225 protein-coding genes, 2 tRNA genes and 2 pseudogenes (1 of these 229 running past the window's edge) are annotated in these 223,948 nt (G+C 74.5%); 123 read left to right on the top strand and 106 right to left on the bottom strand.

Going from position 1 to position 223,948, the window contains the following annotated elements:
• Positions 1–84: 84 nt before the first annotated feature.
• The 4 genes from pdhA to KPL60_RS31055 all read left to right on the top strand — a co-directional run bounded on the left by pdhA (position 85) and on the right by KPL60_RS31055 (position 4,861).
• Positions 85–1,272 carry a pyruvate dehydrogenase (acetyl-transferring) E1 component subunit alpha gene (gene pdhA, locus KPL60_RS31075; RefSeq protein ID WP_226354402.1) on the top strand — a complete coding sequence of 396 codons (1,188 nt, stop codon included), beginning with the start codon at positions 85–87 and terminating at the stop codon, positions 1,270–1,272.
• Positions 1,273–1,287: 15 nt separating this feature from the next.
• A complete protein-coding gene (locus KPL60_RS31070; protein WP_226368282.1) occupies positions 1,288–2,253 on the top strand; it encodes an alpha-ketoacid dehydrogenase subunit beta in 966 nt (321 codons plus the stop codon).
• A gap of 9 nt (positions 2,254–2,262) precedes the next feature.
• Positions 2,263–4,260 (top strand): dihydrolipoamide acetyltransferase family protein, encoded by a 1,998-nt coding sequence (locus tag KPL60_RS35275; RefSeq protein ID WP_374228783.1) that lies wholly within the window; start codon positions 2,263–2,265, stop codon positions 4,258–4,260.
• A 91-nt stretch (positions 4,261–4,351) separates the two neighbouring features.
• Positions 4,352–4,861 (top strand): FxsA family protein, encoded by a 510-nt coding sequence (locus KPL60_RS31055; protein ID WP_226368016.1) that lies wholly within the window; start codon positions 4,352–4,354, stop codon positions 4,859–4,861.
• A 171-nt stretch (positions 4,862–5,032) separates the two neighbouring features.
• On the opposite strand, the gene KPL60_RS34130 is transcribed toward KPL60_RS31055, so the two are convergent.
• Positions 5,033–5,167: a hypothetical protein gene (locus KPL60_RS34130; RefSeq protein WP_255497807.1), complete on the bottom strand. Its 135-nt coding sequence runs from the start codon at positions 5,165–5,167 to the stop codon at positions 5,033–5,035.
• Positions 5,168–5,475: 308 nt separating this feature from the next.
• On the opposite strand from KPL60_RS34130, the gene KPL60_RS31050 reads away from it, so the two are divergent.
• From KPL60_RS31050 to KPL60_RS31035, 4 genes are all read left to right on the top strand, one after another.
• Positions 5,476–6,666, top strand: coding sequence for an ATP-binding protein (locus KPL60_RS31050; protein ID WP_062398897.1), 1,191 nt, complete (start codon positions 5,476–5,478; stop codon positions 6,664–6,666).
• 196 nt (positions 6,667–6,862) lie between these two features.
• Entirely contained in the window at positions 6,863–7,183 is a 321-nt protein-coding gene (locus KPL60_RS31045; protein ID WP_062398895.1) for a co-chaperone GroES, read from the top strand.
• 124 nt (positions 7,184–7,307) lie between these two features.
• Positions 7,308–9,812 carry a VanW family protein gene (locus KPL60_RS34350; protein ID WP_305080727.1) on the top strand — a complete coding sequence of 835 codons (2,505 nt, stop codon included), beginning with the start codon at positions 7,308–7,310 and terminating at the stop codon, positions 9,810–9,812.
• A 95-nt stretch (positions 9,813–9,907) separates the two neighbouring features.
• On the top strand, positions 9,908–10,333 hold the full coding sequence (locus KPL60_RS31035; protein WP_226354398.1) for a CBS domain-containing protein: 426 nt from the start codon (positions 9,908–9,910) through the stop codon (positions 10,331–10,333).
• Between the two features lie 66 nt (positions 10,334–10,399).
• Here the strand turns inward: KPL60_RS31035 and KPL60_RS31030 are convergent, their stop codons facing one another.
• The gene (locus KPL60_RS31030) at positions 10,400–12,226 is read right to left on the bottom strand and encodes an acyl-CoA dehydrogenase (protein ID WP_226368015.1); all 1,827 of its coding nucleotides are present in this window, start codon (positions 12,224–12,226) and stop codon (positions 10,400–10,402) included.
• Between the two features lie 254 nt (positions 12,227–12,480).
• Between KPL60_RS31030 and KPL60_RS31025 the strand changes: the two genes are divergently transcribed.
• Both KPL60_RS31025 and KPL60_RS31020 read left to right on the top strand, forming a co-directional pair.
• Positions 12,481–13,662, top strand: coding sequence for an N-acetylmuramoyl-L-alanine amidase (locus KPL60_RS31025; protein ID WP_226368014.1), 1,182 nt, complete (start codon positions 12,481–12,483; stop codon positions 13,660–13,662).
• Positions 13,663–13,724: 62 nt separating this feature from the next.
• The gene (locus KPL60_RS31020; RefSeq protein WP_226368013.1) at positions 13,725–14,912 is read left to right on the top strand and encodes a class I SAM-dependent methyltransferase; all 1,188 of its coding nucleotides are present in this window, start codon (positions 13,725–13,727) and stop codon (positions 14,910–14,912) included.
• Here KPL60_RS31020 and KPL60_RS31015 read toward each other — a convergent pair.
• Complete coding sequence (locus KPL60_RS31015; protein ID WP_226368012.1) at positions 14,843–15,478, bottom strand: TetR/AcrR family transcriptional regulator; 636 nt, start codon at positions 15,476–15,478, stop codon at positions 14,843–14,845. The two genes, KPL60_RS31020 and KPL60_RS31015, sit on opposite strands and share 70 nt — an antisense overlap.
• A 117-nt stretch (positions 15,479–15,595) precedes the next feature.
• Here KPL60_RS31015 and KPL60_RS31010 point away from each other — a divergent pair, with 117 nt between their 5' ends.
• On the top strand, positions 15,596–17,245 hold the full coding sequence (locus tag KPL60_RS31010) for a GMC oxidoreductase (RefSeq protein WP_226368011.1): 1,650 nt from the start codon (positions 15,596–15,598) through the stop codon (positions 17,243–17,245).
• Here the strand turns inward: KPL60_RS31010 and KPL60_RS31005 are convergent.
• The gene (locus tag KPL60_RS31005) at positions 17,238–17,870 is read right to left on the bottom strand and encodes a 2-C-methyl-D-erythritol 4-phosphate cytidylyltransferase (RefSeq protein ID WP_226368010.1); all 633 of its coding nucleotides are present in this window, start codon (positions 17,868–17,870) and stop codon (positions 17,238–17,240) included. The two genes, KPL60_RS31010 and KPL60_RS31005, sit on opposite strands and share 8 nt — an antisense overlap.
• Positions 17,871–17,977: 107 nt before the next feature.
• On the opposite strand from KPL60_RS31005, the gene KPL60_RS31000 reads away from it, so the two are divergent.
• A complete protein-coding gene (locus KPL60_RS31000; protein ID WP_226368009.1) occupies positions 17,978–20,578 on the top strand; it encodes a helix-turn-helix transcriptional regulator in 2,601 nt (866 codons plus the stop codon).
• 9 nt (positions 20,579–20,587) lie between these two features.
• On the opposite strand, the gene KPL60_RS30995 is transcribed toward KPL60_RS31000, so the two are convergent.
• Positions 20,588–21,379 (bottom strand): SDR family NAD(P)-dependent oxidoreductase, encoded by a 792-nt coding sequence (locus KPL60_RS30995; protein WP_062398880.1) that lies wholly within the window; start codon positions 21,377–21,379, stop codon positions 20,588–20,590.
• A gap of 148 nt (positions 21,380–21,527) precedes the next feature.
• Here KPL60_RS30995 and KPL60_RS30990 point away from each other — a divergent pair, with 148 nt between their 5' ends.
• Positions 21,528–21,977, top strand: coding sequence for a MarR family winged helix-turn-helix transcriptional regulator (locus tag KPL60_RS30990; protein WP_062398878.1), 450 nt, complete (start codon positions 21,528–21,530; stop codon positions 21,975–21,977).
• Positions 21,978–21,995: 18 nt separating this feature from the next.
• Here the strand turns inward: KPL60_RS30990 and KPL60_RS30985 are convergent, their stop codons facing one another.
• The 4 genes from KPL60_RS30985 to KPL60_RS30970 form a co-directional block, all read right to left on the bottom strand.
• Complete coding sequence (locus tag KPL60_RS30985; RefSeq protein ID WP_226368008.1) at positions 21,996–23,474, bottom strand: dynamin family protein; 1,479 nt, start codon at positions 23,472–23,474, stop codon at positions 21,996–21,998.
• Positions 23,471–25,300, bottom strand: a complete 1,830-nt coding sequence (locus KPL60_RS30980; RefSeq protein ID WP_226368007.1) for a dynamin family protein — start codon at positions 25,298–25,300, stop codon at positions 23,471–23,473. Before KPL60_RS30980 ends, KPL60_RS30985 begins: the two co-directional genes overlap by 4 nt.
• Before the next feature lie 166 nt (positions 25,301–25,466).
• Entirely contained in the window at positions 25,467–26,258 is a 792-nt protein-coding gene (locus KPL60_RS30975) for an IniB N-terminal domain-containing protein (protein WP_226368006.1), read from the bottom strand.
• A gap of 123 nt (positions 26,259–26,381) precedes the next feature.
• Positions 26,382–27,194: a hypothetical protein gene (locus KPL60_RS30970; protein WP_226368005.1), complete on the bottom strand. Its 813-nt coding sequence runs from the start codon at positions 27,192–27,194 to the stop codon at positions 26,382–26,384.
• 313 nt (positions 27,195–27,507) lie between these two features.
• Here KPL60_RS30970 and KPL60_RS30965 point away from each other — a divergent pair, with 313 nt between their 5' ends.
• The 7 genes from KPL60_RS30965 (at position 27,508) to KPL60_RS30935 (ending at position 33,735) form a co-directional block, all read left to right on the top strand.
• Positions 27,508–29,499 carry an Hsp70 family protein gene (locus KPL60_RS30965; RefSeq protein WP_226368004.1) on the top strand — a complete coding sequence of 664 codons (1,992 nt, stop codon included), beginning with the start codon at positions 27,508–27,510 and terminating at the stop codon, positions 29,497–29,499.
• A 284-nt stretch (positions 29,500–29,783) separates the two neighbouring features.
• A complete protein-coding gene (locus tag KPL60_RS30960) occupies positions 29,784–30,116 on the top strand; it encodes a hypothetical protein (protein ID WP_226368003.1) in 333 nt (110 codons plus the stop codon).
• Between the two features lie 79 nt (positions 30,117–30,195).
• On the top strand, positions 30,196–31,008 hold the full coding sequence (locus KPL60_RS30955) for a DMT family transporter (RefSeq protein WP_226368002.1): 813 nt from the start codon (positions 30,196–30,198) through the stop codon (positions 31,006–31,008).
• A gap of 9 nt (positions 31,009–31,017) precedes the next feature.
• A complete protein-coding gene (locus KPL60_RS30950; RefSeq protein WP_226368001.1) occupies positions 31,018–31,740 on the top strand; it encodes an alpha/beta fold hydrolase in 723 nt (240 codons plus the stop codon).
• 43 nt (positions 31,741–31,783) lie between these two features.
• Entirely contained in the window at positions 31,784–32,122 is a 339-nt protein-coding gene (locus KPL60_RS30945) for an MmcQ/YjbR family DNA-binding protein (RefSeq protein ID WP_226354384.1), read from the top strand.
• Between the two features lie 15 nt (positions 32,123–32,137).
• Entirely contained in the window at positions 32,138–33,091 is a 954-nt protein-coding gene (locus KPL60_RS30940) for a ketopantoate reductase family protein (protein ID WP_226368000.1), read from the top strand.
• Positions 33,088–33,735, top strand: coding sequence for a maleylpyruvate isomerase N-terminal domain-containing protein (locus KPL60_RS30935; protein WP_226367999.1), 648 nt, complete (start codon positions 33,088–33,090; stop codon positions 33,733–33,735). Before KPL60_RS30940 ends, KPL60_RS30935 begins: the two co-directional genes overlap by 4 nt.
• On the opposite strand, the gene KPL60_RS30930 is transcribed toward KPL60_RS30935, so the two are convergent.
• On the bottom strand, positions 33,732–34,298 hold the full coding sequence (locus KPL60_RS30930; protein WP_226367998.1) for a hypothetical protein: 567 nt from the start codon (positions 34,296–34,298) through the stop codon (positions 33,732–33,734). The two genes, KPL60_RS30935 and KPL60_RS30930, sit on opposite strands and share 4 nt — an antisense overlap.
• Before the next feature lie 205 nt (positions 34,299–34,503).
• Between KPL60_RS30930 and KPL60_RS30925 the strand changes: the two genes are divergently transcribed.
• From KPL60_RS30925 to KPL60_RS30915, 3 genes are read left to right on the top strand one after another with little or no spacing between them, the layout of a single operon-like run.
• Positions 34,504–36,423 carry a PrsW family glutamic-type intramembrane protease gene (locus tag KPL60_RS30925; RefSeq protein ID WP_226367997.1) on the top strand — a complete coding sequence of 640 codons (1,920 nt, stop codon included), beginning with the start codon at positions 34,504–34,506 and terminating at the stop codon, positions 36,421–36,423.
• 46 nt (positions 36,424–36,469) lie between these two features.
• Positions 36,470–37,102 (top strand): pyridoxamine 5'-phosphate oxidase family protein, encoded by a 633-nt coding sequence (locus tag KPL60_RS30920; protein WP_226367996.1) that lies wholly within the window; start codon positions 36,470–36,472, stop codon positions 37,100–37,102.
• A 54-nt stretch (positions 37,103–37,156) separates the two neighbouring features.
• Positions 37,157–37,531 (top strand): hypothetical protein, encoded by a 375-nt coding sequence (locus KPL60_RS30915; RefSeq protein ID WP_226354377.1) that lies wholly within the window; start codon positions 37,157–37,159, stop codon positions 37,529–37,531.
• A 206-nt stretch (positions 37,532–37,737) separates the two neighbouring features.
• On the opposite strand, the gene KPL60_RS30910 is transcribed toward KPL60_RS30915, so the two are convergent.
• Positions 37,738–37,811, bottom strand: a tRNA-Gly gene (locus tag KPL60_RS30910).
• A 163-nt stretch (positions 37,812–37,974) separates the two neighbouring features.
• On the opposite strand from KPL60_RS30910, the gene KPL60_RS30905 reads away from it, so the two are divergent.
• The 3 genes from KPL60_RS30905 to KPL60_RS30895 are packed head-to-tail and all read left to right on the top strand — an operon-like array spanning position 37,975 to position 41,010.
• Entirely contained in the window at positions 37,975–39,156 is a 1,182-nt protein-coding gene (locus tag KPL60_RS30905) for a UDP-N-acetylglucosamine 2-epimerase (protein ID WP_226367995.1), read from the top strand.
• A 26-nt stretch (positions 39,157–39,182) separates the two neighbouring features.
• Positions 39,183–39,767, top strand: coding sequence for a dCTP deaminase (gene dcd / locus KPL60_RS30900; protein ID WP_062398841.1), 585 nt, complete (start codon positions 39,183–39,185; stop codon positions 39,765–39,767).
• 46 nt (positions 39,768–39,813) lie between these two features.
• Positions 39,814–41,010 carry a hypothetical protein gene (locus KPL60_RS30895; protein WP_226367994.1) on the top strand — a complete coding sequence of 399 codons (1,197 nt, stop codon included), beginning with the start codon at positions 39,814–39,816 and terminating at the stop codon, positions 41,008–41,010.
• A 61-nt stretch (positions 41,011–41,071) separates the two neighbouring features.
• On the opposite strand, the gene KPL60_RS30890 is transcribed toward KPL60_RS30895, so the two are convergent.
• Positions 41,072–43,546 carry a heterodisulfide reductase-related iron-sulfur binding cluster gene (locus KPL60_RS30890; RefSeq protein ID WP_226367993.1) on the bottom strand — a complete coding sequence of 825 codons (2,475 nt, stop codon included), beginning with the start codon at positions 43,544–43,546 and terminating at the stop codon, positions 41,072–41,074.
• A gap of 521 nt (positions 43,547–44,067) precedes the next feature.
• Between KPL60_RS30890 and KPL60_RS30885 the strand changes: the two genes are divergently transcribed.
• From KPL60_RS30885 to KPL60_RS30855, 7 genes are read left to right on the top strand one after another with little or no spacing between them, the layout of a single operon-like run.
• A complete protein-coding gene (locus KPL60_RS30885; RefSeq protein WP_020622502.1) occupies positions 44,068–44,346 on the top strand; it encodes a hypothetical protein in 279 nt (92 codons plus the stop codon).
• A gap of 3 nt (positions 44,347–44,349) precedes the next feature.
• A complete protein-coding gene (locus KPL60_RS30880; RefSeq protein ID WP_226367992.1) occupies positions 44,350–45,039 on the top strand; it encodes a hypothetical protein in 690 nt (229 codons plus the stop codon).
• Positions 45,026–48,082, top strand: coding sequence for an ATP-binding protein (locus tag KPL60_RS30875; protein ID WP_226354372.1), 3,057 nt, complete (start codon positions 45,026–45,028; stop codon positions 48,080–48,082). Before KPL60_RS30880 ends, KPL60_RS30875 begins: the two co-directional genes overlap by 14 nt.
• Positions 48,079–49,986: a hypothetical protein gene (locus KPL60_RS30870; protein WP_226367991.1), complete on the top strand. Its 1,908-nt coding sequence runs from the start codon at positions 48,079–48,081 to the stop codon at positions 49,984–49,986. Before KPL60_RS30875 ends, KPL60_RS30870 begins: the two co-directional genes overlap by 4 nt.
• Positions 49,976–50,572, top strand: a complete 597-nt coding sequence (locus KPL60_RS30865; RefSeq protein ID WP_062398831.1) for a hypothetical protein — start codon at positions 49,976–49,978, stop codon at positions 50,570–50,572. Before KPL60_RS30870 ends, KPL60_RS30865 begins: the two co-directional genes overlap by 11 nt.
• The gene (locus KPL60_RS30860; protein ID WP_226354370.1) at positions 50,569–51,594 is read left to right on the top strand and encodes a C40 family peptidase; all 1,026 of its coding nucleotides are present in this window, start codon (positions 50,569–50,571) and stop codon (positions 51,592–51,594) included. The genes KPL60_RS30865 and KPL60_RS30860 overlap by 4 nt, the downstream gene beginning before the upstream one ends.
• Positions 51,595–51,622: 28 nt before the next feature.
• On the top strand, positions 51,623–52,018 hold the full coding sequence (locus tag KPL60_RS30855) for a hypothetical protein (protein ID WP_226367990.1): 396 nt from the start codon (positions 51,623–51,625) through the stop codon (positions 52,016–52,018).
• 208 nt (positions 52,019–52,226) lie between these two features.
• Here the strand turns inward: KPL60_RS30855 and KPL60_RS30850 are convergent, their stop codons facing one another.
• The 4 genes from KPL60_RS30850 to KPL60_RS30835 all read right to left on the bottom strand — a co-directional run bounded on the left by KPL60_RS30850 (position 52,227) and on the right by KPL60_RS30835 (position 55,448).
• Entirely contained in the window at positions 52,227–52,946 is a 720-nt protein-coding gene (locus KPL60_RS30850) for an ESX secretion-associated protein EspG (protein WP_226367989.1), read from the bottom strand.
• A gap of 114 nt (positions 52,947–53,060) precedes the next feature.
• Complete coding sequence (locus KPL60_RS30845; protein WP_226367988.1) at positions 53,061–54,437, bottom strand: PPE domain-containing protein; 1,377 nt, start codon at positions 54,435–54,437, stop codon at positions 53,061–53,063.
• 25 nt (positions 54,438–54,462) lie between these two features.
• Complete coding sequence (locus tag KPL60_RS30840) at positions 54,463–54,801, bottom strand: hypothetical protein (protein ID WP_226367987.1); 339 nt, start codon at positions 54,799–54,801, stop codon at positions 54,463–54,465.
• A gap of 80 nt (positions 54,802–54,881) precedes the next feature.
• Positions 54,882–55,448 (bottom strand): DUF3558 family protein, encoded by a 567-nt coding sequence (locus KPL60_RS30835; RefSeq protein ID WP_226367986.1) that lies wholly within the window; start codon positions 55,446–55,448, stop codon positions 54,882–54,884.
• Between the two features lie 252 nt (positions 55,449–55,700).
• On the opposite strand from KPL60_RS30835, the gene dnaK reads away from it, so the two are divergent.
• The 4 genes from dnaK (at position 55,701) to KPL60_RS30815 (ending at position 60,031) form a co-directional block, all read left to right on the top strand.
• Positions 55,701–57,569: a molecular chaperone DnaK gene (gene dnaK / locus KPL60_RS30830; protein ID WP_226367985.1), complete on the top strand. Its 1,869-nt coding sequence runs from the start codon at positions 55,701–55,703 to the stop codon at positions 57,567–57,569.
• Between the two features lie 38 nt (positions 57,570–57,607).
• Positions 57,608–58,270 carry a nucleotide exchange factor GrpE gene (grpE, locus tag KPL60_RS30825; RefSeq protein ID WP_226354363.1) on the top strand — a complete coding sequence of 221 codons (663 nt, stop codon included), beginning with the start codon at positions 57,608–57,610 and terminating at the stop codon, positions 58,268–58,270.
• Positions 58,271–58,358: 88 nt separating this feature from the next.
• Entirely contained in the window at positions 58,359–59,570 is a 1,212-nt protein-coding gene (dnaJ, locus tag KPL60_RS30820) for a molecular chaperone DnaJ (RefSeq protein WP_226367984.1), read from the top strand.
• A gap of 5 nt (positions 59,571–59,575) precedes the next feature.
• Entirely contained in the window at positions 59,576–60,031 is a 456-nt protein-coding gene (locus KPL60_RS30815) for a heat shock protein transcriptional repressor HspR (protein ID WP_308016861.1), read from the top strand.
• Positions 60,032–60,141: 110 nt separating this feature from the next.
• Here the strand turns inward: KPL60_RS30815 and KPL60_RS30810 are convergent, their stop codons facing one another.
• Positions 60,142–61,332, bottom strand: a complete 1,191-nt coding sequence (locus KPL60_RS30810; protein ID WP_226367983.1) for an MFS transporter — start codon at positions 61,330–61,332, stop codon at positions 60,142–60,144.
• A gap of 266 nt (positions 61,333–61,598) precedes the next feature.
• Between KPL60_RS30810 and KPL60_RS30805 the strand changes: the two genes are divergently transcribed.
• The 4 genes from KPL60_RS30805 to KPL60_RS30790 all read left to right on the top strand — a co-directional run bounded on the left by KPL60_RS30805 (position 61,599) and on the right by KPL60_RS30790 (position 65,814).
• Positions 61,599–63,155 carry an ABC transporter substrate-binding protein gene (locus KPL60_RS30805; RefSeq protein ID WP_226367982.1) on the top strand — a complete coding sequence of 519 codons (1,557 nt, stop codon included), beginning with the start codon at positions 61,599–61,601 and terminating at the stop codon, positions 63,153–63,155.
• Entirely contained in the window at positions 63,152–64,093 is a 942-nt protein-coding gene (locus KPL60_RS30800) for an ABC transporter permease (protein WP_226367981.1), read from the top strand. The genes KPL60_RS30805 and KPL60_RS30800 overlap by 4 nt, the downstream gene beginning before the upstream one ends.
• Positions 64,090–64,947, top strand: a complete 858-nt coding sequence (locus KPL60_RS30795; RefSeq protein WP_226354359.1) for an ABC transporter permease — start codon at positions 64,090–64,092, stop codon at positions 64,945–64,947. Before KPL60_RS30800 ends, KPL60_RS30795 begins: the two co-directional genes overlap by 4 nt.
• A gap of 63 nt (positions 64,948–65,010) precedes the next feature.
• Positions 65,011–65,814 carry a TauD/TfdA family dioxygenase gene (locus KPL60_RS30790; RefSeq protein WP_226368279.1) on the top strand — a complete coding sequence of 268 codons (804 nt, stop codon included), beginning with the start codon at positions 65,011–65,013 and terminating at the stop codon, positions 65,812–65,814.
• A gap of 70 nt (positions 65,815–65,884) precedes the next feature.
• Here the strand turns inward: KPL60_RS30790 and KPL60_RS30785 are convergent, their stop codons facing one another.
• Positions 65,885–67,057: a globin domain-containing protein gene (locus KPL60_RS30785; RefSeq protein WP_226367980.1), complete on the bottom strand. Its 1,173-nt coding sequence runs from the start codon at positions 67,055–67,057 to the stop codon at positions 65,885–65,887.
• 315 nt (positions 67,058–67,372) lie between these two features.
• Here KPL60_RS30785 and KPL60_RS30780 point away from each other — a divergent pair, with 315 nt between their 5' ends.
• The 9 genes from KPL60_RS30780 to KPL60_RS30740 all read left to right on the top strand — a co-directional run bounded on the left by KPL60_RS30780 (position 67,373) and on the right by KPL60_RS30740 (position 76,012).
• Entirely contained in the window at positions 67,373–68,182 is an 810-nt protein-coding gene (locus KPL60_RS30780) for a pyridoxamine 5'-phosphate oxidase family protein (protein ID WP_226367979.1), read from the top strand.
• A 211-nt stretch (positions 68,183–68,393) separates the two neighbouring features.
• Positions 68,394–68,738, top strand: a complete 345-nt coding sequence (locus KPL60_RS30775) for a hypothetical protein (protein WP_226367978.1) — start codon at positions 68,394–68,396, stop codon at positions 68,736–68,738.
• A 218-nt stretch (positions 68,739–68,956) separates the two neighbouring features.
• Positions 68,957–71,593, top strand: coding sequence for an ATP-dependent chaperone ClpB (gene clpB / locus KPL60_RS30770; RefSeq protein ID WP_226367977.1), 2,637 nt, complete (start codon positions 68,957–68,959; stop codon positions 71,591–71,593).
• A gap of 50 nt (positions 71,594–71,643) precedes the next feature.
• Positions 71,644–71,976, top strand: a complete 333-nt coding sequence (locus KPL60_RS30765) for a YbaB/EbfC family nucleoid-associated protein (RefSeq protein ID WP_226367976.1) — start codon at positions 71,644–71,646, stop codon at positions 71,974–71,976.
• Positions 71,973–72,311 (top strand): type VII secretion target, encoded by a 339-nt coding sequence (locus KPL60_RS30760; protein ID WP_226367975.1) that lies wholly within the window; start codon positions 71,973–71,975, stop codon positions 72,309–72,311. The genes KPL60_RS30765 and KPL60_RS30760 overlap by 4 nt, the downstream gene beginning before the upstream one ends.
• Entirely contained in the window at positions 72,308–73,180 is an 873-nt protein-coding gene (locus KPL60_RS30755) for a hypothetical protein (RefSeq protein ID WP_226367974.1), read from the top strand. Before KPL60_RS30760 ends, KPL60_RS30755 begins: the two co-directional genes overlap by 4 nt.
• 81 nt (positions 73,181–73,261) lie before the next feature.
• Positions 73,262–73,909 carry a hypothetical protein gene (locus KPL60_RS30750; protein ID WP_062403935.1) on the top strand — a complete coding sequence of 216 codons (648 nt, stop codon included), beginning with the start codon at positions 73,262–73,264 and terminating at the stop codon, positions 73,907–73,909.
• Between the two features lie 96 nt (positions 73,910–74,005).
• Entirely contained in the window at positions 74,006–74,974 is a 969-nt protein-coding gene (locus KPL60_RS30745) for an SDR family NAD(P)-dependent oxidoreductase (protein ID WP_226367973.1), read from the top strand.
• Positions 74,975–75,004: 30 nt separating this feature from the next.
• Positions 75,005–76,012 carry an adenosine deaminase gene (locus tag KPL60_RS30740; RefSeq protein ID WP_226367972.1) on the top strand — a complete coding sequence of 336 codons (1,008 nt, stop codon included), beginning with the start codon at positions 75,005–75,007 and terminating at the stop codon, positions 76,010–76,012.
• 1 nt (position 76,013) lies between these two features.
• Here the strand turns inward: KPL60_RS30740 and KPL60_RS30735 are convergent, their stop codons facing one another.
• Positions 76,014–76,616: a hypothetical protein gene (locus KPL60_RS30735; protein ID WP_226368291.1), complete on the bottom strand. Its 603-nt coding sequence runs from the start codon at positions 76,614–76,616 to the stop codon at positions 76,014–76,016.
• A 358-nt stretch (positions 76,617–76,974) separates the two neighbouring features.
• A pseudogene (locus KPL60_RS35270) lies at positions 76,975–77,613 on the bottom strand (flavin-containing monooxygenase); the annotation flags it as partial.
• Positions 77,614–77,765: 152 nt separating this feature from the next.
• Here KPL60_RS35270 and KPL60_RS30725 point away from each other — a divergent pair.
• Genes KPL60_RS30725 through KPL60_RS30715 form a run of 3 tightly spaced genes read left to right on the top strand, consistent with a single transcriptional unit; the run spans position 77,766 to position 79,740 of the window.
• Positions 77,766–78,539: an SDR family oxidoreductase gene (locus KPL60_RS30725; protein WP_226354343.1), complete on the top strand. Its 774-nt coding sequence runs from the start codon at positions 77,766–77,768 to the stop codon at positions 78,537–78,539.
• Positions 78,536–79,096, top strand: a complete 561-nt coding sequence (pyrE, locus tag KPL60_RS30720) for an orotate phosphoribosyltransferase (protein WP_226354342.1) — start codon at positions 78,536–78,538, stop codon at positions 79,094–79,096. Before KPL60_RS30725 ends, pyrE begins: the two co-directional genes overlap by 4 nt.
• Positions 79,093–79,740: an RNA methyltransferase gene (locus KPL60_RS30715; protein ID WP_226354341.1), complete on the top strand. Its 648-nt coding sequence runs from the start codon at positions 79,093–79,095 to the stop codon at positions 79,738–79,740. The genes pyrE and KPL60_RS30715 overlap by 4 nt, the downstream gene beginning before the upstream one ends.
• Before the next feature lie 47 nt (positions 79,741–79,787).
• Here KPL60_RS30715 and KPL60_RS34950 read toward each other — a convergent pair whose 3' ends face one another.
• The 3 genes from KPL60_RS34950 to KPL60_RS30700 form a co-directional block, all read right to left on the bottom strand.
• Entirely contained in the window at positions 79,788–80,768 is a 981-nt protein-coding gene (locus KPL60_RS34950; protein ID WP_308016860.1) for a VTT domain-containing protein, read from the bottom strand.
• 69 nt (positions 80,769–80,837) lie between these two features.
• Positions 80,838–81,182, bottom strand: a complete 345-nt coding sequence (locus tag KPL60_RS30705; protein ID WP_226367971.1) for a hypothetical protein — start codon at positions 81,180–81,182, stop codon at positions 80,838–80,840.
• Positions 81,179–81,868 (bottom strand): RNA polymerase sigma factor, encoded by a 690-nt coding sequence (locus KPL60_RS30700; RefSeq protein ID WP_226367970.1) that lies wholly within the window; start codon positions 81,866–81,868, stop codon positions 81,179–81,181. The genes KPL60_RS30705 and KPL60_RS30700 overlap by 4 nt, the downstream gene beginning before the upstream one ends.
• 192 nt (positions 81,869–82,060) lie before the next feature.
• Between KPL60_RS30700 and fbaA the strand changes: the two genes are divergently transcribed.
• From fbaA to KPL60_RS30665, 7 genes are all read left to right on the top strand, one after another.
• Positions 82,061–83,092 (top strand): class II fructose-bisphosphate aldolase, encoded by a 1,032-nt coding sequence (fbaA, locus tag KPL60_RS30695; protein ID WP_226354339.1) that lies wholly within the window; start codon positions 82,061–82,063, stop codon positions 83,090–83,092.
• Between the two features lie 58 nt (positions 83,093–83,150).
• Complete coding sequence (locus KPL60_RS30690) at positions 83,151–83,564, top strand: DUF3151 domain-containing protein (protein ID WP_073576038.1); 414 nt, start codon at positions 83,151–83,153, stop codon at positions 83,562–83,564.
• Between the two features lie 5 nt (positions 83,565–83,569).
• Positions 83,570–84,715: an aromatic acid exporter family protein gene (locus KPL60_RS30685; protein ID WP_226367969.1), complete on the top strand. Its 1,146-nt coding sequence runs from the start codon at positions 83,570–83,572 to the stop codon at positions 84,713–84,715.
• A 120-nt stretch (positions 84,716–84,835) separates the two neighbouring features.
• Positions 84,836–85,513 (top strand): 1-acyl-sn-glycerol-3-phosphate acyltransferase, encoded by a 678-nt coding sequence (locus KPL60_RS30680; protein WP_226354337.1) that lies wholly within the window; start codon positions 84,836–84,838, stop codon positions 85,511–85,513.
• Positions 85,514–85,588: 75 nt separating this feature from the next.
• Positions 85,589–86,116 carry a DUF3558 family protein gene (locus KPL60_RS30675; protein WP_226367968.1) on the top strand — a complete coding sequence of 176 codons (528 nt, stop codon included), beginning with the start codon at positions 85,589–85,591 and terminating at the stop codon, positions 86,114–86,116.
• 70 nt (positions 86,117–86,186) lie between these two features.
• Positions 86,187–86,564, top strand: coding sequence for a hypothetical protein (locus KPL60_RS30670; protein WP_226367967.1), 378 nt, complete (start codon positions 86,187–86,189; stop codon positions 86,562–86,564).
• Positions 86,565–86,574: 10 nt separating this feature from the next.
• A complete protein-coding gene (locus KPL60_RS30665; protein ID WP_226367966.1) occupies positions 86,575–87,996 on the top strand; it encodes a hypothetical protein in 1,422 nt (473 codons plus the stop codon).
• On the opposite strand, the gene KPL60_RS30660 is transcribed toward KPL60_RS30665, so the two are convergent.
• The gene (locus tag KPL60_RS30660; RefSeq protein ID WP_226367965.1) at positions 87,997–88,578 is read right to left on the bottom strand and encodes a hypothetical protein; all 582 of its coding nucleotides are present in this window, start codon (positions 88,576–88,578) and stop codon (positions 87,997–87,999) included.
• A gap of 204 nt (positions 88,579–88,782) precedes the next feature.
• Between KPL60_RS30660 and KPL60_RS30655 the strand changes: the two genes are divergently transcribed.
• On the top strand, positions 88,783–90,057 hold the full coding sequence (locus KPL60_RS30655) for an adenylosuccinate synthase (protein ID WP_226354330.1): 1,275 nt from the start codon (positions 88,783–88,785) through the stop codon (positions 90,055–90,057).
• An 18-nt stretch (positions 90,058–90,075) separates the two neighbouring features.
• Here the strand turns inward: KPL60_RS30655 and KPL60_RS30650 are convergent, their stop codons facing one another.
• From KPL60_RS30650 to nth, 5 genes are all read right to left on the bottom strand, one after another.
• Positions 90,076–91,272 (bottom strand): MFS transporter, encoded by a 1,197-nt coding sequence (locus tag KPL60_RS30650; RefSeq protein WP_226367964.1) that lies wholly within the window; start codon positions 91,270–91,272, stop codon positions 90,076–90,078.
• A gap of 70 nt (positions 91,273–91,342) precedes the next feature.
• Positions 91,343–92,542 carry a MarP family serine protease gene (locus KPL60_RS30645; RefSeq protein WP_226356606.1) on the bottom strand — a complete coding sequence of 400 codons (1,200 nt, stop codon included), beginning with the start codon at positions 92,540–92,542 and terminating at the stop codon, positions 91,343–91,345.
• Between the two features lie 2 nt (positions 92,543–92,544).
• Positions 92,545–93,291 carry a CoA pyrophosphatase gene (locus KPL60_RS30640; RefSeq protein ID WP_374228781.1) on the bottom strand — a complete coding sequence of 249 codons (747 nt, stop codon included), beginning with the start codon at positions 93,289–93,291 and terminating at the stop codon, positions 92,545–92,547.
• Entirely contained in the window at positions 93,288–93,959 is a 672-nt protein-coding gene (locus KPL60_RS30635) for a TlpA disulfide reductase family protein (RefSeq protein WP_226354328.1), read from the bottom strand. The genes KPL60_RS30640 and KPL60_RS30635 overlap by 4 nt, the downstream gene beginning before the upstream one ends.
• On the bottom strand, positions 93,956–94,687 hold the full coding sequence (gene nth, locus KPL60_RS30630) for an endonuclease III (RefSeq protein ID WP_304580140.1): 732 nt from the start codon (positions 94,685–94,687) through the stop codon (positions 93,956–93,958). Before nth ends, KPL60_RS30635 begins: the two co-directional genes overlap by 4 nt.
• A gap of 352 nt (positions 94,688–95,039) precedes the next feature.
• On the opposite strand from nth, the gene KPL60_RS30625 reads away from it, so the two are divergent.
• The 4 genes from KPL60_RS30625 to KPL60_RS30610 all read left to right on the top strand — a co-directional run bounded on the left by KPL60_RS30625 (position 95,040) and on the right by KPL60_RS30610 (position 98,118).
• Positions 95,040–95,288 carry a hypothetical protein gene (locus KPL60_RS30625; protein ID WP_043282623.1) on the top strand — a complete coding sequence of 83 codons (249 nt, stop codon included), beginning with the start codon at positions 95,040–95,042 and terminating at the stop codon, positions 95,286–95,288.
• 162 nt (positions 95,289–95,450) lie between these two features.
• Positions 95,451–96,125 carry a Crp/Fnr family transcriptional regulator gene (locus KPL60_RS30620; protein ID WP_020628211.1) on the top strand — a complete coding sequence of 225 codons (675 nt, stop codon included), beginning with the start codon at positions 95,451–95,453 and terminating at the stop codon, positions 96,123–96,125.
• Between the two features lie 41 nt (positions 96,126–96,166).
• Complete coding sequence (locus tag KPL60_RS30615) at positions 96,167–97,429, top strand: MFS transporter (protein ID WP_226354326.1); 1,263 nt, start codon at positions 96,167–96,169, stop codon at positions 97,427–97,429.
• Entirely contained in the window at positions 97,426–98,118 is a 693-nt protein-coding gene (locus KPL60_RS30610) for an HD domain-containing protein (protein WP_226367962.1), read from the top strand. The genes KPL60_RS30615 and KPL60_RS30610 overlap by 4 nt, the downstream gene beginning before the upstream one ends.
• Here the strand turns inward: KPL60_RS30610 and KPL60_RS30605 are convergent.
• The 5 genes from KPL60_RS30605 to KPL60_RS30585 all read right to left on the bottom strand — a co-directional run bounded on the left by KPL60_RS30605 (position 98,115) and on the right by KPL60_RS30585 (position 101,984).
• A complete protein-coding gene (locus KPL60_RS30605; RefSeq protein ID WP_305080726.1) occupies positions 98,115–98,867 on the bottom strand; it encodes an amino acid ABC transporter ATP-binding protein in 753 nt (250 codons plus the stop codon). The genes KPL60_RS30610 and KPL60_RS30605 overlap by 4 nt on opposite strands.
• A complete protein-coding gene (locus KPL60_RS30600) occupies positions 98,864–99,532 on the bottom strand; it encodes an amino acid ABC transporter permease (protein WP_226354324.1) in 669 nt (222 codons plus the stop codon). Before KPL60_RS30600 ends, KPL60_RS30605 begins: the two co-directional genes overlap by 4 nt.
• The gene (locus tag KPL60_RS30595) at positions 99,533–100,285 is read right to left on the bottom strand and encodes an amino acid ABC transporter substrate-binding protein (RefSeq protein WP_226354323.1); all 753 of its coding nucleotides are present in this window, start codon (positions 100,283–100,285) and stop codon (positions 99,533–99,535) included. It abuts the gene before it with no gap.
• A 107-nt stretch (positions 100,286–100,392) separates the two neighbouring features.
• On the bottom strand, positions 100,393–101,181 hold the full coding sequence (locus KPL60_RS30590) for an MBL fold metallo-hydrolase (protein ID WP_226354322.1): 789 nt from the start codon (positions 101,179–101,181) through the stop codon (positions 100,393–100,395).
• Complete coding sequence (locus KPL60_RS30585; protein ID WP_226367961.1) at positions 101,178–101,984, bottom strand: NUDIX hydrolase; 807 nt, start codon at positions 101,982–101,984, stop codon at positions 101,178–101,180. The genes KPL60_RS30590 and KPL60_RS30585 overlap by 4 nt, the downstream gene beginning before the upstream one ends.
• A 52-nt stretch (positions 101,985–102,036) precedes the next feature.
• On the opposite strand from KPL60_RS30585, the gene KPL60_RS30580 reads away from it, so the two are divergent.
• Entirely contained in the window at positions 102,037–102,930 is an 894-nt protein-coding gene (locus KPL60_RS30580; protein WP_226367960.1) for a Gfo/Idh/MocA family protein, read from the top strand.
• A 32-nt stretch (positions 102,931–102,962) separates the two neighbouring features.
• Here the strand turns inward: KPL60_RS30580 and KPL60_RS30575 are convergent, their stop codons facing one another.
• The 4 genes from KPL60_RS30575 to KPL60_RS30560 are packed head-to-tail and all read right to left on the bottom strand — an operon-like array spanning position 102,963 to position 107,420.
• Complete coding sequence (locus tag KPL60_RS30575; RefSeq protein WP_226367959.1) at positions 102,963–106,205, bottom strand: hypothetical protein; 3,243 nt, start codon at positions 106,203–106,205, stop codon at positions 102,963–102,965.
• A gap of 24 nt (positions 106,206–106,229) precedes the next feature.
• Positions 106,230–106,793, bottom strand: a complete 564-nt coding sequence (locus tag KPL60_RS30570) for a hypothetical protein (RefSeq protein WP_226367958.1) — start codon at positions 106,791–106,793, stop codon at positions 106,230–106,232.
• A gap of 1 nt (position 106,794) precedes the next feature.
• A complete protein-coding gene (locus KPL60_RS30565; protein WP_073576022.1) occupies positions 106,795–107,253 on the bottom strand; it encodes a RidA family protein in 459 nt (152 codons plus the stop codon).
• On the bottom strand, positions 107,250–107,420 hold the full coding sequence (locus tag KPL60_RS30560) for a DUF4177 domain-containing protein (RefSeq protein WP_139282840.1): 171 nt from the start codon (positions 107,418–107,420) through the stop codon (positions 107,250–107,252). The genes KPL60_RS30565 and KPL60_RS30560 overlap by 4 nt, the downstream gene beginning before the upstream one ends.
• A 165-nt stretch (positions 107,421–107,585) precedes the next feature.
• On the opposite strand from KPL60_RS30560, the gene KPL60_RS30555 reads away from it, so the two are divergent.
• From KPL60_RS30555 to KPL60_RS30545, 3 genes are all read left to right on the top strand, one after another.
• Positions 107,586–108,638, top strand: coding sequence for an ArsA-related P-loop ATPase (locus KPL60_RS30555; RefSeq protein WP_226367957.1), 1,053 nt, complete (start codon positions 107,586–107,588; stop codon positions 108,636–108,638).
• On the top strand, positions 108,635–109,774 hold the full coding sequence (locus KPL60_RS30550; RefSeq protein WP_226354316.1) for an ArsA family ATPase: 1,140 nt from the start codon (positions 108,635–108,637) through the stop codon (positions 109,772–109,774). Before KPL60_RS30555 ends, KPL60_RS30550 begins: the two co-directional genes overlap by 4 nt.
• A gap of 158 nt (positions 109,775–109,932) precedes the next feature.
• Positions 109,933–111,630 (top strand): DUF5635 domain-containing protein, encoded by a 1,698-nt coding sequence (locus tag KPL60_RS30545; RefSeq protein WP_226367956.1) that lies wholly within the window; start codon positions 109,933–109,935, stop codon positions 111,628–111,630.
• Here KPL60_RS30545 and KPL60_RS30540 read toward each other — a convergent pair whose 3' ends face one another.
• Positions 111,631–112,308 carry a class I SAM-dependent methyltransferase gene (locus KPL60_RS30540; protein ID WP_226367955.1) on the bottom strand — a complete coding sequence of 226 codons (678 nt, stop codon included), beginning with the start codon at positions 112,306–112,308 and terminating at the stop codon, positions 111,631–111,633.
• Between the two features lie 18 nt (positions 112,309–112,326).
• The gene (locus tag KPL60_RS30535; RefSeq protein ID WP_178375656.1) at positions 112,327–112,689 is read right to left on the bottom strand and encodes a WhiB family transcriptional regulator; all 363 of its coding nucleotides are present in this window, start codon (positions 112,687–112,689) and stop codon (positions 112,327–112,329) included.
• Between the two features lie 153 nt (positions 112,690–112,842).
• Here KPL60_RS30535 and KPL60_RS30530 point away from each other — a divergent pair, with 153 nt between their 5' ends.
• The 5 genes from KPL60_RS30530 to KPL60_RS30510 all read left to right on the top strand — a co-directional run bounded on the left by KPL60_RS30530 (position 112,843) and on the right by KPL60_RS30510 (position 118,971).
• Positions 112,843–115,236, top strand: a complete 2,394-nt coding sequence (locus tag KPL60_RS30530; protein WP_226367954.1) for a penicillin-binding protein — start codon at positions 112,843–112,845, stop codon at positions 115,234–115,236.
• A gap of 95 nt (positions 115,237–115,331) precedes the next feature.
• Positions 115,332–115,922: a hypothetical protein gene (locus KPL60_RS30525; RefSeq protein ID WP_226367953.1), complete on the top strand. Its 591-nt coding sequence runs from the start codon at positions 115,332–115,334 to the stop codon at positions 115,920–115,922.
• A gap of 79 nt (positions 115,923–116,001) precedes the next feature.
• Positions 116,002–117,318 (top strand): MFS transporter, encoded by a 1,317-nt coding sequence (locus tag KPL60_RS30520; RefSeq protein ID WP_308016890.1) that lies wholly within the window; start codon positions 116,002–116,004, stop codon positions 117,316–117,318.
• 2 nt (positions 117,319–117,320) lie between these two features.
• On the top strand, positions 117,321–118,472 hold the full coding sequence (locus KPL60_RS30515; protein ID WP_226354310.1) for a DNA polymerase III subunit delta': 1,152 nt from the start codon (positions 117,321–117,323) through the stop codon (positions 118,470–118,472).
• The gene (locus KPL60_RS30510) at positions 118,465–118,971 is read left to right on the top strand and encodes a 2'-5' RNA ligase family protein (protein ID WP_226354309.1); all 507 of its coding nucleotides are present in this window, start codon (positions 118,465–118,467) and stop codon (positions 118,969–118,971) included. The genes KPL60_RS30515 and KPL60_RS30510 overlap by 8 nt, the downstream gene beginning before the upstream one ends.
• Here KPL60_RS30510 and KPL60_RS30505 read toward each other — a convergent pair.
• The gene (locus KPL60_RS30505; protein ID WP_226368275.1) at positions 118,961–121,240 is read right to left on the bottom strand and encodes a M20/M25/M40 family metallo-hydrolase; all 2,280 of its coding nucleotides are present in this window, start codon (positions 121,238–121,240) and stop codon (positions 118,961–118,963) included. The genes KPL60_RS30510 and KPL60_RS30505 overlap by 11 nt on opposite strands.
• Positions 121,241–121,407: 167 nt before the next feature.
• Between KPL60_RS30505 and KPL60_RS30500 the strand changes: the two genes are divergently transcribed.
• Both KPL60_RS30500 and KPL60_RS30495 read left to right on the top strand, forming a co-directional pair.
• Positions 121,408–121,481, top strand: a tRNA-Thr gene (locus KPL60_RS30500).
• 342 nt (positions 121,482–121,823) lie between these two features.
• On the top strand, positions 121,824–122,843 hold the full coding sequence (locus tag KPL60_RS30495; RefSeq protein WP_226367952.1) for a cation diffusion facilitator family transporter: 1,020 nt from the start codon (positions 121,824–121,826) through the stop codon (positions 122,841–122,843).
• On the opposite strand, the gene KPL60_RS30490 is transcribed toward KPL60_RS30495, so the two are convergent.
• The gene (locus KPL60_RS30490) at positions 122,807–123,283 is read right to left on the bottom strand and encodes a helix-turn-helix domain-containing protein (protein WP_255656674.1); all 477 of its coding nucleotides are present in this window, start codon (positions 123,281–123,283) and stop codon (positions 122,807–122,809) included. The genes KPL60_RS30495 and KPL60_RS30490 overlap by 37 nt on opposite strands.
• A gap of 30 nt (positions 123,284–123,313) precedes the next feature.
• On the opposite strand from KPL60_RS30490, the gene KPL60_RS30485 reads away from it, so the two are divergent.
• On the top strand, positions 123,314–124,147 hold the full coding sequence (locus tag KPL60_RS30485; RefSeq protein WP_226367951.1) for an alpha/beta fold hydrolase: 834 nt from the start codon (positions 123,314–123,316) through the stop codon (positions 124,145–124,147).
• 35 nt (positions 124,148–124,182) lie between these two features.
• On the opposite strand, the gene KPL60_RS30480 is transcribed toward KPL60_RS30485, so the two are convergent.
• Together KPL60_RS30480 and KPL60_RS30475 are read right to left on the bottom strand one after the other, a co-directional pair.
• Positions 124,183–124,947, bottom strand: a complete 765-nt coding sequence (locus KPL60_RS30480; RefSeq protein WP_226367950.1) for a DUF1345 domain-containing protein — start codon at positions 124,945–124,947, stop codon at positions 124,183–124,185.
• Complete coding sequence (locus tag KPL60_RS30475) at positions 124,928–126,472, bottom strand: alpha/beta hydrolase (protein WP_226367949.1); 1,545 nt, start codon at positions 126,470–126,472, stop codon at positions 124,928–124,930. The genes KPL60_RS30480 and KPL60_RS30475 overlap by 20 nt, the downstream gene beginning before the upstream one ends.
• A 192-nt stretch (positions 126,473–126,664) precedes the next feature.
• Here KPL60_RS30475 and KPL60_RS30470 point away from each other — a divergent pair, with 192 nt between their 5' ends.
• Entirely contained in the window at positions 126,665–127,384 is a 720-nt protein-coding gene (locus tag KPL60_RS30470) for a MerR family transcriptional regulator (protein ID WP_226367948.1), read from the top strand.
• A 4-nt stretch (positions 127,385–127,388) separates the two neighbouring features.
• On the opposite strand, the gene KPL60_RS30465 is transcribed toward KPL60_RS30470, so the two are convergent.
• From KPL60_RS30465 to KPL60_RS30455, 3 genes are all read right to left on the bottom strand, one after another.
• The gene (locus tag KPL60_RS30465; protein ID WP_226367947.1) at positions 127,389–128,534 is read right to left on the bottom strand and encodes an urea transporter; all 1,146 of its coding nucleotides are present in this window, start codon (positions 128,532–128,534) and stop codon (positions 127,389–127,391) included.
• A gap of 50 nt (positions 128,535–128,584) precedes the next feature.
• Entirely contained in the window at positions 128,585–129,625 is a 1,041-nt protein-coding gene (locus KPL60_RS30460) for a formamidase (protein WP_226367946.1), read from the bottom strand.
• 129 nt (positions 129,626–129,754) lie between these two features.
• Positions 129,755–130,780 (bottom strand): substrate-binding domain-containing protein, encoded by a 1,026-nt coding sequence (locus tag KPL60_RS30455; RefSeq protein ID WP_226367945.1) that lies wholly within the window; start codon positions 130,778–130,780, stop codon positions 129,755–129,757.
• 138 nt (positions 130,781–130,918) lie between these two features.
• Between KPL60_RS30455 and KPL60_RS30450 the strand changes: the two genes are divergently transcribed.
• The 3 genes from KPL60_RS30450 (at position 130,919) to KPL60_RS30440 (ending at position 133,632) form a co-directional block, all read left to right on the top strand.
• On the top strand, positions 130,919–131,338 hold the full coding sequence (locus tag KPL60_RS30450) for a MarR family winged helix-turn-helix transcriptional regulator (RefSeq protein ID WP_226367944.1): 420 nt from the start codon (positions 130,919–130,921) through the stop codon (positions 131,336–131,338).
• Positions 131,339–131,624: 286 nt separating this feature from the next.
• Positions 131,625–132,536: a patatin-like phospholipase family protein gene (locus tag KPL60_RS30445; RefSeq protein WP_226367943.1), complete on the top strand. Its 912-nt coding sequence runs from the start codon at positions 131,625–131,627 to the stop codon at positions 132,534–132,536.
• Between the two features lie 88 nt (positions 132,537–132,624).
• Positions 132,625–133,632, top strand: a complete 1,008-nt coding sequence (locus KPL60_RS30440; protein WP_226367942.1) for a PHB depolymerase family esterase — start codon at positions 132,625–132,627, stop codon at positions 133,630–133,632.
• Positions 133,633–133,642: 10 nt separating this feature from the next.
• On the opposite strand, the gene KPL60_RS30435 is transcribed toward KPL60_RS30440, so the two are convergent.
• Both KPL60_RS30435 and KPL60_RS30430 read right to left on the bottom strand, forming a co-directional pair.
• Complete coding sequence (locus KPL60_RS30435) at positions 133,643–134,512, bottom strand: mycofactocin-coupled SDR family oxidoreductase (RefSeq protein ID WP_226367941.1); 870 nt, start codon at positions 134,510–134,512, stop codon at positions 133,643–133,645.
• Entirely contained in the window at positions 134,509–135,105 is a 597-nt protein-coding gene (locus KPL60_RS30430) for a hypothetical protein (RefSeq protein ID WP_179761573.1), read from the bottom strand. The genes KPL60_RS30435 and KPL60_RS30430 overlap by 4 nt, the downstream gene beginning before the upstream one ends.
• 164 nt (positions 135,106–135,269) lie before the next feature.
• On the opposite strand from KPL60_RS30430, the gene KPL60_RS30425 reads away from it, so the two are divergent.
• Positions 135,270–136,187, top strand: a complete 918-nt coding sequence (locus tag KPL60_RS30425; protein WP_226367940.1) for a LysR family transcriptional regulator — start codon at positions 135,270–135,272, stop codon at positions 136,185–136,187.
• 18 nt (positions 136,188–136,205) lie between these two features.
• On the opposite strand, the gene KPL60_RS30420 is transcribed toward KPL60_RS30425, so the two are convergent.
• The 5 genes from KPL60_RS30420 to KPL60_RS30400 form a co-directional block, all read right to left on the bottom strand.
• The gene (locus KPL60_RS30420; protein WP_226367939.1) at positions 136,206–136,991 is read right to left on the bottom strand and encodes a sulfite exporter TauE/SafE family protein; all 786 of its coding nucleotides are present in this window, start codon (positions 136,989–136,991) and stop codon (positions 136,206–136,208) included.
• Positions 136,988–137,620, bottom strand: a complete 633-nt coding sequence (locus KPL60_RS30415) for a rhodanese-like domain-containing protein (RefSeq protein ID WP_226367938.1) — start codon at positions 137,618–137,620, stop codon at positions 136,988–136,990. The genes KPL60_RS30420 and KPL60_RS30415 overlap by 4 nt, the downstream gene beginning before the upstream one ends.
• Before the next feature lie 34 nt (positions 137,621–137,654).
• Positions 137,655–139,052: an MBL fold metallo-hydrolase gene (locus KPL60_RS30410; RefSeq protein ID WP_226367937.1), complete on the bottom strand. Its 1,398-nt coding sequence runs from the start codon at positions 139,050–139,052 to the stop codon at positions 137,655–137,657.
• Between the two features lie 79 nt (positions 139,053–139,131).
• Positions 139,132–139,398 (bottom strand): metal-sensitive transcriptional regulator, encoded by a 267-nt coding sequence (locus KPL60_RS30405; protein WP_179761574.1) that lies wholly within the window; start codon positions 139,396–139,398, stop codon positions 139,132–139,134.
• Positions 139,399–139,502: 104 nt separating this feature from the next.
• On the bottom strand, positions 139,503–139,976 hold the full coding sequence (locus KPL60_RS30400) for a hypothetical protein (protein WP_226367936.1): 474 nt from the start codon (positions 139,974–139,976) through the stop codon (positions 139,503–139,505).
• Between KPL60_RS30400 and KPL60_RS30395 the strand changes: the two genes are divergently transcribed.
• On the top strand, positions 139,975–140,376 hold the full coding sequence (locus KPL60_RS30395; protein WP_226367935.1) for a MarR family winged helix-turn-helix transcriptional regulator: 402 nt from the start codon (positions 139,975–139,977) through the stop codon (positions 140,374–140,376). The genes KPL60_RS30400 and KPL60_RS30395 overlap by 2 nt on opposite strands.
• Before the next feature lie 15 nt (positions 140,377–140,391).
• Here KPL60_RS30395 and KPL60_RS30390 read toward each other — a convergent pair whose 3' ends face one another.
• Entirely contained in the window at positions 140,392–140,568 is a 177-nt protein-coding gene (locus KPL60_RS30390; RefSeq protein WP_226368290.1) for a hypothetical protein, read from the bottom strand.
• Positions 140,569–140,722: 154 nt separating this feature from the next.
• Positions 140,723–141,040, bottom strand: a pseudogene (locus KPL60_RS30385) (DJ-1/PfpI family protein); the annotation flags it as partial.
• A 129-nt stretch (positions 141,041–141,169) separates the two neighbouring features.
• Here KPL60_RS30385 and KPL60_RS30380 point away from each other — a divergent pair.
• Positions 141,170–141,664 (top strand): DUF2269 family protein, encoded by a 495-nt coding sequence (locus KPL60_RS30380; RefSeq protein ID WP_226367934.1) that lies wholly within the window; start codon positions 141,170–141,172, stop codon positions 141,662–141,664.
• Positions 141,665–141,667: 3 nt separating this feature from the next.
• Entirely contained in the window at positions 141,668–141,931 is a 264-nt protein-coding gene (locus KPL60_RS30375; RefSeq protein ID WP_226367933.1) for a hypothetical protein, read from the top strand.
• Positions 141,932–141,941: 10 nt separating this feature from the next.
• Here the strand turns inward: KPL60_RS30375 and KPL60_RS30370 are convergent, their stop codons facing one another.
• Both KPL60_RS30370 and KPL60_RS30365 read right to left on the bottom strand, forming a co-directional pair.
• Entirely contained in the window at positions 141,942–142,853 is a 912-nt protein-coding gene (locus KPL60_RS30370; RefSeq protein WP_226354257.1) for an alpha/beta hydrolase, read from the bottom strand.
• 105 nt (positions 142,854–142,958) lie between these two features.
• Positions 142,959–143,741, bottom strand: a complete 783-nt coding sequence (locus KPL60_RS30365) for an IclR family transcriptional regulator (protein WP_226367932.1) — start codon at positions 143,739–143,741, stop codon at positions 142,959–142,961.
• A gap of 182 nt (positions 143,742–143,923) precedes the next feature.
• Here KPL60_RS30365 and KPL60_RS30360 point away from each other — a divergent pair, with 182 nt between their 5' ends.
• From KPL60_RS30360 to KPL60_RS30310, 11 genes are all read left to right on the top strand, one after another.
• Complete coding sequence (locus KPL60_RS30360) at positions 143,924–144,754, top strand: DUF6282 family protein (protein WP_226367931.1); 831 nt, start codon at positions 143,924–143,926, stop codon at positions 144,752–144,754.
• A gap of 46 nt (positions 144,755–144,800) precedes the next feature.
• The gene (locus tag KPL60_RS30355; protein ID WP_226354254.1) at positions 144,801–145,175 is read left to right on the top strand and encodes a helix-turn-helix transcriptional regulator; all 375 of its coding nucleotides are present in this window, start codon (positions 144,801–144,803) and stop codon (positions 145,173–145,175) included.
• Positions 145,176–145,206: 31 nt separating this feature from the next.
• On the top strand, positions 145,207–146,640 hold the full coding sequence (locus KPL60_RS30350) for a substrate-binding protein (protein WP_226354253.1): 1,434 nt from the start codon (positions 145,207–145,209) through the stop codon (positions 146,638–146,640).
• A 126-nt stretch (positions 146,641–146,766) separates the two neighbouring features.
• Positions 146,767–148,311 carry an amidase gene (locus KPL60_RS30345; protein ID WP_226367930.1) on the top strand — a complete coding sequence of 515 codons (1,545 nt, stop codon included), beginning with the start codon at positions 146,767–146,769 and terminating at the stop codon, positions 148,309–148,311.
• Positions 148,308–149,012, top strand: a complete 705-nt coding sequence (gene nthB, locus KPL60_RS30340; protein ID WP_226354251.1) for a nitrile hydratase subunit beta — start codon at positions 148,308–148,310, stop codon at positions 149,010–149,012. Before KPL60_RS30345 ends, nthB begins: the two co-directional genes overlap by 4 nt.
• Positions 149,013–149,015: 3 nt before the next feature.
• The gene (nthA, locus tag KPL60_RS30335; RefSeq protein WP_226354250.1) at positions 149,016–149,648 is read left to right on the top strand and encodes a nitrile hydratase subunit alpha; all 633 of its coding nucleotides are present in this window, start codon (positions 149,016–149,018) and stop codon (positions 149,646–149,648) included.
• Positions 149,645–150,052, top strand: a complete 408-nt coding sequence (locus KPL60_RS30330) for a nitrile hydratase accessory protein (RefSeq protein WP_062398650.1) — start codon at positions 149,645–149,647, stop codon at positions 150,050–150,052. Before nthA ends, KPL60_RS30330 begins: the two co-directional genes overlap by 4 nt.
• A gap of 81 nt (positions 150,053–150,133) precedes the next feature.
• On the top strand, positions 150,134–150,889 hold the full coding sequence (locus tag KPL60_RS30325; protein ID WP_226367929.1) for a nitrile hydratase subunit alpha: 756 nt from the start codon (positions 150,134–150,136) through the stop codon (positions 150,887–150,889).
• Positions 150,890–150,973: 84 nt separating this feature from the next.
• Positions 150,974–151,921 (top strand): manganese catalase family protein, encoded by a 948-nt coding sequence (locus KPL60_RS30320; protein ID WP_226367928.1) that lies wholly within the window; start codon positions 150,974–150,976, stop codon positions 151,919–151,921.
• Positions 151,922–152,176: 255 nt separating this feature from the next.
• Complete coding sequence (locus tag KPL60_RS30315; protein ID WP_208822832.1) at positions 152,177–152,524, top strand: hypothetical protein; 348 nt, start codon at positions 152,177–152,179, stop codon at positions 152,522–152,524.
• A gap of 326 nt (positions 152,525–152,850) precedes the next feature.
• On the top strand, positions 152,851–153,246 hold the full coding sequence (locus KPL60_RS30310) for a hypothetical protein (RefSeq protein WP_226367927.1): 396 nt from the start codon (positions 152,851–152,853) through the stop codon (positions 153,244–153,246).
• A gap of 61 nt (positions 153,247–153,307) precedes the next feature.
• Here KPL60_RS30310 and KPL60_RS30305 read toward each other — a convergent pair whose 3' ends face one another.
• From KPL60_RS30305 to KPL60_RS30290, 4 genes are read right to left on the bottom strand one after another with little or no spacing between them, the layout of a single operon-like run.
• The gene (locus KPL60_RS30305; protein WP_062403912.1) at positions 153,308–153,733 is read right to left on the bottom strand and encodes an acyl-CoA thioesterase; all 426 of its coding nucleotides are present in this window, start codon (positions 153,731–153,733) and stop codon (positions 153,308–153,310) included.
• 35 nt (positions 153,734–153,768) lie between these two features.
• Positions 153,769–154,482, bottom strand: coding sequence for a S9 family peptidase (locus KPL60_RS30300; protein ID WP_226354245.1), 714 nt, complete (start codon positions 154,480–154,482; stop codon positions 153,769–153,771).
• A gap of 20 nt (positions 154,483–154,502) precedes the next feature.
• On the bottom strand, positions 154,503–157,031 hold the full coding sequence (locus tag KPL60_RS30295) for a cation-transporting P-type ATPase (RefSeq protein ID WP_226367926.1): 2,529 nt from the start codon (positions 157,029–157,031) through the stop codon (positions 154,503–154,505).
• A gap of 15 nt (positions 157,032–157,046) precedes the next feature.
• A complete protein-coding gene (locus KPL60_RS30290) occupies positions 157,047–157,613 on the bottom strand; it encodes a Chromate resistance protein ChrB (protein WP_226367925.1) in 567 nt (188 codons plus the stop codon).
• A gap of 86 nt (positions 157,614–157,699) precedes the next feature.
• Between KPL60_RS30290 and KPL60_RS30285 the strand changes: the two genes are divergently transcribed.
• Positions 157,700–158,674: an aldo/keto reductase gene (locus KPL60_RS30285; protein ID WP_226367924.1), complete on the top strand. Its 975-nt coding sequence runs from the start codon at positions 157,700–157,702 to the stop codon at positions 158,672–158,674.
• Positions 158,675–158,781: 107 nt separating this feature from the next.
• On the top strand, positions 158,782–159,672 hold the full coding sequence (locus KPL60_RS30280) for a hypothetical protein (protein WP_226367923.1): 891 nt from the start codon (positions 158,782–158,784) through the stop codon (positions 159,670–159,672).
• Between the two features lie 66 nt (positions 159,673–159,738).
• On the opposite strand, the gene KPL60_RS30275 is transcribed toward KPL60_RS30280, so the two are convergent.
• The 11 genes from KPL60_RS30275 to KPL60_RS30225 form a co-directional block, all read right to left on the bottom strand.
• Positions 159,739–160,338: an alkaline shock response membrane anchor protein AmaP gene (locus tag KPL60_RS30275; protein WP_179761582.1), complete on the bottom strand. Its 600-nt coding sequence runs from the start codon at positions 160,336–160,338 to the stop codon at positions 159,739–159,741.
• Entirely contained in the window at positions 160,338–160,883 is a 546-nt protein-coding gene (locus KPL60_RS30270) for a DUF6286 domain-containing protein (RefSeq protein WP_226354240.1), read from the bottom strand. The genes KPL60_RS30275 and KPL60_RS30270 overlap by 1 nt, the downstream gene beginning before the upstream one ends.
• A complete protein-coding gene (locus tag KPL60_RS30265) occupies positions 160,880–161,395 on the bottom strand; it encodes an Asp23/Gls24 family envelope stress response protein (RefSeq protein WP_226367922.1) in 516 nt (171 codons plus the stop codon). The genes KPL60_RS30270 and KPL60_RS30265 overlap by 4 nt, the downstream gene beginning before the upstream one ends.
• A 5-nt stretch (positions 161,396–161,400) precedes the next feature.
• Entirely contained in the window at positions 161,401–161,613 is a 213-nt protein-coding gene (locus KPL60_RS30260; RefSeq protein WP_179761584.1) for a hypothetical protein, read from the bottom strand.
• Between the two features lie 67 nt (positions 161,614–161,680).
• Positions 161,681–162,082 (bottom strand): hypothetical protein, encoded by a 402-nt coding sequence (locus tag KPL60_RS30255; RefSeq protein ID WP_073575989.1) that lies wholly within the window; start codon positions 162,080–162,082, stop codon positions 161,681–161,683.
• Positions 162,079–162,543, bottom strand: coding sequence for an Asp23/Gls24 family envelope stress response protein (locus KPL60_RS30250; protein ID WP_226354238.1), 465 nt, complete (start codon positions 162,541–162,543; stop codon positions 162,079–162,081). Before KPL60_RS30250 ends, KPL60_RS30255 begins: the two co-directional genes overlap by 4 nt.
• Before the next feature lie 281 nt (positions 162,544–162,824).
• On the bottom strand, positions 162,825–163,298 hold the full coding sequence (locus KPL60_RS30245; RefSeq protein ID WP_226354237.1) for a hypothetical protein: 474 nt from the start codon (positions 163,296–163,298) through the stop codon (positions 162,825–162,827).
• Between the two features lie 109 nt (positions 163,299–163,407).
• Positions 163,408–164,223, bottom strand: a complete 816-nt coding sequence (locus tag KPL60_RS30240; protein WP_226367921.1) for a trans-aconitate 2-methyltransferase — start codon at positions 164,221–164,223, stop codon at positions 163,408–163,410.
• A gap of 106 nt (positions 164,224–164,329) precedes the next feature.
• Complete coding sequence (locus KPL60_RS30235; protein WP_226367920.1) at positions 164,330–164,875, bottom strand: L,D-transpeptidase; 546 nt, start codon at positions 164,873–164,875, stop codon at positions 164,330–164,332.
• 316 nt (positions 164,876–165,191) lie between these two features.
• Complete coding sequence (locus KPL60_RS30230; RefSeq protein WP_226354234.1) at positions 165,192–165,518, bottom strand: putative quinol monooxygenase; 327 nt, start codon at positions 165,516–165,518, stop codon at positions 165,192–165,194.
• Between the two features lie 106 nt (positions 165,519–165,624).
• The gene (locus tag KPL60_RS30225) at positions 165,625–166,650 is read right to left on the bottom strand and encodes an NAD(P)-dependent alcohol dehydrogenase (RefSeq protein ID WP_226368273.1); all 1,026 of its coding nucleotides are present in this window, start codon (positions 166,648–166,650) and stop codon (positions 165,625–165,627) included.
• A gap of 259 nt (positions 166,651–166,909) precedes the next feature.
• Here KPL60_RS30225 and KPL60_RS30220 point away from each other — a divergent pair, with 259 nt between their 5' ends.
• The 7 genes from KPL60_RS30220 (at position 166,910) to KPL60_RS30190 (ending at position 171,311) form a co-directional block, all read left to right on the top strand.
• Positions 166,910–168,019 carry a hypothetical protein gene (locus KPL60_RS30220; protein WP_226367919.1) on the top strand — a complete coding sequence of 370 codons (1,110 nt, stop codon included), beginning with the start codon at positions 166,910–166,912 and terminating at the stop codon, positions 168,017–168,019.
• 17 nt (positions 168,020–168,036) lie between these two features.
• On the top strand, positions 168,037–168,567 hold the full coding sequence (locus tag KPL60_RS30215; protein WP_226367918.1) for a PadR family transcriptional regulator: 531 nt from the start codon (positions 168,037–168,039) through the stop codon (positions 168,565–168,567).
• 57 nt (positions 168,568–168,624) lie between these two features.
• The gene (locus tag KPL60_RS30210) at positions 168,625–169,074 is read left to right on the top strand and encodes a DUF1707 domain-containing protein (protein ID WP_226367917.1); all 450 of its coding nucleotides are present in this window, start codon (positions 168,625–168,627) and stop codon (positions 169,072–169,074) included.
• Positions 169,061–169,468: a hypothetical protein gene (locus KPL60_RS30205; protein WP_226354230.1), complete on the top strand. Its 408-nt coding sequence runs from the start codon at positions 169,061–169,063 to the stop codon at positions 169,466–169,468. Before KPL60_RS30210 ends, KPL60_RS30205 begins: the two co-directional genes overlap by 14 nt.
• A gap of 31 nt (positions 169,469–169,499) precedes the next feature.
• Positions 169,500–170,132, top strand: a complete 633-nt coding sequence (locus KPL60_RS30200; RefSeq protein ID WP_226354229.1) for a class I SAM-dependent methyltransferase — start codon at positions 169,500–169,502, stop codon at positions 170,130–170,132.
• A gap of 14 nt (positions 170,133–170,146) precedes the next feature.
• A complete protein-coding gene (locus tag KPL60_RS30195) occupies positions 170,147–170,530 on the top strand; it encodes a hypothetical protein (protein WP_226367916.1) in 384 nt (127 codons plus the stop codon).
• A 376-nt stretch (positions 170,531–170,906) separates the two neighbouring features.
• Positions 170,907–171,311 carry a transglycosylase family protein gene (locus tag KPL60_RS30190; protein ID WP_373324044.1) on the top strand — a complete coding sequence of 135 codons (405 nt, stop codon included), beginning with the start codon at positions 170,907–170,909 and terminating at the stop codon, positions 171,309–171,311.
• 56 nt (positions 171,312–171,367) lie between these two features.
• Here KPL60_RS30190 and KPL60_RS30185 read toward each other — a convergent pair whose 3' ends face one another.
• The 4 genes from KPL60_RS30185 to KPL60_RS30170 form a co-directional block, all read right to left on the bottom strand.
• Positions 171,368–172,519, bottom strand: a complete 1,152-nt coding sequence (locus KPL60_RS30185; protein WP_226367915.1) for an acyl-CoA dehydrogenase family protein — start codon at positions 172,517–172,519, stop codon at positions 171,368–171,370.
• Positions 172,516–173,526 carry a TIGR03617 family F420-dependent LLM class oxidoreductase gene (locus KPL60_RS30180; RefSeq protein WP_226367914.1) on the bottom strand — a complete coding sequence of 337 codons (1,011 nt, stop codon included), beginning with the start codon at positions 173,524–173,526 and terminating at the stop codon, positions 172,516–172,518. Before KPL60_RS30180 ends, KPL60_RS30185 begins: the two co-directional genes overlap by 4 nt.
• A 1-nt stretch (position 173,527) precedes the next feature.
• Positions 173,528–174,415, bottom strand: coding sequence for an alpha/beta fold hydrolase (locus KPL60_RS30175; RefSeq protein ID WP_226367913.1), 888 nt, complete (start codon positions 174,413–174,415; stop codon positions 173,528–173,530).
• 65 nt (positions 174,416–174,480) lie between these two features.
• Complete coding sequence (locus KPL60_RS30170; RefSeq protein ID WP_226354224.1) at positions 174,481–174,951, bottom strand: MarR family winged helix-turn-helix transcriptional regulator; 471 nt, start codon at positions 174,949–174,951, stop codon at positions 174,481–174,483.
• A 57-nt stretch (positions 174,952–175,008) separates the two neighbouring features.
• On the opposite strand from KPL60_RS30170, the gene KPL60_RS30165 reads away from it, so the two are divergent.
• On the top strand, positions 175,009–175,860 hold the full coding sequence (locus KPL60_RS30165; RefSeq protein ID WP_226354223.1) for an alpha/beta fold hydrolase: 852 nt from the start codon (positions 175,009–175,011) through the stop codon (positions 175,858–175,860).
• Here the strand turns inward: KPL60_RS30165 and KPL60_RS30160 are convergent.
• Complete coding sequence (locus tag KPL60_RS30160) at positions 175,850–176,458, bottom strand: class I SAM-dependent methyltransferase (RefSeq protein WP_226367912.1); 609 nt, start codon at positions 176,456–176,458, stop codon at positions 175,850–175,852. The genes KPL60_RS30165 and KPL60_RS30160 overlap by 11 nt on opposite strands.
• A gap of 20 nt (positions 176,459–176,478) precedes the next feature.
• Between KPL60_RS30160 and KPL60_RS30155 the strand changes: the two genes are divergently transcribed.
• A complete protein-coding gene (locus KPL60_RS30155) occupies positions 176,479–177,192 on the top strand; it encodes an alpha/beta hydrolase (protein WP_226367911.1) in 714 nt (237 codons plus the stop codon).
• On the opposite strand, the gene KPL60_RS30150 is transcribed toward KPL60_RS30155, so the two are convergent.
• The 3 genes from KPL60_RS30150 to KPL60_RS30140 all read right to left on the bottom strand — a co-directional run bounded on the left by KPL60_RS30150 (position 177,193) and on the right by KPL60_RS30140 (position 181,181).
• Positions 177,193–178,110, bottom strand: coding sequence for an alpha/beta hydrolase (locus KPL60_RS30150; protein WP_226367910.1), 918 nt, complete (start codon positions 178,108–178,110; stop codon positions 177,193–177,195).
• A gap of 238 nt (positions 178,111–178,348) precedes the next feature.
• Positions 178,349–180,469, bottom strand: coding sequence for a chorismate-binding protein (locus KPL60_RS30145; RefSeq protein ID WP_226367909.1), 2,121 nt, complete (start codon positions 180,467–180,469; stop codon positions 178,349–178,351).
• Positions 180,470–180,527: 58 nt separating this feature from the next.
• Positions 180,528–181,181, bottom strand: a complete 654-nt coding sequence (locus tag KPL60_RS30140) for a nuclease-related domain-containing protein (protein WP_226367908.1) — start codon at positions 181,179–181,181, stop codon at positions 180,528–180,530.
• A 73-nt stretch (positions 181,182–181,254) separates the two neighbouring features.
• Here KPL60_RS30140 and KPL60_RS30135 point away from each other — a divergent pair, with 73 nt between their 5' ends.
• Positions 181,255–181,755 (top strand): DUF1992 domain-containing protein, encoded by a 501-nt coding sequence (locus KPL60_RS30135; protein WP_226367907.1) that lies wholly within the window; start codon positions 181,255–181,257, stop codon positions 181,753–181,755.
• Positions 181,756–181,812: 57 nt separating this feature from the next.
• On the opposite strand, the gene KPL60_RS30130 is transcribed toward KPL60_RS30135, so the two are convergent.
• From KPL60_RS30130 to KPL60_RS30120, 4 genes are read right to left on the bottom strand one after another with little or no spacing between them, the layout of a single operon-like run.
• On the bottom strand, positions 181,813–182,301 hold the full coding sequence (locus KPL60_RS30130) for an SRPBCC family protein (protein WP_308016859.1): 489 nt from the start codon (positions 182,299–182,301) through the stop codon (positions 181,813–181,815).
• Positions 182,291–182,617: a helix-turn-helix transcriptional regulator gene (locus KPL60_RS34945; protein ID WP_073575964.1), complete on the bottom strand. Its 327-nt coding sequence runs from the start codon at positions 182,615–182,617 to the stop codon at positions 182,291–182,293. Before KPL60_RS34945 ends, KPL60_RS30130 begins: the two co-directional genes overlap by 11 nt.
• Positions 182,618–182,625: 8 nt before the next feature.
• Positions 182,626–183,147, bottom strand: coding sequence for a hypothetical protein (locus tag KPL60_RS30125; protein ID WP_226367906.1), 522 nt, complete (start codon positions 183,145–183,147; stop codon positions 182,626–182,628).
• Positions 183,144–183,719 carry a DUF1707 domain-containing protein gene (locus KPL60_RS30120; RefSeq protein WP_226354215.1) on the bottom strand — a complete coding sequence of 192 codons (576 nt, stop codon included), beginning with the start codon at positions 183,717–183,719 and terminating at the stop codon, positions 183,144–183,146. Before KPL60_RS30120 ends, KPL60_RS30125 begins: the two co-directional genes overlap by 4 nt.
• A 168-nt stretch (positions 183,720–183,887) precedes the next feature.
• Between KPL60_RS30120 and KPL60_RS34940 the strand changes: the two genes are divergently transcribed.
• From KPL60_RS34940 to aroQ, 3 genes are read left to right on the top strand one after another with little or no spacing between them, the layout of a single operon-like run.
• On the top strand, positions 183,888–185,237 hold the full coding sequence (locus KPL60_RS34940) for a sensor histidine kinase (protein ID WP_226354214.1): 1,350 nt from the start codon (positions 183,888–183,890) through the stop codon (positions 185,235–185,237).
• Positions 185,234–185,902 carry a response regulator transcription factor gene (locus KPL60_RS30110; protein WP_226354213.1) on the top strand — a complete coding sequence of 223 codons (669 nt, stop codon included), beginning with the start codon at positions 185,234–185,236 and terminating at the stop codon, positions 185,900–185,902. The genes KPL60_RS34940 and KPL60_RS30110 overlap by 4 nt, the downstream gene beginning before the upstream one ends.
• 4 nt (positions 185,903–185,906) lie before the next feature.
• On the top strand, positions 185,907–186,380 hold the full coding sequence (gene aroQ / locus KPL60_RS30105) for a type II 3-dehydroquinate dehydratase (RefSeq protein ID WP_226368272.1): 474 nt from the start codon (positions 185,907–185,909) through the stop codon (positions 186,378–186,380).
• Positions 186,381–186,435: 55 nt separating this feature from the next.
• Here the strand turns inward: aroQ and KPL60_RS30100 are convergent, their stop codons facing one another.
• Positions 186,436–186,846 carry a VOC family protein gene (locus KPL60_RS30100; protein WP_226367905.1) on the bottom strand — a complete coding sequence of 137 codons (411 nt, stop codon included), beginning with the start codon at positions 186,844–186,846 and terminating at the stop codon, positions 186,436–186,438.
• A gap of 128 nt (positions 186,847–186,974) precedes the next feature.
• Between KPL60_RS30100 and KPL60_RS30095 the strand changes: the two genes are divergently transcribed.
• A complete protein-coding gene (locus KPL60_RS30095) occupies positions 186,975–187,964 on the top strand; it encodes a Gfo/Idh/MocA family protein (RefSeq protein WP_226354211.1) in 990 nt (329 codons plus the stop codon).
• Between the two features lie 72 nt (positions 187,965–188,036).
• Positions 188,037–189,500, top strand: coding sequence for a peptide MFS transporter (locus KPL60_RS30090; protein WP_226367904.1), 1,464 nt, complete (start codon positions 188,037–188,039; stop codon positions 189,498–189,500).
• A gap of 66 nt (positions 189,501–189,566) precedes the next feature.
• Here KPL60_RS30090 and KPL60_RS30085 read toward each other — a convergent pair whose 3' ends face one another.
• From KPL60_RS30085 to KPL60_RS30075, 3 genes are all read right to left on the bottom strand, one after another.
• Entirely contained in the window at positions 189,567–189,845 is a 279-nt protein-coding gene (locus KPL60_RS30085) for a hypothetical protein (RefSeq protein WP_062398562.1), read from the bottom strand.
• A gap of 138 nt (positions 189,846–189,983) precedes the next feature.
• Positions 189,984–190,403, bottom strand: coding sequence for a DUF1772 domain-containing protein (locus KPL60_RS30080; RefSeq protein WP_226354209.1), 420 nt, complete (start codon positions 190,401–190,403; stop codon positions 189,984–189,986).
• Complete coding sequence (locus KPL60_RS30075) at positions 190,400–191,263, bottom strand: NAD(P)H-binding protein (protein WP_226367903.1); 864 nt, start codon at positions 191,261–191,263, stop codon at positions 190,400–190,402. Before KPL60_RS30075 ends, KPL60_RS30080 begins: the two co-directional genes overlap by 4 nt.
• Positions 191,264–191,397: 134 nt before the next feature.
• On the opposite strand from KPL60_RS30075, the gene KPL60_RS30070 reads away from it, so the two are divergent.
• On the top strand, positions 191,398–192,429 hold the full coding sequence (locus KPL60_RS30070; RefSeq protein WP_226367902.1) for an AraC family transcriptional regulator: 1,032 nt from the start codon (positions 191,398–191,400) through the stop codon (positions 192,427–192,429).
• A gap of 370 nt (positions 192,430–192,799) precedes the next feature.
• Here the strand turns inward: KPL60_RS30070 and sigJ are convergent, their stop codons facing one another.
• Together sigJ and KPL60_RS30060 are read right to left on the bottom strand one after the other, a co-directional pair.
• Positions 192,800–193,666 (bottom strand): RNA polymerase sigma factor SigJ, encoded by an 867-nt coding sequence (gene sigJ, locus KPL60_RS30065; protein WP_226367901.1) that lies wholly within the window; start codon positions 193,664–193,666, stop codon positions 192,800–192,802.
• 1 nt (position 193,667) lies between these two features.
• Complete coding sequence (locus tag KPL60_RS30060) at positions 193,668–194,714, bottom strand: FAD-dependent oxidoreductase (protein ID WP_226367900.1); 1,047 nt, start codon at positions 194,712–194,714, stop codon at positions 193,668–193,670.
• 107 nt (positions 194,715–194,821) lie between these two features.
• On the opposite strand from KPL60_RS30060, the gene KPL60_RS30055 reads away from it, so the two are divergent.
• Both KPL60_RS30055 and KPL60_RS30050 read left to right on the top strand, forming a co-directional pair.
• Positions 194,822–195,559, top strand: a complete 738-nt coding sequence (locus KPL60_RS30055; RefSeq protein WP_226354204.1) for an SDR family oxidoreductase — start codon at positions 194,822–194,824, stop codon at positions 195,557–195,559.
• Between the two features lie 68 nt (positions 195,560–195,627).
• On the top strand, positions 195,628–196,143 hold the full coding sequence (locus tag KPL60_RS30050) for a bifunctional nuclease family protein (RefSeq protein WP_226367899.1): 516 nt from the start codon (positions 195,628–195,630) through the stop codon (positions 196,141–196,143).
• Here KPL60_RS30050 and KPL60_RS30045 read toward each other — a convergent pair.
• From KPL60_RS30045 to KPL60_RS30015, 7 genes are all read right to left on the bottom strand, one after another.
• Positions 196,140–197,996: an ABC transporter ATP-binding protein gene (locus KPL60_RS30045; protein ID WP_226367898.1), complete on the bottom strand. Its 1,857-nt coding sequence runs from the start codon at positions 197,994–197,996 to the stop codon at positions 196,140–196,142. The genes KPL60_RS30050 and KPL60_RS30045 overlap by 4 nt on opposite strands.
• A gap of 49 nt (positions 197,997–198,045) precedes the next feature.
• Positions 198,046–199,281 carry a multidrug effflux MFS transporter gene (locus KPL60_RS30040; RefSeq protein ID WP_226367897.1) on the bottom strand — a complete coding sequence of 412 codons (1,236 nt, stop codon included), beginning with the start codon at positions 199,279–199,281 and terminating at the stop codon, positions 198,046–198,048.
• Positions 199,282–199,382: 101 nt separating this feature from the next.
• On the bottom strand, positions 199,383–201,704 hold the full coding sequence (locus KPL60_RS30035; protein WP_226367896.1) for an FdhF/YdeP family oxidoreductase: 2,322 nt from the start codon (positions 201,702–201,704) through the stop codon (positions 199,383–199,385).
• Positions 201,705–201,831: 127 nt separating this feature from the next.
• Positions 201,832–202,314 (bottom strand): carboxymuconolactone decarboxylase family protein, encoded by a 483-nt coding sequence (locus tag KPL60_RS30030; protein WP_226368271.1) that lies wholly within the window; start codon positions 202,312–202,314, stop codon positions 201,832–201,834.
• Between the two features lie 41 nt (positions 202,315–202,355).
• Positions 202,356–202,826 (bottom strand): Rrf2 family transcriptional regulator, encoded by a 471-nt coding sequence (locus tag KPL60_RS30025; RefSeq protein WP_226367895.1) that lies wholly within the window; start codon positions 202,824–202,826, stop codon positions 202,356–202,358.
• Positions 202,827–202,967: 141 nt separating this feature from the next.
• The gene (locus tag KPL60_RS30020; protein ID WP_226367894.1) at positions 202,968–204,953 is read right to left on the bottom strand and encodes an acyl-CoA dehydrogenase; all 1,986 of its coding nucleotides are present in this window, start codon (positions 204,951–204,953) and stop codon (positions 202,968–202,970) included.
• Positions 204,950–205,669, bottom strand: coding sequence for a TetR family transcriptional regulator (locus KPL60_RS30015; RefSeq protein ID WP_226367893.1), 720 nt, complete (start codon positions 205,667–205,669; stop codon positions 204,950–204,952). The genes KPL60_RS30020 and KPL60_RS30015 overlap by 4 nt, the downstream gene beginning before the upstream one ends.
• A 136-nt stretch (positions 205,670–205,805) precedes the next feature.
• Here KPL60_RS30015 and KPL60_RS30010 point away from each other — a divergent pair, with 136 nt between their 5' ends.
• From KPL60_RS30010 to KPL60_RS29990, 5 genes are all read left to right on the top strand, one after another.
• On the top strand, positions 205,806–207,110 hold the full coding sequence (locus KPL60_RS30010) for an acetyl-CoA C-acetyltransferase (RefSeq protein WP_226354195.1): 1,305 nt from the start codon (positions 205,806–205,808) through the stop codon (positions 207,108–207,110).
• A complete protein-coding gene (locus KPL60_RS30005) occupies positions 207,107–208,459 on the top strand; it encodes a 3-oxoacyl-ACP reductase (RefSeq protein ID WP_226367892.1) in 1,353 nt (450 codons plus the stop codon). The genes KPL60_RS30010 and KPL60_RS30005 overlap by 4 nt, the downstream gene beginning before the upstream one ends.
• Positions 208,459–209,355, top strand: a complete 897-nt coding sequence (locus KPL60_RS30000; protein ID WP_226367891.1) for a MaoC/PaaZ C-terminal domain-containing protein — start codon at positions 208,459–208,461, stop codon at positions 209,353–209,355. The genes KPL60_RS30005 and KPL60_RS30000 overlap by 1 nt, the downstream gene beginning before the upstream one ends.
• A gap of 363 nt (positions 209,356–209,718) precedes the next feature.
• Complete coding sequence (locus KPL60_RS29995) at positions 209,719–210,879, top strand: pyridoxal phosphate-dependent aminotransferase (RefSeq protein ID WP_226367890.1); 1,161 nt, start codon at positions 209,719–209,721, stop codon at positions 210,877–210,879.
• Positions 210,876–211,304: an SRPBCC family protein gene (locus KPL60_RS29990; RefSeq protein WP_226367889.1), complete on the top strand. Its 429-nt coding sequence runs from the start codon at positions 210,876–210,878 to the stop codon at positions 211,302–211,304. Before KPL60_RS29995 ends, KPL60_RS29990 begins: the two co-directional genes overlap by 4 nt.
• Here KPL60_RS29990 and KPL60_RS29985 read toward each other — a convergent pair.
• Both KPL60_RS29985 and KPL60_RS29980 read right to left on the bottom strand, forming a co-directional pair.
• Positions 211,270–211,944, bottom strand: a complete 675-nt coding sequence (locus KPL60_RS29985; RefSeq protein WP_226354190.1) for a VC0807 family protein — start codon at positions 211,942–211,944, stop codon at positions 211,270–211,272. The two genes, KPL60_RS29990 and KPL60_RS29985, sit on opposite strands and share 35 nt — an antisense overlap.
• A 205-nt stretch (positions 211,945–212,149) precedes the next feature.
• Positions 212,150–212,851, bottom strand: coding sequence for a hypothetical protein (locus KPL60_RS29980; RefSeq protein WP_226367888.1), 702 nt, complete (start codon positions 212,849–212,851; stop codon positions 212,150–212,152).
• 303 nt (positions 212,852–213,154) lie between these two features.
• On the opposite strand from KPL60_RS29980, the gene KPL60_RS29975 reads away from it, so the two are divergent.
• On the top strand, positions 213,155–214,741 hold the full coding sequence (locus KPL60_RS29975; protein ID WP_226354188.1) for a mononucleotidyl cyclase: 1,587 nt from the start codon (positions 213,155–213,157) through the stop codon (positions 214,739–214,741).
• Positions 214,742–214,772: 31 nt separating this feature from the next.
• Positions 214,773–216,389: an acyl-CoA synthetase gene (locus tag KPL60_RS29970; protein ID WP_226354187.1), complete on the top strand. Its 1,617-nt coding sequence runs from the start codon at positions 214,773–214,775 to the stop codon at positions 216,387–216,389.
• A 13-nt stretch (positions 216,390–216,402) separates the two neighbouring features.
• Here the strand turns inward: KPL60_RS29970 and KPL60_RS29965 are convergent, their stop codons facing one another.
• From KPL60_RS29965 to ppc, 6 genes are all read right to left on the bottom strand, one after another.
• Positions 216,403–217,083: an SIMPL domain-containing protein gene (locus tag KPL60_RS29965; protein WP_226367887.1), complete on the bottom strand. Its 681-nt coding sequence runs from the start codon at positions 217,081–217,083 to the stop codon at positions 216,403–216,405.
• Complete coding sequence (locus KPL60_RS29960) at positions 217,080–219,083, bottom strand: prolyl oligopeptidase family protein (protein ID WP_226367886.1); 2,004 nt, start codon at positions 219,081–219,083, stop codon at positions 217,080–217,082. Before KPL60_RS29960 ends, KPL60_RS29965 begins: the two co-directional genes overlap by 4 nt.
• Before the next feature lie 14 nt (positions 219,084–219,097).
• Positions 219,098–219,856, bottom strand: a complete 759-nt coding sequence (locus KPL60_RS29955) for a LamB/YcsF family protein (RefSeq protein ID WP_226367885.1) — start codon at positions 219,854–219,856, stop codon at positions 219,098–219,100.
• Between the two features lie 312 nt (positions 219,857–220,168).
• Complete coding sequence (locus tag KPL60_RS29950) at positions 220,169–220,975, bottom strand: rRNA methyltransferase (protein WP_226367884.1); 807 nt, start codon at positions 220,973–220,975, stop codon at positions 220,169–220,171.
• 49 nt (positions 220,976–221,024) lie between these two features.
• Positions 221,025–221,225 carry a hypothetical protein gene (locus KPL60_RS29945; protein ID WP_062398523.1) on the bottom strand — a complete coding sequence of 67 codons (201 nt, stop codon included), beginning with the start codon at positions 221,223–221,225 and terminating at the stop codon, positions 221,025–221,027.
• Positions 221,226–221,259: 34 nt separating this feature from the next.
• On the bottom strand, positions 221,260–223,948 hold the 3' portion of the coding sequence (gene ppc, locus KPL60_RS29940; protein ID WP_226367883.1) for a phosphoenolpyruvate carboxylase. It continues 80 nt past the right edge of the window; the window shows 2,689 of its 2,769 coding nt (coding positions 81–2,769); the start codon falls outside the window, past its right edge; its stop codon occupies positions 221,260–221,262.

The following is a 223,948-nucleotide window of genomic DNA, read 5'->3' as shown; positions in this document are numbered from 1 at the left end:
CGTCCCGGGTCCGCACCACCCGCACGGGCCCGGAGCCGACGCTCCCGGGCGTGACCCCGCCCGGTGCGACCGAGGAGGTCTGCCGTGGACGTACCCCAGGCGTGGATACCGACCGATCCGCGGTCGCGGCCCAGCCACGACCAGGTCGTCGCCGGGCTGAAGGGCGTCGACGAGGGCGGGCCGGAGCTCGTCCAGCTGCTCACCCCCGAGGGCGAGCGGGTGCCCGACGAGCGTTTCGACCGCTACGCCGCCGACATCACCGCCGAGGACCTGCAGTCGCTCTACCGCGACCTCGTCCTGGTCCGGCGGGCCGACCGCGAGGGCAACTCCCTGCAGCGCCAGGGCGAGCTCGGCCTCTGGGTGCCGCTGCTCGGCCAGGAGGCCGCGCAGGTCGGCTCCGGCCGCGCGCTCGCGCCCGAGGACATGTGCTTCCCCAGCTACCGCGAGCACGGCGTCGCCTGGTGCCGCGGCGTCGACCCGACCGAGCTGCTCGGCATCTTCCGCGGCACCGACCACGGCACCTGGGACCCGGTCGCGACCCGGTTCCACCCGTACACGATCGTCATCGGCAACCAGTGCCTCAACGCCGCCGGCTACGCGATGGGCCAGCGCTTCGAGTCGAAGGTCGGCGACCGGGACACCGGTGAGGCCACCATCTGCTACTTCGGCGACGGCGCCACCAGCCAGGGCGACGTCCACGAGGGCTTCGTCTGGGCCGCCGCCTACGACGCGCCGCTGGTCTTCTTCTGCCAGAACAATCAGTGGGCGATCTCGGTGCCGGCCGAGCGTCAGACCCGGGTGCCGCTCTACCAGCGCGCCCGCGGCTACGGCTTCCCCGGCGTCCGGGTGGACGGCAACGACGTCCTCGCCTGCCTCGCCGTCACCCGCTGGGCGCTCGACGAGTGCCGCACCGGCAACGGCCCGGTGCTGATCGAGGCGTTCACCTACCGGATGGACTCCCACACCACCTCCGACGACGCGACCCGCTACCGGCTCGCCGACGAGGTCGAGCTGTGGAAGCTCAAGGACCCGATCGAGCGGGTCCGGGTGCACCTGGCCCGGCGGCACGGCGTCGGCGCCGACTTCTTCGACGCCGTCGAGGCCGAGGCGGACGCGCTGGGCGAACGGATGCGGGCGTTCTGCCGGGCGATGCCCCAGCCCGGCCCGGAGCGGATGTTCTCCCAGGTCTACGCCGAGGCGTCGCCGACGGTGGAGCGCCAGCGCGAGGAGTTCCTGGCCTACCACGCGTCGTTCGCGGACGAGGAGGGCTGAGCCGTGCCGACCACGATGGCGAAGGCGCTCAACGACGGCCTGCGTGCCGCGATGGAGCGCGACCCCAAGGTGCTGGTCATGGGTGAGGACGTCGGCCGGCTCGGCGGCGTCTTCCGCATCACCGACGGGCTGCAGAAGGACTTCGGCGAGCAGCGCGTGCTCGACACCCCGCTGTCGGAGTCCGGGATCATCGGCGCCGCGATCGGGCTCGCGGTGCGCGGGTTCCGCCCGGTCTGCGAGATCCAGTTCGACGGGTTCGTCTTCCCCGGCTACGACCAGATCGTGTCCCAGCTGGCGAAGCTGCGGTACCGGACGCAGGGCCGGGTGCCGGTGCCGGTCGTCGTCCGGATCCCCTACGGCGGCGGGATCGGTGCCGTCGAGCACCACTCCGAGTCGCCCGAGTCGCTGTTCGCGCACGTCGCGGGCCTGAAGGTGGTCACCTGCTCGACCCCGTCGGACGCGCACTGGATGATCCAGCAGGCGATCCTCTCCGACGACCCGGTGATCTTCTTCGAGCCGAAGCGCCGGTACTGGGAGAAGGGCGAGCTCGACGGCGCCGACCTGGCGTCGGCGTACCCGCTGCACGCGTCGCGGGTGGTGCGGCCGGGCTCGACGCTGACCGTCGCCACCTACGGGCCGATGGTGCGGACCTGCCTCGACGCGGCCGCCGCGGCCGCCGAGGAGGGCCGCGAGCTCGAGGTGGTCGACCTGCGGTCGCTGTCCCCGCTCGACCTCGGCCCGGTCGTGGACTCGGTGCGTCGCACCGGACGTCTGGTCGTGGTGTCCGAGGCGCCCGCGGAGTCGTCGGTGACCTCCGAGGTCGCCGCCCGGATCCAGCAGGAGTGCTTCTTCTCGCTGGAGGCGCCGGTGCTGCGCGTGACCGGTTTCGACACGCCCTACCCGCCGTCGCGGCTGGAGGACGAGTACCTGCCGGACCTGGACCGGGTGCTCGACGCCGTCGACCGTTCCCTGGCCTGGTGAGGACCGCACATGCGTGAGCACTTCAAGCTGCCCGACGTCGGCGAGGGGCTGACCGAGGCCGAGATCGTCACCTGGCGGGTGGCGCCCGGGGACACGGTCGCGGTGAACGACGTGATCGTGGAGATCGAGACGGCGAAGGCGGCCGTGGAGCTGCCCTCGCCGTGGGCCGGGACGGTCGGGGAGCTGCTGGCCGAGCCGGGCGCGACCGTCGCCGTCGGGACGCCGATCATCGCGATCGACACCGGTGGGGCAGCGCCCGACGCCGACGCCGTCGCCGACACCGGCGCGAAGATCGGTGAGGCGGGCAAGGACGGACGGATCGCGACGCTCGTCGGGTACGGGCCGCGGCAAGGCTCCGCCCGGCGACGGCCCCGGCGCGAGCCCGCCGCCTCCGCTGCGCCCGCCGCCCCGTCCGGGTCGTTCGCGGCGGGGGACCCCGGTGCCGCCGGCTCCGGGGGCCCGGATGCACCGGGGCCGGGCGCGGCCCCCGTCCCGTCGCCCCAGCAGTCGCTCGGGTCGCCCGAGCAGGCCGCTCCCGGGACGTCCACCGGAGCCGACCCGGGGGCCGGGGGCTCCGACGGGCAGGCCGGGGGTTCCGACGGGCGGGCCGGGGGCGACGCGGTCGGACCGCGGGCCGCGCAGGTCCCGCTCGCCCCGCCGCCGGTCCGCCTGCTCGCACGGGAGCTGGGCGTCGACCTGCGGGCGGTGACGGGGACCGGGCGGGACGGCCGGATCACCCGGGAGGACGTGCACGCCGCCGCGTCGGGGGCCGGGGGTGCGGGCGCCGGACTCACGGGCGCCGGGCTCGCGGGGGCCGGGAACGGCGCTGCGGCCGACGGCCGGGGCGCCGGAGCGGGCGCTGCCGGGACGTCCGCTGCCGGGTTGCCGGTCGCCGGGGGCCTCGCCGCGGCGGGTGCCGCTGCCGGGGGTCTCGCTGCCGGGGGTCTCGCCGGCGCCGCGACCTCGGGTGCCGCGCCGGACGACTCGGGCCCCGGAGATCCGGGGCCCGCCGCCGGGCCGGGCACCGCCGCCGCCCAGGGCGCGGCCGCCGGACCGGGTACCGCCGCGGGTCAGGGTGCGGCCGCCGGGCCTGGCTCCGCCGCCGGGCCTGGCTCCGCCGCCGGGCCTGGCTCCGCCGCCGGGCCTGGCTCCGCCGCCGGGCCTGGCTCCGCCGCGGGTCAGGGCTCCGCCGCGGGTCAGGGCGCTGCCGCCGGACAGGGCGCTGCCGCCGGGCCGGGCACCGGGGCCGCCGGGGCTCCGGCCGGATCGGCCGTCGCCGCCGTGGCGGGCACGACCACCGCCCGGCCCACCGAGGACCGGCGCGAGCCCATCCGCGGCGTCCGCAAGGCCACCGCCGCGGCGATGGTCGCGAGCGCGTTCACCGCGCCGCACGTCACCGAGTTCCTCGACGTCGACGTCACCGAGATGATGGCCCTGCGCGACCGGCTGCGGGCCTCGCGCGAGTTCGCCGGGGTCAAGCTGACCCCGCTGGCGTTCGTCGCGAAGGCCGCCTGCCTCGCCGCCGCGCGGACCCCTGCGGTCAACGCCAGCTGGGACGAGCGCGCCGGCGAGATCGTCTACTACGCCCGCGTCCAGCTCGGCATCGCCGCCGCGACGCCGCGCGGGCTCGTCGTCCCCAAGATCCGCGACGCGGACACCCTCACCCTGCGCGGCATGGCCGACGCGCTCACGACGCTCACCGACACCGCCCGGGCGGGCCGGACCGCCCCGGCCGACCTGGTCGGGGGCACGTTCACGATCACCAACGTCGGCGTGCTCGGCGTCGACACCGGGACGCCGATCATCAACCCCGGCGAGGCCGCGATCCTCGCGGTGGGGTCGATCAAGCCCGCCCCCTGGGTCGTCGACGGCGAGCTGGCCGTGCGCACCGTGTGCCGGCTGGCGCTGTCGTTCGACCACCGCCTCGTCGACGGGGCCGAGGGCTCGCGCTTCCTCGCCGACGTCGGCGCGCTGCTGCACGACCCCGGGGTCGCCTTCACCTGGTGACCTGGGGAGATCATCCGAGGGCCCCGGGAGATCGATCCGGGGAATTCGGGCGATCCGGGAGCAGAACGGCGTGCCCGTGCGTTGTACGGGCATGCCGTTCGTGCTGCTCTACGTCGTGCTCGAGATCGTCGCGCTCGCCGGGCTGATCGCGTGGATCGGACTGGGCTGGACCCTGCTGGTCCTGCTCGCCGGGTCCGTGGTCGGACTCCTGCTCGCCCGCCGGGAGGGCGTCCGCGCCGCCCGCGCGCTCGCCACCGCGGTGCAGCGCGGGAAGCTGGCGCACGAGGAGGCGACCGACGGGCTGCTCGTCGCCGCCGGTGGCATCCTCATCTTCCTGCCGGGCCTGATCACCGACGTGCTCGGTCTCGCCCTGGTGTTCCCCCCGACGCGGGCCCTGGTCCGGCGTCGCATGGTGAACGCCGCCGAGCGGGCCGCACCGAGCCTGCGCACCGCGCGGATCCGCTACGGCGCCACCGTGGTCGAGGGCGAGACCGTCACCGAGCCGCGCACGGCGACCGCGTACCCGCGCATCACCGGCCCCGCCGCGGGCACCGGCCCGGTCGTCGACGGCGAGGTCGTGGACGGCCCCGACCGCACCTGACCCGTCACCGGGCCCCGCGATCCGTGGTCGCCCGGCGCACCCCGCACGCGGTCACCGCACCCCGTGCGGAGGGTGCGACGGCGGCACCAGGGGTGCGACGGCCGGGCGCGGCAGGTCCGGGACGGGGTGGTGGACGGCGGGAGCGTTCGGGGGTCGCCCCCGCCGTCCTTCTCACCAGCCGGGGCGCGCTCCTGCGAGCAGGCTGCGCAGGCTCTCCAGCCGTCGGCGACGCAGCGTGATCGGCTTCATCCGCAGCGTCGAGTGATGCATCCGGTCGGCGCGGTGCCGTCCGCGGTGTCGGCCCACAGCGCTCTCCTCCCGGGCGTAGTCACGTGCGACAGGGTGGTGCACGCCTCAGAGTGTCGCTGGTCAGCCGCGGTCGCGGAAGGTCACCGGGCGCGGGCCACCGGATCGTGACGACAACACTGTCATTCACCGGTCCCGCTCGCACGGTGCGTTCGCGGCGGACCGCACGGGCGACGCCGGAGCCGGCCCGGACGGGCATCGCGACCACGCTGGGTGACCGACGTCGTCGCTGGGCCGCCCGGGTGGCGGGGCCGCGACACGCCGTCGTCGTCTACGGAATTCCGAAGAGCGGCGGATACCGTCCTCGCATGGACCCGGTGCGCAACCCGTTCGCCCCCGGCGCCGGGCAGCGCCCGCCGGAGCTGGCCGGCCGGGACCGCGAGGTGGATGCCTTCGAGATCGTCCTGGAGCGGGTCGCCCGCGGTCGCCCGGAGCGGAGCCTGGTGCTCACCGGGCTGCGCGGCGTCGGCAAGACGGTCCTGCTCGGCGAGCTGCGCTCGATGGCGATGCACGCCGGCTGGGGCGCCGGGAAGATCGAGGCCCGCCCGGACGCCGACCTGCGCCGCCCGCTGTCCGCGGCGCTGCACCGCGCGATCCGCGACCTCGCCGTCCGGCACCGGGCGCCCGAGCGCATCGACGAGGTGCTGGGCGTGCTCAAGGCGTTCGCGCTGCGGTCGTCGCCGGAGGGCACCAAGCTGCGGGAGCGCTGGCAGCCCGGCATCGACGTCCCGGTGAAGAACGGGCGCGCGGACTCCGGGGACATCGAGATCGACCTCGTCGAGCTGTTCACCGAGGTCGCCGAGCTGGCCCAGGACGTCGGCTCCGGCATCGCGCTGCTGATCGACGAGATGCAGGACCTGCGGCCCGAGGACGTCTCCGCGCTCTGCGCCGCCTGCCACGAGCTGTCCCAGGCCCGGGTGCCGCTCGTCGTCGTCGGGGCGGGACTGCCGCACCTGCCTGCGGTGCTGTCGGCGTCGAAGTCCTACTCGGAGCGGCTGTTCAAGTACTCGCGGATCGACCGGCTGGACCGCAAGGACGCCGACTTCGCGCTGATCGCCCCGGCCGAGCGCGAGGAGGCGACCTTCGACCAGGAGGCCCTCGACGACCTCTACGTCCGCTCGGGCGGCTACCCCTACTTCGTGCAGGCCTACGGCAAGGCCGCCTGGGACGCCGCGCCGACCAGCCCGATCGGTGTGAAGGACGTCGAGATGGCCGCCCCCGAGGCCGAGGCCGAGCTCGCGGTCGGCTTCTTCGGCTCGCGCTTCGAGCGGGCGACGCCCGCGGAGCGCGAGTACCTGCGGGCGATGGCCGAGCTGACCGACGGGGAGGACCACCCCGTCGAGACGTCGCTGGTGGCCAAGCACCTGGACCGGCGCGCGTCGTCGCTGTCCCCGGCGCGCGACAGCCTGCTCAAGAAGGGGCTGGTGTTCTCCGCCCAGCGCGGCCAGATCGCCTTCACCGTGCCGCACTTCGGGCGGTACCTGCTCGCCAACACCTGAGCCCCGCTGCTCCGGACGAGTGAAAACTGTTTGCGGTGTAACAGGTCGTCGTGTCGGCGCGAAACCCCTGCTGAGCCCCGCGGCGCCACCCGACCCCCGACTCGGTAGCGCCGCGGGGCGTTCCACGTTCGGGGCATGCTCTCGCCTGCGCCGGGCGCCGCCGGGGGCGTCAGGGGTCACCCGTAGCATCGGCCCGGTGGTCGAGCCCAAACTCGAGATCCAGATGCTCCATGACCGGGTCATGATCAAGAGGGTCGAGGGTTCCGGCGAGCGACGGAGCTCGGCCGGAATCGTGATCCCGGCAACCGCACAGGTCGCCAAGCGTCTGGTCTGGGGAGAGGTGGTCGGGGTGGGACAGCACGTGCGCACGGTGAAGGCCGGCGACCGCGTCCTGCTCGCCCCGGAGGACCAGTACGAGGTCGAGATCGCCGGCGTCGGGCATCTGGTCATGCGTGAGCGGGACCTGCACGCGGTGGCCTCCGAGGCCACCCAGCACGGGACCGGTCTCTACCTCTGACCCCCGGGTCGCGCCGGTCCGCACGGACCCGCGGCCCACCCGGTTCGACAGCGGTGTCGACGCAGGCGACGACGCCGGTCTCGATGACAGAGTCGATGGCAGTGCGGAAAGGAAGTCCCACGTCATGCCCGAGCGCCCTCCCTCGTCCGACGACGCGGACGAGCAGCCGGTGACGTCCGCGCCGGAGCCGGGAGACCCGCAGAACGGCGACGCCGCCGGTGCCGGTCGCCCCGTGATGCCCGCCCGCCGTCCCTCGCCCGGTCCCGCCGCCCCCGCCGCGCCGCAGGGAACGCCCGCGCCGCAGGGCGCCACCGAGGTCCCGGCCGCCGAGGTGTCCGGTCCCGCCGACCCGGCCGAGGCCGCCGAGCAGGCGCCGCCGGAGTCCCCCGCGGCCCGCACCGTCGTCGGGCAGGCGACCACGGCGGACGGCCCGGCCGCGCCGTCGCCCGCCCCGCACCAGCCGTCCCCCGCGCCGCAGCGCCCGGACACCGGTGCCCCGCAGCAGCCCGGAACGCCGCCCCGCCCGGAGTCCGGCACGGCCGCCCCGCAGCCGTCCGGCGGCGCCCCGGCCCCCGCCGCGCCGCAGCCCGGCCCCCGGCCGGCCGGTGCGCCGGACGCGACCCGCCCGGTCCCCGCCGCCCCCGAGGGGCAGGACCAGGACACCGTCCGCGTCGCCCCGCTCAGCGAGCAGCGCACCCAGGTCCTGCCCCGGGTCACCCCGGCCGCGGCCGCGGCGCCGCCCGCGGGCGGCGCCGCCGAGCAGACCGCCCGCATCCACACCGGCGGCCCGGGCGCGGGCACCGCGGTCCTCGGCGCCGGCGCGTTCGGTGCCGCGGGCGCGACCGGGCCCGTGGGCGCGTCCGGTCCGGGTGGGCCGGGAGGCCCCGGTGGGCCCGGCGGCCCCGGTGGTGGCGACGGTGACGGGCACGGCGACGGCGAGGGCGGTGACGGCCCGCAGCGCAAGCGCCCGGTCGGCCTGATCGTCGCGGCCGCCGCGCTCGGCGTGCTCGTCCTCGGCTACGTCGGCGACCTCGCGCTCAGCTCCGGCAGCGTGCCGCGCGGCGTCGTCGTCGCCGGTCAGCAGATCGGCGGCATGTCGCGCGCCCAGGCCACCGAGACGCTGCAGGCCGCGATCGAGCCCCGCTCCTCCGCGCCGGTGCCGGTCCAGGCCGGTGAGGTCCGCTCCGAGATCGACCCGAAGGCCGCGGGCCTGCAGGTCGACTACGCGCGCACCCTCGACGAGGCGGGCGAGCAGCCGCTGAACCCGATCACCCGGATCTCCTCGTTCTTCACCACCCGCGAGGTCGGGGTGGTCAACTCCGCCGACGACCGTGCCGTGCGCACCGCGCTGGAGCAGATGGCCCCGCTGGTCATGAAGGAGCCCAAGGAGGGCTCGGTCCAGTGGCAGGGCGTCACCCCGACCCCGGTCGCGCCGGAGCCGGGCCAGCAGCTCGACGTCGACGCGGCCGTCGGCGTCGTCGAGGAGCAGTGGGCCTCCGGCGAGCCGGTGCAGCTCCCGCTGATCGTCGAGCAGGCCGTCACCACCCCGGCCGACGTGCAGAAGGCCATCGACGAGGTCGCCAAGCCCGCCGTCGCCGGCCCGCTGACGATCACCGGTGAGGGTGCGAACGCGACCATCACCCCCGAGGACATCACCACCGCGCTCAGCTTCACCGCGGACCCGGAGGGCCCGGTGAAGCTGAAGCCGGTGATCGCGAACAAGACCCTCGAGGACGTCGCGCAGCCGCAGCTGGCGAGCACCGAGAAGCCCGGCGTCGACGCCCAGCTGGACTTCGCCGCGACCCCGCCGCGGGTCGTCCCGTCGCAGGACGGGCGCGGCATCGACTACGACGCGACCTTCGCGAACGTGCTGCCGATCCTCACCGGCCAGGGCGAGCGCACCGTCGCGGCGGTCTACGCGAACAAGCCGGCCGAGATCACCACGGCCGACCTGGAGTCGCTGGGCAACGCCACCGAGATCTCGACGTTCACCACCGGCGGGTTCGCCGCCGACTCGGGGCAGAACATCAAGCGCGCCGCCGAGGCCATCAACGGCCAGATCGTGCAGCCCGGCGAGACGTTCAGCCTCAACGGCGTCAGCAACCCCCGCAACGCCGCCAACGGCTACGTCGAGGCCGGCATCATCGAGGACGGCCACCCGGCGCGCGGCGTCGGCGGCGGTGTCTCCCAGCTCGCGACGACGCTGTACAACGCGTCGTACTTCGCCGGCATGACCGACGTCGAGCACAAGGAGCACAGCTACTACATCAGCCGCTACCCGGTGGCCCGCGAGGCGACGGTCTTCAACGACCTCATCGACGTCAAGTTCCGCAACGACGGTCCGACCGCCGTGCTGATCCGGACGACGTGGACGCCCAGCAACGTCACCGTCTCGTTCCTCGGCCAGAAGATGTACGAGGTCACCTCGGCGACCGGGCCGCGGACCAACCCGACCCAGCCGCAGGTCGTCAACATCCCGGCGGGGCAGCCGTGCAGCGCCAGCAAGGGCTCGCCGGGCTTCACCGCGACCGACACCCGGACCATGCGCAACATCCAGACCGGGGAGACGACCAGCAAGACGCGGACGGTCAAGTACAACCCTCAGCCGATCGTGCAGTGCGGCGGCTGATCCGGTGATCGTTCCCGTCAGGGGATGACGAGAGCCAGGTCACATTCGTACCCTGATCCCTCCAGCCGTCGGACAGCGAGGGATCGGAGTACCCCATGCGCATCGCGGACGTTCTGAGGAGCAAGGGCAGCGCGGTCAGCACCGTGGCACCGGACGACTCGGTGAGCGAGGTGCTGCGCGCGATCGCCGAGCGGAACCTCGGCGCACTGCCCGTCGTCGACGGCGACCGGTTGGTCGGCATCGTCTCCGAGCGGGACGTGGTGCGCCGGCTGCACAGCCACGGTGCCGCGCTGCTCGACGCGCGGGTGGCCGAGGTGATGACCACCGAGGTGGTCACCTGCTCGCCCGACGACGGCGTCGGCGACCTCGCCCGGATCATGACCGACCGCCGGGTGCGGCACCTGCCGGTGATCGTCGACGGGGCGCTGGCCGGGATCGTGTCCATCGGCGACCTGGTCAAGGCCCGGATGGACATGCTGGAGCAGGAGCGCGAGCAGCTGGAGAGCTACATCGCGCAGTAGGGGCACGACGAGGAAGGGCCCCGGGCGGGGAGTCCGCGCCCGGGGCCCTTCGTCATCGGAACCGGATCAGAACGAGGCCTCGTCGAGCTCCATGAGCTCGTTGTCGGCGTTCGCGATGATCGCCTTGTCCGAGGTCAGGCGGGGCAGCACGGACTTCGCGAAGAAGGTCGCGACGCCGACCTTGCCCTCGTAGAAGGCCCGGTCCTTCGCGGAGACGCCGTCGGTGCCCAGTGCGGCGAGCGCGACGGTGGCCTGGCGCAGCAGCAGCCAGCCGACGAGCAGGTCACCGACCGCCATCAGCAGCCGCACGGTGTGCTGGCCGACCTTGTACAGCTCGGTGACGTCCTTGGTGGAGCCGTAGAGGTAGCCGGTCAGCGTGCCGAGCATCCCCTGCACGTCGGTCAGCGCGGTGCGCAGGAGCTCGCGCTCCTCCTTGAGCCGGCCGTTGCCCGCGTCGGAGTCGATGAACGCCTGGACCTCGCCCGCGACGTGCGCGAGGGCCTGGCCGTTGTCCCGGACGATCTTGCGGAACAGGAAGTCCTGGGACTGGATCGCGGTGGTGCCCTCGTAGAGGGAGTCGATCTTGGCGTCCCGGATGTACTGCTCGATCGGGTAGTCCTGCAGGAAGCCCGACCCGCCCAGGGTCTGCAGCGACTGCACGAGCTGCTCGGTGGCGCGCTCGGAGCCGACGCCCTTGACGATCGGCAGGAGCAGGTCGTTGACCTTCTCCGCGAGCGCGGCGTCCTCGCCACCGAGGCGCACCTTGTCCTGGAAGGTCGCGGTGTAGATGTAGACGGCGCGCATGCCCTCGGCGTACGCCTTCTGCAGCATCAGGCTGCGGCGGACGTCCGGGTGGTGGGTGATCGTGACCCGCGGCGCGGTCTTGTCGGTCATCTTCGTCAGGTCCGCGCCCTGCACGCGCTCCTTGGCGAACTCGAGCGCGTTCAGGTAGCCGGTCGACAGGGTGCCGATGGCCTTGGTGCCGACCATCATCCGGGCGTACTCGATGACCTGGAACATCTGGGCGATGCCGTCGTGCACGTCGCCCAGCAGCCACCCGACGGCCGGGGTGCCGTGGGCACCGAAGGTCAGCTCGCAGGTGGTGGAGGCCTTGAGGCCCATCTTGTGCTCGACGTTGGTGACGAAGGCGCCGTTGCGCTCGCCCGGCTCACCGGTCTGCGCGTCGAAGTGGAACTTCGGCACCAGGAACAGCGACAGGCCCTTGGTGCCCGGCTTTCCGCCCTCGGGGCGGGCCAGCACCAGGTGCATGATGTTCTCGGTGAAGTCCTGCTCGGCCGAGGTGATGAAGCGCTTCACGCCCTCGATGTGCCAGGTGCCGTCGTCCTGCTGGATCGCCTTGGTGCGGCCGGCGCCGACGTCGGAGCCCGCGTCCGGCTCGGTCAGCACCATGGTGGCGCCCCAGCCGCGGTCGATCATCAGCTGGGCCCAGCGCTTCTGCTCCTCGTTGCCGTTCTTGTAGAGGATCGAGGCGAAGTTCGGGCCGGCCATGTACATGAAGATGGCCGGGTTGGAGCCGCACATCAGCTCGGCGGCGGCCCACTGCACGGACGGCGGGATGCCCATGCCGCCCAGCTCGTTCGGCAGGCCGAGACGCCACCACTCGCCGTCCCAGAGGACCTTGTAGGCGTCCTTGAGCTCCTGCGGGGTGGTGACCGTGTGGTCCTCGGGGTGGAAGACCGGCGGGTTGCGGTCGATCGTGGCGTAGTGCTCGGCGAGCGGGCCGGTGCAGACGGTCGACAGCTCGGACAGCACGCCCTTGGCGGTGTCGATGTCGACGTCCTCGAAGGGTCCCGTCCCGAGGTGGTCCTGTACCTCGAACACCTCGAAGAGGTTGAACTCGAGGTCGCGCACGTTGCTCTTGTAGTGGCCCATCCGTCCTTCACCGCCGTTCGTGCCAGGGCCGATCGACTTACCGGCCGGTAACTGACTCCAGAGTATTACTGACCGGTAACCGGAGCAAGGTGCAGGTGCGGGTTCAGGGACCGCCCACCCGTGTGACGCGCTCGCCCGGCGCGCCCGCGCCGTCCTTTTCCCGTGAACCGAGAGAATGCGGAGTCGCACGGGACGTATGTGGCGTGTGTGACGGAGGCGGTGCCGGCGCGGTGCCGCCGAGGGGGGCAGCAGCGATGGGCGAGCCGGGACAGAGCTGGAGCCGCCGCGGGCTGCTGGTCGGGGGTGCGGTCGCCGGCGCGGGCCTGGTCCTGCCGGGCCGGGCGTTCGCCGGGCCGCCGCCGACCACCGACCCCGCTCCGCCCGCCACGGGCCCGGTGCCCGGCCCGTCGGCGGTCCCGGGGCCGGACGGCATGCCCGGCCCGGCCGGTGCCGGTCCGCTCGCCGAGGGCGTGCCGGTCCCCTACATCGCGCGCTGCTTCGAGTGGGGCGCGCGCAAGCCCAAGTTCCCGCCGAAGATCTGGGACCGGCGCCCGATCCGGATCCTGGTGCACCACACGGCCGGGGCGAACACGAACGACTACAGCGTCGGCGCCGCGCACCGGATGGCCAGGGCGATCCAGAGCTACCACATGGACCGCAACGGCTGGCTCGACTCGGGGCAGCACTTCACGATCTCGCGCGGCGGGCACGTGATGGAGGGCAGGCTCTGGAGCCTCGGCGAGCTCAACGGGGGCCGCCGCGTCGTCGAGGGGGCGCACTCGCCCGGCCAGAACGTCATCGCGATCGGCATCGAGAACGAGGGCACCTACATGGGGGTCGACCCGACCCCGGCGCTGTGGAACTCGCTGCGCGTCACCTGCGCCTACATCTGCCTGCGCTACGGCATCGCCCCGACCGAGCTCTACGGCCACCGCGACTACCGCAACACCCTCTGCCCGGGCGACCGTCTCTACGCCGCGCTGCCCCGGCTGCGCCGCGAGGTGGCGGGGCTGCTGGGCAGGCGGCTCTCGCGCACCGAGGCGACCAAGGCGAGCTGGCCGCTGCTGCGCACCGGCGACCGCGGCCCGATGGTCGAGGCGGCCCAGTACCTGCTGCGCGACGCCGGGTCGCTGACCGGGAAGCCCGACGGCCGGTTCGACGACCGCACCGCGGCCGCGGTGAGCGAGTTCCAGCGCGCGCACCGCGCCGACGACGTCAACGGCCTGCTCGGCGGGGAGACCTGGCCGGAGCTGGCCCGCACGGTGCGCGCGGGCACCGAGGACGACGCCGCCCGTGCCGTCGAGGTGCTCGCGGCGGCACGACGGGTGGAGAGCGTGCCCGACGTCGTCGACCACCCGCAGTGGCAGAAGCTGCTCGGGACCTCCGGCAGCGCCGTCCCGGACGCGCAGGACCCGCAGGGCGTGCTGAACCGGTGAGGGCCCGGTCCCGGGCGGAGCGCCCGCACGGACGGGTGACGGCCTGCCGTTAGTCTCGCCCGGTGCTGAACCGCTGCCCCGCGTGCGACGCGCCCGCGAGCGACCCGTTCTTCTCCGCGACCGGGCTGCCGGTGCACGGCACCGCGGTGCTGCCCGACCCGGTCTCGGCGCGTTCGGTGGCCACCGGTGACCAGATGCTCGTGCTGTGCGAGCGCTGCGGGCTGGTGTTCAACCGCGACTTCGACCCGGGGCTGCTCGACTACACCGGCGACCACGAGGAGTCCCAGCACCACTCCCCCCGCTTCGCCGCCTACGCCGCGGAGATCACCGCGGACTGGGTGGCGCGGTTCGGGCTGGCCGGGCGGCACGTCGTCGAGGTGGGGTGCGGGTCCGGCGACTTCGCCGCCGAGCTGCTCGGCGCCGGCGTCGGCCGGGTGACCGGGATCGACCCGCACTTCGTGCCGCAGCGGGTCCGCCCGGAGCTGGCGGACCGGCTCACCGCCGTCCCCGCGGAGTTCGCCCGTGACCAGGTCGAGCCGGACACCGCGGCCCTGGTCTGCCGGCACACCCTGGAGCACATCCCCGACCTCGCCGTCTTCGGCGCGGAGCTGTACGCCGGGCTGCGTCGCGGCGGCGGCCGGGCGCTGCTCGCCGAGGTGCCCGACCTGGGCCGGATCCTCGACGAGGGCGCCTTCTGGGACCTGCAGTACGAGCACTGCTCCTACTTCACCCCGGCGACCATGCGGACGTTCCTGACCGGGGTCGGCTTCTCCGACCCGCAGGTGCGGCTGACCTACGCCGACCAGTACGTCGTCGCCGAGGCGGGCCCGGACGGGACGCCGGGCGCGCCCGAGCTGGAGCCGCACCTGCGCGAGGCGCTGCGCAGCGCCTGCCGGGACTTCGCGACCCGGGTGTCGGACCAGGTCGGACGCTGGCGGGAGTGGCTCGGCGGCCGGGCCGCGACCGGCGACGAGGTGGTCGTCTGGGGTGGCGGGGCGAAGGGGCTGACCTTCCTCAACGTCGTCGAGGGCGGGGCGGAGGGGACCGGCGCGGTCGGCGCGGTCGTCGACATCAACCCCGGCCTGCAGGGGCGTTTCATGGGCGGGCTCGGGCTGCCGATCCGCGCCCCGAAGGACCTGCTGGACTCGCCCCCGCGGTCGGTGCTGCTGATGAACCCGGTCTACACCGGCGAGGTGCGCGCCACGCTCGACGAGCTGGGGCTCGGGTCGACGGAGCTGCTCGCGGTCTGACCGGCCGGGGCCGGCCGCAGCGCGCGGACGGCCCGGACGAGCTCCGCACGGGCCGCGGCGGCGTCGTCGATGCCGGTCCCGGTCAGCACCAGCGTGCCCGCGAGCAGCAGCCGGGCGGTGCGGCGCGCGTCGCCGGTGAGGTCGTCGCCGCAGACCCGGTCGAACCGCTCCTGGAAGTCGGCGACGACCGAGTCCCGGATCCGGCGCGCGTCCGGGTCGTGGCCGAGGAACACCGACCGCAGCGCGGTGTCGAGGTCGCCGCCGCCGTCGAGGGCGGCGACCAGACCGTCGACGTAGCCGGCGAGGCGCTCCTCGACCGGCAGGTCCGCGGCGGGCTCGGCGCCCGGTGCGCTGCGCAGGTGGGCGAGGAACACCGCGGCGAGCAGGTGCTCCTTCGAGGCGAACACCTTGTACGCGGTGGCCGCGGACAGCCCCGCCCGGCGCGCGACCCGGCGCACGGTCAACGCCGCGGCGCCGCCGTCGGCGAGCTCCTCGGCCCCGGCCGTGAGCAGCCGGTCCCGGGTCGCCGGCGCGACCTCGCTCCGCCGGGAGAATGCTCCGTCCACCGGCCCCAGCCTAGCCGTCGACCGCCCCGGTCCCGGGGCGCCGGGCGGTGCCGCTACCGTGATCCACTACGGGTGGACAGGTGTCCAGTCGGGTGTCTTTCCGAGAGGAGCTCCCCGATGCGCTCGATCAGCCGCAGGTCGGTCCTGCTGGGTGCTGCCGGCGTCGCCGGGCTGGGGGTCCTCGGCGCGGGCACCGCGCTCGCCGCCGCGCCGTCCCGGGTGCGCGTGACCCGGGAGGAGCGCCGGGTGGTCGTCGTCGGCTCCGGGTTCGGCGGCGGGGTCACCGCGCTGCGCCTGGCCGAGGCCGGTGTGGACGTGCTCGTCCTCGAACGCGGACGGCGGTGGGCCACCGGCCCGGACGCCGAGACCTTCCCCCGGGTCACGACAGACCCCGACCGCAGGCTGTTCTGGCTCGACACCGTCGCCGACCCCCTGGACGGACCGCCGAACCCGCTGTCGGTGCTGCTCGGACGCCCCACCGCGAGCACCCCGGGCGCCGTCCCGCTGTCCCCCGGCCGCTACACCGGCCTGCTGGAGCGCGTCGGCGGCAACGGGATGGACGCGTTCTGCGCGGCGGGCGTCGGCGGGGGCTCGCTGCTCTACCAGGGGATGACGCTCCAGCCCTCGGCCGAGGTGTTCGCCGCGACGATGCCCCGCGAGTTGGACTACGACGTGCTCGCCCGCGAGCACTACCCGCGTGTCGCGCGGATGCTCCGCCTGGACACCGCCCCGGACGAGCTGATCGACTCGCCGACGTACCGCGCCCCGCGGGTCTTCCGCGACCGGGCCGAGGCCGCCGGCTACGAGGTCGAGAAGATCCCGATGCCGATCGACTGGGACTACGCGCTGGCCGAGCTGCGGGGCGAGATGACGCCCGCCTACACCAACGGCGACGCCGCGTTCGGCGTGAACAACGGCGGCAAGCACACCGTCGACGTCACCTACCTCGCCGCCGCCGAGGCGACCGGGCGGGTCACGGTCGCCCCGTTGCACCAGGTCACCGACGTCGTCCGCGCGGCCGACGGGCGCTGGGAGGCGCACGTCGACCGGATCGACGAGACCGGCACCGTGCTCGAGAAGAAGATCATCACGACCCCGGCGCTGGTGCTCGCGGCGGGCACCCAGAACACCAACCGGCTGCTGCTGCGGGCCCGCGCGCACGACACGGTCCCGGACCTGCCCGACGCGCTCGGCGAGAACTGGGGCACCAACGGCGACCGGATCTGCACCTGGAACTCCCTGGTCGAGGACTTCGGCGCGACCCAGGGCGGCCCGGTGGTGTTCGGGACGAAGGACTGGGCGGACCCGGCCACGGCCAACACCGTCATCCAGGCGTCGCTGCCGCCGCTGCCGCTCGGCCTCGGCCGCACCACGACGATGCTCGTCGGCTACGGCGTCAGCGCCGGCCGCGGCCGGATGGGCTGGGACCCGGTCCGGCAGGAGGGCGTCGTCGACTGGCCGCTCGACGGCGACGCCACCCTGACCGCGCGCATCCACGAGCGGATGGGGCGCATCACCGGGGTGCGGGGCACCTTCCTCGACACCACCTACGCGGTGCCGACCACCTGGCACCCGCTGGGCGGGGCCTGCATCGGCACGGTCTGCGACGTCGCGGGCCGGGTGCGGGGCCAGCGCGGTCTCTACGTGCTCGACGGGTCGCTGATGCCCGGCACGACGGCCGCCTGCAACCCGTCGATGACGATCGCCGCCGTCGTCGAACGGGCCACCGACGACCTGGTCGCCCAGGACGTCGGCACGCTCATCTGACCAGACGCCGGACGACGGCCAGGTCCTCCTGGCTTGCGACGTGCAGGTTCGCCGGGTCCCCCGGCACCGTCACCACGCGGTGGCCGAGCGCGGCGAGCATCCCGGAGTTCTCCACCGGCCGGGGCGCGTCGGCGTGCGCGGCACGCAGCACGTCGGCGCGGAACGCCTGCGGCGACTGCGTGACCACCGCGTCCTGCTTGGGGAGGGTGTCGACGACGACGCCGTCGCGCACCCGCTGCACCACCTCCAGCAGCGGGACCACCGGCACCGCCCCGTCGGCGCCCGCCCGCACGGCCTCGACCACCGCGGTGAAGATCCGGTCGGCGGCGAGCGGATGCGCCGGGTCGGCGAGCACCAGGACCCCCGCCTCGGCGGGCACGACGGCCAGCCCGGCCCGCAGGGACTCCGACTGGTGGTCCCCACCGACGGCGAGCGCGTCGACCGGCTCGCCGTCCCAGTCCACCGCGGACGGCAGCACCAGCGCGACCCGGTCGCAGGTGCGCCGGGCGGCGGCGACGGTGTGGTCGACCAGCCGGGACCCGGCCAGCTCGTCGAGCTGCTTCAGCCGGCCGTAACGGAGCCCCCGGCCGCCCGCCAGCACGATCGCCCACACGTGGTCACGCACTCCGGTGATCCTGCCGGGTCCGGCGGGGGAACCGGACACCGCACCCGATAGCCTCGGCCGTCCCCGATCGGGCGACCCGATCGGGCGACCGGGAGGGGCGGACGAGGATGGCGGCACCGACGACGTCCCCCACGCCCGCCGCGTCGACCGGCCCGCTCGCCGGGGCCCCCGCCGCGGTCACGCTGGTCCGGGCCGTCGCCGAGGACCCGGCCGCACCGCGCCTGGTGGCCGTCACCGGCCCCGCCGGTGCGGGCAAGTCGACCGTGCTGCGCGAGCTGGTCCGGGTGTGGACCGAGGCCGGCGCCGGGCAGGACGTGACGGTCGTCGACGACGCCCACGAGCTCGGCGACGACGAGCTCGCCGACCTGCGCGGGCGCGCGGGCCGCCCGGACGCCCGGCTGGTCGTCGCGTTCCGTCCGTGGCCGCGCAGCCGCGCGCTGGCCCGGCTCGGCGCGACACTGGCCGCCGCCGCGCCGCCGCTGGTCCTGGGTGCGCTCGACGCCGCCGGGATCGCCGCCCGGGCCGCCCGCGTCGCCGGGGTCCGGATCTCCGACGAGGCCGTCCGGGTCGTCGCCGAGCGCACCGCCGGGGCCCCGGTGCTGGTCGACCGGCTGCTCGCCCACGGACGGGTCGGCGGGCCGGTGCCGCCGCAGCTCGCCGAGCAGATCGGCTACGCCGTCGACGCCGAGGACCCGCGGGTGGTCGAGCTGGTCACCGCGCTCGCGCTCGGCGCCCCCGTCGACGGCGAGGTGCTCGTCCCGCTGCTCGGGATCTCCGACGCGGCCGGCATCGGTGTCGGCGCCGAGATCGCCGAGCTCGACGAGCTGTCCGGCCGGGCCGTCGCCGCCGGGCTCTGCACCCCCGACGGGCGGGTCGTGCCGCTGGTCGCCGAGGCGATCCGCACCCGGGTCGCGCCGGCCCGGCGGGCCGAGCTGCGCCGCCACCTCGCCGAGATCGAGCTCGACCGCGGCGGGAGCGTGCTCGCCGTCGCCCGCACCCTGCGCGGGTCCGGGGCCACCGGGGAGCGCGCCGCCGCGGTGTTCCGGGCCGCCGCGGCCGAGGCGGCCCGCGCGGAGAGCCCGGACGCGGTCCGGTTCTACGCCGAGGCCGTCGCCGCGGGGGCACCCCCGCTGACCGTCGCCGCGCACCGCGCGCAGGCCCACCTGGTCGCCGGGGACCTCGACGGCGCGCTCGGGCACGCGGACTCGGTGCTGTCCGCGACCGACGCCGTCGAGGCCGAGGACGCCGTCCGCGCCGGGTCGGTCGCGGCCGCCGTCCTCGCCCGGCGGGGGCTGCTGGCACGCAGTGCCGAGCTGTACCGGTGGACCGCGGCGGTGTCCGGGGAGCGCCCGCCCGCGGCGGCCGTGCCCGTCCTGATCGGGACCGGGGCGCTGGAGGAGGCCCGCGCCGTCGTCGGGGTCGACGGCGACGGTCCCGGGTTCGTCGCCGGCCGCGCGCCCACCCTCGTCGACGGCGCCGACGACCTCACCGCCCGCGGCATGCTCGACTCGGTCGAGGGCTCCCCGACCGCCGCGCTGTCCGGCCTGGCCCGTGCCGCCGGTCTGCTGGAGACCGCGCACGGCGCCGCGCTGCTCCCCGACACCCCGGCCGCGTTGGCCGCCCTGGTGGCCGTGCACACCGGGGAGTTCGACGTCGCCGCGTCCGTACTGGACCGCGCCCTGCGGACCGGGCTCGGCGGGGCGCCCGCCCGCGCCCGGCACCGGCTGCTGCTCGGGTGGATCGCGCTGCTGCGCGGCGCGACCGGCCCGGCGTCGGAGCGGCTCGCCGCCGTCGACGCGGGCGACGACCCCCTGGAACCGCGCGACGAGTTCCTCGCCGCCGCGCTGCAGGTCGCGATCGCCCGCCGCCAGTCCGACCTCGGCGCCCTGATGCGGTCCTGGACGCGGGCCCGGCAGGCGATCGTCCGGCACCCGGTCGATCTCTACGTGCTGCAGCCGCTCGGGGAGCTGGTGACCGCGGCGTCGCGGCTGCGGGAGGAGAGCTGGGTGGCCCCGCACCTCGCCGAGGCCGACGCGCTGCTCGACCGGCTCGGCCGGCCCGCGCTGTGGGCCGCCCCGCTGCACTGGGCGCGGCTGCAGGCCGCGGTGCTCACCGACGACGTCGAGGCCGCCCGCGCCCGATCCGACGAGCTGCAGAGCGCCGCCTGCGGCAGCCGCTTCGCCCACGCCATGGCGACGGCGGCCCCGCACTGGGTGGGCGTGCTGGAGGACCGGGTCGACGCGGCCGAGGTCGAGGCCGCCGCCCGCGGGCTGCACGCCGTCGGCCTGTCCTTCGACGGCGGCCGCCTCGCCGGGCAGGCGGCGCTGCGGACCGGGGACCGGCGCGCGGTGTCGGCCCTGCTGGCCTGCGCGCGGGCCCTGCAGGCGGCGGGGACGGACCTGCGCCAGGGGACCGTCCCACCCCCCGGGGACGAGCCCGGCCCGGTCGCGGAGGAGCCCGCCGTCGCGGCCCCGGCGCCCGTCGAGGCCGCCCCGGAACCGTCCGCGTCGGGTCTGCTGTCCGAGCGCGAGCTGGAGGTCGCCGAGCTCGTCGTGCAGGGGCGTACCCAGCGCGAGATCGGTGAGGCGCTGTTCATCTCGGCGAAGACCGTCGAGCACCACGTGGCCCGGATGCGGCAGCGTCTCGGGGTGGGCGGCCGCAGCGAGCTTCTCGACGAGCTCCGCCGGATCCTGGGCGACCGCGGCTGACCCGCCCGGTCAGGGCAGGATCGAGTCGACGTAGCCGCCGTCCACGCGGACCGCGGCCCCGGTCGTGGCCGAGGCCAGCGGCGACGCCAGGTAGGTCACCATGTGGGCGATCTCCTCGGGCTCGATCAGCCGCTGGATCAGCGACTGGGGCCGGTGGGCGCGCATGAACTCGCGCTGCGCCTCGTCCCAGGGCAGGGCCGGGTCCACCAGCTGGTACACGAAGTCCTCGACGCCCGCGGTGTGCGTCGGCCCGGCGATCACCGAGTTGACGGTGACCCCGCTGCCGGCCGCCTCCTTGGCGAACCCGCGGGACAGCGCGAGCAGCGCCGTCTTGGACACGCCGTAGTGGATCATCTCGGCCGGGATGACGACCGCGGAGTCGCTGGCGATGTTCTGGATGCGGCCCCAGCCGCGGTCGCGCATGCCGGGCAGGTAGGTCCGGATGAGGCGGGCCGCGGTCAGGACGTTGACCTCGAAGTAGCGGCGCCAGTCGTCGTCGGTGATGGTGAGGGCCTCCTGGGCACCGAAGACACCCAGGTTGTTGACCAGGACGTCGACCTCGGGCAGCTCCGTCGCCAGGGTCGCGGTGCCGTCGTCGGTGGTGACGTCGGCCGCCACGCCGACGACCTCTCCGCCGGACTCGTCGCGCACCCGGGCGACGGCCGCGTCGACCCGTTCCGCGGTCCGGCCGTTGACCGCGACCCGGGCGCCCGCGCGGGCGAGGTCGACGGCGATGGCGAGTCCGATGCCCTGGGTGGAGCCGGTGACGAGGGCGGTCCGGCCGGTGAGGTCGAGGTGCATGGCTGTCTCTCTCCAGGAGTCGGGGTGGCCGTCTCGTATCGTGATGTCGGCACGTGCAACAGTCGGCGCACGCCGATAGTTGCACACGCTGGTTATTGCCGACGCCGACAACGTAGCACCGTGACCCGGGCCGAAGGGGAGGCACACCATGTCGCTCGACGACGACGCGGTCGAGACGCGGGCGCGGGGGTGGCGCACCCTGGCCGCCCTGCACGCCCGGCTGGAGGACGACCTGGAGCGGGCGTTGCAGCGCTCCTACGGGCTGTCGGTGGTGGAGTACACCGTGCTCGACGCGCTGGCCCGCCAGGACGGCTTCCACCTGCGGATGGCCCAGCTCTCGTCGGTGGTCGTGCTCAGCCAGTCGGCGACGACCCGGCTGGTCGGCAGGCTGGAGGACAGAGGGCTGCTGCAGCGGTACCTGTGCCCCACCGACCGCCGCGGGATCTACACCGAGCTCACCGAGCAGGGACGCCGGCTCCTGGAGAGCGCCCGTCCGGGCCACGACCGGGCGTTGGAGCAGGCGCTGGCCGACGCGGCGACGCGCCCCGAGCTGGCCCCGCTGGTCGCGGCGCTGCACGCCCTCGACGCGACGCCCTGATCCCTCGGCCCTGATCGGTCAGTGGTGCGCGTGCGGGCGGGACGCCTCGGCGAGCAGCCCCTCGCAGGACCGCACCACGATCCGCGCGGCCTCCGCCGACGCCCGCCCCGTCAGCGGGCTCTCCGCCCGCCGCCTCCAGCGGCGCAGCGCCTCGGAGGCGGCGTCGTGGACCTCGCGCGGGCCGGCGGCACCGTCGAGCGCGAGCCGGGCCGCCGCCGAGCCGCCCTCGCCGCCGAGCAGCCGTTCGGCGTCGGCGAGGGCCTCGGGCGGGAACACGATCTTCCCGGCGCGCAGGTCGGCCAGCGCCCGCAGCTCGACGAACTCGTGCGCCCCGGCCAGGATCCGCTCGACCTCGGCACGCAGCGCGGCCGTCGCCGGGCGGGGTTCGCGGGTCAGGACGAGGTCGACGGCGAGCAGCGCGGAGCGGGCCTTGAGCAGGTCGCGGCGCTCGGAGAACTGGGTGTCGAGCACCGAGCGCAGCTCGTCGAGGCCGGAGCGGCGCACCAGGTCGTCGGCCAGCGCGGTCGGGTCCTTCACGCCCTGGCGGATGAGTGTCGTCCCGAGCCGGACGCCGAACAGGCCGAACCGCTCCAGCAGCGCGACCCGGGTGGCGGCGTCGGGCCGGTCGAGGTCGGTGCGCCCGAACCGGTCGGCCGAGAGCAGCAGCGCCTCGACGTCGCCCCGCGGGAGCGCGGCCAGCTCGGTGAGCGCGACGTACTCGTCCTGCCGCATGGTGCGTGCGGTCTCGGCGAGCAGCCCGGCGACGGCGACGACGGTCTGGCACAGCCCCCGCAGCTTGTCGTCGCCGCGGTAGCGCCGTGCGATCCGGCGCGCGGAGATCAGCGCGTCGAGCCGGCCGACGCCGATCTCGTCGGCGCGTGACAGCACCGCGATGGTGTTCACCGGGGTCGCGCGGGCGACGCCGCGATCGTGGAAGGCCTCCAGGAACCGCACGTCACCGGCGTGCAGGTGACGCATCAGGTAGACGACGGCGTCGGCGGGCGACGGCGTGTCCTCCGGCGTCAGGAACTCCCCGGCCCGGCCGGCCGCGTCGGCGGTCAGCGACCCGATGCCGGGGGTGTCGATGAGGTTGGTGCGCCGCAGGTGCTGCGACGGCCAGTCGACGTTCAGCCGGTCGACGTCCTCCACCCGGGCGCCCTGCAGGTCGATCTGCAGCGCGCCGTCGCGCCGGGCCAGGGTGAGGGGACGGTCCACGCCCGAGCGCAGGTGCATCCGTACGCCCGGGGCGGGCGCGTCGGCGTACCAGGTGACGACGCGGGTGCACTCGCCCGCGTCGGTGGGGGCGATCCGCTCGCCGACCAGGGCGTTGAGCAGCGTGGACTTGCCCGCCTTGACCTTGCCGGCGATCGCGACGCGCAGCGGCTCGTCGAACCGGTCGAGGTGGTGGCGCAGCCAGCCCGCGGCCTGCGGGGAGTCGCCGTAGGCGTCCAGCGTGCGGCGCAGCAGCGCCCGGGTCTGCTCGGTCAGCGCGCTCACGCGGCACTCCCGGTGCCCACGGCGGCGGCCAGCGCCCTGGCCCGCTCGGCGAGGCCGGTGACCCGCTCCAGCTCGGCCTCCAGGTCCGCGACGCGCTGCTGACGCTCGGCGTCGTCCTTCAGGGCGGTCTGCGCGGCCGCGACCGACTCCTTCAGCGCCTCGGACAGCTCGTCGGCGACGGTGGTGAAGTGGTCACGCAGGTCGCGCTGGATGCGGCGCAGGTTGTCCCGCGAGTCCTTGCCGACCTGGAAGGTGACCTCGTCGATGTGCCGGCGCACGGCGTTCTTCGAGTCGGCCTGGCGGCGCTGCTTCATCCGCTTCTTCTCGTCGCTCACGGTCTTGGCGCCGAACAGCAGACCGGCGCCGACCGACAGCGGGTTCAGCAGCATGAACCCGGCGAAGGTGGACGCCAGGCCGAACATCAGCATGCCGCCGTAGCCACCGCGGGCGCCGATGAACAGCTTCTGCCCGATGCCGAACTTCTCGTCCGCGGGCATCTCCAGCGGGTCGACCAGGCCCGCCACCGAGCCGCCGGCGACCCGCAGCTCGGGCAGGGTCACGTCGACGGCCTCGGCGAAGTGCTCGGCGACCTGCTCGGCCAGCCAGCGGGCGCGCTCGGTCGTCCACACGAAGTTCTGCGCGACGGCGTGGGCCACCTGCTTGTGGAACCACTCGGCGAACTGCTCCCAGATGTCGGCCGGGTCGGCGTCCTCGAGGAGCTGCTCGGCGTCGCGGGAGACCGCGCGCAGCCGGTCGCGCAGGTCGTACTCGATGTCGGCGATCAGGTCGGCGACGCCGTCGGTGAGCGTGGTCTGCCAGCGCGCGGAGCGCTGGCGCAGCTCGTCGACGCGTGACCGCGCGGCCTCCAGCTCGCGGGCGAGCTGGCCGGCTTTCTCCGGGTCCTTCTGCGACATCAGCTCGGCCCGCATCGTGGCCTCCAGGGCCTGGCAGGTGACGAGCACGTCCTGGCTGGTGGAACGACGGTCCAGGTCGTCGGCGGCACCGACGACCTTGCGCAGCAGGAAGCTGGTGAGCGCCTGGAAACCGGACTCGGCGATGAGGTCGAGGTCCTGGGTGCGGGCCGCGTGCAGCCGCAGCGCAGAGGACACCGGCAGCAGCTCGGCGTCGACCCGGGCGGTGCGCAGGTGGCCCTGGTCGAGGTCGACGATCCGGCGCCAGTGCGGGTACAGGTCGGTCTTGGTGACGATGCAGGCGACGTTCGGGCAGAGCTTGCGCGCGGCCTGCAGGAACTCCAGCTCGGGGGCGGTGTACTCCTGGCTGGCGTCGGAGACCAGCAGCACCGCGTCCGCGGTGGGCAGGGCCGACATCGTCGCGGCGCCGTGTGCGGACCCGAGCCCGCCGACGCCGGGGGTGTCGACCAGCGCCAGTCCGCTCTGCAGGAGCTTGCGGGGCAGCGTCACCTCGGCGCGGGTGAGGCGGGCCCGGTTGCCGGGGTTGCCGGCCTCGGAGACGTGCTCGGCGAGCTGGTCGAGCCCGACGACGGTCCGCTCGGCCCGCTCGGTCGCCGCGCCGTCGGGGCCGGGGGCCTCGCGCACGAGGGTCACCGAGGTCTCCTCGCCGAAGCGCACGAGCGTCGGCACGGCGGTGGCGATGTCGTCGTCGACGGGGCACACGGTGGCGTTGACCAGCGCGTTCACCAGCTGGCTCTTGCCCTGCTTGAACTCGCCGACGACCAGCACCCGCACGACCGGGTCGGTCAGCCGCGCCCTCGTCTGCCGCAGCCGCGGTGCCAGGTCGGGGCGGGCGTAGGCAGTCACCGCCTTGAGGGCCAGGTCGACGAGCGCGACCGCCTCCGGCACCGCCACGACCGCGTCCCCCCGTCGTTCCGCGGGTGGTGCCCCACACCACCCGTCACGTTCCCGTCATGGATACACGAACGACGACGGCCCCGGTCACCCACGGGTGGGTGACCGGGGCCGGCCGGTCCGGGCGGGCGAACCCTACTGATCCGCCCGGAGCAGCGCTACCGGATCAGAGGGCCACGTCGGCGGAGACGTCGTTGTGCGACAGGAGGTCGGTGTGGCTGTGGTCGTCGGTGTGCGACTCGGCGTACTGGCTGTTGTCCGTGTTGTACGAGTCGTCGACGTCGACCGAGGAATGCGACTCGTTGTGGGTGTCGTTGAACGAGCCCGACGCGTCGTTCGAGCCGGTGGCGTCGCCACCCAGGGAGACGGCGCCGCCCTTGTCGGCGGAGATGTCGCCGGTGTTGTAGGCCGAGCCCGAGCCGAACGAGGTGGTGTTGTCGTCGCCGGACACCACCTGGTTGTCGTCGCCGACCACGTTGTGGTCGCCGGTGGTGACCGGGGCGTTGTTGTCGCCGCCGACGGCCACCGCGCCGTCGCCGGACGCGACGGTGGTCTTGGTGTCGATCGACTGGTTGAAGTCGCCGCCGCCGGTGTCGACGTTCTGGTTCACCGAGTTGTCGATGATGGTGTCGCGGTCGTCGATGTTGGTGGTGTAGTGGTTGTTGGTCACGTACTTGTCGATGTACTTGACCGGGTCCTCGCCGTGGTGGACGGGCGGCGGGGGCGGGGTGTGGTGGCCGTGACCGCCGTGGCCGCCGCCGGTGTTGTAGTCACGGTCGAACGACACGTCGTCGTTGTCCTGGGCCAGGACGAGCGCGTCCCGGACGTCGTCGGCGGAGACCTCGGACAGGCCGCACTGGGCGAGCATGCCGTGCGGGTCCTCCTTGAACTCGGCCAGGGCCTTCGGGTCCTTGAGCAGGTCCAGGATGAACTGGATCAGCGACTTCTCGACGGACATGACGTTCTCCTCATGGGATGCCGCCGGGCTCGGGCGCTCGACGGAGGGTTCGGGTGGTGCGGGAGGTGGTGACCGGGCCGGGGTCGGGGGCGTCCCGGCCCGGTCACCGGGCGGAGCGCTGGGTCAGCCGACGGACAGGTCGACGTCGTTGTGCGAGGCGATGTCGGTGTGGCTGTGGTCGTCCACGGTGGTGTGGGTGTCCACGCTGTTGTCCGTGTTGTACGAGTCGCTGATGTCGGTCGTCTGGTGCGACTCGTTCCAGGTCTTGTTGAACGAGTCGGTCGCGTCGTGCGAGCCGTTCGCGTCGCCGCCCAGCGAGACCGCGCCACCCTTGCTCGCGGAGATGTCGCCGGTCTTGTAGGCCGAACCCTCGCCGAAGGCGGTGGTGTTGCCGTTGCCGGCCACGACCTGGTTGCCGTCACCGACGACGTTGCCGTTGCCGGTGGTGACCGGGGCGTTGTTGTCGCCGCCGACGGCCACCGCGCCGTCACCGGAGGCGGAGGTCGACCGGATGTCGATGTCCTGGTCGAAGTCGCCACCGTGGGTGTCGATGTGCTGGTTCACGGAGTTGTCGACGATGGTGTCGCGGTCGTCGATGTTCTCGGTGTGCCACACGTCCTTGACGTGCACGTTCTCGTGCGACGCGGCGGCCTTGTGACCGTGGTCGCCGTGGCCCTTGCCCTCGCTCCAGCCGCCCTTGTCGCCGCCGCCCCAGTTGAAGCCGGTGTCGTAGTGGCGGTCGAAGGAGACGGTGTCGTTGTCCTGCGCGATGACCAGCGCGTCGCGGACGTCCTCCGGGGACAGCTCGGAGAGGCCGTAGTGCTGCAGGACCGCGTTCGGGTTGTCGTTGAACCAGTCGCGGACCTGGATGCTCTCGGAGCCGTTGCCGAGCAGGAGCTTGATGAAGTCGATCAGCGAGATGTCGTGTGCAGCCATGACGGCCTCCGGTGTCGCTCGGGGTGTGACCGGTCCGTCGGCGACGACCGGTGTTGATGACGAAAGCTAGGGGCGCCGGCCGGTCCGGCCATCGGGGATCGCTCCGGGTCCCCAGGGGGGCCGTTAGGGGATCGGTCCCCAACCTCGAACTGCTGCGCCGCACGGGCTAACACCGGGGCCGCCCCCGTCGATGGGTCTCGCGAGAGGACTACGCCGGCGTGCCGGTTCGACGAGGGGGGAGCAGTGATGTCGTACCTGCTCGGGATCGATCTGGGGGCCACCTCGGTGACCGCTGCCGTGCTGCGCACGGGCGGTGCCGCGGAGCCCGTGCGGCTGGGGGGCCGCGACGGGAGCGACGTGCTCCCGGCGGTGCTGGTCGCGACGCCCGGGGGGTGACCTGCTGTGCGGCGAGCCCGCCCGTCGCCGGGCCCCGGCCGAGCCGGACCGCGTCGCCCGCGGCTTCCTCGACCGGGTCGGGGACCCGACCCCGCTGTCGCTGGGCGGCTATGCCTACGCGGCCGAGGACCTGTGCGCCCGGCTGGTGCGCGTCCTGGTCGACGAGGTGTCCACCCGGCACGGCGGCCCGCCGTCGCGGATCGGCGTCACCTGCCCGGTGGGCTGGGGCCGCCACAAGCGGGACCTCCTGGCCGCCGCCCTGCGCCGCCGCGGGCTGACCGTCTCCCTGGTGACCGCGCCGCAGGCCGTCGCGCTCGCCCACCGCGCCGTCGTGCCGGCCGGGGGGCCGCTCGCCGTCGTCGACCTGGGGGGCAACGGGACCACCGCGACCGTGCTGGCCGCGGCCGCACCCGGGGTGCTGCCCGACGCCGTCGGCCGCACGCTGAGCTGCCGGACCGGTGGCGCCGACGTCGACGACGCGGTGTTCGCCTTCGTCCGGTCCTCCTCCCCGGCCACGGCCGCCGCCTTCGACGCGCTCGACCCCGACGACCCGCGCACCGTCGCCGCCCTGACCGCCCTGCGCGACGAGTGCCGCGCCGCCAAGCAGCTGCTGTCCCGGGACACCGTCGCGACCGTCCGGGTGGAGATGCCCGGCCTGCGGACCGCGGTGCGGATCCACCGCTCCGACCTCGACGAGCTCACCCGCCCGCTGCTCGAGCCGGTCGCCGACCTGGTGCAGGACGTCGCCGCCGCCGCCCCCGACGCCGAGGTGCTGCTCGCCGGCGGTGCCGCGCGGATGCCGGTCGTGGTGCAGGCGGTCTCGGCGGCACTGGGCCGCCCGGTCGCCGTCGTCGCGGATCCGGTGGCCGACGCCGCCCGCGGTGCCGCACTGGCCGTCGCTCCGGGGGCCGGGACCTCCTGGCCCGGTGTGCGGATGGCACCGCTGACCGGTGTCCCCGCGCCCCGCGAGCCCGTCGACCCGGCCGGGCGCAGCCCGTGGGACCGGCCCGGGCCGGAGGCCACCGAGCGCACCGACCGCACCGGCACGACCGACCGCAACGCGCCGGCGTGGCCGACCCGCGGCGAGCGGGAGCGGACCGCGCGGACCGAGCAGCCCGCCGCGGCCCCCACGGCCGTCGCGCTGCTCGACCCGGAGCCGCCGACCGGCCCGCTGACCGCGGTCCCCCGCCCCCGTACGGCGCAGCCCCCCGCCCCCGCACGGACCTCGGTCCTGGGCGCCGGACAGCCGCCCGCGCCGTCCGCCGTCCGCCCGGAGCGGCCCGCTCCGGACACCCTGGTCACCCGGGACTCCCCGGCCACCGCCCGTCGCGCCACGGTCACCCGGCAGCGCCTGGTGGTCGGTGCCGGTGGTCTCGCCGGTGCCGCGGCCATCGCGGGTGCGCTGCTGTTCTGGCCCACGACGAGCCCCGGGATCGGTGAGCTGAGCGCGGCCCCCGTGCTGAGCTCACCGGCCGTCGCGCCGGCCCCGGTCGCCCCGGGGGCCGCCCCGGCCGCCGGCGTCGCCGCCGGTCCGGCCGAGGGTGCCCCCGTGGGCGGGAGACACGCCGCCGCCGGTGGCGCCGGTGCCTCGGGTGGCGCGGCCACCGGGGGTACGGCGGCCCGCCCCGCCGCGGGTGCCGCCGCTCCGGTCGCGGCCGCCGCCCCGGCTCCGGCTCCGGTGGCTCCGGGCCCGGCCGTGCCCCCCGCACCCGTGGTGTCGACCCCTCCGGTCACAACGCCGCCGGCGACGAGCCAGGACCCGAGCACCCCAACGGAGGGCACACCCGACCCGACCACCCCGCCGGTCACCACCCCGCCCGCCACCGACCCGACCACCCCGGTCCCGGGCCCGACGACCACGGCCCCCGCGCCGACGTCGACCACCCCGGCCGCGGGTGCTGCTGCGTGATCATCCTGTCGGACAAGGAATCGATCACCGATCACCCTCTGCGCTGCGACGACAGCGCCGAGTGACCCCCACCCCGTCCCGCCCGGACCCCGGAGCGGGATGATTCGGACCGCCGGGCCGGCGTGGACACGGGAGCCCCCACGCCGGCTCGGCCCCATGCACTATGCGATACGGCCGTGCCCGAAGGTGTGACCGCTACCGCGTCGCGTCGCCCGTGTCCACCCCCTCCGACGTGGTAAAACACTGGTCGTCACGGTTCGGGCACGGTGTGAGAGGGGCGCGTGGTGACGCGGTTGGCGGGGGCGGTCATCGGCATGGCGGCGGGTGCGTTGGTGCTCGCGTATGTCGTGGTGGGCTGGCCCATCCTGGTGGTCGGAGGGCCGCTGCTGGTGGGAGTGGCCCTGACGGTCGGCATCCTGGTCCTCACCGAGCGCCCGCGGGCCGTGCTGGCACAGCGCCGCGCGACCCAGGGCGGCACGTCCCCCTGGCAGGCCGCCGCCGGTACGCGTGACGAACAGCCCGGCAGCGGGCTGATGAGCGGCTTCTTCGAGATGCCCGCGGCGCTGCCCGAGCAGCGGCCCGCCCCGTCGGACGCCCGCCCGGCCGGCACCCGGTAGCAGTACGTCACAATCGGCCGGTGCCGATCATCACGCGTACCGCCCGTGCCCTGACCCGGGCCCGCCCGTGCTGATCGGCATGCTCTTCGCGGTGTTCGCGATGCTCTGCAGCACCGTCGCCGCCATCCTCCAGGCCGACGCAGCCAACCAGGGCGGACGCACCAGCGCCGTCCTGGCCCGCCCCCGGTTCCTCGGCGGGATCGCGATGGACATCGTCACCTGGCTCTGCATGGTCGTCGCGCTGCAGTTCATCCCCATCTTCGCGGTGCAGGCGACGCTCGCCGGGGCCATCGCGATGACCGCCCTGTACGCCCGCTACTTCCGCGGCGAATGGCTGCGGCCGGTGCACCGGCTCGCCATCGGAGCCAGCATGCTCGGGCTCGCGTTCGTCGCCGGCAGCGCGGGGACCGAGCGCAAGCAGGCCCTGACCGGCCACGGCACGACCGTCGCCGTCCTGATCGCGGCGCTGGTCGTGATCATGGGTGTGACGCTGGCGATCACGAACTCGACCAAGCCGTGGCCGTCGGCGGTGCTCGCCGGGCTCGGGCTGGGCGGCGGCTCGGTCTGCATCCGCGCGATGCACGTGTCCGAGGGCGTCGACCTGGCCGGCCTGCTGCGCGAGCCGCTGGTCTACATCCTGGTCGGCATGGCGCTGACCGGCCTGTACAACTACGCCCGCGCGCTGCAGCTCGGCGACGTCTCCACGGTGACCGCGCTCTACATGGTCACCCAGGTCGTCGTGCCCGGGCTGGTCGGCATCACCCTGCTCGACGACACCGTCCGCCCCGGTCTGTGGTGGCTGCTGCTGCTCGGGCTGGCGCTCGTCGTCTACGGCACCTCCATCCTGGCGCGGCGCCGTCCGGAGAAGCGGACTCCCCCGCGGGTGGCCTAGTTTCGGGCCATGCCCTCCTTCGAGCGCCCCGGTGTGACCCTGCACTACGAGGAGCACGGCACGGGGTTCCCGGTGCTGCTGCTCGCCCCGGGCGGCATGAACTCGACGATCGCGGCCTGGGGCAACGCCCCCTGGGACCCGGTCGCCCACCTCGCGCAGCGGTACCGCGTCATCGCGATGGACCAGCGCAACGCCGGGTCCTCGGTCGCCGAGGTCCACGGCAGCGACGGCTGGGACACCTACACCGCCGACCAGCTCGCCCTGCTCGACCACCTCGGCGTCTCCGAGTGCGCGGTGCTCGGCATGTGCATCGGCGGCGCCTACATCGCGAACCTGCTGGTCACCGCCCCGCAACGCGTCCGGGCCGCGGTCGCGCTGCAGCCCATCGGCCGCGCCGACAACCAGCACCTGTTCGAGAAGAGCTTCGAGAGCTGGCGCGCCGGGATCGAGGCCGACCACCCCGGGGTCCCCGACGACGACTGGGCCGAGTTCCGCACGAACATGTGGGGCGGCGGCGGGATGCTGTACTCCGTTCCCGACGAGGCGCTCGCCCACGTCGCGACGCCGTGGCTGGTGCTGATGGGGATCGACGCCTTCCACCCGGAGCCGGTGTCGCGCCGCCTCGCCGGGCTCGCGCCGGGCGCGGAGCTGGTCGAGCAGTGGAAGGTCGAGCCGCACGTCGCCGACGGCCGCGCCGCCGTCGACCGGTTCCTCGCGGCCCACCTGGTCTGATTCCTCCACGACGCGCAGCGCCCGCCGCGGGCACCATGACCCCATGCCGAGCTGGGACGACGTGGTGCGGATCGGGTCCGGGCTGCCGGAGGTCGAGGAGTCGACCTGGTACCGGACGCCGTCGCTGAAGGTCCGTGGCAAGGGCTTCGCCCGGCTGCGCACCGAGGCCGAGGGCGGGCTGGTGCTGATGTGCTCGCTCGAGGAGAAGGAGGCGCTGCTCGCGTCGGGCGATCCGGCCTACTTCACGACCCCGCACTACGACGGCCACGGCTCGATCCTCGTCGACCTCGACCGGGTCGACGCGGGGCAGCTCGCGGAGCTCGTCGAGGAGGCGTGGCGGCGGAAGGCCCCGCCGTCGGTGGTGCGCCGGCGCGACGGTTGAGCCAGGATCGTCGTCGTGCGCTACGTGGTGATCGGGGCAGGGGCCGTCGGCGGGACGATCGCGGCGCGGCTGCACGCGGCGGGGCGGGAGGTCGTGGTCGTCGCCCGGGGCGCGCACCTCGACGCGATCCGCGAGCGCGGGCTGCGCCTGGACACCCCGGACGGGTCGACCACCCATCCGGTGCAGACCGTGGGCACGGTCGGCGAGGCCCGACCCACCCCCGACGACGTCGCGATCCTCGCCGTCAAGTCGCAGGACACCCCGCCGCCGCTGGCCGCGCTGCTCAAGGCGGCCCCCGGGATCACCGTGGTGTGCGCGCAGAACGGCGTCGCCAACGAGCGGCTCGCCGCGCGCCGCACCGACCGGGTGCAGGCGATGCTGGTGATCCTGCCGGCCGAGCACTACGAGCCGGGGGTGGTCGTCGCGTCGTCGTCGCCGGTCCCGGGCGTGCTCGACGTCGGCCGGTTCCCCTCCGGTGTCGACGCCACCACCGAGGCGATCGTCGCCGACCTCACCGCGGCCGGGTTCTCCTCCCGCGCCGACCCGGACGTGATGGCCGCGAAGTACGGCAAGCTGCTCACCAACCTGGCCAACGCCGTCGACGCGATCTGCGGGCTCGACGACCCCGACGCGCCCCGCCTCGTCGAGGCCGTGACCGCGGAGGGCCGCGCCGTCCTGGACGCGGCCGGGATCACCGCCCGGACCGGCGACGACGACCGCGTCCGCCGGGAGGGCACCATCACCGAGCGGCCGGTCGCGGGCGCGACGCGGCGGGGCTCGTCGTCGTGGCAGAGCCTGCAGCGCGGGACCGGATCCATCGAGGCCCGCTACCTCAACGGCGAGATCGTGGCGCTGGGCGCGGCGCACCGGATCGCGACCCCGGTCAACACCGAGCTGATGCGGGTGGCCGAGGAGATGGCCGCGGCCGGGGAGCGGCCGGCGTCGCGGTCCGGTGCGGACCTGATGTGACGGCTTACCCGCTCGACGTGGCGCGCCCGGCGTTCCTCGACGCGCTCGACGGGCTGTCGGCGTTGCTCGACCACGTCGACGACACCGGCCTGCACGCCCGCAGCCGCTGCCACGGCTGGCTCGCCGCAGACGTCCTCGCGCACCTGCACCTGGGTCTGGTCGAGATGCTCGCCGGGTTCCCCGCCCGCACCGACCGCCCCGCCGACGTCGACCTCGCGACCTACTGGACTGCGACGCCGCCCGGGTCCGGGGCGCCGGGCTGGGCGCACGAGCGCTTCGCCCGCGCCGTCGCGGCCGCATACGCCCGCCCGACCGGGCAGATCGTCCACGTCGCGATGACGCTGCGTGGCCTGCGCCGGCTCGTCGCGGACCTGGACGCGCCGTACCGGCTGGAGTTCCAGGGACACGTCCTCGACGTCGGGGACTTCGTCGGCACCTGGGTCGTCGAGGTCGTGGTGCACCACCTGGACATGACCGTCGCGCTGCCGGACGCACCGGCCCCGCCCGCGTCGGGGCTCGCGGTGGTGCGGGAGACGGTGACCCGGCTGGCCGGTCCCGACGTCGTCGCGGGGTGGGGGGACGACACCGCCCTCGCGCTCGCCGCCACCGGGCGGGAGCCGGGGATGACGCCCGTCCTGGGCTAGTAGGTGATGTGCGCGCCGGAGGCTTGGAGCTCGGACCGGCTGAACAGCGTCTCGCTGGTGTCCGACCCCACGGTGACCCTGTAGTACTCGCTGCCGGCCGGGACGTCGTCGACGGAGAACGCGAACGTGCAGCTGTCCGACCAGCCGGACCAGCCGGCGGGCCCGGACACCCCTGGTCCGAGGGACCCGGTCCCGACGACCGCTCCCTCTCCGTCCCGGATGCTCACCGGGGTGCCGCTGTCGAGCCAGCCGAGGTAGCCGGCCCCACCGCAGGCGGAGAAGAGTGCGACGGTCCCGGCGGCCCCGGTGATCGACACGGTCCCCGTGACGTCCATCGTCCGCTGCGCCGCGACCGCCGACCCCAGCAGCGCGACCAGTAGGACTGCTCCGACGACGGCCAGGACGACCCATCCCCGTCGCGGTGCCGGACGCGGAGGCAGGGTCCAGGAGGTGACGGGCACCGGCCCGAACCCGGCCGGGACGGTCGCCCACGGCGGGGGCTGCGGCGGCGTCCACGGGCCGCGGCCCGACCACGGAACCGGTCGATCGACGGTGTTGGTCATGTCCCCACGTCCCCACGACGGCGGGCACCCGATGCGCCCGCGACGCCCTCCTGCCGGGCCGGTGAGCTGCTCCGTTTCGCCCCGTCATCACAAGAGATGAAGTACGCCGTCCGGAGCAGGGCCACCGATAACGACAGGGTGGTGCGTGCGATGGGCAGGCAACACGGCCGGACTCGTCCGGCCGCCGTCGTCGGGGAGGGTCGTCATGGTGGAGCGGTGCCGGTGCGGGGCGGAGCTGCTGGGCTCGCTGCACTTCTGCGTGGGGTGCGGACGGCCGCGGGCGCAGGCCGTCGTCCCCCGGCCGCGGACCGGGGCGGTGCCGGTCGGCGCCGGGGCCCCGGTGCCGCAGGGACGGACCGCCGTGCAGCACCCGTCGACGGCGCAGTACCGCCCCGCCGACCGGTACCGGCCCGCCGCGCCGCCGTCGGCCCCGTCGGCCTGGGCCGGCCCGCAGCCGACCGGCTACGCGCCGGGCTGGGACGTCCCGGCCGGGTGGGGCCCGGTGGCGACCACCCCGTCGCGGACGCCGTGGGTCGTCGCCTCGCTGGTGCTGGTGACGCTGCTGCTGGCCGGGGCGGCGCTGCTCGTCCTGCGCCCCGACCTGCTCCCCGGCACCGCGCCCACCGTGACCCCGGCGGCCGCGCCGGTGCCGGTGGTGGTCGCCCCGGCCGCGGCGCCGGTCGTGATCCCGCCAACCACCTACGTGCCGGGCTACAGCCCGTCGCCGACGACGTCGCTCACCGAGCAGGCCGCCGCCGACGGCCCGCGCGTCGCCGCGACGGCCGGCTACTGGGTCCCGCAGCTGTCCTCCAAGCGCGCCGGCACCAGCGACGGCGGCATCACCTACGACGAGCAGGGCATCCTCGACCACTACCGCCGACCTCGCCGCGCAGTACCCGGGCGCCGCGCTGCTCTGGTCCGGCGACTGGCCGGTGTTCCGCAACAGCGACTACTGGGTCGTGGTCGTCGCCCAGCCCTTCACCACCGCGGCCGGTGCGAACGCCTGGTGCGACGCCCAGGGCTTCGGCTCCGACGACTGCTTCGCCAAGAAGATCTCCTGGAGCGACGGCCCGCAGGGATCGACGGTGCACCGGTGAGCGCGCCGTACGGGCCGCGTCGGCGGACGCCGCTGCCGGACGTGTCCGTGCTGTTCCCGTGGCGGGCGTGGACCCGGCACCCGTGGTTCCGGTCGTGGACGACGTGGGTGTTCGTGGCGCTGATCGCGGTGCCGCCGCTGGCGACGACGCTGCCGACGTCCGGCTCCGACGACATCCTGCTGCCGTCGATCGTCTTCGCGTTCTACTTCGCCGCGGCCTGGTTCCTGGTGCTGTGGAAGGTCGTGGCGCCGGGCGGGGTGACGGGCCCGGTGCTCGCGCTCGTCGCCGGGATCGCGCTGGTCGTCGAGGCTCCGGTCGCGATGGCCCTCGAACGCGCCTTGGCGGCCGACACCGACACCCTGCTCGCCGGGATCGTGACCGTGGCCGTGCCGGAGGAGCTCGCGAAGCTGCTGCCGGTCGCGGCGCTCGCCCTCGTCCACCGACGGGCGTGGCACTCGCTCTCGCCGCGGGACTTCCTGTTCCTGGGCGCGACCTGCGGCCTGGTGTTCGGCGCCGTCGAGGCCGTCAAGTACGCGAACGACTACATGGTCATCGACGACGCGCGGTCGGGGCTGACGCTCGCGTGGCGCCTGCTGACCGGCCCGATCGTCCACGCCTGCTGGGCGGGGCTGTCCGCCTACTTCCTCGGGCTCGCGTCGCGCTACCGCGACGCCGGACCGTGGCTCGCCCTGGCCGGTCTCGGGATCGGGCTCCCCGCGCTGCTGCACGGGCTGAACAACCGGGTCGCCGGGGAGTACGGCGTCGCCTGGGCGGCGGTGGAGGGGCTCAGTGCGCTGCTGTTCCTCGGCTACGCCCGGATCGGGCTGGTCGCAGCCGTGCCGCCGCGGGTCACGACCGGGACCCCGTGGGCCGTCGGGCACCCGCCGTCCCCGGTCGCCGATCCGGCCCGCCCGGCCCCTGCTCCGTGGTCGCCGCCGATCCGACCCGGCACCCCGCCGCCGTCGGCCCCGTCCGGCCGGGTCCCCGACCTCCCGACGACCCGGCTGCCCGTCGTCGGACGCCCGTGACCGGAATCCACTCGGCCCCGCCCGCGTGCGCGCCTACCGTTGGCCCATGACCTCCGACGCGCACGGCACCGAGATCCGTACCCTCGCCGAGCTGCAGGAGATCACCGGGCAGCCCATCGCGCCCGCGCTGGCGAAGGAACGCGACCACCTCGTGGACGTGCACCGCGCCTGGCTGGCGGCGTCCCGGTTCCTGCTCCTGGCGACGTCGGGCCGCGACGGCACCTGCGACGTCTCGCCGAAGGGTGACCCGGCCGGGTTCGTGCACGTCGTCGACGACCGCACGGTCGCGATCCCCGAGCGTCCCGGCAACGGCCGCGTCGACGGCTGGCGCAACGTCCTGGAGAACCCGCACGTCGGCGTGATCCTGCTGGTGCCGGGGCGCAACGACACGCTGCGCATCAACGGCCGGGCCCGGCTCGTCCGGGATGCGCCGTACTTCGACGAGCTCGTCGTGAAGGGCCGCCGGCCGCTGCTCGCCTGCGAGGTCGCGATCGACCAGGTCTACTTCCACTGCCCCAAGGCGTTCCTGCGCTCCGAGCTGTGGGCGACGACGAGCTGGCCCGCGCCGGACGCGCTGCCCTCCACCGCGCAGCTCGCCAAGCGGCTCGCCCGTCCCGACGAGCCACTGGAGAAGATCGAGGAGTACTACGGTGCCGGCTACGCGGCCCGGCTCTACTGAGGGTCGCGCAGGTTACATCGAAACCGCAGGTCAGACCCTGCACAATCGGGAGACGTGACACCCCCCGTCCCGCCGCTGCGGCGATCCCTGCGCGCCCTGCTGTCCGCCGTCCTCACCGCGCTCGCGATCCCGGTCGTGCTCGCGGCGGGTGCCGCGCTGCCGCCGGCCGCGGTGGTCGTGGGGATCGTGCTGGCGGTGGTCGTCGCCGGGGTGGCCCGCACGCTGTCCTGGGTGGCCGGGGAGCCGGTCGGCGAGCGGGCGACGGCGCTGGCCGTGGCCAGCGGCCTCGGGGCGGGGACCGCGGCGATCGCGCTGGGCGTGGTCGCGGTGTTCGCCGGTCCCGCGGTGCTGGTGCTCGTCCCACTGCTCACCGGGGCCGGGGTCGCGACCTGGTGGGTCGCCCGCCGGGACGTGCCGCCCGCGCTCTGACTCCATGATCACCGGTTGTGGAGTCCGGAGTGCACTCCACGGCCCTCTGCGCTCCACAACCGGTGATCATGAGGCCGCACGGCGACCGCCATGCGCCACTGGTCGCGGGCCGGCGTCGCACGGGAATGGCGCGAGGCACCGTTCCCCGGGAACGACGAAGGCCCAGGCTCGGCGGGAAATCTGCCGCTGACCTGGGCCTTCGTGTGTGGAGCGGATGACGGGAATCGAACCCGCGTATTCAGCTTGGGAAGCTGATGTTCTACCATTGAACTACATCCGCATGGCGTGAGATCACCCTAGCATCACGATCCGCGTACCTGTCACGGACCTCCCCTGCCCGGTCGTCGCACGATCCGACCACCGGGCGCGCGTGTCTCGACCCGGCCGCCCGCTCCGCGCACACTCGTCACCGTCGGTCAGACCTCGGCCGGAAGGCGACTGCGATGACGGTGTTCGAACCGACGTCGGGCGACGTGTCCGGGTTCCCCCCGGACCACGAGCACGACGTCCTGCTCATCGCCGGCAGCCGTCCCGAGGTCGCCCGGCTCGCCCCGGTCGCCGGGGCCGTCGCGGCGGCGGACCGCATCCGCGGGATCACCGTCGCCACCGGGCCGGACCCGATGGCCGTCCACGAGGCGTTCGAGGCCCTCGGTGTCCCCACCGACATCACGGTCCTGCTGCCGCTGGAGACCGGGCCCGGCATGGCCGACGTCGCCGCAGCGCTGTTCACCCGGCTCGACCAGCTGCTCGTCGACCAGGACCCGTCCGCGGTGCTGGTGCACGGCGGTGGGCTGGCGGCCGAGGTCGCGGCGACGGTCGCGTTCTGGCGGCGGATCCCGATCGTGCACATGCAGGCGGGCATGGGGACCGACGACCTGCTGTGCCCGTTCCCGCAGGAGGCGCACCGGCGGGTCATCGGCCAGCTCGCGTCGCTGTTCCTCACCACCAGCGGGTCCGCGCTGGGCAGCCCGCTCGGCCCGAACGTGCTGACGATCGGCGACACGATCAACTCGCTGCCCGGGCCGCAGCACCAGGGCTGTGTCGACGCGCTGGAGCGGATGCACGACCAGCACCGCAGGCTGATCGTCGTCGACCTGGCGAGGGCCTCGTCGTCGCCGGTGCTGCGCGGGATCGCGGACCTGCTGGAGCGGTACCCGCGGATCGAGATCGTGCTGTTCGGCGCGCTCGCCGCCGGGGAGACGGCGCAGTCGCTCGGGACCCACCCGCGGGTGACGGTCGTGGCCGAGCCGGCGCTGCCCGACCAGCTGGCCGTGCTCACCGCGGCGACCGTCCTGGTGAGCGACGACCACGAGCTCGTCGTCGACGCACCCGGTCTCGGCACCCTCGCGGTCCTGGTCGACGGGCCGAACGTGCCGCAGCCCGGCGACTCGATCCGCAGCATCGCCGCGCACGACGCGGCCGCCGCCGTCGCGCAGGTGCTCGACGGCGACCACGGGCGCCGCGCCGCCGCGTCGGACGGTTTCGAGGCCGCCCGCGCCGAGCAGGCCGTCGCCTGGATGTTCGGGCTGACCCGCTCGCCGCAGCTGCCCGACGACCTCGTCGGCGGTGGCCGGCACAGCCCGGGCGAGGTGGAGTCGGACTCCGAGGAGTCCTCCGAGGCGTGACCGCGGGCCCTGGATAGGGTGTCGGCGTGCTGCTCTCCGACGGTGACCTGCGCAAGGACATCGAGTCCGGCCGGCTCGTGCTCGACCCGTGGGACGTCGAGATGCTCCAGCCGTCCAGTGTCGACGTCCGGCTGGACCGGTACTTCCGCGTCTTCCAGAACTCGCGCTACACCCACATCGACCCCGCCCAGCAGCAGGACGAGCTGACGACCCCGGTGGAGACGCCGGACGGCGAGTCGTTCGTGCTGCACCCCGGCGAGTTCGTGCTGGGCTCCACGTTCGAGCGCGTCGGGTTGCCCGACGACCTGGCCGGCCGGCTGGAGGGCAAGAGCTCGCTCGGCCGTCTGGGTCTGCTGACCCACTCCACCGCCGGGTTCATCGACCCGGGCTTCACCGGCCACATCACCCTCGAGCTGTCCAACGTGGCGAACCTGCCGATCACGCTGTGGCCCGGGATGAAGATCGGGCAGCTGTGCCTGTTCCGGCTGTCCAGCCCGGCCGAACGGCCCTACGGCACCGAGGGCGTGGGGTCGCGCTACCAGGGGCAGCGGGGTCCGACGCCGTCGCGCGCGTTCCGCAACTTCCACCGCACCGACACCCGGCGGGCCTGAGCTCGTCGCCCCGCCGGGGGTGACGGCGTCGCTACCCTGGGCGGTGATGGACGCCGACCGCAGCTCCCCGGACCCGTGGGCCACCGGCCGCCGCCGGAGCGGCCGGCCCGACCGCGGCGTCCGCCGCGCCAGTCCGCCCCGGCAGGACGACGCCGGACCCGACGCGACCGACGCCGCCCGCGCCGACACGCCCGGACCCGACACGGCCGGACTCGACACGGCCGGGCGTGGCGCCGCCGGTGAGAGGGCCGCCGGGGGGAGCGCGACCGGTGAGAGCCCGGCCCGCTCCGAGACCGACACCCCACCGCCCCCCGGCACCGAGCTCGTCGTGTCCCCCGTGGCGCCCCCGGAGCCCGACCCCGGCTCGCGCGCCCTCACCCGCCGGCCCGCACCCGGCCCCGCGGACCCGCCACAGGCGGACCGCGGGACGGAGGACCGGGACCCCTGGGCCCCGTGGCGCCGCCTGCGCCCCCGCACCGTCCGCGGCGCCACCGCGCTCGGTCTCGCGGGCGCCGCGGTCCTGCTCCTGCCCTTCCTCGACGACCCGGGCCGCTGGTGGGTCCCGGTCGGCCTCGGGTTCGGCACCCTGGTCCTGCTGGCCCTGCTGCGGCTGGACCGGCTGCTGCAGGGGTGGGCACCGCACGTCGCCGGGGTCGTGCTCGTCGCTGCCCTGGTGAACGGGACGCGGGAGAACCCGTGGGCGTGGGCACTGGCCCTGTCGGTGGGGGTGATCGTCGCCGGGGCGCTGCTGCTGCCGCGCTGGACGGTGCTCGCCGCCGGCGTGGTGCTGCTGGTGGTGTCCGGGGTCGGCTACTCGTTCCGCTCGGCCGAGATCCGGCAGGACCAGGCCCGCGTCGACGCGCAGGCCGGAGCGCAGTTCCGTACCGACCTCGGCGTCGCCCGCCCGCAGCTCGCGCTCGTCTCGCTGGACACCGGGGTCGCCTCGCCGAACCCGGCCCGGGTCTGCCGCCTCGTCCAGCCCGCCGCGCTCGACCAGCTCCGCGCCGCGACGGGTGCGGCGGGCTGCGAGGACGCCGTCGCCGTCCTGCACGGGCGGATGCCCGCCGGGGCACAGGTCACCGTCCCGGACCGGCGTCCGGACCCGGAGGTGGCGGTCGGCGCCACCACCGCCGTCGACGCCTGCGGCTCGGCGTGGGGCGCGGCCGCACCGCAGCTCGGCCGCGTCGTCCTCACCCGCACCACCACGACGACGTTCCAGGTCAGCTCCTTCACCCCCTGCTGACCCCGCACACGACGACGGCCGGGCACCCCCTGCGGGGTACCCGGCCGTCGTCGGTGGTGGGTCAGTTCTCGTTCGAGCGCTCCGGTGTCGCCTCCTCCGGCGACGACCCGTTGCTCGACCCGTTCGCCGCTCCGTTCCCCGACGACGCCGGGGTCCCGGTGCTCGACGCACCGTCCGAACCGGCCGGGGTCGGGTCCTGCTTCGCGGCCTCGTCGGCCACCTCGGCGGCCGGGGTGGCGGTCCCCGGGGCGTCGGTGGTCGGCGCGCTCTGGCCCTCGGTCTCGGGCTGCGGCTCCGGCGCGGTGTCGGCAGGGGCGTCGCCCCGCTTCACCGCGGCGAGCAGCATCTGCGAGACGTCCTGGACCTGCACGGCCTCACCGGCGGTCTGGTTCACACCGTCGGTCATCATCGTGCGGCAGAACGGGCAGCCGACCGCCAGCGTGCCGGACGGCTCCGAGCCGCCACCGGCCTTCGTGAGGGTCTCGGCGGCCTCCTCGGCGCGGGTGAAGTTGATGCGCTTGCCGATGCGCTCCTCCATCCACATCCGGGCGCCACCGGCACCGCAGCACATCGACCGGTCGCCGTGGCGCGGCATCTCGGTCAGCGTGGTCGTCCCGGCCGCACCGGTCGCGTTGATCAGCGCGCGGGGCTCCTCGTAGACCTCGTTGTGCCGCCCGAGGTAGCAGGGGTCGTGGTAGGTGACCGGGCCGGTCTCCTCGCCCGCCGGGGCGGACACGGGGACCAGCTTCTTGTCCCGCACCAGCTTGTTGAGCAGCTGGGTGTGGTGCACGACCTCGTAGTGCCCGTCGAGCTGGGGGTACTCCCGGCCCAGGGTGTTGAGGCAGTGCGGGCAGGTCGTCACGATCTTGCGGGTGCCCGTCTCGCGGCCCTCGAAGACCGTGTTCAGGGTCTCGACGTTCTGCTGGGCGAGCATCTGGAACACGAACTCGTTGCCCGAGCGGCGCGCCGGGTCACCGGTGCAGGTCTCGCCCGAGCCGAGGACGGCGAAGTTCACCCCGGCGCGGTGCAGCAGCTCCGCGGTGGCCCGGATGGTCTTCTTCTGGCCGTCGTCGAACGCGCCGGCGCAGCCGACCCAGAACAGGTACTCGGTCTCGGCGTCCAGCTCGCCCTCGACGACCGGGACCTCGAAGTCGAGGCCCTTGGTCCACTCGAGGCGGTCCTTGGCGTTCTGGCCCCAGGGGTTGCCCTTGTTCTCCAGGTTCTTGAACAGCGAGTTGAGCTCGGTGGGGAACTCGGTCTCGATGAGGACCTGGTAGCGGCGCATGTCGATGATGTGGTCGACGTGCTCGATGTCGACCGGGCACTGCTCGACGCAGGCGCCGCAGGTGGTGCAGGACCACAGGATGTCGGGGTCGATGACGCCCAGGACGTCCTCGCCGCCGACCAGCGGACGGCCCGCGGCCTCCAGCGCGTCGACCGGGATGGCCTTGAGCCGCTCCTCGGCGCCCTCGCCGGTGATGCCGACCTCGTCGCCCGCCATGTCGCGGCTGCCGCCGGCGAGCAGGTAGGGGGCCTTCTCGTAGGCGTGGTCGCGCAGGGCGTTGACCAGCAGCTTCGGCGACAGCGGCTTCTCGGTGTTCCACGCGGGGCACTGCGACTGGCAGCGGCCGCACTCGGTGCAGGTGGTGAAGTCGAGCAGGCCCTTCCAGGTGAAGTCCTCGACCTTGCCGACGCCGAAGGTGTCGGTGTCGGGGTCGGCCTCCTCCAGGTCCAGCGGCTTGCCGTTCGACATCATCGGCCGGGTCGCGCCGAGGGCCTTGTAGCCGTCGTCGTTGCGCTTGAAGTAGATGTTCGGGAACGCGGTGAACCGGTGCCAGGCCACTCCCATCGTGGGCTTAGCGGCGATCACGATCAGCCAGATCATCGCGGACAGGACCTTGACCGCGGCGAACACCGAGACCAGCGCCGGGGACGCGGGCAGGACCGCGGACAGGGCGTAGGAGACCGGGGCGGACCAGACCGGCACGTCGAACGCGCCCATCGAGATCTTCGCGGCCCGCACGACCAGGATGCCCAGGCCCTCGAGGAACACGACGCCCTCGACGAAGTACGCGCGGCCCATGTTGGAGCCGTAGAACCGCGACATCCTGCCCTGGGAGCGCGGGTTGTTCAGCTGGCGGATCACGATCAGCGCGCCGATGCCGACGACGGTCGCGACGCCGAGGATCTCGACGTAGAGGGAGTAGACCGACCACTCGCCGATGATCGGCAGGTGGAAGGTGGGGCTCCAGACCTCCACGAAGGCCTCGGCCAGCGCCAGGATCAGACCCAGGAAGCCGACCATCACCAGCCAGTGGAGGATGCCGACCTTGGTCCACTTGAGCATCCTGGTGTGACCCAGGGTCTCCTTGAGCATCGTCGCGAACCGCGGCCCGAACGGGCCGTTGCGCGTCGGGTCGGACCCGCCGAGCCGGATGATCTTCACCATCCGGGTCACGGTCATCGCGACGAGGGCCACGGCGACGATCGCCGACAGCACGGTGACGATGCCGAGCGTGTACTGCACCCAGGTCATCTGGAGGAACCTCCCTGTAGAACACCCAGCGGTCCCTGCCGGAGCGTGGTGCTGCCGTGACGGAACGGGACGGGAATCGATGAACCGGTCCGGTGGGGCACCGGGGCTGCGGCGGAGCGCGCGCGTCCACGGGCGCACGGCGTACCGTGCCGCCGGGACGGGGCGGGCCTCTCCATCGCAGTGCCTCCTCGGACCTCGCCGCCGCGCTGGTGTGGTGGGGCGCGACGACGGTCGGGCGAAGGGTAGTGCGCCCGGCCGAGGGTTGCCCGACCTCACCAGGGGTCGGCCGCGCGTGTTACCGAACAGTAGCCAAGGCCGACCATGACATCCCGGGTCAGGGTCGGGATGTCGGGGAGACACGAGTCACGCCCGATCGACGCTGGTCCGACCGTGTCGACCCGATCGCGCAGCGTGGCGCACCCGTGGGCCGGGTGGCTCAGCCCCTAGGATCCCGGACGGGTCTCGTGGTCTACTCGCCTGCGGGAGCGACCGGGACAAGCGGACTGCCGCAAGGAGGAGCTGTGAAGACCTCGTACGAGGCGATCCAGCTGGTACTCGCCCAGGGCGGACAGCTGACCACGGTCAACCTCCGCGACTGGATCACGAACAACATCGTGCCGCTGATCCTGCTCGCGATCGCCGTCATCCTGCTGTGGATCGGTGGTCGCGGTGACAACGCCGGCGTGGCCCGGCGCAGCATCGGGCTGCTGGTGGGTCTGATCGCACTGGGCATCGCCGTGACCGGCAGCGGTCCGGCCATCGGACAGGCGCTGGCCAACCTGCTCGTGACCCCGGGCTGATCCGTGCTCGTTCGCACGGACGACGAGGTCTACCGCGTCGACGCCGTCTGGCTCGGGCCGCCGCGGGCCACGTTCCCCTGGCGCGCCCGCTACGTCAGCTACGGCGTCGGGCTCCTCGTCATGATGCTGATCATGTTCGTCCAGCGCCGGCTCGGCATCGGCCTGGACTTCTTCTCCGTGGCCTGGGCGCTCGTCGGCACCGTCGCGATCACCCGCCTGCTCGGCAAGAAGATCGACTACGAGCGGCCGCTCGGTCAGGTCCTCGGCCAGTTCTGGGCCGAGGTGACCGGGCCGCGGGCCGGACGCAGGGCCGCGGGCGGCTCGGTCCGCGCGGGCCACGTCCGCGTCCACACCACCCGCGCCCACCCCGGCGTCCCGTCGGCCGGTGGCCGGACCCCCGCGCTGTCCACCGCGCAGCGCACCCGGATCGACGCCGCGGGGACGCGGCCGCCGGTCACCGTGGACGCCGTCGTGGACGCGCCCGCCACCACCTCCTCGGTGGTACCGGGGCTCGAGGCGCCGGTCGCGGCACCCGCGCGCGTGGTCCCGCCGCTGCCGGAGCCGGGCAGCGCCCCGCGCAGGAGCCGTTTCCGCCGCGCCCGCGGCGGTGGCGGCGGTCGCGGCGCGAGCGTGCCCGCGCGCACCACCCGTCCCGACCCGTGGCGCCGGAGTGGCCACCGTGGCCGCACCTGAGCGGACCCCCCGGCCGAAGGCCCGGCGCGGCCGGGCCCGTGCCGGCGAGGGCGGTTCGGACTACACCCCGTCGATCGCGCTGCGTTCGATCGACGGGCACATCACGCGTACCAACGGGCAGGTCATGGCCTGGTACCGGCTCGCGGCGCAGGCGTGGAGCTTCCGCAGCGACAACCAGCGCGAGGTCCTGATCCGGCAGATCGCCGCGCAGCTCGGCGAGCTGCAGGGGCGCTGGCTGCACCTGCGTGTCACGACCCGGCCCTACCCGGTGCACATGTGGGCGGAGTCGTTCGACCAGAACGCGATCGGCCGCATGCCCGACGTGCCCGGCGCGCTCGGCTGGGACGGCTTCCTGGAGGGCGAGCAGCGCCACCTGATGGGCCTGTCGATGGCCGACAAGGAGGTCTTCCTCGGCATCGAGGTCTCCGGCCGCGGGCTGATCGACCGCTGGGTGGAGCGCGCCGCGCCCGTCCTGGACCGGCTCGTGCCGTCCGCGGTCAAGGCCGAGCTCGCCGCGCTGGAGACCGAGATCAACCACCTCGACGTGCTCGTCGCCGGGTCCGGCCTCGACGCCGTCCCCGCGAGCGCGGAGGACATGGCCTGGCTGATGCACCGCTCGGTCGCCCTCGGGCTGCCCGCCCCGCGCGGGCTGTCCTCGGTGCCGCGCGGGGTGTCGACCTGGGAGCCGGAGGACCTCGCCGCGTTCACCGAGGGTGTCGACCTGCACCAGGAGCCGTACGCGCCGACGGTGCAGGTCGTCGGGCGGATGCGCAGCCAGACCGTCACCCGCAACGTCGCGGTGCTGAGCGTCGGGCTGATGGAGGGTCTGCGGATCCCCGAGATCGACGACCCGTGGATGCAGCACTCCGACCGGCTGCCGTTCCCGGTGGAGTGGTCCGCGCGGATCTACGTGCGCCGCCCGGAGGACGTCACCGGCGAGCTGCAGCGCCAGATGGGCAAGGTGCGCAGCCAGATCCGGCACTACACCCACGACCACGACCTCGACCCGCCCATGTCGCTCGCGCGGCAGGCCGACCGGGTCCTGGAGGTCGAGGACGAGCTCACCACCGGGCTCACCCAGCTCAACACCCGTCTCTACGGCTGGTGGCGGATCGCCGTCTCGGGCCGCGACGAGGCCGAGGCCACCACCCGCGCCCAGCAGGTCGTCGACCTGTACCGGCCCAAGGTGCAGATCGAGCACCCCGAGGCGCAGTACCGCTACGCCCGCGAGTTCATCCCCGGCGAGCCGCTGGCCGCGACGGCCTACCGGCGACGCGGGTCGGTCACCTGGGCGGCCGCCGCGGTCCCGGCCGCGACGGCCAGCGTCGGCGACCGCCGCGGGATCATGCTCGGCGAGACCTGCACCGCGACCCGCCGCCCGGTCGCCTGGGACCCCTGGCTGGCCCAGGAGGTGCGGCGCGCGTCCGGCCTCACCGCGATCGTCGGCGGCCTGGGCTCGGGCAAGTCGTTCCTCACCGGGCTGGTCGTCTACAAGACGCTGCGCGCCGGGGCCCGCTGGACGGTGCTCGACCCGTCCGGCCCGCTGGCCGAGCTGACCCGGTTGCCGGAGCTGGCGCCGTTCTCCCGGCACATCAACCTGCTCCGTGCCGACCCCGGCATCCTCAACCCGTACCGGGTGGTCGCCGAGCCGCGCCCGGACCACTTCCTCGACGACGAGGACCCGGAGCGTGCCTGGAAGCGGGAGCGCTCGCTGGCCGCGGCCACCCGTCGCCGGCTGGTGCTCGACGTGCTGTCCGGGCTGCTGCCCTACGAGATCGCCCGCCAGCCGCACACCCGGATCGTGCTGCTCCGCGCGGTCCGCGAGGTCGGCGGCTCGCCCGACCGGCACCCGGGCATGGTCATCGACGCGCTGCGCCGGCACGCGACCGAGGGCGAGGACCACGCCGGCGTCGTCGCGGACTTCCTCGACGAGCGGCGCGAGCTGCCGCAGGCCGCGCTGCTGTTCCCCGACGAGACCCGCGCCGACCCCTGGCAGGCCGACCGCGACTACCGGCTCACCGTGCTGACGATGCAGGGGCTGTCGCTGCCGCGCCCGGGCAGCCCGCGCGAGGAGTGGACCGACAACGAGTCGCTCGGTGTCGAGCTGCTGAACCTGGCGTCCTGGCTGACCCAGCGCACGATCTACGACGCCGACCGCAACCTGCGCAAGGGCGTCGCGCTCGACGAGACGCACTTCCTGTCCCAGGTGCCCACCGGCAAGGTGCTCATCGACCGCCTCGCCCGCGACTCCCGCAAGTTCAACGTCCGCGCCCTGTTCGCCTCCCAGCTGGCCGGCGACCTGCTGCGGGTGTCGGGCTTCGCGTCGCTGGTCAACGCCGTGTTCGTCGGCCGGACCGACGACGAGGAGGCTCAGTCCGAGGCGCTGCGGCTGCTGCGCGTGCCCACCGACGTCGGCTACGAGGAGATGCTCGGGACCCTGTCCCCGCGCCCCCGCCACGACGACCGGCCCGACGACGCGCCCCGCCAGTTCGTCTTCGCCGACGGCCACGGCGGCGTGGAGAAGGTCCGCATCGACCTGGAGGCGCCGCACCTCGAGCACATCCGCGAGGCGCTCGACACCAACCCCGACGCCGCCCGCGTCGTCGCCCCGCGCCCGCCGGGTGGCCCGGCGATCACCGCGCCCGGGCATCCCGAGATGACCGCACCCGACGAGCCGAGCCCGCTGCCCGCGCGGCGCGCCCCGGCCCCCGTGGTGCTGCCCGACCTCGACGGCGACGAGATCGACCTGCGCACCGACACCCGGATCGGCCCCGGCGACGACGACCCGGTCCTGGCCGGCGGGATCCGTGCCGGTGGGGTGCAGGTCGTGTCGGTCGCCGCGACCGACGCCGCCGTCGGCCGCGCGGAGCTCTACGACGACGAGCAGCTCGACCTGCTCGACGAGCTCGACGACGACTGGGTGGTCGACGAGCCCGCCCCGACGAACGGCACCCGCCCGTCGAGCGGCGACGGCCCGGTCGACGGGTCCGCCGTCACGAACGGCCACCCCGCGGCCGCTCCCCCCGACGGGGACGGACGGTGACGGCGGGCCTCGACCCGTCCGGCGGCGCAGGCATCTGGGTCGTCCTGGGCGTGCTGCTCGCGGCCGTCGTCGTGTCGGTGCGGAAGACCCGCCGCCGCAGGCCGCAGACGCCCGGGGTGATCCGCCGCCGTCGCCGGCGGACGGCGGTCCTGGTGGTCACCGCGATCGCCGGCGGCACGCTGCTGCTCGGCTCGCCCGCCATGGCGCAGGCGCTGGACTGCAAGTCCCCGCCGGAACCGGACCGCCCCGGCACCGGGCTGGTCGGCTCGCTGGACCGGCCCTCGGCCCTGCACGGGGAGGCCGGCAGCGTCTACGAGGAGGTCGGCTACGCCGGTCTCGTCTGGCACAACTACGACCTGGGCTGCGCCACGTCGGGCGTGCTGAACCCGTCGGTCACCACCGACACCTGGCTGGGCAACCAGGTCTTCAACCTGGCGAAGCTGACCGTCGGTGGGGTGAACTGGGCGCACTACCTCATCGCCGACGGCGGGTCGCTGTTCGCGCCGCTCGACCAGGTCATCACCACCGCGACCCGGGCGATGTACGAGACCGTGTTCACCACCTGGGTGGGCCTCGGCCTGCTCGGGTTCGCGATCATCGTGCTGCTGCTGGCGATGCGCGGGGAGCTCGCGCGCCAGGCCCAGCGCACCGGCATCGCCGTCCTCGCGCTGATGCTCGGCTCCGCCGCCTACCTCGCACCGGTCGACTGGTCCCGCGCCGCGGACAACCTGCTGCTCGACGGCGTCACGCAGATGCAGGAGGGCTTCCTCGGGCAGGTCGGGCTCGGCACCCGCGACACCCTCCCGACGGTGCTCGTCGACCAGGTCGCCTACCAGAACTGGCTGCGCGGGACGTTCGGCGCGCCGGACGTCCCGCAGGCCCAGGAGCTGGGCCGGGACCTGCTGCGTTCGCAGGCGTTCACCATCGACGAGATCGACCAGGGCCAGGACACGTCCGAGACGGCGGAGCGCAAGAAGGGCGAGTACGCCGCGCTCGCCGACCGCATGGGGGATCGCTACCCGTACTTCACCGGGGCCTCCGGCAGCCGGATCGGGGCCGGGACGCTCGCGCTGATCCAGGCCGCGTGCATCGCGCTGTTCCAGCTGCTGTCCAAGGTCCTGGTGCTGGTCGCGCTGCTGATCATCCGGCTGATGGTGGTGACGGCGCCGGCGATCGCCGTCGTCGCGCTGCTGAAACCGGACGTCATCCCGGCGATCCTGCGCATCGGCGGCGCCGCGATCGTGAACACGCTCGTCGTCGGGGCGCTGGCCGGGCTGCACGCGCTGCTGGTCGTGTCGCTGTTCGCCCCCGGGTCCGGCGTCGACCTGTGGCTCGCGCTGCTGGTCACCGGCGTGGTCACGCTCGTGCTGTGGGCGGTCGCGCGGCCGTTCCGGCGGCTCGTGTCGATGGTGACGCTGACCCGTGAGCAGTTCGGCGGGATCGTCCCCGGTATCAACGGCGGCCCGGTGTCGCGGGTGTGGAACCGGATGCGCGGCCCGAACGACGCCGACGAGCGCCAGTCCCGCTGGTGGTCCGAGCGCGGCGGCCCCGGCGGGTCCGGCGACCCGGGTGCGGCGCGACCGGAAGCCGAGACCGCGGCGGGACCGGGCGCCCGGGTCCGTCGTCGCGCGGCACCGGACGTGTCCTCCCCCCAGGCGGCCCGGATCGCCGAGCCGCGCCGCGGGGCGCTGCCGGTCGGGGCGTCCGGGCGGCCCGACACCGGGTTCGCCACGCGGGTCGACCCCGGCGAGGTCGACGACCGCGCCATCTACCGCCGCGACGCCGCGGGTCCCCGCCGCCCCGGCGACCCGACCCCGGTGACCCCGGAGCTCGTCGACGGCGTGCCCGTCTACAAGATCTACCGCCCGCGGGCGGCCCGCACCGGCGGCGACCGTGCCGATTAGGTCCTCCCGCGGCCGCGCCGGCGCCTACCGCGCGGTGTGGCAGTGGCCGCTGCGCTCCCCCGCGCGGCTCGCCGTGACGGTGGTGGTCCTGGGCGGGCTCGTGTTCGGGCTGGTCTCGCTCGGCGGTTCCGGCGGGGCGGCGTCCGGCGGCCTGATCGCCGGGGGCGGCTCCGGCGGCAACCGGTGGGACAGCGGATCGTCCGGCGTCTCCGCGACGCCCACCCCGACGCTGCTGCCCCCGGTGCCCGAGCTGACGCCCGAGGCGCTGCCCGTGTCGCAGGCCCCGCGGCAGGCGCTGGAGACGGCGCGGGTGTGGGCGGCGGCCTGGGTGAACCACCCCGACGGGATGACCTCCCAGCAGTGGGTCGCCGGGCTGCGGCCGTACACGACCGACGAGTTCCTCGGCGTGCTCGCGGGCGTCGACCCGTCGAACGTGCCCGCCTCCCGGGTCACCGGGCCCGCGACCCCGACCCGGGTCGCGCCGAAGAGCATCGAGGTCACCGTGCCGACCGACACGCTGACCCTGCGGATCCTGGTCGTCGACACCGAGGCGGGCTGGAAGGTGTCCCGCTACGACCGGGCATGAGCACCCCGCTGACGCGTGCGCTGCGGCCGCTGCGGCTGCTGCTGCCGTTCCTCGCGATCGGGATGGCGCTGGTGCTGTTCCTGACCGTCGGTTTCCTCGCGTTCAGCCCCAACCTCGGCGGCGGCCGGTCGAACGCGGCCTGGTGCGACACCGGGATCTCGACCGCGACGGTCGGCCGTGGCGGCGGGGGAGCCACCTTCGAGACGCTGTCCGACGAGCAGAGGCAGAACGCCGCCGCGATCATCTCGGTCGCCAAGGACATGCAGCTCCCGCCGAAGGCGTGGCTGGTCGCGCTGGCCACCGCGATGCAGGAGTCGACGCTCCGCAACATCGACTACGGGGACCGGGACTCGCTCGGGCTGTTCCAGCAGCGGCCGTCGCAGGGGTGGGGCACCCCCGCGCAGGTCACCGACCCCGCCTACAGCAGCCGGATCTTCTACGAGCGGCTGATGGAGGTGCCGGGCTGGGACTCGATGCCGGTCACCAAGGCCGCGCAGACCGTGCAGCGCTCGGCCTTCCCCGACGCCTACGCCAAGTGGGAGGGCCTGGCCGCGTCGCTGGTCGAGAACATCGGCGACGTCGCCAACCCGACGGGCTGTGCCCCCGGCACGACCGGCGCGCTGCCGCCGGGCGTCGCCGGGGCCGCGATCGGCTTCGCGCTCGGCGAGCTCGGCAAGCCCTACGTGTGGGGCGCGACCGGCCCGGACTCCTGGGACTGCTCCAGCCTGCTGCAGGCGTCGTACCGGGCGGCCGGCGTCACGATCCCGCGGGTGTCGCGCGACCAGTACAACTCCGGCGGTCACCTGCCGGTCCGGGACATGCAGCCGGGCGACTTCCTCTTCTACGCCCACGACACCTCGGACCCGACCACGATCTACCACGTGATGATGTACCTGGGCGACGGCAAGATGGTCGAGGCACCGAACCGCAACTTCCCCGTCCGCGTGCAGCCGGTGTCGTGGGAGTTCGGCGATCTCGTCCCGCTCGCCACCCGGCCGGGGACCACGCCGAACCCCGCCTGAGCGGGGTCGAGGCGCCATCATGGGCGGCATGCGCTCCCCGCTCTCGGACTACCTCGACTCCGCGGCGCCCGGTGCCTGCCCGGACCACCTCGTCGTGCCGCGGTCACTGGCCCAGTCGATGCCGCTGCGCTGGCAGCAGGTCTTCGTCGGGCTGCTCACCGACCTGCACGACGCCTACCCCGGCGTCGACTGGCCGGAGTACGCCGTGTCCGCGGTGCGGGCCGAACCGTTGACCGAGCTCGACGACGCCCAGCTCGCCACGCACGGCTACGTCACCGAGCTCGGTCCCGACGGCGACCTCGAGTACCGCGACGCCGACGACCGCGTCGTCCCGGGATCGCTGCCCGTCCGGGTGGAGGTGCCCGACACCGTGCCGCCGGCGTCGGCGGGGCAGGTGCCGCGGGGGACCGTCGTCCTGCGCTGACCGCGCCCCGCACCTCGCGCCGCCGCGCCCCGCCGCGCCGCTCCGCTGCTCGCGCCGGTCGGGCCCGGCCCGGTGCGCGGGGGCGTCGCCGAGATGCACCTCAGCGGGAATCGTCGATCTCCACGGCCCGCTGAGCTGCATCTCGGCGTGCGGCAGGGACACCTCCCGCGGAATCCGCTTACCCGGTAAGCGATTTCCCGGCCACCCCTCACCAGGCCCGGTGCGTCCCGACCGGTGCGCGACGGCGCCGCGCCCCGTCGGCGAGCCGGTCCAGCTCGCGGACCAGGTACGCGGCGTCGGCCGGACCGGCGTGCACGACGGCGTCGTCGGGGAGCGGGCCGCCGACGACGTCCGGGGTCGGGCGCCGCTGGACGTAGCAGCCGTCCGTGGTGGCGTGCACCAGCAGGACGCCCGGCGCGCGGCACGGGTCGTGTCCTTTCCGGCCGGCGCCGAGCTGGGCGACGCCCTCGACTTGCCCCATCCGCCGCAGCATCTCGGCCTCGGCCGCGCTGCAGCCCCGCCGCAGGAGCTCGTGGACGAGCCGGTCGGCGTCGCCGTCGGCGCCCTCGGCAGCCTCACCCAGCACCGCGACGGGGATCCGCACCCCGGCCCCGGGGCCGGGCACGACCTCGCCGAGCAGCTCGACCAGGACGGCCGACGCATCGTCGGGCAGGACGCGGACCAGCGCGACGTCGTCGCCGATCCGGGTGGCCAGCACCGCGCGCCCGGCCCGCCGCGCGCCCGGCCCGCCGCGCGACCAGCGCCCGCTGCCACGACGGCGGTGCGACCACGAGGTCGTGCTGGAACTCCGGTGCGACGACCGTGCGCAGGTCGTCGACCAGGTTCGGCTCGAACGCGGGGCCGGTGAACAGGCCACGCGCGGCGAGGGTGTCGAGACACTCCCGCACGACACGGGCCCGCTCGACATCGGTGAACCCGGGGCTGAGCAGCTCCAGGACCGCGGGGTTGCGACCGAGGTCGAGCAGGTCCCGGGCGACGTCGAACTCGGCGGCGGTGAGGACGGTGGCGCGGTTCCAGTCGATCATCGGTGGGGCTCCTCGGGGGCCAGGACGGCGTCGGTCGCGGCGATCTCGATGTCGAACACCTCGTCGGTGGGGACGACGTAGCGGTTGCGGTGGTCCCGGGCGTCGCGGCTGCCCGCGCCGCCGGCCATCGGGCCGTAGCCGCCGGGGACGCCGCCGCGTCCGGTGGTCTCGCCGGGGCGGGCGGACCAGGCCGGCTCGGCGGTCCGGGCGCCGGGACCGAACGGCTCGTAGGGCCGCCCTCCACCGGATCCCGTGCCGCCGGGGAGGCGGTCGCCGTACCCGGGACCACGGGCCGACGGCGGGAGGAGCGGCTGGGCCCGGGTCCGGTCGCCGAACCGGCGTCCGAGGTCGACGCGGGTGGCGAGCGGGTCGGGGCCCGGTGCCGTCGTGGGGTACGGGCCCTGGGGCACCGCCGGCCGGTACGGGTCCGGGGCGGGCGCGGCCGGCGGGTCGAGGTGCTGGGGTGCGACGACGTCGACCGGTTCGGGGAGCCCGGTGCCGCGGTCGCGGTCGGCCATGCCGTCGCCGGTGGTCCCGGGACCACCGGGGCCCGGGGTTCGCCCGACGTCCGGTGTGCCGGAGCCCGATCCGACGGACCCCGATCCGCCGTTCCCCGCCCCGCCGTTCCCCGGCCCGCCGGGAGCACCGACGCCGTCCGGTCCGGGACGGTGCCCGCCGCCCGGCTGATCCGGGGCGCCGATTCCCGGACCGCCTCCGCCGAGAGGGGTGGCTCCGCCGCCGTCCCCGACACCGGCCGGGCCGGAGCCGCCGGCCCCGGCCGAGCCCGGCGCCGGACCACCCGCACCGGTGGGCGTCGCGGCCGACCCCGGGTCGACGGTGCGGAAGCGGTCGTCGATCGCCGACGCCGTATCGAGATGCTCCTGGAGGGCGCGGTCGGCCTCCTCGCTGTGCCGCTGGTCGCGTTCGAGCGAGGTGACGTAGTCGGCGACGGTGGCGCTCAGCCCGGTCAACGGGGAGCTCGCTAGCAGGTGGAGGGTGCGGACGCCGCTGGTGAAGATGCCCGGCGGGGTGGGGTCCAGGGAGGCGATGACGGCTTGGGTGCGGTCGAAGGACTGCCCGTAGGCGTCCAGCTGGGTGGCGCCGTTCGCGGTGACGGGGGCGGTGCACATCATCGAGGTGGTGATGCCGTCGAGGGACTGCTGGGCGGCGGCCGCGGCGGGGCCCTGCCAGGAGATGCCCAGCTCGGCCATGCGTTTCCGGGCCTCGTCCGATGCGGAGCGCAGCTCGGCGTCCGCGGTGCGGAGTGCGGCTGCGGCGTCGGCGACCGCTGTCGAGCCGGGTTTCCCGACCACCCAGGCGTACTTCTCCTGGAGGGTCCTGGCCGCGAAGTTGAAGCCCTGTGAGAACGCCATCGTCCGTCCCGGAGCGCCGCGGGTCTCAGATCGTGAACGAACGAGCGATGGCGTCCTCGCCGAGCTCGAAGACGACCGCCGTCGCTCGGAGTCGTCGGACAGCTTCCTCCAACTCGGTCTGATGCTGCGCGTGCGTCGCGATCGTCCGCTCGAACCTGTCCTGGAACGCCGGTGTCGCGACTCCCGAGATCGGATCGTCCCCGCAGGGACCGACCCGTGTCCTCTGCGCGCTGCGAAGAGATTCGCGAATGGCGACGATCTGGGCGGACAGGGCGCGACCGACCTCGAGCACGTTGTCCGACGAGATCTGGCTCATCAAGGCGTCCGACGAGCCGCCCACGGTCCCTCGCTGGGTCTGTTCCACGGCCGGAACGTAGGTGCGCCGGCGCCCGGGGACAGCGGTTTCCGCAGCTCCCGTCGCGATTGCGAAGTCGCGGAGTCGGATCAGTGACGCAGGAGCGAGGGCAGAGCGGCAGCGGCCACGGCCCGGGCCCTCGTGCACAGGTCGCGGTCGGTGGTTCCGGAACGCCGGAGGTTCGACGACGTCGCCATGGCCTGCGCTCGCAACGACGTCGCATCGCCGATGTCGACACCCACCTCGCACGAGGGGTACGAGCTCGACGGATACACGGTCTCGGCGGCGCGGTATCCCGACACGTCGACCGGTGCCGTTCCCGGAACGGACAGGAGCTGAGACGTCGGAACCGGGATGAACTGCAGGTTGACGTCGACCGCCGCCGGGCCTGTGCCCAGATAGCCGCAGGTCGGGGCAGGACGACCTCCGATCGTCGCGTCGTCGACCTTGCCGGCCCCCAGATCGAGGTCCGAGCGCTGTGCGGTGTCGAGCAGCTCGCACGGATGGCGTCCGCTCACATCGATGGCGGCCGGGCGCGCGGGCACGGTGGGGTCCGCTGCGAGACCTGGCGGCTGTGGCGTGCAGGAGGTGAGCCCGACGATCACAGCGGCGCCCACGACGCCGAGGGCCGTGCGACGCGCAGCCGGTACGAGCACGGTGATCCTCCGTCGACGATCGAGCGGCCACAGGCTAGCCCGCCCCACCCCCGTCGACGGCCGTTCGGAGCACCCGCGAACGTCGTGGATAAAAGTTGAGTCCCCCGGGAACAAGTCTTCCGGGTCGCCCGTTGACCCCCATGAGAGCAAGTTGAGCAGGACCCACTCAAGGGCGATGCACGAGGCGCTCCCCGGCCTGGTACAACTTGAGCCGGACGCACTCACACCCCACACATCTCGGAGGCAGTCACCATGGCTCGTACGGTCGGTATCGACCTCGGGACCACCAACTCCGTCGTCGCCGTCCTCGAGGGTGGCGAGCCGACGGTGATCGCGAACTCGGAGGGTGCCCGCACCACTCCGTCGATCGTCGCGTTCGCGCGCAACGGTGAGGTCCTCACCGGTCAGTCGGCGAAGAACCAGGCGGTCACCAACTCCGACCGCACCTTCCGCTCGGTCAAGCGTCACATCGGCACCGACTGGAAGACGCCGGAGATCGACGGCAAGACCTTCGCGGCGCAGGAGATCAGCGCCCGCGTCCTGCAGAAGCTGAAGCGGGACGCCGAGGCCTACCTGGGCGACGAGGTCACCGACGCCGTCATCACGGTGCCCGCGTACTTCGAGGACGCGCAGCGGCAGGCGACCAAGGAGGCCGGCCAGATCGCCGGTCTGAACGTGCTCCGGATCGTCAACGAGCCGACCGCGGCCGCGCTGGCCTACGGCCTCGACAAGGGCGACAAGGAGCAGACCATCCTGGTCTTCGACCTGGGTGGCGGCACGTTCGACGTGTCCCTGCTGGAGATCGCCGAGGGCGTCGTCGAGGTCAAGGCGACCAACGGTGACAACCACCTCGGTGGCGACGACTGGGACGAGCGGATCGTCACCTGGCTCGTCGACAAGTTCAAGTCCTCCCAGGGCATCGACCTGACCAAGGACAAGATGGCGATGCAGCGGCTCCGCGAGGCCGCCGAGAAGGCGAAGATCGAGCTGTCCAGCTCGTCCTCGACCAGCATCAACCTGCCCTACATCACGGTCGACTCGGACAAGAACCCGCTGTTCCTGGACGAGACGCTGTCCCGCGCGGAGTTCCAGCGGGTCACCCAGGACCTCCTGGACCGCACCCGCAACCCGTTCAACCAGGTCATCAAGGACGCCGGCATCTCGGTGAACCAGATCGACCACGTCGTGCTCGTCGGTGGCTCCACCCGGATGCCCGCCGTCACCGAGCTCGTCAAGGAGCTGACCGGCGGCAAGGAGCCCAACAAGGGCGTCAACCCGGACGAGGTCGTCGCCGCCGGTGCCGCCCTGCAGGCCGGTGTGCTCCGCGGTGAGGTCAAGGACGTCCTGCTGCTCGACGTCACCCCGCTGTCCCTCGGCATCGAGACCAAGGGCGGCGTCATGACCAAGCTGATCGAGAAGAACACCACGATCCCGACCAAGCGCTCGGAGATCTTCTCCACCGCGGACGACAACCAGCCGTCGGTGCAGATCCAGGTCTTCCAGGGCGAGCGCGAGATCGCCGCGTACAACAAGAAGCTCGGCATGTTCGAGCTGACCGGCATCGCGCCGGCGCCGCGCGGTGTCCCGCAGATCGAGGTCTCCTTCGACATCGACGCCAACGGCATCGTCAACGTGTCCGCCAAGGACATGGGCACCGGCAAGAGCCAGGAGATGACGATCACCGGCGGGTCGGCCCTGTCCAAGGACGACATCGACCGCATGGTCAAGGAGGCCGAGGCGCACGCCGAGGAGGACGCCAAGCGTCGCGAGGAGGCGGAGACCCGCAACCAGGCGGAGACCCTCGTCTACCAGACGGAGAAGTTCGTCAAGGAGAACGACGAGAAGCTCCCCTCCGACGTCAAGGACGCGGTCAACGCCGCCCTGGGTGAGACCCAGGAGGCGCTGAAGGGCACCGACCACGAGGCCGTCAAGTCCTCGATGGAGAAGCTCGCCACCGAGTCCCAGAAGATGGGGTCCGCCCTGTACTCGCAGCCCGGTGCCGAGGGCGCCGCGGGTGCGGCCGGTGACGCCGGTGCGGCCGGTTCCGCCGGTGAGCAGCAGGACGACGTCGTCGACGCCGAGATCGTGGACGACGACAAGGACGCCAAGGGCGACAAGTGACGGCCGGCGGCCATCCACGGGACGACAGGACGGTCGACATGGCTGACGAACAGAAGCAGGAGGAGCCGGTGACGTTCCGGGACCGCCGCAAGGTGGACCCGGAGACCGGCGAGGTCCGTCCCGACGCCGACGCGACCGGGGCCGCCGACACGGCGGCCCCGGCCGGTGACGGCGAGCAGGTCGCGGGCCCGGCCGACGGGGAGGACCCGGAGGTCGAGAAGCTGCGGGCCGAGGTCGCCGAGCGCACCGCGGACCTGCAGCGGGTCAGCGCCGAGTACGCCAACTACCGGCGCCGGGCCGACCGGGACCGTGAGCAGACCAAGGTGGACGCGAAGGTCTCCTTCGCGAACGACCTGCTGGTGGTGCTCGACGACTTCGAGCGCGCCGCCCAGCACGGCGACCTCACGGGACCGTTCAAGGCCGCGGCCGACAAGGTCACCACGGTGCTGACCAAGCTCGGTCTCGAGCCGTTCGGGGCCGAGGGCGAGTCCTTCGACCCGCAGCTCCACGAGGCCGTGCAGCACGAGCCGGCCGAGGGCTCCGGCCCCACGGTCACCGTGCTGTCGACGGTGCTGCGCCGTGGCTACCGCATCTCCGACCGGGTCCTCCGGCCGGCGATGGTGACCGTGCAGGACCGCCCCGAGGCTCCGGCCGGGGGCGGCGCGGACGCCGGCGACGGCGAGCCGCAGAACCCGGCCTGACCAGGACGGGCAGGGACGTGACCGCGCGGTGCGGTGGGAGGCGACCGGCCTCCCGCCGCACCGCGGGTCCGATCGGGAAGGAGGCGGAGTGACCCAGCGCGACTGGATCGAGAAGGACTTCTACCGCGAGCTGGGCGTCTCCTCGACGGCGTCCCAGGACGAGATCAAGAAGGCGTACCGCAAGCTCGCCCGCGAGCTGCACCCGGACGCGAACCCCGGCGACGAGAAGGCCGAGGCCCGCTTCAAGTCGGTCTCCGAGGCCTACGGCGTGCTGGGCGACGAGTCCAAGCGCAAGGAGTACGACGAGACCCGCGCGATGTTCGCGGGCGGCGGTGGCTTCGGCGGGTTCGGCACCGGCGGCGCGCGCCCCGGTGGCGCCGGCCAGGGCGGCTTCGACATCAACGACCTGTTCGGCCAGGCCGGCCGCTCCGGCGGTGCCGGGGCCGGCGACTTCAGCGACATCCTCGGCGACATCTTCGGCCGCACCGCGCGGAACAACGCCGGCGGTGCGGGCGGGTACGGCACGGCCGGTGCCCGCCGCGGCCAGGACGTCGAGAGCAGCCTGACCATCTCCTTCGACGACGCGGTGCGCGGCGCGACGGTGCCGATCAAGCTGTCCTCGCCGGGGCGCTGCGAGCGCTGCGGCGGCACCGGGTCCCGGCCCGGCAGCACCCCGCGCACCTGCCCGACCTGCTCCGGTCAGGGTCTGGTGAACCGCAGCCAGGGCGCGTTCTCGTTCTCCGAGCCGTGCCGCGACTGCCGCGGGACCGGCCGCATCATCGACGACCCGTGCCCCGAGTGCCACGGCGACGGCGTGTCCACCCGGACCCGGTCGCTGACGGTGCGGGTCCCCGCGGGCGTCGACGACGGGCAGAAGGTCCGGCTCGCGGGCCAGGGTGAGCCCGGTCGCGGCGGCGCCCCCGCCGGTGACCTCTACGTCACGGTCTCGGTCACCCCGCACCGGATCTTCGGGCGGTCGTCCAAGAACTCCGACGACCTGACCCTCACCGTGCCGGTGACCTTCCCCGAGCTGGCTCTGGGTGCGACCCTGACGGTGCCGACACTCGACAGCACCGTCTCGCTGCGGATCCCGCCGGGGACCGCCAGCGGCCGGACGTTCCGGGTGTCGGGGCGTGGGGTCGAGCGCAAGAACGGGAAGAAGGGCAATCTGCTGGTCACCGTCGAGGTGGCGGTGCCGCAGAAGCTGGACGAGGCGGCGACGAGCGCGCTGGAGGCCTACGCCGAGGCGACGTCGTCGTTCGACCCGCGGGCCGATCTGCTCGGTAGCACCAGGAGGTGATGGCGGTGGCCGGACGACGCACCCCCCGGGACGGGGAGGAGCCGCTGACCGTCGACGTGGCGCACGACAGCCCGGTGTTCGTCATCTCGGTCGCCGCGCAGCTGTCCGGCCTGCACGCCCAGACCCTGCGCAGCTACGACCGGATCGGCCTGGTCAGCCCGGGCCGGTCCGCGGGCGGCGGGCGTCGCTACTCCCAGCGCGACATCGCGCTGCTGCGCGAGGTGCAGCGGCTCTCCCAGGAGGAGGGCGTGAACCTCGCGGGCGTCAAGCGGATCATCGAGCTGGAGCAGATGGTCGACGAGCTCTCGGCACGCCTCGACGAGGCCACCGCCGAGCTCGACGCGGTCCGTGCCGCCGCCGCGCAGGCCACGGCGGCGGTGCACCGCTCCTACCGGCGCGACCTCGTGCCGGTGGACCGGCGCCAGGCCGTTGTGCGCTGGCGCCCCGCCGACGACGGCTGAGTCCCACGCGGTACCCGCCGCACCCCGCAGGGTGCCGCCGCACCCACCGCGACGGGTGCGCGGACCGCATCCGGGGTGCGACGGCCCCTGATGGTGCGGGCACGGGCGGCTCAGGCCGCCGTCAGGACCCCGCGGCGGGCCAGCAGCCCGAGCACCACGGCGCCCAGCAGCGGGACCGCGGCCAGCACCGCGAACGGCAGCGACGGCGGGAACGCCGGGTCCAGCAGCGCGCCGACGCCCGTCGAGCCGACGAGCACCATCAGCCCGCCGAACGAGGCCAGCACCCCGAAGTGGGCGCCCAGCCTGCGCTCCCCGGCCAGCCGGGGCACCAGGTCCTGCGCGACGGGCACGGCGAACATCTCGCCGAAGGTCAGCAGCAGCACCATCAGCACCGCGGGTGCGAGCGCCCACCACCCCGGCAGGCCCGGCAGCAGCCGCGCCACCGCGACGACGGTGAACGACGCGGCCATCAGGCAGAACCCGAGCACCACCGAGTGGCCGGCCCCGATCCGGCGGCCCCACGTCGTCACCCGCATCTGCAGGGTGATGACCAGCACCGACATCAGCACGAACAGGAAGCCCAGTGCCGCGGTGCGGCCGATGCGCTCCAGCTCGTCGGGCAGCGCCAGGTACAGCTGGTTGTAGGACAGCAGCCAGCCCGAGTAGCCGGCCGCGAACAGCATGAAGCGACGGTTGCCCAGCACCTCGCCCCAGCCCGCGAGCATCGGCCGTCCGGCCTGTTCGGCCTCCCGCCACGGCAGCCACCGCCAGTGCGCCAGCCCCACCAGCACGAAGCCGACGGCGGCGACCAGGCAGGCCAGCTGGAAGTCGACCAGCATGAGCGCGGTGCCGACCAGCGGCCCGGTGATCGTCCCGACCTGACCGGCGACGGCGAACATCGCGAACACCTCGGTCCGCGGCGGGCCCTCCCCGGCGCGTTCCCGCTCCCCGGCCTCCCGCGCCAGCGACGACTCGACGGCCGGCGAGAACAGGGCGGCCGCGAACCCGGTCAGCAGCGCCCCGCCGATGACCGCGGGCAGCGTGCCGGCGGCCCCGAGGAGGATGAATCCGGTCACGCGCAGCGCACACCCGGCGAGCACGACCGGCTTCGCACCGAACCGATCGGTCAGGGTCCCGCCGATCACGAACAGCCCCTGCTGGCTGAACGTCCGCAGCCCCAGCACCAGCCCGACGGCGGCCGCGGCGAGCCCGAGATCCTCGGCCAGGTGCGTGGCCAGGTAGGGCAGCACCATGTAGAAGCCCACGTTGAAGGCCAGCTGGGTGCTGATCAGCAGTTTCATGACCGGCGGGAGCCCGCTGAAGTGCGCCCAGCGACCCACGCGGAGCGGGGCCGCGGGACGCGGGTCCGACTCGGGATCGGCGGGTCGGCGGAGGAGACTGCGGAGCACCATGAAGTGGTACCAGGTCGCCCTCTGCAGTCGCGACTCGATGGCAGTAACGACATATGCGCATGCATGAAGATGCTTGACCGTGTGTACAGGCTTACCGAAGATCTTCCGGGCGCCGGGTGACACACGGTCGAGGGCGCCGGAGAGGACAGGTCGCAATGCCCGCCGCGCGCGCCGTCGTAGCACCCCGTCGTTCCCGATTGCGGGTCGCCGCCGCCCTGGCGGTGAGTGCCGCGGTCCTGACCGCATGCGGTGGCACCGGCGGCGGGAGCGGCCGGGTCGTCCCGGACGGGCAGGCCACCATCGCGATGGCCTTCGGCCCGTCGGCCGGCTACGGGGTGGACACCGACGACGCGTTCGTCGTCTCCCAGCTGGGTGTGACCGAGTCCCTGGTGGCGTCCGGGCCGGACGGGCAGCCGCGACCCGCACTGGCGACGGCGTGGGCCCAGCAGCCCGACCCGCGGACCTGGCGGTTCGAGCTGCGTCCCGGCGTGACCTTCCAGAACGGCGAGCCGCTCACCGGGCAGGCCGCCGCGACCGCCCTGAACTGGGTGGCCGGCGTCGCCGCGCCGCCGCGCGCGGTGCGCGGGATCGGCCTGCAGGCGGCCGCGGACGGCGCGGACGCCGTGCGCGTCACGACGACGAAGCCCGACCCGATCCTGCCGCTGCGGCTGTCCAGCGCGAACACCGCGATCCTGGCGCCGTCGGCGTACCGGGCCACCCCGCCGTCGGTCCAGCAGACCGGCACCGGCCCGATGACGATCACCCAGGCGAACGGCACCCAGTCGGTGACCCTCGCCCGCAACGACCGCTACTGGGGCGAGCGCCCGCAGCTGGCCGGTGTCACCGCGAACTTCGTGCCCGACCCGGCCGCCCGCGCCCTGGCCCTGCGGGCCGGTGACGCCGACATCGCCCAGGAGCTCCCCGAGTCCAGCGCGCTGGAGTTCACCGGCGACGAGTACGTGAACCAGACCGTCGCCGCGCCCCGGACGGCCTCGCTGATCCTCAACCAGTCCCGCAAGCCCTTCGACGACATCCGGGTCCGCCAGGCCGTCGCTGCCGCCGTCGACCGCACCGCGCTCGGTGAGCAGGCGCTCGCCGGGTCGGCGATCCCGGCCTCGGAGCTGTTCGGCCCGGCCGTGGCGTGGGGCTCGCAGGACGCCCCGCCGCCCGCCGACCCGGCGCGCGCCCGGCAGCTGCTGACCGAGGCCGGCTACGGCCCGGGCAACCCGCTGCGCGTCGAGCTGGGTGCCTACGGCGCCCGCCCCGAGCTCCCCACGCTGGCCACCGCCGTCCAGGAGATGCTCCGCGGGGCCGGCATCGAGGCCACCGTGCGCATCGGCGACTACGACGCCCGCGAGCCGCAGCTGCTCGCCGGTGACTTCGACATGTACCTGCTCTCGCGCAGCTACCTGCTCGACGTGCCGGACGCCGGCGCCACGCTGACCACCGACTACACCTGCCAGGGCTCCTACAACCTCAACCACTACTGCTCGCCGCAGTTCGACGCCCTGCTCGCCCCGTTGGCCACCGAGACCGACCCGGCCGCACGGCAGAAGGTCTTCACCGAGGCCGCGGCGAAGCTGAACGCCGACGTCGTCGGGGTCCCGCTGGTGCACACCAACGCGAACGGCGTCGGGCACCGGGTCACCGGCTACACCGTCGACCCGCTGGCCAAGTCGCTCGTCGTCCCCGGGCTGGCGACGACGGAGTGACCGCACTCGTCGCGCGCAGGCTGCTGGCGCTGCCGCTGGTCGCCGTGGCCGCGGCGGTGCTGGTGTTCCTGCTCCCGCGGTTCTCCGGCCAGGACACCGCGCTCGCGATCCTGCGCAGCCGGACCGGGGAGTCCGACCCGGACCCGGCGGTGCTGGCCGCGCTGCGGGAGCAGTACGGCCTCGACGGCTCCTGGTGGGACCAGTTCACCGGCTGGGCCGGCGCGCTGCTGCGCGGCGACCTCGGGATCTCCTGGACCAGCCGTACCCCCGTCTCGGGCCTGCTCTGGCCCGCGCTCGGGGTGTCGCTGACCCTCACCGTCGCCGCGCTGGTGCTCGCGGCCCTGGTGGGCATCCCGCTCGGGGTGCGCGCCGCGCGCCGTCCCGGCGGCCGGCTCGACCGGGTCCTGACCACCGGCTCGGTGCTGGGCGTCGCGATCCCCGAGTTCGTGCTCGGGACGGCGCTGGTGCTCGCCTTCGCCGTCACCGTGCCGGTGCTGCCCGCGACCGGCTGGGGCGACGTGGACCAGGCGGTGCTGCCGGTGCTCACCCTCGCCGCGTTCCCGGCCGCGCTCGCCGCCCAGCTGGTGCGCGCCGAGACCGTCGACGCGCTGGCCCGCCCGCACGTCGCCGTCGCACGGTCCAAGGGCATCAGCGACGAACGGGTGCTGTGGCGCCACGGCGGCCGTCTGGCCCTGACCTCGGTCACCTCCCTGTCCGGGCTGTTCCTCGGCGGGCTGCTCGGCGGCTCGGTCGTGGTCGAGGTGCTGTTCGCGATCCCCGGCCTGGGTCGCCTGCTCTACGACGCCGTGCTCGGCCAGGACCTGCCGGTCGTGCAGGCCGGGCTGCTCGCGATCGTGCTGGTCGCCGCCGTCGCCGGGATCCTCGCCGAGCTGCTCGCGCTCGCGCTGGACCCGGTCGCCCGGAGCGCCGTCCGGTGACCGCGTCGGCCCTGGCCCGCCCGGCGGGCGCACCCGCGCGCACCGCCCGGCGCTCGACGTGGTGGCAGGTGGGGGCGCTGGTCCTGCTCGGGGTGCTCGTCGTGGTCGCCCTGCTGCCGCTCGACCCGGTCGCCAACGACCTGTCCCACCGCTTCGCCGGGCCGTCGGCCGCGCACCCGCTCGGCACCGACCAGCTCGGCCGCGACGTGCTCGCCCGGCTCGCCGTCGGCGCCCGGCTCTCGGTCGGGTTCACCCTGGTCGCGCTCGCGCTGTGCGCGGGGATCGGGACGGTGCTGGGCGTGCTCGCCGCCTGGTGCGGACGGGCGGTCGGGCAGCTGTTCCAGCGCACCATCGACGTGCTCGTCGCGATCCCGGCGGTGCTGATCGGGCTCGTGGTGGTCGCCGCGTCCGGCGGGGCGCCGGGGGTGTGGTCGCTGCTGGTGGCGATCGTCGTCGCCGGGTGGACGCCGTTCGCCCGGCTCACCTACCAGCTCGTGGTCCGCGAACGCGCCCGCGAGTACGTCGAGGGCGCCGTCGCCGTCGGCGCCGGGCCGCTGCGGATCGCGTTCCGGCACGTGCTGCCGAACCTCGCCCGGCCGCTGCTGTCGCACCTGTGCCTCCGGTTCGCGAACGTCCTGCTGACCGTGGCCGGGTTGTCGTTCCTCGGGCTCGGTCCGCAGCCGCCCACCCCGGAGTGGGGGGCGATGCTCGCAGACGGGCGGCAGTTCCTGTTCAACGCCCCGCAGCTCGTCCTGCTGCCCGCGCTGGCCGTCGTCGGGACGGCGCTGCTCGTCACCTCGCTGGGCCGCGGGCTGGAGCGCCGGTGGACGACCGGTCCGACCGGACAGTTCTGACATCGCCTCGTTCCTGCCAGACTGCTGCGAGTACGGATGAACGGCAGGAGGTACGTCGTGGCGATGACCGGAACCGACGGACGGCGCAGGGGCGAGGCGCGACCGGAGCTCAAGAGCCTGGTGGACGAGACCGGGGTCGTGCCCCGCGCGGCGTCGCTCGGCGAGGCCCGGGAGGTGCTGGCCCGCGACGGCGTCGTCCGGATCCCCGGCGCGGGCCCGGACCCGGAGGCGATGGTCGTGGCCGCGGCCACCCTGCTCGGCGGACGGCTTCGCGAGCTGTTCGGCATCCGGCCACAGGGCGGGACCGACTCGCCGGTCCTCGGCCTGCACAACGACGGCGCGTTCCTCGAGGCCGACGTGCACGGCCGCACCGTGCGGCTGCGCGACCCCGACGAGGACTTCCTGTTCATGCACTGCACCTCCCCGGCGCCATCCGGGGGCGACTCGGTGCTCGTCGACGGCTACGTGCTCGCCGAGCGGCTCGCCGCGGAGCACCCGTCGCTGCACGGGTTCCTGACCGGTTGCGACGTGGACTTCTTCGGCAGCCGGACGAACCCGCCGCGCGGTGTGCCGTCGACCCCGCTGCTGCGCCGGATGATCGAGCACACCCGTGGCGGCCGGCGCGCCGTCCGGGCCAGCGACTACGCGCTGCCGGTGCCGCGCGAGCCGTACTGGGACACCCACCTCGAGCACATCGAGTCCTACGCCGACGTGCTCGCCACCGCGTTCGAGGCCGCGCCGCGGTTCCGGCTGGAGAGCGGGGACCTGCTGGTCCTCGACAACTACCGCTTCCTGCACGGGCGCGACGCGTTCACCGGCAGCCGGGAGCTGCACGTGCTGTCGGTGCGCACCACCGAGGCGTTCTGACCGGCCCCCCGCGACGGCGACGGCCGCCCTCCCGGTGCGGGAGGGCGGCCGTCGTGGCGTACGGGCCCGCTCAGTCCATCGTGAACGGGTCGTAGGTGATGCGGTCGAGCGGCGTGCCCGCGACCAGCATCCGCGACACCGTGGAGCGGATCATCGACGGCGACCCGCAGACCAGGACGTCGTGGTCGCTCCAGGCACCGAACCGGGTCACGACGTCGGCCAGGGTGCCGGTCTCGGCGCCGGAGGGCTCCTCCTCGTACTCGACGACCGGGATGACGTCGAGCCACGGGTAGTTGTAGGACAGCTTGCGCAGCGAGGTGAAGTCGTACAGGTCGTCCCACGTGCGGCCGCCGACGAACACCTGGGTGCGCGGCGGCTGGGGGCGCCGGCCGACCTCGTCGAGCAGCGCCTTCATCGGGGCGACGCCGGTGCCGCCGGCCACCATCAGCAGCTCGCGACGGGTGTTCTGCGGGACGGCCATCCGGCCCATCGGCGGACCGATCCGCCAGGTCTCGCCGACCCGGCTGTGCGCGACGATCGCGCGGCTGACCCAGCCGCCCTCGACCGCGCGAACGTGGAACTGGATCGTCCCGTCCCGACGCGGGGCGTTGGCCGGGGACAGGTAGCGCCACAGCCGCGGGCGGTGCGGCGTCTCCACCGAGACGTACTGGCCGGCCTGGTACGGCACCGGCTGGTCGGTCGCGACGGTGACCACGGCCAGGTCCCAGCCGATCCGGCGGTGCTCGACGACCCGGCCCAGCCAGGAGGCGGGCCCGCGCTCGGCCGCGGCGGCCTGCTGCATCGCGTCCGCGACGATCCCGTAGGCGCCGGTCCAGGCCTTCTCGATCTCCGGGGTCCAGTTCTCGCCCGCGAACGTGGCGATCGCGGAGAGCAGCGCCGCACCGACCGCGTCGTAGTGCTGGGACAGCACGCCGAACTTGCGGTGGTCGCGGCCGAGCTGCTGCAGGAACGGGACGAGGTCGTCGGGCTGGTCGACCATCTGCACCACGTGCACGAGGGCGCGCAGCAGCCGGCTGCGCTGCACCTCCATGTTCACGGGGAACAGGTCACGCGTCTCGGGCGCCTGGCTGAACAGCGTGGCGTAGAAGTGCTTGCCGATCTCCTCGGCCTGCGGCTCGACGAGGGCGAAGCTGGTCCGGATGAGCTCGACGGTGCGGTCCGCCTCCGAGGCGGGGCGTCGCGGCGGGGCGACGTCGCCGGCGATCAGCTGGTCAGCAGTCATGCCTGGCGGACACTCTCCTCGGTCGTGCTCCGTGCCGCGGTGACACCGGGCGTCGACGCCCGCGTTCCGCCGGTTAGGGTACGCGAGAGACTCCATCCGCCGGAACGGCGTACGCCGACCGACCCGCCAGGGTGTGGTGAGCGGGTACGCATTGTCACTCATCATCCGTTCGGGGACGGCGGTCACTCGTCATGGCGTGGGTAGCGCCGTGGTCAGGATAGCGTCCATCGCGCGGAATGCCGACGTGGCGGTGTCCCGGGCCGGTCGGAGCCGTGATCGTTTGGTCCTGGCCGCGCCGGATGGCACGGTTGTCCTGTGCCGTTGCGAATCCCCGCCGTCGTCCTGCCCGGACGGGACCGTCCGGCCACGCCGCCGGTGGTCGTCCCCTCGACCCCGGAGCGCGGCGTGCCCGACGCCCCGGAGGTCCCGGACGGACCGCACCGGCCCGGCTCCGCGGGTGAGCACGCGTTGCAGGCCGAGGTGGGCAGCTCCGCCCGCGCCGGCCGGTTCTACGACGACCAGCTCCGCGACCGGCTGCTGCCGCGGATGATCGAGTTCGTCGGACGGATGGAGATGGCCTTCGTCGCGACGTCCGACGCGCACGGCGAGTGCGACAGCTCGCTGCGGGCCGGCCCGCCCGGGTTCCTGCACGTGCTGGACCCGCACACGCTGGCCTACCCCGAGTACCGGGGCAACGGCGTGTACGCCAGCCTCGGCAACCTGGTGGAGAACCCGCACGTCGGGATGCTGATGGTCGACTTCACCGAGTCGCTGATCGGGCTGCACGTCAACGGCCGCGCCCGGATCATGGACGACGACGCCTTCCGCGCCGTCTACCCCGGGCACGCGCGCGACCACGCCGCCGGCCGCCGCGCCGAGCGCTGGGTGGTGGTGGACGTCGAGGAGGCCTACATCCACTGCCGCAAGCACATCCCGCGGATGGAGCGGGTGACGCAGCGGCGCGCCTGGGGGACCGACGACCCGGCCCGCAAGGGTGGCGACTTCTTCGGCGCCAAGGGGACCGAGCCGCGGGTGCCGCGGCCCTCCCGGCGCCGGTTCCCGAGCACGACGCACCTCGGCGCGGGGGCCTCGCGGACGCTCCGGCGCCGCCCGCACGGCCGCTGACCTGGGGCGACGGTTGCGCACCAGAGGATACTCCGATCGAGTGAACCGGAAGCCGTGACTCCGGTCGATCCCGGTCGTTGACAGCAGCAGATCGTCACCGACCGAGCACGCTCGGTCGAACCCCCGGGCGATCGGACGGCAGGCGACACCCACGGGCTCCGGGTGCCGCTCGCGTCGTCCTGCATCGGAAACACCACAGGAGAAGTCAGACATGCTGTCGAAGAAGAAGCTCGGCCTCGTCGTCGCCGGTACCGCCGCCACGCTGGCCGCGGCCGCGCCGTTCGCCTTCGCGGGCGACTACGGCCACGACAAGGGCGAGCACCACGGCGCCCCGGCGAAGGCCTGCGCCTTCGAGGGCGGCGACGCCGACGCCAAGGGCAAGATCGTCACCGAGGGCTCGGCCAACGCCCTGGCCCAGGCCCCGATCGCCGGCTCGAACATCGGCCAGGCCGGCAACTGCAGCGACTTCCTGAACGACAACGTCCGGGACAACCTGAACGGCAACTTCAGCGACAACGACAACCGCATCACGGTGATCGACAACAGCGAGCGCTGATCGTCGCACCCGTTCCACCCTCGGCCCGTCCGGATCACTCCGGGCGGGCCGCGGTCGTTCCCGGGAACTTTCCGGTGTTGAGTGGAATGGACTCAACTTTTCTGCGGTTGACCCTGTCGAGAGGCGCACCGGCCGGGCAGACTGTGGAGCAGCGGCCCGGGGTGCCGCTCCCCATCCACAGACCATCGACCTCAGAAGGACCGGGAGGAACGCGGAGCATGGACTCCTTCAACCCCACCACCCGTACCCAGCAGGCCATCTCCGCAGCCGTCCAGGCCGCGACGCTGGCCGGGAACCCCGACGTCGGGCCCACCCACCTGCTGGGTGCCCTGCTGGCCCAGGGCGACGGCATCGCCGCGCCGCTGCTGGCCGCCGTCGGGGCGGACGCGGCCGCCGTCCGATCCGAGCTGACCGCGCTGGGCAACCGGCTGCCGTCGGCGTCGGGGTCGTCGGTGAGTGCGCCGCAGCTGTCCCGGGACGCGCTGGCCGCCATCACCGCGGCCCAGCAGCTCGCCACCGAGATGGGCGACGAGTACGTCTCCACCGAGCACCTGCTCGTCGGGCTCGCGCGGTCCGGGGGCCCGGTCGCCCAGCTGCTGGCGCGCCACGGCGCCACGCCGGACGCGCTGCGCGAGGCGTTCGGCAAGGTCCGCGGCTCGGCCCGGGTGACCAGCCCGGACCCCGAGGGCAGCTACCAGGCACTGGAGAAGTACGGCCAGGACCTGACCGCCCGGGCGCGCGAGGGCGAGCTCGACCCGGTCATCGGCCGGGACACCGAGATCCGCCGCGTCGTCCAGGTGCTGTCGCGGCGCACCAAGAACAACCCGGTGCTGATCGGCGAGCCGGGCGTCGGCAAGACCGCGATCGTCGAGGGCCTGGCCCAGCGCATCGTGGCCGGTGACGTGCCCGAGTCGCTGCGCGGCAAGCGCGTCGTCTCCCTCGACCTGGGGTCGATGGTGGCCGGTGCGAAGTACCGCGGCGAGTTCGAGGAGCGGCTCAAGGCCGTCCTCAAGGAGATCACCGACTCCGCGGGCGAGGTCGTCACCTTCATCGACGAGCTGCACACGATCGTCGGTGCGGGCGCGTCCGGCGAGGGCGCGATGGACGCCGGCAACATGATCAAGCCGATGCTCGCCCGCGGTGAGCTGCGGATGGTCGGCGCGACCACGCTCGACGAGTACCGCCAGCACATCGAGAAGGACCCGGCGCTGGAGCGCCGTTTCCAGCAGGTGCTGGTCGGCGAGCCGTCCGTCGAGGACACCGTCGGCATCCTGCGCGGGCTCAAGGAGCGCTACGAGGTGCACCACGGCGTCCGCATCACCGACGCCGCCCTGGTCGCCGCGGCCGCGCTGTCGGACCGCTACATCACCGCCCGGTTCCTCCCGGACAAGGCAATCGACCTCGTCGACGAGGCCGCCTCCCGGCTCCGGATGGAGATCGACTCGCGCCCGGTGGAGATCGACACCGTGGAGCGGGCCGTCCGCCGCCTGGAGATCGAGGAGATGGCGCTCGACAAGGAGAGCGACGCGGCGTCGAAGGATCGGCTGGTCGCCCTGCGCGCCGAGCTGGCCGAGAAGCGCGAGGAGCTGGCCGCGCTGACCGCGCGCTGGCAGAACGAGAAGAGCGCCATCGACGTCACCCGCGAGCTCAAGGAGCAGCTGGAGCAGCTGCGCGGCGAGTCCGAGCGGGCCGAGCGCGACGGCGACCTGGGCCGGGCCGCGGAGCTGCGCTACGGGCGCATCCCGCAGCTGGAGAAGGAGCTCGCCGCCGCCACCGAGACGGTCGAGCGGGCCGAGGACGTGATGCTCAAGGAGGAGGTCGGCCCGGACGACGTCGCCGACGTCGTCAGCTCCTGGACCGGCGTGCCCGCCGGCCGGATGCTGGAGGGCGAGACCGCCAAGCTCCTGCGCATGGAGGACGAGCTGGGCCACCGGGTGGTCGGCCAGGCCGAGGCCGTGCGCGTGGTGTCCGACGCGGTCCGCCGGGCGCGTGCCGGCGTCGCGGACGAGAACCGGCCGACCGGCTCGTTCCTGTTCCTCGGGCCCACCGGCGTCGGCAAGACCGAGCTGGCCAAGGCGCTCGCGGAGTTCCTGTTCGACGACGAGCGGGCGATGATCCGCATCGACATGAGTGAGTACTCCGAGAAGCACTCGGTGGCCCGCCTCGTCGGTGCCCCTCCCGGCTACGTCGGCTACGACCAGGGGGGTCAGCTCACCGAGGCGGTGCGGCGGCGGCCCTACAGCGTCGTGCTGCTCGACGAGGTCGAGAAGGCCCACCCGGACGTCTTCGACACGCTCCTGCAGGTGCTCGACGACGGCCGTCTCACCGACGGCCAGGGCCGCACGGTGGACTTCCGCAGCACGATCCTCGTGCTGACGTCCAACCTGGGCGGCCAGGCCATCGCCGACCAGTCCCTGGACGAGAAGGGGCGCACGGACGCCGTCATGGCGGTCGTCCGGTCGCACTTCAAGCCGGAGTTCCTCAACCGGCTCGACGACGTCGTGGTCTTCCACGCGCTGTCGACCGAGGAGCTGACCCACATCGTCGACATCCAGGTCGGGGTGCTGGGGCGCAGGCTGGCCAAGCGGCGGCTGTCGCTGGAGGTCTCCGACGCGGCCCGCGAGTGGCTCGCCATGAACGGGTTCGACCCGGTCTACGGCGCGCGCCCGCTGCGCAGGCTGGTGCAGTCCGCGATCGGCGACCAGCTCGCCCGCGAGCTGCTGTCCGGCGGCGTCCGCGAGGGCGACACGGTCCGGGTCGACCTGGACCCGTCGGCCGACGGCGGCACCGGCGGCCTGATCGTGGGCAAGGCGGTGGGGGCCACCGCCGACCCGGCGGTCGCGATCGCGAACTGATCCACCGGTTCGCCCGTGGGCACCGGCGGTGCACGTCATCGTCGGGGCCCATGGAGCACTTCACCGCCGAGCAGCCGAACGCCGGGCGGACCTGGCTGGACGAGTACCGCACCCGCATCGAGTCGATCCGGGTCCGGGCCGAGCAGGCCCGGGACCGGGTCGCGACGGTGACCGCGACCGCACGCACCCGCGACGGTGCGGTCGTGGTCACCGTCGACCCGTCGGGGAGCCTCACCGACCTGCAGTTCGGCGTGCGCGCCGAGGAGATGCCGCGGGCCCGGCTCGCCGAGACGGTGCTGCGGCTGAGCCGGGAGGCCGCGGCGGACGCGGCGGCGCAGGTGGAACGGATCATGGCGCCGCTGACGCGGGAGGGCGGGCGGTGACCTCCCCGGACATCCGGGTCGTCCCCGACACGGTCGCGACCCACGCCGGTGTCCTCGACGACGCGGGTTCCACGGTCGCCGGGATGCGCCCGTCCCTCGCGGAGCTCGACACGGACGCCTACGGCGTCATCGGGGACTTCTTCTCGGCCGACGCCACCGCGGCCATGCGGTCCGGTGTCCGGGCGCTGGAGTCCCTCTCGTCCGCACTGCACGACCTGGCGACCTCCGCCCGGGAGGCCGTCGCGGCCTATCTCGACACCGAGCTCCGGGCGGCCACCATGTTCGGCGAGGTCGACGTCCCGCCCGCCCCGGCCCCGGTCGGTGGGGACCGGTGACGGCTCCGGTGGACGTCGAGGGGCCGGGCCCCCTCGACGGGGCGGGCGTGTTCTCCTCGATCGAGGACCTCGGGACGGCGGCGGGGGAACAGGACGGCGCCGGCATCGGCGTCGCCGCCACCGTGGCCGGGCTCGACACGCTCGGCCTGGTCGCCGACCCGTTGTCGGAGCTCGGGGCGGCCGGGGTCGGATGGGCCATCGAGCACTTCGCCTTCCTGAGCGAGCCCCTCGACTGGCTCTGCGGGGACCCCCGGCAGATCGAGGCCCGGGCGAAGGACTGGCAGCAGATCTCCCGGGAGCTGGCCGCCCTCCTCCCGGAGATCGAGACCGTCCTCGCGGCCCCGGACGCCTGGACCGGGACCGCCGGGGGCGCGTTCCACGGGGCCGCCGCGACGCAGGTCGACGCCGCACGACGCCTGTCCGAGGCCGCCCACGGGGTCGCCGACGTCGTGCTGACCTCGGCGTCCGTCGTCGGCACCGAGCGGGCGATCGTGCGCGACCTGATCGCCGAGTTCGTCGTGTGGCTGGTCCCGAAGCTGCTCGCGTGGGCTGCGGGCGCGGCCGTCACCGCGGGGGTCGCCGCCCCGGTCGGCATCGCCGTCCTCGTCCTCGACGCCGTCGATCTCTCCCGCACGATCGTCCGCCGGGTCGAGGAGGTCGTCTCCCTGCTGGAAAAGGCGAGCGCGGTCGCACACAGGCTGGAGGACACCATGCGGACCGGTCTGCTGCCCGGGATCGCGACGTCGCCGGCGCGGGAGGCCGTCGAACAGACGGTGACCCGGGGGCAGGACGCCGTGCTGGAGTACGGCAAGAACGACGCCGCCCGCCGGGCCACGGCAGCGGAGTGGGACGAGCCGGCCGCCGGCTGAGGCTCCGTGTACGACGAACGTGCACGTCCGGAGCCGTGGCGTTACCACTCCACGGGGCCCGTCGGGACTACGCTGCCCGGCATGTCGGTCTGGTTCGTCATCGCCCTCGTCGCGATCGTCGTCGGTGTCGGTCTGCTGCTGTTCGACCGGTTCCGCGGGGGCGCGACGCGGGACCGCCGCCGCTGGGCGTCCATGCGGGAGTGGGAGTACCTCGAGTCCGATCCTGTCCTGCCCAGCCGCTGGCGCTACGGGACGATCCACCAGGGCGGCCCCGGTGTGGCCCGCAACCTGGTCTCGGGCGACGTCCCCACCCCGGACGGCCCGCGCAAGGCCTACGCGTTCGACCACGAGCAGGCCGGCCGGATCAGCTCGGTGCTCTGCGCGGTGCAGGTGCACGAGTCGCTGCCCGCCGCCGTCGAGCTGCGGCTGCCCTCGGCCCCGCTGCCCGACGACGCCGGTCTCGACCTGCTCGAGCCGGTCGGTGAGCGCTACGCCTTCGTCAGCGACGCCGACGCCGTCCGCCCGCTGCTGACCCCGCGCGTCGCCGACGCCAGCGACGCGGTCGGCGAGGACGTCGAGCTCCTCTGGGCCGAGGACGCCTGGGTGCTGGCCGCCGCGCCCGTCGGCATCTCCGCCGATCGGATGCAGGACCTGCTCGCCGATCTGGCCGAGGTCGCCACCGCTCTGGAGGAGGGGCTGCACGCCCGTCGTCCCGCGATCGAGTCCTGATCTGCGGGTATCTACGCAGCGTTGATCCACCGCAACGCGATGTGACCACCCGAACGCGTTAAGCCGAACGGGTACCGCTAGCCTGATCGTGTGGCTATGGCTCTCATCACCGGCGGCGGTACGGGTCTCGGCGCGGCTCTGGCCGACCGACTGGCCGCGCGCGGACACGACCTCCTGCTCGTCACCCGCGACCCCGAGCGGGTCGCCCCCACCGCCCGGGAGCTCGCCGCCCGGTACGGGATCCGCGCCGACGTGCTCCTCGCGGACCTCGGCACCCGGCACGGCCTGTTCCGGCTCGAGGCCTACCTCGCCGGACCGGAGGCCCCGGCCGTCGACGTCCTCGTGCACGACGCGCTCGCCGACGCGGCCGGCGCCGCACCGGACGCCGGGCGGGCGAGCGTCGACCTCGGCATGACGGCGACGATGCGCCTCACCCACGCCGCGCTGCCCGGCATGCTGCGCCGCGGCGCCGGCGGGATCGTCGCGATCGGCGGGGACGAGCAGTCGGCCGCGTGGGCGGTCTCGTTCGTCACCTCGCTCGCCCCGACCCTGACCGGCGACGTGCACGTCGTCGCCGTCCGCGGCGACGACCGGCCGGAGTGGACCGCCGACGCCGCCGACGCGGTGCTCGACGACCTCGAGGCGGGCCTGCTCGTGAGCGCCCCGCAGAGCGGCCCGGCCCGCCCGGGCCCGGCCCGGCGCGCCGTCGCCGCGGGGGTCCGTGCGGCCCGGCGCGGCGCCGAGCTGTTCGCCGACGCGACCTGGGAGCCCACCGGCGCGGCGGCCGTCACCACCCCGGCCACCGCGGTCCCGGCCGCCCCGTCCGCCACGCCCGAGGAGCTGCTCGGCGGTGCCGGGCACCGGGAGCCGTCCCGGCTGCCGGACCTGCCCTCCCGCCCGGGTGCGGGGCGCGCCGTCGTCGCCGCCGGGGACTGCGGGCGGCACTGGGCGGCCGGTCCGGTGCGCACCGCGGCGCAGCGCGCCCGCGCGAGCGCCGCGGCCCGCGACCGCTCCCGTGGCCACCAGGTCTCGGCCTACATGACGTCGACGGTCACCAGCTCCTGACCGCCCGGAGCGGCGCGGGATGATGTCCCGGTGACGACCACCGGGACCCCGCCGCTGCCGAAGGCCGAGCTGCACCTGCACATCGAGGGCACGCTCGAACCCGAGACCGTGTTCGAGCTGGCCCGCCGGCACGACGTCGACCTCCCGTACGCCTCGGTGGAGGAGCTGCGGGCCGCCTACGACTTCACCGACCTGCAGTCCTTCCTGGACGTCTACTACGCCAACATGGCCGTCCTGCGGACCCGCGACGACTTCGCCGCGCTCGCGTCGGCCTACCTGCGGATCTGCCCCGAGCAGGGGGTCCGGCACGTCGAGATGTTCTTCGACCCGCAGGCGCACACCGCCCGCGGCGTCGCGATCGGCGACGTGATCGGTGGGCTCACCGACGCGATCGAGCACCACGCCGACGACGTCTCCGCCGGGCTGATCCTCTGCTTCCTGCGCGACCGGTCGGCCGCCGAGGCCGAGGAGACCCTGCGGGCGGCCGAGCCGTACCTGGACCGGATCGTCGGGGTCGGGCTCGACTCGGCCGAGGTCGGGCACCCGCCGTCGAAGTTCACCTCGGTGTTCGAGCGGGCCCGCGGGCTGGGCCTCAAGCCGGTCGCCCACGCCGGCGAGGAGGGACCGGCGGGCTACGTGACCGAGGCCCTCGACGAGCTGGGCGTGCTGCGCGTCGACCACGGCATCCGCGCGATCGAGGACGACGCCCTCGTCGCCCGCCTGGTCCGCGATCGCACCCCGCTGACGGTCTGCCCGCTGTCCAACGTCCGGCTCGCCTGCGTCCCCGGCATCGGGCTGCACCCGCTGCCGGAGATGCTCGCGGCCGGGCTGAACGTGTCGGTGCACTCCGACGACCCCGCCTACTTCGGCGGCTACGTCGACGCGAACTACGCCGCGGTCCGCGAGGGCCTCGGCTTCACCGACGACCAGCTCCGCACGCTGGCCGCCAACTCGTTCACCTCGTCGTTCCTCGACGACGAGGCCGTCCAGCGCCTGCTCGGCGAGGTCGCCGACTGGGGGGCTGCGCCCCGCGGGTGACTCAGGCCGTCGCGGCGAGCCGGACCGGGCGCAACGGGTGCAGCGGGCGCCCGGCACCGGTCCGGCCCCGCTCGACGTCGAACGGCGACAGTCGGAACCGGCGGGTCCGCAGCTGGTACTCCGCGGTGTTGGCCGGCCACATGACGACGTTGACGCCCTCGTCGTTCTGGTAGTAGCTCGCGCAGCCGCCGGTCTCGTAGACGGTGCGGGCCGAGCGGCGGCGGATCCGCCGCGTCCAGCGCTCCTCGACGGCGGGTTTCACGTCGAGCGCGCGGATGCCCTCGGCCGCCATCCGGCACACGGCGTCGGCGACGTAGCGGGCCTGGGCCTCGGAGAACAGCAGCGTCGAGCTGGCCCCGCTGGTCGCGTTCGGACCCTGCATGAGGAACAGGTTCGGGAAGCCGGGGTAGCTCATCCCCAGGTAGGCGCGCGGGTAGGCGCCCCAGTGGTCGTGCAGCGACCGGCCGTGGGCGTCGTGGATGCGGCGCGCGATCGGGGCGGTCGCGCCGACCTCGAACCCGGTGGTCAGCACGATCGCGTCGACCTCGGCGCGGCTGCCGTCGCCGGAGACGACGGTCCGCCCCCTCGACCCGGGCGAGCCCACCGGTGTGCAGCGTCGTGTTCGGCGCGCTCATCGCGGGCAGGTAGTCGTTCGAGACCAGCGGCCGCTTGCAGGCGTAGTCGAAGTCGGGGGTGAGCCGCGCGCGCAGCTGCGGGTCGGGCGTCTGGGCGGCGAGGTGCCTGCGGCCGACCCGGGTGAGCGCCTCGCGCAGCAGCCGCGAGCGCCGGGTCGCGGCGAGCAGCTCGGCGCCGACGTAGATGACGTCGAACTGCATCCGGCACAGCAGCGGGTTCGCCGCCAGCGTGCGACGGGTGCGCTCGCCGACGGGCCGCTCGGGCTTGGGCAGGATCCAGGCCGGGGTGCGCTGCAGGACGTGCAGCTCGGTGACGCGCGGCTGCAGCTCGGGGACGAGCTGGATCGCCGTCGCACCCGTCCCGACGACCGCGACGCGCGAGCCGGTGAGGTCGGTGTCGTGGTCCCAGCGGGCCGAGTGGAACACCGGGCCGGGGAACTCGGCGAGGCCCTCGACGTCGGGCAGCTTCGGGTCCGCGACCAGCCCGGCCGCGCTGACCAGCACGTCCGCGGTGAACTCCCCGGACGGCGTCGCGATCCGCCAGCGGGCGTCCGCGGCGTCCCAGCGGGCGGAGAGCACGTCGGCATCGAAGCGGACGTGGTCGAGCAGGCCGGTCGAGCGAGCCAGGCGCCGTGCGTAGTCCTGCACCTCGTGGCCGGGCGCGTAGAGGTCGCTCCAGTCCGGGTTGGTCATGGCACGCAGCTGGTACAGCGGCGACGGCGTGTCGACGCCGACCCCCGGGTAGGTGTTGTCGCGCCACACCCCGCCGACGTCGTCGGCCCGCTCCAGCAGGACGAAGTCGTGCACACCCCGCCGCAGCAGGGCCAGGCCCACGGCGAGTCCGGTGAACCCCGCACCCACGACGGCGACCCTCGAATGACGGGGCGACGGGCCGCTCGGCACGTCGGAGGTGCCGGGGGAAGCGGGATCGACCGGCCGCTGGATCGGCAGCGCCTCGGACGTCATGGTCTCGACGGTAAAGGCTTCATGGTGCACCGGCACGCGAGAGCGGCCCGTCTCACGAGGTCGCCGGACACCCCTGTCGCACGGGTCACACCCGACCCGTCGGTAACCGTCGCGCCTGCACCGGTCGGGTGCGGACGCACTACGCTCCCCGCGTGCCCTCCGTCATGATCACGGGCGCGTCGTCGGGGATCGGGGCCGCGTTCGCCGATCGGCTCGCCGCCGACGGCCGCGACCTCGTGCTCGTGGCGCGCGACGCCGACCGCCTCCAGGCCGCCGCGCAGCGCTACCGCGACCTCGGCGTCGCCGTCGAGGTGCTGCCCGCCGACCTGTCGGACCCGGACCAGCGGGCCCGGGTCGTGCGCCGCCTCGCCGACCCCGACGTCGCGCCGGTCGACCTGCTCGTCAACAACGCCGGGCTCGCGCTGGGCGCCTCGTTCCTGGAGAACGACGCCGCCGACCTGGCCCGCCAGCTGCAGGTCAACGTGGCCGCCGTGCTGGAGCTGACCCGGGCCGCGCTGCCCGGGATGGTCGACCGCGGCACCGGCGCGGTGCTGAACGTCGCCAGCGTCGCGGGCTTCCTGGCCGGGCGCGGCTCCACCTACCCGGCCGACAAGGCGTGGGTCATCTCCTTCACCGAGGGCGTCGCGGCGTCGCTGCAGGGCACCGGGGTGCGCGCGATGGTGCTGTGCCCCGGCTACGTGCGCACCGAGTTCCATGAGCGGGCCGGCATCGACGTCGGCGCCCGCCGCGGCCCGCTGTGGCTGGAGGCCTCCCAGGTCGTCGACGAGGCCCTCACCGACCTCGACCGGGGCCGGGTCGTCTCCGTGCCCTCCAGGCAGTACAAGGCGATCGTGGGGGTGACCGGGGTGCTGCCCCGGAGCCTGCTGCGACGCATCACGGCGACGTTCGACAGGGATCGCACATGAGCTCCGCACACACCGACCGCTCCCGCCTCGCCGCGCTCGTCCGGGAGATCGCCGTCGTCCACGAGCGGGTCACGCTCTCCTCCGGCGCGGAGGCCGACTACTACATCGACCTGCGCCGCGTCACGCTGCACCACGAGGCGTCCCCGCTGATCGGACGGCTGCTGCGCGAGCTCACCGCGGACTGGACCTACCGGTCGGTCGGCGGGCTGACGCTCGGCGCGGACCCGGTCGCGACGGCGGTGCTGCACGCGGCGGCGGCCGAGCCGGACACCGATCCGGTCGACGCCTTCGTCGTCCGCAAGGAGACCAAGAAGCACGGCATGCAGCGGCTCATCGAGGGCCCGGACATCACCGGCCTGCCGGTGCTGGTCGTCGAGGACACCTCCACCACCGGCGGCTCGGTCCTGACCGCGGTCCGGTCGGTGCTCCAGGCCGGCGCCGACGTGGTCGGGGTGTGCACCGTCGTCGACCGCGACACCGGCGCCCGGCAGGCCGTCGAGGCCGAGGGCGTGCCGTACCGCGCGCTGCTGGGGCTGGCGGACCTGCAGCTGGGATGAGCGAGCCCGGGCCCAGCGAGTGGTCGGTCCCCGGCCAGGTCGGGGTCGGCCCGTGGGCCGGGCCGTGGCCGCAGGGCGACCAGTGGGACCCGGAGCTGCTGGAGCAGGGGGACCGGCGCAACGTCGTCGACCGCTACCGCTACTGGCGCCGTGAGGCCGTCGCGGCGGACCTGGCGCGGCGGGCGCACCCGTTCCACGTGGCGATCGAGAACCTCGGCCACGACCACAACATCGGCACGGTGGTGCGCACGGCGAACGCCTTCGGCGTCGCCGGCGTGCACATCGTCGGGCGACGCCGGTGGAACCGTCGCGGCGCGATGGTCACCGACCGCTACCTGCGGCTGCACCACCACGCCGAGGCCGGCGGGCTCGTCGCGTTCGCCCGGGAGCACGGTCTGGCCGTGGTCGCGGTGGACAACATCGCGGGCGCGGTCCGGCTGGAGGCCACGTCGCTGCCGCGGGACTGCGTGCTCGTGTTCGGCGCCGAGGGCCCCGGGCTGTCGCCGGAGCTGTGCGACGCCGCGGACCTGGTCGTGTCGATCGCCCAGTTCGGCTCGACGCGCTCGGTCAACGCCGGGGTGGCCTCGGGGATCGTGATGCACGCATGGATCCGCGAGCACGCGGACCTGTCCGACGCCTGGTGACCAGCACGTTTCCGCCCCGGGCAGGGCGGAGACGTGCCGATCGACGCTCAGTTGCCGTGCCGGGGCGGCATGGCGGGGCGGCCGGTGGTGTGGCGGTACGGCGGCTCCGTGCCGTCCTGCGGGCGGGGGCCGGGGCCGTGCGGCGGCACGGCGCCACCGTGCTGGGGCGCGGCCCCGCCGTGCTGCGGGGCACGACCGGGCTGCGGGGCCTGTCCGGGGCGGGGATGACCGTGCTGCGGCGCCGGGCCGTTCCCGACGGCCGGCATCTGCATGGTGACCGCGGCCGGGTCGTCGTCGGCGGTGTGGCCGGTGACGGTGGCGGCGGCCGCACCGGTCGCGGCACCCGCGACGCCGTCGACCGGGCCGGCGGGGCCCCCGCGCCTGGACGCGGCCCGCGCCCGCAGCACCTCGAACACGATCGGCAGCACCGAGATCAGCACGATCGCGATGAGGATCAGGTCGATGTGCTCACGGACGAACGCGAACTGGCCGAGGAAGTAGCCCAGCACCGTCACGCCCGCCGCCCACGCGACGCCGCCGATCAGCGAGTACGTCAGGTAGCGCTTCGGGTCCATCCGCGCGACGCCCGCGCTCACGGTGATGAAGGTCCGCACGATCGGCACGAAGCGGCCCAGGACGATGGCCCGGTTGCCGTACTTCTCGAAGAACTCGTGGGTCTTCTCGACGTGCTTGGGGTTGAACAGCTTCGACTTCGGCTTGTCGAAGATCGCCGGGCCGGCGCGATAGCCGATGCCGTAGCCGACGGCGTTGCCGGCGAAGGCGGACACCACCAGCACCAGGCAGACCAACCACAGCGGCACGTCGATCGCGCCCTGCGCGACGAACAGGCCCGCGGTGAACAGCAGCGAGTCGCCCGGGAGGAAGAACCCGAGCAGCAGCCCGCACTCCGCGAAGATGATCGCAGCGACGCCCACCAGGGCCCACGGACCCAGGGACTCGATGATCACCGCCGGGTCGAGCCAGTCGGGACCGAGGGCGAGCGTCTGCGTCGCGGCGAGAACCGTCACGTCGAGAAACGGTACCGGCCGGGTGATGTGGATCGACGTGGCCGTCGCTGTGGGGGTGCTGTGAGCGGCTCAGCCGAGGGCGGGCAGCGCACCCGGCAGGAGCACCGACACCAGCGCGAGACCCCCGCCGAGCAGGGCGCCGAGGAGCAGCGCGATCACCGCGGCCCAGACGATCTGGCCGGTCGCCGACCGGGCGGGCTCCGGCGCCGGGGCCTGCTGCGGCCGGCGCTGCGGGGGCGGCCCGGGACGCGGGACCGGCGGCGGGATCCGGCCGGGGACGCGTGGCGGCACGGGGGCCGGGCCCGCCGCGGGACGCTGCGGCATCGGGCGCCCGCGGGCCTGCGCCTGCAGCGCCTCGCCGATCCGGCGGGCGGCGTCGTCGCGGCCGGGCTGCGGCGGCTGGGGGCCGGTCATCGCAGCTCCCCCGGACGCCGGACGGCCTCGGTCCCGGCGCGCTCGGCCATGATCCGGGCGACGGCGTCGAGCGCGCGGCTGGCGGTCGACTTCACCGTACCTCGGCTCATCCCGGCGGCCTCGGAGATCTCGGACTCGGTCAGCCCGCCGTAGTAGCGCAGGACGAGCACCTCGCGCTGGCGCGGCGGGAGCTGGCCCAGCGCGTCGACGACCGACTGGTGCTCGGCCGACAGCATGGCCAGCGACTCCGCGGAGCGGGCGTTCGCCGCGTGCGGCGGCACGTACTCGCGTGCCGTGCGACGGCGCCGCAGCACCGACCGGGACCCGTTCACCACGGCCGCACGCAGGTAGGCGACGGCGGCCGTCTCGTCCCGCAGACCGGTCCAGTGCCGGTGCAGGCCGGTGAACGCCTCCTGCACCACGTCCTCCGCGGTGGCCGGGATGTCCACCAGCAGCATCGCGAGGCGCATCAGCCGCAGGCGGTGGTCGCGGTAGAGGTCGGCCAGCGTCAGCGGCGTGTCCGGGCCCGGCCGGGCCCCGGAACCACCCGGCCCGTCGACCGGGGCCTGCGCCGTGCCCGGGGCGAACGGGTGCGGCCCGGTGCCCGTGGGCGCCGGGCGGCTGTCGATGGCGCGCAACCGGCCCAGTGTCCGGTCGACGGCGTTCTCGGCGCGCTCCTCCTCCACGCCCACCACACTAGCGACCACCACCGACAGGCTTCGCAGCATTACCCGGTGCAGCGGTCGGCGGCGTCGCCCGCGGTGAGACCAGGCCCATCGCAGACGATGGCTCCCCTTCCCCGCGGGTACGTGATACTCACCCGGAGACAAGGAGCGCTGCGCGGAGCAGCGACCGCCGACGACGAGGAGGCAGGCCCCGTGCCCATCGCCACGCCCGAGATCTACAACCAGATGCTGGACAACGCCAAGAGCGGCGAGTTCGCCTACCCGGCGATCAACGTGACCAGCACCGAGACCCTCAACGCGGCGCTGCGCGGGTTCGCGGAGGCAGGCTCCGACGGCATCGTGCAGGTCTCGACCGGTGGCGCGGAGTTCCTGTCCGGCACCCGGGTCAAGGACATGGTCACCGGCTCGGTCGGCCTCGCCGAGTTCGCGCACGTCGTCGCGGACAAGTACCCGGTCAACATCGCGCTGCACACCGACCACTGCCCCAAGGACAAGCTGGACTCGTTCGTGCGTCCGCTGATCGCGATCAGCCAGGAGCGCGTGGACAAGGGGCAGAACCCGCTGTTCCAGTCGCACATGTGGGACGGCTCCGCGGTCGAGCTCGAGGAGAACCTGAAGATCGCGGCCGAGCTGCTGGAGCAGGCGGCCAAGGCGAAGATCATCCTCGAGGTCGAGATCGGCGTCGTCGGCGGCGAGGAGGACGGTGTCGCGAACGACATCAACGACAAGCTCTACACCGCCCCCGGCGACTACGAGCGCACCGTCGAGGTCCTCGGGTCCGGCGACAAGGGCCGCTACCTGCTGGCCGCGACCTTCGGCAACGTGCACGGCGTCTACAAGCCGGGCAACGTGAAGCTCCGCCCGGAGATCCTCAAGCAGGGCCAGGAGGTGGCCGTGCAGAAGCTGGGCCTCGACCCCGGCGCCAAGCCGTTCGACCTGGTCTTCCACGGCGGGTCCGGCTCGCTGCTCGAGGAGATCCACGAGTCGCTGACCTACGGCGTCGTGAAGATGAACGTCGACACCGACACCCAGTACGCCTTCACCCGGCCGATCGTGTCGCACATGTTCGCCAACTACGACGGCGTGCTCAAGATCGACGGCGAGGTCGGCAACAAGAAGGTCTACGACCCGCGCTCGTACCTGAAGAAGGCCGAGGTCGGGATGAGCGAGCGCGTCATCGAGGCGTGCGAGTCGCTGAAGTCCGCCGGCAGGGCACTGTCCTGATCCGCGGCGCCCGGCCACCCGCTGGCGACGGCGGGTGGCCGGGCGCGAGGATGGCGGCATGAGTCTGCACGGCAACCTGCTCGAGCCCGACGACACGCGCCTCCCGGTCGACCCCGCCGCGGCGGACCTGACCGCGGGGAAGGACCCGTCGGAGGTGGCGGCGGGGTCGCCGTCGTCGTCGATCGCCTGGGCGGTGCTCGCCGAGCGCGCCCTCGACGCCGGGGAGTCCGTCGCCGCCTACGCCTACGCCCGCACCGGCTACCACCGCGGCCTGGACCAGCTGCGTCGCAACGGCTGGAAGGGCTTCGGCCCGGTGCCGTGGTCGCACGAGCCGAACCAGGGCTTCCTGCGGTCGTGCGGGGCGCTGCTGCGCGCCGCCACGGCGATCGGGGAGGCCCCCGAGGTCGAGCGCCTGCGCACGCTGATCAACGACTCGGACCCGGAGGCGCTCGCCGCCCTCGGCGTGTCCTGACGCCGGTGGCCGCGTGGGACCGGGTCCGCTCACGCGGCCGGGCCGGTGCCCGGCGCGTCCGCGCGTCGTGGCTGCCGATCCTGCAGTGCTCCATGGCCGCCGGCCTCGCCCTCTGGGTGGCCGGCGACCTGGTCGGTCACACGCGGCCGTTCTTCGCGCCGATCGCGGCGGTGCTCAGCCTGGGCATGTCGCTGAACTCGCGGCTGCGCCGCACCGCCGAGCTCGTCGTCGGGGTGAGCATCGGTGTCCTGATCGGCGACCTGCTGATCGCGCAGATCGGCGGCGGCCTCTGGCAGCTGGTGCTCGTCGTCGCGCTCGCGCTGGTCATCGCGGTGTTCACCGACGGCGGGACCCTGTTCGTCAACCAGGCCGCGGTGTCCGCGGTGCTGGTGACGACGCTGCTCCCGCCCACCGAGACCGGTGGGATCGACCGCTGCATCGACGCCCTGATCGGCGGCCTCGCCGGGATCCTGGTCGCCGCGGTCATCCCCGCGCACCCGGTCCGGATCGTGCGCCGGGTCGCCCGCCGGGTGCTCGACGACCTCGTCACCGTGCTCACCGAGATCGCGACGGCGCTGCGCGAGGGTGACCGGGAGAGCGCGTCGCGGGCGCTGACCCGGGCCCGCGACACCCAGGCCGTCATCGACGAGCTGCGCACCGCCGTCAGCTCCGCGGGCGAGGTCGTGACGGTCTCGCCGATGCACCGGCCGCGCCGGGCCATGCTGCGCCGCTACCGGACGCTCGCCGAGCGGGCCGACTACGCCCACCGCAACGCCCGGGTGCTCGCCCGGCGCGCGATGACCGCGATCGAGGACGGCGAACCGGTCCCGCCCGGTCTGCCGGACGCCATCACCGAGCTCGCCGTCTCCGTCGAGGCGCTGATCGGGGAGCTCGGGCAGGACGGCGACCGCGAGAAGGCCCGCGGCCCGATCCTGGAGGCCGTGCAGCACGCACCGGTCCTCGCCGACCCCGGCGCGGTCGTCGCCCGGCCGGTGGAGGGGCAGCCGGCCGCGGCGCCCGCGGTCTCGGCCCCGGTGCTGGTCGCGCAGGTCCGCTCGATCGCCGTCGACCTGCTGCAGGCGACCGGGATGACCCGCAGCGAGGCGCTGCGCGCGTTGCGCGGGCAGCTCACCGATCCTCACGTGGACTGAACGGGCGGAAGGGCTTCCGTCACGGGCCGGTCACGGAGCAGAATCGGGCGTCGTTCGGCGCCGGGACGTCGGGTCCCCCTGCACGGAGTTGTGGACGTCGCTCACTGATCGGGGTTCACGGTGCAGCTGTTCATCCGCTACGTCCTCGCGCCACTCGTCCGGCTCGTGTGGCGGCCCCGCGTGCGCGGCGCGGACCGCATCCCGGCCACCGGGCCGGTGATCCTCGCGGCGAACCACCGCGCGGCCGTCGACACGGCGTTCATCCCGCTCGTCGCGCCGCGCAAGGTCGCGTTCCTCGGCAAGGCCGAGTACTTCACCGGCCGCGGCCTGCGCGGACGCCTGATGGCCGCGTTCCTGGGGGCGCTCGGCTACATCCCGGTCGACCGGTCCAACGCCCGCGCCGGCCTCGCCGCGCTCGCCGCGGGACGCAAGGTCCTGGAGTGCGGCGGTGCGTTCGGCATCTACCCGGAGGGCACCCGCTCCCTCGACGGCAAGCTGCACCGCGGGCACACCGGCGTCGCGTCGCTGGCGCTGTCGACGGGGGCGGTCGTCGTGCCCGTCGGCCTGATCGGGACCGAGCGCGTGCAGCCGATCGGACGGCTGTTCCCGCGCCTGGCCCGGGTCGAGATCCGCTTCGGGCGGCCGCTGGAGTTCAGCCGCTACGAGGGCCTGGAGGGCGCTCCGGCGATCCGGCGCGCGGTCACCGACGAGATCATGGACGCCATCGCGGACCTGTCCGGGCAGACCTATGTGGACAGCTACCACCGGCGCCCGGACGACTCGGCCGCCGCGGCCTGATCGGAACGGGCCCGGGGGTGACGGCGGCGGGCTAGCCTGCTGCCGTCCTGTTGCTGTCCCGGGGGAGCGTCGCCGGTGGTCCGACTCGTTGTCGTCCTGCTGTTGGTGTGCGGGGTGGTCGTGGGGTGTAGGGCTGCGGAGCCGGAGGGGCCGTTCCCGGCGCGGCCGGCGGAGATCGACGTGGCGAACGTCGACCCGTGTGTCGCGATGACCCCTGAACTGCGCCAGCAATGGGGAGTCGAAGGGGACGAGCCTTCGACCGTCACCCTCGCTGATGGTCCCAGTCGTGTCTGTGGGTGGGGCAACAACGACACCGTTGAGAGCTACAGCGTGCAGACGATTCAGACGCCGGCTGCAAAGGTTGCGACGGCGCAGGGTGCCACGATCACCGTCGTCGACGGGTTCGGAGCCGTCAGGATGGTGGAGAGTGAGGACACCGCGCCGCTGTGCGAGCTGTATCTGGACGCCGCGGAAACGGCCGGCATCCGTGTTCAGGTCCGAGACGTCGGTTACAACGAGCAGACTCGCGGATCGATCGACGACACGTGTCGTCGGGCAGAGGTGCTGGCCCGGAGCTACCTGATCGCTGCTCGTTCACGCTGACTGGTTCGCATTAGCGAACGCTTCTGAGTGATTCGCGCTCCATCAAAGATGGCGCGCATACGATTCGTTCATGCACACGTCCGCCCATGAACCACGAGGGTCAGCGAGTGATTCCCTCATGCTTCAGGTCAATATCGAGAACGTCATGAAGGTGTATCAGCGCCTGAACGATCAGGTTCGGAACCTGCGAAGTGGAGGCCAAACAGCTGATCAGCTGAGGATCATTCCTCCGTGTGGACAGGACCCTGTCTCCCTCGATGCAGTGACCGTCTTCCAGCCCAAGATCGACTCCATTACGCGGACACACACGGAGTACGTCACCGAGGTCGTGGAGGCGCGTGACCGCTTGAAAAGTGCGGCACAGGAGTACGGCCTGATCGAGGACGAGAACGCGGCAACCCTGAAACCCACCACTTCGCCGTACAACGGCCCTCTGCTCGAGCGTTAGGGATCCGAGCATGCCCCTCCCTCGCTGCTACAACTACGAGGCGTTCGACATCGCGACCAAGTCGGCGTGGATCCTCGGCAAACCCGGCGCCGCGGCCAGCCGGCAGACGTCCGACGGTCTCCGCAAGCTCGTCGACGACATGGCGACCACCAAGCAGACCCTCGACCGCGGCATGGCCGACCTCGGCATCTCGTGGCAGGGCCCCGCCGCCCGGGCGGCCCAGGAGTCCCTGGACCGCACCGCGACCGGCGTCGACGGCACTGCGACCGTCGCCCGGAACGGCGCCGACCGCATGCTCGACCACGGCAGCGCGTTCGAGCGCATGCGCGGTCAGGTCCGGTTCATGGACCCGGCCGAGTTCTCCTGGATCCAGCGAGCGGGCGACAACATCAGCGAGGCCTGGCAGTCCCTCCGGGGCAGGGGCGCCGACCACGTCACCATCGCCGAGCACAACCAGATCAACGACGAGGTCGCGAACCGCGCGCTCCAGAAGTACGAGTCCGAGACCTCCGCGATCGACGACCGCTTCACCACCGAGGCGGCCGCCGCGCCCCCGCCCGGGACATCTCCGGGCGCGCCGCCGGGTCCCGGCGGCTCGCCGGGACCGCAGCCCGGCATCTCCGTCGCCCCGGGTGGCGGCGGAGTCTCCGGCCCGACGCCGGGACCGGCCGGAGTCGGGCTCCCCCCGGTCGGGTCGTCCTCGCAGCCGGGGTCGGCGCCGGCCGGCCCGTCGGGCGGCGGCGGTGCAGGCGGCGGCCCCGGTGGTGGTGTGGGTGGTGGCGCCGGAGGCGGTGGCGGGCCCTCGCCTGTCGTCCCCCTGCCGAGCGGACCGGCGTCCTCGTCGGGCGCCGGTGGAGGCGGTACCGGGGCGCCGGGCTCCCGCGTACCGCCCGCTCCGGACCGCACGCGGACCCCGACCCGGAGCCCGGCCCCGACGTCGGACGCCGCCCGTACCCGCGAGGACCTCGCGCGCCGCTTCGGCGACCAGGTACGTCGGCAGCAGCTCGTCCGCCCCCTCACGGAGACCCGCCCCGGCAGCGGGACCGGGTCGTTCGGAGTGGGAGCCGGATCAGGAGCAGGCCGCGGCGGCGTCGGCTCCCCGTTCGGCGAGTCCCGCGGCACTACGCGGCTGCCGGGCGCGGGGACCGAACCGCACGGACCCGGCGGCCGCGGCGGGGCCGGGACGGCGTGGGGCACCGAGCCCCGCACACCCGGGCCGCGGAGCGGCGGCGCGGCCGAGCCGTGGACCGGCGCCAAGGGGGCGGAGGCTCGCGGCGGGGCCGGCTACGGCCCGATGGCCGGCGGCGTCCCGGGCGGTCGCGGCGAGGGCCGGGACCACCGCAACCGCTACGTCGTCCCCACCGACGAGGTGTTCGACGTCGGGATCACCGCGACCGACGCCGTGCTCGCCCCCGAGGACCCCGGCCGCTGATCAGCCCGGCAGCACCGGCCGCCACGGCTCGGTGTGCCGGTACCAGGCCCACCGCTTGATCTCCCGCGGGTGCGCGACGCCGTCGCGGACGGGCGTCGCACCCGTCGTCCCGATCTGGATCGCCCGCCCGGTCGTGCCGGTCACTCCGCGGCCCGGCCGCACGTGCACGCCCTCGGGCCCCGCGTCGACGACGAGCATCTTCACGCGGCCGTGCAGCACGCGCGTCGCGTCGCAGTAGGCCTCGCCGTAGAGGTCGGGGATCTCCCCGCGGCCGGCGAGGACGCCGCCGTTGTCGTCGCGCACCAGCGGCATCTCGCGTGCGGTGCCGGACCGGGCGAGGGCGACGGCGTCGTCGAACCGGGTCGGGAGGCCCCAGTTCGCGGCGGCCCGCGACCGCCGGGACACCGGCAGGTAGGCGACCTCGGTCGCGAGCGCGTCCCGGCGGAGCAGCCGGAGGAGCACCGCGGCGAGGTCGGCGTCGTCACCGTGGACGATCAGCCGCGGCACCGGGAGCAGGGCGTCGACCTCCGCCTTCCCGGGGCGCGGACCCACGGTGACCGAACGCACCGCGGGATCGGACACCAGCGACGACGGTGGGCGTTCACGTCGCGCGCCGGGCCGGATACCGTGGAAGGGAAGCCGGTGACGCCGCTGCGGCAGGCAGTCGAGGAGAACCGCTTCGGGATCGGTCGGAACCACTGATCGAGTACCCTCCTCGCCGCGGAAACCGGAAATCACGCCCGGTCCCGCGACCGTGACGAGCGTGTGTGAACTGGAGTCTCTTACATGCCCGCAATCGTGTTGATCGGCGCCCAGTGGGGCGACGAGGGCAAGGGCAAGGCGACCGACCTGCTGGGCGGGCAGTTCGGCTGGGTCGTCCGCTACCAGGGCGGCAACAACGCCGGGCACACCGTCGTCACGCCGGACGGCCGCGACTTCGCGCTGAAGCTCATCCCGTCCGGGATCCTGTCCCCGGGCGTGAAGAACGTGATCGGCAACGGGGTCGTCGTGAACCCCGAGGCGCTGATCGAGGAGAAGGCGGGCCTGGAGCGGCGCGGCGTCGACACCTCCGGCCTGCTGATCTCGGCCGACTCGCACCTGATCATGCCGTACCACGTGGCGATCGACCGTGTCACCGAGCGCTACCTGGGCAAGGCCAAGATCGGCACCACCGGTCGCGGCATCGGCCCGGCCTACCAGGACAAGGTCGCCCGGGTCGGCGTCCGCGCCGCGGACCTGCTCGACGAGAAGATCCTGCACCAGAAGGTCGAGGCCGCCCTCGAGCTGAAGAACCAGGTCCTGGTCAAGGTCTACAACCGGCGCGCGCTGGACTTCAACGAGGTCGTCGACACCGTCCTGGAGCAGTCGAAGGAGTTCGCCGACAAGATCGTCGACACCCGGCTGCTGCTGAACCAGGCCCTGGAGCGCGGCGAGACGCTGCTGCTGGAGGGCTCGCAGGGCACCCTGCTCGACGTCGACCACGGCACCTACCCCTTCGTGACCAGCTCGAACCCGACCGCGGGCGGCGCGTCGGTCGGTTCCGGCATCGGCCCGAACAAGATCACCCGCGTGATCGGGATCCTGAAGGCCTACACGACCCGCGTCGGGTCGGGCCCGTTCCCGACCGAGCTCCTCGACGAGATGGGCGAGTGGCTGCGTAAGACCGGCGGTGAGGTCGGCGTCAACACCGGCCGGAACCGTCGCTGTGGCTGGTTCGACGCCGTCATCGGCCGGTACGCGGTCCGCGTCAACGGCATCACCGACGTCTTCCTGACCAAGCTGGACGTGCTGTCCGGGCTGGAGTCGGTGCCGATCTGCGTCGGCTACGAGGTCGACGGCCACCGCGTCGACGAGATGCCGATGACCCAGACCGGCTTCCACCACGCCGTCCCGGTCTACGAGGAGATGCCCGGCTGGGTCGAGGACCTCTCCGGCGCCCGCACCTGGGAGGACCTGCCCCCCGCCGCGCAGGCCTACGTGCAGCGGATCGAGGAGCTCACCGGCGCGCCGGTGTCCGCGATCGGCGTCGGCCCCGGGCGGGACCAGACGATCACCCGCTGACCGGCTGCGCCGGCGGCGTCACGACGACCGCCGGCGCTCGTCGCGGACCGGTGTCACCAGGATCGCGGCCAGCGGTGCCGCGGCGGCGATCGCGAACGCCGCCGCGTAGCCGGTCGCGCCGACCAGGGCGCCGAGCGCGGCCGGCACCACCGACGCGACGGCGTTCTGACCGGTGTTCTGCACCCCCAGCGCCCGCCCGGACCATGCGGGCCCGGCGATCTCGGCGGTGCTGGTGAACGCCAGCCCGTTCGGGGCGACCGTCACCACCGCCCCGACGGCGAGCATGGTCACCGCGAGCCACCCGGCGACGGCGTCGCCGAGCGCGAACAGCAGCAGCACCGCGGCCGCGGCGGCCGCGACCTGGCGCATCGGGCGCAGCCGGGACCCGACCCGGTCCGACCAGACCCCGGTCGCGATCCGGCCGACCGCCCCGGCGATCTGCCCACCGGCGACGAACGCGCCCGCCGCCGCCACGTGCCACCCCTGCTCGCGGACCAGGTACTCGGTCGCGAACGACGCCACCGCGAACTGCGAGACCACCAGCAGCGCGCTCGCGCCGTGCACCCGCCACAGCACCGACGTCCCGTAGGGGGAGCGCTCCGGCGCGGCCCCCGCGGGCCGCGGAGCCCGGGGCGGGTCCGGCGCCAGCGTCGCGACCAGCGCCGACGCGACGACGCACAGCACCGCGGGCAGCAGCAGCGCCCGGAACGGCCCGACGGCCGCGGCCAGGGTCGGCAGCGTCAGCCCGGCCACGGCGACGCCCAGGGGCTGGGACGTCTGCCGGATCCCCATCGCGGTGCCGCGCTCGTGCGCGGCGAACCAGCCCATCACCATCCGGCCGCTGGCGGCGAACACCGACGCCGCGCCCGCGCCACCCAGACCGAGCAGCACCAGCAGCAGCGGTCCGGGCCCGATCGGCAGCAATGCCGCACCCGCGACGGCGGCCGCGCACAGCGCGAGCCCGACCGTCATCACCCCGCGTTCGCCGGACCGGTCGGCGGCGGCGCCCCACAGCACCAGGGTGCACAGCAGGCCGACCGTCGGGGCGCCGACGTAGGCGCCGACCTGGGCCAGCGACAACCCCTCCGTGTCCCGCAGCAGCGGCACCACGAACGGCAGTCCGTAGACGAACGAGCAGGCCGCGGTCTGGGCGAACACCCCGACGGCCAGCACCAGCCAGCGACGGCGGGTACGGGTCACGTCGACGGAGGTCATGTACCCACGCTAAGCATCCGTCCCACGATCCGGCCATTCGTTCCCGGATCGTGGGACAGGGTGCGGTGGGTCAGGAGGCGCAGTTCCCGGTGTCGGCGGGGGACGACGCGCCGCTCGCGGCCACGTTCAGCGCCTGGCCGACCTGCTCGGCCGTCAGCACGAAACCGGTCTCGGTGTCGTCCAGCGCGGCGCCGAACACGACGCCGACCACCCGTCCGTCGGGGGCGATCATCGGGCCGCCGGAGTTGCCGGAGCGCACCACTGCGCGGACGGTGTAGACGTCGCGCAGCACGCTGCCCTGCTCGTAGATGTCCGGGCCGCGCAGCCGGATCCGTTCGCGGATCTTGCCCGGGGTGACCGTGTACGGGCCGTCCAGCGGGTAGCCCAGGATGATCACGTCGTCGCCGACGCGGGCCGGGTCCGGGCTGAACTGCAGCGGCTGCTCCTCGAGGTCGGGCACGTCGAGCACGGCCACGTCGACCTCGGGGTCGTAGTAGACGACCTGGGCGTCGAGCTGGCGGGCCCGTCCGCTGGACGTCGTCACCTCGACCGTGGTGCTCGACGTCCCGGCGACGACGTGGGCGTTGGTCATCACCCGCTGCGGGGCGACGACGAACCCGGTCCCCTCCAGGGCGCGACGGCAGGACGGGGCGCGCCCGCGGACCTTCAGGACCCGGTCGCGGACCTCGGTGACCACCGGGGACTGCGCGAGCGCGGAGTCCGGCGGGCCGACCGCGGCGACCGGCGTCCGCGAGAACGGGCTGACGACGTCGGGGAAGCCGGAGTCGTCGAGGAGCTGGCGCAGCTCGGCGGGGAGCTTGCGCGCCGCGTCCGGCATCACGTCGTCCACGCCGGCGAGCACCCGCGAGTCGCGCAGGCCGCTGGTCAGGGTGGAGAAGCTCGTCGAGGACAGCGGCAGCGCGATCAGCCAGGCCGCCACCACCACCGCGATCGCCTGCACGCCGGCGCCCAGCGTCGAGTCGACCTTGAGGGTGCCCTCGCCGCGGATCCGGTCGCGGATGAACCGTCCGAGGTAGACGCCCGTCGCCTCACCGAGCGCGACGAGCAGCACCACCACGCCGATCCCGAGCAGCACCTTCCCCTGCTGGGACTCCACCTGCCCGGCCAGCAACGGGGCGAGCCGCAGCCCGAGCACCGCGCCGGTCAGCACGCCGGCGAACGACAGCAGCGCCACCGCGACCCCGTGCCGCCAGCCGGACGCCGCGGCCAGCAGGGCGAGGATCACGACGACGACGTCGACCCAGCTGATGCTCACCGGTCCACCACGCCGTGGTCGTCCACCCGGACTCCTTCCGGTTCGTGCCGCCGGGCGCGGGCCCAGGCGTCGTCGAGATCGAGGACCCGGCCGGCGTCCCAGGGACGCTCCCAGCCGGACCGTTGCAGCAGCGCGGACAGCAGGCCCGCGGTGAAACCCCAGACCATCAGGCCCGCGGCGTCGAAGGCGGGGCCGGCGTGGCCACTGGGGCCGCGCACGGTGAACCGGTTCGCCGGGTCGGTCAGGACCGCCACCGGGACCCGGACGACCCGGGCGACCTCGGCGGTGTCGACCACCCGCACCGGCGACGGCGACGCCCAGTGCGCCAGCACCGGGGTCACCAGGAACCCGGTGGGCGGGATGAACAGGTCCGGCAGGAGGGTCAGCGGTACGACGCCGGACGGGTCCAGCCCGGTCTCCTCCCGGGCCTCCCGCAGCGCGGCGTGCACCGGGCCGGTGTCGGTCGGGTCGAGCCGTCCACCGGGGAAGGCGACCTGCCCGGCGTGCGAGCGCAGCGTCGCCGCGCGCTCGGTGAGCAGCACGTCCGGCCCGCCGGACTCCCCGTCGGTGAACAGCATCAGCACCGAGGCCCGGCGGGGCTCGCCGCTGTCGGGCTGCAGGCGTCGCCAGCCGAACCAGGCCGGGTCCAGGCCCAGCGCCCCGTCGACGAGCGGGCGCAGCGACGCCGGTGCCGCCGCGGGGTCGGGGTCGGGCACCCGCGGCACGCCCGCCTGCGCGGTCACCGGAACCGCTCCACGGCGGCCGCGACGTCGTCGGCGGTGCGGAACGGGACGGGCGGGTCCACCATCGCGACGCCGCCGTCCGCGCGGGTCACGTAGCTGACCGGGAGCAGCGGCGGGGTGTCCAGCGCGCGGCGCACGGCCCGCTGCGGGTCGGTCACGGCCGGCAGGGTGACCCCCAGCTGCGCGGACAGGGTCAGCGCGGACACCGGGTCGTCCTGTACGTCGACGGTGAGCACCGGCAGTGCGCCGGGGCGCTGCGCGTAGGCCTGCAGCGCGGGCAGCTCGTCGCGGCACGGCACGCACCACGACGCCCAGAAGTTGACCAGCGTCGGCCGCCCGGTCAGGGCCGCGCCCAGGTCGGTACGGCCGTCGGCGCCCAGGCACGGCACGGTGATCCCGGCGAGCGGACCGGCCGGGGTGCTGCCGGACGGGGCGGGGCAGGGTGCCAGCCGGGCCGAGGCCCGCGCGGCGGCCAGCGCCTGCGGGTCCGCGGCGGCGAGGTCGGTCTCGGGCCGGTCCGCCGGGGCGGCGCTCGCCGCGGGACCGGCGCCGCCGCTCCCGCCGGAGGTAGGGCCCGAGGGCCACAGCGCCCAGACCGCGATCGCGACCAGGACGACGACGACCACGGTCGAGACGATCTCGGAGCGGGAGGCGCCTGTCCGGGTCACCGGCCGTCCCCGGGCGGCCCCGCGATCCCCGCGAGTGCGAGCAGGTGGTCCCGCTCCGGGCCCTTGACCAGCGCCGCGGCCTCGCCCGGGTCGGTGGGGCCGAGCCCGAAGGCGGGGCAGTCCGCCGCGAGCGTGCAGGCGCCGCAGGCCGGCTTGCGCGCATGGCAGACCCGGCGCCCGTGGAAGATCACGTGGTGGGACACGATCGTCCAGTCCCGCCGCGGGACGAGCTCGCCGATCGCGTGCTCGACCTTGACCGGGTCCTCCTCGGTCGTCCAGCCCCAGCGGCGCACCAGGCGTCCGAAGTGGGTGTCGACGGTGATCCCGGGGACGCCGAACGCGTTGCCGAGGATGACGTTCGCGGTCTTGCGCCCGATGCCGGGCAGCTTCACCAGCTCGTCCAGCGTCGACGGCAGCTCCCCGCCGTGCCGCTCGACGACGGCGGCGCCCAGCCCGGTCAGCGACGTCGCCTTGTTCCGGTAGAAGCCGGTGGAGCGGATCAGCTCCTCGAGCTCGGTCCGGTCGGCGCCCGCGTAGTCCGCGGCGGTGGGGTACCGGGCGAACAGCGCGGGGGTGACCTGGTTGACCCGCTCGTCGGTGCACTGCGCGGACAGGATCGTCGCCACGGCGAGGTCCAGCGGGGTGGTGAAGTCCAGCTCGCAGTGCGCGTGCGGATAGGCCTCCGCCAGCGACCTGAGGATGCGGTTGACCCGGCGCGCTCGCCCGATCGGGCTCTCCCCGGCCGCGACGCGCGCGGCCAGACCGGCGGCGGCGCGGGGGGTGGGCCGCGACGCCCGCGACGGCCGTCCGGCGGAGGTGCTCACGTGACCGAGCGTACGGGTGGGCACCGACAGTCGTGTCACGGTGTCGCGCCGTGCACCGCTCGTCGCCGGGCGCGGTCCGGTCCGCGACGGGGGCCGTTCGACCGGCCGGCGTGGCGACGCGTCCGACGAGCGGTGTGCGCACCCGGCCGGGTGTGCGCCGAACGGGCTACGAGGTCACGGTCGCGTCACGAAGACACCGACGCGGCCACCCCCGACCGGCCGGGCTGCGAACCCGTACGGGAGGATCGGAGTTGCCATGACTGCCTGGTTGAGCGTTCTCGTCCCGCTGCTCGTGATGTTCTTCGCGCTCGGTATGGAGCGCGTGGAGTCCCGCATGCGGGAGTCCACCGTGCGCCAGGACGAGCTGGACGAGATGCTCGAACAGCCGCGTCCGGACGAGGTCCGTGCCCTGTTCCGGTCCGGAACGGGCCGCGCGCTGGAGCTGTTCCGGCTGCGCAACCGGCGCCGCCGGGGGGCTCGTCGGAGCCAGGTCCCGTCGGCCTGACAAGATCGCGTACGGGCGCGTTGCAGCGCCCCGCGACGAATCGGACCCGATCGGATGTCAATCCGATCGGGCCAGTGGTGCGCACGTGTGTGGCCAAGACCTCTACACTGACGCGCCGACGACCCGCCGTGACGACACGGCCGGTGAACGAGGAGCATTGCAGTGGACGAGGTTCTGATCCGGGCAGGGATCTTCCAAGGTGTGGAGCCCCAGGCCGCCGAGGCGCTGGCCGAAGCTCTGGAGACTGCCGAGTTCTCCCGCGGGCAGGTCATCTTCTCCGAAGGTGAGCCCGGTGACCGCCTCTACATCGTGTCGGGCGGGAAGGTGAAGCTCGGCCGGAAGTCCCCCGACGGCCGGGAGAACCTACTCATGGTGGCCGGCCCGTCGGACATGTTCGGCGAGCTGTCGATCTTCGACCCGGGCCCGCGCACGTCGTCGGCGACCGCGGTCACCGAGGTGCGCTGCTACACCATGGACCGCAGCGCGCTGCGGGAGTGGATCGGCAAGCGTCCGGAGATCGCCGAGCAGCTGCTGCGCGTGCTGGCCCGTCGCCTGCGCCGCACCAACAACATGCTCGCCGACCTGATCTTCACCGACGTGCCGGGCCGGGTGGCGAAGTCGCTCCTGCAGCTCGCGCGCCAGTTCGGCTCCCAGGAGTCGGGTCTGCTGCGGGTCACCCACGACCTCACGCAGGAGGAGATCGCCCAGCTCGTCGGCGCCTCCCGCGAGACCGTGAACAAGGCGCTCGCCGACTTCGCGCACCGTGGCTGGCTGCGTCTGGAGGGCAAGAGCGTGCTGATCCTGGAGCCGGAGCGGCTCGCGCGACGCGCGCGCTGAATTCTCTGGTACGGGCGTCCCAGATCATGTGATGCTGGGGTGTGCCCGCCGCCCTCTCCGACTACCGCGCCGCCCTGGGCACCCCCGGGGCGGCCGCGCCGGTCTGTGCCTCCGTCCTCGGTCGGTTCCCGATCGCGATGCACAGTCTCGCCACGCTGCTCTACGTCCGTGAGGTCCACGGCTCCTACGCCGTCGCCGGAGCGGTCTCCGCGGCGCTGCTGGTCGGGACCGCGGTCGGCACGGTCGTGCAGGGGCGGGTGCTGGACCGGCTGGGCCCGACCCGGCCGATGCTGGTGCTCGTCGCGGTCTACCTGCTGTGCGTCACCGGGCTGGTGCTGAGCATCGAGTCCCGGGCGGCGCTGCCGCTCACCGTCGCGGTCGCGGTCGTCACCGGGCTCGCGACGCCGGCGTTCGAGGGGTCGTCGCGGGCGCTGTGGTCGGACCTGACCCCGCCCGGGCCGCGCCGCGAGGCCGCCTACACCTACGAGGCGATCAGCCTCGAGATCTTCTTCATCATGGGTCCCGCGCTGGCCGCGGTGCTGGTGGTGGCGACGCCGTGGCCGGGCACCGCGCTCGTCGTCGCGGCGACCGCGGAGATCGTCGGCACCACCTGGTTCGCGCTCACCGCCGCCGTCCGACGCCGCTCGGCCCGCATCCGTGCCGAGCGCGCCGACGGGTCGCTGCCGGTCGAGGCCGGGCTTCTCGGGGTGTTCCGGCGCCCCGGGCTGCGGACGGTGGCGCTGGCGTCGCTCGGGTTCGGGCTGGTGGCGGGGACCGCCGAGGTCGGCGTGATCGCCGCGACCGCGTTCGCCGGGTCGCCCGCCGCCGGCGGGGTCCTACTCTCGCTCTGGTCGGTGGTCTCGGTGTTGACCGGGGTGCTCTACGGGATGCGGCCCTGGCCGCGGCCGCTGCACCTGCGGCTGCCGGTCCTGCTGGCCGGCTTCGCCGTCCTGGTGACGGCGATGGGGCTCGTCTCCCCGCTCGGCTCGCTGGTGCTGCTGGCCGTGGTGATGATGGCCGCCGGCGCGCTGATCACCCCGCAGGTCACCGCGCACTCCCTCGGCGTCGAGCAGACCGCTCCGGCCGGGTCGGCGACCGAGGCGTTCAACTGGATGGTGATGGCCGCGGTGCTCGGTGTCTCGGTCGGGCAGGCCCTGTCCGGTGTCATGATCGACCTCGTCGGGCCGGGCGGGTACGCGGCGGGCGGCGCCCTGGGGCTGCTGGTCGCGGGGCTGCTGTGGCTGCGCCGCGGCTCCGTCGCCGACACCGAGCCCCGCGTCGTCGCGGCCGGGAGCCCGGCATGAGCGGCGCGGGGGAGCTGCGGCGGCTGCGCGACGTCGTCGCCGGCGACATGGCCGGTGCGGACGTCGCGCACGACCTCGGGCACCTCGACCGGGTCGCCGGGCTGTCGGCCCGGCTCGCGGTGCGGGAGGGCCTGGACGGGTTCGTCGCCGCCGTCGCCGCGTACGTGCACGACCACCACCGGGCCGCCGAGGCCCGGCTCGGCCGCGTCGTCGCCCCCGCGGAGGTCCGCGACGACGCCCGGGACGCGCTGCGCCGCGGCGGGGTCGCCGAGCGGCTGTGGGACCCGGTGCTCGACGCCGTCGAGGCCACCGGCCGGTACTCGTTCTCCGAGGTGGCGTCGGCGCCCACGGCGGACCGGATTGCGGCCTGCCTGCACGACGCCGACATGCTCGACGCGATGGGCGCCACCGGCATCGCCCGCGCGTTCGCCTACGGCGGGGCGATCGGCGAGCCCCTGTGGGACCCGGCCGCGGGCGTCGCGACCGGCGGCTACCGGTCCGGGCCGACCGGTTCGGTCGTCGCCCACTTCCACGAGAAGCTGCTGCGGCTGCGCGGCGAGCTGCGCACCGCCGCCGGCCGCGAGATGGGCGAGCGGCGGCACGCGGCCCTGGAGGAGTTCCTGCGCCGGTTCCGCGAGGAGTGGGTCGACGCCCACGGCGACGACGACGGCGCCCCGCCCGGGGTCTAGATCGGGTCGAGGATCCGCTTCAGGAACTGCCGGGTGCGGGGCTGTTCCGGCTCGACCAGCACCTGCGACGGCGGACCGGATTCGGCCACCACCCCGCCGTCGACGAAGAGGACCTGGTCGGCGACCTGCTGGGCGAAGCGGATCTCGTGGGTGACGATGACCATCGTCCGGCCCGCCGTCGCCAGGTCCTTGATGACCCGCAGGACGTCGCCGACGAGCTCGGGGTCCAGCGCCGAGGTGGGCTCGTCGAACAGCATCAGCTGCGGGTCGAGGGCCAGCGCGCGGGCGATCCCGACGCGCTGCTGCTGGCCGCCGGAGAGCTGGTACGGGTACTGGTCGGCCTTCTCGGCCAACCCGACCTGGTCCAGCAGCCGCCGGGCGTCGGCGGTCGCGTCGGCCCGGGGGCGCCGCTGCACGATCACCGGGCCCTCGATGACGTTCTCCAGGACGGTGCGGTGCGGGAACAGGTTGTGCGACTGGAACACCATCGCGGTCCGGGACCGGAACCGGGCCAGCGTGGACCGGTCGACGGGGGCGCCGAAGTCGACCGGCAGGTCGCCGATGGTGATCACCCCGGCGTCGGCCCGGTCCAGCGCGTTCAGGGCACGCAGCACCGTCGTCTTGCCCGAACCGGACGGCCCGATCACCGCGGTGACGGTCCCGGCCGGGACGTCGAACCCGATGTCGCGCAGGACCTCCAGCGTCCCGAAGGACTTCCGCAGGCCCCGGACGGTCAGCAGGTCGCTCATCGCGCCACGTACCTCTCCAGCCGCGTCTCCACCCGTACCTGCACGGACGAGAGGATCAGGCAGACGATCCAGTAGTACACCGCGGCCACGCCGTAGAGGGCGAAGAAGTCGAACGTCGGCGCCGCGGCCAGCTGGGCGACCCGCAGCAGCTCGGTGACCAGGATGGTCGAGGCCAGCGAGGTGTCCTTGACCAGCGAGATCAGCGTGTTCGACAGCGGTGGGACGGCGGTGCGCGCGGCCTGGGGGAGGATCACGCGGCGCAGCGTCGTCGGGTAGCCCATGCCGATGGTCTGCGCGGCCTCCCACTGCCCCTTCGGGATCGACAGGATCGCCGCCCGGATGATCTCGGCCGCGTAGCCACCGACGTTGAGGCTGAACGCGATCACCGCGGACGGGAACGGGTCGATGACCAGCCCGAACTGCGGCAGCGCGTAGAACACGATGAACAGCTGCACCAGCAGCGGCGTGCCGCGCACGACCGAGATGTAGGCGCGGGCCAGCCAGGACAGCGGCCTGATCGAGGAGATCCGGGCCAGCGCCAGCAGCAGGGCCAGGACCAGCCCGATGACGAAGCTGATCGCCGTCAGCGGGATGGTCATCGTGACCGTCGCCTTCAGCATCGGCCACAGGTTGCGGCCGATCAGCTCCCAGGTGGCGGGATCCATCTACTTCCCGCTGACGTCGCTGCCGAAGTACTTCTCGGACAGCTGCTTCAGCGTGCCGTCGGCCCGCAGCTCGGCCAGCGCCCGGTCCACGTCGGGCATCAGGCCGCTGTCCTTGCGGGCGGCGAAGGCCTGCTCGCTGGTGTCCCCGGTGGTGCCGGCGACCTTGACGCCCTTGTCCCCGGTCGACTTCTCGTACTCGCCGACGGCGAGGGTGTCGTTGACGGTCGCGTCGATCCGGCCGTCCTTGAGCAGCTGGACGGCCTGCACGAAGCCCTCGACGGCCTCGACGTTCGCGCCGGCGCCGCGGGCGACCTCGGCCCAGTTGCTGGTCGCGGACTGGGCGGTGGTGCGGCCCCGCAGGTCGGCCAGGCTCCGGATCGCGGTGTCGTCGGCGCGGGTGACGATCACGCCCTCGGACACGGTGTAGGGCGTGGAGAGGTCGTACTTGGCCTTGCGCTCGTCGTTGACGGTGACCTGGTTGGCGACCAGGTCGATCCGCTTCGACTCGAGCGCGGCGAAGATCGAGTCCCACGGGGTCTGGACGAACTCGACCTGCTTGCCCAGCTTGGCGCCGACGGCGCGGGCGACCTCGACGTCGTAGCCGGTCAGCTGGCCGTCGGGGCCCTGGAAGCTGAACGGGCTGTAGGTCCCCTCGGTCCCGACCCGCAGGGTGTCGGAGCTACCGCTGCTGCAGCCGACGAGGGTGGTGAGGGCCAGCAGCGCGGCGGCCAGGGCCAGGATCGTGCGACGCACGGGGTCTCCTTCGGGAGGAACGGGGCGGACGGATGGCGATGCCCCCTCGAGATGCGGGGACCCTAGGCCGGTCGGTCGTGTCGGTTCAACGCCCCGCGCGGGCCCGTTCATCCACGCAGGTGATCCAGCTGTGCGCGCACGGACAGCTCGGCGGCGTCCCAGAGCGAGGTGTCGACGTCGGCGTAGACGACCTCGACGACGTCGCGTGCGGAGGCGTCGGGCCCCAGCCGCTCCAGCGCGGCCCGCACCTGCTCCAGCCGCTGCTCGCGGTGGGCGAGGTAGTGCCGCGCGGTCTCGGCGGCGTCCGGGAGCTCCGGACCGTGCCCGGGGAGGACCGGGGTGCCCGCGGGCAGCTCCGCGATCCGGCGCAGCGAGTCCAGGTAGGGCCCGAGGGTGCCGTCGGGGTGGGCGATGACGGTGGTGCCGCGGCCGAGCACGGTGTCGCCGGAGAGCAGCGCGACGCCGTCGGAGCCGGGGCCGCGCAGCAGCAGCGACACCGAGTCCGAGGTGTGGCCGGGGGTGGTCAGCACCTCCAGCTCGACCCCGCCACCGGCGACGACGGCGCCGTCGACCAGCGGGGTGGTCCCCGACGCCAGCGACGGGTCCGCGGCGAACACGGGCGCCCCGGTCAGCTCGACGAACCGGCCGATCCCGCCGGCGTGGTCGTGGTGGCGGTGGGTCAGGACGACCGCGGCCACCGGCGGGCCGTCGGCCAGCGCCTCCAGGTGCGTGCCGTCGTCCTCACCCGGGTCGACGACGATCCGGTCGTGTGCGTCCGACGCCGCGAGCACCCAGGTGTTGGTGCCCTCCAGGGTCATCGGGCCGGGGTTGTCCTGCAGCAGCACCGATGCCAGCGGGTGCGCGGCGCGCAGGGTGCCGTAGAGCGGGTGGCTCACCGGGTCGTCTCCTCGTAGATCCAGTCGGGGTCGCCGGGCAGCGTGATCGTGACGATCCGTCCCTCGCGCCGCACCTCGGGGGTGATCGGCTCGATGTCCCGCGCTGCGGCGGCGGCCAGCACCTCGCCCGCGCTGTCGTGCCGGTGCAGCTCCTGCAGGGTCCGCAGGGTGGGGGGCATCAGCTTGAGGTCGCCGTCGTCGTAGCCGGACAGGGCCTCGGCCGGGCTCCACCAGCGCGCCTCGACGGCCTCGGTGGTGGCGTCGTCGGCGACCTGGCCGTCCGGCACACGGGCGACGAGGAACGCGGTGTCGTAGCGCTTCGGGTTGCGCGGCGGGGTGATCCAGCGGGCCCACGGGACCAGCAGGTCCGCGCGCAGCTCCAGGTCGTGCGCCGCGAGCAGCTCCGGCAGCGTGGTCCGGTGGGCGACGAGGTCGTCCCGCCAGGCCGCGGCGGTGTCCAGCGGGCCGGGCTCGGTGCCGGCGGGGGCGGCGAGCAGCACGCCGCACTCCTCGAACGTCTCGCGGACGGCGGCGGTCACCAGCGCGGCGGCCAGGTCCGCGGGCTGGGCCAGCCGGGCGCCGAACCGCTCCGGCTCCGGGCCGCGCCAGCGGGCGGGGTCCGGCTCGTCACCGGCGGAGACCCCGCCGCCGGGGAACACGGTCATGCCGCCGGCGAACGCCATCCCGGCCACCCGCCGCTGCAGGAAGACCTGTAGGTCACCGGTGCCCGGCTCGTCGCGGACCAGCAGGACGGTCGCGGCGGCCCTCGGCTCGACCGGCTGCGCCGCCGGATCATCGCTCATGGCCGCCGACCCTAGGTCATGATCGGGGCCGGTCGGCGGTGAGAATGCCCGCATGCGTATCGGACTGCTCGGCGCCGGACCGTGGGCGCACCAGGTGCACGCCCCCGCCATCGCGGCGCATCCCCGCTGGTCGGCGGCCGGGGTGTGGGCGCGACGGCCGGAGGCGGCCGCCGGGATCGCCGCGGTCTCCGGTGGTCCGGTGCACGCCTCGGTCGAGGACCTGCTCGACGCGTGCGACGCCGTCGCGTTCGCCGTGCCGCCCGCCGTGCAGGCCGAGCTGCTGGAGCGGGTGGTGGCCGCCGGGAAGCACGTCGTGCTGGAGAAGCCGCTGGCCGCGGACCTGCCCGCCGCGGAACGGGCCGCCGCCGCGGTCGCGGCCTCGGGCGTCCGGTCGGCGACGATGCTGACCCTGCGGTTCGACCCGGCGATCCGGTCGTGGCTCGACGCGGTCCCGGCCGGCGCCGGCGGTCCCGGGACGACCGTGACCGCCCGCTGGCTGTCCGGGGCGCTGCTCGGCGGGCCGTTCGCGGCGTCGTCGTGGCGGGCCGAGCACGGGGCGCTGCTCGACGTCGGCCCGCACGTCGTGGACCTGCTCGACGCGGCGCTGGGCCCGGTCGTCGACGTCGACCACGCCCACCGCGACGAGCCCGACCTGTGGCGGATCGGCCTCGTCCACGACGGCGGCGCCCGCAGCTCGGTGGTGCTGTCGCTGCGCGTCCCGGTGGACCCGACCGAGTTCGAGGTGGCGCTGGTCGGCGGGCTCGGGGAGGACGGCCGCGGCCGGTACGTGCTCGACCGTCGCCCGGCCGACGCGGTCGCCTGCTTCGGCGCGCTGCTCGACGACCTCGCCGACGCGATCGGCTCCGGCGCCGACCTCCCGGTGGACGCGGCACGGGCGCTGCACCTGCAGCGGGTGATCGACCGCATCGTGCGCGCGGTCGGCTGATCCCCCGCACCGGCCGCCGGGCCCGGCCGGGCTCAGCCCCGGTCGGTGCGGGCGGTGCCGTTGCGCGGGGTCGGCTCGCCGCCGTTCTCGCGGGCCGCGAGCTCCTCGTGCAGGCGCTGCAGCAGGTCCTGTTCGGTGGGGGTGAGCCGGTCGGCCAGGCCCCCGGCGGGGCGGGGTCGCGGCCGCGGCCTCGGCGCGGGGTCGTCCGCGGGCCCCGTCGTGGGGTCCTCCGCCGGACCCGGTGCGGGGTGCTCCGCCGACGGTGCGGGGTGCTCCGTTGCGGGTGCGACGACGTCGGCCGGTTCCGTGGGGTCCTCCACGGTGCCGTCCCACTCGGTGCTGTCCCGCTCCGTGCTGTCCCGCTCGGTGGCGTCCCACTCGTCCGGCTCGTCGTCGGTGAGCAGGAGGTGCCGGGGGCGGCGCTCCCCGTCGGCCGGGGCCGGGGGTGCCGGGGCGCGCAGGATCGGGACGCCCGGGGACGGGGTGGGTACCTCGTCGGCGGGGTCGGCCCCGTCGGCCGGGGGCGGGAAGCCGGTCGTCCCGGTTCCGGCCGGTCCGGTGGCCGCGGGGCGGTGGAGTCCGGCCCGGGCGTGCGGAGCCGGTCCGGCGTGGGCCGGGGCGTCCTCCGGGGCCGGTGCGGCTCCGTCCGCCCCGGTCCCGGCGGGGGACGTGCCGACGTGGGTCCGGTCGGCCCCGGGCCCCGGGTGTGCCGGCCCGGAGGTGGGGCGGGCCGGGTCGTCGCCGGTGGGCACGTGGTGGGCGGGATGCGCGGGGCCGTCGCGGCGGTCGTCGTCGACGGTCACGGTGGCGGTCGCGGCGGGGACGACGTGCGGCGTGCCCGGGGCGGTCTCCTCGACGTCGCTCCGGTCGGTCCGCGCCGCGGTCTCCGGCGGCGGGATCTCCCCGGCCCAGGCACCGGAGGCCCAGTCCGCGAGCCAGGACGCCTCGTCGGGTCCCGGTGCCGCGGGCGGTCCGACGGGCGGACGCCCGACGACCGGACCGGGCCCGCCGCCCGCGGGCGCACGACCCTCCCCGGCCCGCCTGCGGAGCGGCACGCCGAGGTCGCGCGGGGCCGCCCGGGGGCCGGTCGGGGCCGGGTCCGCGGGGACGACCGGCGGAACGGACGCGGCCGGGGACACCGCGGCCGCGGGCGGTGACGAGGCGGCCGGGTGTGCCGGGATCCCGGGAGGTGCGGGGGCGACCGGTGGTGGGGGCGGTCCGTCGGAGGGGGCCGACGGACGCCCGGACGGCGGCGCGGCGGGCCCGACCGGACGCCCCGCCACCGGCCCGCGGCCCGCGGGCGTGGGGTGCGCGCCGTTCGCGTCGGGGTGGTGGCCGTTGCCGGCGGGACCGGAGTCGGCGACGAACCGGTGTCGGGGGACCTCGCCGACCCCGTTCGGCGGGGTCGGGTCCGGGCTGTCGCCCTCCGGGGGAGAGTCGAACCAGTCGCCCGCGGAGGCCTCCCGCAGCGCCCGGATCGGCGGCGACGGCCGCGGTGCCGGATGCGCCGTGTCCTCCCCCTCGGCGGGTGCCGCGACGCGTCGGGCCGCGGGGCCGCGGGACCCGGCCGGGCCGGGACCGGCTCCGTCGGGCGTGCCGGTCCCCGGGACCGGAGCGGCCCCGTCGGACGTGTCGGTGCCCGGACCGGACGTGGCCGGGTCGGAGGCGGCCGTCCCCGGACCGCGAGTGGTCGGGTCGGAGGTGCCGGCCCCCGGGGCGGGAGTGGTCCGGTCGGGGGTGCCGGTGCCCGGACCAGGAGTCGCCCGGTCGGGGGTGCCGGTCTCCGGGGTGGGAGTGGCCGGATCGGCAGTGCCGGTCCTCGGGCCGGGAGCGGCCTCGTCGGAGATGCCGGTCTCCGGGGCCGATCCGGTCGGCTCGGATGCGCTCGCCGGGGAGCCGGTCCCGGTGGTGTCCACGCCCGGGGCGTGGCCGGTCCCGCTGGAGGAGGCCTCCGCGGCCGGATCCGGACCCTCCCCGGAGGGGGACGTCTCCTGATCCGGGGCCGGACGTACCCCGCTGTGGGGCCGGTCGGCGTCGGAGGCCGTACGTCGTCCGACACGGACCCCGTCCGGTCCCGGGATCGGGTCCGCCCCGGTGTGCGGCGGGCCCGCTTCCGGAGCCGGGTCCGGCCCGGTGCCGGACGTGGCTGCGTCCGGGGCCCGGTCCGGCCGGGCGTCGGGTCCGGCCGCTCCCGGCGACGGGGCTGCCGCGGCGGACATCTCCGTCGTCGACTCCGGGTCGGCCCGGCCGGGCCGGTCCTCCGGTTCCGGGGTCTCCGTGGCGGGTCTCCCGGTGAGCGGCGCCGGGCGGTCGACGCGCACCGGTGCGGGCGGTGGGTCCGAGGCGGGGATGTCCGTGTCGACCGAGGAGCCGATGGAGAAGTCGCCGGGGGAGCTGTCGGTGCGGTGCCCGCCCGGTGCGTCCTCGACGGCGTCGGGGCCGGGGGCGGCCGGGCTCCCGTCCCGACCGGGCCGCGGGGTCGGGGGGATCGCCGAGGACAGGACTCCGACCCGGTCGGAGGGCCGGTCGTCGGGAACCCGGTGGGACCGCGGGCCGGAGGTGTCGACCTCCGCCGCCCCGTCGCTGTCCCTGGGGTCGACCAGGGGGGACCGGGACGAGTCGGGGGTGGGCCGTGGTGCGTCGCCGGGGAGGGACGCCGACACGTCCTCCCGGGCCGGAGCGGCGGCGGCGTCGGAGACCGGTGCGGCGGGGAGCGGACGCGCGACCTGCCGGGCGGCGCGGTGGTAGCCGGGGTCCGGGCCGTCGTCGCCGACCTCGACCGACACGACCAGTCCGGCCCGGGCCAGCGCCGACTGGGCCTGGTAGGTCAGGACCTCGGGTGCGCCGTGCGGCCCGGTGCGGGCCAGCAGCACCGGCTGCGGCAGCGGGCCGGGGGCGGCGCCGGCGGGCGTCGTGCGCCAGGCCAGCGTCCAGCCCGACTCCGGGACCGGGACGCCGGCGAGCGCGGCCGCGACCGCCTCCGCGGCACCGGGCGGGCCGTCGCCGTCGAACCGGTGCGGACCGGCGGCGACGTCCGCGGCGGGCGGCAGGCAGGCGTCGGCGTCGGGCTGCACCCGGCGGGCCGCGGCCTCGGCGACCAGCTCGGAGCGCACCGCGTGCGGCAGCACCGCCCGTCCCGCGACGAGCTCGGCGACCAGCAGCTCCAGCGCGTGCCCCTCCTCGCCGACGGCGACGAGCTCGCGTCCGGTGGCGAGCAGGTCGTCGTCCACCCGGCCGGCCAGTTCCCGCAGCAGGCGGTACGTGGGGTCGGACATGGGGGCCTCCTTCGCGGTCCCGCGTCAGCCGGTGGCGACCGGCTCGCGGCTCCACAACGACGCCGCCGCGGTGCACGCGGCCTCGTGGTACTCGGTCGGGGCGTCGCCGGTGAGGGCCTCGACGCGCGGGACGCGGTCACCGTGGACGCGCAGCAGACGCGCGACCGCGGCGGCGAGCAGGTGCGGCCGCTGCGCGTCACGCACGAGCAGTACGCGGGCGCCGTCCTCCCGTACGGCCAGCAGCAGCGCGGACGCCTCGTCGCGCACGACCGACAGCGCCGACCACGCGGCCAGGTCCGGCTCGCCCGCCGTGAACGCGGGCGGAGCGGGCGGGGTGCCGGGCAGCACCGCCTCGACCAGGCGCCGCGACGGCGCGTCCGGCCCGACGACCTCGGCGAGCAGCGCGCGCTCGTGCCCGGTCAGCCCGATCCGGTGCCGCAGCAGCGTGCGCGGAAGGACCGCGCCCAGCGCCGCGGTGTCCCCGGCGGCCAGCCAGTCGCGCAGCCGCCAGAGCAGCTCGTCGGGGAACCGGCCGGCGAGCCGCAGCAGCAGCTCGTGACCGGCCGGGACCCCGGCGAGCCGATCCATGTCAGCCGCCGACCTCGACCGTCAGCTCCACCTCGACCGGCACGTCCAGCGGCAGCACCGCGACGCCGACGGCCGACCGGGCGTGTGCCCCGGCCTCGCCGAACACCTCACCGAGCAGGTCCGACGCACCGTTGATCACACCGGGCTGGCCGGAGAACGACGGGTCCGACGCGACGAACCCGACGACCTTCACGACGCCGGTGACGCTGTCGAGGCCGACCAGCCCGTCGATCGCGGCGAGCGCGTTCAGCGTGCAGATCCGGGCCAGGTCGTACGCCTGCTCGGCGGTGACCGTGGCGCCGACCTTGCCGGTCGCGGCGACCTTCCCGTCCACGAACGGGACCTGCCCGGCGGTGAACACGAGGTTCCCGCTGCGCCGGGCCGGGATGTAGGCACCGGCCGGTGCGGCCACCGCGGGCAGGGTCAGCCCCAGCTCCTTCAGCCGGGCGAGTGCGCTCACTGCTGCACCGGCCGCTTGAAGAACGCCACCAGCTGCTCGGCGTTCGCGCCGCTCGTCACCGTGACCAGTTCCCAGCCGTCCTGGCCGAAGTTGTCCAGGATCGCCTTGGTGTTGTGGATCAGCAGGGGGGCGGTCAGGTATTCCCACTTCACGACCGGGGAGCTCATGGGCGGGACTGTAACCCGGGCACCCGACACCGAACCGCCGTGGCGCGACGGATGGCCGTCCCCCTGCGACGGACGCCCACCGCCGGAGCGCGGGACGCGCCTCGTCCGTTGTGGGACGCGCCTCGCCGACGGGCCGCTGTCGGTGGGCGCTCGTAGGCTGGATCCGTGACCACGACCGTCCGGCCCGAGCCCGGAACCCGCCCCGACCCGTGGCCCGACGCGCTCTCCCGCGCGCGGTTCCACGTGGTGTCCGGCAAGGGGGGCACCGGCAAGACCACCGTGGCCGCCGCCCTCGCGCTGGCCCTCGCCGGTGGCGGGAAGCGGGTGCTGCTCGTCGAGGTGGAGGGCCGCCAGGGCATCGCCCAGGTCTTCGACACCGCGCCGCTGCCCTACGAGGAGCGCCGGATCGCCGTCGCGCCCGGCGGGGGCGAGGTGCGGGCGCTGGCCGTCGACGCCGAGGCCGCCCTGCTGGAGTACTTCGAGATGTTCTACCGGCTGGGCGTGGCCGGGCGGACCCTGCGCCGGATGGGCGCGATCGAGTTCGCGACGACGCTCGCCCCCGGCCTGCGCGACGTGCTGCTCACCGGCAAGGCCAAGGAGTGCGTCACCCGCACGGAGGCCGACGGCCTCCCCGCCTACGACGCGGTGGTCCTCGACGCGCCGCCCACCGGCCGTCTCGTGTCGTTCCTCGACGTCACCAAGGCGATGGCCGACCTGGCCAAGGTCGGGCCCATCCACGGGCAGGCCAAGGGCGTCGAGGCGCTCATCCACTCCCCGCTCACCGCGGTGCACCTGGTCACCCTGCTGTCGGACCTGCCGGTCACCGAGACGCTCGACGCCGCCGCCGAGCTCGACGCCGCCGGGATCCCGCTGGGCTCGGTCGTCGTGAACCGGATGCGCGAGCAGTGGCTGCCCGACCGCTCGGTCACCGCCGCCGCGGGCGGGCGGGTCGACGCGACCCGGATCCGCAACGGACTGCAGAGCGCCGGGATCGAGCTGGCCCCCACCGAGATCGACGGCCTGGTCGCCGAGACCGTGGAGCACGCCGTCGCCGTCGAGGGGGAGACCGCCGCGCTGCGCCGCCTGGAGACCGAGCCGACCCCGCCGCTGCCGCGGCTCACGCTGCCCGCCCTGCTCGGCGGGGTGGACCTCGGCTCGCTCTACGAGCTCGCCGAGTCGATTACCGCGCAGGGTGTGCACCTGGAGGCCCGCCGATGACCGCCGACCTGGACGTGGACGCCCTGATCGACGACCCGGGCACCCGGGTCATCGTGTGCTGCGGCTCGGGCGGCGTCGGCAAGACGACCACCTCCGCGGCGCTCGCGGTGCGCGCCGCCGAGCGCGGGCGTCAGGTCGTCGTGCTCACCATCGACCCGGCGCGTCGCCTGGCCCAGGCCCTCGGGGTGAGCGAGCTGTCCAACGACCCGGCCCCGGTCGGGGCGGTCGACGGCGAACTCGCCGCGATGATGCTGGACATGCGTCGCACCTTCGACGAGATGGTGGAGTCGCACGCCCCGCCCGAGCGGGCGCAGAAGATCATCGAGAACCCCTTCTACCAGACGATCTCCTCCTCGTTCTCCGGGACGCAGGAGTACATGGCGATGGAGAAGCTGGGCCAGCTGGCCGGTGCCGGGACGTGGGACCTCGTCGTCGTCGACACGCCGCCGTCGCGCTCGGCGCTGGACTTCCTCGACGCCCCGCAGCGCATGTCCCGCTTCCTCGACGGCCGCATGATCCGGCTGCTCGCCGCGCCCGCCCGGGCCGGCGGCCGCGGGCTGCGCCGGATCGTCGAGGCCGGGTTCGGGCTGTTCGCCAAGGCCGTCGGGTCGATCATCGGCGGGCAGATGCTGCAGGACGCGTCGGCGTTCGTGCAGGCCTTCGACACCCTGTTCGGCGGGTTCGCCGAGCGGGCCGAGAAGACCTACGCGCTGCTGCGCTCGGAGGGGACGGCGTTCCTCGTCGTCGCCGCGCCGGAGCCGGACGCGCTGCGCGAGGCGGCCTACTTCACCGAGCGGCTGTCGTCGGAGGACATGCCGCTGGCCGGGCTCGTGCTGAACCGGACCCACCCGGTGCTCGCGCCGGTCTCCGCGGCGCGTGCGCGGGCCGCGGCCGAGCAGGTCGGTGGGCCGGGGTCGCAGATCGCGGCCGCGGTGCTGCGGCTGCACGCCGACCGCGTCGACCTGCACGAACGGGAAGAGCACCTGCTCACCCGGTTCTCCGCCGCGCACCCCGGGGTGTCGGTGACGCGGGTCCCCGCGCTGGCCGGCGACATCGCCGACCTCGACGGGCTGCGCCGGGTCGGTGCGCTGCTGGCCGGCGAGGCCGAGACCGGCGCCGCGGCGACGGCGGGCTGAGAAGAAAGGGCAAGCATCCGACGCCACGGCCAGACTGCTTGTACTTTAGAGTCTCGCTAAAGACGAAGCCTAGAGGTCGGTGGCGTCGGATGCTCCCCTTTCACCCGGAGTCGGATCTCGTTCAGGATCGGGCGCGACTCCGATCGACGGTGCGAGCCGTGCTGGACAAGCTCTCCTCGGGTCGGCTTCCCGACGATGTGGAGCGTCAGCAGGTCGACCTCAAGGAGGAGGCCGGTCGACGGGGGCGCGGCGGTGTCCTGCTGCCGGGGCAGGAACGGAACACGGCAGCGGCCGAGCATCTTGCCGACGAGGTCGCCTGCTTCGCCAACACGGCCGGAGGCGGCGCGCTCCTCCTCGGGGTGGAGAACAAGTCCGGCGAGCTGCTCGGAACGGCCCTCGACGCGGAGTGGCTCCGGCACGCCATCTACACGCGTGTCGACATCGCGCCGGCTGTGGAAGTCGAGGTCGTCGATGGTGTGCGGCTGCTCGTTCTCTACGTCGCGGGTGCCGACGAACCGGTTGAGGACACCAGCGGTCGATTGCGCTGGCGGGTCGGCCCGCACTGCGCGCCGGTCGATCGCGCCGAATGGTGGCTGCACCGCCAGGACCGCCGGGGATTCGACAGCATGGCGGTCGCCACGACCCGGAGTCTGGTCGACGTCGGTCCGGGTGCCGTCCTCGCCGTGCGGCGGTACCTCGACCGGGGCGGTCACGCCGATCTGGCCGCGGAACCGACTCCCGATCTCCTGCGCCGGCTCGGAGTGCTGAGGCCTGACGATCGTCTGACACAGGCGGGCGCGCTCCTGCTCTGCCCGTCCGACCGCACCTATCTGTCGGTGTCCGTTCTGGAGGTCGAAGGAGGAGATGTCCTCCTCAGCCCTCCCGACCTCTCCGGGCTCAGCGTCATCGAGCAGCTGGCCCGGGTCGAGGAGCGATTGGAGGCGGTCAACACGGAGATCACGTTGCGGTCGGGGTTCGCCCGTCCCAGCGTGCGACGCCTACCGATGGACGCCATCCGCGAGGCTGTCGTGAACGGACTGGTCCACCGGGACTGGCTGGCACCACAGCCGGTGACGATCACTTGGGTCCAGGCCGATTCGGCCCTGCAAGTCATCAGCCCTGGCGGCTTCACCGGTGGAGTGACGGCTCAGACCGTCCTGACCTCGCGGCATGCACGCCATCCTGCGCTCGCCGACGCGTTCCGCGCGCTCGACCTCGTCGAGAAGCAAGGTCTCGGCGTCGACCGCATGTATCGGGAGATGGTCGTACTCGGTCACCGTCCACCGCTCATCGTCGAGGAGCCCGGGCCGCAGATCCGGCTTCGCCTGGTCGGCGGGCATCCGGTCATCCCGGTCATGGCGTTGACCGGCCGGATCGATCCGACGGTTCGACGCCGCGACGTGCGGGTCGCGCTCGTAGTCGACCACCTGCTGCGACACTCGCTCGCGACCGCCTCCGGCATGGCACCGGTCCTGCAGCGGACCCCGGCAGAGGCGGAGGAGGCGCTGGAGACGGCCGCGGACTGTCGGGTGGACGGGACGCCACTCGTCGAGCGCTACAAGGACGTGTGGGTCCTGTCGCGCGGGGCCGTTGCGGTGGTCGAGCGCTCTGCGGAGGCGGATGAACTCCGTGCTCGAGGGATTCTGACCTACCGACGCCCGGATGACCCCGTGTCCGTGGCGGCCGAGTGGTTCGCCGAGCATGCCCGGATGACATCCGGGGACTACGCGTATCTCACTGGTCTGACCACCAACGGAGCGAGAGCCCAGCTCGAGCGCCTCGTGGCCGACGGTGTGCTCGTCCGCGGCGACGCACGAGGTAGGAACGCGCACTTCGTCCTGGCGTCCCACGCCTGATCAGGGCATCGAGAAGAAGATCATCGGGTTGCGTGAGGTCCCGCGGACGCCGGTGATCCCCAGCTCGGCCCGGACGGCGTCGAGCGCGCGCAGGTTCCGCGGCGCCGCCGCGCGCGAGGAGGTGAACCAGCCGGTGCCGCTGCGCTCCAGGTGCCGCAGCACCTCGGACCCCTCGGTGAACGGGCGCGCCCGGGGCAGGTGGAACACGTCGTGCACGCTGGTCGGGGTGCCCGTCGCGATCCGCCCGAACAGGTGCTCCAGGTACCAGCGGGCGAAGCGGCGTCCGTGGTCGGCGTCGACGAACAGGTAGCCCGTGTCGGCCGGGACCTTCTCGACGGTCTCGCGCAGGTCCCCGCGGTGGAACGTCCAGCGCCCGGTCGACAGCTCCTCGGGCACGGTGCCGCACACGTGGTCGACCAGGTCGAACGACTGCAGGTGACCGGACCCGTTGTCGCGCAGCGCGGACAGGATCCAGGTGGTGGACCAGCCGTAGTAGGTGCCGACCTCCACCACCTGCGACGGCCGGTGATGGCGCAGCAGCAGGTAGGTCAGCTCGGCCTCGACGTCGTCGAGCTGCGGGATGATCGTGCCGGCGGCGAGGAGCTCCCGCTGCCCGTCGATCACCGTGGCGAGGTCGTCGGCGTGCGTCCGGTAGAGGCCGGCCAGGAAGTCGAGCACGCGCCTGACGCTATCGGGTCAGGCGCTCCTGCTGCGTCCGGAGTAGTGGTCGGAGCGCGCGCGCCCGAGCAGCGCAGCCCAGTCGCGCACGTCCGGGCGCCGGCGCAGGAGCGCGCGGCGCTCCCGCTCGGTCATCCCGCCCCACACACCGAACTCGACCCGGTGGTCCAGGGCGTGCGCCAGGCACTCGGTGCGGACCGGGCAGGACAGGCAGAACTCGCGGGCCTCGCGCTGGTCGGCACCGGTGACGAACAGGTTCTCGGCGTCGGAGGTGCGGCAGCGTGCGGCCGAACGCCAGTTCCAGACCGCGGTGCAGGCGCGGACGACGACAGCGGGGCGCAGGCGGGGCCTGCCGGTGACGGGACGCAGGGTGTCGAGCATCGGTCGCCTCTCGGGCCGGGGCGGGCCCGGTGGCCCGCGACGTGATGCCTCGATCCTCGGACGCGGAGGGTGCCCGGGTCAGCGCGCAAAACTACGCAACCGGGGACACGAGCCTGACCGTGTCCTGACCTCCCGGCCCGTAGGCTTGCCCCTGTGAGGTTCCCCCGGCGTCTGCTCCGCCCGCTCGGCGTCCTCGCCGGCCTGTGCATCCTGCTCGGTGTGGTCACGGCGGGCATGGCCTTCCCGCTGGTCGGCGGCCTCGGCGTGCTGTCCAACGAGGCGGGTGACAGCGTCACGTCGAGCTCGGCGGACCTGGTCGGCACCCGCCCGCCGCTGACGACGACGCTCACCGACTCCGGCGGCCGCCCGATCGCCTACCTGTTCGACCAGAACCGCACCGAGGTCACGAACGACCAGATCTCGACCGCGATGAAGGGCGCGATGCTGGCGATCGAGGACCGCCGGTTCTACGAGCACGACGGCGTCGACTGGCAGGGCACGCTGCGCGCGGTCGTCGCGAACTCGGCGTCGGGCGACGTCGTCCAGGGTGCCTCGACGATCACCCAGCAGTACGTCAAGAACTACATGCTCTACGTCGACGCGACGAGCGAGGCCGAGCGGCTCAAGGCCACCGAGCAGACCCCGGCCCGCAAGCTCAAGGAGGCGCGGATCGCCCTGCAGCTGGAGCGCCAGCTGTCCAAGGACGAGATCCTCAACCGCTACCTCAACATCGTCTTCCTGGGCAACGGGTCCTACGGCGTCGCCGCCGGGGCGCGCACCTACTTCAACACCACGCCGGACAAGCTGACCGTCCCGCAGGCCGCGATGCTCGCCGGGATGGTCCGCTCGACCACCCAGTTCGACCCGGTGCAGAACCCGCAGACCGCGCTGCAGCGGCGCAACGTCGTCATCGACCAGATGCGCCAGCAGCAGATGATCGACGACGCCCAGGCGAAGCAGGCCATGGCCGCTCCGCTCGGCGTCGCGAACCCGCTGGTCCGCGTGCCGAACGGCTGCAACGGCGCCGGCGACATGGGCTTCTTCTGCAAGTACGTGACGCAGTACCTCACCGAGGCCGGCTTCACCGAGGAGCAGATCCAGCGCGGCGGTTACACCATCCGCACCACCCTGGACCGCCGCGCGATGGAGGAGGTCAAGCGCTCCCTCGACAAGGAGGTGCCGCCGGACACCCCCAACGTCGCGAACGTGATGTCGCTGGTCCAGCCCGGCCAGGACAAGCACCGCGTGATCGCGATGGGGTCGAGCCGCACGTTCGGCCTGAACGCCGACGCCGAGGAGACCAGCTACGGCCTGCCGTACCAGCCGGTCAACCTCGGTGCCGGGTCCACGTACAAGATCTTCACCGCGGCCACCGCGCTGGAGAAGGGCCTCGGCATCAACTACTCGATGCAGGTGCCGCCCTCGGGCTACGCCTCCCCGATCTACGTCGACGGCAGCGGCCGCCCCGTCCCGGTCGCGAACGCCGGCAACTACCCCGGCCGGATGAGCCTGACCGACGCGCTCGCGCAGTCGCCGAACACCGCGTTCATCAAGCTCGAGGAGTTCACCGGGGTGCCGGACGTGGTCGACATGGCCGTCCGCCTCGGCATGAAGTCCCTGGCCACGACGCCGTTCGTCGACCCGGGCACCGGCAAGCGCACCGACCGCTCGATCGCCGAGGTGATCAAGGACCAGCGGCTCGCGTCGTTCACGCTCGGCGTCACCCCGACGTCGGTGCTGGAGCTGGCCAACGTCGGCGCCACCCTGTTCTCCCAGGGCAAGTGGTGCCCGCCGACGCCGATCGACTCGATCACCGACGCCGAGGGCAAGCCCGTCCCGATCACCGAGGAGCCCTGCCAGCAGGCCGTCGAGCCCGCCCTGGCGAACACCCTCGTCACCGGCCTGAGCAAGGACGACGTCGCCGGCACCTCCGCCGCCGCGGCGGAGGCCGCCGGCTGGACCCGGCCGATGGCGGGCAAGACCGGGACGACCCAGCAGCACAAGTCGGCCGCGTTCATGGGCGCGATCCCGGAGATGGCCGGAGCGGTCATCACCTTCGACAACTCCAACCGTCCGCGACCCCTCTGCGACGGCGGCGGCGCCCCCTTCGCCTGCGGGAACGGCAACATCTTCGGCGGCAAGACCCCGGCCCGGACCTGGTACGGCGCGGTGACCCCGCTGGTGGCGAACACCCCGCCGACGCCGCTGCCCGCGACCGACCCGCGCTACCTCGACGGCGGCGCCGAGTCCCGCATCCCGGACGTCGTCGGCCGGTCGGCCCGCGCCGCCCGCGGCGAGCTGGAGGGGGCCGGCTGGCAGGTCACCACCCGCACCGTCGACAACAACGCCCCGGAGGGGACGGTCGTCGGGCAGGAGCCCCGCGGCGCCGCGCTCCCGGGCGAGCAGGTGACCCTGCAGGTCAGCAGCGGGTCGGTGCCGGCCCCGCCGCCGCCCCCGGGCACCCCGACGCCCGGCCCGGCCCCGGGGCAGGACGGCGGCCCGCCGGCGGACCGCCCGGACGGGAACCGGCCGCCCGACGGCGGGTGACGCTCCGTCCGGCCGGGTCACCCGGCCGGGCGGCACCGCGCGCCATACCCCGTCGGAACGAGGCATCACCGCTGGTCGCGGCCTAGCATGCCGTCATGGCCGTGCGGTGGAGGAGCAGGCGTCCCGCGCCGGCGCCCGCCGACGACGGGCGCTGGGGCGTGGCGCGGCTGGTCGCCGAGCGCGAGGCGGACCGGCTCGCCCGGGAGCGGGTCGCCCCCGCGGAGGCCCCGGACCCCGACCCGCCGGCGGAGGAGGAGCGGCCCGCTGCGCGCGAGCCCGACGTCGACGGCCCCACCCAGCGGACCCTGACCGCGGTCCGGCGCCGCAGGCCCGGCCCCGCCGCCATCCCCACCCCGGACGACGACGCGGGCGACCCGGTCCCCGGCCCCCGCCGCCCGGTGACGCCCACCCCGTCGTCGCCGGTCCCGCCCGCGCCCCGGCGGTCCCCGACCGGCCCGGTGCCCCGGCTGCCCGCCCCGCGCCGCCCCCGCGCGGACGGCGACGAGCCCGTCGGCACGGTCTACCGGCCGCCCGCGGTGTCCGCCCGGCCCCCGGTCGACCTCGACAACGGCCTGCTCGGCTTCTCCCGGCTCACCCGCGGCCGGGTCGGGGCCCGGGTGTTCACGATCGTCTTCGTCCTGATCTACCTGGTGATCCTCGTCCAGACGCTGTCCACCATCGTCTGAGGCAGCGCGTCCGCCGTCGGTGGGCCGGTCTAGCCTGAAGATCCGCACGCCGTGCCGGGTGAGGAGGAGGTGAGCCGCGATCACGACCCCGTCGTCGACGTCGCACCGCCTGACGTCGGTCCTCGCGATCCCCGCCTTCCGCAGGCTCTGGTCGGTCACCGCGGTCACCGCGACCGGCGAGTGGCTGGCGCTGCTGGCGCTCACGTCGCTGGCCACCCACCTCACCGCGGGCGCCGGGTTCACCGCGCAGAGCTTCGCGCTCGGGGGCGTCGTCGCGACCAAGCTGGTGCCGTCGCTGCTGTTCGGGCCGCTCGCCGGGGTGCTCGCCGACCGCTTCGACCGGCGCAAGGTCATGGTGACCTGTGACCTCACGAAGTTCGTGCTGCTGCTGTCGATCCCGTTCGTCGGGCAGCTGTGGTGGCTGCTGGTCGTGACCCTGCTCCTCGAGCTGTGCACCATGTTCTGGATCCCGGCGAAGGACGCGGCGGTCCCGAACCTGCTGCGCAGCCCGGCGCAGATGGAGAGCGCGGCGCAGCTGAGCCTGCTGGTGACCTACGGCGTCGCCGTCGTCGGGGGCGCGGGGCTCTTCGCGCTGGTCAGCAAGGTCGGTCCGCTGTTCGGCGCGGACCAGGCGACCACCGTCTACGCGGCGCTGTGTCTCAACGGGTTCGCGTTCCTGGCATCGGCGCTGGTCGTGTACTTCGCCATCCCGGAGATCTCCGGCCGGGCCACCGAGGCCGAGCGCCGGCACGCCCCGCCGTCGATGCTGTTCCTGCTGCGCGACGGCTACACCTTCGTCGTCCGCACCCCGCTCGTGCGCGGGCTGGTCATCGGGATCATCGGCGCGTTCACCGCGGGCGGCGCCGTGATCGCCACGGCCAAGCTCTACGCGTCGAGCCTCGGCGGCGGGGACGCGGCGTACTCGATCCTCTTCGCGTCGGTGTTCGCCGGTCTCGCGGCGGGCATGGCCGCCGGTCCGGTGCTGGCCCGGCAGGTGCCGCACCGGCGCCTGTTCGGCAGCGCGATCATCGGGGCCGGGGTGTCGCTCGTCGTCGTGGCGGTGGCGGTGCACCTGTTCATGGCGATCGCCGCGGTGCTGTTCGTCGGCGCGTTCGCCGGGGTCGCGTTCCTGACCGGTCTCACGATCATCGGCACCGAGGTCGCCGACGGGATCCGCGGCCGGGTCAACGCGTTCGTCCAGTCCCTGGTGCGGCTGGTGCTGCTGGGCGCGATGTCGGTGGTGCCGGTCGTCGTCGGCATCGTGGCGACGCGGACGGTGACCGTGGGCGACACCGCGCTGCTGGTCGACGGCACGCGGTTCGTCCTCGCCGGCGGGGGCGTCCTGGCGGCGGTGGTCGGCGTCGTCGCGCGCCGGCAGATGGCGGAGGAGGGGTAGTCGTGAGCGTGTGGGACGACGTGGTGGGCCAGCCCGCCGCCGTCGCCGAGCTGGACGGGGCGGCGTCGGACCCGACGGCGATGACCCACGCCTGGCTGTTCACCGGCCCGCCCGGCTCCGGCCGGTCGAACGCCGCCCGCGCCTTCGCGGCCGCCCTGCAGTGCCGCTACCACGGCTGCGGCGAGTGCACGGCCTGCCGGACCGTCATGGCGGGCACCCACTCCGACGTCCGCGAGATCGTCCCCGAGGGACTGTCCATCTCGGTCGCCGAGATGCGCTCGCTCGTCCAGCTCGCCGCGCGGAAGCCCGCCACCGGGACCTGGCAGATCGTGATCATCGCCGACGCCGACCGGCTCACCGAGGGCGCGTCGAACGCGCTGCTCAAGGCGGTCGAGGAGCCGGCGCCGGAGACGGTGTTCCTGCTGTGCGCGCCGTCGGACCACCCCGACGACGTGCCCGTCACGATCCGGTCGCGCTGCCGGATGGTGCACCTGCGCAGCCCGGCGCCCGACGCCGTCGCCGGGGTGCTGCGCGACCGCGACGGGATCGACCCCGAGCAGGCCCAGTGGGCCGCGTCGGTGTGCGGCGGCCACGTCGGCCGCGCCCGGCGCCTCGCCCGCGACCCGCAGGCCCGTGCCCGGCGCGAGGAGATCCTCGGCGTGCCGACGAAGCTGCGCCGCCTCGGCGACGCGTTCTTCCACGCCGACGTGCTGATCCGCGCGGCCGAGGCCGAGGCCGACGAGCTGCGGTCCTCCCGCGACGAGTCCGAGCGCGAGGAGCTGGCCGTCGCGATGGGCGCCGGCGGCACGGGCAAGGGTGCCGCGTCGGCGGCCCGCTCGGCGAAGGCGGCCGAGCGGGACCTGGAGAAGCGTCAGAAGAGCCGCGCCACCCGGACCCAGCGGGACGCGCTCGACCGCGCCCTGGTCGACCTCGCCGGCTTCTACCGGGACGCGATCGTCGCCGCGACCGGCGCGACGGTGCCGCTGACCAACCCGGACCGCGACCGCGAGATCCGGGTGGCCGCCGCCGAGTGGGGCCCGGAGTCGAGCCTGCGTCGCCTCGAGGCGGTGCTCGCCTGCCGCGACGCGCTGGAGCAGAACGTGAAGCCGCGGATCGCCGTCGAGGCCATGATGACGGCCCTGCACCGTGGATGACCGGCCGCTGATCCTCACGGCCCTGCTCGACGACGCCACCCAGGCCCGGTTCGACGACCTGCGGGAACGGCACTTCCCGGCCGGGCGCAACCACCTCGCCGCGCACCTGACCCTGTTCCACGCCCTGCCCGGCGACGCCGCCGCCGAGCTCGCCACCGACCTGACCGCCGCGACCGACCGCGCCCCGATGACCGCCCGGGTCACCGGCCTGCGGCTGCTCGGCCGCGGCGTCGCCTTCACCCTCGACTGCCCCGACCTGTCGACCCTGCGCCGCGGCGTCGCCGACCGGTGGCGGTCCCGCCTCACCCGGCAGGACGCCGGGAAGACCGACCTGCACGTGACCGTCCAGAACAAGGTCACCCCGGCCACGGCCCGGGCGCTGCACGACGACCTGGCCGCCGGGTTCGCCCCGTGGGACGCCGGCGTCCCCGGCCTGGCGCTGTGGCGCTACGACGGTGGGCCGTGGGAGCCGGGCCCGCGTTTCCCGTTCACCCGCTGAGCTCCACCCGCGTCGCCAGCACCACCTGGTCGCCGGTGCGGTCCGGGGCCGCGCGCAGCTCCGGTGGCCGCGGCACGAAGCCCGGCACCCCGGCCGGCCCCGGCGAGAGGTCCGCGACGGCCACGCCCAGCGGCCCCGGCCCCGTCACCAGCTCGACGACGGCACCCGCGGCCGGCACCGCGTGCAGCCGGATCTCGGTCAGCCCGTCCGCCGGCGCCGCCGACACGGCAGGCCGTCCGGCGGGCGTCACGGTCGCCGTGGTGACCGCCCGGTCCGGTCGCAGCGTGATCCCCGGCGCCCCGCGCGGGCTCGTCACACGCAGCACCGCCCGGTCCGCGGTGCGGCTCAGGACCTCCACCCGCGGGCCCGGTACGGCCAGCGGCTGAGCCGGCCCGGTGCGGACCTCGTCCGGGCCCGGCCAGGCCGGCACCTCCTGTGCCGGGGTGTCCAGGTAGCGGGCGGTCCAGGCCGCGGGGACGGTCTGGTTGCTGACCCAGCGGGCACCCTCGTCGTCCTGCAGGAACGACAGGTGCGAGGCCTGCGGCCGTTCCGCCGACGGGCCGTTCACCGCCGCCCCCACCCCGGCGAGGACGACCGCGGCCAGCGCCGCCGCGACGGGCACCGGCCACACGCGACCGGGCGGACCCCCGACCGTCGCGCGCTGCATTCCCTCCGGGACGAGGACGACGGTGAGGGCCGCGGCGGTGAGCACCAGCGCCCCGGCCGGGACGCCGTCGGACACCCCGGACAGCACGAACAGGTCCCAGCCCAGCGGCACCAGCAGCGCCGCCGCCGGGACCGCGCCCAGCGTGGCGGCCGCCGTCGCGACGACCGGGCGCCCCCGCAGCACGAGCGCGACGGTGAGCCCGGCGCCCGCGGCGGCCGCGGGCCACGCGAACAGGTACGACGCGCCCGGCACCGTGCCCGCGGTGACCAGGCCCAGCACCGCGAGCACCAGCACCCCCGCCGCGGCCGCGCCGGCGGCGCCCGCCCAGCGGCGCACCGCGAGCCACCACAGCGCCGTCACCGCGACGGCCAGCGCCACCGCGGCCGCCTGCACCGGGACCGGGCGGTGCAGGAACGGGCCGGTGTCCGCCCACACCGGATGCACCGCCAGGAGCGCCCGCCACAGTCCCACCGACGCGGACACCGCGGCGACGACCGCCACGACCAGCAGCGCGGCAGCGCCCAGGACGCGCGGCACCGTCGTCGCCCCGCGCCGGCGTGCGACCAGCACCGCGGCGACGACCGCGACCGCCCCGAGCGCCGCCACCGGCCACACCAGCCACGACGGGTACACGACGGTCGTCCCGGCGAACCGGAAGTACGTCGCGTCGTCCTGCGGCAGGGCGCCGGACACCGCCGGATCGAGCGGGGCGAGATCCTGGTCCCCCAGGGCGCGCGCCAGGCCGAGCGCGGCCTCGCCGTGGCCCTGCACGCTCGCCGCGCTCAGGTTCTCCGGGGCGTCGCCCGTCGTGTGGTACTGCACCGGCTGCTCGACGAATGCGACGTCCACACCGGGGCGGCCGGCGTCGAGGACCCGGGTGAGGTCGGTGTCGTTGGGCAGCAGCCGGAACGCCTCCACCAGCGACGAGTCGCCCGTCGGGTGCGGTACGGCGTCGGCGAACACCCGGGCCAGCCCGGCGTTGCCCGGGGAGGTCCGGAACATCAGCGACGGCCCGGACACCCCGCGCGCCTCGAAGTTCACGGTGACCGCCGGGCGCGCGGACGGGACGAGCTCGTCGCGCACCCAGGCCTGCATCCCGAGCAGACCGACCTCCTCGGCGTCGGTGACCAGCACGAGGAGGTCGTTGCGCAGCGGCGGGCCCTCCCGCAGCGCGCGCACCGCCTCCAGGATCGCCGCGACCGACGCCATGTCGTCCGCGGCGCCCGGCCCGCTCGCGACCGAGTCGTAGTGCGCGGACAGCACGACCGCCCCGGTCGGGTCGGTGCCGGGCAGGGTGGCGACGACGTTGTCGACCGGCGCCGCGACCATCCTGCTGTCGGCCCCGCCGACGCCGGTCGAGGAATGCAGCCGCGTGGTCAGCCCGGCCGCGGTCAGCCGGGCGGCGATCGCGTCCCGGGCAGCGACGGCGGCCGGGCTCCCGCCCGGGCGCGGGCCGTCGACCAGGTCGTCCACCGTGCGCATCGCCCGGTCCGCGCTGAACACGCCCGGGTCGGCGTCGGCCGGGACGGGATGTGGTGCGCGTCCGTCCAGCCACGTCGCCGCACTCACCAGGAGCAGGGCCAGGACCGCCAACAGCCGCATCGTCACGGGGGTGATCCTGCCTCCGGACGGCGCAGCGGGCGTCCGACTTCCGGATGATCCCGGGGCAGGGACGCGGTCGGGCACTGCGCGGAGCCGTGCCGGTCGGGGGAGCCGGTGGGGGGTGCTCCGGGGGCGCGGAGGGCGCCGCTACACTGGTTTCGCACCACGCCGCCTTAGCTCAGTCGGTTAGAGCGACGCACTCGTAATGCGTAGGTCTGGGGTTCGACTCCCCAAGGCGGCTCCGCGAAGCCCCTGGTAGCGACGCTGCCGGGGGCTTCTTCATGTCGTGGGGGAGGTCCATCCCCCCTCATGCCCCTGCACCGGCCGGACGCCCTACCACTGCCGGCGGGGTCGGTCGCCGGCCGCTCGGCTACACGCTGCAGCGCTCGACGACGGAGCGTTCCCGGCGTCGGACGTCATCAACTTCTGGCGCAGGCTCCGCGCCTACCTCCGCCGGGGACGACACCGTGGCACGGCCGGTCGCGGCGGTCGCACAAGTCGGCAGGTGCGGACCGATGTTCGGTGAAACGATGGGCGTCGTGATCGCGACAACGGGTTCCGCACAGGCACGGACGACGGTCCGATGACCGACGAGGACCGGTCGACGGAGGACAAGCAGAGCGGCAGCACGCTGTCCGTGGCGCTGGCGTTCGCGGCGAACCTGCTGGTGGGCCTGCTCAAGCTGGTGGCGGGCCTGCTCACCGGATCGTCGGCGATGCTGTCGGAGGCGGCGCACTCCGCTGCCGACTGCATGACCGAGCTGCTCCTGTTCACGGCGTTGCGGCGCTCGGGCAAGCGGCCGGACCGCGTCCATCCCTTCGGCTACGGCAAGGAACGCTTCTTCTGGGCGATGATCGCCGCGGTCTCGGTGTTCGTCGTCGGCGCCACGTACTCGGTGTTCGAGGGCATCCTGACCGTGATCGAGCAGCCGCGGGACCCCGCCGAGGAGCAGTACGCATGGGTGGCCTACGCCGTGCTCGGCCTGTCCGTCGTGATCGAGGGGACGTCCTGGCAGCAGGCGTTGCGCCAGGTCCTGCGCGAGAAGCGGGAGCTGGGCCTGCCGCTGGTGCGGTACCTGCGGCTGTCCGACGACCCGACCGTCAAGAGCGTGCTCTACGAGGACACCGCCGCGATCATCGGGTTGGTGTTCGCCCTGGCCGGGGTCGCGCTGCACCAGGCCACCGGCTCGTCGGTCTGGGACGGGATCGCGTCGATCCTGATCGGGCTCCTGCTGGCGTTCGTCGCGTTCGTGCTCGGGCGCACGAACAAGGACCTGCTGATCGGGCGGTCGGCCGAACCGCGGGTGATGCGCGCGGTGTACGAGCACCTCGACGACGCACCGGAGGTCGACGCCGTCGTCGACCTGCAGTCGATGCTGACCGGGACCGACTCCGTCCTGCTCTGCGCCCGCGTCGACTTCGTCGACGACGTCAGCGCCGCCGATCTCGAGAGGGCCTGCGTCCGGCTCGACGAGGAGCTGCACGACCGCTTCCCCGACCTCGACCAGATCTTCATCCAGCCCGTCCCGCGCACCGACCCGGCGACCCGGGCCGCGGTGCTCGAGCGCTACGGCACGGTCCCGGACGGCCGGCGCCCGGAGTAGAGCGCCGGTCGGGTCACCGCGCCCGCCCGGACCGCCTCGGTCCGTGTGCGATGGTCGTCGATGCGCCCCATGTTCTGCTGGGCCCATTCGCGCAGCGCCGAGAGCGGGACCTCGAGGGAGGTCCCGAGTTCGGTGAGTCGGTAGTGCACGTGCGGCGGGACGGTGTCCTCGACGCGGCGGGCGACCAGGCCGTCGAGCACGAGGTTCTGCAGCGTCGTGGACAGCATCTTCTGCGAGATCCCCGGCGCGCGTCGTCGCAGCTCCGTGAATCGCAGCTCTCCGCCGTCGGCCAGCGATCCGACCACCATCGAGGTCCACTTCGTGCCGAGCCGGTCGAGCAGACGACGCGTGGGGCAGTCCGGGGAGAACAGGTCCCCGCGCCGGGGGTCGGTCACCCCGGGCTCACCAGGTGCCGTCGACGTGCCGTCTTCCGCCTCCATGGTCGGTGAGCTTAGGTGACGTGGTCACCGATGGTTACCCAGGAGGTCGTTGTGCGGATGGTCGCCGTGAACGGGGTCGAGCTGGCCGTCGACGAGGTGGGGCAGGGGCCGCCGGTGCTGCTCGTCCACGGCTTCCCGCACACCGGGCTGGTGTGGTCCGAGGTCCGCGACGCGCTGAGGGAGGACCACCGTGTCGTCGTGCCGGACCTGCGCGGGTTCGGGGCGAGTACCCGCACGGCCGAGGGGCTCGATGCAGGGACGCTGTCCGGGGACCTGGAGGAGCTGATCGTGTCCCTCGGGGCCGCGCCGGCGGTCGTGGTGGCGATCGACGCCGGTGTCCCCGCCGCGTTCCTGCTCGGCATGCGTCGTCCGGACCTCGTGGCGCGGCTCGTACTCGTCGAGTCGACGCTGGGGACGCTCCCCGGCGCCGAGGCGTTCTTCGGGGGCGGGCCCCCGTGGTGGTTCGGCTTCCATCAGGTCCCGGGCCTCGCGGAGAGGGTGCTGCACGGGAACGAGGCGGCGTACGCCGGGTGGTTCCTCGACCAGGGCACCCGCGGGCGTGGGATCCGTCCGGAGCTGCGGTCCGCGATGGCCGAGACGTTCGCCCGCCCGGACGCGCTCCGCTGTGCGTTCGCCCTCTACCGGGCGCTGCCCGAGTCCGGACGCCAGATCGCCACGGCGGTGGCCGGTGCCCGGTTGACGGTGCCCACGACCGCGGTCGGAGCCGCGCCGGTCGGCCGGGCGCTGGAGGACCAGCTGTGCGGGGTCGCCGACATCCTCGACGGACACCTCCTCGACGACTGCGGGCACATCGTGCCCCTCGACCGGCCGGACGAGCTCGTGGCGATCCTGCGGCGCACGTGACCCGTGCCCGTCGGAGAGCTCCCGGTCGTGGGCGATCACGTGGCGACGGTGACGAGCAGCGACACCAGCAGCGCGATGAGCACGGTGTTGAAGACGAAGGCGACGACGGCGTGCAGCGCCGCCGTCTGCCGCATGGCGCGCCCCGTCACGGCGACGTCCGCGCTGGTGTAGGCGGTGCCGACCTGGATCGCGAGGTACAGGTGGTCGGTGAACCCGGGTGGCCCGTCACCGGTGCCCGCGAAGTCCAGCCCGCCGGCGCGGGCGTTCTCCCGGGCGTAGTGCACGGCGTAGACCGTCACGATGAGCAGCCACGAGGTGCTCACCACCAGGACCGCCAGCCCGACGACGACGGGGTCCTCCCGCAGCTCCCGCAGCACCATCGCGCCGACCACGGCCCCGATCGCCACCGCGCAGAACGAGAGGGCGCCGAGCGGGCCACCGCTGCCCGCGAGCCACTCGACGCGTCGTCGGCGCCGTCGTCCCGAGCGGTTCTCGGTCAGCCACCCGGCCAGCGCGGCCCCGTCGGCCCGGCGCAGGACCGTGATGGTCAGGCCCGCGTAGAGCGCGGCCCAGACACTCCATGCTCCGAAGTAGACGGAGACGACGAAGCCCAGCGATCCGATGTCGTCGGGTGAGACGGTCTGGACGGCGGCGCCGTACGCGGCGGCGAGGACGACGGTGACCGCGGTCGTGACGAGGTACCGGGTGCCGTCGGAGGCCAGGCGCGGCCGGCGGGGCGCTGCGGGGCCGCCCCGTCCCGGGCGGGACTCGGAGAGCGGGTCAGAGGGAGCAGTGGGCATCGTCGGGCACCGTCAGGTCGATGAGGTAGTCGGCGACGACGTCGTCGACACAGGCGTTCCCGGCGACGAGCACCGTGCCGTGCCGCTCACCCTCGACGGTGAGCAGGCCGGATCCGAGGGTGTCGGCGAGGGCGACGCCGCCCTCGTGCGGCGATGCGGGATCGCCGGTGACGGAGACGACGAGCGTCTGCGGCAGGCCGTCGACGTCGGTCGCGTAGGGCGACCCCAGCGTCGGGTCGGCGGGCCAGTGCTCGCAGCCGTCGCGGGCCCCGCTCCCGCGGCCGTCGTCGAGGAACGGCGCGGCCTGCAGCATTTCCCGGCGCATCGCCGTCTCCTGGTCCGGGGTCAGCCGCTCGCGGTCGTTGCAGTGGGTCGCGAAGGCGCCCTCGATGAACGTGGACCAGCTGCCGTCGCTCTGCAGCTCGTGGGCCCCGTCGCGGATCGCCAGCAGCAGGTCTCCCCGGCCCGCCGTGAGCTCGGTCAGTCCCTGGACGAGCGTCGGCCAGTTGTCCTGTGAGTAGAGGGCGAACAGCACGGCCTCGACCGCGCTCCGGTAGGTCAGCCCGCGGTCCCGGCCGGTGGCGGCGGGGTCGTCGGCGAGCGGCCGGACGAGCTCCTGGAACCGCGCGGTGGCCTGCTGCGGGTCGTCCCCCAGCGGGCAGCTCCCGGCCGCGGCGCAGGCGGTCGCCATGGCGTCGAACGAGCGCTGGAAGCCGGCGTACTGCTGGACCATCCGGTCCCGGATGCCCAGGTCCGGGTCCATCCCGCCGTCGAGGACCATGCTCCGGACGTTGCGCGGGAACGTCTCGGCGTAGACCGCGCCCAGCCGGGTGCCGTAGCTGGCACCCAGGAAGTTCAGCTGGTCGTCGCCGAGCGCGGCGCGCAGGACGTCCATGTCCCGGACCGTGTCGCGGCTGCCGAGGTGGCTGATGACGTCCGCCCCGCCGGAGCCCTCGGCGCAGCTCGCCGCGGCGTGCCGGGTGACGTCCTCGCTCCAGGTCTCCCCGCCGAACAGGAAGGTGGCCATGAGCAGGTCGGCCCGGCGCTCGTCGTCGGTGAAGCAGTCCACGGTCGGGGTGGACGCACCGGTGCCGCGCATGTCGAAGCCGACCAGGTCGAACCGCTCGGTGATCCGGTCGGAGCCCGGGAAGGCCGCCAGCTGGGCGGCGTAGGACATCCCCGGCTTCGCCGGCCCGCCGGGGTTGACGACCAGGGAGCCGATCCGGTCCCCGGTCGCGGGGACGCGCAGGACCCCGAGTTCGGCCGTCCGTCCGGCGGGGTCGTCGTAGTCCAGCGGGACCGTCAGCCGGGCGCACTCGAGGCCGTCCGCGCCGAGGACGGCGGCGTCGAGCTCGGTGGTGGCGTACCCGGCGCACGGACCGAAGGCGAGCTCCTGGGTGTGGAAGGCGTCCAGGGACGCGGGGTCCGGCCCGCCGGCGGTGGCCGGCGCGGTGGCGCACCCGGCGATGAGACCGAGCAGGACGGTGGAGGTGGTCAGCAGGCGTAGACGTGGGTGACGGGACACGGCGAGGACGACTCCGGATCGAGCAGGTGACAGGGCAGGGGCAGCGCACACCTGGCCGTCACGGCCACCTCAAGATGCAACGGTGTGGCGCCGGTCACCGGTTATGGTCGGTTCGTCCCCGTCCCCCGACGGCGCCGCGACCGCGCCCGGGCCGGGCGTCCGCGCACGCTGGTCGGAGGGAAGGACGGTGCCGTGGTGTGGAGCCCCCGCCGGCTGGCCGAGCTCGCCGGGACGAGTCGTCGCGCGGTGCGGCACTACCACGAGCTGGGGCTGCTCCCCGAGCCGGAACGGCGGTCGAACGGGTACCAGCAGTACGGGGTGGAGCACCTCGTCCGGCTGATCCGGATCCGCCGGCTCACCGAGCTGGGTCTGTCGTTGTCGCAGGTCGCCGCGGTCGGGGACGCCGACCGGCTGCCCACCGGGGTGCTGCGCGACGTCGAGGCCGGGATCGCCCGCGACATCGCCCGCCTGCAGCGGACCCGCGCGGAGCTCGTGACGATGCTCGAGCAGGAGACGCCGCTCGACGTGCCCGTCCGGATCGCCGGCCGGATCGAGGGGCTGCCCACGGCCGAACGGGGCCTCGTCGTCGTCCTCAGCCGGCTGCTCGGTCCGCGGCCGCTCGAGGCCTACCTGGACCTGCTGCCCCCGTACCGGTCGCACGCGGCCGTCGTCGCCTTCGACAACCTCCCCGGCGACGCCGACGAGTCGAGCCGCGAGGTCGTGGCGACCGGCATCGCCGAACACCTCCGGCGCCTCTCGGTGGAACGCCTCACCCAGTTCCAGCTGATCGAGGCCGGTCTGCGGGGGGCCGGACCGGGGCGCCAGGACGTCCGGAGGGCCGTCGGAGACCTGTACAACCCCGCGCAGCTCGACGTCCTGACGAGGGCGCGGCGCCGCACCGCCGCCCGCTGACCGGTCAGTCGGGGACGCCGGTGGTCCGGGCGCCGCCCGGGGCGGCCTCGAGCTCCTCGCGCCGCCGGATCCGGTGCTGCTCGGGCGTGCTCAGCCGGTCCAGCGGGACGGCGACGAGGCCGGAGGCCGACCTGCCGGCCAGCAGGAACATCAGGGTGGCGAGGCAGAAGGGAAGCGTGAGGGCCGGCACGCCGACCGGGCCGAGGAGCGCGGAGCAGGCCCCGTAGAGGACCGCGCCGACGACGGCGCAGCCGAGCGCGAACAGCACCGACCGCCAGGTGAACACGTACAGCAGCGCGATCGCGACGGCGCAGACGAACGAGTTGTACCCCCAGAACCCCGTGTAGATCAGCACGCCGTCACCGCCCAGTGCGAGCCCCGTGAGTGCGCCCACCAGCGAGCCGGCGACGGCCATCAGCGCGAGGATGCGCGAACAGACCGCCATCGCGACGACCACGATCACCCCGGAGGCGAACTGGCCGGACAGGACCAGGGTGCCCAGGCCGTGGACGACGGCGTGCCCCAGGCCCGCCAGGTCGTTCTCGCCCACGGCGCCCGCCGCGGAGCGCACCGGTGTCGTGATCTCGGGGAGCGGGAGCTGTCGTGGCGTGAGGGCGGAGCCGCCCTGCAGGTGGGTCACCGCGAAGGTGCAGGCGAGCATGCCCATCGTGAGCAGGTTGAACGGGAGCGTGACCGGCGGGACGCCCCAGCCGCCGATGAAGACGCGGACGAGTGCGGCCATCAGGACGGTGCTCGCCGCGGCGCCGAGCGCGCCGTAGACGAGGACCGTGATGCTCCAGGCCGGGGAGAGCAGGAATGCGAGGGCACCCGCGACCAGCGCGCCGTTGAAGCCGTAGAGGCCGTCGGCGGTGAGGTCGCGCTCCATCCCCAGCGCGCGTGCCGTGGCGGTGGCGACGACGACCCCGACGGTCACCGCGACGCCGACCCAGGCCGAGGAGACGTACATCGCCAGCAGGATCCCGGCCCCGCTGACGGGGTTGTTGACGAACACGATCTGGCCGATGCCGCGCAGGCAGTGGTCGACGAACGCCACCACCGGACGGTTCTCGACGACCGCCGCCCAGCGCGGCATCGTCGCGTCGATCGCGTCCCATCCGCGTCGTACCCGACCGTGCGGGACCTCCGGCATGCTGCTCCTCCAGGGCGAGCGTGGACGTGGTGCCCGGGCACCGGGTGGGGTCAGCGCTGGTCCGGCGCGCGGATCGGGAGGACCCCGCCCACGACCTCCGCGCCGCGGTAGCCGCGCGTCGGCGCCTCGAACCCGGACCCGGTTCCGTCGGTGACCTGCACCTCGTCCTCCCAGGGGAGGCGGTACTTCCCGTTCATCAGGTCGTGCATGTAGGTGTAGGGGCAGTCCTGCGCCCCGCCGTCGACGGCGACGAACCCGCGGTGCCCGAACTGGTAGATGTTGTTCTCGACGCCCCAGGTCCGCCGGGCCTCGGCGACGAGGTCCGGACGCACCTCGGCCGTGACGATCTCGTCGGGGCGGTTCGTGCCGGCGGCCATGACGGTCCCGTCGAAGCTCACGACCATCCCCTCGCCCATCGAGTCGAAGGTGCCGTCGGAGCCGCACATGCAGACGCTCGCGCTGTAGACGAGGTTCGAGAACGAGTTCGCCTGGTTGGTGACCTGCCACGAGTGGCGGATCGGCCGCGTGTAGCCCGCCGTGCGCAGCACGATGTCGGCGCCCTTGTAGGCGGCCTCACGCCACATCTCGGGAAACATGCCGTCGTGACAGATGATCAGCGCGAGGGTGCTGCCGTTGGGGCCGTCGCAGACCGGTACGCCGATGTTCCCGGGCTCCCACGGCTCGACCGGGACCCACGGGTGCATCTTGCGGTAGTACAGCCGCAGCTCGCCCGTGTCGTCGATGACGATGCCGGTGTTGTAGGGGTTGCCGTGCGGGTTGAACTCCATGATCGAGAAGCAGCCCCAGATCCGGTTCTCGACGCAGGCGGCCCGGAACGACTCGACCTCCGGACCGTCGATGCGGCACATGATCTCCGGGTTCGTGTCCATGGAGAGGCCGTGCAGGGAGTACTCGGGGAACACCACGAGGTCCATGGACGGCATGGTGCGCCGCGCCTTGCCGACCATCTCGCGGATCCGTCGCGACTGGGCCGCGAGATCGTCGGGGGTCACCACGTTCGGCAGCTGGGCCTGGACGAGGCCGAGAACGACGCCGTTGGGCGACTTGTTGAGCCCGCCGAGTCCACTCATCTTCAGTGCCTGCCCCTCTGAGGTGCGACGATCGCCCATCAGGTTTCCGTCGGAGTATTTTCAAGTGAAGATAAGTAGGGCGCGACGGGGCGTCAAGAGAGGCGCTGCGATCGGGCCTGGACCGACCGGTCAGAGCCGGGTGATCACGTCGAAGTCGTAGCCGTCGACGGCGGCCAGGTGCACGTGCTGGTGTGCCTGCTGACCGTGGAACTCGACCGTCCCGCGGGGCCCGTGGTAGGCCGCGCCGTCGACGACGGCGTTGAGATCGCGGAGCTCCGTGGAGCCCGCGCGCCGGACGAGGTTCGCCAGGGTGGTCAGGCCCTCGTAGCAGGACTCGGCGACCACGTTGAGTGCGGGAGCGTCCGTGCCGTGCATCCGCTGGTACCGGCCCAGCAGGTCCATGGCGTCGCCGTTGACCAGCGACCGGAAGTACGCCGAGCACACGAACAGGTTCCGGGTGGCCTCGGAACCGCTGGCCAGGAGCATGTTCTCCTCGGTCATGGGCGTGAAGCGGACCAGCCGCTCGTGCAGTCCGCGCGCGGCGAACTGCCGGTTGAACTCCACGGCGTCGCCCCCGACCAGGAGCATGAGCACGCCGTCGCAGTCCGCGGCCTCGACCCGGCGGACGAGGCCGCGCGCTCGCCCGGACCCGAGCGGCACGAACGCGGTGCCGCACAGCCGCAGGTCCAGGTCGTGCGCGAAGCGGCGTACCTCGACCATCGACCGGTGCGGCCACTCGAAGTCGTTGCCGACGACGAACCACCGCCGCGCGCCGAGGTTGTCGCGCAGCCAGCGCAGCGCCGGGGCGATCTGCTGGCGCGGGATCTCGCCCGAGCAGAAGATGCCGTCCCGGGTCTCGCCGCCCTCGTAGAGCGCGGTGTAGGCGTAGGGGATCCGGCCGGCGACCACGGGGGCCAGCGCGTTGCGGACACTGGAGATGTGCCACCCGGTGACGGCGTCGGCACGGCCGTCGTCGATCAGCCGGGAGACCTCCCGGGCGGTGCGCCGTGGTGCCGCCCCGCCGTCGACGAACTCGAGGGTGACCTCGCGGCCGAGGACCCCGCCCGCGGCGTTGATCTCCTCCATCGCGAGCTCCGCGATCGCCTCGCAGGACGGCCCGAACAGGCCCGCCGGGCCCTGCCGGGGTACCACCATCGCGACACTCCACGTGTCGGTACCGGTGCCGCCCAGGTTCATCGGAGCTCCGCTGCAGTCGAGGTCCCGAGTGTAGGGTTACTTTCACATGAAGAGAACTGCCGGGCCGACCGGGGGAACGGGACGGATGCGCGCGCGATGACCGACGACCGTGCGATCGCACGACCCGGACGGCTGACGCGTGCCGTGGTCAGGGCCAGCTCGTCGACCACGTCCAGGATCGAGAAGGTGCTGGCCTCCGAGGAGCTCACGCTCGACCAGTGGCTGGTCATGGACGCGCTCGCCGCCGAGCGCGGACAGCCGATGGCCGCACTCGTCGAGGGGACGCGGGTGTCCGGGCCGACCCTGACCCGGGTCGTGGACAGGCTGGTGTCGAGGGCGCTGGTCTACCGGGAGGTCGACGTGCACGACCGCCGCGTGGTCCGCGTCCACCTGAGCAGGCGTGGCCATGCGCTGTACCGGCGCATCGCGGTCAAGGTGGGCGAGGTGGAGGACGAGCTCCTGGCCCGGGCCGGGGGCGCGGAGGCGTTGCTGGTCATCGACCGGCTCGCCGACTGACGGTCGGGCCGGAGCGGCTCCTGCCGCGCGTGGCTCGTCGCCGGCGACGGCGCGGCCCCGCACCGCGACATCGGTACCGGCCCCACGCGGAGACGCCGCGTCATCGACCTCCGGCCCTCGTCGTGATCTCCGACGTGCACCGTGTCCCGCCCGACGCGGTGGGGCATCCTGCACCGGACGGCGGCCGAGCACCGACGGCGATCGTCACCCGGAGAGTCGGCGGAGGGGGAGCGGCATCCGTACCTCTCAGCGGCTGCCCGAGGACGGCGAGGTCCTGCGGGCGCTGGTGCGTCGCCGCGACACCGGTCGCCGCGACGACGGCCACCGGATCGCACTGGTCATCGCGAGCGGCGGCATGCGCGGTGCCTACGCGGGCGGGATGGCCCACGCGATCGACGACGCGGGGCTGGCCGGCGGGTTCGACGCCGTCTACGGCAGCTCGGCGGGTGCCTACATCGGCGTCGCACTGATCCACGCGGGTGGTGCGAACGCGGCACGCATCTTCTTCGAGGACATGGCCTGCCGGGACTTCATCGACCCGCGACGGCTCTGCGGCCGCGGGTCGATGGTGTCGCTGGACCACCTGGTGGACCGGATCCTGGTGGACTCGAAACCCATGCCGTGGGACCGGATCCGTGACTCGACCGTCGCGTTGAACGTGGTCGCGACGGCCGTGGACGACCTGAGCGGGCACGTCCTCGAGCCGCGCACGATCTCCGACTGGAAGCTCGCCATGCGCGCGACGTCGTCGATCCCGCTGCTTGCGGGCGGGCCGGTGCGGCTGCACGACCGCTCGTGGATCGACGGGGCCGTGTCCGAGCCGCTGCCGCTGCTCCGGGCGCTGCGGGACGGCAGCACGCACGTACTGGCGCTGATCAATCTCTCGGTCCCGGAGCTCCGTCGCATCCCGGCCGACCCGCCCTCCCCGCTCTGGGCCCGGGGACTGAACCGCCTGGTCCCGGGGCTCGGCGACATCGCGCAGAGCGAGAGCGGTCTGGGGCCGGTCCGGGCCGTCCTCGAACAGGCCGACCACCCGCACCGACGGCACGCCCACCTGCTGACGGTCGGTCCCGAGGCCGACGCGGGGGTCGGTCCGCTGACCATCGACCCCGTGAAGGTGCGGACCGCCACCGAGATCGGCTACGCGGCGTTCACCGCGGCCCTGGACCGCGCCGTGGGCAGAGCGCAGCCGATCTGAGCCGACGGTGCCGACGTGGGGTTGACCCGGCCGCGACGGCACGGGCTGCACTGTCGTCGTCCACCGGGAACGAGGAGCTGAGGCCGGAATGCGCGACCGTCGACCCACCCGCCGTCCCGCGGCCCTGCTCGCGGGGGTGACCGCGCTGGCGCTGCTCGCCCTCCTGGTCCCCGCCGCGATCGCCGAGGCGCGGGAACCGGCGGGCGGCCAGGACCGGCACGGCAGCTACGCCGGCTCGCAGGGCCGGCTCGACTACCAGGTCCACCTGCCGCCCTCGTGGCGTGCGGACCGGGCGATGCCGGTCGTCGTGGCCGTGCACGGCTGCGGCATGACCGGGTCCGGGCTGAACTCGATGCGGGCCATGACCGGTTTCGACGACCTCGCCGACCGGGAGGGCTTCATCGTCGTCTACCCGACCCAGTCGATCCTGCGCAACGCGATGATGTGCTGGAACTCGTTGTCACCGGAGCACCAGCAGCGGGGCCGGGGTGAGCCGGAGCTGCTGGCGGGCGCGATCCGGCAGGTCGTCGAGGTCTACGGGGCGGATCCGGCCCGCGTGCACGTCGCCGGGGCGTCCTCCGGTGCCGGCTCGGCGGTGATCCTCGGGGTCACCTACCCCGACCTGGTCGCGACCGTCACCTCGGTCGCGGGTGGGGAGTACCGGTTCCACCGGTTCGAGGAGGACCCGACCCTGACGCCGGTCGACACGGCCCGTCTCGCGCAGGCCGAGATGGACCCGCGTGCCCGGCAGGTCCCGCTGCTGGTCGTGCAGGGCGACCGGGACGAGGTCGTCCGCCCGTTCATGGCCGACCGTCTGGTGCGGCAGTGGCTGGCGCTCGGTGCACTCGTCGCCACCGGGCGGCCCGACACCGACACCGCACCCGGTGTCGTCACACGCGTCGAGCCGCCCGACGGCCACCCCTGGACCCGCACCGTCCACCGCGCCCCCGGCCGGGCGGACGTCGACCACCACCTGGTCGAGGGCATGGGGCACGCCTGGTCCGGGCCCCGCTCCGACGGCCTGTTCGCCGACCGGGCCGGGCCCGACCTGTCGGCGGCGGTGTGGGAGTTCGCGTCGGCGAGGCCGATGGGCTGACGGCCGGCCGTCAGACCGCGTCGTGCGGGACCTTGAACGGCGCGGTGATCCCACCGTCGACGGGGAGCGCCACCCCGGTCACGTACCGGGCTTCCTCCGAGGCGAGCCACACGACGGCGTTGCTGATGTCCACCGGATCCACCCAGGAGATCGGCAGTGCGTGCATCGCCTTCATCGCCGCGGCGGCCATCGCCGGGTCGGTACCGGGCGCACCCCCGGTGAACAGGCCGTGGATCGCCGGGTTCTGGATCATGTCGGTGTCGACGTGGGTGGGGTGCACGGTGTTGACCCGGATGCTGTGCGGCGCGAGCTCGACCGCGAGGACCTTCATCAGGCCCACCAGGCCGTGCTTGGCCGCGCAGTAGTGGGCGAGGTTCGGGAACCCCATCAGCCCCGCGACGGAGCTGGTGAGCACGATCGCACCGCCGCGGCCGCCGTCGACGATCGCGGGCGCGGCGGCGCGGACGGTCTTCCACACCCCGGTCAGGTTGATGTCGATCATCTCCTGCCAGACGTCCTCCTCCATCTCCAGCGAGGGGCCGAAGCCGGCGATGCCCGCGTTGGCCAGGACGATGTCGAGGCGGCCGAGCTCCGCGACGGTGTCGGCCACCGCGGACCGCAGCGCCGGCAGGTCGCGGACGTCGGCCCGGACCGCCAGGACGCGCCGGTCCAGGTCCTCGACGAGCTTCACCGTCTGTTCGAGGTCGGCGGGTCCGGCGGTCGGGTAGGGCGCCGACGCGACCGGGGCGCAGTGGTCGACGAGGACGATGTCGGCGCCCTCCTCGGCGAGCCGGACGGCGTGCGACCGTCCCTGCCCGCGCGCCCCGCCGGTGATCAGCGCGACCTTCCCGGCCAGACGGCCGCCGGATGCGGCGCTCACGGCAGGACCCGGTCGATCTCGGGTGCGAGCAGCTCGGCGGCACGGGCGGCGGTGATGACGTCGGCCGGGTCCGGCTCGATGATCTCGCGGGACGCCCCGTCCTCGTAGACGTGCTCGCCGATGAGCCGGCAGCGCTCGTCGTAGGGCCAGACGAACGCGAGCGTGCGGCGCAGCAGGTACATCTCGCCCGGGTCGCCGGCCCGGATGTCGGAGAAGGCGCTCTCGCCGAGCATCGGCGCGGGGACGAACGCGTTGAAGACGACCTCGCCGGAGAAGCCGTGGTCGTTGACCGCGATGTCCTGGTCGGCCACCCACATGACGAGCGCGTTCGCGGCCACCAGCGACTCGTAGAACCCGAGGACCTGCTCCATGCCGTCGAGGACGATCGACTGGCCGCCCTCGTGCAGCCGGTACTGGGGGTGCTCGACGGTCATGTCCGGGGCGAGGAGCTCGTGGTAGCGCCCGGCGACCTCCAACAGCCCGTGCCGCCGGTAGTTCTTGAGGATCGCGCGGTGGCGCGGGTTGTCGATGCTCTCGAGCTGCTTCTCCAGCCCGGCGAACATCGTCACGAACTCCTGTTCGTAGCGGCTCATGGGTACTCCTCCGTCGGTGGTGGGACGCGACGGAGCCTCGCCGGGGGCGGCCGGGTGCGTCCATGACATGTCCCGTCGCGACCGTGAACCATCCGGTTATCACCGCAGCTCAGTGGTCCTCGTCGACGGTGTCGTGGGACACTGCGTCACGGAGGGGAGTCGATGTGGACCTCAACCTGCACCTCGTGCGCTACCTCGTGGCCGTCGTCGACGAGGGGCACCTCGGGCGGGCGGCGGCCCGGCTGTACGTCAGCGGGCCCGCGCTGAGCAAGCAGATCCGGACGCTGGAGCACAAGCTCGGCGCCGAGCTGCTCGACCGCAGCGCGCACCCCCTGGTCCCCACCGAGGCGGGCCGCCGGTTCCTCGCCGAGGCCCGCGTGGCACTCGACGCCGCGGACCGGGCCGTCGCCGCGGTCGAGGCACACCGTCGCGCCGCCGCCGGCGTCGTCCGCCTCGGGTTCATGACCGCGGCGACCGGTACCCACACCCGGCGCATCATCGAGCTGGTGCAGCGCGACGTCCCCGCCGCGTCGGTCCAGCTCGTGCAGCTGCCGTGGCCCGACCAGGCCGTCGCCGTCCGCGCCGGGACCGTCGACGCCTCGCTCGTCCGGCCGCCCGTCGCCGACACCGACGGGCTCCGGCTCGACGTGGTCCGGCTCGAACCCCGCGTCGTCGCGCTCCCGCGCGGCCACCGGCTGGCGGCCCGCGCCGTCGTCGAGCTGGCCGACCTCGACGGCGAACCCCACGCGAACGACGACCGGACCGACGAGCAGTGGGTGCGCTGGTGGGCCTGCGACCCGCGGCCCAGCGGTGTGCCCGTCACCTACGGGCCCACCGTGCACACCATGGACGAGCTGCTGGAGGTCGTCGCCGCCGGCGCGGCCGTCGCGATCACCGGGAGCTCCGTGGTCGACAGCGTCCGGCACCCGGAGGTCGTCTTCGTCCCGATCGCCGACGTCGAGCCCTGCCCGATCTCGCTCTGCACCCGCAGCGCGGACCGGTCGCCGCTGGTCGAGGCGCTCCGCCGGGCGGTGCACGCGGTCCGGACGGCGATCGACGCCGAGGCACTCGTCGACGGCTGACCGGCGGCCGGGGCCTCCTCAGGCGAGGAGCGCGAGCGTGCTGCGCACCCCCACCCCGGCGGCCACGAGCAGCACGAGGACGGCGAACCCGCGACCGAGCAGGGCGGCCGGCAGCCGGCGGGCCAGCCGTCCCGCGGGCAGCGACACGGCGACGGCGGCGACCGCGAACGGGCCGATCGCCGTCCACGGCAGGTGCAGCCCGCCGGCCGCCAGGTACGGGACCAGGGCCGCCGCCGAGTTGACCACGATGATCACCAGCGAGGTGGCGACGGCCGTCGTCGTGCGCAGCCCGAGGGCCACGACCAGCGCCGGCACGAGCAGGAACCCGCCGCCGACGCCGAGCAGCCCGGTCAGCAGCCCCACGGCCAGGCCGGTGAGGATCGCGCGGGGGAGGCAGCGTCGCCAGGCGACGCCGCCGTCCGGGAGCTCGCAGACCCCGCCCGTCCCGGTGCCGCGCCGCAGCATGTGGACACCCGCGGCGACCATGACGGCGGCGAACACGAGCATCAGCCACCGGTCGTCGAGGTGGTGGTGGAGGACCCCGCCGAGCAGCGAGGCCGGGACCCCCGCGGCGCCGACGACGACGGCGAGCCGCCAGTCGACGTCGGTGCGGGCCCGGGGGAGGGCGGCCACGAGCGAGGCCAGGCCGACCACGACGAGCGAGCCGGGCACCGCGTCGGACAGGGGCAGCCCGAGGCCGTAGACCAGGGCGGGGACGGCGAGGATCCCGCCGCCCCCGCCGACGAGCCCGAGCAGCGACCCGATGACGACGCCGAACGCGGCCGCGAGCGCGACCGTGGTCATGACGGGCGTGTGCCGGGTCGGCGTTCCAGCGCGGCCAGGGTCTCGGCCACGGTCGGGTCGGCCGCCGCCCGGTTGAACGGGAGCCGGGCCAGGACCGCGCCCATGGTGCAGGTGTCGGTGAGCGCCGAGAGCACGAGACCCGTGCCGACGGCGCCGGACAGCAGCCGCCCGGCGGGGGCGAGGTACCGCCCGGCGAGCAGCCCGGTGAGCACGAGGGACCCCGCGCCGAGACGGACCTGCCGTTCGAGCGCCCAGGCGGGCCGGCCCCGGACGACGTCGCCGCCCGCCTCGGCGTAGGCGGGGACGCCGCCGTCGAGGACGTGGGCGTGGTCCAGGCCCGCGCCGGTCAGGTGCCGGCGGGCCTGCTCGGCGCGGACCCCGGACCGGCAGACGAGCACGACGGGCGCGCTGCCGGTGTCGAGCAGGCGGGCCAGCTCGGCGGTGTGCTCGGCCAGGGTTCGGACGGGGACGTGGTACGAGCCGCGGATGTGCTGCGCCTCGTACTCCGCGGCGCTGCGGACGTCGACCACCATCGGGGTGCCGGTACCGGCCGGGGGCTGCTCGACCCAGCTCCGCAGGGTCGCGGGGCTCACGGTGGACGCGTCGGTGGACGCGGTGGGGGCGTTCATGGGGTGGGTGTCCCCGGGGGTCGGGTCGGGCGGGTCAGTGCGCGGCCGTGGCGCGGACGGTGTCGGCGAGCCGCAGGCCCGCACCGGCGGCGCGGGTCCAGTCGTCGTCGACGAGGACCAGGTCGCGGCCGGGGCGGGTGGGGTCGGCGGCGAGGAGCGAGACCGCGACCGAGGCGCGGTAGCCGGAGCCGCAGTGGACCCACACCTGGCGGTCGGTGGGGACCTCGTGGCGTCGTGCGGGGAGCTGGTGCAGCGGGACGTGGGCGGACCCGGCGAGGTGGCCGGCGCGCCGTTCGGCCTCGGTGCGGGTGTCGAGGACGAACACCTCGTCCTGGCCGCGGGCGGCGAGCCCGGCGAAGTCCGAGACCGGGTAGGACGCGAGCCCGCCGTCGCCGGCCAGCTCGGTGATCTCCCCGGTGGCCGCACCGGAGGGCCGGTCGATGCCGATCCGGACGAGCTCCCGCTGGGCCCGCGCGACCTGCTCCGGGTCGTCGCCGACCAGGGTGAGCGCGGCGCCGTACGGGAACAGCCAGCCCAGGTACGTGGCGAAGGGCCGGGCCAGCTCGAACGACAGGCTGCGCGGCAGGTGCCCGGCGGCGAACGCGGTCCGCGAGCGCAGGTCGACGACCCACTGACCGGCCGCGATGCGCCGGCGCAGCTCGGCCGGGTCGACCGGCTCCGGCGCGGAGAGGTCGACCGGGGCCGGACCGGCGGCGTTGGCCGGACCCATGTGGACGTAGTACGCCGGGTAGGCGCCCAGGCCGGCGATCAGGGTGTCGACGAAGTCCTGCTCGTCCTGGGTCATCGCCGGGTTGACCCGCGCCTGCTCGGCGACGGTCGAGGCGTCGCCGGAGGTCGGGGTGGCCGAGCAGAAGCTGCCGAAGCCGTGGGTCGGCAGGACGGCGGCGTCGGCGGGCAGCTCGGCGACCAGGCGCCGGACCGAGTGGTACTGCGCGTGGGTCAGCTCGACCGTGTCCTCGGCGGAGATCAGGTCGGTCCGGCCGGTGGACCCGTGGAGCATCGAGCCGCCGGTGAACACCGCGACCGTGGCGCCGGTGGAGTCGGCCAGCGCGTAGGACAGGTGGTGGTGGGTGTGGCCGGGGGTGGCGATCGGCCGCAGCAGCATGGCGCCGACCGCGAACTCGTCGCCCTCCGACGCCGGGGTGCGGTCGAAGGCGACCCGGTCGCGCGCGTCGACCAGGTAGACGGCGCCGGTCCGCCGGGCCAGCTCCAGGCCGCCGCTGACGTAGTCGTTGTGGAAGTGGGTCTCGGCGACGCAGGCGATCGTGACGCCGAGCTCGGCGGCGAGGTCCAGGACGCGGTCGATGTCGCGCTGCGGGTCGACCACCAGTGCGGTCGTGCCGTCGGTCGCGAGGTAGCTGCGGTCCCCGAGACCGGGGGTCCCGAGGGTGCGGATGTCGATGTCGGTCATCGTGGGTTCCCTACCCGGTAGGGTATGTCCTACCGAATCGTCGGTACTGCGGGGACGGGGTCGTGCGGGCTCGGCCGGGTCAGGCGAGCGACAGGAACAGGCGCTCCATCTCGGCCATGTCGACCGACTGCTCGCCCTCGGCGCTCTCGGTCACGCACTGCCGGAGCCCGGTGGCGATGATCTTGAAGCCGGCCTTGTCGAGGGCGCGGGACGCCGCCGCCAGCTGGGTCACGACGTCCTTGCAGTCGCGGCCGTCCTCGATCATGCGGATGACACCGGCGATCTGGCCCTCCACGCGACGCAGGCGGCTGACCACGTCGGTGAGTTCTGCGGCCTTGACCTGCATGGGGGCTCCCTCGTCTCGTGCCGGCCCGCGGTCGGCGCGGTCCCTGTGTGGACGAAGGTACCCCCAGGGGTACCCCCGGCGAGTGTCGCGTGCGGCACAGGTCCTCAGTGCAGCAGCGTGAGCAGGCCGTCGAGTCCGCGGTGGAACGCGTCGCCGACGTGGGCCGCCCCGTCGATGTCGGCGCCGGACATCGCCCCGTCGCGCATCATCAGGAAGTGCTGGGCCGCGTGGTCCGGCCGCCCGCGTCGCGGCGAGGAGCCGAAGACCTGCGCGAACAGGTCGGTGAGGGTGGCGACGTACCAGGCGCGGTGCTCGGCGACGACCCGGCGGACGGGGTCCTCGGGATCGGGGAACTCGGCGGCGGCCTTCAGGAACGCGCATCCCCGGAACTCCGGCCGGGACAGGTCGTCGACCGGGGCGGTGCCGATCGCGCGGACGCCGAGCGGGCCGGAGCCGACGAGGAGAACGGCCGGTGCGTGCCCGTGCGAGACTGGCGGGCCCCACCGTTCCTGCGGAGATGAGTTGTCGGACGACACCGGCGGACCGCCCCCCGAGCCCCGGACGGCCTTCCTGGTCATGGCCCTCGGTCGTCGGCTCCGGGAGACCGCCGAGACGAGGCTGCGCGCACGCGACCTGTCGATGCGCCACCTCGCCGCGCTGGGGCACCTGGCCCGCGACCCGGGGTGCTCCTACAGCGAGCTCGCCCGCCGCGCCGGCGTCACCGCGCAGAGCATGCAGGCCACGTTGGTGCAGCTCGAGGAGCTGCGGGCGGTGGAGCGACGCACCCCCGCCGGGCGCGGGCGGCGGGCCCGGCTGCACGTCACCCCCGTCGGGGCGGAGCTGAACGACTGGGGCCGTGCGGTCCTCGACGCGCTCGACGACGAGGTGTTCGGCCACGTTCCCGGGGAGCTCCGTCGCGGTGTCGCGGAGGTCCTCCTGGAGGCGTTCACCGGAGAGGCTCCCGGCGGCGGGTCGTAGCGGTGGAACGCCCGGTCACCGCGCCCGCGTGGCCGTCGTCCGTTCGATCTCGGCGTTCGCCGCCGCGACCATCGCCCGCACCTGCGCGACGGCCGCGGGTGTCGACCGTTCGGGCGTCCCGGCGTCGAACGGGGGCTGCGGGTCGTACTCCAGGGCGAGCTGGACGACGCGGGCCCGCTCCTCGCCGAGCATCCCGGCGAGGACGGTGAGGCCGAAGTCGATGCCCGCCGTGACCCCGCCGCCGGTGATGCGGTTGCCGTCGACGACGGCGCGCCACGACGCTCTCGGCGCCGAACGCCGCCAGCAGGTGGCGGGTCGTCCAGTGCGTCGTGGCCCGGCGGCCCCGCAGCAGGCCCGCCGCGCCGAGGACGAGCGACCCGGTGCAGACCGAGGTCACCCAGCCGGCGCGGGCGCCGACGTCGGCGACCCAGTCCAGCAGCTCGGGGTCGGCGATCACGTCCTTCGTCCCGAAGCCGCCCGGGACCATCAGCAGGTCGACCTCGCGCGGACAGTCGCGCAGCGTCGTGGTCGGCAGGATCGCCATGCCCGAGTCCGAGACGACCGGATCGGTGTTCTTCCAGACCAGGTGCACGTCCATGTCCGTCGCGAGCACGGCGTGCGGCCCGACGAGGTCGAGGTGGGTCAGGCCGGGGAAGAGCAGCATCGCCGCGACCGGGCGGCGGGGCGGGTCCTGGGGCTGTGACACGGGTGCCTCCTCCGAAGTTTCAGTCGGACTGTAAAATCGCGTTTCAGTCGGACTGCACGTCGAACGCGGGACCCGGGAGGGCATGCGATGGGAAAGGTGCTGCTGAGCCTGCACGTGGTGGCGGCGATCGTCCTGATCGGACCGGTGACGGTCGCGGTCAGCCTCTTCCCCCGGTACGCGGGCCTCGCCCTGGGCGTCGGCGGCGACGGGCCGCGCCCCGTCGGCGCACAGGGTGTGCCGGTGCTGCTGCACCGGATCAGCCGCGTCTACGCGGTCGCGGGCCTGAGCGTCCCGGTCCTCGGTATCGCGCTGGCGGTGCAGATGGGCGTGCTGACCGACCCGTGGCTGGTGATCTCGCTGGTCCTGACCGTCGCCGCCGCCCTGGTGCTGGCGCTGGTCGTGCTGCCCGAGCAGCAGCGCGCGATGGACCTGATCGCCGACCCGGACGCGGCCCCGACCGACCGGGCGACATGGGCGCGGCGCGCGGGGAAGCTCAGCGCGGCGTCGGGGATCTTCGGTCTGCTGTGGGTGGTCGTCGTGGTGCTGATGATCGCCCGCCCCGGCTCCACGACGGGGGTCTGACCGGTGCCCGGCCCCGCGGAACGCCGCTGGCTCGCCCTGGCGTCGGTGGTCGAGACGGCGTCGCTGGCCGTCCTGCTGCTGAACCTGGCCACCGTGCACCTGCCCGGGGTCGCGTCGGTCCTCGGGCCGGTGCACGGGCTGGCCTACCTGGTCACGATCGCCGTCACCTGTCTGATGCCGACGACCGGGACGACCCGGTTGCTCTCGGTCGTCCCGGCCGTCGGCGGGCTGCTGGTCCTGCGCCGGACGCGGACGCCCGCCGCCTGACCGGCGGGACTCAGGCCACGGCGACCGGGGCGAACGCGTCGCCGAAGAACTTCTCCACCGTCTCCATCAGGTGCGCGAAGGTCGGGTTGTCGTCGAACATCCACTCGGTGTGGCCTGCACCCTCGATGATCTCCAGCCGCTTCGGCTCGGCGGCGTGGTCGTAGAGCGACCGCGCCTCCTCCGGCCGGTGCAGCCGGTTCTCGGCACCGTGCACGACGAGCAGCGGCCGCGGCGCGATGCGGTGCACGAGGGACTCGGGGCTGAAGCGCAGCAGCATGTCGGCGGACTCCAGGGTCACCCCGGCCCCGAACCCGGGGGCCCTGTACAGCTCCTCGCCGACGTAGCCGTCGGTGCGGGCGTCGCGGTCGAGCCGCACGACGTCCCACGGGGAGGTCACCTCGGACCGTCCGGCCGTCGCGCGGATGCCGCGGTCGGCGGCGATCCGGCGCACGAGGCTCGCCCAGGAGCTCTCGTCGTGCATGGTGCGGGTGGACCGGGTGCCGTCGGCGATGCCGTTGACCGCGGCGACCGCGCGGACCCGGGGGTCCTCCGCCGCCTCGGCGACGACGACGCCCCCGCCGAGACCCCACCCGAGCAGCCCGATCCGGGAGGGATCCACATCGGGCTCGACGGTGACCCGGTCGACGGCGGCGCGCACGTCCTCCGCCCACTCCTGGGGGACCAGGCGGCCGCGCTCGCCCTCGCTGGCGCCGAATCCGCGGTAGTCGAAGGCCAGGACGGCGTAGCCGCGCGGGGTCAGCGCCCTGGCGAAACGCTCGGGGTGGATCACCTTCAGGCCCTGGTAGCCGGAGGCGGCGACGAGCACCGGGTACGGGGCACCGGAGCCGCCGTCGTCGGGGAGGTGGAGATCGGCGTCGACGCGGGCGCCGGTGCTGAAGAAGGGCAGGGGGCGGACGGGCACGGCGTTCCTCCGTGGTCGGTGGTGCGGGCGTGAGGGGGTGCCGGACCCCGCCGTCGTGCAGGGACCGGTGTCGGTGCTGCGGCGCGGGCGCGTGTCGGCGCGGCGTCAGGGGGTCCGCTGCGGACCGGCGGGCGACCCGGCCATCTCGCGGGTGATCCGTCCGGCGGCGGCCTGCACGAGCCGGGCGACGGCGTCGAGCTGCGGCGCGACGCGGGCCTTCGGCGCGGAGACGTTCAACGCGGCGCAGACCCGTCCGTGCAGGTCGCGGACGGGGGCGGCGATCGCGATCCGGCCGGGCTCGAACTCCTCGTCCACCCAGGCGAAGCGCTGGTTGCGGGCCCGGCGCAGCCGTGCCACCAGCTCGTCGAGGTCCACCCCGGCGGGCAGGGCGGCCGGCGCAGTGCCCCCGGCGAACAGCCGGCGGGCCACGTCGTCGGGGTGGTCGAACAGCAGCGCCCGGCCGGAGGAGGTGTTGTGGACCGGCGCGAACCGACCGGCCCAGTCATCACGGACCGGGGTCGGGGTCCGGGACAGCAGGGTGAGCACACCCTGGTCGTCGAGCACCGACAGGTGCGCCCGTTCCCGGGTCAGCGCGGTGAGCCTGCCCAGCACCGGCGGGGTCCGGGCCAGCAGCCACTGCCGCTCCGCGTGGCGGGCCATCGTGACGATCCGCAGCCCGAGCCGGTAGGTCCGGGTCTCCGGGTCCCGCTCGGCCAGGCCGGTCTCCTCCAGCACGCGCAGTGCCCGGGAGATCTGGGACTTCTCGCGCCCCACCCGGCGGGCGATCTCGACGACCCCGAGACCGCCCCGCTCCACCGCCTCGGCCGAGCCCAGCAGGTCGAGGATGGTCGCCGCCCGGTGGACGCTGGACGGCCGCTCCGTAGCCATGGGCAGAAGCTTGCGCAGCGTCCCGCGGCGAATCAAGAGCAGTTGTCCGTGCAGCAACATCTCGGGGCCGCCGCCCGTCACCGATGCCCGGAACGGTCGATCTGCGCAGGTCGGACGGGTGAACGGTTGCTCCCGGAGCACCGGGTCTTGTGGTCGGGGGGCGGCGTCGCCACGGTGGGCGCGTGTTCGATCTGCACGTCCACGCGGCGCCCGACATCGTCCCCCGGCGGGCCGACGACCGGGACACCGTCGCCGCCTACGCCGCGGCGGGGTTCCGGGGCTGTGTCCTCAAGGGCCACTACGAGTCGACCGTCGGGCGGGCCGCCGCCGCGGGCCGGGACACCCCGCTCGCCGTCCACGGGGGACTCGCACTCAACCAGCACGTGGGCGGGATCAACCCGGCCGCGGTCGTCGCGTGCCTGGAGTCCGGCGGCCGGGTCGTCTGGATGCCGACGGCCGACGCGCACACCCAGCGCACCGCCGGTCTGCCCGCGCTGTGCTGCGTGCGGCCCGAGCTCCCGGCGACCTCGTACGCGGTCCCGCCGGTCGACCCGTCGACGGCCGACGCGGTCCGGGCCGTGTGCCGCGCGGTCGCCGAGGCCGACGCCGTCCTCGCGACCGGGCACCTCGGCGCCGACGAGTGCGACTGGCTGGTGCGGACCGCGTCCGGGCTCGGTGTCCGCCGGATCCTGCTGACCCACCCCGGCTACACCGTCCCCGGCATGCCCGCCGCGCGGGCCCGCGCGCTGACCGACCTCGGCGCCGTCGCCGAGATCACCACCTTCCAGCTCCTCCACCAGCCCGGATGCACCGCGGAGGCGCTCGCCGGCTACGCGCGGGCCGTCGGCCTCGACCGCGTCGTGCTGTCCTCCGACGCCGGGCAGCCGGACTCCCCGCCACCACCCGAGGCACTGGCGCTGCTCGTCGACACCCTCGCCCGGCAGGGCCTCGACCGCGGGGCGCTGGCGGCGTGCGCGGGGGACCTCCCCGAGGCGCTGGTGACGCCCGCCTGACGGTGTCACACCCGACGGACGGGCCGTCCGCGTTAGACTCCGCATCATGTCATCGGATCCTGACGCGTCTGCCGGGGCCGGCCGGGACGCCGGCCCCGCCTTCGACGCGCTCGCCGATCCCGTCCGCCGCCGCATCCTGACCGTGCTTTCCGAGCACGACGAGGTCAGCGCGGGCGACCTGGCCGACCGCATCACCTCGGTCGGCCGGACCGCCGTCTCCACCCACCTGCGGGTGCTCCGCGTCGCGGGGCTGATCACCGAGCGCCGTTCCGGCCGGTACCGCTACTACTCCATCGAGCCCGGTGGTGCGGCCGCCGACGTCATCGCGTTGCTGCGCACCCTGTTCCAGTCCTCCCTCGGCGAGGTGGGGTCCGCCGTGGAGAGCCGTCCCGCGACGGACCGGGAGGGCGCGACCGGATGACCGGCCCCTCCGTGCGGGGAGACTGACCCCCATGGGGACGATCGCGCTCGCGGTGGAGGAGTTCGTCGCCGCCGACCCGGCGGTCGTCTTCGGACGTTTCGGGCGTGACTCCGGCGCGGGCTGGCTGTTCGGTGCGGCGTGCGACCGGGTCGCGGTGGGCGAGCCGGTCACCCTGCGGGCGCCCATCGCCGGCGGGCCGCCGGTCGACGTGCTCGGCCGGATCAGCGAGCTCCGCGGACCGCGCACCATCACGATCACCCACGACCAGCCCTGGCGGGGCCGCATCCGGCTGCGGTTCACCCCCGCACCCGGCGGCACCCGGATCCGGCTCGACGCCGGGATCGACGAGCGCGGGCTGGAGTGGCTGATGCGCCGCCGCGGGCACCCGGTCCGCGACCACGCCGTCACCGGGCCGCGCATCGGGGTCCTCACCAGCCGGTCCGGCTCGGGCGGGCTGTTCGCCTCGGCGGTGGCGAACGTGGCCACGCTCGCCGTCGAGGAGATCAACGCGGCGGGCGGGGTCGGCGGCAGGCCGGTGGACCTGCTGGAGGCCGACGACGCCACCGACCCCGGCACCGGGGCGCTGGAGGCGCTGCGGCTGGCCCGGGCCGGCTGCCGGACGATCTTCCTGACGACGACGTCGGCCACCTACCACGCCGTGTCGACCGCTCTGACCGGCCGCGACGTGCTCGTCGTGCACACCAACATGAACGAGGGCGGCGGCGAGTCCCGGCTGCGGATCCGGCTGGGCGAGCGGCCCGCGACCCAGCTCGCGACGGCCGCGGGGCCGGTCATGCGGGCGGCCGGCGGGCGTCGCTGGTTCCTGGCGGGCAACGACTACGTGTGGCCCCGTGCGGTCAACACCGCCGCGCGCGAGGTGCTCCCGGCGCACGGCGCAGTGCTGGTCGGCGAGGGCTACGCCGCGCTCGGGGCCCGGGACTTCGCCCCGCTGGTCGAGCGGATCGCGGCCTCGGGCGCCGACGTCGTGCTCAACACCTTCGTGGGCGCCGACGCCGCCGCGTTCGAGCGCCAGTGCCACGCGATGGGGCTGCGGGACCGGACGGTCAGCCTGGGCCCGGCGATGGACGAGGCGACCCTGGAGCGGGTCGGGCTGCGGGCGGCGGAGGGCATCCACGGGGTCTCGGGCTACTTCCAGCACCTGCAGACCGAGCGCAACGGCACGCTGCTGGAGCGCTACCGGGCCCGCTTCGGGCAGTGGGCGCCGCCGCTGTCGTCGCTGTCGGAGTCGATGTTCGAGGCGATCCACGTGTGGGCCGTCGCGGCGCGCCGGGTCCGCTCGACCGAGCCGGTGCCCGTCGCCGACGAGATCCGGTTCGGCCGCTACGACCTGCCGCGGGGCACCCTGGCGCTCGACGGCCACCACCACGTCGAGCAGCCGCTGCACCTCGCGACCGCCCGCGGCGCGACCTTCGGCTCGATGGACGACAGCGAGGGACGGTCGTGAATACGCGCATGTGACAGGGGTGGAACGGACGCGTCAGACCTCGTGTCAATGCGTCTGTATTGATTGACATGAGCAGGCATGAACCCTAGCTTTCTCGCATCCCCCCGATGTGAGGAGCACCGCTCGATGGCGATTCCACCTCCCGACGCCGCCCGTCTGGCGGCCCTGAACGAGCACTACGCGTTCGGCCTGTCGGAGGCCGAGCTGGCCGAGTTCGGCCCGGCGGTGGCCGCGACGTTCGCGTCCTCGGAGCGGGTCGAGGAGCTCTACCGCGCCACCGCGCCGCAGGCACCGCAGCGGGAGTGGTCCGAGCCCGCGGACAACCCCCTGGGCGGCTGGTACGTCACCACCTCGGTGCCCGGCGCCGCGCAGGGCCCGCTGGCCGGGCGGACCGTGGCACTCAAGGACAACATCTCCCTGGCCGGGGTCCCGATGACCAACGGGTCGGCCACCGTCGAGGGGTTCGTCCCCTCCCGCGACGCCACGGTCGCGACCCGGCTGCTCGCCGCCGGGGCGACGATCACCGGTAAGGCGATGTGTGAGGACCTGTGCTTCTCCGGGGCCAGCTTCACCTCCCGGCCGTGGCCGGTGCGCAACCCCTGGGACCCGACCCGGGCCTCGGGCGGATCCTCCTCCGGGAGCGCGGCGCTGGTCGGGTCCGGCGCGGTCGACATGGCCGTGGGCGGTGACCAGGGCGGCTCGATCCGTATCCCGTCGGCGTTCTCGGGGACCGTGGGGCACAAGCCCACCCACGGGCTGGTCCCCTACACCGGGGCGTTCCCCATCGAGGCCACGATCGACCACCTCGGCCCGATCACCCGCACCGTGTCCGACGCCGCGCTGATGCTCGGGGTCCTGGCCGGGGTCGACGGGCTCGACGCCCGCCAGCCCACCACGCTGGACCCGGTCGACTACCTCGCCGCGCTCGAACAGTCCGCGGCCGGGTTGCGGGTCGGGATCGTCACCGAGGGCTTCGGCCGTCCGGAGAGCGACCCGGGTGTCGACGAGGCCGTGCGCGCCGCGATCACCACCCTGACCGGGGCCGGGCTGGTCGCCGAGGAGATCTCGATCCCCTGGCATCTGGACGGCATGGCGGTCTGGAACGTCATCGCCACCGAGGGCGCCGCGCACCAGATGGTCGACGGCAACGCCTACGGCATGAACTACCCCGGCCTCTACGACCCCGAGCTGATCGGCCACTACCACCGCCAGCGCCACGCCCGCGGGGCGGAGCTGTCCAAGACCGTCAAACTCGTCGGCCTGTCGGGTGGCTACACCTTCGGCCACGGCGGCGGCGCCTACTACGGGATGGCCCGCAACCTGGCCCTGGAACTGCGCGCGGCCTACGACCAGGCGCTGACCGGCTACGACGTGCTGGTCATGCCGACCCTGCCCTACACCGCACCCGAGCTGCTCGGCCTCGACGCCGACCTGGGCACCTACCTGCCCACCGCGCTGGGGATGGTCGGCAACTGCGCCCCGTTCGACGTGTCCGGGCACCCCGCCGCGAGTGTCCCCGCCGGGCTGGTCGACGGCCTACCGGCCGGGCTGATGATCGTCGGCCGGCGTTTCGACGACGCGACCGTGTTGCGGGTCGCGCACACCTTCGAGCAGGCCGTCGGCGGCTTCCCCGCTCCGCCGGCCCTCACCACCGTGGGAGGACAGAAGTGAACGGAGTCTTCGATCTCGGCGGCACCGACGGGTTGGGCAAGGTCGAGAACGACCACATGTCCGAGCCCGTGTTCCGCGCCGACTGGGAGAAGCGCGCCTTCTCCATGTTCGCGCAGAGCGCCCGCGCCGGGCTGTTCAACGTGGACCAGTTCCGGCACGGCATCGAGAAGATGGACCCTGCCGAGTACCTGATCTCGAACTACTACGAGCACTGGATGCACACGGTCGAGCACTACGCCGAGGCCGCGGGCGTGCTCGACCCGGCCGAGCTGGAGGCGCGGACCCAGCACTACCTGGAGAACCCCGACGCGCCGCTGCCCGAGCGGGAGACCGACACCGAGATCGTCGAGTTCGTCGACTGGGCGGTCACCAACGGGTTCCCGGCCCACCGCGAGTCGGACAAGGTCGCGCAGTTCTCCGTCGGCGACGAGGTCGTCATCTCCTCCGAGAGCCCGTACGGCCACACCCGCCGGGCCCGCTACATCCGCGGCCGCCGCGGCGTGATCAGCGCGGCCCACGGCACCTACCTCTACCCCGACACCGCCGGCAACGGGCTCGGCGACTGCCCCGAGCACCTCTACACCGTCCGCTTCGACGCCACCGAGCTGTGGGGCGCCGAGTACGCGGACCCGAACGGCGTCAACTACTTCGACGTGTGGGAGCCGTACCTCTCGCTCGTCCCCGCCACCCAGGGAGCCTGACCCATGACCGCGAAGCCCACCGACACCCCGCTCCGCACGCAGGAGGAGATCACCGCCCGGGTCAAGGCCCTGGAGTCGCTGCTGATCGAGAAGGGCGTGATGACCACCGCGGCGGTCGACCGTCTCGCCGAGGTCTACGAGAACGAGGTCGGCCCGCAGCTGGGCGCGAAGGTCGTCGCCAAGGCCTGGACCGACCCGGAGTTCAAGGCGCGCCTGCTGGAGGACGCCTCCGCGGCCTGCCGCGAGCTCGGGATCGGCGGCCTGCAGGGCGAGGAGATGGTCGCCGTCGAGAACACCGACGACGTCCACCACGTCATCGTCTGCACGCTGTGCTCGTGCTACCCGTGGCCGGTGCTCGGGCTGCCCCCGAACTGGTACAAGGCGCCGCCGTTCCGTGCCCGTATCGTGCGTGAGCCCCGGAAGGTGCTGGCCGAGGACTTCGACCTGCCGCTGCCCGACAGCGTCGAGATCCGGGTGTGGGACTCCAGCTCCGAGCTGCGCTACTGGGTGCTGCCGCAGCGCCCGGCCGGCAGCGAGCACCTCTCCGAGGACGAGCTGGCCGCGCTGGTCACCCGGGACTCGATGATCGGCGTCGGCAAGGCGAAGCCGGTCGTCACCCAGGCGGCCCGCGGATGAGCGCCGGGGTCCGGACGGACGCCACCGAGCTGGGTGACGCCCGCCGCCGGATCGAGAAGCTCGTCTGCGACATGCCCGGGGCGGACAAGCCGTTCACCGAGCCGTGGGAGCTGCGGGCCTTCGCCATGGCGGTCGCCGCGTACCACGAGGGCCACTACGAGTGGAGCGAGTTCCAGCTCTCCCTGGTCGAGGCGATCAAGGCCTGGGAGAACGGCGACGGCGGCGAGCCCTGGAGCTACTACCAGCACTGGCTGGACGCGCTCGAGCACACGCTCGCCGCGAGCGGGGCCCTGTCCGACTCCGTCGCGCTCGACGACCGCACCCGCCAGGTGCTGGCCACGCCGCGCAACGCGAACCACCACGAGGCACGACGCGAGCCGGTCGCGATCGACCCGGCCCGCTGAACGACGCGTGGGGGACCGGTCCGCGCTCCCCGCGGACCGGTCCCCCACGTCCTTCCCGACCCCCCGATCGGAGGCGGCACCGTGGACCTGCTCGTCAACCTGGCCGAACGCGCGGTGCTCCGGCACGGCCTCACCACCGCCGCCACGATCGACCGCTGGTACGACCACCACGCCGACGAGGTCGGCCCCCGCGCCGGTGCCCGTGCGGTCGCCCGGATCTGGACCGGCACCGGGCGGCCGGACACCGCGGACGCGGCCGGTGCCCGGCTCGGCCGCTGCGGGTGCGGCCGGGTCTGGCGTACCCACCGCGACACCCCCGGCGTCCGCAACGTGGTGCTCCCCGCCGCGACCGGGTGCAGCGGCTGGCCGGTGCTCGGGGTGTCCCCGAGCTGGTACCGGCCGCGCTCGGAGTACCTGCTCGACGTCGCGGGGCACACCGGCCCCGGGGTCCGCACCGCGATCTGGTCGGACTCGGCCCGCGTCCACCACCTGGTCGTCCCGGGGGCGCCGGCGCGGTGCACCGACGGCCCGGCCGACCTGGAGGGACGTGTCAGCCGGGCGGCGCTGCGGGGTCTCGACCCCGCCCCGTCCCCGGCGCCGCCGGACGCCCGGTGGGCCCGCGGCCTGCCCGGTTACGACCTCGACGAGCGGCTGCTCGACCGGCCGTGGCAGCTCCGCGCGGTCGCACTCGTCCTCGCCGTCGGGACCGACCGCCCGGACCTGCGCCCGCTGCTCGCCGCCGCGGTGGCCGCCGCGCCGTCGGCCGAGGTCTACGCCGCCTGGCCCGCTGCGGCCGTGCGGACAGTGCGTGGGTGTGGACCCACGGGGTCCGGGTAGGCCGGGGTCCGACGGCTTCAACCCCGCAGGCCGTGTCCACGACCCCGGAGGGGGTCGCGCCCCACAGCCCACGAGGTGTCACCCGTGTTCCTGCACGTCCAGCGACTGTTGAACGAGATCGTCCCCGACGAGCCCGACCCCGCCGCGGCGAATGCGCTGCAGGAGGGGCTGGGCGGCCAGTTCGGCGAGATGCGCACGATGATGCAGTACCTGTTCCAGAGCTTCAACTTCCGCGGTCCGGACGGGAAACCCTTCCGTGACCTGCTCTACGGCGTCGGCACCGAGGAGATCGGGCACGTCGAGCTGATCGCCACCACGATCGCCCGGCTCACCGACGGCTCGCCCCGCTACCGGGGCAGCGCGACCGACGACATGGACACGCCCGGCGCAGGCGGGGCGACCCCGCTGAGCGCGGCCCTGACCGAGGGCAACATCCACCACTACCTGGTGGGGGCCCAGGGGGCACTGCCGGTCGACGCGCAGGGCGACCCGTGGACGGGCAAGTACGTCTACGACAGCGGCAACCTGCCGCTCAACCTGCTCTACAACCTCATGCTCGAGTCGACCGGCCGGCTGCAGAAGTGCCGGCTCTACGAGATGACGGCGAACAAGACGGCGCGCTCGACGATCGCGTACCTGATCGTGCGCGACCAGGCCCACGAGAACGCCTACGCCAAGGCTCTCGAGGCGCTCGGGGTCAACTGGAACACGCTGCTGCCGATCCCGAAGACGAACGCCGAGAAGTTCCCCGAGGTGGCGACGCTGCTGGAGCAGGGTCTGCAGAGCAAGCAGTACACGTTCAGCCTCGACCAGCTCTCCGAGGCAGGGAAGCTCTACCGCGGGCCGTCGCCGTCGAACGACGGGACGACGCTGTCGACGGCGCAGGCGCCCGACGGCGTCCCGATGGACATCGCCGTCGAACGGCCTGAGGAGTTCGGACCGGGACTCGACCCGGAGCTGCTGGCGATGGTCCAGGCCGTCGCCGAGATGGAGGGCGACGAGCCCGCAGGTCAGTGGGGTCGCGTCGGCTGACGCACGTCCGGGCGGACGGGGCGGGACCGGACGCGGTTCCGCCCCGTCGTCGTGCGAAATCGCCGACTCGGCGACGAAACCATATCGTGTGAATATCTGACGCTCGGTGATTGTTCCCCACGATGGTGTTGTGAGGTTGATAGGCACCCTTTCCCGCCATTACGGTTCTTCTCAGCCGGTTCGGGCTCCCCCCTTTGTCGTCGGGCCGGCACGTGCCCGGATCCGAATGGATCCGTGACTCACCAGGAGAAGACTGTGCAGAAGAAGAAGGCCGGTTTCGTCGCCGCCGTGTCCGCCGTCGCCCTGATCGGCCTGTCGCCGCTGGCGTTCGCCGGCTCGGACAGCGTCATCGACAAGGACGCCAAGGGCCTCGTCGCGGGTGCCAACGGCAACAACGCCCAGGTCCCGGTCCAGGCGTGCAACAACAACGTGCCGGTCAACGTGCTGGGTGTCCAGGTTCCGGTCGAGGACGCCGCGGCGGGCAACGGCCTGACCGGTGCCGCCGGCATCGCGGGCAAGGGCAAGGCCGTGTCGGGCGACTCCACCACCGACCAGTCCGACACCTGCGGCCAGGAGGCCGGCGCGGGCGACTCGGTCAACTGACCGACTCCTCGTCGCTGACGTGCCCCGGGACCCTCGCGGTCCCGGGGCACGTCCGTGTCCGGGGCGGGGTCGCGTGGCCACCCGCCGTGGTCGTCGTCGCCGGTCCCGGTGCCGCTCCGGGCAGTTCGCCCCGATCGCATTCGACCCGATCGTGGGAGTATCCGAACGGAAAGTAATTCGGCCACCCGATGGTGGTAGAAGAATTGTTCGGGCTCTCCCGCGCAGCTAGATTCGCAGCCAGTCGGCACGGGCTCCCCCCTTTGTCAGCGTGCCGTCATGGAACGGGGCCTTCACCACGGCCCTGAGACCTCATCAGGAGAAGAACTGTGCTGAAGAAGGCCGGAATCATCGTCGCGGCGTCCGCCGCGTCCCTGCTCGCCGTCTCCCCGCTGGCCTTCGCCGGCGACTACGCGGGCGACTCCGCCAAGGACGGCAAGCACCACGGCAAGCACGAGTCGGGCCACATCGACAAGGACGCCAAGGGCCTGCTCGCGGGTGGCCTGAACGGCAACAACGTCAACGTGCCGATCCAGGTCTGCAACAACAACATCCCGGTCAACGTGCTGGGCGTGCAGGCCCCGATCGAGGACGCGAACCTGCTGAGCGGGATCACCGGCGCCCTCGGCCTGGGTGGCAAGGCCAAGGCCGTCTCCGGCGACTCGGCCACCGACCAGTCCGACAACTGCGGCCAGACCTCCGGCGCGGGCGACTCGGTCAACTGACCTTCCCGTACCTCGACGTGCCCCGGGACCGTGTGGTCCCGGGGCACCGTCGTGTCCGGGGTCAGCCGCCGTCCCGGCGTGCCTCGCGACGCCGGCGCGCCTCGTCCCGGCGACGGCGCTCGGTGTCGGTCGACGGGACCAGCTCCGGGACCGGGACCGGCCGCCGGTGCTCGTCCATCGCGACCATCGTGAAGTAGCAGCTGTTGGCGTGCCGCTGGGTCCGCTCGGTGATGTTCTCCGTGGTGACCCGGATGCCGATCTCCATCGAGCTGCGCCCGGTGTCGTTCACCGACGCCTGGAACGTCACGAGCTCGCCGATGTAGATCGGTTCGCGGAAGCGGACCCGGTCCACCGAGAGCGTCACGACGTAGGTCCCGGCCCAGCGGCTCGCGCAGGAGAACGCGACCTGGTCGAGCAGCTTCAGGATCGCGCCGCCGTGGACGTTGCCGGAGAAGTTGGCCATGTCCGGCGTCATCAGCACGGTCATCGTGAGCTGGTGGCGGGGCAGGCCGCCGGGCGCGGTCACGTCGCCGCCGCCAGGATCTCCCGGGTCACCGTCTCCCAGGCCGCCGACAGCGGGTCGACCACCGCGAAGTGGTCGCAGCCGGGCAGCTCGACCAGCCGCACCGACGGGTGCCGGCCGGCGTAGGAGCGCGAGACGCCCAGCGGGACGCGGTCGTCGGCGTCGCCGTGGACGATCGTCACCGGCCCGGGCGGGGTCGGGCCCGCCGCCGGGTCCAGGTCGGTGCGCCCGGCCGCCGGGCCGCCGAGGTAGGCGCGGACCGCGCCGTCGCCGAGGTTCTCCGCGTCGGCCAGCGCCAGGTCCGCGACCGGGGCGAGCGGCACCGTCGCCCGCACCAGCGACGGCTCGACGGCCGCGGCGTGCAGCACGAGGTGCCCGCCCGCGGAGTGCCCCACCGCGACGACCGGACCGGCGACGGCGCGGGCGGCCCGCAGACCGGCGAGCACGTCGGCGACCGTCGCGTCCGGGTCGCCGGGCACCCGGCGGTACTCCAGCGAGGCCACCGGCAGCCCCAGCGCGTTCAGGGCGGCCGCCATCGACCGCAGGTGCGTCCGGTCGATCGGGGGCCGCCAGAACCCGCCGTGCACCAGCACGACCAGCGGGCGGCCGGGCCCGCCGTCCGGCCACAGGTCCATGACCTGGTCGGGGTCGTCGCCGACGGCGACGGTGCGGGGCGGCTCGGGAGCCGGGCGGGACAGGACCGATCCGTTCACGACCGGTGGTCTAGCACGGATCACCCCGCCGGGCGCCCCGTGGCGGCCCGCCGTCGCCCGGCCTTGCGCAGCTCCAGCACCGCGACGGCGGCCACCGGCACCAGCACCGCCGCCGTCCACTGCGGACCGGTCAGCGGGGTGAGCCGCAGCGTCTCCCGCAGCACCGGCACCGTCGTGACCACCCACACCGCCACGGCGGTCACCACCGTCCACCACGGCAGGAACCGGTTCGCGAACAGCCCCGCCCGCAGCACCGGCGTCCGCTCGGTGCGCATCACCCAGGCCAGCGCCAGGTGCCCGGACAGCCAGCCCACGAACGCGACGGTCTGCGAGGCGGTGACCAGGTACAGCCCGCCGACGGCGACGAACAGCGCCGCCGCCCCCGCGGCGAGGTCGCCGAGCAGGGCCCGGTCCAGGAAGCGTGCGCCCGGGTCGCGCGGCGGGCGGGTCATGGCGTCGCGCTCGGCGGGTTCGGCGGCGAAGGTCGCGCTGCCCGCGATGTCCATGAACATCTCCAGCACCACGATCTGGATCGGGGTGAACGGCACGGCCATCCCGGTGAGCACCCCGGCGGCGACGGTCGCGACCAGCCCGGCCTTGCAGGCCAGGTAGTAGGCGACGCCCTTGCGCAGGTTCCCGTGCAGCGTGCGGCCCTCGTGCAGGGCCCGGGTGAGGGTGGAGACGTCGTCGTCGGCCAGGACCAGCCCGGCCGCCTCGCGGGCCACGTCGGTGCCCGACGAGCCCATGGCCACGCCGACGTCGGCCCGGGCGAGCGCGGGGGCGTCGTTCACGCCGTCCCCGGTCACCGCCACCACCTCCCCGCCGACCTGCAGCGCGGTGACCAGGCGCAGCTTGTGCGCGGGCGTGACCCGGGCGAACACCGGCGTCGACGCGACGGCGGCGGCCAGCGTCGCGTCGTCGAGACCGTCGAGATCGCGGCCGGTCAGCACCGGGTCGGGGTCGATCCCGACCTCCGCGGCGACGGCCCGGGCGCAGGCGGGGTGGTCGCCGGTCACCATCACCACCCGCACCCCGGCCCGCCGCGCGGCGGCGACGGCCTCGGCGGCGCCCGGGCGCGGCGGGTCGGACAGCGCCACGAGCCCGGCGAGAACGAGGTCGCGCTCGGCGTCGCCGACCGTCGCCGGGACCTGCGACGCCGGCCTGCTCGCCACGGCGATCACCCGCAGGCCGCGGGCGGCGAGCGCGGCGACCCGGCCCGCGGTCTCCGGCGACGGCGCCGCGCAGCGGGCCAGGACCGACTCCGGCGAGCCGGTGGTCACCACCGTGGCGGTGCCGGACGCGCCGGCGGGCAGGACGACCGTCATCGTCTCCCGGCCGGGGTCGAACGGGAACCGGGCGACCGGCTCGGTGGGCGTCGGCAGGCCCCGGTCGCGGGCCGCGACCAGGAACGCGACGTCGGTCGGGTCGCCGGACCAGCCGCCGTCGGGCTCGGGGGCGGTCTCGGTGCAGGCCGCGCCGAGGCCGAGCAGGGTGTCGTCGTCGACGCCCGGGGCCGGTTCGACCCGCGCGACGGCCATCCGGTTGCGGGTCAGCGTGCCGGTCTTGTCGGTGGCGAGCACCGTCACCAGCCCGAGGGCCTCCGCCGCGCGCAGCCGCCGGACCAGCCCGCGCCGCCGCGACAGCCGGTGCGCGCCGAGCCCGAGCACCAGGCTGACGATGATCGGCAGCTCCTCCGGGACCGTCGCGAAGGCCAGGGTGAGCCCGGTCAGCACCATCTCCCGCCACGGCCGCCCGGTCAGCACCCCGACCAGCGGGACGAGCACGCTGAACGCGATCGCCAGTGTCGCGAGGCTGCCGGCGAGCTCGCGCATGGCCTGCTGGAGCGCGGTCCGGGGCGGCCGCGCGGCGACGACGAGCCCGGTCAGCGTGCCCAGCTCGGTGGCCGTCCCCGTCGCGACGACGACGCCGCGGGCCCGCCCGGCGACGACCGTCGTCCCGGCGAACACCAGGTTCGCCCGCTCGGCCAGCGCGGTGTCGCCGGACAGCACCCGGGCGGCGTCCTTGGGGGCGGCGACGGGTTCCCCGGTGAGGGTCGACTCGTCGACGCGCAGCCCCCAGGTCTCGACCAGGCGCAGGTCGGCGGGCACCCGCGAGCCCGCCGCCAGCGGTACGAGGTCGCCAGGCACGACGTCGTCGACCCCGACCGAGACGGTGCTCCCGTCGCGCACCACCGGCGTCGTCGGGGCGGTGAGCTCGCCGAGCGAGGCGATGACCGACTTCGCGCGGAACTCGGCGAACACCTCGACCCCGACGACCGCCGCGATGATCACGACGACGGCGACGGTGTCGTCGAGCCGCCCCCAGACGCCGTAGAGCACCGCGATCGCCGCGAGCAGCAGCATCATCGGCTCGGTGACCTCGTCGGCCAGCACCCGCAGGAAGGTGACCCGGCGCGGGACGATCCACCGGTTGGGACCGTGCCGCCCCCGCCGCGCCGCGGCCTCGGCGCCGGTGAGGCCCCGCAGTGCGTCCGTACCGAGGTCGTCGACCACGGCCGCGCCGGTCGCGGTGTGCGCCCCGCTGCTCACGGGCTGCTCACGGGCTCAGTCCGTACGCGGTGGCAGGTCGGGGGCCACGCCCTCGGCGCGGTAGACGGCGGCGGTGAACGCGTCGAGCGCGCGCCGGCAGCGGTCGAGCAGGGCCTCGGCGTCCTTGCCACGCTCGTCGGGGAAGAAGTCCCGGGACGAGATCGTCGCCAGCCAGCGGGTGAGCCGCTCCAGGTCCTGCTCGTTCTCCTCCAGCTCGGCGAAGGAGTAGTTGTCCCGGGCGGACTCCTTCTCCAGCTCCGCCAGCAGCGCGTCGCCGCGCTCGGTGAACTCGGCGAACTCCTTGCCGCGCTCGGCGCGGATCCGGGCGACGATGCCGTCGTCGCTGCTCCCGGCGGCGACGTCGAGCGCGAACGCGGTCCCGCCGGACTCGCGGACGTAGGTCGCGAGCCCTTCCAGGAACGTGCGGTGCTCCTCGGTCGCCGGCAGCACCCAGGCGCCGTTCTGCAGGCCGACCGCGCCCGCGGCGCGGGCCCGGCGCCACAGCGTGACCCGGGGGCTCGAGGGGGAGGCGGGCAGCTGCGCGAGCAGCAGGACCCAGCCACCGGACGGCGCGTCGGTCATGCCCGGGGACGGTACCGGCCGGCACCGGCATGCAACAGGTGTTTCGTCGGGTGCGGCGCCGGCGCCCGGTGCGGCAGGCTGGGGCCATGCCCGCCCCCGCCCACCGTCTCGGCCTCGGCCTGGCCGCCATCGCCCGCCCCGCCTACATCACCTCCGGCCGCGCCGACGAGCTCGGCGACGACCGCGACGTCGCGACCCTGCGCGACCGCTCCCGCGCCCTGCTCGACGCCGCGTACGCCGCGGGCGTCCGCTACCTCGACGTCGCCCGCTCCTACGGCCGCGCCGAGGAGTTCCTCGCCGGCTGGCTCGCCGACCGGCCCGGGGTCACCGGCGGCGCGGACCCCGTCGAGATCGGCTCGAAGTGGGGCTACCGCTACGTGGGCGGGTGGCGGACCGACGCCGGCACCCACGAGGTCAAGGACCACTCGCTCGACGCCTTCACCGAGCAGTACGCGCTGAGCCACGAGCTGCTCGGCGACCACCTCGGGACCTACCACGTGCACTCCGCGACGCTCGACACCGGCGTCCTCGACGACGGGCGCGTCCACCGCGCGATGGCCCACCTGCGCGACCGGGGGATCCGGGTCGGCATCTCCACCTCCGGCCCCGCCCAGGCCGACGCGGTGCGCCGGGCGCTGGACGTCCGGGTGGACGGCGAGCCGCTGTTCACCTCGTTCCAGAGCACCTGGAACCCGCTCGAACCCTCGGTGGGCCCGGCGCTGGCCGAGGCCGCCGACGCCGGGGCCCGGGTGATCGTGAAGGAGGTGTTCGCGAACGGCAGGCTCGCGCCGGGCGGGGAGGACGGCACCGAGGGCGCCCGCGCGGCCGCGGCGCTGGCCGCGCGGACCGGGATCGGGCTGGACCGGATCGCCGTCGCCGCGGCGCTGGCGAACCCGTGGGCGTGGCGGGTGCTGCTCGGCCCGGTCGGGACCGACCAGCTCGCGTCGAACCTCGCGGGCGCGGAGCTCACGCTGCCCGCGGACGCGGCCGAGGAGCTCACTGCGCTGGCCGAACCGGCCGAGCGCTACTGGGCCACCCGCTCCGCGCGCCCCTGGAGCTGACCCCGCGTTTCCCGGCGGACATACGCTCGTTTACCTTCCAGCCACCTTGCGGTCCCGCCGACGTCGCCCGCCGATGCCGCCCGGCCGCGTGGTGAGGAGGAGGGGACATGACCGCCCAGGACCATCTCGCCCAGGGCCACGGCGCCCAGGGCCGCGGCGCGCACAGCGCCGACGACGACCCGGCCACGGTCGTCATCCCGCGCTACACCGAGGACGCCGGGGCCGGTCCGCGGCCCGCGGCGGCGCCCGGGGCCGCGAGCCCGGCCCGCGCGGAGCCGTCGCCCGAGGCCCAGGCCGCCGCGCCCGGCGCACCGCACCTGGCGCTGCTGCGTCGCGGGCCGGTCGTCGGCACCGCCGCCGCGATCGTCGCCGTGCTGGCGCTGGCCCACTACGGCGCCGCCGTCTACGGCATCGGGCGGCCGGGCTTCGAGATCCCGGCCCCGATCCGGCTGGGCACCGAGCTGAACATCTCGACCTGGTTCAGCTCGGCGATGCACCTGACCAACGCGGCGCTGCTCGCGCTGATCGCGGCGAACTCGGTGCGCCGCGAGCGGTGGCGCTGGATCCTGCTCAGCCTGTCCTGCGCGGTCGTCGCGATGGACGAGACCGCGGCCAACCACGAGCAGGTCGGCTGGATCATCCACACCACGTTCGGCACGAGCGGCTTCCTGACCTACGCCTGGATCATCCCGGCCGTGGTGCTCGTCGCCGTCGTCGCGGCGCTGTGCCTGCCGATGGTGCTGCGCCGGCCGGGGGCCTGGCTCGTCGTCGCCGGGGCGGCGGTGTTCCTGCTCGGCGCGGTCGGGCTGGAGTCGGCCGGTGGGGCCCTGTTCGAGCAGACCGGTGACGTGCAGTCCTTCGCCTACAACGTCCTGGCCGGCACCGAGGAGACCTTCGAGATGGTCGGTCTGGTCGTCGCGATGGCCGGGGTGCTCCGCATGGCGGGCGGCAGCGGCCTGCGGATCGCCGGCGCCGGGTTCGTCGACCGGTCCCGCTGACCCACCCGCACACGACGACGGGGCCCCGGTGATCCGGGGCCCCGTCGTCGTGCGTGCGTGCTGTGCTCAGCCCACCCGCGAGTGCTCCTTCTCCTCGGCCAGGCGCAGCACCAGGTCGGCGCGCCCGGACTCGATGTCCAGTGCGGACCGCAGCCGCGGCAGCGCGTGGTCGGTGATCCGGGTGCGCAGCGCGGCGAGGTCGGCACCGTCGTCCGCGGTCACGTCCAGGTGGATCTCCGGACGGCGGCGGTCGCCGACGAGCGCGGCGGCGGCGCGCTGGACGCCGTCGTAGCTCTCGATGTCGGCGGCCAGTGCGTCCGCGGCGTGGTCGGAGTGGATCCGGGTCGTCCCGGCGTCCCGGCCCGCCACCTGCGCCGACGGCAGCGTCCACGCCGAGGTGCGCGGCCTGCGCCGGGCCTGGGCGAGCAGCCAGCGCAGCGCCAGCAGCCCGACCACGACGGCGACGGCGAGCGTCACCCACGGCGCCCATTCGGGCAGCGTGAGACCGGCGGGCAGCAGCGGGACCGACGGGTCGATCCCGGGGAGCACCTGGCGCAGGACGCCGGTGCCGAACAGCAGCCCGAACACGCCCGCGGCGAGCAGGACGAGCCCGATCAGGAACAGCAGGGTCCGGTTGAGCCGGGCCGGTGGGGTCGCGCTGGCCATCACGCCTCCTGCTGCTTCGTGCCGGTCACGGACACCGTGACCTTCGGGCTGCGGGCCGGCCCGACGGCGTCGAGCCGCTGCGCGACCGCGCTGCGGACCCGGTCGCGCAGGTCCTTCGGGTCGCCGAACGCGGCGTGCGCGGTGACGGCGGCGCGGCGCCCGGTGCTCTTCACCGACGCCTTGGTGACGCCGTCGACACCGGTGGCGGCGTCGGCCAGCGCCCGGTTGAGGCTGCGCCGGGTGATCCCGGAGTCGAGGTGCTCGGCACCGCCCGCCGAGGTCAGCGGGAACACGGTCGGGGTGCCCGGCCGCAGTGCGACCACGACGAGCACCAGCCCGACCAGCCCGACCAGACCGGACACGACGAGCACGGGCACGTCGGCACCGGTGAACCCGGCGATGGTGGAACCCAGCACGCCGAAGTCGACGATCGGCTGCTGTCCGAGGAGCAGCTGCACGACCGCGACGGCGACGACGACGCAGAGCGCGAGCAGGACCAGCGCCACGATGCCCGCGGCGAGGGACTTGCGGGGGCGGCGGATCATTCGAGCTCCCTCGCGGCCGGCCGGGCGGCGCCCGGGACGGTGAGTGCGGTGACGACGACGTCGACCCGCGCGACGGACAGCCCGGTCAGCGCCTCGACCTGCCGCACGACGTGTGCGCGGGCGCGGTCGCAGACCGCGGCCACCGGGGACGGGTAGGCGACGGAGATCCGCGCGTCGATCCGGGTCGACTGCCCGGAGACGGTCGCCTCGACGCGGGGGTGGCCGCCGGAGTCGTCGCGGCCGAGCATCCGCCCGACCGTGCCGGTGGTGCCACCGACACCCTCGGTCTCCTCCAGGGCCCCGAGCGCGATCTTCTGCACGACCTGGTCGGCGACGTCGACCCGGCCGCGGTCCTCCGGGGCCGTGCCGCCGGAGCCGTCGGCACCCGCGGAGCCGGTGCCGGTGTCGATCGTGCGGGTCGGGGTGTCGTCCGGCGGGGGAGGGGCGAGGCGGGTGGCCCGGATCGTGTCCGGGTCCCCGGTCGCCGTCCCCGTCGGCTCGACGGTGCTCACCGGGTTCACCGGACCTTGTCGCGGCCGCGCCCGGACAGCCCCGACCGCTCGGAGAGCTCGGACAGGTCGAGGTCGCCGTCGAGCCAGCGGCCGATGGCGAGGCCGATCGCGCCGAGGATCAGGGCGAGGACGAACCCGCCGAAGCCGCCGACGATGCCGGCGATGGCCAGGAGGAGACCGGCGATCAGGCCGATCTGGGTGTTGGTGGACAGGGACATCACAGTCACGTCCTTCGAGACGAGGAGGTACCGGACGTCCGGGGATGTGGACGGGCGTCCGGGCGGATCAGGGGGTGGCCGCGGGAGGGACCGGGAGCTCGCCGGTGGCGGGTGCCGAGTCCGACGGCCGGATCGGCGTCGACTCGGTGGGGCCGGCGTAGTCGCCGACCACCACGTCCACCCGCGCGCCCCCGACGACCGGGAGCAGCGCGGTGCGGACCTGGCGGTCGATCTCGGCCACGGAGGCCGGGTAGCGGCCGACCACGTGCACCTCGACGGCCGGGGCCGTGGGGTCCACGCGGATGCCGCTCACCCGGCGTCCGGGCAGGTAGGTGGCGATCTCACCGAACCGGCCGCCGTGCAGCTGTGCGACGCCGGGGCAGCCCAGCACCGCGTCGGCGATCCGGTCGGTGTCGACCGCACCCGTGGCGACGATCCCGTCGCCGTCCGCGGCGACGCGGGCGCTCACGCCACCCGCGAGGTGGACTCGATCTTCTTCGGCTCCTCGTCCTTGCCGTCGTCCTCGGACGGCAGGTGGACGTCGTCGACCGAGATGTTGACCTCGACGACCTCGAGCCCGGTCATCCGCTCCAGGGCGGAGATGACGTTGCGGCGCACGGCCTTCGCCAGGTCGGCGATGGAGACGCCGTACTCGACGACGACGTTGATGTCGACGGCGGCCTGCTTCTCGCCGACCTCGACCGACACACCCTGCGAGGCGTTGGTGGTGCCACCCGGGATGCGCTCGCGCAGCGCGCCGAACGCGCGAGCCGCGCCGCCGCCGAGGGCGTAGATGCCGCTGACCTCGCGGGCCGCCAGGCCGGCGATCTTCGAGACGACCGTCTCGGCGATTCGGGTGCTGCCGTGCTCGGACTGCAGGGCGGACGGGGTGCCGGTGACGGCCGGGGCCTTGGTGTCGGTGGTGCTCATGTGCGCCTCCAGGTCATGGCCCGGTATCGGGCCTCACAGTGGTCCGGATCGGGGGGCCGGTTCGCACCGGTTGTGCCCCCTCGATCCGCTCGACACACATGGGAGGCCCGGCGGTGGCGCATCCTCACGCACGACTTCGGGTGGTCGTCGTCACACCGCGGTCGGGGTTACGGGTCGCTGACCTGGGCAGGAACCCTCTGACCTGCGACGGGAGGGCTCCGCAGGGGGGTCGGAGTGGCGGCTTTGCGATCACACGATCGGATGATCATCGGACGTGGCGCTCAGCCGGGCGGGAGGCCGATCGTCCAGCCGGTGACGTCGCGCAGTGCCACCTGCCAGCAGGCCGGCTCGACGTAGTTCGGCCCGCCGACGGCGGTCGGGACCACGAGCGCGTCGGTGAAGTAGATCCAGTGGATGTCCTTCACCGGGATGTCCCGGCCGGGGCGCTCGTCGCCGCGGCCGTCGGCCATGTCGTCGAACATGTCGGCCATGGACGCCGCGGACTCGTTGCCCGGGTCGCCCGCGGTGAGCCGGCGCAGCTGGTCCCCGAGCCCGCGCAGCCAGGCCGAGGGGTGCACGGCGTTGCCGAACACCAGCCCGGCCGGCGTGGCGACGGTGAGCGGGACGCTGTTGCGCTCGTCGCGGTAGGCGATCGACAGCACCGCCTGCAGGTAGCTCGGTGCGCTCAGCTCGGGGATCGTGACCACGCGCTGTGCGTCGGCCATCCCGGCGGGTCCGTCGGCTTCGACCGTCATGGCTCCGGACGGTAACCAGGAACCGCCCGGTCACGACAGGTCCACGTCGACCTGACGAGAACGGCCGGACGGTCCAGCGGTCGCACCGCCACCCGGCCCAGCCGACCCCTCAGGAACGACGTGCGCGCGCTGCGACGCCCGGCTCCGGGCGGCGCGGGGACGGCACCGCGACCTCGGGGTGGACGACGACGTCGAACCGGGCCCCGGCGCCGTCGGGGCCGACGCCGTCGACGGTCTCGTGCGCCCGGACCGTCAGCCCGCGGGCGGCCGCCGCGGCGGCGAGCGCCTCGTGCACCCGGTCGGCCGTCCCGGCCTGCCCGAACGCCCCGCGGTAGTGGTAGGCGAGCAGCATCCCGCCCGGCCGCAGGCGGTCCAGCAGGGCGGCCAGGCCGACCTGCAGTGTGACCGTCTCCCAGTAGTAGAGGACGTCGGAGCAGACGATCAGGTCGAAGTCGCCCTCGGGCATCTCGTGCGGGAGCGTGCGGCGGACGAAGGTCCCCGACGGCACCCGGGCGGCGGCCCGCTGGACCGCGGCCGAGCAGATGTCGACCCCGAGCAGCGCCGCGGTGTGCCCGGCGAGTCGGACCGACAGGTCACCCTCGCCGCAGCCGACCTCCAGCACCCGGTCGAAGCGGCGGCCGGCGAGCGCGTCCATGACGGTGCCGTACTTCTGCTGCTCGTAGGCCGACAGCCCGATCGAGTACGGGTCCGGGCTGCGGTAGAGCCGGTCGTGCGTGCGCCGGCCCCAGCCCGGCTGCCACAGCCAGGTCTGGCCGGTCCAGCGCGGGTCGTGCTCGTCGCGGCCGAGCCGGGCCAGGCTGCGCACCGGGACCGCGGCGGCACGCGCGCCGCCGCTCAGGGAGAGCCGCGCGATCCGCCGGGCGTGGTCGATCGGCGTGCGACGGGCGGGTCGGCTCTCGGCCATCGGGCGCTCCCGGGGACGGACGGGTGATACGTCCGGTGTGTCGCCGGACGACCACCTCCGCGTTACGCCGGACGACCGAGCAACCCCCGATGCGGTGACTCCGCGCTCACTGGCCCTTACGGGCCGCGGTCTCCTCGGAGGCCTTCACGACCTGCACCTGGTCGCCGATCTGCAGGTAGTCGAAGTACGCCTTGGCCTCGTTCGGCGGGACGTGGATGCAGCCGGCCGAGGAGCGGTTCGGGTCGCCGCTGTGGAAGGCGATGCCGCCGTCGTTGAAGAACACCGACCAGGGCATCGGGGCCGGGTCGCCGTTCGGCAGCCGCGACTCCTCGCTCTTGTGGGTCGCGTCCTTGCGGTAGACGCGCAGCGAGTGGCCGACCGGGGTCTCCTGGCCGTTGCCGCCCGAGGAGATGCCGATCGGGCCACGGATGACCTTGCCGTCCTGGATGAGCCAGGACTTCTGCGAGTCCAGGTCGACGCAGGCCTTGGCGGTGATCGAGCACGGGGTGCCCGGGACGAGCGGCTGTGCGCGGGCCTGCTCGGCGGCGGGGGATCCGGCCAGTGCCGTCCCGGCGACGGCGACACCCGCGATGGTGGCCAGTCCGAGGCCCAGTGCGACGAGGCGGCGGGGCCGCTGTCGGACGGTGTCCATGGGGTGCTCCTGTTCGTCCGCGTCGCCCGGGGCGGCGACGCCACGTGATCGTTCCGTCACCGTGGGAGACGCGCGGGGAGCGCCCAGGTTGCGTGACGAAAAGCTCTGCCGTGCGCGGCCAGTCTGCACCCCGGCCCCGACCGGCCCGGACGCGGTGTGCTCCCGTCCCGATCACCCGGAAGGACCGTCTCGGTTCCGATGTCCGGTCCGCCCGGCTCCGTCCGTCCGGCGCAGCCGGGACACCTGCTCGCGGCATCGGTGGACACGACGATGCCGGCGACCCGTGGGGCCGCCGGCATCGTCGGGAGGGACGGGGTCAGTGCGGGGTGACCTCACCCATCTCGACCCAGGCGTCCTTGCCGTCCTCGCTCTGGAAGTTGATGAGCGGCTTCTCCGGCACGACCGAGCCCATGAAGTCGAAGAACTTCTGCGCGTGGTCGGTCTTGACGTGCGCGTCGCCGGCCGCGCTGTCCTTGAAGACCTCCACGATCACGAACTCGTTCTGCTTCTCGACGTTCTCGTGGTAGTCGAAGGAGATGTTGCCCGGCTCCGAGTTCACGTCCTTCTTGTACTGCGAGATGCCGGACAGCCACTCCTCGCGCTTGTCCGGGCGGATCTGGGCCTTGAGCACGATGAGGATCACGTGAGCCTCCGGTTCACTTCTGGTCGGCAACGTCGCCGGGATCGTTCCACGGATCGCCCCACCGCGGGCGTCTCGAAGTGCGACGCCGCGGGGCTTGACGGACCCCTCAGGCGAAGGTCGCGGTGTCGATCACGAAGCGGTAGCGCACGTCGCCCCGCACGACCCGCTCCCAGGCCTCGTCGACCTGGTCGCAGGAGATCGTCTCGATGTCGGCGCCGAGGCCGTGCTCGGCGCAGAAGTCCAGCATCTCCTGGGTCTCGCGGATGCCGCCGATCTTCGAGCCGGACAGGCTCCTGCGGCCCGCGACCAGCGAGAACCCGTGGTAGGACAGCTTCTCCTCGGGTACGCCGACGTTGACCATCGAGCCGTCGAGCTTCAGCAGGCCGAGGTAGTCGTCGACCGGGATCACCGCGGCGACGGTGTTGACGATCAGGTCGAAGCGGCCGGCCAGCTCGGTGAAGGTGGCCTCGTCCTCGGTCGCGTGGTAGTGCGCGGCCCCGAGTCGCCTGCCGTCCTCCTGCTTGGACAGCGTGCGGGAGAGTACCGTGACCTCGGCGCCCATCGCCGCGGCGATCTTGACGCCCATGTGGCCGAGACCGCCCATGCCGACGATCGCCACCTTCTTCCCGGGGCCCGCGTTCCAGTGGTGGAGCGGGGAGTAGAGGGTGATGCCCGCGCACAGCAGCGGCGCGGCGACGTCGAGCTCGACGCCCTCCGGGATGCGCAGCACGTAGTTCTCGTCGACGACGATCTGCGTGGAGTAGCCGCCGTAGGTGGGCTCGCCGTCGTACTCCGTCGCGTTGTAGGTCTGCACCTCGCCCTTCAGGCAGTACTGCTCCTCGCCGGCCCTGCAGTTCTCGCACTCGCGGCAGGAGTCGACGAAGCAGCCGACGCCGACGGTGTCGCCCACGGCGTAGCGGGTCACGTCGTCGCCGACCGCGGAGACGACGCCGGCGATCTCGTGGCCGGGGACCATCGGGTAGATGCCCTCGCCCCACTCGTCGCGGGCCTGGTGGATGTCGGAGTGACAGATCCCGGCGTACCGGATGTCGATGACGACGTCGTGCGGCTTCGGGTCGCGACGGGTCACGGTCCCGCGCTCGAACGGCTTGTTCGGGCCGGCGGTGGTCATGGCGGGCACGGTCGTGGGCACGTTTCCTCCTGGTCGGCGTCGCGTGGGGACGTCGTGTCTGGGGTGGCCGGGCTCCGGTGCCGCGGCGGGGACGGGCGGCCGTCGTACAACCGCATCGCCATGTGGCTACCCGGCAACGGTTGTGCGCAATGCAGTCGCGGGCTGTGGTTCACGTCTCCCACTCGAGAACGAGGGCCGGCGCCGAGGATCGGCCGGAGGAGGGATCCGCGACCGTGCCGTGGCGTCCTACCGTCGCCGCATGACCGGGACGAGGGGGGACGCCGCGGTGCGGCGGGAGGACGGTGTGGCCGGCACCGCCGCGACGACGGCGGTGCCGACGGCGCCGCGACCGTGGTGGAACCGGGTGGGCTGGGCGCTGCACGCGCTGCTGCGGTTCGCCCTGATCCTGCTCATGCAGGCCTACGTCTGGTCCAAGCTGAACCTGTCCCAGATGGGCCGGGCCGACTACTCCGAGGCGCTCGTCATGACCGGCGAGAAGAGCCCGATGGGCCTGCTGTGGGGGCTCATGGCCTACTCCCCGGTGATCCAGTTCCTCGCCGGGTTCGCCGAGCTCGTCGTCGTGCTGCTGCTGGTGTTCCGGCGCACGGCCTGGATCGGCGGCCTGCTCGGGACCGTCGCTCTCGGCACCGTCTTCCTGCTGAACATGACCTACGACGTGCCGGTCAAGCAGTTCGCCCTCGCTCTGACGGTCGGGTTCGCGCTCGTCGCGGCCCCCGAGCTGCCGCGGGTGGTCCGGTTCCTGGCCGGTCGTCCGACGGCGGCGACCGAGGGGTCCCCGCGGCTGCTGCCGTGGCCGCGGGTCCGCCGGGTGACCCGGTGGCTCGTGCCGGCGCTCGGGCTGGTGCTGATCGCGGCGATGGGGGTGCTGTTCCAGCAGGTCCAGCCCCCGTTCCAGCGTTCCGACGTCGCGCTCGCCGGGGTCTACCGGGTGGTGGAGGACCCGACGGCCCCGGCCGCGCGGCTCGCCGACGACCGGCGGTGGCAGCACGTCGCCGTCGGGCAGTGGACCTACGTCGGCCCGTCGATCCCGATCCCCGGCTACCCGCAGTCCGGCTCGGCCGGGATCTCGCTCCGGCTCGCCGACAGCACCTTCGTCCGGGGGACGTGGCGGCCCGTCGGGGACCGGACGATCCGCGTCGAGTGGAACGCGCCGCAGTCCGGGGCCACCTCCCTGGTCGAGCCCGCCGTCCGGACCGCCGAGCTGACCTGGACGCCCCGGCCCGACGGCCGGGTGGAGCTGACCGGCGACGGGCAGCGCCTGGTGCTGGAGAGCGACGAGGAGCTGCGCTTCCTCTACGACCGGGGCTTCTCCTGGGACGAGGGCAACGGGGCGGCCGTCAACCGCTGAGGCCCTACGCTGGCCCGATGCTTCCGCGGCTGGGACTCGCCGAATGGGTGGTGCTGGCCGTGGCCGGCGAGCGTCCGGTGCACGGTTTCGCCGTCGCCGCGCTCACCGCCGCCGACGGCGAGCTGGGCCGGGTCTGGCAGATCCCGCGCCCGGTCGTCTACCGGGCCATCGGCAGGCTGGTCGACGCCGGCCTGATCACCGCCGAGGCCGTCGAGACGAAGGGCGGCCCGCCCCGCACCCTCTACGCCGCGACCCCCACCGGCCGCGGCCACGTCGACGCCTGGCTGGGCACCCCGGTCCCGCACGTGCGGGACCTGCGCTCGGAGTTCCTGCTGAAGCTGGCGGTGCTGCATCGGCACGGCCGGGACGCGACCGCGCTGGTCGACGCCCAGCGTCGCGAGCTGGCCCCGATCGTCGCGGCGCTGCGGGCGGAGCAGGACCGGGCCGGGCGGGCGGGGGACGACGGCGCCGACGAGTTCGACCGGATGCTGGCCGCCTGGCGGCGCACCTCGGCGGAGGCGGCGCTGGCCTTCCTCGACGAGCTCTGACTTGTGCTCCCGACACGGATAGCGGATAGTCTCGATATCCGATCAGGAGGGGTGGTCATGGTGGACATACGCATCGGTGACGCCGAGCGGGAGCGCGCACTGGAACGGCTCGGCAGGCACGTGGGGGACGGGCGGCTCGACCTCGCCGAGTTCTCCACCCGCAGCGAGCAGGTGACCGCGGCGCGCACGGCGTCCGAGCTCGCCGCCGTCGAGGCGGACCTGCCCCGGCTGCCGCGACCCGCCGACCCGGAGCGTGAGCGCCGGGTCCGCCGGACCGTCCTGGCCGCGACCTGGGGGCCGTGGGCGCTGACCGCGGTGATCGTCCTGACGGTCTGGGCCGCCGTCGCGCTCGGCGGGGGCGGCGGCTACTTCTGGCCGATCTGGGTGATCGGGCCGTGGGGTGCGGTGCTCGCGCTCGGCACGCTCACCGGCCGCTCGGTCGCCGGTCCGTGCGGGCGGGCGAGAACCGGCGCGGAACGGGTACACCGGGTACATGCCCCGTCGTGACCTGACCTGGATCCCCCGCCTGCTGGGCGCCGCCACCGCCGCCTACGGCGCGGCCGTCGCCGCGAAGCCGGACGTGCTGCTGTCGCCGACGAAGCTGTCCGGCGGCGGCCGGACTCCGTCTTCGGGGACCACGCTGCTCGCGCGGGCGGTCGGCGGGCGCGACCTCGCGTCCGGCCTGGCCATGGCGCTGGCCCCGGCCGGCACCCCGCTCAAGGCCGCCATCGCGGTGCGGGTCGGCGCCGACGTCGTCGACCTCGTGGTGCTGGGCTCGCAGCTCCCCGACCGCGACGCCCGGGAGAAGGCGACCATGGTCGCCGCCGGCTGGGGCGCGCTGTGCGCGCTCTCGCTGCTCGCCGCCGACCCGCCGCGCCGGGGGTTGCTCGGGCGCGCATGACAGCCCGCGGGCCGTCCACCATGATCGGGCGATGGCCACGAGCACCGGGGGCGACCCCCACCTGGAACGCGCCTACTCGCTGAGCGGCCCGGCCGACGCCCGGGCCCTCTACGACGAGTGGGCCCCCACCTACGACGCGGACCTCGCCGGCGAGACCCAGGGCTACGTCGCGCCCGCGGTCACCGCGGACGCCGTCGTCGCGGCCGCGGGCCCCGGCGGGGAGATCCTCGACGCCGGCTGCGGCACCGGGCTGGTCGGCGTCGCGCTCCGCGAGCGCGGCGCGACCACCGTCGACGGGATCGACCTGTCGACCGGAATGCTGGAGCGGGCCCGCGCCACCGGCGCCTACCGGGAGCTGCGCGAGGCCGACCTCACCGCCGCGCTCGCGCTGCCCGACGACTCCTACGACGTCGTCGTCTGCGTCGGGACGCTCACCCACGCCCACGTCGGGCCCTCGGCGCTGGCGGAGTTCACCCGGGTCGTGCGGCCGGGCGGGTACCTGGTCGCGACCGTCCTCGACGACGTCTGGGAGTCCGGGGGCTACCGTGCCGAGGTCGACCGGCTCGCCGCCGCCGACGTGTTCGAGGCCGTCTCGATCGAGGTCGCGCCCTACCGGTCCGGGCAGCAGGTCGACTGCCGCCTCCTGGTGCTGCGGGTGCGGTAGGTGAGGATGGACCCATGAGCGACGACCGCGGCCCGGTGACCGGGCGCCGGATCCTGACCGTGCTGCTGGTGCTCTCGGCCGCTGTGCACGTCCGGCTCGCGTTCGGCGCCGTGGGGCCGGTCCTGGCCGGGCTGGACGGGCTCGTCGCCGCGGCCGCCGTCGTGTCGCTGCTCCTGCTGCTGCGCCGGGCCGACGGCCCGGCGCTGCTCGCCTGTGCCGTCGCCGGCGGGCTCGGTGTCGCGCTGTTCCTCGTGCCCGGGCTCCTCGCCGTCGCGCAGGGGGTGAACTGGACCGCCTGGCTCGACGCGTGGGCGTTCGGCGGTCTGCTGCTCGACGCGATGGTCGTGCGGATCGCGGTGTTCACCCTGCGCCGGGCCGAGGGCGCGCCGCGCCGCTGACGCCGGTGGAACATCTCCGGATCGAAAGCATCGGCGCCTTCCCTGTCGGTTTCGTGATCGTGGAAATGTACTCCTGAGCTGCGACGACGTAATCGGTCGTTATCTCCGTGTGATACGTCACCGGCCGTCCGCTTGACCTGATCTCGGCCGGTCGGCGACCTTCGTGGTCGCTCCGGTCCACACGGGCCGGGCACGCACCGAAGCGCCGGAACCGCCACGCCACCACGGCCCCGTCCCGCGGTCCCCGGCCAGTCGACCTGCACGGACCGAGACGGGGCCGCGGGCCGCGAGTCCCCTCGCGACGACACCGGCACAGCGCTCCCCGCGCGACCGGCCCGCCCGGAAAGCCGTGGGTCCGGACCTCAGGTGATCAACAATGAGCAGCACGCGCATGTCCATCCGTGGGCGTTTCGTCGGAACTCTCGTCGCCGGTGTCCTGGCGTTCGGCGCTCCGCTCGCCCTCGCCGGGCCCGCGACGGCCGCCCCCGAGACCTCCGCCGCGGTCGCCCCCGCCGCCGTCGCGGTCCCCACGCAGTCCGTCGCGACCTCGACGTGGGACAAGCTCGCCCAGTGCGAGTCCAGCGGGAACTGGAACACCAACACCGGCAACGGCTTCTCCGGCGGCCTGCAGTTCACGCAGTCCACCTGGAAGGCCTTCGGCGGGTCGGGCAAGGCGCACAACGCCAGCAAGTCCGAGCAGATCCGCGTCGCCGAGAACGTCCTGGACGCCCAGGGCTGGAAGGCGTGGCCGGCCTGCTCCAAGAAGCTGGGCCTGCGGTAGTACGCGGCACGCACGGCGGCCGGTGACCCGCTCGGGTCACCGGCCGCCGTCGTGTGTCAGTAGCTGCGGGGCAGCCCGAGCACGTGCTCGGCGACGTGGTTGAGCACCATCTCCTGCGGCAGCGGTGCCAGGCGCATCAGGCGGGCCTCGGTGAAGTAGCGGCTCACGTCGTACTCGGTGGCGTAGCCGAACCCGCCGAGGGTCTGCACCGCCCGGTCCGCGGCGAAGAACGCGGCCTCGGCGGCCAGGAACTTCGCGGTGTTGGCCTGCTCGCCGCACGGCTCGCCCGCGTCGTAGCGGGCCGCGGCGTCGGCGATCACCAGTGCCGCCGCCTGGAGCCGCATGTGCGCCTCGGCCAGCGGGAACGCGATGCCCTGGTTCTGCCCGATCGGCCGCCCGAACACGGTGCGCTCCTTCGCGTAGGCGACGGCGGCGGCCAGCGCGGCCCGCCCGGTGCCCAGCGCCTCGGCGGCGATCAGGATCCGTTCCGGGTTGAGCCCGTCGAGGATCAGCCGGAAGCCGCGGCCCTCCTCGCCGACCAGGTCGGCGGCGTCGACGGGCAGGTCGTCGTAGACGACCTCGCAGGACACCACCGCGTTGCGGCCCAGCTTGTCGATCGGGGTGATCGTGACCTCGGGGCGCTGCAGGTCGGCGAGCAGCAGCGACAGCCCGTCGGTCCGCTTCGCCACCTCCACGCGCGGGGTGGTGCGCACCAGCAGCAGGACCTTGTCGCAGAACGGCGCCTTCGACGTCCACACCTTGCGCCCGCGGACCAGGTAGCGGTCGCCGTCGCGGCGGGCGGTCGTGGTGATCGCGGTGGTGTCGAGGCCCGCGTCGGGCTCGGTGACGCCGAACGCGACCTGCAGCGACCCGTCGGCGACCCGGGGCAGGTAGCGCCGCCGCATCTCCTCCGAGCCGTGCCGGACGACCGGGTTCATCCCGAAGACCGACAGGTGGATCGCCGACGCCCCGTTCATCGCCGCCCCGGACGCGGCGACCTCCTCCATCACCGCGGCGGCCTCGGAGATCCCGGCGCCCCCGCCGCCGTAGGCCTCGGGGATGGCGACGCCGATCCAGCCGCCGGCGGCCATCGCGTCGTGGAACTCCTGGGGGAACCGGTGCTCGCGGTCGCAGGTGCGCCAGTACTCCGCCCCGAAGCCGGAGCAGACCGCGCGGACCCCCTCCCGGATCTCCGGATGCGTGCTCACGCCGCGCGCAGCCGGGTGACGACGTCGAGCACCAGGGCGGGGTCGGCGTCGTAGGGGGTGTTGAGCGAGACCCGGTCGACGAGGCCGCGGTAGCGGTCCGCGACCTCGGACGCCACCCCGGCCGGGTCGCCCGCGACGGCGAACATGGCCAGCAGGTCGTCGTCGACCAGGCCGGCCATCTCGTCCCAGGCCTGCCGGCGCGACAGTCCGTTGAGCTCGTCGGCGAGCGCGCCGCGGCCGTGGTGCTCCAGCACCGGCTTGTACGGCGGGGTGGAGGCGTAGAAGGCGATCTGGCGGCGCACCCCGGCCTCGGCGACGGCCCGGGCCTCGGCGTCGGCGCCCAGGACGGCGAAGACCGGAAGGCAGACGTCGAAGCCGGTGAGGTCGTCGCGGCCGCGTCCGCGGCGCAGCGCGGGCAGCGTCACCTCCGCCAGGTACGACGGCGAGGTCAGCGAGTGCGCCAGCAGGCCGTCGGTGACCCGGCCCGCGACCTCGGTCATCCGCTCGCCGACCGCGGCCAGCATCACCGGCGGGATCCCGTGCGGGTTCGGCCCCGGTGAGAAGAACTCGGTCATCAGGGTGTGGGAGTAGAACTCGCCGCGGTGGTGCAGCCGGTCCCCGGTGGCCCAGGCGTCGAAGATCGCCCGCAGGGCGGAGACGAAGTCCTCCATCCGGGCCGCGGGGCGGCTCCACGGCATCCCGAACCGGCGCTCGATGTGCGGGCGGACCTGCGAGCCGAGCCCCAGGTCGAACCGGCCGCCGGAGAGCAGCTGCACGTCGTTGGCCTGGTAGGCCAGCGTCATCGGGTTGCGGGCGAAGGCGACCGCGATCGCCGACTGCAGCCGGATCCGGCTGGTCGCCCGGGCGGCCAGCGCCAGCGACACGAACGCGTCGTGCGAGGTCTCGGGGACCGACAGGGCGTCGTAGCCCTCGGCCTCCGCGGCGACGGCCGCCGCCTCGGTCTCGAGCGGGGAGGCGGAGAAGCCGCCGGTGGTGTCGACGCGCAACTCAGGCGCCCCGCCGCTGGGGGACGACACGGTCGAGCCAGGACAGCAGGTCCGCGACGATCTCCTCGCGGTTGGTCTCGTTGAACACCTCGTGCCGGGCACCCGGCCAGATCTTCAGCGTGACGTCCTGCAGCCCGGCCTCGGCGTAGCGCTCGGTCAGCGGCCGCACCAGGGCCAGCCCGGCGTTGACCGGGTCCTCGTCCCCGACGACGACGTACACCGGCAGCCCGCCCGCGATCCGCTTGAGCGTGGCGACCTCGCCGAGCGGCCGGGCGGCGGCGAACATCGCCTGCGTGCCGGGCAGGTCGAGGCCGAAGCCGCAGCGGGCGTCGGCGACGTAGGCGTCGACCTGCGCGGGGTCGCGGCTGAGCCACTCGAAACCGGTGCGCTGCTCGAACGGCGCGTTGAACGACGACAGGTCCAGCGGCGCGGACAGGTCCAGGCCCTGCTCCATCAGGTCGAGCAACGCGGTGCCGGACAGCACGACCGCGTCCGGCGGCGTCCCGTCGGCGACGAGGAACTGCTGCACGGCGAACGAGCCCATGCTGTGACCGAGCAGCACCAGCGGGGCGCCCGGGTGCTCGGCGCGGGCGTGCGCGGACAGCAGTCCGATGTCGCTGACCAGCTGCCCCCAGCCGTCGTCGCCGAGGACGCCGAAGTTCTCGGGCCCACCCGCGGTGGCGCCGTGACCGCGGTGGTCCTGGGCGTAGACGGCGAAGCCGCGGGCGGTCAGCGCGTCGGCGAGGGCGACGTAGCGCAGGGCGTGCTCGCCCATGCCGTGGGTGATCTGGACGATCCCGCGCACCGGGTCGCCCGCGGCGGCGGGGAGCCAGCGGTAGGCGGTGACGGCGGCGCCGTCGCGGCCGGAGAAGGTGAACGTGTCGGACATGCGTGGGCACCGCCAGTGGTGAGGGGTCGATCTCGGTCGGATCGTGCGTCACGGGGCCGGGGCGGTCAATGCTCAGGCCCGATCCCGGGTTCGATCTCGGCCAGGTCGGCGACCATCGCCGCCAGGACGCGCAACGTGGCGTCGACGTCGCCGGGCCGCAGCCGCGCGGCGACCGCCCGCAGCCGGGCGTGCTCGCGCCCGACGACGTCGTCGATGACCGCCCGGCCCGCCGCGGTGGCGGCGACGAGCTTGGACCGCCGGTGGCGGGGGTTCTCGGTCCGCTCGACCAGGCCGGCGGCGAGGGCGTCGTCGACCATGCGCTGCACGAACTGACGGCTCAGTGACTGCGACCGGCCGATCTCCGGCACGGTCATCGGTCCGTGGCGGCGCAGCTGGTCGAGCACCGCACGCACGCCGGCGGACATCCGGTTGTCCGGCTCCGCCTCCTCGACCTCGCGCAGCACCCGCCGATACAGGGGCCCCACCAGCACGTACACCTCGGCGAGCTGCTCGGCGGCCCGGTCGACATCGGTCACCACCGCAGTATGACACCTCAGTTGTCATTCTCTGTGTGCTATGACACCTTGGTTGTCATGACACTCACGCTCGCCCAGGCCACCGTCCCGACGTTCCTGACCGTGCCGGGCGTCCGGATCGCCTACCGCGACACCGGTCCGCACCCCGGCGGGCTGCCCCCGCTGGTCCTGCTGCACGGCGGTGCGCTCGACGGCCGGATGTGGGCCCGGCAGGTCGCCGCGCTCTCCGACCGGCACCGGGTCGTCGTCCCGGACGCCCGCGGGCACGGTGCCTCGTCCGACCCCGGCCCCGAGGGGTACCGCCCGCACGACGACGTCGCGGCGCTGCTCGAGCACCTGGACCTGGGCCCGGCGGTCCTGGTGGGGCTGTCGATGGGGGCGCGGACCGCGTTCGACACCGCGCTGGAGCGCCCGGACCTCGTCGACCGGGTCGTGGTCTGCGGGGCCGGAGCCGGGGAGCCGGCCTGGACGGACCCGTGGATGCTCGACACCATGGCCCGCTGGGAGCAGGCCCGTATCGACCTCGACGCCGAGCGGTGGATCGCGGTCTTCCTGGAGTTCGTGCCCGGCCCGTACCGCACGGCCGCCGACGTCGACCCTGCCGTGCTCGCCGAGGTCCGGCTGATGGCCGTGGACCTGCTCGCCCACCACCTGCCCGCGGACCCGGCCGCGCCGCCGCCGCCGATCGGTTTCCTCGACGACGCCCTCGCCCGCACCCGGAACCTGGCGGTGCCGCTGCTCGGGATCGTCGGCGACCTGGACTCCGAGGGCCACCGGCGGATCGTCGCCGACACGGTCGCGGCCGTGCCGGACGGCCGGCTCGTGACGCTGCCGGGGACCGCGCACTACCCGAACATGGAGTGCCCGGCGGAGTTCGAGCGGGCGGTGACCGAGTTCCTCAGCCGGTAGGGGTGCGGGCCCACACCGCGTACAGCGGATCCCCGGGCGCGCCGCAGTCGCGGGCCGAGGGGGCGTCGAACGCGCCGCTGCGCCGGAAGTACTCCCCGACGATCGCGACCCGCGTCCTGTCGTCGGAGGCGAGCCAGCCGCGGACCGCCTTGGTCGGGAAGCAGCGGTTCGAGAACGTGGCGGCGAACAACCCGCCCGGCACCAGCACCCGTCCCACCTCGGCGAACACCGCGACCGGGTCGGTCAGGTAGTCGACCGAGACGGTGCAGACGCAGGCGTCGAACGCGGCGTCGGCGAAGGGGAGCACCGGGTCGGCGTTGAGGTCGTGGCGGACGGCCTCGTGGGCCATCTCGTTGGCGGCGAGCTCGGCCCGGTTCATGCCCAGCACGGTCAGGTGCTCCGGGCGGCGCGGCAGGTGCGACACCCACGACGACATCAGGTCCAGCACCCGGCCGGTGGTGCCGATCTCGTCGTAGAACGCCGACGCGGCGGCGATCGCGCCCTCGTCGATGTGCTGGACGAAGCGCGGGGGCAGGTAGAACTCGCGGTCGTCGACCGGGTCGGCGCGGTCGAAGAAGCCGTCGGGGAAATCGCTCATCGTCGTGGAAGTCTGCCGTCATGACGACGTTCGTGCTGGTCCACGGCGCCTGGGGTGGCGCCCACTCCTTCCACCTGGTGCGTCCGCTGCTGCGCGCGTCCGGCCACGACGTGGTGACGCCCGCGCTCACCGGCATCGGGGAGCGCTCGCACCTGGCGGGGCCGTGGATCGACCTGTCCGTGCACGTGCGCGACGTGGTCAACGCCGTGCTCTACGAGGACCTGCGCGACATCGTGCTGCTCGGGTTCTCCTACGGCGGCATGGTCGTCACCGGGGCGCTCGACGAGATCGGTGACCGTGTCCGCGAGCTGGTCTACCTCGACGCGTTCGTCCCCGCCGACGGCGAGTCCGCGCTGGACCTGGCGCCCGGCCTCGCCGGCGCGGTGCCGGCGCCGGGCGCACCGGGACTGGGGTCGTCGTGGCTGGTCCCGGGCCCGGAGCGGCACTACGACGACCCGGCCGAGGCCGCGTGGTCGGCGCCGCGACGCTCCCCGCAGCCGGTCCGCACGCTCACCGAGCCGGTGCGGCTGTCCCGGCCGCTGGAGCAGTGGCCGTGCGGCCGGACGTTCGTGCGGGCGACCCGGGAGGACGTCGCGGGCGGGCCGTTCACCGCGGCTGCCGACCGCGCCCGGACCTCCGACGCCTGGCGCTACGCCGAGATCGACACCCACCACCTGGTGCCGCAGAACCGGCCCCGCGAGCTGGCCGCGCTGCTGCTGGACCTGGCCGGGTGATCAGCCGCCGAGCGCGCCGCGCAGCCAGGCGACCGAGCGTCCGGTGAAGTCGTCGGCGAGCGCGACGCCCTTGCCCCAGCCGTCGAAGCCGTGCGGGGCGCCGGGGACGACGTCGAGCTCGACCGGCACCCCGGCCTCCCGCAGCCGCCGCGCGTAGGTGATGTCCTCGTCGTGGAACAGGTCGACGTCGCCGACGCCGATCCACGTGGGCGGCAGCCCGGACAGGTCGGCGCGACGGGCGGGCACCGCGTACGGGGCGGGCTCGCCGGTCCCGGGCGGGCGCCCCAGGTAGGCCCGCCAGCCGACCTCGTTGTTGCGGTTGTTCCACACCCGGTGCGGGGGCCGGTCGAGCTCGCGACGGGCGGCGGTGCGGTCGTCGAGCATCGGGTAGACCAGCCACTGCGCGACCGGCTGCGGTCCGCCCTCGTCGTGCAGGCGCTGGACCAGCGGGGCGGCCAGGCAGCCCCCGGCGCTCGCCCCGCCGACGGCGATCCGCGCCGGGTCGACCTCCAGCCGGTCGGCGGCGTCGCGCAGCCAGGTCCAGCCGGCGTGGCAGTCGTCGAGCGCGGCCGGGAACGGATCACCGGGCGCGAGCCGGTAGTCCACCGAGACGACGACGATCCCCAGGTCCGCGGCGAGCTCGCCGCACCGCACGTCGTCGATCATGGGGGAGCCCAGTACGAGGCCGCCGCCGTGGAACCACAGCAGCGCCGCGGGGGTCGTGCGGTGGTCGGGGACGTGCACGCGCAGCAGCGGCGGGCCCGGGTGGGTGGTGGACCGGACCCCGTCGACGGCGGCGGGCCTGCCGCGCCGGGACAGCCGCTGCAGCAGGCGCAGCAGCCGGGGGCGGTGCAGCGGGATCGGTGGGACCCACCGCAGGGGGCGACGCAGCTCGGCGGCGATCCGGTCGGTGCTCACGACCCGATCCTGCCGGTGCGGGCCGACCTCGCACACCTTCTGAGGACCTCGCACCGTCTGCAGGGGCTGCGAGGTGCGGGGAACCGGTGCGAGGTCGTGCGGTCCGTGGCCGGCGGGGCGCTGGCGGTCGCGCTGCCGGTCGCGCTGCCGGTCGCGCTGCCGGTCGCGGTGCCGGGCGGGGGCCGCGGGGCGGTACCGGCGGTCGCGCGGGGAGGCGGTGTGGTGGCGCGGCGCTCGGTCAGCGCGACAGCGTCGCGGCGAGGCGGTGGGTCAGCGGGTCCGGGGCCGCCCACGCGGCGACGGTGTGGCCGTCGTCCTCGACCCGGCGCACCCACTGCACCCCGCGCAGCGCGTTGACCAGCAGGAACCCGTCGGCCTCGGCGAGCGCGGCCAGGGGCAGCGGGGCGATCCGCACGGCGCCGGGGCCCAGCACGTCGAGCAGCGCGCGGCGGCCGGTGCCGGGCAGGATGCGGCCGTCGAGCGGGGGGACCCACAGCCGCCCCCGGTGCACGGCGGCGACGGCGGAACGCGTCGTCTCCAGCACCAGGCCCGCCGGGTCGCACAGCAGCGGCGCACCGTCCCCGACCTCGGCCTCGTGGGCGTCGAGCCAGCGGCGGTCGGCGAACTTGTGGGACTCGCCGTCGGTGCCGCGCCGGACGACGGCGACCACCCCGCCCTGCGCGTCGAGCGGGACCGGTCCGGACCAGGGGACCGCGCGCACGGTGACCCGCGACGGGTCGTCCGGCGTCGCCTCGACCCGGACCCGGTGGTGCCCGGCCAGTCCGGCGACGGCCGCGGCGACCTCGGTCTCGACCCGCGCGTCGAGGGGCCGGCCGGTGACCGCGAGGTAGGAGCGGCGCAGCCGGGCGGCGTGCTCGCCGACCCGGCGGGCCCGGCCGTCGACGCAGGCCAGCGTCTCGAACAGGCCCGCGGCCCGGTCGGCGGGTCGGGCGACGGGCGGCCGGACCGGCCGGGGCGGGCCGTCCAGCGCGGCCAGGACCGGGGCCGCCTTGGTCAGGACCTCGCCGAACTCCTCCGCCGGGTCGGAGTCGACGGTGATGCCCCCGCCGACGCCGAGCCGGCCGGTGCGGCTGCCGCCGGGCCCGGCGGGGCCGAGGTCGAGGGTGCGGATCGCGACGTTCAGCTCCAGCCCGGCCAGCGGGCTCACCCCGCCGACGGCGCCGGTGAACAGCCCGCGGTCGCCGTCCTCGCAGTCGGCGATCACCTCGCAGGCCCGGATCTTCGGCGCGCCGGTGACCGAGCCCGGCGGGAACGTGGCGGTGAGCAGGTCGGCGTCGGTGACGTCGTCGCGCAGCGTCGCGTGCACCCGCGACACCAGGTGCCACACCCCCGGATGCGGTTCGACGGCGAGCAGCCGCCCCGGCCGTACCCCGCCGGGCCGTGCGACCCGGGCCAGGTCGTTGCGCATCAGGTCGACGATCATCACGTTCTCGGCGGCGTCCTTCACCGAGGCGCCGAGCCGCGCGCGTTCGGCGTCGTCGGCGTCGCCACCGGTGCGCGGCCGGGTGCCCTTGATCGGCGCGGTGGTGACCCGGTCTCCGGCACGGTGCAGGAACAGCTCCGGGCTCGCGCCCACCGCCGCCCGCTCCGGCGTCACGACGAGTGCGGCGCGGGCCGGTGCGACCGGCTCGACGAGCCGGGCCCACGCCTCGTGCGGGTCGCCGTCGAGCCGCACCTCCAGCCGGGTCGCGATGTTGGCCTGGAAGATCTCGCCGCGGCGGATCTCGGTGACGCACCGCTCGACCGCGGCCAGGTGCGCGTCGCGGTCGGGCCACCGGGTGACCGCGATCCGGGCCGTCCGGTCCGGCGCCGGGCGGGCGAGGTCGGCGCACAGCTGCGCGTACCGGCGCTCGGCCGAGCCGGTGTCGGGGTGCACCGCACCGGGGTGGTCCGGCAGGCCCGGTAGCGGGGTTCCGCCGGCGACCAGCGCCTCGAACCACCAGCGCTCGCCGTCGTGCCGCAGCACGTCGCGGTACCAGGACAGCGCCGCCGTCGGCCGCACACCGGGCGGGGCGTGGTCCAGGAGCCCGAACCAGCCGCCACCGACGGCCCCGCCGGTCCCCGCGTCCGTCCCGGCGCCCGGGCCCGCGACCGGGCTCGCCTCCGGGCCGGCGGACCGTGGCGGCGCGTCCAGCACGGCGAACGGGTCGGCCCCGTCCGGCGCGGTGAGCACCGGGTCGGTGGCGACCAGCGCCCCCCACGACCAGCTCCCGCCGAAGGCGACCAGCCGCGGCCGGTGGGCCAGCCGGCGCACCGCCGCCGCCACCCCGGACGGTGCGACGCCGTCCGGGACCGGGACACGGTGCAGCCCGGTCCGGGCCGGGGCGGTCGAGGTCACCGGGAGAGCATGCTGATCCGGCCCCGCGCGGGGAAGGCGCCGTGACCCGGCGCACGCCTCACCCCCAGCTCTCCGGGCGCCGGGCGACGGCGTGGATCCGCTCCACCTCCCGTGGGCCGAGCACCGGGGTCAGCCCACGCAGGGCGTACACCAGCGCGCCCTCGGTGGCGACCACGACGTCGTCGGGCCAGCGGCGTACCCGGAGCGGGGCCCCGACCAGCGCGATCACCGGGCGGACCGGCGTCGACGCGGCGGCCCCGAGCCGGGGGAGCAGCAGCTCGCGGACCCGCTGCGCCTCGGCCCGGGCCCGCGGCACCGCGTCCGTGGCCGTCCCCGCGACGACCAGCCGCTCGCCGTCGAGCAGCAGGGAGCGGCCGCGGTGGTGGCGGGTGTCGATGACGCAGATGCCGGGTGGCCCGATCAGGACGTGGTCGAGGTCGGCGGCGCCGCCGTCGAGCGGGACCGAGTGCAGGACCTGCCACGCCGCGGGCCTGCCGAGCAGCCGGTCCCGGCGGGTCCGCCCCGTCAGCGCGGTCAGCAGGTGTGCGGTGCGCTGCTCGCCGTCGGCGCCGAGGCGCCAGTTGCGGTCGGGGAACCCCGCTCTCCGCTGCTGCGCGGCGACGTGCCCCACCCGCCGGCCGGGGTAGTGGCGCGCCAGGTCCAGCGCGCGGGAACGGTCGGTCGTGGGGGCTGTCGCGGGTGTCGTCGTCATGGCGCGGAGTGTGCACCCGACCACCGACAGGAAAGGGCGCTCGCCGGTAACCTCGCGACGGGGTGGTGCAGCCATGAACGGTGTGGACCCGCGGTTCGAGTCACCGGTCGACCGGACGATCCGGGAGGCCGTCGAGCGGGGCGACTTCGACGACCTGCCCGGCAAGGGCAAGCCGTTGCCCGGCGCGGGACGGATCGGCCCGGTCGACGAGAACTGGTGGATCCGCGGCTACCTGGAGCGGGAGGGCGTCCCGGGCGACGCGATGCTGCCGCCGTCGATCCAGCTGCGCAAGGAGCTGGACCGGATCGACGAGACCGTCACCCGCTTCGTCGACGAGCGCCGCGTGCGCGAGCACGTCGAGGAGGTCAACTCCCGGGTCGTCGATTACATGCGCCACCCGATGGGCCCGCGCGTGCCGATCCGCAGGCTCGACGCCGACGAGGTCGTCGCGCGCTGGCACGCGGCCCGGGAGCGACGGCGGGCCGCCGCCCGGCCCGCCGCGCCGCCGCCCGCCACCGCGGAGCCCGCGCCGGGGGCCCGCCGTGGCTGGTGGGCCCGCCTGTTCGGCCGCTGAGAGCCGTCGGGGACCCTCCGGCCCGGAGACCACCGGGCGACAGGTCCGCGCGCGGACTCACCGGGCGTGCGTCGCCGGTGTCCGTGGCGCGAAGTGACCGGGGGAGGCCAGCGGCCGGTCGGTCTCCAGCAGCGTCTTGAGCGCGGACAGGATCGCGGGCCAGCCCTCGCCGACGTCGCGGACGTCCTGCGCGCCCTGCTCGTCGTCGGTGAAACCGGTGTGGACGACCTGCAGCTTCACCGCCTCGTCGCCGAACGGGGAGACCGCGAACTCGACGACGGTCGGCGGCCGCCCCGCGGCCTGTTCGGCGCGGCCGGTGAAGGTGTAGGACAGCCGGTGCGGCGGCTCGACGGCGAGGATCTCGCCGATGAAGTCGTCGCGGTCGGGATGGACCGCCTCCAGCGGGCTCCCGACCCGCCAGTCCGAGGTCAGCTCCGCGCCGCCCCAGTACTGCATGGTGAACGCGGGCGTGGTCAGCGCCCGGAACACCTGCTCGGCGGTGCTGCGGATGTAGGTCGTGTAGACGAACCTGCGCTCACTGCTCATCGTGCTCCTCCAGCGCCGCGCGCAGGGCGGTGACCGCCTGCACCCGGCTGCGCTCGAACTTCCCGATCCACCGGTCGTGGATCTCCTGGATGGGGACCGGGTCGAGGTGGTGGAGCTTCTCCCGGCCGCGACGCAGGGTCGTCACCAGCCCGGCCGCCTCCAGCTGCGCGAGGTGCTTGGACACGGCCTGCCGGCTCATGTCCAGTCCCTCGCACAGTGCGCCGAGCGTCGACTCGCCCTGCTCGTGCAACCGGTCGAGGATGCGCCGCCGCGTCGGGTCCGCGAGTGCGCGGAAGACGGCGTCCACGTCGGTCACGCGGCCAATTATGCAACCATTCGGTTGCCTGTCAACCGCTGCCGGGACAGCCGTCCGCCGGGCTTCTCCACCGACAGCACCGTCGCGCCCAGCAGCATCACCTGGTGCAGCACCGACGCCGCGACCAGCAGCGGCAGGACCGACCGGTCCCCGGCCGCGGCGGTGTCGACCCACCCGGTGGTGAGCGCGAGCGACGAGACGATCACCGCCAGCGCCAGCACGGTCTTCGCGACGACCCAGCGGTACCGGAACAGCCCCCACGCCGTTCCGAGACCGAGGGCCGCCCCGCTGAGGACGGTGCCGACGGCGAGGAACGGGATCATCCCGTTCCCGACGGTGCCCATCACCGCGACGGCGAACCCGGCGTCGGTGCCCTGCAGCAGCACCGCCACGGGCAGCACCAGCATCACCAGCGACGCGCCGGTCCAGGCCACCGCGAGCAGCACGTGCACCGTCCGCAGCGCGGCCCGCGGGCGCCGGGCGAGCCGCCGCGGTGCGGTCCGTCCGGCCCGCTCGGCGACGGCGGTCACCGCAGTTCCTCGGGCAGCTCCTCGTCCGGCGACGCCTCGCGCTCGGCCCGCCGGGAGTGCACGAACAGGATCAGGCCCAGCCAGAACGCCGGCCCGATCGGGACGAACAGCGGCGCCGGGCCGAGCACCGCGCCCAGCACCAGCAGGAGCAGCACGGCGACGGTCACCCCGGCGTGGATCCGCAGGTTGCGCTGCGCGCGGGGGGTGAGCGGACCGCGCCGGGGGCGACGCGGGCGCGGCGGGCGGGGCAGCCCGGCGAGCAGCGGGACGAGCTCGTCGCGGGTGCGGGCGGCGTAGGCGGCGGCCTGCCGCTCGTCGGACTCGGCGAGGGTCAGGCGCCCCTCGGCGGCGGCCGTCCGCAGCCGGGCGGTGACGTGCTCGCGCTCGGCGTCCGAGGCGAGCAGGGCGTCGGACCGGGGCGGGAGGCCGCCCGCGGTCGTCGCCGTGGGCGCGGTCGGGGCCGTGTCGGCCGGGAGCGGTGTGGCGGGGGACGGTGTGGCGGAGGACGGTGCGGCCGGTGCCGGTGCGGTGGCCGGTCCGGGTGCGGGACGGGTGTCCGGAGTCGCTGTCATGACGGCCAGCGTCGCCGTGCCGAGGGGGCGCGCGCGTCCGCCCGCGGTCGCCGATCCCGCTGCCGCCCCCGGGGAAGGAGCGGCCGCCCGCGTACTCCCGCGGGTGTACGGCACCGGTCACCGTCCGGACGACGACCGCTGTCGGTGCCCCGGTCTACGGTGTCCCGCGTGCCCGCCGACCGACGTCCGAGGTGGGGCGGGATCGCGCGGATCCTCGTCCCCGCGCTGGTCGTCGGCCTGTTCACCGTGGGCGGGACGGCGTTCTACGCCGTCCGCAGCGCGCAGTACCCGGACCCGGACACGACGGCGCTCCCGCTCGACGGGCTCGCCGCCGTGCTGCTCGCGGTGGGGCCGGTCGCGCTGCTGTTCCGGCACCTGAACCGGGTCGTGGCGCTCGCGGTGTGCGCGGCCGCGGTCGTCGTCTACCTGGGCCTGGGGTACCCGCTGCTGGGGCCGCTGGGGTTCGCGTTCGCCGTGGCGCTGGTGTCCGCGGTCGCCGCGGGGCGCCACCACCGGGCGCTCGCGGTGCTCGTCGTCGCGCTGGCCGTGCTGGCCGGGTGGCTGCTCGTGACCGGGCGGCCGATCCCGTGGCCGGCGACCGCGCCGGTGCTGGCCTGGCTGGCGGCGCTCGTCGCGGGCGGCGCCCTGTGGCGGGTCCGGCGCGAGCGCACGGCGCAGGCCCGGCGGGCCGCCGAGGCCGAGCGTCGGCGCAGCGCCGACGCCGAACGGCTGCGCATCGCCCAGGAGCTGCACGACGTGCTGGGCCACCACGTCTCCCTGATCAACGTGCAGGCCGGGGTCGCGCTCTACCTGATGGACGACGACCCGGAGCAGGCCCGCACCGCGCTCACCGAGATCAAGCGGGCCAGCCGCGACCTGCTGCGCGAGATGCGCTCCACCCTCGGCGTGCTGCGCGGGGTCGACGAGCAGGCACCGCGTGCGCCCACCCCCGGCCTGGACCGGCTCGACGCGCTGCTCGACGAGGTGCGCGTCGCGGGGCTGCCGGTGCACCGCGGCACCGAGGGGACCCCGCGGCCGCTGCCGACCGGGGTGGACCTGGCCGCGTACCGGATCGTGCAGGAGTCGCTGACCAACACGCGTCGGCACGCGGGGGCGGGCACCGCGGTGGTCACCCTCCGGTTCGGCGACGACGCGCTGGACCTGACCGTCGACGACGACGGTGCCGGCCCGGCGCCCGGCGCGGTGGACGGCACGGGGCTGACCGGCATGCGCGAGCGCGCGCGCTCGGTCGGCGGGACCCTGGAGGCGGGGCCGGGCCCGGAGCGGGGCTTCCGGGTGCACGCCCACCTGCCCGCGCCCCCGGCCGACCGCGCCGCCCCGGACGACCCCACCGTTCCGGGCGCCCCCGCCGCTCCGGCCGACGCCCCCGCCTCGGACGCCGCCGCCCCGGACCGTGCTGCCCCGGACGCCCGGCCGCACGTGGAACCGGCTGCGACCGGACGGGTGGGGTCGACCGGGGCGACCGACCGCCCCACGACCCCGGGAGCCGACAGGTGATCCGCGTCCTGCTCGCCGACGACCAGGCGCTCGTCCGCTCCGGGTTCCGCGCCCTGCTCGGTTCCCAGCCCGACCTGGACGTGGTCGCCGAGGCCGCCGACGGCGCACAGGCCGTCACCGCGGCCCGCGAGCACCACCCGGACGTCGTCCTCATGGACATCCGCATGCCCGGCACCGACGGCATCACCGCGACCCGGGAGATCACCGACGACCCGGACCTCGCCGGCACCCGGGTGGTCGTCCTGACCACCTTCACCGACGACTCCTACGTCTTCGACGCGATCCGCGGCGGCGCCAGCGGCTTCCTGGTCAAGGACTCCGAACCGGCCGACCTCATCCACGCCATCCGGGTCGTCCACAGCGGGGAGGCCCTGCTCGCCCCGGCGGTCACCCGCACCCTGATCGCCGAGTTCGCGGCGCGCTCCCGGGGCGGCCCCGACGGCGCGGTCCGGCTCGGCGAGCTCACCGACCGCGAGCGGGAGGTCCTCGCCGAGGTCGCGGCCGGGCTGTCCAACGACGAGATCGCCGCCCGCCTGCACATGAGCCCGACGACGGCGAAGACCCACGTCAGCCGCACGATGACCAAGCTCGGCGCCCGGGACCGCGCGCAGCTGGTCGTACTGGCCTACGAGTCGGGCCTGGTCCGCCCCGGCTGGCGCGGCTGAGAGGATCGCGGGCGTGACCACCGTCTTCGTGTTCAACGGCCCGAACCTCAACCTGCTCGGGACCCGCAAGCCGGAGGTGTACGGGACCACCGTGCTCGCCGACGTCGAGGCGCTGTGCCGGGAGTCGGCCGCCGCGCACCATCTCGAGCTGGACTTCCGCCAGACCAACCACGAGGGCGTCCTCGTCGACTGGATCCACGAGGCCGGTGCCGCGGTGAAGCGCGGCGACGCGGTCGGCCTGGTCCTCAACGCCGCCGCCTACACCCACACCTCGGTCGCGCTGCACGACGCGATCGAGGGCGCCGAGCTCCCCACGGTCGAGGTGCACATCTCCAACGTGCACGGCCGCGAGGCCTTCCGGCACCACTCGTTCGTCTCGCCGGTGGCGGCCGGGATCGTCGTCGGGTTCGGCGTCGACGGCTACGCACTCGCCATCGACGGGCTCGTCCGCAAGGCGCGCCCGCTGCGCGCGGTCTGACCGGGACCGCCGCTGCCGCACCCCCCGTGGGCGGCAGCGGCGGACCGGGCGCCGGTCACCCCCCGGCGACGGCCGACGGGTCCATCCACACGAACTCCAGGTGGTGGCCGTCCGGGTCGTCGATGCCGCGGCCGTACATGAAGCCGTGGTCCTCGGTCTTGCCGGACAGGGTGCCGCCCGCGGCCAGACCGGCGTCGATCAGCCGGTCGACGTCGTCGCGGCTCTCCACGCCGAAGGCGTTGATGACCTCCCGGGCGGTCCGCGGGTCGGCGACGCCGGGCTGCTCGGTGAACTCCCGGAACCGGTCCTGCGCCATCACCATGATCACGATGGCGTCGCTGACCACGAACGACGCGGTGCGCTCGTCGGAGAACTGCTCGTTCAGCCCGAAACCGAGCGCGGAGTAGAAGGTCTTCGCCGCGCCGAGGTCGGCGACCGGCAGGTTCACGAAGATCATGTTCGGCATCGCGGGCTCCTGTGTGGACGTGGCGCCGGAGGTTCCGGTGCCGTTCGAAGGGGTGGACCGGGCGCGGTGACCGGACTCATCGGTCGGCCGCCGGGAACTTCCCGCCGGGGCCGGGCAGGATCGGGGCCATGAGCGTGAAGTGGGGAATCATCGGTCCGGGCCGCATCGCCGACGCCGTCGCGCCGGACTTCGCGCACGTGCCCGGCGCCGAGCTCGTCGCCGTCGCGTCGCGTTCCGCGGAACGCGGCGCGGAGTTCGCCCGCCGGCACGGGATCGAGCGGGTGCACACCGGCTACCGGGCGATCCTCGACGACCCCGACATCGACGTCCTCTACGTCGCGACCCCGCACCCGCAGCACCGCGCGATCGCCCTGGCCGCGATCGAGGCCGGGAAGGCGCTGATGGTGGAGAAGGCGTTCACCGTCAGCTCCGTCGCGACCCGCGAGATCGCCGCGGCCGCCCGCCGCCGGGGCGTGTTCGTGATGGAGGCGATGTGGACGCGGTTCTTCCCGGCCGTCGTCCGGCTGCGCGAGCTCGTCGCCGAGGGCGCGATCGGGGAGGTCCGCTCCGTGCAGGCCGACCTCGGCGTGCGCAACCGCACCGCGGACGACGACCGCTTCTTCTCCCCGGAGCTCGGCGGCGGTGCCCTGTTCGACCTCGGCGTCTACGTGGTCTCGTTCGCCCAGATGCTGCTCGGCAGCCCCGGTACGGTCGCCGCGAGCGGTGCGCTGACGCCGTCCGGTGTGGACCTGGAGGAGTCGATCCTGCTCGGCTGGCCCGACGGCCGCAGCGCCGCACTGCAGGTCAGCCTGCAGTGCGCGATGCCCGGCTCGGCCCGGGTGATCGGCACCGAGGGCTGGATCGAGGTGCCGCCGCGCTTCCACCACCCGGACCGGATCGTGGTGCACCGGCACGGCGCCGACCCCGAGGAGATCGTGCTGCCGGCCACCGGGCGCGGCTACGCGCACGAGATCGAGGAGGTGACCCGCCGGGTCGCGGCCGGGGAGACCGAGAGCCCGGTCATGCCGCTCGCGGACACCGTCGCCGTCCAGGACGTCATGGCCGCCGTCGCCGACCGGGTCGGGATGGTCCCGGAAGAGGGACCGGCGTCCCTCTGACGGGTTGCGATGCGGTGACGGTCACTCGTCAAGCGCTTTACGACCGTTGCGTCGCGGAGTAGACCGAACGGCGTGTCCGACACCACGACCACATCCCAGCGCCGGGAGAGGACCTTTCTCGGCCACCCCGTCCAGCTCTCGACCCTGTTCGGCGTCGAGATGTTCGAGCGGTTCTCCTTCTACGGCATGCAGGGGATCCTGCTCATCTACATGTACTACTCGGCCACCCAGGGCGGCCTGGGTCTGGACGAGGGGGTGGCGGCGGGCATCGTCGGCGCCTACGGCGGCACCGTCTACCTCTCGACGATCCTCGCGGCCTGGTCCGCCGACCGGCTCTTCGGTCCCGAGCGGGTGCTGTTCGGCAGCGCCGTCTCGGTGATGGCGGGCCACATCGCGCTGGCCCTGGTCCCCGGTGCGCCCGGGCTCGCGATCGGCCTGGTGCTGGTCGCGTTCGGCAGCGGCGGGATCAAGGCGAACGCCTCGACGATCCTGGCGTCGCTCTACGGCCCGGGCGACGACCGTCGCGACGCCGGGTTCTCGATCTTCTACCTGGGCGTCAACATCGGTGCCTTCAGCGGGCCGCTGCTCACCGGGCTGCTGCAGTCGACGTGGGGCTTCCACATCGGCTTCGGCGCCGCCGCGGTCGGCATGGCGATCGGCCTGGTCCAGTACTGGTTCAACCGGCGCGCGCTCCCGGAGTCGGGCTGGGTCGTCCCGAACCCGCTCCCGGCCGCCACCCGGATCCGGGCCGGGATCGGCGCGGTCGCGCTGCTGGTCGTCGTCGGTGTCCTGATCGCCACCGACGTGATCACCGCCGACCGGCTGAAGTGGATCGTGTTCGGGATCGTCCTGGTCGCGACCGTCTCCTACTTCACGCTCATGTTGACCAGCCCGAAGGTGGACCGCGTCGAGCGCCGCCGGGTGCTGGCGTTCCTGCCGATGTGGCTCGCCTCGGTGATGTTCTGGGCGATCTTCCAGCAGATCTTCACCGTGCTCACCATCTACGCCGACAAGCGCCTGGACCGGACGATCCTCGGCTGGGAGATGCCGGTGACCTGGACCCAGTCGATCGAGCCGGTCTTCGTCATCCTGCTCGCCGGCGTCTACGCCACGGTGTGGACCAAGCTCGGGCCGCGCCAGCCGTCGTCGCCGCTGAAGATGGCGATCGGCACCGTGGTCGTCGGCTGCGCGTTCCTGCTGTTCGTGCCGTTCGCCGGCACCGGCGCCAACGGGACGCCGCTGCTCGCGGTCGTCGGGATCCTGCTGGTGTTCTGCCTGGCCGAGCTGTTCACCTCGCCGGTCGGGCAGTCGCTGTCGACCAAGCTGGCGCCGCAGGCGTTCCAGACCCAGATGGTGGCGCTGTTCTTCCTGTCGGTCTCGATGGGCACCGTGCTCTCCGGGCTGCTCGCGGAGCTCTACAGCGAGGGCGCCGAGGTGGCCTACTTCGGCATCACCGGGGTGACCGCGATCGTGGTCGGCCTGGTCGTCGTCGCGCTGGTGCCGAAGCTGAAGGTCCTGATGGAGGGCGTCCGCTAGGCTCCGGTCGAACACCGGTTCGATCCGTCCCCAGCTGTGCACACACCTGTGGACAACTCCGGTGGATCACCGACGACGGGTGCGCCGGATCGTCGGTGAGTCCATCGTGTCGCCGGCCATCTCCCGGGCGATCCGCACGACGTGCGCGCGGACGTCCGGGGGCTGGTCGGCGATCCGCATCGCCAGCATCTCCAGCACCGAGGCCAGGCCGAACGCGATCTCGGGGCGGCTGAGCCCGGCGTAGCGCGCCTGCACGGCCTCGTGCCGCAGCGCGGCCGCGGCGGCGAGCACCGTCTCGCGGTCGGTGCGCAGGGCGGCCAGCCGCCGTCGTTCGTGGGTGTTCATGCTCCCCCGGTCGTCGCTGCGGAGCCGTCGCGGGCGACGGCCGGTCCGCACCCGGGGGAGCGGGCGCGGCGACCAGCGTGCCCCGCCCGCCCCGGCAGACGCCAGACGGGTCCCCGAGATGTCGCACACACGTTCGACTCAGAGCAGCAGCAGGGCCACGCCGAGTGCCGAGAACGCCCCCCGGAGGTGGTTCGCGGCGCTCCACCGCGGGGCGAACGCGGCCCAGTCGCCGTCGCGCTCCAGGGCGTTGTTGAGCGGGATGTTCACCGCGGCGGTCACGGCGAACCCGGCCAGCACCGCGACCCCGCCCGCGATCCGCAGCGGCTGCCCGCCGAGCGCCCCGGCCACCGTCACCGCGCCGGCGAGCAGTGCGGTGCCGGCGAACAGCGTCCCGAACACCGGGTTCACGATCACCCGGTTCACCCCGCGCATCACCGCGACCGCCTCCGCGGCGGGGCGACGACGCAGGGCGGGGAGCACCGCGACCGAGAAGGCCAGGTAGACCCCGCCGAGCAGGCCGGCCCCGGTGAGGGTGGCGCCGTCGAGGACGCCGGTCATCCCGCCACCCCCGCCGCCCACTCCTCGACGGTCAGCACGCCGTCGACGGCGCCCCGCGGGCCGTGCGCGCGGATCTCCCCGCGGTTGAACGCCCGGTTCATCGCGACGTGCAGCCGCGCCCCGTCCGCGGACAGCCCGGCCCCGCGCAGCAGCCGCTCCATCTCCTCGTCCGGGACGCGCACGTAGGCCAGGTCCGGCAGGCCCAGCGCGGGCCCGAGCGCGGCGACGGCGTCGGGCACCGTCCGGTCCGCCGCGCCCTGCACCTCGACGGCCCCCGGCGCGTCCGGGGCGAGCAGTGCCGCGGCGGCGGCCCGGCCGACGTCGCGGGTGGCGACCATCGGCAGCGCGACGTCCGGGTCGACCGAGTCCGCGTGCACCCCGTGCGCCCGCATGGCGTCGACCGACCACAGGAAGGACTCCAGGAACAGGCCCGGCCGGACCCGGGTGACGTGCGCGTCGAGCGTCGCCAGCCGGGCCTCCTGGTCGTGCAGGCTGCCCAGGTACCCGGTCGCGGCGAGGTCGGGGCCGCCCGGAACCTCCGCCCCGAGCGAGCTCAGCGCGACGACCCGGGGCACGGCCGCGTCCCGCAGCGCGGCGACGACCGACTCCCCGAGCCGGGCCTGGTGGGCGGCGTGGTCGGGCCCGGTGACGTCGAACGGCAGCAGCACGAACGCGGCGGCCGCGCCGTCGAACGCCCGGCGCAGGAACGCCCGGTCGCCCAGGTCACCGGGCCACGGCCGCACCCCCGGCGCGGCGACGGCCGGGCGGCGCGCGACGGCGCGGACGTCCACCCCGGCCGCGGTCAGCTCCCGGACGACCTGCGATCCCACGTTCCCGGTCGCACCCAGCACGGTGATCATGTCGAACTCCTCTCGTCGGTGTCCGTCCACGATCACCGCCGTCGACCGGACGGAGAATGGCTATGGATCCACAACTGATGCTCGTTCGTCCACAGGTGGGGATGAGCTGTGGACGGACTGTCATGCTGTGCACCGTGTCCACCGCGCCGCCGTTCCCGGCCGCCGACCCGCTCGGGGAGGCGCTGCACGTGCTGCGGATGGACGGCGTCTTCTACTGCCGCTCCGAGCTCGGCGAGCCGTGGGGGATGACGCTGCCGCCGACGCCGGGCTGCCTCTGGTTCCACGTCGTCACCTCCGGCGGGTGCCGGCTCACCGTCGACGGCGCCGGCGCCGGCGCCGGCGCCGGCGCCGGCGGCGGGGACGGGACCGGGGACGGGGCCGACCGCGCGCTGCGGCCCGGCGAGCTCGTCGTCGTACCGCGGGGGACCGGGCACGTGCTGCGCAGCGCGCCCGGTGTGTCCGCCCCGGACATCCGGTCGATCCCGCACCCGATGCTCGACGGGCGCTACGCCCTGCTCCGGCACGGCGGCGACGGTCCGGTGACCCGGATGGTGTGCGGCGCGGTCCGGTTCTCCCACCCCGCCGCGGGCGACCTCGTCGCGAGCCTGCCCGACCTCGTCCGGGTCGAGCCGTCGCCGATCGGGGACCGGGTGCAGGACACACTGCGGCTGCTGGCCGCGGAGGTCGAGCACGGCGGCCCCGGCAGCGACGCGGTGATCACCCGGCTGGCCGACGTGCTGGTCCTCCAGGCGGTGCGCGGCCGGCTGCAGGCCGACGCGGCCACCCGCACCGGCTGGCTCGGGGCGCTCGCCGACGACCGGATCGGCCGCGCGCTCGCCGCGGTGCACCGCGAGCCGGAGCGGGACTGGACGGTCGCCGCGCTCGCCGCGACGGCGGCCATGTCGCGGTCGGCGTTCTCCGCCCGGTTCACCGAGCTCGTCGGCGAGTCCGCGATGGGCTACGTGACCCGGTGGCGGATGCACGCCGCCGCCGAGTTCCTGTCAGGGGGGAGTGGGACGGTGGCGCAGGCGGCCCACCGGTTCGGCTACCGCTCCGAGGCGGCGTTCGCGCGGGCCTTCTCGCGGGTCGTCGGGGAGCCCGCCGGACGGGTGCGCCGGCACGGGCTCGCGGGCACGGCCGACGCCCTCGCCGCCTTCCGGAGCTGATCCGGGCCCTCGCACACACGTTCGACAGAGGGCTGCTACGCTGCGGCGACGCCACCGTGAGAGGAGCAGCGCATCAGGTCGATCGTCCCGTATCCGGATCTCTCGCGACCGTTCTAGACGGCTGTATGCGATGGCATGCGCGTGTGTCGATGTCGTCGTATGACGCTATCTAGTGCTGGTGCGAGAAAGCGGTACAGAGTCGGATCGACGGTCGATGCACTCGTCTGCGCTTCTCTCGGGACGATCCGAGACAGGGCTAGAGAACGCTACGTGCGCCCGCCCGCTCGGGTCGTCTGCGCTTCTCTAGCGTGCGCGCGAGACGGCGGGAGAGAGCCCGAGGTGCCGCCGGCCGGCACCCGGGCCCGGGTGCTCACAGGTGGGCGAGCTTCTCCGGGTTGCGTACCGCGTAGACCGCGGTGACCAGGTCGGCCCCGTCCACCTCGGACACCTCGATGAGCACGACGCTGTCGACGCCGTCCGGCCCCCGCACCACCACCGCGGGGAGCCCGTTGAACTCCGCGGCGCCGGTCAGCGCACCCGGCAGCGGCCGCGCCGCCAGCCCGACGAGGAACCGCGCGACCTTCTCCGCCCCGCGGATCGGGCGCCGGGCCGCCGACACCGCGCCGCCGCCGTCGGCGAGCGAGACGACCTCGGGGGCCAGCAGCGCGGTCAGCGCCGCGACGTCGCCGCCCAGCGCCGCCCCGACGAACGCCTCCGCCACCCGACGGGCCCGGTCCGGGGGCACGGTGAAGCGCGGCCGGCGGGCCCGCACGTGCTCGCGCGCCCGGCGCGCGATCTGCCGGACCGTGGCGACCGGGCGCCCGGTCGCGGCGGCGATCTCGTCGTAGCCGGTGCCGAAGGCCTCCCGCAGCACGAACACCGCACGCTCCTCCGGGGCGAGAGTCTCCAGCACGAGCAGCATCGCGACGGTCACGTCGTCGGTGCGCAGGGCGCGGTCGGCGGCGCCGTCGTCGCCGGTCGGCAGCGGGTCGGGCAGCCACGGTCCCGGGTAGGTCTCCCGGGCCCGGGCCACGGTGCGCAGCCGGTTCAGCGCCTGCCGCGACACCACCCGCGCCAGGTACGCCCGCGGGTTCCCCACCTCGTCGTGCGCGGTGGCCGACCAGCGCAGCCAGCTGTCCTGCAGCACGTCCTCGGCGTCGGCGACGCTGCCGAGGATCTCGTAGGCGACGGCGAACAGCAGGCCGCGGTGACGGTCGAACTCGGCGAGCGGGTCCACCTCAGGCCACCCGCCCCCGGGCCCGGCGCAGCGCATAGCGGCACACCTGCTCCTTCACCACGGCCGCCGCGCCGCCGCCGAGCGCGACCGGCCGGGGCACGTCGTGGCGGTCCACGAGCTGGATCAGCGCGGCATCCGGCCCGAGCGCCAGGCACTGCGCGGCGTAGGACACCGAGGCCGCCGGTGCGGGGCGTCCGCGCAGGCCCGCGAGCACGGTCCGTGCCGCGGCGACCCCGAGCGGGAGGGCGGCCTGGCAGCTCGCGCGGACCAGCCCGACCTCCGGTGGGGCGGCGACGGCGTCGCCCGCGCCGACGATCCGGGCGTCGCCGGTGCAGGTGAGCGTGGCGTCGGTGCGCAGGCGGCCGTCGTCGTCGACGGGCAGGCCGGAGTCCCGGGCCAGCCCCGGGACCGCGGGCGTCGTGGTCCACACGACCAGTTCGGCGCCGAGCGCGGCCGGGTCGGTCACCGTGACGCCCTCACCGACCTCCACCCCCAGCGACGCCAGCCGGGCGCGGACCCGGTCCCGGCTGCGGGCGGGCAGCTCCGCGGCGACCGGGCCCGCCGACAGCAGCCGCACGCGCAGGCCGGGCCGGGCGGCGGCGAGCTCGGTGGCCGTCTCCAGCCCGGTCAGCCCCGCCCCGACGACGGCGACGACCGCCCCGTCGGGCAGGGCCGCGGCGGCGTCGTGCACCCGGCGGGCGCCCTCCAGGGTGTCCACCCGCAGCGCGCCGTCCGGGGCCGTCCCCGCCCCGCTGCCGACCGCGTACACGAGCCGATCGAACCGCAGCACGTCGCCGTCGTCGAGGGTCGCCGTGCCGTCCCCGATCCGGGTGACCCGCGCCGCGCGGGTGCGGACCCGCCGGTGCAGGACCTCGCGCAGCGGGACCGTCGCCGCCCCGGTGCCCGCGGCGAGCCGGTGCAGCCGCACCCGCTCGACGAACTCCTCCCGCGGGTCGACGACCGTGACCGCCGTCCCGCCCGCCGCGATCCGGTTCGCCGCAGCGACCCCCGCGTACCCCGCTCCGACCACCAGCACCGTCGCGTCCATGTCGCTCTCCTCCCGTGTGTGCGCTGTCGGGACTCCGACACCGCCCGGGCCGCCCGCGTGACGATCTGTGTCCGGGGTCACCGGTCGGCGCGTGGCAGGGTGGGCCCATGAGCGGGGTGGCGGTGGTGACCGGGGCCGGGTCGGGCATCGGCGAGGCGGTGACCCGCGGCCTGCTCGACGCCGGCTGGCGGGTCGCACTGGCCGGGCGCCGGCGTGAGCCCCTGACCGGGGTCGCGGCGGGCCGCGACGGGACGCTCGCCGTCCCCACCGACGTCACCGACCCCGCCTCGGTCGACGCCCTGTTCGCCGCGGTGCACGAGCGCTGGGGCCGGGTCGACCTGCTGGTCAACAACGCCGGCACGTTCGGCGCGGGCGGCACCGTCGACGAGATCTCCGTCGAGGACTGGAACGCGGCCGTCGCGGTCAACCTCACCGGCTCGTTCCTCTGCGCCCGGGCGGCGTTCGCGGCGATGCGGGCCCAGGACCCGCAGGGCGGGCGGATCATCAACAACGGCTCGATCTCCGCGCACGTCCCCCGGCCGGGCAGCGCGCCCTACACCGCCACCAAGCACGCGATCACCGGGCTGACCAAGTCGCTCTCGCTCGACGGCCGCGGGTTCGGCATCGCCTGCGGTCAGATCGACATCGGCAACGCCGCCACCGAGATGACCGCGGGCATCGCGACCGGCGCCAAGCAGGCCGACGGCTCGGTGCGGCCGGAGGCCACCTTCGACGTCCGGCACGTGGCCGACGCCGTCGTCTACATGGCCGGGCTGCCGCCGGAGGCGAACGTGCAGTTCCTGACCGTCGCGGCGACGACGATGCCCTGGCTCGCCCGGGGCTGAGGGGGCGTCTCTTTCTGAGACTTCCGTCACCTGCCGTCGCGGGGGACACTGTGCGAATGACTCGGAGGATGCACGTCCTTCGCCTGATCGTGCATGCCCGGTCGCGCCAGCCGGTGCTGCTGCTCGGCGAGGCCGACGGCGACCGCTGCGTGCCGGTGTTCCTGCGGCCCCCGCAGGCCGAGGTCATCGCCGTGGGCCCGCGCGACGACGAGGGCACCCCGCTCACCCAGGACGTGCTGCTCCCGGTCGTGGAGGCCCTGGGCCGCACCCTGGAACAGGTCGAGATCTCGGACCTCGTCGACGGCGTCTACACCGCCGAGCTGGTCTTCGACGGCGGCACCCGGCTGGCCGTGCGACCGTCGGACGCGTTGTCGCTGGCCGTCCGGGAGGGGCTGCCGATCGGGATGGCCGAGCACGTGCTCGACGAGGTCGGCCAGGCCGTCGACGACGTCCTGCCCCCCGACGGCGACGACACCACCGGCGCCGCCGCGCAGGCCCGCGCGGCCACCGCCGGCCCGCCGGAGCAGCAGATGCAGGAGTTCCGCGAGTTCATCGACGAGGTGTCGCCGGAGGACTTCCGCTAGGCCGCGGCCGGCGCCCCGGCCCACAGCTCGGCGTAGCGCCCGCCCCGGGCGAGCAGCCCGGCGTGGTCCCCGCGCTCGACGATCCGGCCCTGTTCGAGCACGAGGATCTCGTCTGCGTGGCGGACGGTGGACAGCCGGTGCGCGATGACGAGCGCGGTCCGCCCGTCCAGCGCCTCGGCCAGCGCCGCCTGCACCGCGGCCTCCGAGGTGGTGTCCAGGCTGGCCGTGGCCTCGTCCAGCACCACGATCCGCGGCCGGGCCAGCAGCACCCGCGCGATCGTCATCCGCTGGCGCTCCCCGCCGGACAGCCGGTACCCCCGCTCCCCGACGACGGTCCCGAGTCCGTCCGGCAGGGCCGCCACCAGGCCGTCGAGCCGGGCCCGGCGCAGCGCCGCCCACAGCTCGGCGTCCGTGGCCTCCGGTGCCCCGATCCGCAGGTTCGCCGCCACCGTGTCGTGGAGCAGGTGCCCGTCCTGGGTCACGAACCCGACCGCGCGGTGCACCGAGGCGGTCGTCAGCTCGCGCACGTCCACCCCGCCGATCCGGACCGCGCCGTCGCCGACGTCGTAGAGGCGGGCGAGCAGCTGGGCGACCGTGGACTTCCCGGCCCCCGACGACCCGACGACCGCCACCACCGCCCCGGGCGCCGCGCGGAACGAGACGTCGTGCAGCACCTGCTCGCCGCCGCGGGTGTCGAGCGTCGCGACCTCCTCCAGCGACGCCAGCGACACCTGGTCGGCGGTCGGGTAGGCGAACGAGACCCGGTCGAACTCGACGCCGACCGGCCCGTCGGGCACCGGGCGCGCGTCCGGGGCGTCGGTGATCATCGGCTCCAGGTCGAGCACCTCGAGCACCCGCTCGAAGCTGACCAGCACGGTCATGATCTCCATCCGGGCGCCGGCCAGCGCGGTCAGCGGCTGGTAGAGCCGGGTCAGCAGCAGCGCGAGCGCCACGACGTTCCCCGCCGACAGCGCCCCGGCCAGCGCGAACCCGCCCCCGACCCCGTAGACGACGGCGACGGCCAGCGACGACGCGAGCGTCAGCGCCGTCACGAACGTCCACTGCAGCATCGCCGAGCGCACCCCGATCGCACGGACCCGGTCGGCCCGTTCGGCGAACTCCGCGGACTCGCGCTCCGGGCGGCCGAACAGCGTGATCAGGGTGGCGCCGGGCGCGGAGAACCGCTCGGTCATCCGGGTGCTCATCGCCGCGTTGTGGTCCGCGGCCGCCCGCTCCAGCGCGGCCAGCCGCCGCCCCATCAGCCGGGCCGGGACCAGGAACGCCGGCAGCAGCAGCGTCACCAGCAGGGTCACCGGCCAGGAGATCACCAGCATCGCGGCGAGGGTCAGCACCAGCACGACGACGTTGGACACCACCCCGGCGAGGGTGTCGGAGAACGCCCGCTGCGCCCCGAGCACGTCGGAGTTCAGCCGCGACACCAGAGCGCCGGTGCGGGTGCGGGTGAAGAACGCGACCGGCATCCGCTGCACGTGGTCGAACACGGTGGTCCGGAGCTGGTGGATCAGGCTCTCGCCGAGGTTCGCCGAGTACCAGCGGGTCAGCATCGACAGCGCCGCCTCGACCAGCGCGACGGCCGCCATCAGCCCGGCCAGCAGCGCGAGCACCGACAGCGGCTCGCCGCGGGTCACCGCGTCGGTGGCCCGCCCGGCCAGCAGCGGCACCGCCACCGTCAGCACGGCGGCGGCGGTGCTCACGGCGAGGAACGCCGCGATCCGCCGCCGGTGCGGCCGGGCGAAGGCCAGGATCCGACGGGCCGTCTCCCCGGCCGGGCGGGTGCGCCTGCCGGGCTCGGTGCTCGCGTTGCGCAGGGCCGTCCAGGTGCTCGCGTCCATGGTGCGGCACGCTACGAACTGAAGTTGACTTCAGGTCAAGTGCGGGCTCTCACGCGGCCGCGAGCCCGGGCTCCTCGTTCAGGTCCGGCAGCGTCCACGGCCGTGCGACGACGACCAGCGCGATCCCGGCGAGCGCGATCGCGCCGAACATGGCGGTGCCCATCGCGGCCGCGTCGTTGCCGAGCAGCCCGACCACGGGCGAGGTCGCGGCGCCGATCCCGAACTGCAGCGACCCCAGCAGCGCCGACGCCGTCCCGGCGGACTCGCCGTGCCGGGCCAGCGCCAGCGCGGGCGCGTTCGGCAGGACGAAGCCACAGGCCAGCAGCAGTGCCCACACCCCGGCGAGCACGGCGGGCAGGCCGCCGGTGCCGGTCGCGGTGAGCACGGCCAGCACGAGCCCGACGAGCACCCCCGCGGCGACGGCGGTCGACATCACCTGGCGGGGCTCGAAGCGGCGCAGCACCACCGGGTTGAGCTGGGTGCCGACGACCAGCCAGATCGCGCCGGCGCCGAAGGCGATGCCGAACGTCTGCTGGTCCATCCCGAACTGCTGCTGGTAGACGTACGCGGCGCCGGAGACGTAGCTGAACAGCGCGCCCATCGCGAGCCCGGCGACGAGCACCAGCCCGACGAAGGTCCGGTCGCGCAGCAGCCCGCCGTAGGTCCGCAGGGTGGGGCCGAACCGGGCCGACCGGCGTCGGGAGACGGGGAGGGTCTCGGGCAGCCCCGAGGTGACCACGGCCAGCATGACCAGGCCGTAGCCGGCCAGGAACAGGAAGACCCCGCGCCAGGAGACCCAGTTGAGCAGGGCGGCGCCGAGGGTCGGGGCGAGCACCGGGAAGGCGCCCATCACCAGGATCAGCCGCGAGAGCATGGTCGCTGCGGCCCGGCCGGTGAACAGGTCGCGCACCACGGCGAGACCGATCACCGCGCCCGCCGAGGCGCCGACGCCCTGCAGCACCCGCAGCACCGCCAGCAGCTCGATGCTCGGGGCGAGGGCGACCAGCGCGGAGGCCAGCACGTGCACGGCGGTGCCGGCGAGCAGGAGCCGGCGCCGGCCGTAGGCGTCGGACAGCGGGCCGATCACCAGCTGGCCGAGCGCGAGACCGGCGAGCGTGCCGGTCAGCGTCAGCTGCACGACCGGCTCGGACGCGACGAGGTCGCGCCCGACGTCCGGCAGCGCGGGCAGGTACGTGTCGATCGTCAGTGGACCGAGCGCGATCAACGCGCCCAGGATCAGCGCGATCCGTAATCGGCTCGGCGCGGTGACTGCAGTGGTGGTCACTCGGACGTCCCCCCTCGTGTGGCCGAACGGTGCAACCTCACGAGGGGTGACGCCGATTCCGCCCGGACATCACCGGACGGGTGAGCGCGCTCACACGTCGATCACCGGGTGGCGGGCTCCAGTCGCACCTGCACCCACTTCGACGTCGGGCAGCGCGAGGACTCCGCGTAGGACTCGAGCGGGATCAGCGGGTTCGTCTCCGGGTAGTACGCGGCGATGCAGCCCTTCGGCGTCGAGTACGACACCAGCCGGAAGTCGTCCGCGCGCCGCTCGCTGCCGTCGGTCCACTCGCTGACCAGATTCACCCGGTCGCCGTCGGCGAAGCCCAGCTCGCGCAGGTCGGCGTCGGAGATGAACACGACCCGGCGGCCGGAGTGGATGCCGCGGTAGCGGTCGTCCAGGCCGTAGATCGTGGTGTTGAACTGGTCGTGGCTGCGCAGGCTCTGCAGGACCAGGCGGCCCTCGGGCAGCGTCAGCACCTCCAGCGGGCTGACGGTGAACTCCGCCTTGCCCGACGCCGTCGGGAAGGTGCGGCTGTCCCGCGGCGGGTGGGCGAGGGTGAACCCGCCGGAGCGGGCGATCTTCTCGGTGTAGGCCTCGCAGCCCGGGACGACCCGGCCGATCCGGTCGCGGATGCGGTCGTAGTCGGCGGCGAAGTCGGCCCACGGGACGAGGTGGTCGGCGCCGAGGGTGGCCCGCGCGATCCCGCACAGGATGTCGACCTCGGAACGCAGCAGCTCACCGGCCGGCTCGGAGCGGCCGTGCGAGGCGTGCACCGCCGACATCGAGTCCTCGACGGTGACCCGCTGCGCCCGGCCGCCGGTCAGGTCCTTCTCGGTGCGCCCCAGCGCGGGCAGGATCAGCGCGTCGGTCCCCGCGACGACGTGCGACCGGTTCAGCTTGGTCGAGATCTGCACGGTCAGCGCGCAGCGCTCCAGCGCCGGCTCGGTGACGCCGGTGTCCGACATCGCCTGGGAGAAGTTGCCGCCCAGGCCGACGAACACACTCGCCCGCCCGTCGGCCATCGCCTGCACCGCCGCGACCGAGTCGTGGCCGTGCTCGCGGGGCGGCTCGAAGCCGAACTCGTCGCGGATCGCGTCGAGGAAGCTGTCCGCGACCCGCTCCCAGATGCCCATCGTGCGGTCGCCCTGCACGTTGGAGTGACCACGGACCGGGCACAGGCCCGCGCCCGGCTTGCCGATCATGCCCTGGAGCAGGGCGACGTTCACCATCTCCTTGATCGTGTTCACGGCGTTGCGGTGCTGGGTGATGCCCATCGCCCAGCAGTTCACGATCCGCTTCGAGGTCGCGAGCATCTCCGCGGCCTTCTCGATCTCGCCCCAGGTGAGCCCGGTCGCGGCGACGACGGCGTCGCGGTCCAGGTCCTTCACGTGCGCGGCGTAGGCCTCGAAGCCGTTCGTGTGCCGCTCGATGAAGTCGCGGTCCAGCACGCTGCCCGGGTTGCGGTCCTCGGCGGCGAGCAGCAGGTGCCCGAACGCCTGCCACAGCGCGAGGTCGCCGTTGCTGCGGATCTGCAGGAACTCGTCGGCCAGGTGGGTGCCGATGCCGGACATGCCGCGCGGGGTCTGCGGGTTGTCGAACTTGAACAGCCCGGCCTCGGGCAGCGGGTTGACCGCGAGGATCCGCGCGCCGTTCTTCTTGGCCGTCTCCAGCGCCGACAGCATGCGTGGGTGGTTGGTGCCCGGGTTCTGCCCGGAGATGACGATCAGGTCGGCGTCGTGCAGGTCCTGCAGCGAGACCGAGCCCTTGCCGACGCCGATCGCCTCGGCCAGGCCGACCGAGGTCGACTCGTGGCACATGTTCGAGCAGTCGGGCAGGTTGTTCGTGCCGTAGGCGCGGGCGAACAGCTGGTAGACGAACGCGGCCTCGTTCGAGGCTCGGCCGGAGGTGTAGAACAGCGCCTCGTCCGGGCTCGACAGGGCGCGCAGGTGGGTCCCGACCAGGTCGAACGCGTCGTCCCACGAGATGGGCTCGTAGTGCGTGCCGCCGGCCCGGCGGACCATCGGGTGGGTCAGCCTGCCCTGGCTCTCCAGCCAGTGCGCACTGCGGTCCCGCAGGTCGGCGATGGAGTGCTCGGCGAAGAACTCGGGGGTGACCCGGCGGCGGTCGCCCTCCCAGGACACGGCCTTCGCGCCGTTCTCGCAGAACTCGGCGGTGTGCCGCTCGCCCGGGGCCGGGTCCGGCCAGGCGCAGCTCATGCAGTCGAAGCCGTCGACCTGGTTCATCGTGAGCAGGTTCTTGGCGGTCTTCACCACGCCCTGTTCGGCGAGGGAGCGCTTCATGGAGATCGCAACGGCCTTCGCCCCGGCGGCGGAGGTCTTCCGATCCGAGACGCGCAGATCGGACTCCTCGGTATCGACCGGGGGGTGGATCGGGGCGCTGTTGACCGGGGTGGGGGACACGGGCACCTCATCTGGAACACAACGACAGCAGAACGAGTCAGGCTACCCACGCGTGCGGGGCTCGGAAACGATGTTGCCCCAGCGCAGGATCAGGCGCGCAGCAGGCCTGTGGGTGACGACTAATGTATCAGTCGCGACTCGCGGATGCGGTGCGTCGGTGGCTCCCTGCGACCTGCCGGGTGGCGACGCTGATCCGGTTCCAGGCGTTGATCGTCGCGATCGTGGTGACCAGCAGGGTCAGGGCCCGCTCGTCGAACACCGCGGCGGCCTCGTCCCACACCGCGTCCGGGACGGCGTCGGGCCGGTCGGCCAGCCGGGTCACCTCCTCGGTGAGGGCCAGCGCGGCCCGCTCCTCGCGGGTGAACCACGGGGCCTCCCGCCAGGCGGCGACGGAGAACAGGCGCTCGACGGTCTCGCCGGAGTCCAGCGCGTCGTGCGAGTGCATGTCCATGCAGAAGCCGCAGCCGTTGATCTGCGACGCCCGCAGCCGCACGAGCTCCTGCAGGGCGTGCGGGAGGACGGCGTCGTCGCGGGTGGAGGCCTCCAGCGCGGTCAGGGCGCGGTAGCTGTCCGGGACGTGGCGGTAGGGCCGGGCGATGCGCGGTTCCATGGTGGTTCCCTCCGGGTCGGTGGCGTTCGTCGGTGGTGCGGTCACGGTGCGAGTGCGGCCCGGACGCGCTGCGGTGCGTCCGGGGCGGTGCGGACGACGTCCGCGGCGACCTCGGCGAGCGAGCGGCCGGCCAGCTCGCGACGCCAGGCGAGCTCGGCCGAGCGCATGGACAGCGAGATCGCACAGTGGCCGGAGTAGTCGAGCGCCGGGTCCCCACCCGGCGCCGCGCCGAGGATGGAGGTGCAGCGGAACGCCTCCTCCGGTCCCTCCAGTGCGACGACGACGTCGAGCAGGGACACCTCCGCCGGGTCCCGGGCGAGGCGGAAGCCGCCGCGCGGGCCGGGCACCGACTCGCAGATCCCGGCCCGGACCAGGGCCTGGAGCTGCTTGTTCAGGTAGGCGGGCGGGAGGTCGTAGAAGCCGGCCAGCCGGGCGCCGGGCACCGGCCCGCCGACCCAGGCGAGGTTCAGGCAGCAGTGCAGTGCCCACTCGACGCCCTGGCTCATCCGCATGTTCCGGATACTACGTATCCAGGATCTACTTTGTCCAGGATTCGGGCGACGCCGGTCTCCGCGAACTTCCGAGGCACACGACCGACGGCCGGCCCCGGAAGCTCCCGGGGCCGGCCGTCGGTCGTGCGGGGTGGTCGCGGCTCAGCCGGTCTCGACCTGGTCGGTCAGGGGCTCGGCCGGACGGCCGGGGGCGGGGGCCCACGCCTCGTCGTCGAGCATCGGGCAGGCCAGCCACTCCTCCGGGACGCCGAAGCCGTCGACCAGCGTGCGGGCGTAGGGCCGCAGCTCGGCGCACAGCGCGTTGACCAGCGGCCGGATCGAGCGGGACTCGGCCGCGGTGAGCCGGCCGGTCTCCAGGTACCAGGCCCGCTCGCGGTCGATCACGGTGAGCACGTGCAGGTCGTAGACCCGCTCGAGCAGCGCGCGCACCGCCGGGTCGCCGACGGTCACGAGCTTGTCCGCGAACGACGCCTCCACCAGCGTGTCCACGTGCGCCCGGGCCGCGGCGAGCAGCAGGTCCTGGGCGGAGTTGAAGACGGCGAACTCGTCGTTGCCCTTGCGCATGGCCGGTGCCAGGTTGCGGATCGCGGCGGCCAGGGTGTCCTCGCGACGGACCGCGAGCAGCTCCCGGCGGCGCGCGCGGTCGGTCAGGTCGATCCCGCGGAACGGGAGCCGCCGGGTCAGCGACGCGGCCCCGGTGTGCTCGGCCAGCACCCCGGCGAGCTGACGGCCGAGCAGCGGCGCGATCTCGAGCGGGTTGCCCTTCTTGATCGTGCGGCCGTAGTCCGACAGCAGCTCCTTGGCCAGCAGCTGGAGCAGGACCGTGTTGTCGCCCTCGAACGTGGTGAACACGTCGGTGTCCGCCTTGAGGGCGGGCAGCAGGTTCTCCTCCAGGTAGCCCGCGCCGCCGCAGGCCTCCCGGCAGGTCTGGATGGTGTGCGTGGCGTGCCAGGTCGCGATCGCCTTGATCCCGGCGGCGGACTGCTCGAGCGTGCGCTGCTCGCGTGCGCCGACCGGTCCGGCACCGGGGGCCTGGATGTCGTGCATCCGCTGGACCAGGTCGTCCTGGGTGAAGTGCAGGGCGAACGTGGTCGCCAGCGCGGGCAGCAGCTTCTGCTGGTGGGCGAGGTAGTCGAGGACGGCGATCTCCTCGCCGGTCGCCGGGTTGGCGAACTGGCGACGGCGCTCGCCGAACCGCACGGCCAGGGTGAGCGCCTTCTCGGTCGCCGCGCCGGCGCCGCCCGCCACCGAGATGCGGCCGCGGACCAGCGTGCCGAGCATGGAGAAGAACCGTGCCGTCTCGTTCTCGATCGACGACGAGTACGTCCCGTCCGGGGCGACGTCGGCGAAGCGGTTGAGGAGGTTCTCGCGCGGGATGCGGACGTGGTCGAAGGCCAGCCGTCCGTTGTCGACGCCGTTGAGTCCGGCCTTGCGGCCGTCGTCGCCGATCTGCACGCCGGGCAGGGCCTTGCCGTCGCTGTCGCGCAGCGGCACGAGGAAGGCGTGCACGCCGGGCTTCTCGTCGCCGGTGATCAGCTGGGCGAACACGACCGCCATCCGGCCGTCCCGCGCGGCGTTGCCGATGTACTCCTTGCGGGCCTGCGGGTACGGGGTGTGGACGACGAACTCGCCCGCCTCCCGGTCGTAGGTCGCGGTGGTGTGCAGGTGCTGGACGTCCGAGCCGTGCCCGGTCTCGGTCATCGCGAAGCAGCCGAGCAGCTCGCCGTCGATGATCTTGCGGAGGTACTGCTCGTGGTGCCGCTCGGTGCCGAGCACCTGGACCGCGCCGCCGAACAGGCCCCACTGCACACCGGCCTTGACCAGCAGCGACAGGTCGCCGTAGGCGAGCATCGCGAACGCGGCGACGACCCCGCCGACGTCGCCCTGGCCGCCGACCGACGGGTCGAACCCGGTGTGCGGGCGGCCCGAGGACGTCAGGAACTTCAGCGAGTCGGTGATCCACTCGCGGTACTGCGCCGAGGTCAGGTCGGGGTCCGCGCGCATCTCGGCGTTGGCCGCCAGCTGCTCGCGGGTCTCCTGCCGGGCCCGGGCCCAGCGCCCGTCGACGACGGTGCGGAGCGCCTCGGCGGGGACGGCGTCGGGGCTCGGAAGGGTGCTGCGGGTCATGACTGAACCTCCTGCTGCACGTGCGATGCCAGGCCGGACAGTCCGGACCAGGCCAGGTCGGTGAGATGGGCGGCGATCCGCTCGCGCGGGGTGCCGTCCGGGCGGGCGAGCCAGTCGTCGGCCGCCCCCCGGACGAGGCCGACGATCGCGTGGCCCCAGATGCGGGCCGCGGCCCGCGGGTCGGTGCCGGCCCCCGCCGCGGTGCCGAGGTTGCCGGTGATGACCACCGCCACCTCGTCGCCGATCACGGTCACGAGGTCGTTGACCGGGTCGCTCGCCTCGGTGCGGCCGGTGTCGGCGGTGGGGGCACGCCGGGTGGTGCCCTGGGTGAGCAGCGGTCGCTGTACCACGAACCGGTACAGCTCCGGGTCGATCTCGATCAGCCTGAGGTAGGCGTCGATGCCGGCCGCGACGGCCGCACGCGGCCCGCGCCCGGTGTCGGACAGGGCTTCGGCGGTGGCCCGCCGGACCTCGGCCAGCAGGACGCCGGCCACCGACTCGCAGATCGCGGTGTAGAGGCCGGCCCGGTCGCCGAAGTGCCGGTAGATCACGGTCTTGCTGGTCCCGGCGGACGCGGCGATCTCGTCCATCCCGATGCTGGCGCCGTGCCGGCGGATGGCTCCGATCGCGGACCCGACGAGTGCCACCCGCCGCTGCTCGCGGTGGGCGTCCCATCGGCTGTCGCGTCTGTCCCGTCCGGCCTTCACGAAACCCATAGTACCGTGTACCTTGAGTACCGGCTACCCCGTGGTAACGACGAACCACGAGCTGATGCTCCGCCCGCCCGGAGCCGCGTGCAGCGCGGCGACCCGATCGGGTGGGGCGGGACCCGATCCAGGAGGGACGACCCCCATGCCAGCCAGCACCCGGCGCGCCGCCGTCATCGGCGGCAACCGCATCCCGTTCGCGCGGGCCAACGGTGCCTACGCCTCCGCCTCGAACCTCGACATGCTCACCACGACGCTCGACGGTCTGGTGGCCCGCTTCGGGCTGGCCGGCGAGCGCCTGGGTGAGGTCGTGGCCGGCGCCGTGCTCAAGCACTCCCGCGACTTCAACCTGACCCGCGAGGCGGTCCTCGGTTCCCGGCTGAACCCCGCCACCGCGGCCTACGACGTGCAGCAGGCCTGCGGCACCGGCCTGGAGGCGACGATCGCCGTCGCCAACAAGATCGCGCTCGGCCAGATCGAGTCCGGCGTCGCCGGCGGTGTGGACACCGCGTCCGACGCGCCGATCGCGCTGAACGACGACCTGCGTCGCGTGCTGGTCAAGCTCAACGCCGCGAAGACGGCGGTGGACCGGCTCAAGCTGGTCGGGCAGCTGCGGCCGGGCCAGATCGTCCCGGACATCCCCGAGAACTCCGAGCCCCGCACCGGCCTGTCGATGGGCGAGCACGCGGCGCGCACCGCGCTGGAGTGGGGCATCGGCCGCACCGAGCAGGACGAGCTGACCGCGCGCAGCCACCACAACCTGGCCGCCGCCTACGACCGCGGCTTCTTCGACGACCTCGTCACGCCGTACCTCAAGCTGACCCGCGACAACAACCTGCGCGCGGACTCCTCGGTGGAGAAGCTGGCGAAGCTCAAGCCGGTCTTCGGGAAGGGCCCGGACGCCACGATGACTGCGGGCAACTCGACGCCGCTGACCGACGGCGCCGCGCTCGTCCTGCTCGGCTCCGACGAGTGGGCCGCCGAGCACAAGCTGCCGGTGCTGGCCCACGTCGTCGACGCCGAGACCTCGGCCGTGGACTACGTGCACGGCCCGGACGGGCTGCTCACCGCGCCGGTGTTCGCCGTCCCGCGGATGCTCGAGCGCAACGGCCTGTCCCTGCAGGACTTCGACCTGTACGAGATCCACGAGGCGTTCGCCTCGGTCGTGCTCGTGCAGCGCAAGGCCTGGGAGGACCCGCGCTTCTGCAAGGAGCGCCTGGGCCTCGACGCGCCGCTGGGCGCGATCGACGACGCGAAGCTCAACGTCGCGGGCTCCTCGCTCGCCGCGGGGCACCCGTTCGCCGCGACCGGCGGGCGGATCGTCGCCACCCTGGCCAAGCTCCTGCGGGAGAAGGCCGACACGGAGAAGAAGGACCAGCGCGGCCTGATCTCGATCTGCGCCGCGGGCGGCCAGGGCGTCGTCGCGATCCTGGAGGCGAAGAAGGCATGAGCGACCTGCTCGCGACCCTGTCCAACACCGGCATCGCCAAGCAGCTCGGGCTGCCCACGGTGCCGACCCTGCGCCGGCACCGTCCCGGCGACCCGCTGCTCGCCGGTCCCGTGCTCGTCGCGGCCGTGGGCGAGGGCCGCTTCGCCAAGGCGGTCACCGCGTTCGTCGAGGAGCAGGGTGTCCCCGCGCTCACGGCGGTCGGTGAGGACCGGCTGCACGGCGTCGTCGTCGACCTGTCGGGAGCGCGGACGCTGGCCGACCTCGCCGCCGCCCAGCAGATCCTCACCCCCGCGGTGAAGAGGCTCGGGCCCTCGGGCCGGGTGCTGCTGATCGGCGCCGAGCCCGCCGAGGCGTCCGGGGCCGAGGCGGCCGCCGTCGCCCAGTCGCTCGACGGCCTGGTCCGCTCGATCGGCAAGGAGCTGCGGTTCGGCGCGACGGCGAACCTGCTCGTCGTGACCTCCGACGTGACCCCGGCCGCGATCGACTCGTCGGTCCGGTTCTTCCTGTCGGCCCGCTCCGCCTACGTCGACGGCCAGGTCGCGCACGTCGCCGCCCCGGTCGGGAACCCGCGGGAGCCGGCCGAGGTCGACGACCCGCGCGCCGAGGAGCAGCCGCTCGCCGGGCGCATCGCGGTGGTCACCGGGGCGGCACGGGGCATCGGCGCGGCCATCGCCGACACCCTGGCCCGCGACGGCGCGACGATCGTCGCCGTCGACATCCCGGCGGCCGGCGAGGGCCTGGCCCGCACCGCGAACCGCACCGGCGGCACCGCGCTGCAGCTGGACATCACCGCGTCGGACGCGGCGGACCGGCTGCTCTCGCATCTCGCCGACCGGCACGACGGCGTCGACATCGTGGTGCACAACGCGGGCATCACCCGCGACAAGCTGCTCGCGAACATGACCGAGGACCGCTGGAACTCGGTCCTCGGGGTCAACCTGGGCGCCCAGCTGACGATCAACGAGGCGCTGCTGGCGAAGGGCTCCCCGCTGCACGAGGCCGGCCGCGTGGTCTGCGTGTCGTCGCAGTCGGGCATCGCGGGCAACCGCGGCCAGACCAACTACGCCGCCTCGAAGGCCGGTGTGATCGGGATGGTCCGCGCGCTCGCCCCGCGCTTCGCCGAGCGCGGCGTGACGATCAACGCCGTCGCACCCGGGTTCATCGAGACCGACATGACCGCGAAGATGCCCGTCGCCACCCGCGAGGGCGGCCGCCGGATCAACTCGCTCAAGCAGGGCGGGCTGCCGGTCGACGTCGCCGAGGCCATCGGCTGGTTCGGCCGCGCCGAGTCCGGCGGGCTCAACGGGCAGGTCGTGCGGGTCTGCGGCCAGTCGATGCTGGGGGCCTGATGACCGTGGCCGAGGACCGGAAGGTCACCGAGCTGCCCGGCCCGCCGTCGCTGGGGCCGTACTACGCCTCCGCGGCCGCCCGGGCGGCGCTGCCCGGCGGCTCCGGCCGGTCGCTGCCCGCGACCGAGCTGGTCCGCCGCGGCGTGACCGTCGAGCAGGGGCACCTCGCCGACTACGCCCGGGTCTGCGGGTTCCGGGTCGGCAACGCCCTGCCGATGACCTACCCGCACATGCTCACCTTCCCGCTGCAGGTCGTGCTGATGGCCGGCCGGTCGTTCCCGCTGCCGCTGCCCGGACTGGTGCACATCGCCAACCGGATCACCGTGCACCGGGCGATCGCCCCGACCGAGACGCTCGACGTCCGGGTGTGGGCCGAGCGGTTCACCCGCCACCCCAAGGGTGCGCAGGTGGACCTGATCGGCGAGGTCTCCGCGGACGGGGAGACCGTCTGGGAGGGCCGCAGCACCTACCTGGCCCGCGGGGCGACGGCCCCGGACGGCCCGGCGGGCGGCGACGGCACGGCCGACATCGCCGAGCCGCCGGTGCCCACCGGTCCGGCGAACGCGCTGTGGCGGGTCCCGGGCGACATCGGGCGCCGCTACGCGGCCGTCTCCGGTGACGTGAACCCGATCCACCTGCACCCGCTCACCGCGAAGGCGATGGGCTTCCCGCGGGCGATCGCGCACGGCATGTGGACCGCGGCGCACGCCGCCGCGGCGCTGGAGGGCCGGGTCCCCGACGCCTGCACCTACGACGTCGTCTTCCGCAAGCCGGTGCTGCTCCCGGCGAAGGCCGAGCTCGTGACCGAGCAGGCCGCAGGCGGTGCGTGGGGACTGGCCCTGCGCAGCGCCAAGGACGCGCAAAAGCTCCACCTGGTCGGCCGCATCGGCGGGTAGACCTGACGCATGGACGAGGAACGACCCCGACCGGGTGGGCAGGTCCGCTCACCCGGTCGGGTGATTCTGGATCGGTCCACAGGCCGGTACAGCAACGTTTTCCCGATGACGGACGTCTTCCTCTGTGTCCATCATTCGTCATCCGACATCCGTGAGGAGGCCATGCGATGAACGAGGACATCTCGATCGAGACCGACGAGCAGCACGACGACGAGTCCCACATCGTCCGCGGACTCGACTAGGTCGGGCGGAGGAGCTCGTCCCGGCGCGGTGGAACCCACCGGCGTCCGTGGACCGGCACGGGTTCGCGCAGACCCTCGATCAGGAGCTGCGCCACCCGCCCACCCGGATAGTGTCGGGCCCATGCTGGTCGAGCGCATGCGCCCGTTCACCTCGACGATCTTCACCGAGATCTCCCGCCTCGCGGTCGAGACCGGTGCGATCAACCTCGGCCAGGGCTTCCCGGACACCGACGGTCCGGCCTCCCTGCTTGCCGACGCCGCCGCCAACATCACCGAGCGCGGCCTGAACCAGTACCCGCCCGGCCCGGGCATACCCGCGCTGCGCGAGGCCGTCGCCGCGCACCAGCACCGCTGGTACGGCCTCGAGGTCGACCCGGCCGACGTCGTCGTCACCACGGGGGCGACCGAGGCGATCGCCGCGACCCTGCTCGGGCTCTGCGGCCCCGGCGACGAGGTCGTCGCCTTCGAGCCCGCCTACGACTCCTACGCCGCCGCCGTCGCGCTGGCCGGCGCCACGCTGCGGACCGTGCCGCTGCTCCCGCCCGACTTCGGCTTCGACGACGACGCGCTGGCCGCCGCGTTCTCCGACCGCACCCGGGTGGTGCTGGTCAACACCCCGCACAACCCGACCGGCGCCGTGCTCACCCGCGACCAGCTGACCCGGGTCGGGGAGCTCGCCGTCGCGCACGACGCCGTCGTCGTCACCGACGAGGTGTACGAGCACATGGTCTTCGACGACGCCCGGCACGTGCCGATGGCGTCGCTGCCCGGACTCGCCGACCGCACCCTCACGATCTCCTCGGCGGGCAAGACGTTCTCGGTGACCGGCTGGAAGGTCGGCTGGGTGCACGGCCCGCCGGAGCTCGTCGCCGCGCCGCGGGCGGTCAAGCAGTTCCTGACCTTCCACGGCGGCGCCCCGCTGCAGCCCGCCGTCGCGCACGCGCTGGCCCTGGGCGACGACTTCTACACCGGCCTCACCGCGGACCTGGCCCGCAAGCGGGACCTACTGTCCGCCGGGCTGCGGGCGGCCGGGTTCGACGTGCTCACCCCGCGCGGGACGTACTTCGTGGTCGCCGACCCGCGCCCCCTCGGGTTCGACGACGGCGTCGACCTGGCCTGGAAGCTGCCCGGGCTGTGCGGGGTCGCCGCCGTCCCGGTGTCGGTGTTCTGCCCGTCGCCCGACGCGGCGCGGGCCTACCGGCCGTTCGTGCGGTTCGCGTTCTGCAAGCGCGACGACGTACTGGAGCAGGCGGCCGGGCGGCTCGCGGGGCTGCGGGCGTGAGCGTCGCCGCGAGCTGGGTGTCGGTCGTCGTCGGCGCCGACCCGCAGCGGGTCTACGCCTTCGCCCGCGACCCGCGGAACCTGCCGCGGTGGGCGGCCGGCGTCGGGGACCGCATCGAGGAGCGCGACGGCCGCTGGGTCGTGCCCGGCGGCCCGCTCGGGGGGATCGAGCTCCGGTTCGCCCCCGAGAACACCTGGGGCGTGCTCGACCACGACGTGCTGACCGCGACCGGGGAGCGCTTCCACAACCCGATGCGGGTGGTGGAGCACCCCGGCGGCGCCGAGGTCGTGTTCGGCGTCCGGCGCACCCCCGGGGCACCGGACGCCGACCACGCCGCGGACGTCGCCGCCGTCGTCGCGGATCTGGAGCGGCTGCGGGACCTGCTGGAGGTCACCGGCCCGCCCGCACCGCCCGCTTCACACTGACCACCAGCAGCGCGGACAGGCCCGTCCACATCACGATCGACTGCACCGACAGGATCGGCAGCGCCACCACCGGGGCCAGCGTGTAGGCCAGCGTGATCCGCAGGGTCGCCTCCAGCGCCATCACGCACGCGGCGACGCCCGTCGCGCGGCGCAGCGTCCGGCGGAACACCGGGTTGGCGGCCCACTGGCGCTCCATCAGCGCGGGCAGGTCGGGGCGCTGGGCGCTGCCGAAGAAGCGGCACACGTGGAACACCAGCGGGCGGCGCCCGACCACCAGCGACCCGGCGAGCAGCAGTCCGAACGCGATGCTCTGGATCGCGTCGCGGGCGACGGCGAACCGGGCGTCGCCGCTGAGCAGCGACGTCGCCAGCCCGGCCGCGATGGTGACCAGCACGATCACCCCGACCGGGTTGAGCCTGCGGTGCCGCACCGCCTGCACCAGCACGTTCAGCGCGGGCGGCAGCGCGGACCAGGCCAGCGCCGCGACGTCGGACATGCCCTGCCCGGTCAGCACGACGTAGACGAGGTAGGGCAGCGCCGCGTCCACCAGCAGCGAGCCCACGGTCTGCCGCAGCACGGCGCCGCGGCCCGCGGGGGCGGTGGGCGCCGGGGTGGCCGTCGGTGTGGTGGTCGGGGTCATCGGTGCCTCCGGGGTGCGGCGGATCGGACCCGACGACGGTCCCGCGCGCGGACCCCCTCCCGGATCCACCCGGGGACCGACCCCGGGTGGAGATCGGCTCTCCACCCACCGGCCCGGACACGGCGACGCCCCCGTCCCGTCGCTGCGGCGACGGTGGCGGGGGCGGTCGTGTGCCGGTGCGGCGCCCGGTCGGCGCCGGGCGCGGTCAGATCCGGGCGGTCCGCTGCGCGGCACCCGGCCAGAGGCGGGCACCGACGGCGCCACCGATCGCCGCGGCCGCGGCGGTGACACCCATCCCGAGGACCGACCAGCCCGCGGCGTCGCGCGCGAGGCCGACGACGCCCGTGCCGTTCATGCCGGCGAACGCCGAGCCCGCGTAGCCGGCGAGCGCGCCGCCACCCGCGAGGGCGAGCGCGACCAGCAGCATCGTGGTCAGGACCCACATCGCCAGGGCGTTGACCACGCCGTCGCCGGGGCTGTCCCACAGCGTCGACGACCCGGTCGCCATGCCACCGAGGAAGAACGCGAGCAGGCCGATGACCACCGACACCACGGCCGCCGTCGTCGTGCCGGGACCGCCGAAGGCCAGCCAGCCGAAGGCGAAGAACAGCAGCTGCAGGACGATGTTGGTCGCGAACGTGGTCAGCGCGCCGATCCACACCGCGCCCCAGCGGATGCGGTCCAGCCGCGGGCTGCCCGCGACCGGTACCCCGCCCGGGTGGTGCGCGACGCCCGGCCGGTGGTCCACCGTGGTGCGGTCGGTGACGGTGCGGTCGGTGACGGCGTGGTCGCTGTGCCGGTGGTCGGCGTGCCCGGGGTCGGCGTGCCCGGGGGCCACCGCGCCCGCGTGCTCCGCCGGTCCGCCTGCGACGGCGCCGCGGCCGGTGGTGCCATACGTGCTGGTCATCTGGTTGTCCCCTCTGTGTGACGGGCCCCGCCGGAGCCGGTCCGTCCCGATGTGTGACCTACCCGGGGCCAGTACCCGTGAGCTGGGTCTCACAACGTCGCGGCGACGAGAACACGCGAACGGGGAGCCGCCGTAGTGGGTTCGGCCCAGGCGGCCGACCGCGCAGGGTGGGCGGCCATCCCGTCGCGCAGCACGGTGGTGGCGCCCGTTCCCCGTCCCGGCGGGCTGGGGCGCGGGGAGGGTCCGGCATCCGGTCCCGATCTCCGGCGGCCCGGCTCACTCGATCGGCCTAGACTCCGGCCCATGGATGCGCAGCGACCCGCGACGCGGCCGGGCCGCCAGGTCGTCGGGCTGCCGGTACGGGCCCTGCTCGCCCTCGTCGTGGCGTCGGCGAACGTCATCGGCGCGGCCGTGGTGCTGGTCATCGCGGCCTTCGTGCTGCCCCGCGAGCAGCTGCTCGACGCCGTCGAGATCCGGCTGGTCAACCTCGTCGTGCTGGGGATCTACCTGCTCGTCGCGGTCCCGGTCGGGATCTGGTTCGGCCGCCGGAAGCTGACCGTGCGCCGCTCCTCGCGCGACCCGCAGGCCGACGAGCGACGGCTGGTGCTGCGGGCACCCGCCCGGATCACCTCGATGGTCGCGCTGCTGTGGGCGGTGGCCGCGGTCCTGTTCTGCTTCCTGAACCTGCGCTACTCCGGCCGGCTGGGCTTCTCGGTCACCGCCACCGTGCTCATCGGCGGCGTGACCACGTCGTCGCTGTCCTACCTGCTGGTCGAGCGGATGCTGCGCCGCGCCGCGGCCCGGGTGCTGTCCGGACGGCCGCCGAAGCGGCGTCGCCTGGTCACCGGGGTCATGCTGCGCTCGGTCGGGTTCTGGGCGCTCGGCACCGCGGTCCCGATCTCCGGGATCATGCTGGCCGGGCTCGTCGCGCTGGTGTTCGGCGACTCCTCACCCACCCAGCTCGCGGTCACCATGCTCGCGCTGGGCGGCACGGCGATCGGGGTCGGGCTGATCACGACCCTCGGTGCCGCCCGCGCCATCGCCGACCCGGTGCTGGCGGTGCGCCGCGCGCTGGCCCGGGTGCAGGACGGCGACCTCGACGTCCGCCTGCCCGTCTACGACAACACCGAGCTCGGCCAGCTCCAGGCCGGGACGAACAGCATGGTCGAGGGCCTGCGCGAGCGGGAGCGGATCCGCGACCTGTTCGGCCGCCACGTCGGCCGCGACGTCGCCGAGGCCGCCTCGGCACGCGGCGACGGCATCCGGCTCGGCGGCGAGGTGCGCCCGGTCGCCGTGCTGTTCGTCGACCTCGTCGGTTCGACGACGATGGCCGCCCGCCGCCCGCCCGAGGAGGTCGTGGCGGTCCTGAACCGCTTCTTCGGGGTGGTCGTCGAGTGCGTCGAGCAGGCCGGTGGGTGGATCAACAAGTTCGAGGGCGACGCCGCACTCGCGGTCTTCGGTGCCCCGCTCGACCTCGACGACGCCCCCGGCGCCGCGCTGAGCGCCGCCCGCTGCCTGGGCGCCCGCCTGGCCGAGGAGATGCCCGAGGTCGAGGCCGGGATCGGCGTCTCCGCGGGCGACGCCGTGGCCGGCAACATCGGGGACCCGCGCCGCTACGAGTACACCGTGATCGGCGACCCGGTGAACGAGGCCGCCCGGCTCACCGAGCTGGCGAAGTCGGTGCCGGGGATGGTCGTCGCGTCCGCGCGGGCCGTCGACGCCGCCGGTGCGGAGGCCGCGCGGTGGCGGGCCGGGGAGTCGGTGACGCTGCGCGGACGGGACGAGCCGACCGGCGTCTGCGTGCCGGCCGAGCACGCCCAGGACACCGCCCGGGACACAGCCCGGGACACCGCCGCGCCCGTCGGATCCGGGGAAAACAGTCGTACGTGACTGTCGGGGTGTCCTCGGGCAGGATGCCGCCATGGGCAACGGTGCTACCGAGTTCAGTGAGCAGACCGCCGCGGCGATCCAGCGGGTGCGCCGGCACTCGCTCGGGGACCTCCTGCACCGCACGGCCGTCCGGTATCCGGGCAAGACCGCGGTCGTCGACGGCGACACCCGCTGGACGTTCGCCGAGTTCGACGCGGCGGTGAACCGGTGCGCCGCCGCCCTGGCGGAGCAGGGGCTGGCCAAGGGCGACCGGCTCGCGCTGCTCTCGCACAACTGCCGCCAGTTCGCGGTGCTCGTCTACGCCACCGCGCGGCTCGGCGTCGTGCTCGTGCCGATCAACTTCATGCTGAACGCCGAGGAGATCGCGTTCATCCTCGACCACTCCGGGGCGACGGCGTTCGTCGTCGAGGACGCGCTGGCCGCCACCGGGGAGAAGGCGCTCGCGCAGTCGTCGGCGCCGGCGTCGGTCCGGGCCTGGATCGGACTGTCCGGGCAGGCGCCGACCGGCGACTGGGCCGACCTGGACGCCTGGATCGACGGCGACGGCGACCCCGGCGAGCCCGACGTGCACATCGCCGACGACGACCCGCTGCGCCTCATGTACACCTCCGGCACCGAGTCGCGGCCCAAGGGCGTCATGCTGCCGAGCCGGTCGCTGATCACCCAGTACGTGTCGTGCGTCGTCGACGGCGGGATGGAGCACGACGACGTCGAGCTGCACTCGCTGCCGCTCTACCACTGCGCGCAGCTGGACTGCTTCCTGTCCGTCGACGTCTACCTGGGCGCGACCAGCATCATCCTCCCGTCGCCGGATCCGGCCCGGCTGCTGGAGACGATCGAGCGGGAGAAGGTCACCAAGCTCTTCTGCCCGCCGACGGTGTGGATCTCGCTGCTGCGCCACCCGGACTTCGACACCCGGGACCTGTCGAGCCTGCGCAAGGGCTACTACGGCGCGGCGGCGATGCCGGTCGAGGTGCTGCAGGAGCTGTCCCGGCGGCTGCCCGACGTGCGGCTGTGGAACTTCTACGGCCAGACCGAGACCTCGCCGCTGGCGACCCTGCTGGCCCCGCACGAGCAGCTCAGCCACGCCGGGTCAGCCGGGCGGGCGTCGCTGAACGTCGAGACGCGCGTCGTCGACGACGAGGGCAACGAGGTCCCGCCGGGCGAGGTCGGCGAGATCGTGCACCGCAGCCCGCACGTGACGCTGGGGTACTACGAGAACGAGGAGAAGACCGCCGAGGCGTTCGCCGGCGGCTGGTTCCACTCCGGCGACCTGGGTGTGATGACGGCCGACGGGTACCTGTCCGTCGTCGACCGCAAGAAGGACATGATCAAGACGGGTGGGGAGAACGTGGCCTCCCGCGAGGTGGAGGAGGCGCTCTACCTGCTCGACGGCGTCGCCGAGGTCGCCGTGTTCGGCGTCAGCCACCCGCACTGGATCGAGGCCGTCACCGCGGTCGTCGTCCCGAAGGACGGCGTGACGCTGACCCGCGAGCAGGTCGACGCGCACGCGAAGGACAAGCTCGCCGGCTACAAGCGGCCCAAGTACGTCGTGTTCGCCGACGCCCTCCCGAAGAACCCCAGCGGGAAGATCCTCAAGCGGGAGCTGCGCACAGAGCACTCGGAGATCGCCGCCCGGGAGGGCTGAGCCCGCCCCGGCGTCAGCAGCCCGGCCGGACCACGAACTCGGCCTCCACCTCGGCCCGGACGGTGATGTCGTCCGGGGCGAGCAGCGTCCCGAGCCCGCCGTCGGCGGACTCGGCGCCCCAGCTGCCGGGCGCGCTCACGGCCCGGGCGCTCATCGCGACCGCCCGTGTGCCGAGCATCCCGGTGTCGGCGACCGAGCGCGGGGCGACGGTGCCCAGGTCCAGGGCGTCGGCGTAGTCCTGGGCGCGTTCGACGGCCTGGCGCAGCGCGTCCTGCCGGGCCGCGCGCTCGACCTCGCGGCGGTGGTCGCGGGCCAGGTCCCAGGTGATCCCCTGGACCTGCGCACCGGTGAACCGGTCCACACCGGACAGCCACGCGCCGAGCCGTGCGACGTCGTCGAACTCCACCGACACCGACACCGACGCGTGGTGCACCGGCGGCTGCGGGCGCCCCTCGAAGGAGGGCTGCTCGACCCAGCTGCGGGCCTGGTCGACGACGTAGCGCCGGACCGGCCCGGCGTCGGGGTCGTGCAGGCCGCGCGCGTCGGCGACGAGCGCCGCGGTGCCGCGCTCGACCTCCGCCCGCACCGGGGCGGCCTCGGGGCCCTGCGCCTCCACGACGACGAGCGCGGTGCCGCGCTCGGCGGGCACCTGCCGCTCGTGCTCGCCCCGCACCCTGATCACGACGTCGCTCATGCCAGCTTCTCCCACAGGAATCCGTAGGCCAGTGCGGCCATCCTCGCGGCCTGCGCGTTGTCCGCGGCGCCGCCGTGCCCGCCCTCGATGTTCTCGTAGTAGGTCACGTCGTGACCGGCGGCCTCCAGCGCGGCGGTGAACTTGCGGGCGTGGCCGGGGTGCACCCGGTCGTCGCGGGTGGAGGTCAGCAGGATCGTCGGCGGGTAGTCGGCCGCGTCGTCGATCAGGTGGTACGGCGAGAACGTCCGGATGAACTCCCAGTCGTCGGTGTCCGGGTCGCCGTACTCGGCCATCCAGGAGGCACCGGCGAGCAGGTGGCTGTAGCGCTTCATGTCCAGCAGCGGCACCTGGATCACCACCGCGCCGAACAGCTTCGGGTAGCGGACCAGCATGTTCCCGGCCATCAGGCCGCCGTTGCTGCCGCCCTGCACGGCGAGGTGTGCCCGCGAGGTGACGCCGCGGTCGATGAGGTCCCGGGCGACGGCGGCCATGTCCTCGTAGGCCCGCGGCCGCTTCTCGCGCAGCGCCGCCCGGTGCCAGCGCGGCCCGTACTCGCCGCCGCCGCGCAGGTTCGCGACCGCGTACACGCCGCCGCGCTCCAGCCAGGACCGGCCGGTGCCACCGGAGTAGCCGGGCGTCATGGGGATCTCGAAGCCGCCGTAGCCGTAGAGCAGGGTGGGGGCGGTGCCGTCGAAGGGCAGGTCCTTCGCCCGGACCAGGAAGTACGGGACCCGGGTGCCGTCGTCGCTGGTCACGAAGTGCTGCTCGATGACGTGGCGGGACGCGTCGAAGAACGCGGGCGCGCTGCGCAGCGGACGGGGCTGTTCGCCGACCGTCGCGATCGACAGCGTCGACGGGGTCAGGTAGTCGGTGACGATCAGCCAGACGTCGTCGCTCTCGTCGGCGTCGACCGCGGCGACGGTGACGCTGCCGAACTCCGGCGCCCCGGTGAACGGCGTGCGGGTCCAGCCCTGCTCGCCCGGGGTGAGCACGACGAGCCGGTCGACGACGTGCTCCAGCACGTCGAGCACGAGGTGGTGGCGGGTCCAGGTGTACCCGGCGAGCGAGGAGGAGTCGGTGGGCTCGAACAGCACCTCCCAGGTGGGGGCGCCGGCCAGGACGTCGTCGAAGCGGGCGGCGAGCAGCGAGCCCGCGGTGAACGAGCCCCAGTCCTCGCGCAGCTCGACGGTGCACCACTCGCGGTGCACGTCGGCCATCGCGGAGTCCGGGACGTCGATCTTGGTGAGGGTCCCGTCCGCGCCGATCAGGTGGAGCTCGTCGGCGTAGAAGGCCAGCGCCCGGCGCAGGAAGTCCCGCTCGAAGCCGGGGGTGTGGTCGCGGAACGCCGAGATGCTGAGATCGGTCTCCTCGCCGGCGTAGACCAGCTCGGCGGACTCCAGGGCCTCGCCGCGGCGCAGCCGGCGCACCGTGCGCGGGTAGCCCGAGGTCGTCATGGAGCCCGGACCGAGGTCGGTGGACAGGTAGACGGTGTCGCGGTCGATCCAGCTCATCCCGCCCTTCGCCTCGGGCCGGGAGAACCCGTCGTCGACGAAGCTGCGGGTCGGGAGGTCGAACTCGCGTGTGACGTCGGCGTCGGCGCCGCCGCGGGACAGGTCGACCAGCGCGCGGTCGAGGTCCGGGCGCAGGAACCGGGCGCCGTGCCAGACCCAGTTCTCGCCCTCGGCCGCGTTGAGCGCGTCGACGTCGAGCAGCACCTCCCACTCGGTGTCGGCGCTCCGGTAGGACTCCGGGGTGGTGCGCCGCCACAGGCCGCGCGGGTGCTGCTCGTCGGTCCAGAAGTTGTAGTAGTGCCCGCCGCGGGCGGTGACGAACGGGATCCGGTCGCGGGAGTCGAGGACCTCGCGGATCCCCGACTCCAGCTCGGCGAACAGCGGGGTGCCGGTCAGCCGCGCCTCGGTGCGGGCGTTGCGCTGCGACACCCATTCCAGGGCCTCGGTGCCGGTGACGTCCTCGAGCCAGGCGTGCGGGTCGTTCGTCATGACCCGATCATCGCTCACACGAACGGTGCGACGGTGATCCCGGCCCGGGCGAGCTCGTCACGGACCCGTCGGGCGGTCGCGACGGCGCCGGGGGAGTCGCCGTGCAGGCAGGCGGACTCGGCACGGACCGCGACGTCGCTGCCGTCGACCGCGCGCACCGTCCCCGTCCCGACCACGCGGACGAGCCGTTCAGCCGCCTCCGCGGGGTCGTCGAGCAGCGCACCCGGTTCGCCGCGCGGCACGAGCCCGCCCTCACCGGTGTAGCCGCGGTCGACGAAGAACTCGCCCACCGCGCGCAGCCCGGCCCGCTCGGCCTCCGCGAGCAGCTCGGACCCGGGCAGCCCGAGCACCGGCAGCGACGGGTCGTACGCCCGCACCGCCCGGACCACCGCGCGCGCCTGCTCGGTGTGCGTCCGCGTGGCGTTGTAGAGCGCACCGTGCGGCTTGACGTAGCGGACCCGGGTGCCCGCGGCCCGGCACAGGGCCTCGAGGCCGCCGATCTGGTAGATCACGTCGTCGGTCAGCGCGCCGGGCTCGATGTCGAGGAACCGGCGCCCGAACCCGCGCAGGTCCGGGTACGACACCTGCGCCCCGACGACGACCCCCGCCCCGGCCGCCCCCGTGGTCGTGACCCGCAGCGTCGAGGGGTCCCCGGCGTGGAACCCGCACGCGACGTTCGCCGAGGTGACGAGCCCGAGCATCGCCTCGTCGTCGCCGAGGGTCCACCGGCCCCAGGACTCACCGAGGTCGGCGTTCAGGTCGATCGTGCTCACGGGCGTGTCCTCGGTGTCTGTGTCGGTCTCACGGTGTCGGTGTCGGTGTCGGTCCGGGGTCCAGTGTGACCGGTACCGGCTCGCCCGGAGATCGGAGCTCCTGGGCCCGGCGGCCCGGTATCGGGCCACCTCGCCCGGGCCGGGGCACGGCAGGGTGCTGGTTCTCCGAATTCGCTTACCCGGTAAGCGAATTCGGAGAAGAGGGGGTGTCCGGTCACGCGGTCCGTGCCAGCGTGGAGGCGCGTCGCCCCGCCGGCACCCCTGTGATGCGGCCCGGCCCCGGCGCGAGGGTGGCGGGCAGCCCTGCCCAGCTCAGTCGTCCCGCAGCGCGCCCGCCCGCACCAGGACGGCGGCCCGGTGCCCCACGCGGACCCGGTCGAGGGGCCGGACCCCGCCCGGCAGCGGCACCGTCCGCCCGCGCCCGACGGCCACGACCACGGCGTCCGGGCGGAGCACGGTCGCGACCGCGCGCAGGAACTCGACCCCGGGGTCCTGGTCCTGGTCGGCGGCGGCGGCGGCGCGGGCGGGCCCGGCGTCGGGGGCCGGGGCGTCGGCCGCGCCGGGCCGGGTGGGGGAGGCGGCCCAGGTCGTCCGGTGCCCGTGCGGCAGGTCGGCCAGGACCAGGTCCGGGCCGGTTCCGTAGCGACCCGCCCCGGCCAGCACGCTGCGGACGGCGGCGGTGTCCCGGGCGTCGGCGGGGGCGACGGACCAGGCCGGGGTGCTCGCCGGGACCAGGGTCCGGGCGGCGGTCGCGGCGTCGGCGTAGGACGGCTTGTCGTGCCGGGCCGCGAGGGCGTCGAGGTCCGCGGCGCGGGCGGTGAGGCCGCCGGGGTCGAGCAGGGCGAGGTTGCGCCGGGCCAGGTCGAGCGGCTCGGGGTCGGCGTCGGTGCCCACCAGCCGCGCGAGGCCGGGGACGAGCAGGCCCAGCACGGTGAGGGTCACCCCGGCGCCGCAGCACGGGTCCCACACGGTGAGCGGGGCGTCGGCGGGCAGGTGGGCGCGGGCGCGGCCGGCGAGCTCGACGGTCAGGCGTACCGGGAGGGTCGGGCGGCCCGGCGCCGACGCCAGCACCGCGTCGAGCGCCGCGTGGTTCGCGGCCGGGGCGTGGCGGTACTGCACCCGGGCAGTCCAGCAGCCCGCGACCGCACCGGTTCCAGCGGGTGGCCGGTCAGCGGGTGCGGCGGTGCAGCCAGAACGCCACGCCGCCGACCAGCAGCGCGACGACCACCAGCGCGCCGACGATCTGCGGGCCTGCGGTCCCGGCCAGGTAGCTGAGCGGGAGCCCGGCCAGCGCGATGATCAGCACCCAGGCGACCACCCGGCGGGTCGCGGGGCCCTCCGGGCCGGGTGTGTTCCGATCGTGCTCCATGTCCGGAACGTACCGGTCGGCCCGGTGCCGGGGCTCAGCCGGTGTTCTTCATCCCGGCCGCGATCCCGTTGATCGTCAGCAGCAGGGCGCGCTCCAGGTCGGGATCCGGGTCGTCGCCCGCGGCCCGGCGCTGGGCGAGCAGCTCGACCTGCAGGTGGTGCAGCGGCTCGAGGTAGGTGTCGCGCACCGACAGCGTGCCCCGCAGCACCGGGTGCCGGGCGAGCAGCTGGTCCTCCCCGGTCACCGCGAGCAGCTCGCGGCGGGTCAGCTCGTGCTCGGCCCGGATCTGCGCGAACAGTCCCTGCTGCTCCGGCTCCACCAGGGTCGCGACGTAGTTCGACGCGATCCGCAGGTCGGTCTTCGCCAGCGTCATCTCGATGTTGCCGATCAGGTTCCGGAAGAACGCCCACTCCCGCATCTCGGCGAGCTCGTCGGCGTAGCCGGCCTCACGGGCGGCCTTCAGGCCCGAGCCCAGGCCGTACCAGCCGGGCACGACCATCCGGGTCTGTGTCCAGCCGAACACCCACGGGATCGCCCGCAGGTCGTCGAGCGTCGGCTCGCCCTGCCCCGGTCGCTTCGACGGCCGCGACCCGACGTTGAGCCGCCCCAGCTCCTCCACCGGCGTCGCCGCGGTGAAGAACAGCGGCAGACCCGGGTCGTCGACGAGCGTCCGGTAGGTCGCGGTGGCCGCCTCGGACACGCAGTCCATGACCTCGTCCCAGCGCTTCAGGGTCTCGGCCGGCCAGCGCGACGCCTGGTGCAGCAGCGACGCGTCCAGCATCGACGCCAGCAGGATCTCCAGGTTGTCGTGCGCCAGGCTTGGCAGCGAGTACTTGTCGGAGATGACCTCACCCTGCTCGGTGAGCTTCATCGTGGCGTCGACCGACCCGAACGGCGCCGACGCGATGGCCTCACCCGCCGGACCGCCGCCGCGCCCGACCGACCCGCCGCGGCCGTGGAACAGCCGCAGCCGCACCCCGTGCTCGGCGGCCACGTCGCGCAGCTGGCGCTGCGCCCGGTGGATCTGCCACTGCGACGCGGTGATCCCCGCGCCCTTGTTGGAGTCGGAGTACCCCAGCATGATCTCCTGCAGGTCACCGCGGTTGCGGACCTGCTGCCGGTACCCCGGGTCCGACAGCAACCCCTCCAGCAGCTCCCCGGCCCGTGACAGCTCCTCCACCGTCTCGAACAGCGGCACGAGGTCGATCGAGGAGCGCGGGTCGTCGCCGATCTCGACCATGTACGCCTCGCGGGCCAGCACGGCGACGGCGAGCAGGTCGTCGACGTCGCGGGCCATCGAGACGATGTAGGTCCGCACCACCTCGTCGCCGAACTCGTGCTGCAGCGCGTGCACCGTGTCGAACAGGTCCAGCACCGGCGCGGCGGCCTCGGGCACGCCGTAGTGGCGGCGGAACAGCGGCCGCTTGCTGCGCAGCTCCGCCGAGAGCAGCTCGCGGCGCTCGTCGCGGGTCAGCTCGGCGTAGGGCTTCTCCAGTTCGCCGAGCCCGTCGAACACCGCGCCGAGCGCGTCATGGTGCTTCTGCGAGTGCTCGCGCACGTCCATCTCGACCAGGTGCAGGCCCAGCGCGCGGGCCGAGCGGATCGCCCGGGCCAGGGTGCCGCCGGCGATCCGGGCGCCGTGGTGGCCGCGCAGCGACCGGTCGACGACCAGCAGGTCCTCCAGGTAGCCGGCCGACCCCAGGTAGTCGACGCCCGGCTCGTGCGCGGCGCCGGCCGCGATCCGCCGGCGGGTGTTCTCCAGCCGGGCCGCGACGTAGGACAGCTTGAGCCGGTACGGCTCGTGCGCGTTGAGCCGGATGTAGCGGTCGTGCACCGCGGGCAGCGCGCGGCGGTCACGGGCCAGCGAGCCGCGCAGCTCCTCCGACACCCCCATCACCCGCGTCGACACCGACAGCTCGAAGACCAGCTTCTCCACCAGCGCGGTGTGGATCCGGATCGCCCGGTCGGCATTGAGCTCCAGCACCTCGCGGGTCACCGCGGGGGTGACGTTGGGGTTGCCGTCGCGGTCGCCGCCGACCCACGACCCCAGTACGAGCGGACGCGCGTCGTCGGGGATCTCCAGCCCGGCCTCGGCGGCCTCCCGGGCGAACTCGCCCAGCAGGTCCGGGACGGTCCGCTCGCCGAGCCGGGCCGCGAACCAGGCGACGTTGCGGGCCTCGTCGATCACCATCGGCTTGCCGGGGCGGATGTCGTCGGTCTGCCACAGCAGGTCGACCAGCGCGGCGAGCTCCTCGTCGGGCGCCCGGTCGTCGAGGGCGTCGACGACCCGGCGCAGGATGCCCAGCACCGACTGCCGGGTCGACTCGGTCGGGTGCGCGGTGAACACCGGGCGCAGCTCGGCCCGGGCCAGCACGTCGGCGACCTCGTCCGGGTCGGCCTCGGTGGCCAGGCGGCGCAGCACCGTCCGGAGCGGTCGCGCGTCGGCCGGGCGCAGCTCGCGCAGCTCACGGGACCGGTGCAGCTGCTCGGCGACGTTGGCCAGCTGGAAGTACTGGGAGAACGCCCGCGCCAGCAGCACCGCGGTGCCGGTGTCGATCCCGTCGAGCAGGGCCGCGACGACGTCCGGCCCGGCCTCGCCGCGCGCGGAGTCCCGGGCCGCCCGGCGCACCTGCTCGACCAGCTCCAGGACCTCGGGACCGGACTCGTCGGACAGCGTCCGCCCGAGCATCGTCGACAACCGCCGGATGTCGGCGCGCAGCGCC

It is taken from the genome of Pseudonocardia sp. ICBG162 (assembly GCF_020496225.1).
GTDB classification, from domain to species: Bacteria; Actinomycetota; Actinomycetes; order Mycobacteriales; family Pseudonocardiaceae; genus Pseudonocardia; species Pseudonocardia alni.
Note: the sequence above shows the minus strand (reverse complement) of the source record. Positions and strands in the feature narration are given on the sequence as shown.

What these genes read in the sequence shown, in the direction of transcription:
- KPL60_RS31070 (WP_226368282.1), top strand. Translation starts at nt 1,288, where the DNA reads ATGGCGAAGGCGCTCAACGACGGCCTGCGTGCCGCGATGGAGCGCGAC.
- KPL60_RS35275 (WP_374228783.1), top strand. Translation starts at nt 2,263, where the DNA reads ATGCGTGAGCACTTCAAGCTGCCCGACGTCGGCGAGGGGCTGACCGAG.
- KPL60_RS31055 (WP_226368016.1), top strand. Translation starts at nt 4,352, where the DNA reads ATGCCGTTCGTGCTGCTCTACGTCGTGCTCGAGATCGTCGCGCTCGCC.
- KPL60_RS31050 (WP_062398897.1), top strand. Translation starts at nt 5,476, where the DNA reads ATGGACCCGGTGCGCAACCCGTTCGCCCCCGGCGCCGGGCAGCGCCCG.
- KPL60_RS34350 (WP_305080727.1), top strand. Translation starts at nt 7,308, where the DNA reads ATGCCCGAGCGCCCTCCCTCGTCCGACGACGCGGACGAGCAGCCGGTG.
- KPL60_RS31035 (WP_226354398.1), top strand. Translation starts at nt 9,908, where the DNA reads ATGCGCATCGCGGACGTTCTGAGGAGCAAGGGCAGCGCGGTCAGCACC.
- KPL60_RS31030 (WP_226368015.1), bottom strand. Translation starts at nt 12,226, where the DNA reads ATGGGCCACTACAAGAGCAACGTGCGCGACCTCGAGTTCAACCTCTTC.
- KPL60_RS31025 (WP_226368014.1), top strand. Translation starts at nt 12,481, where the DNA reads ATGGGCGAGCCGGGACAGAGCTGGAGCCGCCGCGGGCTGCTGGTCGGG.
- KPL60_RS31010 (WP_226368011.1), top strand. Translation starts at nt 15,596, where the DNA reads ATGCGCTCGATCAGCCGCAGGTCGGTCCTGCTGGGTGCTGCCGGCGTC.
- KPL60_RS31000 (WP_226368009.1), top strand. Translation starts at nt 17,978, where the DNA reads ATGGCGGCACCGACGACGTCCCCCACGCCCGCCGCGTCGACCGGCCCG.
- KPL60_RS30995 (WP_062398880.1), bottom strand. Translation starts at nt 21,379, where the DNA reads ATGCACCTCGACCTCACCGGCCGGACCGCCCTCGTCACCGGCTCCACC.
- KPL60_RS30990 (WP_062398878.1), top strand. Translation starts at nt 21,528, where the DNA reads ATGTCGCTCGACGACGACGCGGTCGAGACGCGGGCGCGGGGGTGGCGC.
- KPL60_RS30975 (WP_226368006.1), bottom strand. Translation starts at nt 26,258, where the DNA reads ATGTCCGTCGAGAAGTCGCTGATCCAGTTCATCCTGGACCTGCTCAAG.
- KPL60_RS30970 (WP_226368005.1), bottom strand. Translation starts at nt 27,194, where the DNA reads ATGGCTGCACACGACATCTCGCTGATCGACTTCATCAAGCTCCTGCTC.
- KPL60_RS30955 (WP_226368002.1), top strand. Translation starts at nt 30,196, where the DNA reads ATGCTCTTCGCGGTGTTCGCGATGCTCTGCAGCACCGTCGCCGCCATC.
- KPL60_RS30950 (WP_226368001.1), top strand. Translation starts at nt 31,018, where the DNA reads ATGCCCTCCTTCGAGCGCCCCGGTGTGACCCTGCACTACGAGGAGCAC.
- KPL60_RS30945 (WP_226354384.1), top strand. Translation starts at nt 31,784, where the DNA reads ATGCCGAGCTGGGACGACGTGGTGCGGATCGGGTCCGGGCTGCCGGAG.
- KPL60_RS30930 (WP_226367998.1), bottom strand. Translation starts at nt 34,298, where the DNA reads ATGACCAACACCGTCGATCGACCGGTTCCGTGGTCGGGCCGCGGCCCG.
- KPL60_RS30925 (WP_226367997.1), top strand. Translation starts at nt 34,504, where the DNA reads ATGGTGGAGCGGTGCCGGTGCGGGGCGGAGCTGCTGGGCTCGCTGCAC.
- KPL60_RS30920 (WP_226367996.1), top strand. Translation starts at nt 36,470, where the DNA reads ATGACCTCCGACGCGCACGGCACCGAGATCCGTACCCTCGCCGAGCTG.
- KPL60_RS30905 (WP_226367995.1), top strand. Translation starts at nt 37,975, where the DNA reads ATGACGGTGTTCGAACCGACGTCGGGCGACGTGTCCGGGTTCCCCCCG.
- KPL60_RS30895 (WP_226367994.1), top strand. Translation starts at nt 39,814, where the DNA reads ATGGACGCCGACCGCAGCTCCCCGGACCCGTGGGCCACCGGCCGCCGC.
- KPL60_RS30890 (WP_226367993.1), bottom strand. Translation starts at nt 43,546, where the DNA reads ATGACCTGGGTGCAGTACACGCTCGGCATCGTCACCGTGCTGTCGGCG.
- KPL60_RS30860 (WP_226354370.1), top strand. Translation starts at nt 50,569, where the DNA reads ATGAGCACCCCGCTGACGCGTGCGCTGCGGCCGCTGCGGCTGCTGCTG.
- KPL60_RS30855 (WP_226367990.1), top strand. Translation starts at nt 51,623, where the DNA reads ATGCGCTCCCCGCTCTCGGACTACCTCGACTCCGCGGCGCCCGGTGCC.
- KPL60_RS30850 (WP_226367989.1), bottom strand. Translation starts at nt 52,946, where the DNA reads ATGTCGAGCGGGCCCGTGTCGTGCGGGAGTGTCTCGACACCCTCGCCG.
- KPL60_RS30845 (WP_226367988.1), bottom strand. Translation starts at nt 54,437, where the DNA reads ATGGCGTTCTCACAGGGCTTCAACTTCGCGGCCAGGACCCTCCAGGAG.
- dnaK (WP_226367985.1), top strand. Translation starts at nt 55,701, where the DNA reads ATGGCTCGTACGGTCGGTATCGACCTCGGGACCACCAACTCCGTCGTC.
- grpE (WP_226354363.1), top strand. Translation starts at nt 57,608, where the DNA reads ATGGCTGACGAACAGAAGCAGGAGGAGCCGGTGACGTTCCGGGACCGC.
- KPL60_RS30810 (WP_226367983.1), bottom strand. Translation starts at nt 61,332, where the DNA reads ATGAAACTGCTGATCAGCACCCAGCTGGCCTTCAACGTGGGCTTCTAC.
- KPL60_RS30805 (WP_226367982.1), top strand. Translation starts at nt 61,599, where the DNA reads ATGCCCGCCGCGCGCGCCGTCGTAGCACCCCGTCGTTCCCGATTGCGG.
- KPL60_RS30790 (WP_226368279.1), top strand. Translation starts at nt 65,011, where the DNA reads ATGACCGGAACCGACGGACGGCGCAGGGGCGAGGCGCGACCGGAGCTC.
- KPL60_RS30785 (WP_226367980.1), bottom strand. Translation starts at nt 67,057, where the DNA reads ATGACTGCTGACCAGCTGATCGCCGGCGACGTCGCCCCGCCGCGACGC.
- KPL60_RS30775 (WP_226367978.1), top strand. Translation starts at nt 68,394, where the DNA reads ATGCTGTCGAAGAAGAAGCTCGGCCTCGTCGTCGCCGGTACCGCCGCC.
- clpB (WP_226367977.1), top strand. Translation starts at nt 68,957, where the DNA reads ATGGACTCCTTCAACCCCACCACCCGTACCCAGCAGGCCATCTCCGCA.
- KPL60_RS30765 (WP_226367976.1), top strand. Translation starts at nt 71,644, where the DNA reads ATGGAGCACTTCACCGCCGAGCAGCCGAACGCCGGGCGGACCTGGCTG.
- KPL60_RS30750 (WP_062403935.1), top strand. Translation starts at nt 73,262, where the DNA reads ATGTCGGTCTGGTTCGTCATCGCCCTCGTCGCGATCGTCGTCGGTGTC.
- KPL60_RS30745 (WP_226367973.1), top strand. Translation starts at nt 74,006, where the DNA reads ATGGCTCTCATCACCGGCGGCGGTACGGGTCTCGGCGCGGCTCTGGCC.
- pyrE (WP_226354342.1), top strand. Translation starts at nt 78,536, where the DNA reads ATGAGCTCCGCACACACCGACCGCTCCCGCCTCGCCGCGCTCGTCCGG.
- KPL60_RS30715 (WP_226354341.1), top strand. Translation starts at nt 79,093, where the DNA reads ATGAGCGAGCCCGGGCCCAGCGAGTGGTCGGTCCCCGGCCAGGTCGGG.
- KPL60_RS30705 (WP_226367971.1), bottom strand. Translation starts at nt 81,182, where the DNA reads ATGACCGGCCCCCAGCCGCCGCAGCCCGGCCGCGACGACGCCGCCCGC.
- KPL60_RS30690 (WP_073576038.1), top strand. Translation starts at nt 83,151, where the DNA reads ATGAGTCTGCACGGCAACCTGCTCGAGCCCGACGACACGCGCCTCCCG.
- KPL60_RS30670 (WP_226367967.1), top strand. Translation starts at nt 86,187, where the DNA reads ATGCACACGTCCGCCCATGAACCACGAGGGTCAGCGAGTGATTCCCTC.
- KPL60_RS30665 (WP_226367966.1), top strand. Translation starts at nt 86,575, where the DNA reads ATGCCCCTCCCTCGCTGCTACAACTACGAGGCGTTCGACATCGCGACC.
- KPL60_RS30655 (WP_226354330.1), top strand. Translation starts at nt 88,783, where the DNA reads ATGCCCGCAATCGTGTTGATCGGCGCCCAGTGGGGCGACGAGGGCAAG.
- KPL60_RS30650 (WP_226367964.1), bottom strand. Translation starts at nt 91,272, where the DNA reads ATGACCTCCGTCGACGTGACCCGTACCCGCCGTCGCTGGCTGGTGCTG.
- KPL60_RS30625 (WP_043282623.1), top strand. Translation starts at nt 95,040, where the DNA reads ATGACTGCCTGGTTGAGCGTTCTCGTCCCGCTGCTCGTGATGTTCTTC.
- KPL60_RS30610 (WP_226367962.1), top strand. Translation starts at nt 97,426, where the DNA reads ATGAGCGGCGCGGGGGAGCTGCGGCGGCTGCGCGACGTCGTCGCCGGC.
- KPL60_RS30605 (WP_305080726.1), bottom strand. Translation starts at nt 98,867, where the DNA reads ATGAGCGACCTGCTGACCGTCCGGGGCCTGCGGAAGTCCTTCGGGACG.
- KPL60_RS30600 (WP_226354324.1), bottom strand. Translation starts at nt 99,532, where the DNA reads ATGGATCCCGCCACCTGGGAGCTGATCGGCCGCAACCTGTGGCCGATG.
- KPL60_RS30585 (WP_226367961.1), bottom strand. Translation starts at nt 101,984, where the DNA reads ATGAGCGATGATCCGGCGGCGCAGCCGGTCGAGCCGAGGGCCGCCGCG.
- KPL60_RS30580 (WP_226367960.1), top strand. Translation starts at nt 102,037, where the DNA reads ATGCGTATCGGACTGCTCGGCGCCGGACCGTGGGCGCACCAGGTGCAC.
- KPL60_RS30575 (WP_226367959.1), bottom strand. Translation starts at nt 106,205, where the DNA reads ATGTCCGACCCCACGTACCGCCTGCTGCGGGAACTGGCCGGCCGGGTG.
- KPL60_RS30570 (WP_226367958.1), bottom strand. Translation starts at nt 106,793, where the DNA reads ATGGATCGGCTCGCCGGGGTCCCGGCCGGTCACGAGCTGCTGCTGCGG.
- KPL60_RS30560 (WP_139282840.1), bottom strand. Translation starts at nt 107,420, where the DNA reads ATGAGCTCCCCGGTCGTGAAGTGGGAATACCTGACCGCCCCCCTGCTG.
- KPL60_RS30550 (WP_226354316.1), top strand. Translation starts at nt 108,635, where the DNA reads ATGACCGCCGACCTGGACGTGGACGCCCTGATCGACGACCCGGGCACC.
- KPL60_RS30535 (WP_178375656.1), bottom strand. Translation starts at nt 112,689, where the DNA reads ATGCTCGACACCCTGCGTCCCGTCACCGGCAGGCCCCGCCTGCGCCCC.
- KPL60_RS30525 (WP_226367953.1), top strand. Translation starts at nt 115,332, where the DNA reads ATGGCCGTGCGGTGGAGGAGCAGGCGTCCCGCGCCGGCGCCCGCCGAC.
- KPL60_RS30505 (WP_226368275.1), bottom strand. Translation starts at nt 121,240, where the DNA reads ATGCGGCTGTTGGCGGTCCTGGCCCTGCTCCTGGTGAGTGCGGCGACG.
- KPL60_RS30495 (WP_226367952.1), top strand. Translation starts at nt 121,824, where the DNA reads ATGACCGACGAGGACCGGTCGACGGAGGACAAGCAGAGCGGCAGCACG.
- KPL60_RS30490 (WP_255656674.1), bottom strand. Translation starts at nt 123,283, where the DNA reads ATGGAGGCGGAAGACGGCACGTCGACGGCACCTGGTGAGCCCGGGGTG.
- KPL60_RS30485 (WP_226367951.1), top strand. Translation starts at nt 123,314, where the DNA reads ATGGTTACCCAGGAGGTCGTTGTGCGGATGGTCGCCGTGAACGGGGTC.
- KPL60_RS30480 (WP_226367950.1), bottom strand. Translation starts at nt 124,947, where the DNA reads ATGCCCACTGCTCCCTCTGACCCGCTCTCCGAGTCCCGCCCGGGACGG.
- KPL60_RS30465 (WP_226367947.1), bottom strand. Translation starts at nt 128,534, where the DNA reads ATGCCGGAGGTCCCGCACGGTCGGGTACGACGCGGATGGGACGCGATC.
- KPL60_RS30460 (WP_226367946.1), bottom strand. Translation starts at nt 129,625, where the DNA reads ATGAGTGGACTCGGCGGGCTCAACAAGTCGCCCAACGGCGTCGTTCTC.
- KPL60_RS30455 (WP_226367945.1), bottom strand. Translation starts at nt 130,780, where the DNA reads ATGGTGGTACCCCGGCAGGGCCCGGCGGGCCTGTTCGGGCCGTCCTGC.
- KPL60_RS30450 (WP_226367944.1), top strand. Translation starts at nt 130,919, where the DNA reads ATGACCGACGACCGTGCGATCGCACGACCCGGACGGCTGACGCGTGCC.
- KPL60_RS30440 (WP_226367942.1), top strand. Translation starts at nt 132,625, where the DNA reads ATGCGCGACCGTCGACCCACCCGCCGTCCCGCGGCCCTGCTCGCGGGG.
- KPL60_RS30430 (WP_179761573.1), bottom strand. Translation starts at nt 135,105, where the DNA reads ATGAGCCGCTACGAACAGGAGTTCGTGACGATGTTCGCCGGGCTGGAG.
- KPL60_RS30420 (WP_226367939.1), bottom strand. Translation starts at nt 136,991, where the DNA reads ATGACCACGGTCGCGCTCGCGGCCGCGTTCGGCGTCGTCATCGGGTCG.
- KPL60_RS30415 (WP_226367938.1), bottom strand. Translation starts at nt 137,620, where the DNA reads ATGAACGCCCCCACCGCGTCCACCGACGCGTCCACCGTGAGCCCCGCG.
- KPL60_RS30410 (WP_226367937.1), bottom strand. Translation starts at nt 139,052, where the DNA reads ATGACCGACATCGACATCCGCACCCTCGGGACCCCCGGTCTCGGGGAC.
- KPL60_RS30405 (WP_179761574.1), bottom strand. Translation starts at nt 139,398, where the DNA reads ATGCAGGTCAAGGCCGCAGAACTCACCGACGTGGTCAGCCGCCTGCGT.
- KPL60_RS30395 (WP_226367935.1), top strand. Translation starts at nt 139,975, where the DNA reads ATGGCCCTCGGTCGTCGGCTCCGGGAGACCGCCGAGACGAGGCTGCGC.
- KPL60_RS30400 (WP_226367936.1), bottom strand. Translation starts at nt 139,976, where the DNA reads ATGACCAGGAAGGCCGTCCGGGGCTCGGGGGGCGGTCCGCCGGTGTCG.
- KPL60_RS30390 (WP_226368290.1), bottom strand. Translation starts at nt 140,568, where the DNA reads ATGCTCGGCGAGGAGCGGGCCCGCGTCGTCCAGCTCGCCCTGGAGTAC.
- KPL60_RS30380 (WP_226367934.1), top strand. Translation starts at nt 141,170, where the DNA reads ATGGGAAAGGTGCTGCTGAGCCTGCACGTGGTGGCGGCGATCGTCCTG.
- KPL60_RS30365 (WP_226367932.1), bottom strand. Translation starts at nt 143,741, where the DNA reads ATGGCTACGGAGCGGCCGTCCAGCGTCCACCGGGCGGCGACCATCCTC.
- KPL60_RS30355 (WP_226354254.1), top strand. Translation starts at nt 144,801, where the DNA reads ATGTCATCGGATCCTGACGCGTCTGCCGGGGCCGGCCGGGACGCCGGC.
- KPL60_RS30350 (WP_226354253.1), top strand. Translation starts at nt 145,207, where the DNA reads ATGGGGACGATCGCGCTCGCGGTGGAGGAGTTCGTCGCCGCCGACCCG.
- KPL60_RS30345 (WP_226367930.1), top strand. Translation starts at nt 146,767, where the DNA reads ATGGCGATTCCACCTCCCGACGCCGCCCGTCTGGCGGCCCTGAACGAG.
- nthA (WP_226354250.1), top strand. Translation starts at nt 149,016, where the DNA reads ATGACCGCGAAGCCCACCGACACCCCGCTCCGCACGCAGGAGGAGATC.
- KPL60_RS30330 (WP_062398650.1), top strand. Translation starts at nt 149,645, where the DNA reads ATGAGCGCCGGGGTCCGGACGGACGCCACCGAGCTGGGTGACGCCCGC.
- KPL60_RS30305 (WP_062403912.1), bottom strand. Translation starts at nt 153,733, where the DNA reads ATGACCGTGCTGATGACGCCGGACATGGCCAACTTCTCCGGCAACGTC.
- KPL60_RS30290 (WP_226367925.1), bottom strand. Translation starts at nt 157,613, where the DNA reads ATGACCGACGCGCCGTCCGGTGGCTGGGTCCTGCTGCTCGCGCAGCTG.
- KPL60_RS30285 (WP_226367924.1), top strand. Translation starts at nt 157,700, where the DNA reads ATGCCCGCCCCCGCCCACCGTCTCGGCCTCGGCCTGGCCGCCATCGCC.
- KPL60_RS30280 (WP_226367923.1), top strand. Translation starts at nt 158,782, where the DNA reads ATGACCGCCCAGGACCATCTCGCCCAGGGCCACGGCGCCCAGGGCCGC.
- KPL60_RS30275 (WP_179761582.1), bottom strand. Translation starts at nt 160,338, where the DNA reads ATGGCCAGCGCGACCCCACCGGCCCGGCTCAACCGGACCCTGCTGTTC.
- KPL60_RS30270 (WP_226354240.1), bottom strand. Translation starts at nt 160,883, where the DNA reads ATGATCCGCCGCCCCCGCAAGTCCCTCGCCGCGGGCATCGTGGCGCTG.
- KPL60_RS30260 (WP_179761584.1), bottom strand. Translation starts at nt 161,613, where the DNA reads ATGTCCCTGTCCACCAACACCCAGATCGGCCTGATCGCCGGTCTCCTC.
- KPL60_RS30250 (WP_226354238.1), bottom strand. Translation starts at nt 162,543, where the DNA reads ATGAGCACCACCGACACCAAGGCCCCGGCCGTCACCGGCACCCCGTCC.
- KPL60_RS30245 (WP_226354237.1), bottom strand. Translation starts at nt 163,298, where the DNA reads ATGACGGTCGAAGCCGACGGACCCGCCGGGATGGCCGACGCACAGCGC.
- KPL60_RS30240 (WP_226367921.1), bottom strand. Translation starts at nt 164,223, where the DNA reads ATGGCCGAGAGCCGACCCGCCCGTCGCACGCCGATCGACCACGCCCGG.
- KPL60_RS30235 (WP_226367920.1), bottom strand. Translation starts at nt 164,875, where the DNA reads ATGGACACCGTCCGACAGCGGCCCCGCCGCCTCGTCGCACTGGGCCTC.
- KPL60_RS30225 (WP_226368273.1), bottom strand. Translation starts at nt 166,650, where the DNA reads ATGACCACCGCCGGCCCGAACAAGCCGTTCGAGCGCGGGACCGTGACC.
- KPL60_RS30220 (WP_226367919.1), top strand. Translation starts at nt 166,910, where the DNA reads ATGACCGGGACGAGGGGGGACGCCGCGGTGCGGCGGGAGGACGGTGTG.
- KPL60_RS30215 (WP_226367918.1), top strand. Translation starts at nt 168,037, where the DNA reads ATGCTTCCGCGGCTGGGACTCGCCGAATGGGTGGTGCTGGCCGTGGCC.
- KPL60_RS30210 (WP_226367917.1), top strand. Translation starts at nt 168,625, where the DNA reads ATGGTGGACATACGCATCGGTGACGCCGAGCGGGAGCGCGCACTGGAA.
- KPL60_RS30205 (WP_226354230.1), top strand. Translation starts at nt 169,061, where the DNA reads ATGCCCCGTCGTGACCTGACCTGGATCCCCCGCCTGCTGGGCGCCGCC.
- KPL60_RS30200 (WP_226354229.1), top strand. Translation starts at nt 169,500, where the DNA reads ATGGCCACGAGCACCGGGGGCGACCCCCACCTGGAACGCGCCTACTCG.
- KPL60_RS30195 (WP_226367916.1), top strand. Translation starts at nt 170,147, where the DNA reads ATGAGCGACGACCGCGGCCCGGTGACCGGGCGCCGGATCCTGACCGTG.
- KPL60_RS30190 (WP_373324044.1), top strand. Translation starts at nt 170,907, where the DNA reads ATGAGCAGCACGCGCATGTCCATCCGTGGGCGTTTCGTCGGAACTCTC.
- KPL60_RS30175 (WP_226367913.1), bottom strand. Translation starts at nt 174,415, where the DNA reads ATGTCCGACACGTTCACCTTCTCCGGCCGCGACGGCGCCGCCGTCACC.
- KPL60_RS30165 (WP_226354223.1), top strand. Translation starts at nt 175,009, where the DNA reads ATGACACTCACGCTCGCCCAGGCCACCGTCCCGACGTTCCTGACCGTG.
- KPL60_RS30160 (WP_226367912.1), bottom strand. Translation starts at nt 176,458, where the DNA reads ATGAGCGATTTCCCCGACGGCTTCTTCGACCGCGCCGACCCGGTCGAC.
- KPL60_RS30155 (WP_226367911.1), top strand. Translation starts at nt 176,479, where the DNA reads ATGACGACGTTCGTGCTGGTCCACGGCGCCTGGGGTGGCGCCCACTCC.
- KPL60_RS30140 (WP_226367908.1), bottom strand. Translation starts at nt 181,181, where the DNA reads ATGACGACGACACCCGCGACAGCCCCCACGACCGACCGTTCCCGCGCG.
- KPL60_RS30135 (WP_226367907.1), top strand. Translation starts at nt 181,255, where the DNA reads ATGAACGGTGTGGACCCGCGGTTCGAGTCACCGGTCGACCGGACGATC.
- KPL60_RS30130 (WP_308016859.1), bottom strand. Translation starts at nt 182,301, where the DNA reads ATGAGCAGTGAGCGCAGGTTCGTCTACACGACCTACATCCGCAGCACC.
- KPL60_RS30120 (WP_226354215.1), bottom strand. Translation starts at nt 183,719, where the DNA reads ATGACAGCGACTCCGGACACCCGTCCCGCACCCGGACCGGCCACCGCA.
- KPL60_RS30100 (WP_226367905.1), bottom strand. Translation starts at nt 186,846, where the DNA reads ATGCCGAACATGATCTTCGTGAACCTGCCGGTCGCCGACCTCGGCGCG.
- KPL60_RS30095 (WP_226354211.1), top strand. Translation starts at nt 186,975, where the DNA reads ATGAGCGTGAAGTGGGGAATCATCGGTCCGGGCCGCATCGCCGACGCC.
- KPL60_RS30085 (WP_062398562.1), bottom strand. Translation starts at nt 189,845, where the DNA reads ATGAACACCCACGAACGACGGCGGCTGGCCGCCCTGCGCACCGACCGC.
- KPL60_RS30080 (WP_226354209.1), bottom strand. Translation starts at nt 190,403, where the DNA reads ATGACCGGCGTCCTCGACGGCGCCACCCTCACCGGGGCCGGCCTGCTC.
- KPL60_RS30075 (WP_226367903.1), bottom strand. Translation starts at nt 191,263, where the DNA reads ATGATCACCGTGCTGGGTGCGACCGGGAACGTGGGATCGCAGGTCGTC.
- KPL60_RS30060 (WP_226367900.1), bottom strand. Translation starts at nt 194,714, where the DNA reads ATGGACGCGACGGTGCTGGTGGTCGGAGCGGGGTACGCGGGGGTCGCT.
- KPL60_RS30055 (WP_226354204.1), top strand. Translation starts at nt 194,822, where the DNA reads ATGAGCGGGGTGGCGGTGGTGACCGGGGCCGGGTCGGGCATCGGCGAG.
- KPL60_RS30050 (WP_226367899.1), top strand. Translation starts at nt 195,628, where the DNA reads ATGCACGTCCTTCGCCTGATCGTGCATGCCCGGTCGCGCCAGCCGGTG.
- KPL60_RS30045 (WP_226367898.1), bottom strand. Translation starts at nt 197,996, where the DNA reads ATGGACGCGAGCACCTGGACGGCCCTGCGCAACGCGAGCACCGAGCCC.
- KPL60_RS30030 (WP_226368271.1), bottom strand. Translation starts at nt 202,314, where the DNA reads ATGGAACCGCGCATCGCCCGGCCCTACCGCCACGTCCCGGACAGCTAC.
- KPL60_RS30025 (WP_226367895.1), bottom strand. Translation starts at nt 202,826, where the DNA reads ATGCGGATGAGCCAGGGCGTCGAGTGGGCACTGCACTGCTGCCTGAAC.
- KPL60_RS30020 (WP_226367894.1), bottom strand. Translation starts at nt 204,953, where the DNA reads ATGACCCGCAGCACCCTTCCGAGCCCCGACGCCGTCCCCGCCGAGGCG.
- KPL60_RS30015 (WP_226367893.1), bottom strand. Translation starts at nt 205,669, where the DNA reads ATGGGTTTCGTGAAGGCCGGACGGGACAGACGCGACAGCCGATGGGAC.
- KPL60_RS30010 (WP_226354195.1), top strand. Translation starts at nt 205,806, where the DNA reads ATGCCAGCCAGCACCCGGCGCGCCGCCGTCATCGGCGGCAACCGCATC.
- KPL60_RS30005 (WP_226367892.1), top strand. Translation starts at nt 207,107, where the DNA reads ATGAGCGACCTGCTCGCGACCCTGTCCAACACCGGCATCGCCAAGCAG.
- KPL60_RS30000 (WP_226367891.1), top strand. Translation starts at nt 208,459, where the DNA reads ATGACCGTGGCCGAGGACCGGAAGGTCACCGAGCTGCCCGGCCCGCCG.
- KPL60_RS29995 (WP_226367890.1), top strand. Translation starts at nt 209,719, where the DNA reads ATGCTGGTCGAGCGCATGCGCCCGTTCACCTCGACGATCTTCACCGAG.
- KPL60_RS29985 (WP_226354190.1), bottom strand. Translation starts at nt 211,944, where the DNA reads ATGACCCCGACCACCACACCGACGGCCACCCCGGCGCCCACCGCCCCC.
- KPL60_RS29980 (WP_226367888.1), bottom strand. Translation starts at nt 212,851, where the DNA reads ATGACCAGCACGTATGGCACCACCGGCCGCGGCGCCGTCGCAGGCGGA.
- KPL60_RS29975 (WP_226354188.1), top strand. Translation starts at nt 213,155, where the DNA reads ATGGATGCGCAGCGACCCGCGACGCGGCCGGGCCGCCAGGTCGTCGGG.
- KPL60_RS29970 (WP_226354187.1), top strand. Translation starts at nt 214,773, where the DNA reads ATGGGCAACGGTGCTACCGAGTTCAGTGAGCAGACCGCCGCGGCGATC.
- KPL60_RS29965 (WP_226367887.1), bottom strand. Translation starts at nt 217,083, where the DNA reads ATGAGCGACGTCGTGATCAGGGTGCGGGGCGAGCACGAGCGGCAGGTG.
- KPL60_RS29960 (WP_226367886.1), bottom strand. Translation starts at nt 219,083, where the DNA reads ATGACGAACGACCCGCACGCCTGGCTCGAGGACGTCACCGGCACCGAG.
- KPL60_RS29945 (WP_062398523.1), bottom strand. Translation starts at nt 221,225, where the DNA reads ATGGAGCACGATCGGAACACACCCGGCCCGGAGGGCCCCGCGACCCGC.